General features: G+C 64.2%; 143 protein-coding genes and 1 pseudogene. 66 read left to right on the plus strand and 78 right to left on the minus strand.

The window, feature by feature from the left end:
• The 4 genes from BM167_RS15190 to BM167_RS15205 form a co-directional block, all read left to right on the plus strand.
• Positions 1-475, plus strand: a 475-nt coding sequence (locus BM167_RS15190; RefSeq protein ID WP_218153815.1) for a DsrE/DsrF/DrsH-like family protein, incomplete at its 5' end; no start/stop codon positions are given.
• Between the two features lie 168 nt (positions 476-643).
• Positions 644-1,360 (plus strand): DUF2270 domain-containing protein, encoded by a 717-nt coding sequence (locus tag BM167_RS15195; RefSeq protein ID WP_092893583.1) that lies wholly within the window; start codon positions 644-646, stop codon positions 1,358-1,360.
• Between the two features lie 219 nt (positions 1,361-1,579).
• Positions 1,580-1,966, plus strand: a complete 387-nt coding sequence (locus tag BM167_RS15200) for a DUF302 domain-containing protein (protein WP_092893584.1) — start codon at positions 1,580-1,582, stop codon at positions 1,964-1,966.
• Positions 1,963-3,420, plus strand: a complete 1,458-nt coding sequence (locus BM167_RS15205; RefSeq protein ID WP_177213391.1) for a multicopper oxidase family protein — start codon at positions 1,963-1,965, stop codon at positions 3,418-3,420. Before BM167_RS15200 ends, BM167_RS15205 begins: the two co-directional genes overlap by 4 nt.
• A gap of 116 nt (positions 3,421-3,536) precedes the next feature.
• Here BM167_RS15205 and BM167_RS15210 read toward each other — a convergent pair whose 3' ends face one another.
• A complete protein-coding gene (locus BM167_RS15210; RefSeq protein WP_092893585.1) occupies positions 3,537-5,432 on the minus strand; it encodes a serine hydrolase domain-containing protein in 1,896 nt (631 codons plus the stop codon).
• A 421-nt stretch (positions 5,433-5,853) separates the two neighbouring features.
• A complete protein-coding gene (locus BM167_RS15215; protein WP_092893715.1) occupies positions 5,854-9,756 on the minus strand; it encodes a PAS domain S-box protein in 3,903 nt (1,300 codons plus the stop codon).
• 392 nt (positions 9,757-10,148) lie between these two features.
• Here BM167_RS15215 and BM167_RS15220 point away from each other — a divergent pair, with 392 nt between their 5' ends.
• The gene (locus BM167_RS15220) at positions 10,149-12,203 is read left to right on the plus strand and encodes a histidine kinase N-terminal 7TM domain-containing protein (RefSeq protein WP_092893586.1); all 2,055 of its coding nucleotides are present in this window, start codon (positions 10,149-10,151) and stop codon (positions 12,201-12,203) included.
• Positions 12,204-12,341: 138 nt separating this feature from the next.
• On the opposite strand, the gene BM167_RS15225 is transcribed toward BM167_RS15220, so the two are convergent.
• From BM167_RS15225 to BM167_RS15245, 5 genes are all read right to left on the minus strand, one after another.
• Positions 12,342-13,139, minus strand: coding sequence for a DUF7847 domain-containing protein (locus BM167_RS15225; protein ID WP_092893587.1), 798 nt, complete (start codon positions 13,137-13,139; stop codon positions 12,342-12,344).
• 134 nt (positions 13,140-13,273) lie between these two features.
• Complete coding sequence (locus BM167_RS15230; RefSeq protein ID WP_092893588.1) at positions 13,274-15,229, minus strand: serine hydrolase domain-containing protein; 1,956 nt, start codon at positions 15,227-15,229, stop codon at positions 13,274-13,276.
• A gap of 112 nt (positions 15,230-15,341) precedes the next feature.
• Positions 15,342-15,590, minus strand: coding sequence for an acetyl-CoA carboxylase (locus tag BM167_RS15235; protein WP_092893589.1), 249 nt, complete (start codon positions 15,588-15,590; stop codon positions 15,342-15,344).
• 155 nt (positions 15,591-15,745) lie between these two features.
• Complete coding sequence (locus BM167_RS15240) at positions 15,746-16,720, minus strand: 5-oxoprolinase subunit C family protein (protein WP_092893590.1); 975 nt, start codon at positions 16,718-16,720, stop codon at positions 15,746-15,748.
• Positions 16,720-17,619: a 5-oxoprolinase subunit B family protein gene (locus BM167_RS15245; protein WP_092893591.1), complete on the minus strand. Its 900-nt coding sequence runs from the start codon at positions 17,617-17,619 to the stop codon at positions 16,720-16,722. Before BM167_RS15245 ends, BM167_RS15240 begins: the two co-directional genes overlap by 1 nt.
• A gap of 187 nt (positions 17,620-17,806) precedes the next feature.
• Between BM167_RS15245 and BM167_RS15250 the strand changes: the two genes are divergently transcribed.
• The gene (locus BM167_RS15250) at positions 17,807-19,159 is read left to right on the plus strand and encodes an acetyl-CoA carboxylase biotin carboxylase subunit (RefSeq protein ID WP_092893592.1); all 1,353 of its coding nucleotides are present in this window, start codon (positions 17,807-17,809) and stop codon (positions 19,157-19,159) included.
• 75 nt (positions 19,160-19,234) lie between these two features.
• Here the strand turns inward: BM167_RS15250 and BM167_RS15255 are convergent, their stop codons facing one another.
• On the minus strand, positions 19,235-19,996 hold the full coding sequence (locus BM167_RS15255) for a LamB/YcsF family protein (protein WP_092893593.1): 762 nt from the start codon (positions 19,994-19,996) through the stop codon (positions 19,235-19,237).
• Between the two features lie 263 nt (positions 19,997-20,259).
• Between BM167_RS15255 and BM167_RS15260 the strand changes: the two genes are divergently transcribed.
• The 3 genes from BM167_RS15260 to BM167_RS15270 all read left to right on the plus strand — a co-directional run bounded on the left by BM167_RS15260 (position 20,260) and on the right by BM167_RS15270 (position 22,231).
• Positions 20,260-21,111 carry a CPBP family intramembrane glutamic endopeptidase gene (locus tag BM167_RS15260; protein ID WP_092893594.1) on the plus strand — a complete coding sequence of 284 codons (852 nt, stop codon included), beginning with the start codon at positions 20,260-20,262 and terminating at the stop codon, positions 21,109-21,111.
• A gap of 143 nt (positions 21,112-21,254) precedes the next feature.
• Positions 21,255-21,788 (plus strand): DUF7342 family protein, encoded by a 534-nt coding sequence (locus BM167_RS15265; protein WP_092893595.1) that lies wholly within the window; start codon positions 21,255-21,257, stop codon positions 21,786-21,788.
• 8 nt (positions 21,789-21,796) lie between these two features.
• Positions 21,797-22,231: a toxin-antitoxin system TumE family protein gene (locus tag BM167_RS15270; RefSeq protein WP_092893596.1), complete on the plus strand. Its 435-nt coding sequence runs from the start codon at positions 21,797-21,799 to the stop codon at positions 22,229-22,231.
• Here the strand turns inward: BM167_RS15270 and BM167_RS15275 are convergent.
• The 6 genes from BM167_RS15275 to BM167_RS15300 all read right to left on the minus strand — a co-directional run bounded on the left by BM167_RS15275 (position 22,209) and on the right by BM167_RS15300 (position 28,771).
• Complete coding sequence (locus tag BM167_RS15275; RefSeq protein ID WP_092893597.1) at positions 22,209-22,532, minus strand: hypothetical protein; 324 nt, start codon at positions 22,530-22,532, stop codon at positions 22,209-22,211. The genes BM167_RS15270 and BM167_RS15275 overlap by 23 nt on opposite strands.
• Positions 22,522-25,167, minus strand: coding sequence for a cation-translocating P-type ATPase (locus BM167_RS15280; RefSeq protein ID WP_092893598.1), 2,646 nt, complete (start codon positions 25,165-25,167; stop codon positions 22,522-22,524). The genes BM167_RS15275 and BM167_RS15280 overlap by 11 nt, the downstream gene beginning before the upstream one ends.
• Before the next feature lie 3 nt (positions 25,168-25,170).
• Positions 25,171-25,752 carry a VIT1/CCC1 transporter family protein gene (locus tag BM167_RS15285; protein WP_092893599.1) on the minus strand — a complete coding sequence of 194 codons (582 nt, stop codon included), beginning with the start codon at positions 25,750-25,752 and terminating at the stop codon, positions 25,171-25,173.
• 7 nt (positions 25,753-25,759) lie between these two features.
• Complete coding sequence (locus tag BM167_RS15290) at positions 25,760-26,047, minus strand: DUF211 domain-containing protein (RefSeq protein WP_092893600.1); 288 nt, start codon at positions 26,045-26,047, stop codon at positions 25,760-25,762.
• Positions 26,048-26,498: 451 nt separating this feature from the next.
• The gene (locus BM167_RS15295; protein ID WP_092893601.1) at positions 26,499-27,761 is read right to left on the minus strand and encodes a mandelate racemase/muconate lactonizing enzyme family protein; all 1,263 of its coding nucleotides are present in this window, start codon (positions 27,759-27,761) and stop codon (positions 26,499-26,501) included.
• Positions 27,762-27,964: 203 nt separating this feature from the next.
• On the minus strand, positions 27,965-28,771 hold the full coding sequence (locus BM167_RS15300; protein ID WP_092893602.1) for an aldo/keto reductase: 807 nt from the start codon (positions 28,769-28,771) through the stop codon (positions 27,965-27,967).
• Between the two features lie 561 nt (positions 28,772-29,332).
• On the opposite strand from BM167_RS15300, the gene BM167_RS15305 reads away from it, so the two are divergent.
• Complete coding sequence (locus tag BM167_RS15305) at positions 29,333-29,851, plus strand: DUF7342 family protein (RefSeq protein ID WP_092893603.1); 519 nt, start codon at positions 29,333-29,335, stop codon at positions 29,849-29,851.
• Complete coding sequence (locus tag BM167_RS15310) at positions 29,848-30,288, plus strand: hypothetical protein (protein ID WP_092893604.1); 441 nt, start codon at positions 29,848-29,850, stop codon at positions 30,286-30,288. The genes BM167_RS15305 and BM167_RS15310 overlap by 4 nt, the downstream gene beginning before the upstream one ends.
• 829 nt (positions 30,289-31,117) lie before the next feature.
• Here the strand turns inward: BM167_RS15310 and BM167_RS15315 are convergent.
• Entirely contained in the window at positions 31,118-32,758 is a 1,641-nt protein-coding gene (locus BM167_RS15315) for a thiamine pyrophosphate-binding protein (RefSeq protein WP_092893605.1), read from the minus strand.
• 135 nt (positions 32,759-32,893) lie between these two features.
• Positions 32,894-33,685, minus strand: coding sequence for an IclR family transcriptional regulator (locus BM167_RS15320; protein WP_092893716.1), 792 nt, complete (start codon positions 33,683-33,685; stop codon positions 32,894-32,896).
• 448 nt (positions 33,686-34,133) lie between these two features.
• Here BM167_RS15320 and BM167_RS15325 point away from each other — a divergent pair, with 448 nt between their 5' ends.
• The gene (locus BM167_RS15325) at positions 34,134-35,294 is read left to right on the plus strand and encodes an acyl-CoA dehydrogenase family protein (RefSeq protein ID WP_092893606.1); all 1,161 of its coding nucleotides are present in this window, start codon (positions 34,134-34,136) and stop codon (positions 35,292-35,294) included.
• A 1-nt stretch (position 35,295) separates the two neighbouring features.
• A complete protein-coding gene (locus BM167_RS15330; RefSeq protein ID WP_092893607.1) occupies positions 35,296-36,519 on the plus strand; it encodes a CaiB/BaiF CoA transferase family protein in 1,224 nt (407 codons plus the stop codon).
• Between the two features lie 153 nt (positions 36,520-36,672).
• On the opposite strand, the gene BM167_RS18730 is transcribed toward BM167_RS15330, so the two are convergent.
• On the minus strand, positions 36,673-36,885 hold the full coding sequence (locus BM167_RS18730; RefSeq protein WP_394327249.1) for an SDR family oxidoreductase: 213 nt from the start codon (positions 36,883-36,885) through the stop codon (positions 36,673-36,675).
• Between the two features lie 555 nt (positions 36,886-37,440).
• Here BM167_RS18730 and xacR point away from each other — a divergent pair.
• The 3 genes from xacR to BM167_RS15350 all read left to right on the plus strand — a co-directional run bounded on the left by xacR (position 37,441) and on the right by BM167_RS15350 (position 40,715).
• Positions 37,441-38,196, plus strand: coding sequence for an HTH-type transcriptional regulator XacR (gene xacR, locus BM167_RS15340; protein ID WP_092893608.1), 756 nt, complete (start codon positions 37,441-37,443; stop codon positions 38,194-38,196).
• A gap of 254 nt (positions 38,197-38,450) precedes the next feature.
• Complete coding sequence (locus tag BM167_RS15345) at positions 38,451-39,689, plus strand: mandelate racemase/muconate lactonizing enzyme family protein (protein ID WP_092893609.1); 1,239 nt, start codon at positions 38,451-38,453, stop codon at positions 39,687-39,689.
• A gap of 141 nt (positions 39,690-39,830) precedes the next feature.
• Positions 39,831-40,715 carry a fumarylacetoacetate hydrolase family protein gene (locus BM167_RS15350; RefSeq protein ID WP_092893610.1) on the plus strand — a complete coding sequence of 295 codons (885 nt, stop codon included), beginning with the start codon at positions 39,831-39,833 and terminating at the stop codon, positions 40,713-40,715.
• Positions 40,716-41,257: 542 nt separating this feature from the next.
• Here BM167_RS15350 and BM167_RS15355 read toward each other — a convergent pair.
• The 3 genes from BM167_RS15355 to BM167_RS15365 form a co-directional block, all read right to left on the minus strand.
• Entirely contained in the window at positions 41,258-43,513 is a 2,256-nt protein-coding gene (locus tag BM167_RS15355; protein WP_092893611.1) for an NADP-dependent malic enzyme, read from the minus strand.
• Between the two features lie 788 nt (positions 43,514-44,301).
• Complete coding sequence (locus tag BM167_RS15360; protein WP_092893612.1) at positions 44,302-46,017, minus strand: thiamine pyrophosphate-binding protein; 1,716 nt, start codon at positions 46,015-46,017, stop codon at positions 44,302-44,304.
• Between the two features lie 168 nt (positions 46,018-46,185).
• Positions 46,186-47,973, minus strand: a complete 1,788-nt coding sequence (locus tag BM167_RS15365) for a hypothetical protein (protein WP_143095523.1) — start codon at positions 47,971-47,973, stop codon at positions 46,186-46,188.
• Between the two features lie 694 nt (positions 47,974-48,667).
• Here BM167_RS15365 and ggt point away from each other — a divergent pair.
• Entirely contained in the window at positions 48,668-50,563 is a 1,896-nt protein-coding gene (gene ggt, locus BM167_RS15370) for a gamma-glutamyltransferase (RefSeq protein WP_092893614.1), read from the plus strand.
• A 110-nt stretch (positions 50,564-50,673) separates the two neighbouring features.
• Here the strand turns inward: ggt and aceB are convergent, their stop codons facing one another.
• Positions 50,674-51,978, minus strand: coding sequence for a malate synthase AceB (gene aceB / locus BM167_RS15375; RefSeq protein WP_092893615.1), 1,305 nt, complete (start codon positions 51,976-51,978; stop codon positions 50,674-50,676).
• 526 nt (positions 51,979-52,504) lie between these two features.
• Between aceB and BM167_RS15380 the strand changes: the two genes are divergently transcribed.
• On the plus strand, positions 52,505-53,158 hold the full coding sequence (locus BM167_RS15380; RefSeq protein WP_092893616.1) for a bifunctional 4-hydroxy-2-oxoglutarate aldolase/2-dehydro-3-deoxy-phosphogluconate aldolase: 654 nt from the start codon (positions 52,505-52,507) through the stop codon (positions 53,156-53,158).
• Positions 53,159-53,247: 89 nt separating this feature from the next.
• On the opposite strand, the gene dgoD is transcribed toward BM167_RS15380, so the two are convergent.
• On the minus strand, positions 53,248-54,402 hold the full coding sequence (dgoD, locus tag BM167_RS15385) for a galactonate dehydratase (RefSeq protein WP_092893617.1): 1,155 nt from the start codon (positions 54,400-54,402) through the stop codon (positions 53,248-53,250).
• 720 nt (positions 54,403-55,122) lie between these two features.
• Between dgoD and BM167_RS15390 the strand changes: the two genes are divergently transcribed.
• The 3 genes from BM167_RS15390 (at position 55,123) to BM167_RS18620 (ending at position 59,277) form a co-directional block, all read left to right on the plus strand.
• The gene (locus BM167_RS15390) at positions 55,123-56,484 is read left to right on the plus strand and encodes an NAD-dependent succinate-semialdehyde dehydrogenase (RefSeq protein WP_092893618.1); all 1,362 of its coding nucleotides are present in this window, start codon (positions 55,123-55,125) and stop codon (positions 56,482-56,484) included.
• A gap of 365 nt (positions 56,485-56,849) precedes the next feature.
• Positions 56,850-59,030: a catalase/peroxidase HPI gene (gene katG, locus BM167_RS15395; protein WP_218153816.1), complete on the plus strand. Its 2,181-nt coding sequence runs from the start codon at positions 56,850-56,852 to the stop codon at positions 59,028-59,030.
• Positions 59,031-59,130: 100 nt separating this feature from the next.
• Positions 59,131-59,277 carry a hypothetical protein gene (locus BM167_RS18620; protein WP_177213392.1) on the plus strand — a complete coding sequence of 49 codons (147 nt, stop codon included), beginning with the start codon at positions 59,131-59,133 and terminating at the stop codon, positions 59,275-59,277.
• A 20-nt stretch (positions 59,278-59,297) separates the two neighbouring features.
• On the opposite strand, the gene BM167_RS15400 is transcribed toward BM167_RS18620, so the two are convergent.
• Entirely contained in the window at positions 59,298-60,908 is a 1,611-nt protein-coding gene (locus BM167_RS15400; RefSeq protein ID WP_092893620.1) for a hypothetical protein, read from the minus strand.
• The gene (locus tag BM167_RS15405) at positions 60,905-61,687 is read right to left on the minus strand and encodes an ABC transporter ATP-binding protein (protein ID WP_092893621.1); all 783 of its coding nucleotides are present in this window, start codon (positions 61,685-61,687) and stop codon (positions 60,905-60,907) included. The genes BM167_RS15400 and BM167_RS15405 overlap by 4 nt, the downstream gene beginning before the upstream one ends.
• A gap of 333 nt (positions 61,688-62,020) precedes the next feature.
• Between BM167_RS15405 and BM167_RS15410 the strand changes: the two genes are divergently transcribed.
• On the plus strand, positions 62,021-63,724 hold the full coding sequence (locus BM167_RS15410; RefSeq protein WP_092893622.1) for a nitrite/sulfite reductase: 1,704 nt from the start codon (positions 62,021-62,023) through the stop codon (positions 63,722-63,724).
• Positions 63,717-65,363, plus strand: a complete 1,647-nt coding sequence (locus BM167_RS15415) for a Coenzyme F420 hydrogenase/dehydrogenase, beta subunit C-terminal domain (protein WP_245781385.1) — start codon at positions 63,717-63,719, stop codon at positions 65,361-65,363. The genes BM167_RS15410 and BM167_RS15415 overlap by 8 nt, the downstream gene beginning before the upstream one ends.
• Before the next feature lie 91 nt (positions 65,364-65,454).
• On the opposite strand, the gene BM167_RS15420 is transcribed toward BM167_RS15415, so the two are convergent.
• Together BM167_RS15420 and BM167_RS15425 are read right to left on the minus strand one after the other, a co-directional pair.
• On the minus strand, positions 65,455-66,330 hold the full coding sequence (locus BM167_RS15420; RefSeq protein WP_092893623.1) for a phosphatase PAP2 family protein: 876 nt from the start codon (positions 66,328-66,330) through the stop codon (positions 65,455-65,457).
• Positions 66,331-66,333: 3 nt separating this feature from the next.
• Positions 66,334-68,196: an ABC transporter substrate-binding protein gene (locus BM167_RS15425; protein WP_092893624.1), complete on the minus strand. Its 1,863-nt coding sequence runs from the start codon at positions 68,194-68,196 to the stop codon at positions 66,334-66,336.
• A 232-nt stretch (positions 68,197-68,428) separates the two neighbouring features.
• On the opposite strand from BM167_RS15425, the gene BM167_RS15430 reads away from it, so the two are divergent.
• The gene (locus BM167_RS15430) at positions 68,429-69,820 is read left to right on the plus strand and encodes an arylsulfotransferase family protein (RefSeq protein ID WP_092893625.1); all 1,392 of its coding nucleotides are present in this window, start codon (positions 68,429-68,431) and stop codon (positions 69,818-69,820) included.
• Complete coding sequence (locus BM167_RS15435; protein ID WP_092893718.1) at positions 69,817-71,394, plus strand: glycosyltransferase family 39 protein; 1,578 nt, start codon at positions 69,817-69,819, stop codon at positions 71,392-71,394. The genes BM167_RS15430 and BM167_RS15435 overlap by 4 nt, the downstream gene beginning before the upstream one ends.
• Positions 71,395-71,422: 28 nt before the next feature.
• Here the strand turns inward: BM167_RS15435 and BM167_RS18625 are convergent, their stop codons facing one another.
• A complete protein-coding gene (locus BM167_RS18625; RefSeq protein ID WP_177213394.1) occupies positions 71,423-72,820 on the minus strand; it encodes a hypothetical protein in 1,398 nt (465 codons plus the stop codon).
• A 319-nt stretch (positions 72,821-73,139) separates the two neighbouring features.
• Here BM167_RS18625 and BM167_RS15445 point away from each other — a divergent pair, with 319 nt between their 5' ends.
• Positions 73,140-73,976, plus strand: a complete 837-nt coding sequence (locus BM167_RS15445) for a hypothetical protein (RefSeq protein WP_092893627.1) — start codon at positions 73,140-73,142, stop codon at positions 73,974-73,976.
• A gap of 26 nt (positions 73,977-74,002) precedes the next feature.
• Here BM167_RS15445 and BM167_RS15450 read toward each other — a convergent pair whose 3' ends face one another.
• A complete protein-coding gene (locus BM167_RS15450; protein WP_092893628.1) occupies positions 74,003-75,322 on the minus strand; it encodes a hypothetical protein in 1,320 nt (439 codons plus the stop codon).
• Positions 75,319-76,014 carry a hypothetical protein gene (locus BM167_RS15455; RefSeq protein ID WP_092893629.1) on the minus strand — a complete coding sequence of 232 codons (696 nt, stop codon included), beginning with the start codon at positions 76,012-76,014 and terminating at the stop codon, positions 75,319-75,321. Before BM167_RS15455 ends, BM167_RS15450 begins: the two co-directional genes overlap by 4 nt.
• 129 nt (positions 76,015-76,143) lie before the next feature.
• Between BM167_RS15455 and BM167_RS15460 the strand changes: the two genes are divergently transcribed.
• Positions 76,144-76,905: a hypothetical protein gene (locus BM167_RS15460; protein ID WP_143095524.1), complete on the plus strand. Its 762-nt coding sequence runs from the start codon at positions 76,144-76,146 to the stop codon at positions 76,903-76,905.
• A gap of 21 nt (positions 76,906-76,926) precedes the next feature.
• Here the strand turns inward: BM167_RS15460 and BM167_RS15465 are convergent, their stop codons facing one another.
• The 3 genes from BM167_RS15465 to BM167_RS15475 form a co-directional block, all read right to left on the minus strand.
• Positions 76,927-77,937, minus strand: a complete 1,011-nt coding sequence (locus tag BM167_RS15465) for an NADP-dependent oxidoreductase (RefSeq protein ID WP_092893631.1) — start codon at positions 77,935-77,937, stop codon at positions 76,927-76,929.
• Between the two features lie 114 nt (positions 77,938-78,051).
• Positions 78,052-78,492: a DUF7970 domain-containing protein gene (locus BM167_RS15470; RefSeq protein WP_092893632.1), complete on the minus strand. Its 441-nt coding sequence runs from the start codon at positions 78,490-78,492 to the stop codon at positions 78,052-78,054.
• Positions 78,489-79,370, minus strand: a complete 882-nt coding sequence (locus BM167_RS15475) for a ParA family protein (RefSeq protein ID WP_092893633.1) — start codon at positions 79,368-79,370, stop codon at positions 78,489-78,491. The genes BM167_RS15470 and BM167_RS15475 overlap by 4 nt, the downstream gene beginning before the upstream one ends.
• Before the next feature lie 407 nt (positions 79,371-79,777).
• Between BM167_RS15475 and BM167_RS15480 the strand changes: the two genes are divergently transcribed.
• The 3 genes from BM167_RS15480 to BM167_RS15490 all read left to right on the plus strand — a co-directional run bounded on the left by BM167_RS15480 (position 79,778) and on the right by BM167_RS15490 (position 82,747).
• Positions 79,778-80,605 carry a hypothetical protein gene (locus BM167_RS15480; RefSeq protein WP_092893634.1) on the plus strand — a complete coding sequence of 276 codons (828 nt, stop codon included), beginning with the start codon at positions 79,778-79,780 and terminating at the stop codon, positions 80,603-80,605.
• 169 nt (positions 80,606-80,774) lie between these two features.
• Positions 80,775-81,548, plus strand: a complete 774-nt coding sequence (locus tag BM167_RS15485; protein WP_092893635.1) for an MOSC domain-containing protein — start codon at positions 80,775-80,777, stop codon at positions 81,546-81,548.
• Between the two features lie 230 nt (positions 81,549-81,778).
• Entirely contained in the window at positions 81,779-82,747 is a 969-nt protein-coding gene (locus BM167_RS15490; RefSeq protein WP_092893636.1) for a diacylglycerol/lipid kinase family protein, read from the plus strand.
• Between the two features lie 392 nt (positions 82,748-83,139).
• On the opposite strand, the gene BM167_RS15495 is transcribed toward BM167_RS15490, so the two are convergent.
• The 4 genes from BM167_RS15495 to BM167_RS15510 all read right to left on the minus strand — a co-directional run bounded on the left by BM167_RS15495 (position 83,140) and on the right by BM167_RS15510 (position 87,504).
• On the minus strand, positions 83,140-83,835 hold the full coding sequence (locus BM167_RS15495; protein ID WP_092893637.1) for a YqjF family protein: 696 nt from the start codon (positions 83,833-83,835) through the stop codon (positions 83,140-83,142).
• A 120-nt stretch (positions 83,836-83,955) separates the two neighbouring features.
• Complete coding sequence (locus BM167_RS15500) at positions 83,956-85,293, minus strand: nickel pincer cofactor-dependent isomerase, group 22 (protein ID WP_092893638.1); 1,338 nt, start codon at positions 85,291-85,293, stop codon at positions 83,956-83,958.
• Positions 85,294-85,401: 108 nt separating this feature from the next.
• Complete coding sequence (locus BM167_RS15505; RefSeq protein ID WP_092893639.1) at positions 85,402-86,064, minus strand: AIM24 family protein; 663 nt, start codon at positions 86,062-86,064, stop codon at positions 85,402-85,404.
• Between the two features lie 144 nt (positions 86,065-86,208).
• Positions 86,209-87,504 carry a Cdc6/Cdc18 family protein gene (locus BM167_RS15510; RefSeq protein WP_092893640.1) on the minus strand — a complete coding sequence of 432 codons (1,296 nt, stop codon included), beginning with the start codon at positions 87,502-87,504 and terminating at the stop codon, positions 86,209-86,211.
• A 916-nt stretch (positions 87,505-88,420) separates the two neighbouring features.
• Here BM167_RS15510 and BM167_RS15515 point away from each other — a divergent pair.
• Positions 88,421-89,521: an SDR family oxidoreductase gene (locus BM167_RS15515; RefSeq protein ID WP_092893641.1), complete on the plus strand. Its 1,101-nt coding sequence runs from the start codon at positions 88,421-88,423 to the stop codon at positions 89,519-89,521.
• A 24-nt stretch (positions 89,522-89,545) separates the two neighbouring features.
• On the opposite strand, the gene BM167_RS15520 is transcribed toward BM167_RS15515, so the two are convergent.
• A complete protein-coding gene (locus BM167_RS15520) occupies positions 89,546-90,403 on the minus strand; it encodes a hypothetical protein (protein ID WP_092893642.1) in 858 nt (285 codons plus the stop codon).
• A gap of 111 nt (positions 90,404-90,514) precedes the next feature.
• Between BM167_RS15520 and BM167_RS15525 the strand changes: the two genes are divergently transcribed.
• Positions 90,515-91,318 carry a helix-turn-helix transcriptional regulator gene (locus tag BM167_RS15525; RefSeq protein WP_092893643.1) on the plus strand — a complete coding sequence of 268 codons (804 nt, stop codon included), beginning with the start codon at positions 90,515-90,517 and terminating at the stop codon, positions 91,316-91,318.
• Between the two features lie 74 nt (positions 91,319-91,392).
• Here BM167_RS15525 and BM167_RS15530 read toward each other — a convergent pair whose 3' ends face one another.
• Together BM167_RS15530 and BM167_RS15535 are read right to left on the minus strand one after the other, a co-directional pair.
• Positions 91,393-92,166: an NAD-dependent epimerase/dehydratase family protein gene (locus BM167_RS15530; protein WP_092893644.1), complete on the minus strand. Its 774-nt coding sequence runs from the start codon at positions 92,164-92,166 to the stop codon at positions 91,393-91,395.
• 95 nt (positions 92,167-92,261) lie between these two features.
• Positions 92,262-93,662, minus strand: a complete 1,401-nt coding sequence (locus BM167_RS15535; RefSeq protein WP_092893645.1) for a dihydrolipoyl dehydrogenase family protein — start codon at positions 93,660-93,662, stop codon at positions 92,262-92,264.
• A 182-nt stretch (positions 93,663-93,844) separates the two neighbouring features.
• Here BM167_RS15535 and BM167_RS15540 point away from each other — a divergent pair, with 182 nt between their 5' ends.
• The 4 genes from BM167_RS15540 (at position 93,845) to BM167_RS15555 (ending at position 96,810) form a co-directional block, all read left to right on the plus strand.
• Positions 93,845-94,777: a complex I NDUFA9 subunit family protein gene (locus BM167_RS15540; protein ID WP_092893646.1), complete on the plus strand. Its 933-nt coding sequence runs from the start codon at positions 93,845-93,847 to the stop codon at positions 94,775-94,777.
• On the plus strand, positions 94,778-95,233 hold the full coding sequence (locus BM167_RS15545) for a hypothetical protein (protein ID WP_092893647.1): 456 nt from the start codon (positions 94,778-94,780) through the stop codon (positions 95,231-95,233). It begins immediately after the preceding gene.
• Positions 95,234-95,343: 110 nt separating this feature from the next.
• Positions 95,344-95,817, plus strand: a complete 474-nt coding sequence (locus BM167_RS15550) for an FKBP-type peptidyl-prolyl cis-trans isomerase (RefSeq protein WP_092893648.1) — start codon at positions 95,344-95,346, stop codon at positions 95,815-95,817.
• A gap of 75 nt (positions 95,818-95,892) precedes the next feature.
• Complete coding sequence (locus BM167_RS15555; RefSeq protein WP_092893649.1) at positions 95,893-96,810, plus strand: hypothetical protein; 918 nt, start codon at positions 95,893-95,895, stop codon at positions 96,808-96,810.
• A gap of 116 nt (positions 96,811-96,926) precedes the next feature.
• On the opposite strand, the gene BM167_RS15560 is transcribed toward BM167_RS15555, so the two are convergent.
• From BM167_RS15560 to BM167_RS15580, 6 genes are all read right to left on the minus strand, one after another.
• The gene (locus BM167_RS15560; protein ID WP_092893650.1) at positions 96,927-98,405 is read right to left on the minus strand and encodes an MATE family efflux transporter; all 1,479 of its coding nucleotides are present in this window, start codon (positions 98,403-98,405) and stop codon (positions 96,927-96,929) included.
• Positions 98,406-98,553: 148 nt separating this feature from the next.
• Positions 98,554-99,633, minus strand: coding sequence for a hypothetical protein (locus BM167_RS15565; protein WP_092893651.1), 1,080 nt, complete (start codon positions 99,631-99,633; stop codon positions 98,554-98,556).
• Between the two features lie 54 nt (positions 99,634-99,687).
• Positions 99,688-100,176, minus strand: a complete 489-nt coding sequence (locus BM167_RS15570) for a plastocyanin/azurin family copper-binding protein (protein ID WP_092893652.1) — start codon at positions 100,174-100,176, stop codon at positions 99,688-99,690.
• 76 nt (positions 100,177-100,252) lie between these two features.
• Positions 100,253-101,188 (minus strand): metallophosphoesterase, encoded by a 936-nt coding sequence (locus BM167_RS15575; protein ID WP_092893653.1) that lies wholly within the window; start codon positions 101,186-101,188, stop codon positions 100,253-100,255.
• Entirely contained in the window at positions 101,185-101,331 is a 147-nt protein-coding gene (locus BM167_RS18630) for a hypothetical protein (protein ID WP_177213395.1), read from the minus strand. Before BM167_RS18630 ends, BM167_RS15575 begins: the two co-directional genes overlap by 4 nt.
• Before the next feature lie 43 nt (positions 101,332-101,374).
• The gene (locus tag BM167_RS15580; protein ID WP_092893719.1) at positions 101,375-102,061 is read right to left on the minus strand and encodes a helix-turn-helix domain-containing protein; all 687 of its coding nucleotides are present in this window, start codon (positions 102,059-102,061) and stop codon (positions 101,375-101,377) included.
• Positions 102,062-102,171: 110 nt separating this feature from the next.
• On the opposite strand from BM167_RS15580, the gene BM167_RS15585 reads away from it, so the two are divergent.
• From BM167_RS15585 to BM167_RS15600, 3 genes are all read left to right on the plus strand, one after another.
• Positions 102,172-103,518 (plus strand): cytochrome P450, encoded by a 1,347-nt coding sequence (locus tag BM167_RS15585; RefSeq protein ID WP_092893654.1) that lies wholly within the window; start codon positions 102,172-102,174, stop codon positions 103,516-103,518.
• Between the two features lie 47 nt (positions 103,519-103,565).
• Positions 103,566-104,999, plus strand: a complete 1,434-nt coding sequence (locus BM167_RS15590; protein WP_092893655.1) for a C1 domain-containing protein — start codon at positions 103,566-103,568, stop codon at positions 104,997-104,999.
• A 266-nt stretch (positions 105,000-105,265) separates the two neighbouring features.
• A complete protein-coding gene (locus BM167_RS15600; RefSeq protein WP_092893657.1) occupies positions 105,266-106,528 on the plus strand; it encodes a dicarboxylate/amino acid:cation symporter in 1,263 nt (420 codons plus the stop codon).
• Between the two features lie 78 nt (positions 106,529-106,606).
• Here the strand turns inward: BM167_RS15600 and fer are convergent, their stop codons facing one another.
• From fer to BM167_RS15615, 3 genes are all read right to left on the minus strand, one after another.
• On the minus strand, positions 106,607-107,278 hold the full coding sequence (fer, locus tag BM167_RS18905) for a ferredoxin Fer (RefSeq protein WP_092893658.1): 672 nt from the start codon (positions 107,276-107,278) through the stop codon (positions 106,607-106,609).
• Between the two features lie 362 nt (positions 107,279-107,640).
• Positions 107,641-108,036: a hypothetical protein gene (locus BM167_RS15610; protein ID WP_092893659.1), complete on the minus strand. Its 396-nt coding sequence runs from the start codon at positions 108,034-108,036 to the stop codon at positions 107,641-107,643.
• Positions 108,037-108,084: 48 nt separating this feature from the next.
• Complete coding sequence (locus BM167_RS15615) at positions 108,085-108,804, minus strand: helix-turn-helix domain-containing protein (protein WP_092893660.1); 720 nt, start codon at positions 108,802-108,804, stop codon at positions 108,085-108,087.
• A 330-nt stretch (positions 108,805-109,134) separates the two neighbouring features.
• Between BM167_RS15615 and BM167_RS15620 the strand changes: the two genes are divergently transcribed.
• On the plus strand, positions 109,135-109,512 hold the full coding sequence (locus tag BM167_RS15620) for a RidA family protein (protein WP_092893661.1): 378 nt from the start codon (positions 109,135-109,137) through the stop codon (positions 109,510-109,512).
• Between the two features lie 649 nt (positions 109,513-110,161).
• The gene (locus BM167_RS15630; protein ID WP_092893663.1) at positions 110,162-111,019 is read left to right on the plus strand and encodes an SMP-30/gluconolactonase/LRE family protein; all 858 of its coding nucleotides are present in this window, start codon (positions 110,162-110,164) and stop codon (positions 111,017-111,019) included.
• A gap of 77 nt (positions 111,020-111,096) precedes the next feature.
• Here the strand turns inward: BM167_RS15630 and BM167_RS15635 are convergent, their stop codons facing one another.
• Positions 111,097-111,504, minus strand: coding sequence for a GlcG/HbpS family heme-binding protein (locus BM167_RS15635; RefSeq protein WP_092893664.1), 408 nt, complete (start codon positions 111,502-111,504; stop codon positions 111,097-111,099).
• A 120-nt stretch (positions 111,505-111,624) separates the two neighbouring features.
• Positions 111,625-113,238, minus strand: a complete 1,614-nt coding sequence (locus tag BM167_RS15640) for a glycoside hydrolase family 28 protein (RefSeq protein WP_092893665.1) — start codon at positions 113,236-113,238, stop codon at positions 111,625-111,627.
• A 57-nt stretch (positions 113,239-113,295) separates the two neighbouring features.
• Between BM167_RS15640 and BM167_RS15645 the strand changes: the two genes are divergently transcribed.
• Positions 113,296-114,717: a sulfatase family protein gene (locus tag BM167_RS15645; RefSeq protein ID WP_092893666.1), complete on the plus strand. Its 1,422-nt coding sequence runs from the start codon at positions 113,296-113,298 to the stop codon at positions 114,715-114,717.
• Between the two features lie 72 nt (positions 114,718-114,789).
• Positions 114,790-115,920: an enolase C-terminal domain-like protein gene (locus tag BM167_RS15650; protein ID WP_092893667.1), complete on the plus strand. Its 1,131-nt coding sequence runs from the start codon at positions 114,790-114,792 to the stop codon at positions 115,918-115,920.
• 60 nt (positions 115,921-115,980) lie between these two features.
• Here the strand turns inward: BM167_RS15650 and BM167_RS15655 are convergent, their stop codons facing one another.
• The 7 genes from BM167_RS15655 to BM167_RS15685 all read right to left on the minus strand — a co-directional run bounded on the left by BM167_RS15655 (position 115,981) and on the right by BM167_RS15685 (position 122,653).
• The gene (locus tag BM167_RS15655) at positions 115,981-116,202 is read right to left on the minus strand and encodes a hypothetical protein (protein ID WP_092893668.1); all 222 of its coding nucleotides are present in this window, start codon (positions 116,200-116,202) and stop codon (positions 115,981-115,983) included.
• A 49-nt stretch (positions 116,203-116,251) separates the two neighbouring features.
• Positions 116,252-117,328, minus strand: a complete 1,077-nt coding sequence (locus BM167_RS15660) for an ABC transporter ATP-binding protein (protein ID WP_092893669.1) — start codon at positions 117,326-117,328, stop codon at positions 116,252-116,254.
• A complete protein-coding gene (locus tag BM167_RS15665) occupies positions 117,325-118,368 on the minus strand; it encodes an ABC transporter ATP-binding protein (RefSeq protein ID WP_092893670.1) in 1,044 nt (347 codons plus the stop codon). The genes BM167_RS15660 and BM167_RS15665 overlap by 4 nt, the downstream gene beginning before the upstream one ends.
• 46 nt (positions 118,369-118,414) lie before the next feature.
• Positions 118,415-119,422, minus strand: coding sequence for an ABC transporter permease (locus tag BM167_RS15670; RefSeq protein ID WP_092893671.1), 1,008 nt, complete (start codon positions 119,420-119,422; stop codon positions 118,415-118,417).
• Positions 119,419-120,426, minus strand: coding sequence for an ABC transporter permease (locus tag BM167_RS15675; protein WP_245781387.1), 1,008 nt, complete (start codon positions 120,424-120,426; stop codon positions 119,419-119,421). The genes BM167_RS15670 and BM167_RS15675 overlap by 4 nt, the downstream gene beginning before the upstream one ends.
• A gap of 68 nt (positions 120,427-120,494) precedes the next feature.
• A complete protein-coding gene (locus BM167_RS15680; protein ID WP_092893721.1) occupies positions 120,495-122,279 on the minus strand; it encodes an ABC transporter substrate-binding protein in 1,785 nt (594 codons plus the stop codon).
• Positions 122,280-122,434: 155 nt separating this feature from the next.
• On the minus strand, positions 122,435-122,653 hold the full coding sequence (locus BM167_RS15685) for a hypothetical protein (protein WP_092893672.1): 219 nt from the start codon (positions 122,651-122,653) through the stop codon (positions 122,435-122,437).
• A 99-nt stretch (positions 122,654-122,752) separates the two neighbouring features.
• Here BM167_RS15685 and BM167_RS15690 point away from each other — a divergent pair, with 99 nt between their 5' ends.
• Complete coding sequence (locus tag BM167_RS15690) at positions 122,753-123,211, plus strand: universal stress protein (protein ID WP_092893673.1); 459 nt, start codon at positions 122,753-122,755, stop codon at positions 123,209-123,211.
• Between the two features lie 83 nt (positions 123,212-123,294).
• Entirely contained in the window at positions 123,295-124,365 is a 1,071-nt protein-coding gene (locus tag BM167_RS15695; RefSeq protein ID WP_092893674.1) for a glycoside hydrolase family 88/105 protein, read from the plus strand.
• Between the two features lie 29 nt (positions 124,366-124,394).
• Here the strand turns inward: BM167_RS15695 and BM167_RS15700 are convergent, their stop codons facing one another.
• The 3 genes from BM167_RS15700 to BM167_RS15710 all read right to left on the minus strand — a co-directional run bounded on the left by BM167_RS15700 (position 124,395) and on the right by BM167_RS15710 (position 128,207).
• Positions 124,395-126,050 carry a right-handed parallel beta-helix repeat-containing protein gene (locus BM167_RS15700; protein WP_245781388.1) on the minus strand — a complete coding sequence of 552 codons (1,656 nt, stop codon included), beginning with the start codon at positions 126,048-126,050 and terminating at the stop codon, positions 124,395-124,397.
• A gap of 102 nt (positions 126,051-126,152) precedes the next feature.
• Positions 126,153-126,992, minus strand: coding sequence for an NAD-dependent epimerase/dehydratase family protein (locus tag BM167_RS15705; RefSeq protein WP_092893675.1), 840 nt, complete (start codon positions 126,990-126,992; stop codon positions 126,153-126,155).
• An 81-nt stretch (positions 126,993-127,073) separates the two neighbouring features.
• Positions 127,074-128,207: a mandelate racemase/muconate lactonizing enzyme family protein gene (locus tag BM167_RS15710; protein WP_092893676.1), complete on the minus strand. Its 1,134-nt coding sequence runs from the start codon at positions 128,205-128,207 to the stop codon at positions 127,074-127,076.
• A 132-nt stretch (positions 128,208-128,339) separates the two neighbouring features.
• Between BM167_RS15710 and BM167_RS15715 the strand changes: the two genes are divergently transcribed.
• Together BM167_RS15715 and BM167_RS15720 are read left to right on the plus strand one after the other, a co-directional pair.
• Positions 128,340-129,278 carry a dihydrodipicolinate synthase family protein gene (locus BM167_RS15715; protein WP_092893677.1) on the plus strand — a complete coding sequence of 313 codons (939 nt, stop codon included), beginning with the start codon at positions 128,340-128,342 and terminating at the stop codon, positions 129,276-129,278.
• Between the two features lie 555 nt (positions 129,279-129,833).
• Complete coding sequence (locus tag BM167_RS15720; protein ID WP_092893678.1) at positions 129,834-130,865, plus strand: SGNH/GDSL hydrolase family protein; 1,032 nt, start codon at positions 129,834-129,836, stop codon at positions 130,863-130,865.
• 50 nt (positions 130,866-130,915) lie between these two features.
• Here BM167_RS15720 and BM167_RS15725 read toward each other — a convergent pair whose 3' ends face one another.
• On the minus strand, positions 130,916-132,013 hold the full coding sequence (locus tag BM167_RS15725; protein ID WP_092893679.1) for a Gfo/Idh/MocA family protein: 1,098 nt from the start codon (positions 132,011-132,013) through the stop codon (positions 130,916-130,918).
• Between the two features lie 111 nt (positions 132,014-132,124).
• On the opposite strand from BM167_RS15725, the gene BM167_RS15730 reads away from it, so the two are divergent.
• Positions 132,125-133,033, plus strand: coding sequence for an AEC family transporter (locus BM167_RS15730; RefSeq protein WP_092893680.1), 909 nt, complete (start codon positions 132,125-132,127; stop codon positions 133,031-133,033).
• A gap of 507 nt (positions 133,034-133,540) precedes the next feature.
• Positions 133,541-133,777 (plus strand): annotated as a pseudogene (locus tag BM167_RS15740) (aldehyde dehydrogenase family protein); the annotation flags it as partial.
• Positions 133,778-133,874: 97 nt separating this feature from the next.
• Here BM167_RS15740 and BM167_RS15745 read toward each other — a convergent pair.
• Entirely contained in the window at positions 133,875-134,645 is a 771-nt protein-coding gene (locus BM167_RS15745) for an IclR family transcriptional regulator (protein ID WP_092893682.1), read from the minus strand.
• Positions 134,646-134,777: 132 nt separating this feature from the next.
• Between BM167_RS15745 and BM167_RS15750 the strand changes: the two genes are divergently transcribed.
• On the plus strand, positions 134,778-135,626 hold the full coding sequence (locus BM167_RS15750; protein WP_092893683.1) for a fumarylacetoacetate hydrolase family protein: 849 nt from the start codon (positions 134,778-134,780) through the stop codon (positions 135,624-135,626).
• A 220-nt stretch (positions 135,627-135,846) separates the two neighbouring features.
• On the opposite strand, the gene BM167_RS15755 is transcribed toward BM167_RS15750, so the two are convergent.
• Positions 135,847-138,123, minus strand: a complete 2,277-nt coding sequence (locus tag BM167_RS15755) for a glycoside hydrolase family 3 N-terminal domain-containing protein (RefSeq protein ID WP_092893684.1) — start codon at positions 138,121-138,123, stop codon at positions 135,847-135,849.
• A gap of 136 nt (positions 138,124-138,259) precedes the next feature.
• Between BM167_RS15755 and BM167_RS15760 the strand changes: the two genes are divergently transcribed.
• Both BM167_RS15760 and BM167_RS15765 read left to right on the plus strand, forming a co-directional pair.
• The gene (locus tag BM167_RS15760; protein WP_092893685.1) at positions 138,260-139,459 is read left to right on the plus strand and encodes an AGE family epimerase/isomerase; all 1,200 of its coding nucleotides are present in this window, start codon (positions 138,260-138,262) and stop codon (positions 139,457-139,459) included.
• Positions 139,460-139,698: 239 nt separating this feature from the next.
• Positions 139,699-140,925: an iron-containing alcohol dehydrogenase family protein gene (locus tag BM167_RS15765; protein ID WP_218153817.1), complete on the plus strand. Its 1,227-nt coding sequence runs from the start codon at positions 139,699-139,701 to the stop codon at positions 140,923-140,925.
• Between the two features lie 104 nt (positions 140,926-141,029).
• Here BM167_RS15765 and BM167_RS15770 read toward each other — a convergent pair whose 3' ends face one another.
• Positions 141,030-141,803, minus strand: coding sequence for an IclR family transcriptional regulator (locus BM167_RS15770; RefSeq protein WP_092893687.1), 774 nt, complete (start codon positions 141,801-141,803; stop codon positions 141,030-141,032).
• 107 nt (positions 141,804-141,910) lie between these two features.
• Here BM167_RS15770 and BM167_RS15775 point away from each other — a divergent pair, with 107 nt between their 5' ends.
• From BM167_RS15775 to BM167_RS15790, 4 genes are all read left to right on the plus strand, one after another.
• On the plus strand, positions 141,911-143,248 hold the full coding sequence (locus BM167_RS15775; RefSeq protein WP_177213396.1) for an MmgE/PrpD family protein: 1,338 nt from the start codon (positions 141,911-141,913) through the stop codon (positions 143,246-143,248).
• Between the two features lie 48 nt (positions 143,249-143,296).
• Positions 143,297-144,499 carry an acyl-CoA dehydrogenase family protein gene (locus tag BM167_RS15780; protein WP_092893689.1) on the plus strand — a complete coding sequence of 401 codons (1,203 nt, stop codon included), beginning with the start codon at positions 143,297-143,299 and terminating at the stop codon, positions 144,497-144,499.
• Between the two features lie 99 nt (positions 144,500-144,598).
• Positions 144,599-145,180: a MaoC family dehydratase gene (locus BM167_RS15785; protein WP_092893690.1), complete on the plus strand. Its 582-nt coding sequence runs from the start codon at positions 144,599-144,601 to the stop codon at positions 145,178-145,180.
• Positions 145,180-146,637, plus strand: coding sequence for a succinyl-CoA:acetate CoA-transferase ScpC (locus BM167_RS15790; protein ID WP_394327248.1), 1,458 nt, complete (start codon positions 145,180-145,182; stop codon positions 146,635-146,637). Before BM167_RS15785 ends, BM167_RS15790 begins: the two co-directional genes overlap by 1 nt.
• A 32-nt stretch (positions 146,638-146,669) precedes the next feature.
• Here BM167_RS15790 and BM167_RS15795 read toward each other — a convergent pair whose 3' ends face one another.
• The 6 genes from BM167_RS15795 to BM167_RS15820 form a co-directional block, all read right to left on the minus strand.
• A complete protein-coding gene (locus tag BM167_RS15795; protein ID WP_092893692.1) occupies positions 146,670-147,284 on the minus strand; it encodes a DJ-1/PfpI family protein in 615 nt (204 codons plus the stop codon).
• 48 nt (positions 147,285-147,332) lie between these two features.
• The gene (locus BM167_RS15800; RefSeq protein ID WP_394327250.1) at positions 147,333-149,366 is read right to left on the minus strand and encodes a TRAP transporter permease; all 2,034 of its coding nucleotides are present in this window, start codon (positions 149,364-149,366) and stop codon (positions 147,333-147,335) included.
• Between the two features lie 214 nt (positions 149,367-149,580).
• Positions 149,581-150,672, minus strand: a complete 1,092-nt coding sequence (locus tag BM167_RS15805) for a TAXI family TRAP transporter solute-binding subunit (protein ID WP_092893723.1) — start codon at positions 150,670-150,672, stop codon at positions 149,581-149,583.
• Between the two features lie 147 nt (positions 150,673-150,819).
• Complete coding sequence (locus BM167_RS15810) at positions 150,820-151,254, minus strand: universal stress protein (RefSeq protein ID WP_092893694.1); 435 nt, start codon at positions 151,252-151,254, stop codon at positions 150,820-150,822.
• Positions 151,255-151,315: 61 nt separating this feature from the next.
• Positions 151,316-151,696: a tautomerase family protein gene (locus BM167_RS15815; RefSeq protein ID WP_092893695.1), complete on the minus strand. Its 381-nt coding sequence runs from the start codon at positions 151,694-151,696 to the stop codon at positions 151,316-151,318.
• Positions 151,697-151,727: 31 nt separating this feature from the next.
• Positions 151,728-152,918 carry an MFS transporter gene (locus BM167_RS15820; RefSeq protein WP_092893696.1) on the minus strand — a complete coding sequence of 397 codons (1,191 nt, stop codon included), beginning with the start codon at positions 152,916-152,918 and terminating at the stop codon, positions 151,728-151,730.
• A 697-nt stretch (positions 152,919-153,615) separates the two neighbouring features.
• Between BM167_RS15820 and BM167_RS15825 the strand changes: the two genes are divergently transcribed.
• Entirely contained in the window at positions 153,616-153,849 is a 234-nt protein-coding gene (locus BM167_RS15825) for a DUF2249 domain-containing protein (RefSeq protein WP_092893697.1), read from the plus strand.
• 86 nt (positions 153,850-153,935) lie between these two features.
• Here BM167_RS15825 and BM167_RS15830 read toward each other — a convergent pair whose 3' ends face one another.
• Entirely contained in the window at positions 153,936-155,168 is a 1,233-nt protein-coding gene (locus tag BM167_RS15830; RefSeq protein WP_092893698.1) for a hypothetical protein, read from the minus strand.
• A 243-nt stretch (positions 155,169-155,411) separates the two neighbouring features.
• On the opposite strand from BM167_RS15830, the gene BM167_RS15835 reads away from it, so the two are divergent.
• Positions 155,412-155,801, plus strand: coding sequence for a cupin domain-containing protein (locus BM167_RS15835; RefSeq protein WP_092893699.1), 390 nt, complete (start codon positions 155,412-155,414; stop codon positions 155,799-155,801).
• 19 nt (positions 155,802-155,820) lie between these two features.
• On the opposite strand, the gene BM167_RS15840 is transcribed toward BM167_RS15835, so the two are convergent.
• Positions 155,821-156,243, minus strand: coding sequence for an arsenate-mycothiol transferase ArsC (locus tag BM167_RS15840; RefSeq protein ID WP_092893700.1), 423 nt, complete (start codon positions 156,241-156,243; stop codon positions 155,821-155,823).
• A gap of 256 nt (positions 156,244-156,499) precedes the next feature.
• On the opposite strand from BM167_RS15840, the gene BM167_RS15845 reads away from it, so the two are divergent.
• Positions 156,500-157,000 (plus strand): DUF3592 domain-containing protein, encoded by a 501-nt coding sequence (locus BM167_RS15845; protein ID WP_092893701.1) that lies wholly within the window; start codon positions 156,500-156,502, stop codon positions 156,998-157,000.
• Between the two features lie 883 nt (positions 157,001-157,883).
• Here the strand turns inward: BM167_RS15845 and BM167_RS15850 are convergent.
• The 3 genes from BM167_RS15850 to BM167_RS15860 form a co-directional block, all read right to left on the minus strand.
• Positions 157,884-158,195 (minus strand): DUF7521 family protein, encoded by a 312-nt coding sequence (locus tag BM167_RS15850; protein WP_092893702.1) that lies wholly within the window; start codon positions 158,193-158,195, stop codon positions 157,884-157,886.
• A 1-nt stretch (position 158,196) separates the two neighbouring features.
• Complete coding sequence (locus BM167_RS15855) at positions 158,197-158,568, minus strand: winged helix-turn-helix domain-containing protein (RefSeq protein WP_092893724.1); 372 nt, start codon at positions 158,566-158,568, stop codon at positions 158,197-158,199.
• A 299-nt stretch (positions 158,569-158,867) separates the two neighbouring features.
• Entirely contained in the window at positions 158,868-160,052 is a 1,185-nt protein-coding gene (locus BM167_RS15860) for a LolA family protein (RefSeq protein WP_092893703.1), read from the minus strand.
• Between the two features lie 391 nt (positions 160,053-160,443).
• On the opposite strand from BM167_RS15860, the gene BM167_RS15865 reads away from it, so the two are divergent.
• On the plus strand, positions 160,444-160,812 hold the full coding sequence (locus tag BM167_RS15865; protein ID WP_092893704.1) for a group I truncated hemoglobin: 369 nt from the start codon (positions 160,444-160,446) through the stop codon (positions 160,810-160,812).
• 79 nt (positions 160,813-160,891) lie between these two features.
• On the opposite strand, the gene BM167_RS15870 is transcribed toward BM167_RS15865, so the two are convergent.
• Positions 160,892-161,239, minus strand: coding sequence for a DUF7344 domain-containing protein (locus BM167_RS15870; protein ID WP_092893705.1), 348 nt, complete (start codon positions 161,237-161,239; stop codon positions 160,892-160,894).
• A gap of 357 nt (positions 161,240-161,596) precedes the next feature.
• Positions 161,597-161,998, minus strand: coding sequence for a helix-turn-helix domain-containing protein (locus tag BM167_RS15875; RefSeq protein WP_092893706.1), 402 nt, complete (start codon positions 161,996-161,998; stop codon positions 161,597-161,599).
• A 446-nt stretch (positions 161,999-162,444) separates the two neighbouring features.
• On the opposite strand from BM167_RS15875, the gene BM167_RS15880 reads away from it, so the two are divergent.
• From BM167_RS15880 to BM167_RS15905, 6 genes are all read left to right on the plus strand, one after another.
• Entirely contained in the window at positions 162,445-163,005 is a 561-nt protein-coding gene (locus BM167_RS15880) for a class I SAM-dependent methyltransferase (RefSeq protein WP_092893707.1), read from the plus strand.
• Positions 163,006-163,559: 554 nt separating this feature from the next.
• A complete protein-coding gene (locus BM167_RS15885; RefSeq protein WP_092893708.1) occupies positions 163,560-164,912 on the plus strand; it encodes an FAD-dependent oxidoreductase in 1,353 nt (450 codons plus the stop codon).
• Positions 164,909-166,159, plus strand: a complete 1,251-nt coding sequence (locus BM167_RS15890; RefSeq protein ID WP_092893709.1) for a M20 family metallopeptidase — start codon at positions 164,909-164,911, stop codon at positions 166,157-166,159. Before BM167_RS15885 ends, BM167_RS15890 begins: the two co-directional genes overlap by 4 nt.
• Positions 166,160-166,397: 238 nt before the next feature.
• Positions 166,398-168,224 (plus strand): tail fiber domain-containing protein, encoded by a 1,827-nt coding sequence (locus BM167_RS15895; RefSeq protein ID WP_143095526.1) that lies wholly within the window; start codon positions 166,398-166,400, stop codon positions 168,222-168,224.
• Positions 168,225-168,466: 242 nt separating this feature from the next.
• Positions 168,467-168,805 (plus strand): thioredoxin family protein, encoded by a 339-nt coding sequence (locus BM167_RS15900; protein WP_245781391.1) that lies wholly within the window; start codon positions 168,467-168,469, stop codon positions 168,803-168,805.
• Positions 168,806-168,823: 18 nt separating this feature from the next.
• Positions 168,824-169,942 carry an aminotransferase class V-fold PLP-dependent enzyme gene (locus BM167_RS15905; protein ID WP_092893711.1) on the plus strand — a complete coding sequence of 373 codons (1,119 nt, stop codon included), beginning with the start codon at positions 168,824-168,826 and terminating at the stop codon, positions 169,940-169,942.
• A 280-nt stretch (positions 169,943-170,222) separates the two neighbouring features.
• On the opposite strand, the gene BM167_RS15910 is transcribed toward BM167_RS15905, so the two are convergent.
• The coding region (locus BM167_RS15910) for a DsrE/DsrF/DrsH-like family protein (protein ID WP_092893712.1) at positions 170,223-170,577 on the minus strand (355 nt) is incomplete at its 5' end.

Below are 170,577 nucleotides of genomic sequence, written 5' to 3' on the forward strand. Positions count from 1 at the left end.
CACGGCCGAGGACGAGACGAAGAAGATGAGCATCATCGCGACGAAGGGGACGCTCGACATGGCGTATCCGCCGCTCATCCTCGCCAGCACCGCCGCCGCGTTCGGCTACGAGGTGACCGTCTTCCACACGTTCTGGGGACTCGACATCCTCCACGAGGAACGCTCGAAGAACCTCAAGCTCAGTTCCGTCGGAAACCCGAACATGCCCGTCCCGAACATCGTCGGCGCGCTCCCCGGCATGGACCGCATGACCACGACGATGATGGCGAAGCGAATCGAGGACAACGATACCGCGACCATCGAGGAACTCATCGAAACCAGCCTGGATATGGGCGTGGAGTTTCAGGCGTGCCAGATGACCATCGACCTCATGGACTACGACGAACACGACTTCTACGACGGCGTCACCACCGGCGTCGGCGCGGCCACCGCCATCCAAGACATGGCCGACGCCGACATCCAACTCCTCGTCTGACCGGTCCCTCCGTTTCACCGAGACGACTCCCGAGTCGCGCCGTCAAATGTATATTATTCCCTCTACTCTGAACGAACGCGTGACAATCGAACTCGACGCAGTCGTTACCCCGTCCACAAAGAACTCCGCGTTCGATGTGAGAGGAACCACGTCGGCGGTGCTCCGACGATGAACTCGGACTCGAACTCGGACGACGATACCGGCGACCGCTCGGAAGCGACGGCCCGCGCACACGTGGGTGCGGGTCTTTTAGACGAAGAGATGGGACCCAGTTCCGCGATGGCCCACCTCTACCGGGGCGAGGTTCACCGGATGAAGTTCTGGCGCGAACGCCTCGACCGCACGACTAACTGGGCGGTCATCGTGATCGCTGCGCTCCTCACGTGGACGTTCTCCAGTCCCTCTCACCCACATTACATCATCCTTGTCGGCGTCGCCACGCTCACGGTCTTTCTCGGCATCGAAGCGAGGCGCTATCGGGGCTACGACATCTGGCGAACGCGCGTCCGGACGATCCAAGAGAACGTCTGGGCGTACGGGCTCGACCCCGACGGCGGACTCGCCGACGAGAACTGGCGAACTGACCTCGGAGGCGACTACAGGACGCCGACCCTCAAGGTTTCAGCCGAAGAAGCGGTCGCGCACCGTCTGCGACGCATCTACCTTCCCATCTTTCTCGTCTTGCTCGTAGCGTGGAGTATCCGAATCACCGCGTTCGCGTCCGAACCGTGGACCGAGACCGCCGCGATCGGGGCCGTTCCGGGGCCTGTCGTCGTCGGACTCGTCGCGGTCTTCTATGCCGGTGCGACCGCCGTCGCGTTCCGGCCGCGGACGTGGCACGCGAAAGGAGAACTGCGGACCGAAGACCTCCGAAAACGCCGGTGAATCTCGGTTGGCGACTCCCGGTGTGACGAGTACGGCGGAGTCGGGTCGGACGCCGGTCGCGGTCGGCGCGCCTCTCCGTCGAGACAGTTCGACAACGGACACGGCACGGACGATGCGGACGACTACCTGAACCGGGACTGCAGAGATTTCAACTAACTAAACACGACTGTAGTTCGAGCGACGAAAACAGTAATACACGTTCGGCTCGTCGTGTGCTGTATGGACTATACAATACAATGTCGAGCCGACGGATCGTTCGACGACGTCGTCGAGCGGACGATTTCGGAACTCGAAGCGGAAGGGTTCGGCGTCCTCTGCGATATCGACGTCCAAGCGACGTTCGAGAAGAAACTCGACGAAGACTTCCGGCAGTATCGGATTCTCGGGGCCTGCAACCCGCAGTTGGCCTATCAGGGGCTGGAAGACGAAATCGAGTTAGGCGCGCTTCTCCCGTGCAACGTTATCGTCTACGAGGAAGACGATGGGTCGGTCGTCGTGAGCGCGGTGGAACCGGCGCAACTCGTCGGCATCACCGGAAATTCGGACCTCGAATCGATCTCTGCGGAGGTCTCCAACCGATTCGAGCGCGTAATCGAGTCGCTGTGACCGGTCGGGAACCATCTCGCCGCCGCCGGTTTCTCCGGCTGTTGGGCGGAATCGGGACGAGTGCGCTCGCTGGGTGTTCCGGTCTCGGTGCTTCGACTTCCGAGGGTCCTACACCGGCAGTAACCCCCCGCTCGGCCCCCTCAGCTCCGGCCGACACGACCGCCGCGTTGCGGGCGAGGCCGGGAGCGGCCCACCCGGCTGCGGACGCGTCGGAAGATAGCTGGCTCTACGACGGAGAGTACCCTGGCCCCGAACTCCGGGTAGCCGAAGGCGAGATACTCGAAGTCGAACTGGCCAACGACCTCCCGGCGGAGACGACAATTCACTGGCACGGCGTTCCCGTCTCGAACGGGATGGACGGCGTTCCGAACGTCACGCAACAGCCGGTCGAGGCTGGTGGCTCGTTCACGTACAAATTCCGGGCGGAACCGGCGGGGACGTACTTCTATCACAGCCACGCCGGTCTTCAACTCGACCGTGGGCTTCTCGCACCGCTGATCATCGAGGAACGCGACCCCCACGTGACGTACGACCGCGAGTACACTATCGTCGCCGACGACTACCTCGACGGAGCGCCACGACCGCTCTCGGACGCCGACTCTGCTCGGGGACCGATGGGGGGCGGTGGCCCCGGCAGGACGGGCGACGGTCCCGGTGGGAGGGGTGGGATGGGGGCCGACGAACGGCCGCCGTACGCCGGACTTCTCCTCGACGGACGCTTCCCGAGCGACCCCCGGACGTACACCGTTCGCGAGGGCGAGCGAGTTCGGCTTCGGTTCGTCAACGCCAGCAGCGCGACCGCCTTCCGCGTTCAGGTCGCGGGGCATCCGCTAACCGTCACACACGCGGACGGACGCCCGGTCGAACCGGTGACCGTGGACTCGTTCGTCTTCGGGTCCGGCGAACGCTACGACGCGGTTGTCGAGGCCGAGTCTCCGGGAACGTGGGAGATACGCGCGACTGCTATCGACGGCGACGAACCGCCGGCGAAGGCGACTCTCTCCTACGACGGCCGCAACCCCTCCGGCCCGACGACTGCGCCGTCGTCGGACGGACGACGACTGTCGTACGGTGACCTCCGGGCAGTTTCGCCGCTGGACGGGATCGGCGGGAGCCCGGACCGAACCTTCGATCTGACGCTCTCTGCGGGCGGTCGGTCAAACCGGTGGTTGATCGACGGACAAGCGTACCCCGACGCGGACCCGCTTTCCGTCCGGGAGGGAGAACACGTCCGAGTCAGGATGATGAACCGCAGTCCCGTCCTCCACCCGATGCATCTCCACGGACACTTCTTCCAGGTCGGGGACGCGGTCAAAGACACGGTCGTCGTCCCCGGTCACATGGGCGAGGTGACGTTCGACTTCGTCGCCGACAACCCGGGCGACTGGCTCTTTCACTGTCACAACCTCTATCATCTCGACGCGGGAATGGCCCGAGTCGTACAGTACGAGTAACCGAAGCAAGCCCCGGGTTTCGAGAGCAGGACTTCGAGACGGCCGAGACGAAACCGCGCCGTCGAACCGGGGTCGCTCGTGACGCTCGTTCGTCGCTCCGAAACGAGATACCGGGTTCAGACGGCCAGCAGATTCCAGTAGTGGAGAAGCCAGTAGAGGACGGCGGCCGCCCCAACGACCGCGGAGTAGTGGACACGCGAGGCGAGGGACCACTCGCTCCGATACCATGCGCGTGCCGCGTACCCAACTGCTCCGACAGTCACGACGGCACCCGCAGTCGGAACGAGGAACACGACCCACAGCCACGACGGAGGGCGGTTGAACAGTGTCGGCCCCTCCATGGACGCAGTCGCGACGACGACACCGGCGAGGACGACGACGAACAGCGCGAGTCCTGCGACACCTGCTCCGGCCATCCATCGGGCACGAATCGCAGAGGAGGGTGGTGAATCGCCGCCGCGGAATCGACGCCATCCGCGTGCCATCGGCCAACCGACGAGTCCGGTGAGTGCCGTCACGGTAGCGATAGCCGCGAGCCACCCTTGTACCGACAACCGCTCGTGATAGGCGACCTTCTCGTAAGCACTCAGTCCGTCCAACAGATGTGTCACGGTGCCGCCGTCGTCGCGAAACAGCAGCGTCGAATCCTCCTGGACGTGTTCGAAGACGAGTGGTTCGACCTCTACCCACTCGTCGGTGCTGTCTCCTTGGTGGGTTAGCAGTCGGCCGTCGTCGGTGACTTGCACGTCGATCGGTCGGCTCGTCAAGAGACCGAAGACGAGTTTCTCGGAGGTGGCGTTGTCGGTCGTGTTCACCGACCGATACCGTCCGGCGAGTTCGTCTGCTCGGTCCGGCGTTCCGGACGGAGAGAGAGCGTTCCCGGTCGGTTCGACCGGTGCGAACCGGTCGAGGACTGCATCGACGACTTCCTGTTTCGCCTCCGACGCGTCGTCGCCGTGAGCGACGACGAACAGACCGACTCCCTCTGTCGGTATCAGTGCGAACTCGCTGGCGAACTGCGGGACGGACCCCCCGTGTCGGACGAGGCGAGTCCCGCCGCAGAACTCCTCGAAGAGGCCGAAGGCCATCCCGTCTATCTCCTCGTGGGGGGTGTACCACTGCCGGTGCATCTCCGCGACGGCGCTCGCAGAGAGGATTCGCTCTCCGTCGACGACGCCTCCGTTCAGATGCGCTCGAAGCAGACGCGCCATGTCGGTCCCGGTCGTGTGGAGTCCGGACGCGGGCGCGACGTCGGAGTAAAAGCTCACGACGTCTTCGACGGACGTGTCGTCGGCGGGGACGAGTTCAGGCGGGGCCGGGTCGAACGTGCTCTCGGTCATCCCCAACGGTTCGAAGACGCTCTCGGCGAGGTACGTTCCGAACCGGCGTCCGGTCACGTCCGCTACCAACTGTCCCGCGAGTGCCGCGGCGTAGTTGGTGTACTGGGGAAGTTCGCCCGGTGGCCGAACGCGTGTCGGTACGTCCGTCGAAACCGATTCGGCGAGGGGACGGACGTACTCGGGACTCCGTACCGAATCACCTCTACTTCGGACCTCGAATCCGGGGGTGTGAGTAGCGAGGTGTTCGAGCGTGATGGGCCGGTCGTACGTCCGCGGGATGTCGACAGCGTCGAGGTAGCTATCGACGGACGCGTCCGCTTCGATTCGGTTCCCGTCGAGCAACTGCATCGCCGCCGTCCACGTGGCGACTTTCGAGACGGACCCGACGCGAAAGAGGGTCTCGTCGGCTCGGACCGGGACGCCTTCGCTCCGAAACGCGTGGCCGTAGCCGTTCGTGAGGACGGTGTCGCCGTCGACGACTGCGACCGTTACGCCGCCTGCGTCGTGGTTCGTCAACGCGCGGTCGGCCGCATCGTCGACGAGTGATTCGAGGCTGTTCTGCTGCGCAGTCGCCGACTCGCCGCGCGCGAGACCGCTTTCCGCAACGGCGGTTCCGGCGCCGACGGCGGCGGACCGCGATAGGAACGCTCGTCGCGAGAGGGGGGAGGGCATCGGTTGGAGGTCTGTGAGTGGGACGTTTCACGCCTCGCGGGCGGACACTGGGCCGTCTTCTCCGAGTCGAGTACTCACTCGTGTGTTCTCTGCTGTCTGGCACGCCGAGTCGCCCTGACACCTCTGTCAGAGATTCCGTCCACCCAGTGTCACTGGAATGACGTAAAATCCCCACATCGTGTCGAGATATTCGCATTCAACCCGCCGGGGAACGACACTGTACGGGGCACAGCGCCACCCACGGGCCGTCGTCGCTCCGAGAACGCCTCCCTGGTTGTGGGCGCGTTCGACCGCGGTCAGCGCGAATCCGGCCGCTGTACGTCGCTCCAGTGACGAATCGACGGTTCGCGGCTGGCTCCGAGCAGTAGTTCGGAGAGGGGTTCTCGGTCCGCGGCGGCCCGAGTACCGACGAGACCGCGTCTCACTCGGCTGTCGCGAACTCGAACCGCGCGCCGCCGTCGGAGCCGTCCGTCACGCGAACGGTCCAGCCGTGCGCTTTGGCGATGTCTGCCACGATCGAGAGTCCGAAGCCAGTCCCGCCTGCGTTGGTGGTGACACCGTGTTCGAACACCTTTTGGCGCTTCGCTGGTGGAATCCCGTCACCGTCGTCCTCGACGTAGAACCCGTCACCGTCCGGTAACTGCCCGACGGTGACCGTGACATCTTCACCCCCGTGTTCGATCGCGTTTCTGAAGAGGTTCTCGAACAACTGCGTCAACCGACTTCCATCGCCGGCCACTGTCGGAACTGCGTCAGTTACGGTCAGCGTCGCGTCGGCGGTATCGACGTACCCCCACGCCTCCGTCGTCACCGCCACGAGGTCGGTCTGCTCCGTATCGGTGATCGTGGTCTCGCCGCGCGAGAGCGTGAGGAGGTCGTCGATCAACCGTTCCATGCGGTCGTGCGCCGACTCGATCCGAGACAGATGCTCGAGGTCGCCCGTCTCCTCGACGACGTCCAGAAAGCCGATGGCGACCGACAGCGGATTCCGGAGGTCGTGGGCGACGACGCTGGCGAACTCGTCGAGCCGTTCGTTCTGTCGCTGCAGTTCCGCTTCGCGGTTCGCACGCGCGAACGCCGCCTCGACGGTCGCACCGAGAATCTGGAAGAGGTCCGTGTCCGTGCCCGAAAACGTCCGCTCGGAGGACGTTCCGACCGCGACGAGTCCGAACTCGCCGAGAGGAACGAAGAGGCCGCTCTTGAGAGCGCTGTCGGACCCGCCGAGTCCCACCTCGGCGCGGAGATCGTCGTAGATACGCAACTCGGACGCCTCGAACGCCTTCCGAGCCAGACTCTCTCCGGCTTCCAATCGCGGCAACTCGCCGAGCAGTTCTTCCGTGGCTGCGCTCGAAGCCAGTGGAACGAGCGTGTCGGTTTTGCCGGAATACTCCCAAATTCCGGTGAGTTCGAACCCGAGAATATCGACGGCTGCTTCGAGAGCGATGTTCCCGATTTCGTCGCTCGACTGTGCCCTACTGAGGCACTGGGAAGTCCTCTGAAGCGAGCGGAGTTTCTGCTCTAGCTGTTTCTGTTCGGTGATGTTCTCTAACACCGCAAGGATGCTCGTTATCTCCCCGTCGGGGTTGCTGATCGGGGCGACGGACAAGAGCAGATTCAACTGCTCGCCGCCTTTGGTTTCTCGCTGTATCTCTTTTCCACGAATCCGCTCGCCGCTGAGGGCGCGCTGTCGGTGAGACGTAAACTCCGCGTGCTGGTCGTCCGGGACCATCGGATTGAACTCGCCGAGTACCTCCTCCCGAGACCAACCGAACATGTTCTCGGCCTCGTCGTTCCAGCGGGTGACGGTGCCGTCTGCATCGACTTCCATGACGGTGAGGGGTGTCGCCTCGATCAGCGATTCGAGCCGCCGGTTCGTCGTCTCCAAGTCGTGCTCTCGTTCGACTTGTTCGGTCACGTTCCGAGCGATGCCGACGATACGGACGATTTCGCCGTCGACGATGACGGGCGCGAGGCTCGTATCCCAGAACCGCGCATCGTCGCCGATATCCAGCTCTTCGCGGTAGGAGATCGGTTCGCGTTTTTTCGCGCATCGAGCGTAGTTCGCATCGAGTTGCGCGCCTCGTTCGTCACCGAAGACTTCCTGCGGCGTCTGTCCTCGAACCGCCTCGGTCGTGAGTCCGGTCTGCGTCTCGTATCCGGGACTGAGCCGAGCGAACTCGAACGACATCCCCCCGCCCGTCGCGTCGACGTCGAGCAAGAATATCGCGTCGCCGGAGGTGTCGAGCAGGGCCTCGTACTCTTCGGCGAGTTCTCGGTATGCGCGTTCCTGCGCTTTCCGCTCCGTGATGTCTTGAAACACCCCCCGAAGCAGAGGCTCTTCGTGTCGTGTGCTGTCGACGCGTTCCCCCCACGCTCGAACGTCGCGGGTGTCACCGTCGGGTCGAACCACTCGGAGGTCGAGGTCGTAGGACTCCCCGTCATCGATCGCCCGTTCGACCGCCTCGGTGATTTGCTCCCTGTCGTCGGGGTGGTAAAAGTCGATCGCGTCGTCGAGAGACAGTTCGTAGTCGTCGACGCCGTGAATCCGGCGGACGCCGTCGGACCAGTCGAGGCCGTCCATCGACGGGAAGTACTCCCAGACGCCGATATCTGCGAGCTCTTGGACTCGCTCGAACAGGAACTCCTGACGTTCGAGTTCGGTTCGGTCCTGACCCCGCGATATCTCGGCGCTCACGAGTTCCGCTAGTAGTTCGACGAACGTTCGTTCGACCGCTCCGAACGGAGCGACTCGCGTCGTCGGGCTCGAAAAGTTGACCGTTCCGTAGCGGTCACCGTCGACGGAGAGCGGCACGCCGATATACGACTCTAACTCGAACTCGCAGTAGGCGGGGTGCGTCTCGTTTCCATCGACGGCTGCGTCCGTGAACGAACAGACCGTGTCCTCGCCTACGACCTTCTCGCAGTAGGTCGATCCGAGATCGAACCGATCTCCGGGTTCGATCTCAGCGTCCGGCGCGTGCACTGCCTCGATCGTGTAATCGCCGTCTCGAACCCGTGAGACGATTCCGATTTCGAGATTCAGCGTCCGGCAGCCGACTTTCAAAAGCTCCTCTAGGCGCGCCTCGGCCGAGACACCGCTCTCTGCCATGACGGTCTGAAGTTCTCGGAGCGCGTCACGCTCTCTCTCCAACTGTCGTTTGGCTTTGCTCTGTTCTGTAACGTCGCGAGCGACGACGAGTGCGTGACGACTCGCCCCGTTCCGAAACGGCGTGACGCGGACGTCGAACGTCCGTTCGTCGCTCCCCGCCGTGATATCGAGCTGTAGGTCCGCGTCGTACAACCCCGTGAGGCCACCATCGCCCGTCATCTCGTCGAACGTCGAGTCGACAGCCTTCGAAAACCGCTCCGTATCGGCTTCGCTGATACGGTCGCCCACGACCGTCTCTAACCGTCGGCCCGCGATCTGAGCCGACTGGTTCCCGGATATCAGCCGTCTCGCGGCTCCGTTCGCGAAGTCGATCGTACGCTCCTCGTCGACGACGAACACGATGTCGTGGATGTTTTCGAGGATCGCTTCGCTGCGCTCTAGCTTCTCCTCTCGCTTCCGCTCCGTAGTGATGTCGCGCGAAAAGACGGTGAGGCCGTCGTCGTCCGGGAAGACTCGTATCTCGATCCAGGAGTCGGACGGATCTTCCAGGCGCTGTTCGAAAGACACCGGTTCGCCGGTCCGCATGGCGGTTCGGTATCGGTCTTCGATCTCCGTTCCGACGATCGACGGGAACTCTTCCCAGAGTGTGGAACCGATGACGGCGTCCGGGTCGCGGCCGACACGTTCTGCCATCTTCTCGTTCATGTACTCGACTCGCCACTCGTCGTCGACGGCGTAGATCGCGTCAGTCGCCCGTTCGAGCGTGCGCTGAAACCGATCGGAGATCCGGTCGGCGATCGATTTCTTTCGGGCCGCCTCGACGAGCGTTCGAATGCGGCGCGCGAGCAACCCGAAGCTATCCTGGTCCGCACGGATCGGGATGTAATCGGAGATACCCGCTCGCGTCGCCTCGCCGGCTATCTGTTCGTTCCCCCGTCCCGTGAACAAGATCGTCGGCAGTTCTTCCCGTTCGGATCGGAGTCGCTCTAGGAAGCTGATGCCCGTTCCGTCCGGCAGTGAGTAGGAGGAGACGACACAATCGACAGCAGCGGTCGATAGCCGATCGAGCGCGGTTTCCGCGGTAGCGGCAGTCGTGACCTCGAACTCCGAAGAGGAGGTCAGAAGCTTCGTCCGCGCCAACTCGGCGAAGTCAGCGTCGCCGTTCACGTAGAGGACGTGAATCGCGTCGGAACTACCCCCATCCATCTGACTCATGATCTTTGTTACCTCGGGTGGCTTTATCAATTGTTTGTGCCAATTCTCGTTTCCGAGATCACGAACCGGATTCGGTCGCGTTCGTTTCGGGAGTGAGACCAATCGGTCGGCGTCGAACGCAGACCGATGCATCTCCCGGGGAGGATGTCGCCGGGGTGAAACGTTTCGGGGCCGCGTCACGCGGTTCGCATCTCCTACTGTCAGGATTAGCGGTTCGGAGAGTCTCTTCCTCGACGAACGGATAGCTCGCGTCGGTCAGCCGCGGCGTCCGAACGTGACCGGATTCCGTCACTAACCCGGAATACACCGGCCGTCTCGGTCTCTACCGCTCCGTCGAAGCGCCGATAAACGGTAGCGAAAAAATAATATTCTAGTATATAATATCAGAAGTAGTGGGATTCGCACCAGGACTACCGACGTGGGTTTTACTCGCCGTCTCCGTTATCAACGTCGGAATTGCTGCGATCGCTCTTCGCCGACGGGAGGTGAGAGGCGCGGTCCCGTTCGCCGTGATAATGGTCTTCGTGTCGCTCTACGCGTTCGGGGCCGCCGTTCGGGCAGCAAGCGTGACCCTGTCGGCCTACCGGATCGGTACCACGATCAAGTACGCCGGGATTCTCGCACTCGGACCGACTCAGCTTTGGTTCGGGTTGATATACACCGGGAGAAACTCGCTTCTCGATCGGCGCCACTGGGCGCTGTTGCTCGTTTGGCCGGTCACCGTCTTCGTACTCGTCGTGACTGCGCCAGCGCACGATCTGTTGTGGACCGTAGACGGGTTCATTAGGGGGCCGCCGTTGGCGACGATAGAGCGCGTGGATACTCCGCTCGTTGGGTTGACCATCGCGTACGAGTACGCGCTGATACTCGTGACGTACGCGCTCATCGCGCTCGTCGGAATCAACAGAGGCGGACGATACCGCGTCCAAGTCGCACTGATGCTGACCGGGGGGATAGTTCCGCTCGCGGGTAGTATGGTGCTCTTAGACGGTGGTAACCCAGCGGCGGCGTTGGACCCGGCAGCGTTCGCGTACACGATTACCGGAATCGTCTTCGCGATCGCGCTGTTTCGGTTCGACCTGCTCGATTTGGTCCCCGTCGCGAGGCATACCCTCGTCGACGAGATGGTCGACCCGGTCTTCGTCGTCAACGTCGACGGCCGGGTCGTCGACGTGAACATGGCCGGTATTGAACTCCTCGACGACGAGGAGAGACAGGTCATCGGGCGGTCCGCCGCCGACGTGATTCCCGCCTACGGGTCGTTGAAGGACTGCAATGACGACTCCGATACCGACGTGACCATCGAGATCGACGACACGTTGCAGTTTTTCGATATCAGCCGGACGGTGTTGACCGACCGGACCGGAACGGAGATCGGGTGGCTGTTCATCTACCGTGACGTCACAGAGCGCCACATCGTCAAAGAGCGGTTCAAACGGCTCATAGAGCGGTCTTCGGACATGGTTGCGGTACTCGACGAGAATAGAACGATAACGCACGTCAGCCAGTCGATCGAAGAGATACTCGGCTACGAACCCGACGAACTGATAGGCGAAAACGTCGCCGAACGCATCCACCCCGACGACCAAGCGGATATCGTCGAAGGGCTATCGGAGAACGTCGACGAACCCGGATACATCAGCACGTACAGGGTGAGGTTCCGTAACTGCGACGGCGAGTGGCGAGTGATCGAGGTGCGAGCGAGGAACCTCCTCGACGACCCGTTCGTCGAGGGTATCGTTTTGAACTCCCGCGACGTGACCGAAAAGCAGCGACAGAAACGAAAGCTGATGCGGCAGAACGAACGGCTCGACCAGTTCGCCGGAATCGTCTCTCACGACCTCAGAAACCCGCTGAACGTCGCTATCGGTCACCTCGACATCCTCGAGGCGGACGTCGGAGACAACGGCTCCATCGAGACAATCGACCGTCAACTCGATCGGATGCAGGACATCATCGACGATTCGCTCACGCTCGCTCGGTCCGGTGAGGCGGTGACCGAAACGAAATCGGTCGATCTCGAAACGATCGGCCGTGACGCGTGGGAGACCGTGGACACGGGGGGGGCGACGTTCGCGGTCACGGAGACTCTGCAACTGGAATGTGACCGCAATCGCCTCCTCAACGTATTCGAGAACCTGTTCCGAAACAGCGTCGAGCACAACGATTCGGCCGATCTGACCGTCAGAGTCGGTCGCTTAGACGAAGGGCACGGGTTCTACGTCGAGGATACCGGTACGGGCATCCCCGAAGAGAAACGCGAGGGGGTGTTCGAACAGGGGTACACGACGAGTCGGGACGGAACGGGGTTCGGTCTCGCAATCGTCACGGACATCGTTCAGGCCCACGGGTGGCAGATTTCGCTCACGGACGGCGACGATGGAGGAGCGAGGTTCGAAATCGACTGCGACGAGGTTCTGGTCGAGAAACGAACCCAGATGGCTTAATCTCGGCTCTATCGGCCGACGGCGAGCAGAACGCCGCCGAACTGAAACATCTCTCGTCGGTGCGTTCGCATCTCCTCGTAGCACGCGGGGTGGTCTGGACCGTCCCGCCCGCGCACACGTCGGAGCACCGACGGCGTTTCAGCCCGTGAGTTCCCGATAGAACGCCACGGAGTACACCGAGAAGAAGCCGCCGAACAGCGTCCCGGCGAGGAGAACGAGGACGCCGACGATAGCCACGACCGGGAGTGAAAGGGCCGGGAGGTGGAACGCCGCCGCCGACTGCGGCGACAACAGGAGCGAGAAGACGCCGACGATGCCGCCGAACACCCCTCCGAGAACCCCGACCAGGATCGAGTACCCCAGCGTACTCGCGAGGTGTGCTCGAACGACCGATGCACTGCGTTTGAGTCCACCGACGGCGCCCGTATCTTCGATGACGATCGATTGGCCGTAAAACTGGACGAAAAAGAGGACCAGGAGGTACAGAAGTACCACGACCGCGACGATGATTCCGACGGTTGCGAGGGCGGCGACGTTCGCCGAGGCGAGGCCGCCACTCCCGAGGATGAACGCGATACCGAACGTCCCGGCGAAAAACGCGATCATCCCGAGAACGAAGTTGACCGCCATCAAAGCGAGGTACGCGACGAGAATCGAGACGTAGTGCGCCTTGCCGCCGTCGACGAACGTCCGTAACGCCGTCCGTCCGTCGAGGGCTTCGTCCGCCATCGCGATTATCCCGCCTTGGAAGAACGGCATGACGAGGACGAACACGAGCGACAATCCGAGCGAGACGAGACTACTGAGCAACGGATCGACCGCTTGGAGCGCCAACTGCGGTACCTGAAACAGCGAGAGTACGAGTATCGGAACGAACACGACCGGATTTCGACGGAGGGCACTCGGCGTCCGGCGGAGGGCGTTCAGGAGGGCCATACCACACCCTCCCTCGCGTGCCTCAAAAGTGTTTCTCGATAGATAACTCTCCGAGCTACGACGGAAGTCACCACTCACGGCCGCCGAGACGGGACAGTCGGGTGTGTTCGAGAGGTCGAAAGCTCCCGCAGGCCTCAAACTAACCCCGGGGGAAACAGGAGATTCCAGTACCAGAGGAGCCAGCAGATACCGACCAGTGACGCGGTGACGACCGCGTAGTGGGTGCGAGTGAACAGGTCCCAGTCCTCGCAGATCCAACCGTAACCCGCGACTCCGGCAGTCGCGATGGTGCCGACCGCACCGAGACTCGTTCCGACGAACAACGCTCGGAACGTGGTCGGCGGGTCAGACAGCACTACGAGCGGGGTCGCGAGAAAATGTACGACGATCGTGAACGACGAAACGTACAGAACACCGATCGACCCGATAGCGAGGAGTTTCGCCCTGACGACGTCGTTCGTGACTGCAGTCTGCCAACTCTGCGGTGCGCTCTCGCCGCCCGTCAGAACGCGGTGATACAGCGCAGACGCCGGCCAACCGACGAGAGCCGACAGCGTTCCCAGTACGGTTGCGGCGACGACCATCCCGTGAACGGAGAGGCGGTCTAACCCCTCGACTCGGGCGAACGCCGTCGGGCTCCCGCCGTAGAACAGGTACCGTATCGCGCCTTCCTCTCGGCCGAACGCGATCCGCCGGTTCCCGTCGGTTCGCTCGAACACGAGCGGTTCGATTTCGACCCACCGCTCAGTCTCGGTGTCCCGGTCGGTGACGAGCGTGCCGTCGTCTTCGAAGTGCACGTCGATAGTGGCTGCGTTCAGAGCGGAGGTTACTCGGTCGTGCCACGTGTGCGACCGCTGTGTGGATCGGTACGTGCCTGCGATTTCGTCGGCGCGGTGCGGCGGTCCGTCGGGCGTACGCGACGCCGTCTCCGGGTTTGGGAGTAGTTCGTCGAGGACGCCGTCCACCACGTCGGTCGCTGCGGCACTCCCTGCGGGGGCGTTGAACGAGACGAACAGTCCGAAATCGTACTCGGGGACGAGTACGAGATGGCTGTAAAACGACAGTGTCGCACCGTTGTGCCAGAGCGTTCGGACGTCTCCGCGGAACTTCTCGATCAGCCCGAACGCCATCCCGGAGAGGCGGTCGTGGTGCGTCGCCCACCGTTCGTGCATCGCACCGATCGTTCCTCGACCGAGGACCCGTTCACCGTCCAGGACGCCGTCGTTCAGATGGAGTTCGAGGAACCGTCCCATATCGCTCGCCGTGGCCGACATCGATCCTGCCGGTCGTAGCCCGAGGAGGGGGAACTCGCCCTGTCGGTATCTCTCCGTGGGGCCGTATCCGGTCGCGTGCGCCTCCGCGAGTGAACTCGGAAGCGGTTGTCTGAAACTGCTCGTTGTCATTCCAGCCGGCTGTAAGAGATGGTCGTCGATCGCCCGGTGGAACGGTTCGTCGGCGTGTGCGGCCAGCACCTGTCCGGCAAGCGCGTAGCCGAAGTTGGAGTACGACCCGATCCGTCCCGGCGGTCGGACGCGTCTCTGCGGGTCGTTCCGGAGATACGATTCGAGCGGTCGGAGGTCGTCCTCGTTCGGAATCCACATCCCGCGGTTCGTCGACTCGAATCCACCCCGGTGCGTGACGAGGTCTGATAGCGTGACCGCTTCGTTCTCGCGTTCGTCTATCGGCACGTCGAGATACCGGGCGACGTCGGCGTCGGGGTCGATCACGTCCGATTCGACGAGTTCCATCAGAGCGGTTGCGACGACCGGCTTGGACACGGAGCCGATCCGAAACGGCGTCTCCTCCGGATCGACGGGGGATTCGGTAGTCCGGTCGGCGACCCCGTACCCTTTGGTCACGGTTCTGGAACCGTCCGAGACGACGGCGATACTGGCACCGGGAACGTCGTGTTCGGCCAGACTCGTCTCGACTAACTCGTCGACGAGTCGTTCGATGTCGGAGTCGAGTGGCTGTTTCGTAGGTGCTGGCGGGCGTGCGGCCGAGGCTGACGTGGGAGACCCGGCGAGTGCGGCGGTCGACGCAGCACCGATTCCCGCAAGAAACCGGCGCCGGGAGGGCGAACGTCGCATCACTCCGGGTATCTGGCCGTGAGAGGAAAAAACCACCTACGCGGGGTCTCTCTCGCCGACCGCGGTTTCGTCTCTCGCGCGTCTCGCTGAAACGCGGTCGGACGCCGGGTCGCTACGAAACCTCGATGACGGCGAGTTCGTCGCCCGCATCGACCTCCTGTTCGTGTTCCGTCAGGAACTCGACGATTTCGCCGTCCGCGTCGGCGGTGACGTCGTGGAAGTTCTTCATGACGCCGATGAGGGCGATTACGCTGTCGCTCTCGACGGCGTCTCCGGGCTCTACGAACGTCGGTTCCTCCGGGTCCGGCCGGCGGTAGAATACGCCCGGCATCGGCGCTGTCACCGTTGTTCGCTCTGTCATATCGTTGGCGAATCTGGACTCCCGACACAGATATAGCTACCGGACACGGTCCACTCGAAGGTAGGACCGGGTCTCTCCGTTCAGATTCGAGCCGAAGACGGAGAACGGCCCGATATCGCCCGTCGGGCTTGGACGCGATCTCCTCGGATCGGCGGCTAGTCGAGGAAGTTCGCTCGAATCGCGTCCAGTCTGTCGTCGTGGTCCGAGCGAGCCTCTAACGCCTCCTCCACGTCGATGGCCTCGAACGTGATGTTGCGGTGAGTTCGCGCCTGCGCGAGCAGATTTCGATCGACGCTGACGACCGTCCCGACCGTCGCGTACCCGCCGCCGGTCACGGCATCACGCATCAGAACGATAGGCTGGCCCGCCATCTGGATGGAACCGACCGGATACCCGAGGTCCACGACGTTCGTGGGGTCCGGTCCCGCACCGAACGGCTGTTCGCGCTTCTCGAACATCTCTTGGATATCCGGACCGCCGGTGAGCCGACAGCCCACGCGGTCCGCCTCGTCGCTGATCTTCCACTCCGTTCCGAGCAGTCGTTCGCGCCCCTCGTCGGTCAGCCGATAGTCACAGAGTCCCATTACGACGCGAATCGTATCGTTGTCCGCGTAGTCGGGGACGCGAGCGCTATCGACGGCCGCACCGACCGTCGCGTGACCGTCTGCGTCGCCGACGGGAAGCCGGTCGCCCTCTTCGAGGGCGCGACCCTCGTGACCGCCGATGCCGATGAGCGTGTACGTGGACCGACTCTCCATGACCGTCGGGACGTCGATACCGCCCGCGATAGCGAGATACGAGCGCACGCCTTCCGTCGCGAATTCGAACGAGAGTACGTCGCCGGCCTCGACCCGGACCGCCGTCCACATCGGAATCTCCTCGCCGTCGATCTTCGGTTCCATATCGGCGCCGGTCGCCGCGATGACGGCGTCTTCTTCGAATTCGAGGTCCGGCCCCGCGTACGTCATTTCGAGCGTCGCCGCGGTTTCGTCGTTCCCGACGACGTAGTTCGCGGCCTTGTGTGCGTACTGGTCCATCGCACCGGACGGCGGCATCCCGATGTGGTAGTGGCCGAAGCGGCCGGTGTCTTGGACCGTCGTCGAGAGACCGGGTTCGACTACTCGAATCATCAGTCGAGCACCTCCGTGATGCGCTGGTTGTACCCCTGTGGGTCCGCGAAGAACTCCTCGGGTTGGAAGTCGATGGTCCCCATGTTGTACTCGTACGTCCCGTTTTCGACCTCCTCGCGGATGGCGTCGTACTCCTCGCGGTCGATACGCCGGTAGTTGAGGATGTCACCGGGATTCGGTAGTACCATCGAGTCGTGGAAGTCGTCCAGCGTTTGATCGACGTCTAACACCTCGACGGGCGTCCGCCCGAAGAGTTGGTAGCCGCCCGCGCCCTCGACGGGGTAGATGGCGGTGAACGCGCCGCCGTAACCGACCGCACGGCTGGGCGTTTCGGTCCGCGGTTGGACGTACTTTGGAACCTCGATCTGTCGCTCCCGCGGCACCATCTGGAACGTCCACGGCAGTCCCGGGACGAAGCCGACCATCGTCACCATCTGCGGTGCGCCGGCGTGCGCGTCTATGAAGTCGTCGACGCTGTCGAAGCCGTTGATACGGGCCGAGTACTCCAAATCCGTCGAGTCGGGGTCTTGGTGTCGGTCGCGGAACTTCATCAGCGTCTCGTGAGTCCAGGGGTCGTCGTACAGTACGGGGATGTCGATGACGTTCGCGTTCCACGTGTACTCGGTGAGGTCGATCTCCTCGCGAATCCGTTTGAGTTCGTCGATGAGGTCGTCGGGATGGAGTTCGCCCGGATCGAAGTGGAGCATATACGACGCGTTCGCGGGGGCCACTTCGATCATACCGGGGAGGTCACGGCGACGGATCTCTTGGGTGATCGCCTGCGCTTCGAAGTTCGCGTCGAAGCTCATGTCCTCGGCGAGTTCGACGAAGACGTGGTCGTCTCCACCGTACTCGTATCGCGGCGAGGAGAGTTCTCGTCGCTGGATACCGTTTGTCATCTCTGTGGCAGAATTACCCGCTCAGCGAGTTATAGATACTGGTAAACCCCAGATTCGACGCGCGTTCGAGGAGAATACGAGACGCCTCCGGCGAACACGAGGCGGTGTTCGGAGGGACCAACTCCGAGACGGTGATATGTCATCCAACCCAAAGACTGATATCGAAAATCGACCGTACTCCCGTAACGTGCCAGACCGTGTTCTGATTGCCAACCGGGGCGAGATAGCTATCCGTATCATCCAGGCGTGCCGCGAACTCGGTATCGACGCTATCGCGGTGTACAGCGATACCGACGAGACGGCGAAACACGTACGCCTCGCCGACGACGCCTACCATATCGGGTCGTCAGTCGCACGCGAAAGCTACCTCGACCAAGACGCGATTATCGAGGCCGCACGGGAGGCCGACGCCGACGCCATCCACCCGGGGTACGGCTTCCTCGCCGAGAACACCGAGTTCGCCGCGAACGTAGAGGACAGCGATTTCAACTGGATCGGCCCGCCCAGCGACGTGATGGCGGAGTTCGGAGAGAAGACGAAAGCCCGCCGGATCATGGACCGCGCGGACGTCCCCATCGTCCCGGGGACCACCGACCCCGTCGAGAGCGCCGACGAAGTCCGCGAATTTGCCGACGAACACGGCTACCCGGTCGCTATCAAGGCCGACGGCGGCGGTGGTGGCCGCGGCCTCAAAGTCGTCCGCTCGGAGGCAGACATCGCCGACCAGTTCGCGGACGCAAAGCGCGAGGGCGAGGCGTACTTCGACAACGCGAACGTGTACGTCGAACGATTCTTGGAGAACCCTCGCCACATCGAGGTCCAAATTCTCGGCGACGAACACGGAACCGTTCGCCATCTGGGAGAGCGCGACTGCTCGACGCAGCGTCGCCAACAGAAACTCATCGAAGAGACGCCCAGCCCCGTCCTCGACGACGAGACGCGCGAGGAAATCTGCGAGGCCGCGCGCCGCGGTGCCGACGAGGCGGGATACGTCAACGCCGGAACCTTCGAGTTCCTCTACGAGGACGGCGAGTTCTTCTTCCTCGAAGTGAACGCCCGCATCCAAGTCGAACACGCCATCACGGAGGCCGTGACCGGCATCGATATCGTGAAGTGGCAGATTCGTATCGCGGACGGCGAGGAGTTGTCGTTCCCGCAGTCCGCGGTCGAACCGCGCGGTGCGGCCATCGAGTTCCGAATCAACGCGGAGAAGCCAGCAGACGACTTCTCACCGATGCCCGGTGAACTGACGACGTACCGGCCGCCGACCGGTATCGGAACGCGCGTCGACGACGCCGTCAACCAAGGCGACCGCGTCCCGCCGTTCTACGACTCGATGTTCGCGAAGTTCATCGTCTCCGGGGAGGACCGCCACGAGGCCATCCGGCGCGGCAGACGCGCTCTCGCGGAGACCACTATCGAGGGCGTGCCGACGACGATTCCGTTCCACGAGCAGATGCTCGCAGACGAGCGATTCCTGAACGCCGAACATACCACGAAATTCGTCGACGAGGAACTCGATATCGAACGCAGCGAGTAGGGTCGCCGGTTCAGTTCGCGGCGACCGGTCCGTTCAGTCGACTTCGGCCGGGAGAAAGCCGCCGTCTCGGACCGGTCAGACGATTTCGTGGAGTGGCGCGAGTTCGATGTCGTGTTCGTCGATGCGGTCGTGTATCGCCTCCAAGATATCGACGGCGTTGGGCGTGTCGCCGTGGATACAGATGCTGTCCGCCGGTACGTCCAGCAGTTCACCGTTGACTGCCTCGACCTGCCCTTCGGTCGCGATCGTGACGAAGCGGTCTGCGACTTTCTCTGGGTCGCGGGCCCCTTTTTCTTGTTCGACGATGAGACTTCGATCCGGATTGTATTCGAGGTCGACGTAGCCCTCGAAAACGGCGTCGAGGTCGTCGTACTCCCGAGCGACCTCGTAGATATTCATGTCCGTCGCGAGGTAGACGAGATCGTCGTCGATATCGAGGATTCCCTCTATGACGGCGCGGGCGTGTTCGGGGCTCTCAGAGAGCATCGAGTACATCGCACCGTGCGGCTTGACGTGCTGGAAGGTGACGCCGTGCTGGTCGCAGAACGCCCGCAGTGCGCCCAACTGGTAGGTGACGTAATCCTTGAGTTCTTCGGGGGTGGCGTCCATCTTCCGGCGACCGAACCCCATCTTGTCCGGCAGGCCGGGGTGGACGCCGACTCCGACGCCGTGTTCCGCGGCGAGCGTGACAGTCTCGCGCATCACGTGCGGGTCGCCGCCGTGGTACCCCCCTGCGATGTTCGCCGACGAGATGTAGGGCATCACTTCCTCGTCTCGCCCCATCGTCCAGTTCCCGAAGCTCTCTCCCATGTCGCAGTTTATGTCAATCTGAACCACGTTCGGTCGTTCGCTGCGCGGCGTAATATATCTCGGGCTCTACTCGAACCGTGGTCGTCTGTCCGGTCGCGTTGGTCGTTAGAGCTTCAGTTCGAGTACGGAAATCGGCCATCTCTGTGCGGTGTACGATCGAGATAGCGCTCTCGGATCCGTGACTCTCCCGACGGCGACCGGTACGCAGTCACCCTAGCTACGGTTACGTCGGGCGTCTTCGGAGCGATATATGGAAAATATTTTGCACTAATCCGTCGTACTCCGTCGGGATGTTGCGTGCTGACGAAGGTCCGTCGACGTTCGAGCGCGGACCTCTGGTCCCCGTCGCAACGTACCTCCTCGTAATCGCCGTCCTGACCGTACTGACGGTCGTATCCCCGGGGACATCGCCGCCGCCCCTCTTGGGGATGGCCTGGGGAGCGTTTCTCGTCGTACTCGCCGTCGGGGCGCTGAAAATCGAAGGAATCTCACCGCGTTCGGTCCTCCCATCCGCTCGAACACTGGCTCCCGCGATTGCGGTTCTCGTCGCGTTCTGGGCGGTGTACAATCTGGTCGCGTTCGCCCTCGCGTCGGGTGGGTTCCCCGGATTCGAGGCCAAGTGGTCGAGAGTCGCGGCCCATCCGCTGTTGTATCTCTCGGCTCTCCTCAGTTCGTTGTTGTTCACCGCGCTACCGGAAGAACTCGTTTTTCGTGCCTATCTCCAGCAGAAATTTACCGCGCTCGTCGGCGGCGAAACGCGTCGTGCAGTCGTCTCCGGCATCGTGACCGCGGCCGTCTTGTTCGCTCTCTTTCATCTCCCGAGGTGGTTTCTCGCGTCGGGGCACGGGGTCGGCGCTGCGCTGGCAGGTCGACTCCTCGGTTTGATTCTCATGGCCCTTGCCTATGGGACAGTGTACGCGCTGACGCGCAACCTCGTGCTTGTCGTCCTGTTTCACGCGACGATGAATCATCCGCCTTTCTTCGTCGCGGTGAGCGTCCCGTCCGACCTGCACTTGGTGGTTGCTGTCGTCGAATACGTCGCCATCGTCTCGGTAGTTTACCTGACCGTGCGCGTGACCGGGCCAGACAGGGCCGCTCTCGTCTGGTCCCGGCGAGAGACGACTTCCTCGACGGACGACTGACCACTGATCGAGACAGCCTCGGACGGCGTTTGATCTGTCGAAGGTTGCCGTACCCGATTCTCGGCCTGTTGACCCAGCCAAAGTAGAGTCAGGAAATTGTTCCCCGAAGCAAGAATTATATCCCTCAGCCTGCAATCCCGAGTATGTCCGAGACAGACGCCTCCGATGGGCCGCCCCCGTTCGAGGATGCGTTCAGAAGCGACGACGTCGAGCAACGCATCTACGGGACCGTCCTGCAGACCCGCGAGCCGACGGCGGCGAGCGCGATTGCCGACGCCGCCGACTGTGACCCCAAGACCGCTCGAAAGTACCTCGGCTGGTTCGGCAAGTTGGGAATCGTCACCCGGCACGACGGCCATCCGACCACCTACGAACGGAATGACGCGTATTTCGCGTGGCGACGCATCAATCAGCTCGCGGCCGACCATTCCGTCGAGGACCTGCAGGAGCGCGTTCGTGAGCTGACGTCGCGCATCACCGAGTACGAGGCGACGTACGACGCCGCGTCACCGGCCGCAATCGACGCCGTCGCCGCCGCGGAGGAAAGCGACGAGCGGACCATCGACGACGTGTACAGCGACCTCGCCGACTGGGCGACCGCCCGCGAGGAGCGCGACCGGTACGAACGCGCGCGCCAGCAACGCACGGGCGGCGAGCGCGAACGGGCGTCCGGGTAGCCCGCTCGATGACGCCACCGACAGGCGATGGCGGGAGCCCTGCCCCTATCGATCGTCCAATTCTGGAGTTTCTCCAGACGCGGCTCCGAGCGACGAGACAGGTCTCCCGAGCGACCGTCACGGATGCGAGCGGTCATCTGGAACTCCGCGTCGCCTTTACCCCGTCGTACTACCCCGCAACCGTCGAAGAGGCACGGTTGGCGGTCCGTTGGTACACGAACGACGACTTCAAACTCCACTATCGAGAAAAGCACGCGGACCGCACGTGGGAGTGCCGGTGGGACCGACACCCGAATCCACACAATACGCGAGATCACTTCCATCCCCCACCCACCGCCCCGACGCCCGGCGAGGACGCGTCGTGGCCGGACGACCACCGCGACGTCGTTTCGCTCGTCCTCGACGGTATCGAAAATCGGATCACCACCCTCTGGAGCGAGTGAGACGCCACCGTGCCCGAACGTTGGCCCCGGAGGCCGACATCGAACATCCGGATACGGCAGCCAATCGGGCGCGAGTGCCGAGTATCGACCCGACGGAGATACCGCCTCGCCCCTCGTGAGCGGCGATTCCCGCGACGACAATCTCCGGGACGGACGTACCGACCGAGATGAGCGTCACGCCGATGAAAAACGGCGAGACGCCGTAGAAGAGCGCGAGGTCGCCAGCTGACGTCACGGCGCGGTCCGCACCGAAAACGAGGAGTGCGAGGCCCAGTACGAACAGGCCGAGTTCAACGAACATCTCGGCCCCGTTCTGTCGTTTCCCTCGGCCGTTCGTCGTCCTCTCGGCGGCCTGGTTCGTCGCCTGTTCGGTTCTGCGTGGTCCAGTGTTCGCGGGTCGTCCGCCGGACGTACCACGCGACGCCGATGAATCCGGGAACGGCGACGGCGAGTGCCGCCAGGAGACGTACCCAATCGTCGATGCCCAGCGGAACCGTCCCGAAGTACTGGTTCAGTGGCGTGTACAGCACCGACAGATGTAGCGCGAACGACGCAACGACGGCGCCCGCTAGCCAGCGGTTCGTGAGCGGCGGCGTCCCGCGGGACCAGCGAACTACGTACAGTTTGGCGAACTCGAAGACGACGAACCCGGTGAACACCATCGTCATGACGTACGGCGTCACTTCAGGCGCCCCGTTCAGCGTGAGAAACATCACGCCGAGGAGGACGACTGTGGTCGTCAGACCGACGCCGCCGATGAGCGCCGTCATCGGTCGGTCGATGATACCGCCAGCGGATTCACGGGGTTCCCGACGCATCACGTCGCCGGACGCGGAGTCGGCTCCGAGTGCGAGTGCCGGGAGGCCGTCGGTCAGCAAGTTGATCCAGAGCAGTTGAACGGCGGGGAGGACGAGGTAACCAAAGAGGGACGCGACGAAAACCAGCAGTACCTCCGCGAGATTGGCCGACAAGAGGTAGGCGACGAATTTCCACACGTTGTCGAAGATGGTCCGCCCGCGCCGGATGGCGTTCTTGATGGTCGCGTAGTTGTCGTCGAGGAGAACGATGTCGCTGGCTTGCTTAGCGACGTCCGTGCCCCGGATGCCCATGGCGATGCCGACGTCGGCGTTCTTGAGTGCGGGCGCGTCGTTGACGCCGTCGCCCGTCATCGCGACCGTCCGTCCCCCTTTTTGTAGCGCGCGCAGAATGCGCACCTTGTGGCTTGGCGTCGCCCGCGCGTAGATATCCACGTCTTTGACGCGTTCGCGCAGTTCGGCGTCGTCCATCGCGTCCAGTTCCGGACCGGTCAGGACGTCGGATTCGATGCCGACCTCGCGTCCGATTGCCCGCGCAGTCCGACGATTGTCGCCCGTGATCATCTTCACGTCGATACCCGCGGCGTAGGTTTCGGTAATCGCGTCTGCGACCTCGGGTCGGGCGGGGTCGATGAGTCCCTGGAGGCCGATGAACACGAGGTTCTCCTCGGGACCGCCACCGTCGTCAGTCGACTTGTCGGCAAACGCGAGGACGCGCAGGGCGTCGTCGGCGAACGTTTCGGTCCGCTCTCGAATCCGCGTTCGAGTCGCCTCGTCTAACTCTACGACGCCGTCGGCGGTCAAGACGCGTGTCGACCGCTCCAAGACGACTTCGGGAGCGCCCTTCACGCGGATGCGGTCGGGATGAACGGTCGCCATCCGCTTGCGGTCCGACGAGAAGGGCACTTCGTCCTCCCGGGGGAAATCGTTTCGGAGCGCGTCGACGTCGATACCCGCTTCGATGGCGGCCTGACGCAAGGCCCGCTCGGTCGGTTCGCCGCGCTCGTCGTCGGCGTCGTTGCACAGCGCCCCGACCCGGAGCAGGGTTCCGACGCGGTCGTCTTCCGGGTCGAACGCGCCGTCTATCACCTCGTCGTGGACCCAGAGGCGAGCAACGTGCATCTCCCCCTCGGTGAGCGTCCCGGTCTTGTCCGTGCAGACGACGTCTACCGAACCGAGTGACTCGACGGCCGGGAGGGTCCGGACGAGCGCGTTCTCGTCGGCCATCTGCTGGACGCCCAGCGCCAGCGTCAACGTGACGACCGCCGGCAAGCCCTCGGGGATGGCGGCGACAGCCAGCGAGATGGCCGTCAGCGCCGCAGACAACAGAGCAGTCCCGCGAAACACCAAGAACGGAACCACGAGCGCCGAGAGGACGACAACGCCGATTCCGAGCCGTCGACCGAGACGGTCCAAGTCCCGCTGGAGTGGCGTCTGGCGCGTCTCGGCCGCCGCGAGTTCGGTCGCGATAGCCCCCATCTCGGTGGCCATGCCCGTCTCGACGACGACCGCCTCGCCCCGACCGCGAGTGACCGTCGTGCCCCGGTAGATCATATTCTCACGCTCGGCCAGCGGCGTCTCACTGTCGAGTTCCTCCGAGCGTTTCTCGACGGGAACGCTCTCGCCGGTCAGAGGTGCCTCGTCGACCTGCAGGCTCGCCGACTCGACGGTTCGAGCATCTGCCGGGACCGCGTCGCCCTGTTCGAGCACCAGCACGTCCCCGGGTACGACCTCCCCGATATCGACCTCCTGTCGCGTCCCGTCTCGGTGAACCGTCACGGTCGGGGCGGCCAGTTCCCGAAGCGCTTCGAGACTCCGTTCGGCGCGGTACTCTTGGACGAACCCGAAGACGCCGTTGGCGAACAGGATAACCGTGATGAGGACGGCGTCGACGACGTGCCCGACCGCGACCGACAGCACCGCGGCGCCCACGAGGACGAGTACCAAACCGCTGGAAAACTGCGAGACGAGAACATCGAGGGGTCCTTTGCCTTCCTCGCTCGTTATCTCGTTAGCGCCGAACTCCTCGAACCGCCGTCGGGCCTCCTCGGTCGAGAGACCGTCAGCATCGCTGGCCACGTCCTCGAATACGACGTCGAGAGGTCGGTCGTGCCAGGCCATAGGTCACCCGGGTAAAACCATGTTCAGAAACGCAACGACGATACCGGCCAGACCCATCCGGGCACCGGCCACGATCCAGTTCTGTTCAGATATATCGGCGAGGTACGCACCGAACACGAAGAGGATGGATACGGCGACGCCGACGGAGGCCAGCGTGGCCCCGCGCATGCTCAAGAGCGACTCTTCGAGGAGGAACGGAATCATCGGGAACACGACGCCGATGACTGGACCGATACCGCTCATCAACGCGTTCACCTGACGGGCACCGGCCTTGTCGCGCTGAATCTGTGTCTCGTCGAGGTCGGTCAACATGGCGTCTTCGATGCGCTTGAGTTCGGCTCGCTTTTCCGCGCGCTCGATCTCCCAGACGCTCCAGACGCCGGACGTGCCCAGCCCGATTGCGGCTCCGATACCGATCTTGAAGACGGTCAGACCGTCGGGGATTCCCGAGAGGTACGAACCGACGGCGACGCCGACGCTCGTGAGTGCGCCGTCGAAGCCGTTCGAGATGAAGTATCGCCGCGAGATGGAGCGGACGTCGTCTCGCTCTAGCGCCCGCAGCAGACGTTTCAGACGGGAGGTCATGAAGTTCTCAGTCCTGTGGTGTTTTGCTTTCTTCGACGACGCTCTCCCCGCAGACTACCTCGTCGATAGAATGTACCGTGCCGCCGAGGTCCTCGACGGTATCGTGGACGGCGTCGACCGGAACGGAGTCGCCTTCGATGGTCAGCTTCACGTTTTGGACCTCCTTGTCAGTCTCCACCAAGACGACGTTCACACCGGCGACACCGTCGCAATCGGCTACCGATTCGGCGAACGTGACGACGTCCGGTTCGTGCGGTTTCAACAGATCCAGCACGAGTCGCCTTACATCGACCATTGGTGAGTGATTGCATCACACGGGTGATTAATCTCGGGGTCGCGTTCCCCGATCTGAATCGTGGTACGGTAACCCCACTCGGAATCCGCCCGTGGAATTCGGTGGGCCGTTGGTAACAGTCACCGACTTGAAGGCGTTGCTGTGTGATCGAACGCCGAAAGACGTATCTTCGACGTCAGGACTGGTGCAAGAACTGGCGGCCGTTCTACGTCCGAACGATATCCAACCCATCGGAAGATTCTACAGCGCACTGCATCCAGTTCCTTCGAGCCCATCACTCCCGTTTCGGGCGTTTCCCGACGTAGAAGAGTCGCAGAGCCGGTCAGATACTGCTCAGCAGACAACCGGCGAGCCCGGAAATCTGCCTACCGATTCGGATGTCCGGGAGAGGCCGAACGCCCGGGTGTCCCCTCGTGGCCGACAGGTCCTCACCAGAGACGAGAAGCCACCGTTACGGTTCGGCTTCGAGTGGTTCCTCGCCCGCGGCGAGTCGTTCGTTTATCACGTCGATATTCACGTCGATTCCGAGGCCCGGTTCTTCCGGAAGAGCGATCTGGCCGTCCTCGATGAGCGAATCGCTCGTGTGAAGGTCGTCCCACCAGTCCACGTCGCGGGCGTGATACTCCAAGGCGAAGGCGTTCGGAACGGTAGCACAGGCGTGGACGGACGCCATGGTACCGACGGGACTCGCGACGTTGTGCGGCGTGACGGGAACGTCGTAGGCGTCCGCGAGCGTCGAAATCTTCCGGAACTCGCTCAGCCCCCCGCACTTTTGGATATCGGGTGCAGCGATGTCTATGGCTCCCGCCTCGAAGAATGGAAGGAACCCTTCGACGCGGACGAGGTTTTCGCCCGCCAATATCGGCGTGTGCGTTCCTTCGGTGACTCGCCGGTGAGAGTCCGCGTTCTCGGGGGGCACCGGGTCTTCCAACCACGCGAGGTCGTAGGGTTCCAGTTTCCGTGCGACCCGGAGTGCGGTTTCGACGGTGAAGCTCCAGTGCAGATCGAACGCGAGCGTCGGTTCCGTCCCGATTCTGTTCCGAATCGCATCTACGATATCGACCTTGTGCTGGACGGCGGCGTTCGAGAGTCGGCGAGTGGCCGTGTCGGTGTCACCCGGTGCGACGTCGAGGTCGAACTTCAGCGCGTCGAACCCCTCGTTCACGACCTCTTCGGCGACGTCTGCGTACACTTCGGGGTCGTACTTTTCGTGGGGGTCCTCGTCGGCTTCGCCCAGATGTTCGCCCGCATGGCAGTCGCAGTAGATATCTACTGCGTCGCGAAACTTTCCGCCGAGCAACTGATACACGGGAAGTTCAGTGAGTTTCCCGGCGAGGTCCCAAAGCGCCGTTTCGACGCCAGAAACGGCAGCTTGCGAATACCCTTCGCCTCCGGCGAGTCCCGAGAGCGTCTGAGTCATGTGCTCTGTGAGTCGTTCGACGTCGTACGGATTCTCGCCGACGAGAGAGGTTTCGAGGTAGTCGATATGTTCGCTAATCGGCCCACAGAAGGCCTCCCCGTACCCGCGGACCCCGGCGTCCGTCTCGACAGTTACCAGGTTCCACGGGAAGTTCCCCCCGAGAACTCGATTTTCGACGGCCGTTATCTCGACGTTCCGAGTAGGCTCGCGCCGCATCCCATCGTCGGAGAGGTTTCGCCAGCCGACCCCTGCGTTCATCTCCGTTACCAGGTGCTCGTACCTCGAACGTGGCATGATATCAGATATCGAAACCAATTAACATGAACTTTTCCCGAACGGGATCAGAACGCGCTCGTCGAGTGGGTATCGAGTACGGCGACCGAGTCCATCCCAATGCGGTCCGACGTGCCCCTCCGTCGAACGGGACGACGTCTTCTGGGAGTGAGATTTTCGGTGGCTTGCACGCTCTGAACGTGACTGCGGTCGAGCCGTCCGGATTACTGCCACGGCGCACCGTCACGCTCGACGAACCGTTTGCGCTGTTCGATCGCGTCGATACTGGCGATGTCGTTTTCGTCTAATTCGAGTTCGTTCGAGGCGAGGTTGTCTTCGAGGTGTCGGCGTGAGGTGGCCTTCGGGATGGCGACGACGTTATCGTGACTCGTCACCCAACTGAGACACACTCTGGCGGGGGAGGTTCCGTGCCGGTCCGCGATATCGCGAATCGTCGGGTGATCGAGTGCCTCGCCCCGTGCGAGCGGTGAGTACGCGACTAGGTTGTAGTCGCGTCTCTGCGCATCGTCTATCAGTTCCGGTTGGGGCAAGAACGGGTGCAGTTCCACTTGGTGTGCGAACAGGGGTGTTTCGAGGGTCCGTCTCGCCTCGTCAAGGAGATCGATATCGAAGTTCGAGACACCCACGTTCCGGACGAGGCCGTCGTCAACGAGGTCATCGAACGCCCGCAACGTCGCCGTAGCCTCGTAATCACCGACTGGCCAGTGGACGTACAGAAGGTCGAGATATTCGACACCCAGCCGGTTCATGCTCGCATCGGCTTCCTCTATGACTTCGTCGTACGTCAGCCCCCCCGTGACCGGGTGGATCTTGGTGGCGAGGAACACCTCCTCGCGAGGGACCGCGGCACGTTCGATGCCCTCACCGACAGATTGTTCGTTCCCGTAGTGCTCTGCGGTGTCCACGTGCCGATATCCCAATTCGAGGGCAGTTCGGACCGAATCTGCGCACTGCTCTGGATCCGAGTTCTGCCACGTTCCGATTCCGATGGGGGGCAGTGTTGCTACCATACATCATATCCTCGGACGTGAGTGTAAACCCTTTCGTCGGGAAGGTAGGCCGAGAAACCGAGGTAGCTCGGTTCTACTCGTTCGTCGATTCTCCGATTTTATGATACTCGCGTAGACGATCGACGGAGTCACCGCATCGACGAATTTGCGTTTGTCATCGGTCGTCGCGGAGGGTGCCCCCAGATGGATGAGCGTTTCGCGGGCTGTAACCCCGGGATTTCGTGGCTGCCATCGGCTGGGAGGAGGGTACAGCGCGGACCCCGTTAAATTCACTTTCGTGTAGTCATCTACACGTAAGTATGAAGAACCAAGGCGGATTCCCCCTTCACAGGCTTTCTCCCCCTGAATATCTGGAATCCAGCGTATCACAGCAGATAAATCAATCATATAGTGCTATACAAAATCAGCCGCTTGGAAGTTCGAACGATTCGGCTCTTATCAGACATTCCACCACGCGCCTAACTCTCCTCAAGAATGTCGACAGTCTACCCAGGACACATCGTATTCGATATAATCTGAATCACCTCAAATTATTTCTGTATTGACGGTGTAAGCGTAGTCATGAACGACGAACCGGATCGAAGCTGGACTGACGGCCTGTCGGCGGCCGAGCGCGTCGAAGCAGTCGCACTCACCGTCAGTGAACCTCGAACGGCCAACTGGATCGCCACAGAGGCTGAGGTTGCCCACGAGACGGCGGCGAAGTACCTCAAACGCCTCACCGACGACGGCAAACTGAACGCGGATACACGCGGCCAGCAGACCACATACGAGCCTGATCCCGTGGGTCAGTACCTCATCGAGATGCGCGAACTCTACGAAGACCATTCACCTGACGACCTCGCCGCGAGTCTCGAAGAGATGAACGAGCAGATTCGAACGTGGAAGACCGAGTACGATGTCGAAACCCCCAACGAACTCCGTGCGAGCCTCGGGAGGATAGACGACGTCGAAGATGAGCGCGAACGTCGTCAGGCGGCCCGCGAGTGGGACCACCTCGAGACGCGCCGTCGCCTAGTCGAAGACGCGCTCCGGCTCTACGACCGCTTCCCCGGTGAGCGGCGCTCTGCCTCCGCATGAATCCTGGAGCGGAAAATCCGGCTCTCTATCGGACGCTCAAGGACGTACTGGAGCGGCAAGCCGAGGCCGTCTCTGTCTGGTTCGAACCAGACGCGATCCAGAAACGGTATCTCGCCGCTGAGATCGACCCACAGCGAGTCGTTCCGCCGACCGGACCTGAGTCACCACAACTCGAGGTCCATTGGAAACTGACGCCGCCCCACGACGAATTCAGAATCGACTACGCCGATCCGAATCAGGAGTTCCATTGCGGCTGGCACCAAGATGAGGCTCACAACGATCTCGGCGCGGCGCACTTTCAGTACCAGACTGTTTCGATGGAGACGCCACATTACGAGGAGGCCGTGTTCGAAGCAGAGTCTCCTCCGAAACTCCTCTGGGAGTGCTGTAATGATCTCTTCGAGACCGTGATTCCCGACTATACAGCAGAGCTCTAATTCACGTCTCGGTGTAGGGAGGCGCAGCTCTACTACCCCTCGGGAGGTTCATCTTGAACAGTATCAGACACGCCGTATGCATTGAGAACGCCGGTCTCAACTCCTGTGTACAAGTGATAACACAGAGGTTCCCAGAGTAGGGTTCTCCAAACCACCATTGTTGTCGGCAGACTACCTCTAGAGATGGACGGTAGTGACGAGTTCGAACCGACGACAGAAGACGCTCATATTCGGTCACCCGGCGTTCGCGAACGGCGGTTCTCGTTCTCGCGGGTCCTTCGCAAAACGATTCAGAGACGATCACGGACTAGCGCTTACGCACTAATCGGCGCAGAATATATCCAGTCTTGGCCTCTCTCGGGTATGAGCCTTCGGTACCTTCTGTACGGCATCCGGATTCTCCTCGGCTTGGCTCTCGCCGTAGCCGGATTCGTGGAGGGAGACAGCGTTACGATAGTCGCATGGTTGGTCGTTGCAGTTTCTGGCGCTATTTCGTTCTGGAACGACTCAGGTAGGTGTCTCGCAGTATAACGGATATATCGAGCGGGCGTTTCAGAGTCAATACTGGATAAACCGCCTCTACCACCGACCACCGTCACGAAATCGAGTGATACGTACGTCCTCGATTGCGGCCCCCACGCGAACGAGAGTGTACCGCTCCGCCTTCTGAAGGTAGTTACGAACTATCGAGTCAGTCCTCGGGTTCTCGGCCCGGTCTCGGCGAGTTTCCGGACAGGTCGCTCGGCGTGACTTCCCCTGTCTGCCCTGGCGCTTCACGGCTACCTCGTGGATATCGGTCGAAGCGACGAGGAACCCCGTTCGAGTATCATCAGTCTTGCATCCAAGCGGTCGCCTGCGGTTCTGCGGGGTCGGTCTTCGTCTCGACGAGGACGGGTTCGTCGGTCCCGACGGCTCTCGTGACCTCCTCGCGGATTTCCTCCGGCGCGTCGGCCCGCGCGGTCTGCATGCCCATCCCCGCCGCGACGGACGAGAAGTCGATCGGCGCGTGACTCCACCCGTACTCCTGCGGTTGCAGTTCGTAGTTCCGCTCGGCTTCCTCGCTTATGATCGCGTAGTCGGCGTTGTTCAGAACGATAACCGTGATGGGAAGATCCTCCGAGACGGCCGTGTGGAGTTCGTGTACGCACATCATCAGTCCTCCGTCCCCGGTCAAACTGACCACCGGAGAATCGGGATTCGCCAACTGCGCACCGATCGCAGAGGGCAGTCCGGTTCCCATCGTCGCCCACGACCCAGGGTTGACGTACCGTCGGGGACCGGAGGCGTCGAACGCGTTGAGAGCCCACACCTTCGACCCACCGGCGTCGGCGGTCACGATGGTCTCGTCGGGCAGTACCTCCCGGACCGTTCGGAGCGCTTCGACGGACGTGATCGGCGGTGTAGAGCCGACCAGCCTCTCCAGTCGGGTCTCCGTCTTCGTGTTCACGTCGTTCGCGCGGGAACGGTCCCCGGCGCTTCGAACCGCGCGCTCACGCAACGAAGAGTCCAGTTCGGTGAGCGTCTCGCGTGCGTCCGCGACGATTCCGAGTTCGGGTTCGTATCCGGTTCCGAGGTCACCGGCGTCGAGAGTAACGTGAATCAGTGACTCGGGAACCTCGACGGACCACCCCCGAGTCGCGAGCGCGTCCAGATCGGTCCCGACGGCCAGCGCGACGTCCGACTCGCCGATGCACGCTAAGAGCTCGGTGCTCGCGCTCCCGCCCAGCGCGCCGATACACAGTTCGTGAGCGCCCGGTAGCACACCCTTCCCCTTGTACGTCGTGACGACGGGCGCGTCGAGTCGCTCCGCAACGGCGCGCAACTCCTCGCTCGCCTCGGCGGAGCGGATACCCCCGCCGGCGACGATAATCGGTCGCTCCGACGCGGCGAGTCGTTCCGCGGCGTTCTCTATCGCCTCGTCCGGCGGGGAACGACTCGCCGAACGCGTCCTCGAACCGGGGTCTGCCAGAGCGACGTCCATCGGCAGGTAGTTCTTCGGAATCCCGACGCGAACCGGCCCCATCGGCGGGGTTTTCGCGGCCTCGATCGCTCGTTGCACCTCGACGAGCGTCGACTCGGGATTCTTCACTACGACGTTCCGTTTCACCACGTTGTCGTACGTATCCGGAGGCGTTTCGTGAATCGCGTCGCCTCCGCGAAGCTCCGGTTCGGTCTCTATCGCGACGTGGAGAAGCGGCGTGCAGTCGTTCAGTGCGTTCTTCAGGCCGTTCATCGCGTTCATGTCCCCCGGACCGGGAACGACGACCGTACCCGCCATCTCGCCGCTCGTTTCGGCGTACCCCCACGCTTGGTGAGAGACCGCGGTTTCGTGCCGCGCGGTCACGAACCGGAGCGAGTCGTCGTCGTCGATAGCCTCGTTGAGCGGGAGAGACTGCTTTCCCGGGATACCGAACACGGTGTCGATACCGTTCGCTACGAGACAGTCGACGACGGCTCTGCTGACGCGCATACCGCTGCTGTCTTCGAGGCGGCTATTAAGCGTAGCGTTGGACCGACGACGACCGGTCGTCAGTCGAGCAGTCGAGACGCGCTCCGAACCCACGTCGATGGGTCGGAAACCGCCCGCAGAGAGGTTCGCTCGGCGCTACGAGTGCGCGAGGTTCAGTTCGAGTTCGTTGACGACGCTCCGAAGGAGGTTCGGTATCTCCGTCTCGAATCGCGCGTCCGTGAGTCGGTGCGTCGGCCCGGCGACGGCGAACGCCCCGAGGACGTCCCCATCGGGGCCCGTAACCGGGACGGCGACGGATCGGAGACCCTCGGTGCTCTCCTCGTTGTTGAACGCGACGCCGCGCTCTCTGACCTCCGCGAGTTCCTCGAACAGCGTCGCTTCGTCGCCGATGGTGTGCGGTGTGGTCTTCGGGAGACCGTACCGGTCGAGAATCTCGCGTATCCACTGGTCCGAGCGCCGAGAGAGGATCGCTTTTCCCGCGGCGGTCTGGTGGAGGTAGAACCGACGCCCCACTCGCCCCCGCGAGTAGACGCCGCCTTGACTCACGTCTCGGTAGAGAACGACCGCTCTCCCCCGCTCTTCGACCGCAAACTGGACGCTCTCGCCCGCTTCGCTCGCGAGTTCGCGCAACTTCTGCGTTATCTCCCTCGACGCCGGTATCTGTGCGCGGGCGTGGGCTCCGAAGTCGAGATAGCGGAGTCCGATGCGGTACTCGTTGCCCTCTTTCACCACGAAATCGTGCTTCACGAGCGAGCGGAGGTGCTTGTGAACCGAACTCTTCGACAGGCCCGTCTCCTCGGCCAGTTCGGTCACGCCCGCCCCGTTTCGCTCTCGAAGCGCTGTCACGACGGCGAACGAGGTATCGATGCTCTGAATCGTCGAGCCCTCGGTCTCCGGGTTCGCTCCTCCGGGTTTCCAGTCTTCCATCGGTCGGTCTCTCACGCTCCGAGCACATGATTATTTCCCATCGAGAAACTGCTACAATGTTCGTTTCCGACGGGCGAACGCTCGTTCGGACCGCGTCGGCCGGTTATCGACGCGCAACCGCGTACGAGAGAGGTTTTAAGGCTCTCTCCGACTCGATCGCGGTCCGAGAGGCGACGAAGTCGCCGAGCCGCGTTCAAAATCTCGCGCTCCGGTGTTTCACGGTGAGTAATCGCTTCCGGTTATATGTGCACCGCCGACTACGAGACGGACGATGAGGTCGAACACGCGGTCGGAGACCACCCGGACGGAGACGACGCCGCGTGCTCCTCGAACTGTACGCGTGACGCAGTCTCCGAGGAGTGCTCGTAGAATCTCTGTCCGGTCTTCGAGTCCGCGACGATGCGAAAACGGTATTATCTGACAGTTATAATTACGAACGGTACTCAAAATGCTCGACTACCTCGACCTCGGTGCGGACCTGACCGACGAAGAACGACTCATACGAGACACGGCCCGAGAGTTCGTCGACGAGGAAGTGCGTCCGGACGTCGGCGACCACTACATCGAGGGGACGTTCCCGACCGAACTCATCCCGGAGATGGGCGAGATGGGGTTCTACGCGCCGAACCTCGACGGATACGGCCTCCCGGGCGTCTCTGAGACCGCTTACGGCCTGCTGATGCAGGAGTTGGAAGCGTGCGACTCCGGCCTGCGGTCGATGGCGAGCGTCCAAGGTGCGCTCGTCATGTACCCAATATACGCGTACGGGAGCGAGACGCAAAAGGAGACCTGGCTCCCGAAACTCGGAACGGGCGACGCCGTCGGCTGTTTCGGACTGACCGAACCCGAACACGGGTCGGACCCCGCGGGAATGGAGACGCACGCGGAGCGAGACGAAGACGGCTGGGTGCTCAACGGGTCGAAGACGTGGATAACGAACTCGCCGATAGCCGACGTCGCGGTCGTCTGGGCGAAAGACCGCTCGAACGACGACGCGGTTCGCGGCTTCCTGGTCGAAACCGACCGCGACGGCGTGACCACGAACGAGATAAAAGAGAAACTCTCGCTGCGCGCGTCCATCACGGGCGAGATAGGCCTGAACGACGTGCGGATACCCGAGGAGAACGTGCTCCCCGGAGTCGAGGGGATGAAGGGACCGCTCTCGTGTCTGACGCAGGCTCGCTACGGAATCGCGTGGGGTGCGGTCGGCGCCGCCCGCGACGCGTTCGAGACGGCCCGAGCGTACGCGAAAGACCGCGACCAGTTCGGCGGCCCCATCGCGCGGTTTCAGCTCCAACAGGAGAAGCTAGCCGAGATGGCGACCCAGATAAGCCTCGCCCAACTGCTCGCCCACCGCCTCGGCGACCTGAAGGAGCGCGGCGACCTCACGCCGCAGCACGTGTCGATGGCGAAACGGAACAACGTCCGGATGGCGCGCGATCAGTGCCGCGTCGCACGCGAGATACTCGGCGGCAACGGTATCACGGCCGACTACTCGCCGATGCGTCACATGGCCAACATGGAGACCGTGTACACCTACGAAGGGACCCACGACATCCACACGCTCGTGTTGGGCCAAGACCTCACCGGCATCGCCGCGTTCGAGTGAGATGGTCGGCGAAGCGGAACATCCCGACGGCAACGACGGTCCCCTGTCGGGACTGACCGTTCTCGACGCCTCGCGCGTGCTCGCCGGGCCGTTCTGCTCGATGCAACTCGGCGACCTCGGAGCGGACGTCGTCAAGATCGAACGCCCCGGAACCGGTGACCAGACGAGGGGCTGGCACCCCCCGACGTACGGCGACAGCGAGACAAGCGCGTACTATCTCAGTGTCAACCGGAACAAGCGGTCCGTGACGCTCGATCTCTCCTCGGAACGCGGCCGCGAGGTCTTCCGCGACCTCGCGAGCGAGGCGGACGTCCTCCTCGAAAACTTCCGCGTGGGGAAGATGGAGTCGTGGGACCTCGGGTACGAGACGCTCCGAGAGGTGAACGACGACCTCGTGTACTGCTCTCTCTCCGGGTACGGCGAGTGGGGTCCGTACCGAGACAGACCCGCCTACGACCTCATCATTCAGGCCGAAGGCGGGATGATGAGTATCACGGGCGAAGAGGGGCGGCCTCCGGTCCGCGTCGGCGTCGCCATCGCCGACATCGGAACGGGGATGTACGCGACGCAGTCGATACTGGCGGCACTCCTCCGCCGGGAACTCTCCGGCAACGGCGGTCAGAAGATAGACATCAGCCTCCTCGACGGACAGGTGGCGTGGATGTCGTACATGGCGTCGTACTACTTCGCGACGGGCGATTCGCCGGGGCGGATGGGGAACAAACATCCGACAATCGCGCCCTACCAGGCCTTCCCGACGCGGGACGGCTACGCCGTCGTCGCCGTCCCCTCGCAGAAGCTCTGGCCGAAGTTCTGCGCCGCGCTCGGGCGGACGGACCTCACAGACGACGACCGGTTCGAGACGAACGCGGACCGCGTCGCGAACCGCGAGGCCCTCGACGCGATACTGGAGTCCGAAACGCGCGAGTACACGACAGACGAACTCGTCGCGGTCATGGAGGACGGCGGCGTTCCCGCCACGTCCGTCCGCGATATGGAGGACGTCTTCGAACACCCGCAGGTGCGAGCTAGAGGGATGCACCGGACGGTCGAGCATCCGACCGTCGGTCCGGTCTCGATGCCGGGGAGTCCGATGAACTTCTCCGAAACGCCGACCGACGTCACCCGCCATCCACCCGACTTGGGCGAGCACACGGTCGAAATACTGCGAGAACTCGGCTACTCCGAAGAGACGGTCGCCGAGTTACTGGACGACGTGACCTGACGCGAGGGACGGACGGAGGGCCGACCGGTCGTTCGGAAGCAATTGTCCGTGGGGTCAAACGCCGGAGGTTCTCCTTCGGGGCTCGCGATAGTACAACGGGGCGGTGCCCCGTGATCCACGTCTGCGAACGGCGCGCGGAACGCACCAGCCGGTTCAGACCGACCGCGTGAGTCCGCCGTCAACGCGGAGGTTCTGGCCGGTGACGTAGCTCGCGTCGTCGGATGCGAGGAACGCGACCACGTCCGCGATTTCGTCGGCGACCTCTGTCGCGGCGTTCGATTTAGACATCGAGACCAGTTCGTACCCCTCCTCGGAGAGCGTGCGGGCGCACTCGGCCCCGATTCCGCTTCCGGCGCCGGTGACGATGGCTACTTCTCGTTCGCTCGTACCGGGGACGACGATGCAAGGCGTCAAAAGCCCTTTCCTAGCGGTGGAGCCGCCGCTCGGCGGGCGTTTCGCGCCTGCGCGGTGGGTCGAAGCGAGGAGAGAGACGCGTTCTCGTTACACTACTATCCGTGTAATGCAAGCCGCGGGGTTCCCGGTGCGAACCGGACCGACACGAACCCGGCCGAGAGGGACCGCATCATCGACACACTTCCGAATCACTCCGACGTCGCAGTCCTCGGCGACTCCTCCGGGGTGCGGCTACGAATTCGCGGGCGTGACGGTGAAATCGTCGCGGAACCGGCCAGCGGCGAAGACCGCACCTCAGCCTCGATATCGGGCCGTTCGAAGCCAGCCGATAGTCGGTGAGCGGACTCCCTCTAGGTAGTCTGGTGGCCAACGACAGAAAGGGGGTTCACAGAGGCACGCGAACGTCCGACGGCGGGTTGGATGCAGAGGTCGAAAGCAGTGATGTCGGAGAGTGCGTTTTGAAAAACAGAACACTTAATGAGAGTAGTAGTATACTACCCACCTGTCATGGATGCCAAACACCCGGTGAAAACCACCGAAAAAACGCTCGCCCTCGTCAACGAACTGATGGAGAGGGGCCCGTGCGGCGTGACCGAACTCGCGAACAGCCTCGATATGGGAAAGAGCGCGGTGCACAGCCATCTATCGACGCTTCGGAAACACAGCTACGTGCTGAAAGACGGCGACGACTACCGACTCAGCTTGAAGTTCCTCGAAATCGGCGGCCACACCCGCAAGTCGATGGAGTTCTATCAGGTCGCAGAGCCGGAAGTGAAAGCCATCGCCGCCGAGACGGGTGAACTCGCGAATCTCCTCGTCGAAGAACAGGGGATGGGCATCTACCTGATGCGGTCGAAAGGCGAGCAGGCCGTCGACTTGGACACGTACGCCGGCCTCCGAACGTACCTCCACACGACCGCACTCGGAAAGGCGATTCTCGCGCACCTTCCGGAGTCTCGCGTCGAAGAGATCGTCGAACAGCACGGCCTCGAACAGGAGACGCCGAGGAGTATCGGCTCCCGGGAGGAACTGTTCGAGACGCTTTCGGAGGTTCACGAACGCGGATACGCCATCGACGACGGAGAGCGTCTGGAGGGGTTGCGCTGTGTGGCGGCCCCGGTCAAGACGTCCTCGAACGAGGTGTTGGGGGCGATAAGCGTCTCTGCCCCGGCGAGTCGTGTCAGCGACGAGGACCTCCACGGAGAGTTCTCAGAAGAGGTCCTCAGTGCGGCCAACGTCGTCGAACTCAACATCAACTACTGAGGGGCGTGTCCGGAATTCTCGGTGTGAGCAGGACGGGACATCGCCCCGCCCGCGACGCCGATACGACGACACAGACGACGAGTCGAACCGGTAGCGTTGGACTGCAGACACGTACTCGTCGAGACGCGGGCGAGAGCCGACGTGTACGAAACGGCCGCAGAGGGCACCGACGTGGTCGCAGAGCGGTGCCCGCCCGTAACCGACCGTGCGAGTCACAAGATTTACTATCTCCCTTCGGGAACAGTCGGATCGTAATGGTTGACCACGCGAATCTTCGCGACCCGAACGCGGAGTATACGATGCGGGACCTCTCTGCGGAAACGATGGACATCACGAACACGCGCGGCGGCGTCCGCGACGCCGAAATCACCGACGTGCAGACGACGATGGTCGACGGCAACTACCCGTGGATTCTCGTGCGCGTCTACACCGACGCGGGCGTCGTCGGCACCGGCGAATCCTACTGGGGCGGCGGCGACACCGCTATCATAGAGCGGATGAAACCGTTCCTCGTCGGCGAAAACCCCCTCGATATCGACCGCCTCTACGAACATCTCGTCCAGAAGATGAGCGGAGAGGGCTCCGTCTCCGGAAAGGTCATCTCGGCCATCTCGGGCATCGAAATCGCGCTCCACGACGTGGCGGGGAAACTCCTCGACGTCCCCGCCTACCAACTCGTCGGCGGGAAGTACCGCGACGAGGTGCGCGTGTACTGTGACCTCCACACCGAAGACGAGGCCGACCCCGAAGCGTGCGCCGAGGAGGGTGTGCGCGTCGTCGAGGAACTCGGCTATGACGCCATCAAGTTCGACCTCGACGTCCCCTCGGGCCACGAGAAGGACCGCGCGAACCGTCACCTCCGCGGCCCCGAAATCGACCACAAGGTCGAAATCGTCGAAGCCGTCACCGAGGCCGTCGGCGACCGCGCGGACGTGGCGTTCGACTGCCACTGGTCGTTCACCGGCGGGAGCGCAAAGCGCCTCGCCGAAGCCCTCGAACCCTACGACGTCTGGTGGCTCGAAGACCCCGTCCCGCCGGAGAACCACGACGTGCAAGCGAACGTCACGCACTCGACGTCGACGCCGATCGCCGTCGGAGAAAACGTCTACCGGAAGTTCGGGCAACGGACGCTCCTCGAACCGCAGGCCGTCGACATCGTCGCGCCGGACCTGCCGCGCGTCGGCGGCATGCGCGAGACGCGGAAGATAGCAGACCTCGCAGACATGTACTACATCCCCGTCGCGATGCACAACGTCTCCTCGCCCGTCGGGACGATGGCGTCAGCGCAGGTCGGCGCGGCCATCCCCAACTCGCTGGCCGTCGAATATCACTCGTACGAACTCGACTGGTGGGAGGACCTCGTAGAGGAGGACAACCTCATCGAAGAGGGCCGCATGGAGATTCCCGAAGAGCCCGGTCTCGGTCTGACGCTCGACTTGGACGCGGTCGAATCGCACATGGTCGAAGGCGAGACGCTGTTCGACGAGGCGTAAGGTTCGTCGAGCACGTGACGCCTCGCGTCACGAAGTTCGACGAGGCGTAAGTCGCAGTCGGGCCCCGTTTCGGTTTCGAGGGTCGTCACAGCCCGGTCGGCTACCCAATACTCTTTTAACGATATCCGCGCATCCACCAGTATGCGGTATTACCAGCTCCCCAGCAGAGAGCGTAGTTCATCCGCCGACTCTCTCGTCGCGGTCGACGAGGGAGGTAGCGCGTACGATCTCACGTCCGCGTCGGACGACCTCGGCTCGTTCACCGAACTCGCTCGCGCGGCGAACGCCAGCGACCGCTCAGTCGACGCCATCGCCCGGGACCGACTTCCGGACGCCGAACGTCTCGACGTCGAAGACATCGACGCCGACGCGCTCTTACCGGTCGTCGCAGACGAGGTGTGGGCGGCGGGCGTCACCTATCGCATCAGCGAGGAGGCCCGCGAAGCCGAAAGCGGAAAGCCGGACGTGTACATCGACGTCTACGAGAACGAACGACCGGAACTGTTCCTCAAGGCGACCCCCTCTCGGACCGTCGGTCCCCACGACTCCGTCGGACTCCGCGGCGACTCCGAGTGGAACGTCCCGGAACCCGAACTCGGCGTCGTCCTCCACCGCGGCGACGTCGTCGGCTACACCATCGGTAACGACGTCTCGAGCAGAGATATCGAAGGAGAGAACCCGCTCTACCTCCCGCAGGCGAAAGTGTACGACCGCTGTTGTTCCGTCGGTCCCTGCGTCGCGACGGGCGACGTCGTCGGAGACCCACACGACTTGACGATGTCTCTAACTATCGAACGCGACGGAGAGGTAGAGTACGAAGAATCGACGTCGACGAGCGAGATGGCGACCTCCTGCGAGAAACTCGTCGACTACCTCGGCCGACACAACGACCTACCCGAGACGGTCGTCTTACTCACCGGGACCGCACTCGTCCCGCCCGAGACGTTCACGCTGACGGAGGGCGACCGAGTCGTGATCGACATAGACTCCATCGGCCGACTCGTCAACGACGCTGTCGTCGTCTAATTCGTTCGAGCACCGTCCTCGGAGTCACGGTTCTCGAATAGAGAATCGGGACGCTGACTGAAATCCAATATCGTCCTTCCCCTCGTCTCAGTACATTACAATCGTATATCCGTAACGCTCTGGGTGAAGTGTCGGTTCCGTATATTGTTGCATAGAACCCGTATGAATCGAGCAGACACGACTGTACCGACCGTAACGTCCTCCAGTGAGACGTGCGCCAGTCTCCTCAGAGTGATACCGACGTCTCGACGCACGCCGAAATACCGAGCACCGACGCCGGGCAGGTGTGACGTTCTCTCCGTCCACCGGGCCGGATTTGCTATTCCAGAACTCTCTTCCGGCGAGTGCGAGAGCGCGGGCCTCTCTCGGCGTGGCAGACAACCGCCGTCGAGAACGCCGACGAAGCGAAGGGTAGCGAGTCGAGATACTCGCCGTTCCGGTGGCACGTCGGGCCTTCCACCGCGAAATCCCGACTGAGAGGAGGAGTCCCGAGAGGGGGAGAGACGAGGTCACCCCGTCGCGCGACGACCCATCGGCGTCGCCTACTCTTCTTGGGCGTCGACGACTGCGACGGCCGCGAGGTTGACGATGTCTTTCACGTCGTCGCCGCGTTGGATGACGTGAACGGGCTTGTCCATACCGACGAGCATCGGACCGACCGCTTCGGCGTCTCCGAGTCGTTGGAGCAGTTTGTATCCGACGTTGCCCGCCTCCAGATTCGGAAACACGAGGACGTTCGCGGGGCCGTCCAACTCGGAGAACTCGTAGGAGTCCGCGAGGACGTCTTCGACGACGGCCGTGTCGGCCTGCATCTCGCCGTCAACGGGGAACTCTACCGTCGGGTCGTCGCGCAACGCGTGCGCCGCCTCGCGAGGTTTGCGCGTCCCCTCGTTTTCGACGCTCCCGAAGTCCGAGTACGAGAGGAACGCGACTCGCGGGTCGACGTTGAACCGCCGCGCCAACTCGGCGGTGTGTCGCGCGACTTCCGCGAGTACGTCGGCGTCGGGGTTCCGGTTCACCGTCGCGTCGGCACAGAACACCACGCGGTCGGAGAAAGCGAGCATGTACACCCCGGCGGCGTAGGTAGCGTCCTCCTTCGTGCCGATGACCTGTAGCGGCGGACGTAACGCGGAGGGGTAGTGGTGCGTCAACCCGGTGAGCATCGCGTCCGCGTCACCGGCGTCGACCATGACGCTCGCGAGGTAGTTCGGGTCCGTCCGCACGAGTTCGGTGGCTTCCCGGCGCGTCAGCCCTTTTCGTCGGCGCAGTCGGTGAAGTCTGTCGGCGTACTCGTCTAGTTCGTCTTCGGTCGGGTCAACGACGCGCGGTTCGTAGTCCAACCCGCGGGTGGCGACTATCGACTCGATACGCTCTCTGTCGCCGACGAGAAGCGGTTCAGCGATACCCTCGGTGTCTATCCGCGACGCGGCCCGGATCATCTTCTCGTCTGTCCCCTCCGCGAGGACGACGCGCTTCGGTTCGCTCTGCGCCTTGTTGAGGACGACGCGGAGCATCTCCAAGGATTTTCCGACGCGCGCTTCGAGGCGTTCGCGGTACGTTTCGAGGTCGATGTCCCGGCGGGCGACACCGCTCGTCACCGCGGCGCGCGCGACTGCAGAGGACACCTCGAAGAGAACGCGGGTGTCCAGCGGTTTGGGGATGACGTAGTCGGGGCCGAACTGAAGCGGTTGGTCGCCGTAGGCCTTGACGACGGCGTCGGGCACGTCCTGCTTTGCGAGATCAGCAAGCGCGTGCGCCGCGGCGCGTTTCATCTCCTCGTTTATCTCCGTCGCGCGCGCGTCGAGTGCCCCGCGGAAGATAAAGGGGAATCCGAGCACGTTGTTCACCTGATTCGGGTAGTCCGAGCGACCCGTGGCCATGATGACCGTGTCGTCGCGGGCCTCTTTGGCCTCCTCGTAGCCGATTTCGGGGTCCGGGTTCGCCATCGCGAAGATGACGGGGTCGTCGGCCATCGACTGCACCATCTCCTGAGAGACGATGCCGCCGACCGAGAGGCCGACGAACACGTCCGCGCCCTCCATCGCCTCCGCGACGCCTCCTTCGGGCACGTCGCGTGCGAACTCCCGGTTGAACTCGTTCAGTTCGCCTGCGTTCGCCCGGTCGGTCGTGAGAATCCCGTCGATGTCGCACATGACGATGTTCTCCGGACGGACGCCGAGCGAGACGTAGAATCGTGCAGTCGCCGTCGCGGCGGCCCCCGCGCCGGCGAAGACGACTCGAACCTCGGTTAAATCCTTACCTGCGATATCGACGGCATTGAGGAGTGCGGCCCCGGAGATGATGGCCGTCCCATGTTGGTCGTCGTGGAACACCGGAATCGACATTTCCTCGCGGAGACGTGACTCTATCTCGAAGCACTCGGGAGCCTTGATGTCCTCTAAGTTGATACCGCCGAACGTCGGTTCCATCGCACTCACCGTCCGGACGAACTCGCCGACGTCGTCCGTGTCCAGTTCGATGTCGAACACGTCGATGTCGGCGAACCGCTTGAACAGGACGCCTTTCCCCTCCATGACGGGCTTCGACGCCTGCGCGCCGATGTCGCCGAGGCCGAGAACCGCAGACCCGTTCGAGACGACGCCGACGAGATTCCCCTTCGCGGTGTACTCGTAGGCTCTCTCCGGGTCCTCGTCGATGTCGAGACACGGCGCGGCGACACCCGGCGAGTACGCTAGACTCAGGTCGCGTTGGGTGTTCGTCGGTTTGGTCGTCGAAATCTCTATCTTACCCGGTGGCTCCTCGCGGTGGTACTCCCGCGCGTCGTCGTCGAGTGGCATAGAGTGTTACCACCGTCGCGAGACATAAAGATGGCTGACTACGCGACCGGAGCGACGTTCTCTATGAATATGTGTTCGTCTCGCAGTCGAGTCAGGACAACAGCGAGACTCGTTCTCTGTTTGTGATATATTTAATATGTTTTGTTATTCTGCGTCAATTATATCTACAGTTAGAATTCTGAGAGTATTAACCATCTAGCTGTGTGATTCAAGTATACGCATTAAAATACCTCTATTCGAGCCTGAGTCATCGTTACAGGACATCTCTAGATGGCATACTATAGATAAAGGCATCACAGGAAGCAAACGGATATCTCTCTACGAAACCGCTATTCATCCGCTCAGACTCCGATTCAGAAGGGCTACAGGGATAAGAGGACCACTTCAGTTCAAGCGGTCGAACATCCGCGGCGAACAGCGAAAACGGAGTGCCAGACGTGAGTACATAAGTAGCTGTACTGCTATTCCGATTACGATGGGTTCTCCGAATCGGACGGTAGATGGGGTTCGAGGACTACCCCGACGAAGTCGAGGGTCGGAATCCGTCCGAGGAGGCAACCTTTCACCCCCACAGTTTCGAGTGAAGACCGGACTGTGAACGGCCGTGGTAGTCGGTTGTCTACCTTCGAGACGTTAATTTATACTTGATAATTCGCGGTCGGATCGGTTCGTCACGGGTCGATGGATGCTGGAACGCGCCTCCGCTTTTCGGTAGGCGCTGAAGTAAGATATCGATCCGCACCGAATCGATCCGCCGATGGAGAACGGGTGAACTGCGCCTCGAAGAGTCAGTCGTGAACTAACACGTCGAGTACGTCGATTCCGTCGCGGGCAAGCGCGTCTCCGAGCACCCCTTCGATCTCGTCTGGGTCCTCCACGAGTTCGGCGCGTCCGCCGTGGCTCTCGGCGTTTCGCACGATATCGACCGGCGGATCGAAGTCCATTCCGACGAACTCGTGGTCTCTCTCGTCGCCACCCAGTAGGTCGAGCGTGTTGTCCTTCAGAATGCGGTAGTTGCGGTTGTCGGAGACGACGACGGTGAGGTCGAGGTCGTACCGAACCGCGCTGTAGATCGTCTGCGGGTAGTAGAGATACGCACCGTCGCCGACGAAACCGATCACCTCGCGCGGGTCCTCGCTGTCGCGTTCGGCGAGGGCCGCGCCGACAGCGGCGGGGAGACCGTACCCGAGACCGCCGCCTTTGTTGGTGAGAAACTGCCCCGGGTCGAAGTCCCACCGGGTCATGATCGGAAACTTCGCCGTGACGCTCTCGTCGACGACGTAAGCGTCGCCTGCGACCCGTCTCATCGCGTCGATGAGTTGCGCCTTCGACGCTCGGGGGTCGTCCTCCGCGTCGCCTTCGCCGACATCCGCCAACATCTCGTCTATCCGCTCTTTCGTCTCGCGCGCGGTTTCGAGTCGCGCCGCGACCGTCTCCTCTGCGATGTTCGGTCGGACGCGTCCGGCTAAGTCCCGTAGCACCAGTCCAGGGTCACCGACGACAGCCGCGTCCGCAGGCTGGTTTTTCCCGACCTCCCACGCGTCCTCGCCGACGTGGATACAGGTCGTATCGGGATCGACCAACGGGTCCTCGTGGCGCGTCAGCGTCGTGTTCGTGGACGTGCCGGCGAACAGGATCGTATCGGCGTCCTGCACGGCCGACGCGCGCTCCTCGTCCGTCGAGACGTACGAGACCCACTGGTCGTGGTCGGTCGCGAAGTTTATCTCGCCCGCGTGAATCTCGCCGTGGACCCGGGCCCCCGTCGCCTCCGCGAGTTCGACCGCTGCGTCGACGGCGTCCGTGCCCGAACGAGCGATCTGATCGCCGGCGACAATCGCGACCTCATGGTCGTCTACGTCCGTGAGGAGGTCGGCGGCGCGTTCGAGTTGCGCCGGGTCGCCGCTTCCCGCGTTCGGAACCTCGCCGAGTCGTTCGGGGTCGGCGTCCGTCTCCGCCATCATCACGTCCAACGGGAGACCGAGGAAGACCGGACCGGTCGGTGGCGTCAGCGCGACTCGAAAGGCGCGTCGCAGCATCGTCGGCAGCGTTTCGACGTCGAGTACCTCGTCGGACCACTTGCAGAACTGTTCGGCCAGGTCGACGAGTTCTCCCGCCAGCGCCGGTTCTTCGTGGCGGAAGTCGGTGCTGTGATTGCCCGCGGTGACGACGACCGGTGCACCCGCTCGCTTCGCCGCGTAGAGGTTCCCCAGTCCGTGTGCGAGACCGGGCGTGATGTGGAGATTCACGACGCCGACAGGATTGACCGAGTCGTCGTGGTGCGCCCGGTGCCGCCGGGTCTGTGCGTACCCGGTAGCCATCCCGACTGCGATGTCCTCGTGGAGACCCAGCACGTACTCGAGTTCGCTGCGACCGATCGCGTCTATCACTGGAAGTTCCGTCGTCCCCGGGTTGCCGAAGACGTGGTCGATGCCGTACGATTCGAGCGTATCGACGAAAAGGTCCGCTCCGGTGTACCCGTCGTTTCCGACTTGTTCGTCCGACATACGGCGTCATCGGACGGGCGCCCCGATGAATAGCGTGCTGGCCACCGGAAGGTACCCCGCGGTTCGGGCGTTCCCGGTCGGAGCACCGACCCGTACGAACGGTGTCGTCGAACCCAGAGCGCCGATACCGTACCGGCGGTTCGAAAAAAGTCCGAAATCGGTCGGGATTCAGGCCGGTCGTCCGATGAGCGACTGTATCGCGCGGTAGATTCTCTCGACGAAGCTCCCACCGTCAGTAGACGCCGCAGTGGTGTCGGCCTCTCCGTCCGTCGTCGGTTCGGAGGTTGCGTTCTGCGTCGTCGTGGCGGTGCGTTCCTCCGTGGTCGTCGGCGACCCCGACGAGGAAGGCGTCTGAGTCACGTCGGGCGTCGCCGTCGGGGTCAGTTCGGGAGTCGGCGTCTCCGCGTCGGCGTCGTCTGACGAATCCGACTGGGAGTTCGACGCGCCGCTATCGGCGTCGCCCGTCGAATCGGAGTCCGACGACGTATCCGCGTCGGCGTCGCCCGTCGAATCCGACCGGGAGTCCGACGTATCGCTATCGGCGTCGTCGGCCGACGAATCAGACTCGGATGACGAGGTGTCTGCGTCAGCGCCGTCGTCCGTCGACTCGGATTCGGGAGTCGGCGTATCAGTGTCGGCGTCCGTCGCCGTCGGCGAGTCGGACGGAGAACTCGTCTGAGTCGGAGTGGCCGTGGCCGTCGGGGTGGATTCGGGGTCCGACGCGTCGGCGGAGTCCTGCGACGCCGACGGAGACTCGGAGACCGACGTTTCGGTCTCGGTCGGCGCGTCAGCGGCCGAATCCGTTACCTCCGTCCCGTCTACGGTCAGTTTGTACTCCGTGAAGCCGACGGTGTACTCTCGGTCCACCGACGGCCGCGACACGCGGATGTAGTACGTTCCGGCGTCCGTTATCTCGGCCGATTGCTCCGCCTCGAATATGCCGCCGCCGCCGCTAGCGTACGTTTCGTTCGTCGTAGTTCCGCCTTCGAACGGCTCTATCTCACCGATCTGACGCCCGTCTTCGGTGTATATCTGCAGTTGGATATCCTCCTGGTGGAGGGCGTGGACGGACAACTTCGCGGAGACGTCGAGAGAGCCCTCGCCCGCCTCGACTGCGTACCAGTCAGAGTCGTCTGACTGTGTCAGGATGGCGGTAGTCGTCGTATCGGACGGTATCTCGGCCGCCTCCGACTGACCGTCGTTGGGCTCGGACGACTCCTGACTGCGGGTGTAGCCGCTCAGTTCGGCGTAGGTGTCGGGGTCCGAGGTTATCGCGAGGTAGTACTCGCCCGAATACTCCGCGGTCGTCCCCTGCAGAACCGTGTCGGGGCCTGCCGTAATCGTCCGTATCGGCTGTGCGTTCTCGTCGTAGAGTATCGCCTGTCGCATCCCGCCACCGGCGACCATCCCGACGGCGTCACCCTCCTCTGCTTCGAGGGCGTAGACGCCGTCGATGTCGTCGCCGTACATGGTCTTGTCCGACTGGATCTGCTCTGTGTCGCCGAACTCCGAGGCCACTGTGATGTCGACCGTGTCCGTAACGGAATGGCCGGATTCGTCGGTGGCGGTGACCGTGACCGTGTAGTCACCCGGGACGATCATCGTCCCCAAGGAGAGAGCGGACTCGTCGTCGGTCTCTCGGGGGTACGTCCCGTCGACGTCCTCGTTCCAGTCGTACCTGACGTCTCCGCTCGCACCCGTGACCTGCGGTTCGAGTCGGAGCGAGTCTCCGATTTCGACTGTTCTGTCGTCGCCGAGCGACACATCGAACGTGTCCTCGTCTGCGGACTCGTTTGCGGGGGCCGTCGTCTGAGTACTCGAAGTCACGTCGTCTCCGTCGGCCGTCGTCGTTTGCGTGGCGGACGCACCGGCGACGGGGAGTGCCACGACCGAGAGGGCCAGTAACGCGACGACGATCACTGCGGCGGACCGGTCTGTGAGTAGTGATCTAGTCATGGTAGAGGTTCAGTTGGGGGTTCGGGGGGCTTCCGTAGCGGTTGGTACGAAACGTTCGACCCGGACCGTGGACGGCGTGACCACGACGCTCAGACTGATAATATTTATTACCAGTTCGTCCGGCTTTGGTCATCTTCAGGGAGAGATGACTTGTAGGACTTCCCATACACACTCTACGTATACGTTCCTCGTGAAAATACTAAGCATGTTCACACTTTTGAATATGTTTGCTTACAGACTATTTATCCCGATTGAATCCTCAGAGAGTGATAACGTTAAGTCGAGGTTTGAGAGTAGATCGGCTCCCGTGTCTCACCGTCTTCGAGCCGTCGAGCGAGCGTTTCGTTCGAATCGAGCGGGCGAGTCGGCGGACGGTCACGACCGAGAGAAGGTGACCCACCACGCTCTGCGGGCCGATCGACTGTCACGCGCTGAGAATATCGTTACAGCTAAATTTCATATTATAAGTCAAAGAGACATCACGAAAGGCGACCGATCCGGAGACGGCCCGACAGGGAAGCGAGAACCGAACCACATCCGTCCGAGTCCGGCACCTACGACTGGTTTCGGAGCGCTTCGCGTCCACCGGTCGCGCGCCGCGGTGAGCACCGAACCGGCGGGTACCCCAGCTTCGAAGTCACTGACGATACAGATTCTGCATAATGTTTATGACAACTGGGTGAGAGTATCACCCATGGCGTCACCAGATGAAGGCCAGACCGAAGATTCGGACAGCGAGAAGGCGGATAGACTCACAGCGACGAAGCGGACGTTTCTGCAGGGAACGGGCGTCGCGCTAGGGGCGGGCGCGCTTCCGGCCGGAGCGAGCGCCACGATGAATAACTCGGCGGGGAACTCGAACTCCGTCGCGGAGGCGGCCGGTGGGATGGTATCGAGCGTCCACGAACAGGCGACGGAAGCCGGGGTCGAAATCCTCGAAAACGGAGGCAACGCCGTCGACGCGGCGGCGGCGGTTCAGTTCGCTCTCAACGTCGTCCAACCCCACTCGTCGGGAATCGGGGGCGGCGGGTTCATGCTCGTCTACAGCGCCGAAGAGGACGAGATTATCGCCATCGACAACCGGGAACGAGCGCCCCTCGGGGCCCAGTCCGACATGTTCTTAGACGAGAACGGCGAGGAAGTCCCGTTCTTGGAGCGCCACACGAACGGGAAGGCGGTCGGTGTCCCCGGGACGCTAAAAGCCGCGGACGTGGCCGTCAAGCGATTCGGAACGCGAGAACTGGGCAGACTCGTCCAACCGGCCGTCGAGTTGGCCAGGTCGGGCGGACGAGAGGTGACCGTCGACGAGTTCCTCGCCAGTGCCATCGAAGCCAACGTCGAAGACGGAGGACTCGGACCGACCGCAAAGGAGGTATTCGCTCCGGGCGGTGACCCCCTCGAAGAGGGCGACGAACTCGCTCAACCTGACCTCGCGGACACGCTCCGCACGATTCGCGACGAGGGCATCGGCCCGTTCTACAAGGGCGAAATCGCGGAGGACATCGCCGAAACCGTCCAAGGTGCGGCGCGCTATCGAAAGAAGGGCGGGAACATGACGGTCGACGACCTCGGTCGGTACAACGTCGAAATCACGAGACCTATGTACGTCACCTACGAGGGTGACGCGCACGACATCACCGTCCGGACGATGCGTTCGCCGACGTCCGGCGGGTACGTCATCGGGCAGATTCTCTCCATCCTCGAAGGGTTCGACCTGTCGCAGTACGACCGACGCTCGTTCGACGTCTACCACCGGATGATAGAGGCGTTCCAACTCGGGTTCGCCGACCGAAACGAGTACCTCGGCGACGAGGAGTTCGTCGACATCCCGTGGCAGGGGATACTCGACGAGGACTACATCGAGGAACGCCGGAAGATAATCGACCCGAAGAAGGCGACGGACGCGACCCGAGAACCCGGAGACCCCTTCGCGTACCAACCCGGCGACCAGTACTACACGAGCCCGAGAGACGTCAAAGCGGCACAGAACGTCAGCAACGCCTCGGGGAACAAAGGAAACAAGAGCGACAGCGAGAGGCCGTCCGGACAGACCACTCACTTCACGACGGCCGACTCCGATGGGAACCTCGTCTCGTGGACGAGTACCATCGAACAACTGTTCGGGTCGGGAATCATGGTCCCCGACCGGGGGTTCATGCTCAACAACGAACTCACCGACTTCGACTCCGAGCCCGGCGGACCGAACGAGGTCCAACCGGAGAAGCGTCCGCTCAGCAGCACGAGTCCGACGATCGTCCTGCGCGACGGCGAACCGTTCCTGACGGTCGGTTCGCCCGGCGGATGGTCGATAATTCACACCGTCTCCCAGATACTGCTCAACGTCGCAGAGTTCGGGATGAACATCGACGAAGCCGTCGCCGAACCCCGCGTCTACTCCGCGACGGGGACGTGGGTCCAAGCCGAGGGCGGCGTGCCCGACGACGTCGTAGACGAGTTGAACGCCGCCGGTCACGACGTCTCCACCGTGGAGACCATCGGCAACGCGCAGTCCATCCGCGTCGAAGAGGACGGTGACTACGTCGGCGTCGCCGACAAGCGACGCAACGGCTCCGCCGACTACCCGCGATAGAACCGGGTTCGGAGACGGCGCCCGTCCCAGTGCGGGTCGTCGGCTCCTCCGTTCGCCGCTATTTCGGTCGTAACGAAATCCGAAAAATAGACCGTGCCGTGAGCGAACCGTCAGTTACCGACGTTCGTCGCGCGTTCGACGACGTCTTCGCCGTACATCTCCGCTAACTCCTCGTGTTGGTCCGGACGGTGCTCGTAGACGTCTTGGAACAGCGTGATAGGCGTCTGGGCGGCCTGGTAGGTCGCCTCGTCCCACATCCGGTCGTTGCTGATATCGACTTCGACGCCGTCTATGACCAGCGTCGTGGCCCGCGTCATGGCGATGGCGCCTTTCCCCGACTCCTTCGCGGCTTCGAACTCCTCCATGGAGTCCACGATGTCGTCCATGCTCGGGACGTACGCGGTCATGTTCAGCAACTCCTCGCGGAGTTCGTCCTCGTCGAGTTCCCGTTCGTCGCCGCCGACGCGCAGGACGTAGCCGTCACCGGACTCTTCGAGTCCGACGTCGTCTCCGTCGTACACCTGTCGCCCGTCGTCGGCTTCGAGTTCGACTTCGTCGCCGCCGACTTCCAAGAGCCAACTGCCGGTCTTCGGCGGTAACGGCCCTTTGTTCGCCTCGACGACCTGTCCGGGCGTGAGAGACCAGATTCCCGTCATCCCCTTCGCTCGGTTCTCCGTCATCCGGTCTCGGTAGCCTTCGACGTCGCGGATGTCGTCGTACGGACCGTCGACGGCGATGAGTCCGGCGGCGCTGGCACCGCGAGAGGTGTTGTGGCGCAGTTCGGGCCACGGCGGGAGTTCGCCCGTCGGCGTCATCGCGCGCATGTCCTTGGTGTAGTCCACCTCGCCGTCGACGAGCAAGAAGAGGCGTTCGAGGTTGTTGGAGGGCTTCCCCATCTCCTCGCGGATGTCCCCGAGGGCGAGTTCGGCCTCGCCGCTCTCGACGATGACCGACATAGAGAGACTCCCCTCTTCGAGTCCGTGCTCGTTTTCGATGATCGTGAAGAACTCGTCCGCTTTCTTCCAGTCGTCTATGTCTCCGACTTCGGGGATGACGAAGCCGTCGATGTCGTCGACGGCACCGTTGTCCGGGTCGGTTATCTCCAGCATCTGCTGGAACCCCTGGTAGCGTGTCGAGGGAGATTCGCGGTGCCAGACCACGCGCGGGTGAATCTCGCCGGGGAAGTCCGCCCCGTACTCGGAGACCACCCTGACGATGTTCTCGACGCCCTCGTCGCGCATCGAGGGTGCCGTCGCGTCTTCGTTGTCCGGAACCCAGACGTCCGGTGCCTGCATTCCGCGAAGTTGAGCCGCGCTCTCGACCATCTTCGCCGAATCGTCTTCTCCTTCGACGGCCGTCGGCGACGTGAAAAATGTCCGGACGAACTCGCGGTCGTAGTGTCGTTTGACGCTCATGTGTGACGTATTCGAGACGTTTGCGGAACTTAATAAACATTAGGTATAGAACAATAGTTCTCGCAGGGCGTCGCCGAATCGAACCGGGAGAACCGGGGACTCGGAGTGGAGTCGGGCGGTACCAGTGCCCCGACTGCAACGTTCATCGGACAGCTAGCTGGTTGCCGTTATTGTGTATTTTATTCTGTGTGGAGAGGCCTATCTTCGACGCCGTACTGGAATTACAGAGAGCATCCGAATCGTCTTCTTTATTTCGATGAACTCTTACATATATAAGAGTATATTCGACAGATACGATTAGATATATCCGATTCCGGTTATTAACACGGAGATATTGTCGAAACAGACAACTAGTCGTACAAATCAGCATTATATGGTTAAATTTTGATAATTGGAAGGAGTCGAAGAGTCGAGGAGGAAGTTCGATGCCGGACCGAGGTTTTCGATACGATATCGCACCGTCTTCGGCGTCGGTATGTCGCCGGGACCGGGTATCTTTTTGGTGACTTCACCCGGAGACCGAACCATGAACAGAACGCAGGTGGTCCGAAACCGACTCGTCGAGAGCGGTGTCGTCGCGGTTCTTCGCGATATCTCTCGGGACCGAATCGTCGATGTGGCGGCGGCGATACACGACGGCGGTGTCACCGCCGTCGAGATTACGGCCGACGCGGGTCGCTATCCGGAGATGATTGCGGCGGTGAGCGAAGACCTGTCGGAGACGGACGCCGTCGTCGGTGCCGGTACCGTCACGGATGCCGCCACCGCACGCACCGCCATCGACGCCGGTGCTGAGTTCGTCCTCGCACCGGACCTCAACGAGGAGGTCATCGAGGTGTGTAACCGCGAGGGCGTCGTCTCCGTTCCGGGCGTCATGACTCCGACAGAGGCCGTCACCGCGATGGAAGCGGGGGCGGACATCCTCAAGTTGTTCCCGGCCTCGACCGTCGGCCCGAGTCACGTCAGCGCGTTACGGGGGCCCCTCGGCGACGTCCCCATCATGCCGACGGGCGGCGTCTCGGCCGACGACGTCGCGGAGTACTTCGAGGCCGGTGCCGTCGCCGTCGGCGCGGGGTCTGCGCTCGTCGACTACGACGCCGTCGAGAACGGGGACATGGAGGGCGTCACCCGGCAGGCCGCAGAGTTCGTCGATGCCGTCGAAACCGCTCGGTCGGAGTAACTCACCGCGTGGGGACCCCGTCGAACGCGCTCACACCGTCCGATCGAGTCGACAAAGAGCCCGAACGAGAGAAACTCTAGCGACGGCCGCTACCACTCGGCAACGCTACCGTCCTCGTGGCGCCAGACGGGGTTGTGCCAGTCGACGGTCTTCTGCGACTGCTCTCGGACGTACTCCTCGTCGATATCGATGCCCAGACCGGGAGCGTCCGGAATCGACACGTGGCCGTCCTCGTACTCGAAGACGGACGGGTCTTCGAGGTAGTCGAGCACGTCGGACGTCTCGTTGTAGTGGATGTTCAAACTCTGCTCTTGGATGAGAGCGTTCGGGGTGCAAGCGTCGATTTGGATGCACGACGCGAGTGCGATGGGGCCGAGGGGACAGTGCGGCGCGAGGGCGACGTCGTACGCCTCGGCCATGCTCGCTATCTTCTTGACCTCCGTGATGCCACCGGCGTGCGAGAGGTCCGGTTGGATCACGTCCACGGCACCGTTCTCGAATATCTGCTTGAAGTCCCACCGGGAGTACATGCGCTCGCCCGTCGCGATCGGAATCGTGGTGTGGGCCGCGATGTCCGGAAGCGCGTCGTTGTGTTCGGGGAGGACGGGTTCCTCGATGAACATGGGGTCGTAGGGCTCTAACGCCTTCGCGAGACGTTTGGCCATCGGCTTCGTCGCTCGACCGTGGAAGTCGACCCCGATGTCGATGTCGTCGCCGACGGCCTCTCGAACGTTCCGCAGTCGGTCCACCGCGTCGTCGACGGTTGCGGGGGTGTCGACGCGTTCTAGCTCCTCGGTCGCGTTCATCTTCAGCGCCGAGAAACCGGCGTCTACCTTCTGCGTGGCCTCCTCCGCCACCTCCGAGGGGCGGTCGCCGCCGATCCACTGGTAGACGCGGATACTGTCGCGCGCGGCACCGCCGAGAAGTTCGTAGACGGGCGCGCCGAGGGACTTCCCCTTGATATCCCAAAGCGCTTGGTCGATACCGGCGATAGCGGACATCAAGACGGGACCGCCGCGATAGAACCCGCCGCGGTACATCGTCTGCCAGTGGTCCTCGATGGAGTTCGCCGGTTCGCCGAGAAGGTAGTCGTCCATCAGTTCCTCGACTGCAGCCCGGACGGTGTGGGACCGGCCCTCCACGACCGGTTCTCCCCATCCGACCGTCCCGTCCGCCGTCTCGACTCGCAGGAACAACCATCGGGGGGGAACCTCGAAGAGTTCGTAGTCGACAATCTGGTTCATCTCTGTGTTACCGTGTCAGGGGTTGTGAATCTGCGTTCATATTTCTTCCGTGGCCGTGAGGTCGAACGTCCCGCCGTCCGGGGGCCGCAGATTCCTGACGAACGCGCGGGCAGTCGCCACGAGACGGGCAACTGTGACCCCCGTTCGGATACCACTCAGAGATTACGAGACTACGCCCGTAATGGATGGGATAGGGTGTTAGCCCGCCCAGAAGGGTTCGCGGTCCATTCGACGGTCCGGGGGACAGTGTATTTTAGTTTATATACAATACTGTATTCGCCCTGTCTGTCGTCGAATTATGTTCTCAGCAGATATCGCCACCAATATCATCGGTAGAGGGCAATAATCAAATATACACTACGCAAAGAGTATACAGAAATACAACCAACATTACCTCGGTTAAAAGAGGTATATATAGGCTGTATCGGAGTACTAACGCTATCTAACGCCAGTTCAGCAGTAGATATTCAAAATTATATGCTAAAAAGAGACAGTTTCGTTTACAATTGTAGTATTTGGTAATAATGTGAGTACCGCACAAGAATAATAGGCGGCTATCGCGAAGACGAGTCGAGAGCGATTCGTCATCTGCCACAGGTTCTGCGAACGCCAGTCAGAACTCCAGTGGGCATATAAAGTAGAACGCGGATGTACCCATCTCTGATATATCATGTCGAGGTGGAATGGATATTAAGGGCGTAGGAACTGGACGAATCGGTGATGGATGTCGTCAACCCCGCGACGGGAGAGCGAGTAGACACCTACGAGACTCAGACCGAGGAAGACGTGGACGCCGCCCTCGACCGGGCGACGGACGCGTTCGGCGAGTGGCGAGAGCGTCCGATGAGAGAGCGCGAACGACTGCTCGAATCGGCGGGCGACGTACTTCGCGAGAACAAGCGCGAGTACGCCGAGACGATAACTCGCGAGATGGGCAAACCCATCACTCAAGCGGTGGCCGAAATCGAAAAGTGCGCGTGGGCCTGCGACCACTACGCCGAACACGCCAGTTCGTATCTCGGAGCCGACCACCACCCGAGTCCGCCGGGGTCGACGGTCAAGACCGTCTACGAACCGCTCGGACCGGTGCTCGCGGTCATGCCGTGGAACTTCCCCTTCTGGCAGGTGTTTCGGTTCGCCGCGCCGTACGTCACGGCGGGCAACGTCGGGCTGTTGAAGCACGCCTCGAACGTACCGGGCTGTGCGAAGGCCATAGAGGAAGTGTTCCGAGAGGCCGGGTATCCCGAAGACGTCTTTCAGTCGCTTCTGATCCCGTCGGACCTCGTCGACGAGATGCTCGAAGACGACCGGGTGCGGGCCGCGACGCTGACGGGAAGCGGACCGGCGGGGCGGTCAGTCGCGTCGACGGCCGGAGAGAGCCTGAAGAAGACGGTCCTCGAACTGGGCGGAAGCGACCCCTGCGTCGTCTTGGACGACGCCGACCTCGACGCCGCGGCCGAAACCGGCGCGTGGGCGCGGAACCAAAACGGCGGCCAGTCCTGCATCGCCGCGAAGCGTTTCGTCGTCGTCGAGTCCGTCTACGACGAGTTCCTCGACCGATTCGTGGACGAAATCGACTCCTACGTCGTCGGCGACCCGATGGACGAGGAGACGGACGTCGGCCCGCAGGCCCGCGAGGGGTTGATGGAGGAGGTCCACGAACAGGTCGAAGAGAGCGTCGAGGCGGGCGCGAACGTGGTCATCGGCGGCGAACCGATGGACCGCGACGGGCAGTTCTACCCGCCGACGGTGTTGACCGACGTGCCCGAGGGATGTCCCGCCGACAGCGAGGAGGTGTTCGGTCCGGTCGCCGCCGTCTACGAAGTCGAAGACGAAGCGGCGGCCATCGAGAAAGCGAACGACACCCAGTTCGGACTCGGCGCGACCGTCTGGACCGAGGACCGCGAACGCGGCGAGAACCTCGCTCGTCAGATAGACGCAGGATGCGTCTACGTCAACCAGTTAGTGAAGTCCGACCCCAGAGTCCCGTTCGGCGGCGTCAAGGAGTCGGGCTACGGTCGCGAACTGGCGGAGGTCGGAATCAAGGAGTTCCTCAACGAGAAGACGGTCTGGGTCGAGTGAGGCCGTGGGACCCGTTCGTCGCGCGCCTCGAACGGAACCCACACCCCCCGAAAAGCGGGCCCGGCGAACCGCGACGCCGCGAGGCAGAAGGAACTTTTCGGGTGCTCTTTTCACTGTCAGCCGTCGTCTCTACTTCCCCCTCCGCACTCTCGGCTCACGACACTGGTTTTGGCATTTGCTAAACATAGGTTCATATATCCATAAGATACCTTCCGGAAAGGGGCTAAATAACCTGTCGAGCGGGAGATTTATCGATGAATTCATAAGGTTATATCGCCCGTGTTGAAACAGGTGAGACGATCAATGTCTGAATACGAATCCGACTACGAGACGGTGACCGACGAGGTATCGGAGGTGACCCGATAATGCGGGGTAACGAGGACTGGTGGCCGAATCGGCTGAACTTAGAGGTCCTCGACCAGAACGTGAGCGACGTCAGTCCGATGGACGCGGACTTCGACTACTCCGAGGAGTTCCAGAAGCTGGACTTCGAGGCGGTAAAGCAGGATATCGAAGACGTCATGACGACGTCGCAGGACTGGTGGCCGGCCGACTACGGCCACTACGGGCCGCTCTTCATCCGGATGGCGTGGCACAGCGCCGGTACGTACCGCACCACCGACGGTCGCGGCGGCGCGTCCGGCGGGACGCAGCGCTTTGCACCCCTGAACAGTTGGCCCGACAACGCGAACCTCGACAAGGCCCGCCGACTGCTCTTGCCGGTCAAGCAGAAGTACGGCCAGAAGCTGTCGTGGGCCGACCTGATCGTCCTGGCCGGGAACGTCGCCCTCGAATCGATGGGATTCGAGACGTTCGGCTTCGCCGGCGGGCGCGAGGACTCCTTCGAGCCCGACGAGGCCGTCGACTGGGGCCCCGAGACCGAGTGGGAGGCCTCCGACCGATTCGACGACGACGAGCAACTCGAAGAACCGCTCGCCGCGACCGTGATGGGACTCATCTACGTGAACCCCGAGGGCCCGGACGGCGAGCCCGACCCGATGGGCTCCGCGGAGAACATCCGGCAGGCGTTCAGTCGGATGGCGATGAGCGACGAGGAGACGGCCGCGCTCATCGCGGGCGGACACACCTTCGGGAAGGTCCACGGTGCCGACGACCCCGACGAGCACGTGGGTCCCGTGCCCGAGGAAGCGCCCATCGACAAGCAGGGTCTCGGCTGGGAGAGCAGCCACGGGTCCGGGAAAGGAAGCGACGCGATCACCAGCGGAATCGAGGGTCCGTGGAACGCCACGCCGACGCAGTGGGACATGGGCTACCTCGACAACCTGCTCGACCACGAGTGGGAGCCGGAGAAGGGCCCCGGCGGTGCGTGGCAGTGGACCACGGTCGACGATTCCCTCGACGGCGTCGCGCCCGGCACCGAGAGCCCCTCGGAGAAAGAAGACGTGATGATGCTGACGACGGACGTCGCCCTGAAGCGTGACCCCGAGTTCCGAGAGATCATAGAGAGCTTCCAAGAGAACCCCCGCCAGTTCCAAGAGGCCTTCGCGAAGGCGTGGTACAAGCTCATCCACCGCGACATGGGGCCGCCGACTCGGTTCCTCGGCCCGGAGGTTCCCGACGAGGAGATGCTGTGGCAAGACCCCGTCCCCGACGCCGACTACGAACTGATCGGAGACGAAGAGGTCGCCGAACTCAAAGCGGAGGTCCTCGATTCGGACCTCTCGGTCTCCGAGCTAGTCAAGACCGCATGGGCGGCGGCGTCGACGTACCGCGACAGCGACAAGCGCGGCGGGGCGAACGGTGCCCGCATCCGCCTCGAACCGCAGAAGAGCTGGGAAGTCAACGAGCCCGAGCAGTTAGAGACGGTGCTCGACACCCTCGAAGAGATTCGCGAAGAGTTCAACAGTTCGCGCTCCGACGACAAGCGCGTCTCGCTCGCGGATCTGATCGTTCTGGGCGGCTCCGCGGCCGTCGAGAAGGCAGCGTCGGACGCCGGATACGACGTGGACGTCCCGTTCGAACCCGGCCGCACCGACGCCTCGCAGGAACAGACCGACGTGGACTCGTTCGAGGCGCTCGAACCGAAAGCCGACGGGTTCCGCAACTACCTCGGCGACGGACACGAGCAGTCGGCCGAAGAACTGCTGGTGGACAAAGCCGACCTCCTCGACCTCTCGCCCGCCGAGATGACGGTTCTCGTCGGCGGAATGCGCGCGCTGAACGCGAACTTCAAGGGGTCCGAACTCGGCGTCTTCACCGACGAACCGGAGACGCTGAACAACGACTTCTTCGTGAACCTGCTCGACATGGGATACGAGTGGGAGGCGGCTTCGGATTCCGAGGACAAAGACGTCATGGGATGGGAGCAGCCCTCCGACGCCCACGACATCTACGAGTTGCGCGACCGAGAGACGGGAGACGTCGAGTGGGCAGCCACTCGCGTCGACCTCATCTTCGGGTCGAACTCCCGACTTCGGGCCCTCGCTGACGTCTACAGCTCGGCCGACGCCGAAGAGAAGTTCGTTCGCGACTTCGTGGACGCGTGGACGAAAGTGATGCGGCTCGACCGCTTCGACCTCGAGTAACCTCGCAGTTCTCGTCGGTCCCGCGGTTCTCTCTCCGGCGCGCGAACCGTCTGCGCGCCGCGTTTCTCTCTTCTGCCGGAGCGGTCTCGAACTGTTCACCGTGCTTCTACTGTTCGTCGTCTCCCTCCTCGTTCCCGTCTCGGGCGTCGTCGCGATATACGACTTCCTCGGCGTCAGACGCGGCCACGAAGAACGGATTGCCGGCCCCGAACGGCGGGTCGAACGACTCGAAGACGACCGGGCGTAGTCCGACCGGCGCGCGGTCGCTCAGTCGAACGTGTATCGCCGGTATCGACGGAGCGCGTACCGGTAGGAGACGTACGGCACGCCGCAGAGTAACGCGGCGTACGTACCGACGCCCGCGACGGAGAGAGGCGTCGCCGAGAGTTGTCCGGCGAGTGCGAACCAGACCACGACCAAGCCGACGACGCTGCCGCCTCCGACGACGAACGTGTACGGCATCATCACGAGCATCGAGGGGACGACGGTTTCGACGCCCCAGAACTCGCGTTCCTCGTAGAGTGGGTACGCCGCACCGAGACCCACCGCGAACGCCGCGGCGGCGAGGCACATCCCGACTCCGGCCGCCGCGAACGCGAGGCCGTACACCGGAGGCGTGCCGAGGGCGACGGACGCGACGGGGACGACCGCCGCGACCGGAACGCCCACCGCGAGACCGGCCAGCGTCCGGCCCCGAAGGAGCGTTCGCGGCGGCGTCCCGGTGAGCAAGAGGAGGGGAAACTGCGGGCGGTCGTCGCCGAGCGGGTTCAGCCCGAACGTCGCGCCGGCGAGGTACGCTCCGACGCCGACGCCGACACCGGCGACCAGTAGTCCGAGACCGTCGCCGGACGCCTGAACGACCGTAGTGCCGAGTGGACCGACGAAGAAGACGGCGATGAGGAGGTGGTTGAGTTCCCGCGGGTTCCGCGCGGCGCGGACGAGAACGCCCCACGCGATGCGACCGGCTTTCGTCCGCGCGAACGGTCGCGGCGCGTCGAGTCCGCCCGCGGAGGTTCTCGGCCGTCGCGGTTCGTCGCGGCGGGGAGCGTCGGTGAACCAAAGCGCAGACGCCTGCCGCGTCGCGACGGCGAGTCCGACGGGGACGAGCGCAACGACTCCCGCGAGGAGAACGGCCGCGCTCGGCGAAATCGGCCGCGCGAGGGGCGTCCCGACGAACGCGAGAGAGACGTAGTCGGTCAGCGGCGGGAAGGCGAACACCGACAGGAGTTCCTGCAGAGAGACGCTCTCTTCTGCGACGTACCGTCCGGCGAACTGCGACCCCGCGACGAGAGCGACCAAGAGGAGAACGCCCGCGGCCTTGACGACGCGACGGAGCAGGGAAAGTCGCCGCAGAGCCCGGAGAACCGCGATACCGCAGGCGTACCCCCACACCGCGGCCCAACAGAGGAGCGGAACGGCGACGAGACCCGCCGTGACGACGAACGACGGAGAGCCGAGTCCCAACGCGAACGTGACGACGAGAGCGAGAATCGGGACGCCGAACCAGACGGCCAGTCTGGCGAGTTCCGCACCGACGAGACCGAGGACGACCGCTCGCGGGTGGACGGCCATCAACACGAACTCCTCGGCGTCGACGCCGCCGATGCGTTCGAGCGTCCGGAACGTCGAGAGGACGAAGATACCCGCGAAAAGCAGCGTCGCACCGGGCGCGAGATACGGAATCGCGTCCGCGGAGCGTGCGGTGCGCCCGACGACGTACGCCGCCGGGAGCGAAAACAGCAGTTGCCCCCCGAAAAACAGCAGCGAGACGGCGAGTCCGGCGAGGCGACGCGTGCTCCCCGAGTATCCGCGGAGGCTTCGGACGAACTCGGCACGTCCGATTCGCAGTCCGTGTCGAGCGTCTCGTCGGAGGCTCATTCGTCGGGTCCGGCCGTTCGGCGGGCGTCGCCGTCGCCGGTGATTTCGAGGAAGGCGTCTTCGAGCGACGCGCGTTCGCCGGTCTCGGCGCGCGCTTTCACGTCCTCCGGGGCACCCTCCGCGACCAGTCGGCCCTCGAAGAGGACGCCGACGCGGTCGGCGACGGCCTCTACGACCGGGAGGATATGCGTCGAGAGGAAGACGGTCCGCCCGGCATCGGCGAACTCGACGATGAACTCGCGGATGCGGCGGACGGCTTTCGGGTCCAATCCGGAGGTGGGTTCGTCCAGAAACAGCACGTCGGGGTCGTGCAGGACCGTCTGAGCGAACGCCGTCTTCTGTCGCATCCCCTTCGAGTAGGTACCGGTGCGTCTGTCCGCGTCTTCGGTCAGGTCGAACCGGTCGAGGTAGTCGTCGATGCGCCGACGCGCGGTGTCTTTCGGGATATCTCGAAGGTCGGCGACGTAGTCGAGTTGTTCGCGGGCGCTGAACTCGTCGTACAGGGGCGGGGTTTCGGGGAGATAGCCGACGCGCGGGGCGAGGTTCCGCCGGTCGTTCACGTCGATTCCGGAGACGCGAACGGTTCCGGACGTGGGTCGGGTGAGTCCCGTCAGGATGCGCATCGTCGTCGTCTTCCCGGCGCCGTTCGGCCCGAGAAACCCGTACACGCGTCCCGGCGGGACGGACAGGGAGACGCCGTCGAGGGCCACCTCCGACCCGTACGTCTTCCGGAGGTCGGTCGCCTCGATGGCGGCGTCGCCTGCGTCAGTGGAGGGCATGAATCGACAGTCCGTTCCGAAGGATAGTGCCTAATTGTTACGGATTTGAGACGAGTAACGCGGGGATTTCCGACACGACTGTTCGGATATCGAGTTCGTTCCGACGCAGTTCCCGGAATATGTTGCTGGTTCTTGCGACACCGCTGTCCGTCGATTTGCGGCGCGTGAGGCGTCGTAGGGCGCCGTAGAACCGGATTTTTCGTGTGGTATATGGTCACAGGTAACAGAACGACGGCCCGCTACACGAGAGTGGGGGCAGAACTCGCAGGAACGTGCCGAGGTAATGGTCGTTCGTGAGAGATGCGGTAACAAGCCTCTTAGAGGAGGTAGATTATGAATACTGTCGAACGCTGGAAACAGGAGAAACACCCCCTCGACGTGGTGGAAGACGTCCACGAGTACGCCGCGGAGGGACTCACGTTCGAGGAGATAGAGGAACGGGCCGGAGAGGGCGAGTGGGAGCGTCTGAAGTGGGCCGGGATGTACAGTCACGGGCGGCAGGACGGGTACTTCATGGTCCGAACGAAGGTGCCCGGCGGCCACCTCACGCCCGACCAAGCCGAGGTGATAGGCGAAGTCGCGTCGGAGTACGCCACCGCGCCGCCGGAACACGGCGGGCGAGAGCAAAACGACATCTGGGGCGACGCCTTCCTCGACATCACCACGCGCCAGGATATCCAGATGCACTGGATAGAGCTAGCGGACATGCCCGAGGTGTGGGAGAAGTACGACGAGGTGGGCCTGACGACGATTCAGGGATGCGGCGACGGGGCGCGAAACGTTCTCGGATGCCCCGCCGCCGGGTTGACAGACCACGAGTGTTTCGACGCCCAACCCGTCGTGGACGCCGTCTCGGACTACTTCACGGGCAACCGAGAGTACGCGAACCTCCCGCGGAAGTTCAAGATGACCGTGACGGGGTGCCGCGAGGACTGCGCGCAGTCGCAGATAAACGACGTGGGCCTCACGCCGGCGCGTAAGGAGGAACCCGGAGCGAACGTCTACGGCTTTCACGTCCGGGTCGGCGGCGGCCTCTCGGACGGGCCGCGGATGGCCTCGAACCTCGACGTGTTCGTCCCGCCGGAGGACGCAGTCGAGTTCTGCCGCGCCGTCGCACAGACGTTCAAAGAACTCGGCGACAGGAACAACCGCGGCGTCTGTCGGATGCGGTATCTCGTCGAACAGATGGGAGCCGATGCGTTCGAGGCGGCCGTCCGCGAGCGGTGCGACGTGGAACTCCCGACGCGGGGAACCGACCTCACGCGGAGTTACACCGGCGACCACGTCGGCGTCCGAGAACAGAAACAGGACGGCCTCCGCTACGTCGGATTCAACGTCATCGGCGGCCGGATGGGCGGCGACGAGTTCGTCGAGGCCGCCCGCGCGGCCAGAGAGTACGGAACCGAAGACGCGTCGGTGCGTCTGGCGACGGACCAGAACTTCCTCGTCACGCACGTCCCGAGGGAGAACGTTTCCGACCTCCTGAACGAACCGTTCGCTCGGAAGTACGAACACGACCCGGGGCCGTTCGCCCGCGGCGCGGTCGGATGCACCGGATCCGAGTTCTGCAACTACGGCATCATCGAGACGAAGAACCGCGTCTACCGGTGGGCGAAAGCGTTAGACCGGCGGATAGAGACGCCCGACGACCTAGACGTCGTCCGGATGCACATGTCTGGATGTTCGGCGTCGTGCGCCCAACCGCAAATCGCGGACATCGGCTTCCGCGGGGAGACGGTGACGATGGACGACCCAGAGGGGACGACGAACGAGGAGGGAGACAATATCGTCGAGGGGATGGACTTCGGACTCGGCGGGTCTCTGGGGTCCGACAACGAGTTCCTCGATTGGGTCGAGAACGCCGTCCCCGCGAGGGCGGTGATTCCGGCCCTCGAAGAACTGTTCGCGGCGTACGCCGACGAACGCGAGGACGGCGAACGTTTCTACGAGTGGACGCGCCGCGTCGAGAACGACCGCCTGCGAACCGTCATGCAGGGCGCGGACGCCGACGTCGCCGGAGGTGTCGCCAGTGACTGACGAGAGCGAACGCGGAGGGTCCGGGCGGGAGGAACGGACCCTCCCGCGCGTTCCCGACGCGAGAGACGACGGGGAGGCGGCCGTCCCGTCGGTGGACGGGAGCGCACCCGGCCGAACGCCGGACGCGGACCCCGAGGCGAAACTCATCAAGTACCGAAAGCGACCCGCGAAGTCGCGTTCGTCGGACAGCGATTCCCCGAGTAGTTGCGGATGCGGCGGCGGATGCGCGTGCGGCCTCGCGTCCGGCGGTGGCGGAGAGAGCGAGGACAGCGAAGCGGTCGCAGACGGCGGCGCGCGCCCGACGAACGTGGACGAAGAGGGGAACCTCCGAGACTTGACCTTCACCGAACCGGCCGCGGGGAAGAGCCAAGACGTCTACGACGACGCGCCGGACAAGCGCGTGCAGGTGCCCGAGAGCGTCGAGTTGGAGACGCCGGGCTACTCCATCCGCAGCGAGATGAACGACATCGAGGAGTCCGACGACAAGACGTGGTTCATGGAACTCGACGCGGCGGTCATAGACGAGGGGCGGTGCATCCAGTGCGGCACCTGCGTCGCTTCCTGTCCCTCCGACTCCATCGGCATCGGCGACGACGGACTCCCCGAACTGGTGAAGATGTGTACGGGCTGTTCGCTCTGTTGGGATTTCTGCCCGCGCGGCGGCCTGCGGTACGAGCGCCAGTGGAAGATTACCGGCGGCGACGACAACGTGAAAGGCGCGGGCGACCCGATAACTGAGTTCTCCGCGAAAGTCGAAGAGGAGTGGCGCGAGAACTCCCAAGACGGCGGCGTCGTCACGTCCGTGCTGATACACCTGCTCGAAGCGGGCGAGATAGACGGCGCACTCGTCGCCACGGAGTCCGAAGACGAGGCGTGGAAGGCGGAGTCGTTCCTCGCGACGACGCCCGAGGAACTGATAGCGAACGCCGGGAGTTTCTACAACCAGACGATGGCGCTCGGCAACCTCGATATGGACCAGTGGGAGGAGAAACTCCCCGACAAGCCCCCAGAAGATCTGTCTCTCGCACTCGTGGGGACGCCCTGCGAAATCGAGGGCATCCGCGCGCTACAGGACTTCGAGTGGGAGTACGCCTCCCAAGAGGACGGCGTCCGCGCGATAGACTACACTATCGCGTTGATGTGCACGAAGAACTTCAACTACCACCGCCTCGTCGGCGAGCAACTGGCCGAGAAGCGCGATTTGCCGCCGGACGACATCGGGAAACTCGACGTCCTCGACGGGAAGATGATGGCGTACGGCCACGACGGCGAGATGATTCTGGAAGAAGACGTGGAGGCGTTCCACGACGCCGCACTCAAAGGGTGCGACGAGTGCGCGGATTTCACGGGCTACTGTGCGGACATCACCGTCGGCTCCGTCGGGTCCGCAGACGAGTATTCGAGCGTCATCGTCCGCACCGAGACGGGACTCGACGCGTGGGAACTGACAGAACCCGACCTCGACCACCACGACTTAGAGGACCGGTCGGCCGTCGGCGGCCTCCAATCGTGGGACAAAAAGAAGGCGTTCGAGTCGCTCGAACGCCCGTTCGACCCGGATGCCCCGCGGTTCATCGAGTACGCGGAACACGCCGCGAACTACGGGACGACGCTCCGCGCTCACGAATCGGACCACTGAGTCGGCGGACACGCCGACAGAGCGGGCCGGAGGATTTCCCGTCTACTCCGCTCGGACGCGCTTCGCGCACGCGAGTCCCGCCGAACCGAACTCACCTCTCGCGCCACCAGCGACGGACGCCGTCGGCCCACCCGTCCCCGAACAGGTAGGTTCTCGGGTGACGCCGCCCGTCGGGGTTCGGCGCTTCGGTCGTCCACCGCGCGACGGAGACGCTCAGGACAGCTAACCCGACGCCCGCCACGACGTCCGTCGCCCAGTGGATGCCGAGATACATCGTCGAGACGGAGATGGAGAGAGCGAGTGCGCCGGAGATGGGGAACCACCGTGGGTAGACGCGTCGGAACCGGTAGGCGAGGATGGCGACGGTGACGGACAACGAGGTGTGGAGCGACGGGAAGACGTTGGTGTTCGTGTTCACCTCCGTCGTCAGGAGTTGCGCCTCCGGCCACGTGGTGTACAGGAGCGACTCCACGAGTTCGGGCATGAAGTTCCGCGGTCCGTACGCGATGAACACGACGTAACAGACCAGTCCGACGCCGTAGTTGACGATGTACGCGACGACGAGTTCGTACAGCGAACTCGGGTCGTCGTGGAGGAGATACGCCGCGAGCGGAAACGTCAGTACGAACACGTACCCGAAGACGTAGACGAATCCGAAGTACGCGGTCAGCGCCGGCGTCGAGAGCGACTGGAGGAACGCGACGAACTCCCCCTCGACGGCGTGGATGTAGCCCGTGATGTTGATGCCGATGAGCCACGAGAGTTCGAGTCCGACGTCTCGGACGACGCCGTTGGCCGCGAGGACGACGAGGAGAACGCCGAGGACGGGTGCGACGGTTCGGAGATTCGACCGCACCGCGTCGGCCGGGGTTCGCATGCGAGACGGGCCGACGACGACGGCGAAGCCGACGACGAAGAGGACGAGAACGCCCCCGCCGACTTGCGCGGCCACTTCGAGCAGTCCCATCTGTTACCCTCCGACGAGTTTTCCGTCCTCGTACTGGAAGCCCGCGTCGCGAAACGCTTCTCTGACGCGTTCGACGTCCAGTTCGCCGTTCGTCCCGAGAAACGGCGTGACGGGGTCTTCGCCGTCCCACCGCAGGTCCGAGGGGAGCCACCGAGTCCCGTCGAGCGGGCTGGCGGCAGGTTGGGCGTACCCCTTGAACACCTCGGAGGTGAGGTGGCGTTTGTCCACGAGGTGCGCGAGGGTGTTTCGGAACCGGGGGTTCGTAAGCGGCGGGCGACGCGCGTTGTAGCCGACGAGATAGAACCACTGAGAGCGGCGGACGACCAAATCGAGGGCGCTGGCGCGGCCGATTCGCGGCACCGTGGCGGCCCCGAGGGGGGTGCCGGTCACGTCCGCGTCGTCGCTCGCGACGGTCTCTGCGGCGGTCATGTCCGACCCGACGACGCTGAAGGTGAGGCGGTCGAACGCGGGGGCGTCAGCGAGTTGCGGCGGGACGCCGTCGACGTCGTCGCGACTGAGGAAGTGGTCGTCGAACCGGTCGAGCACCAGCGTCTCTCGCGGCGTGTTCCGGACGAATTCGAGCGGACCGCTCCCCACCGGCGGGATGTTGTTCGTCACGAGGGCCTCGGTGGCACCGCCGAGTTCGATGCCGCCGACGGACGCGGCCCCCGTCCGGTCCGCCCAGACGTGACTCGGGAGCACCGGCACGGTCAACGCGCGGGTCGCCACCCGCGGTTCGCAGTCGACGAACTGGATTTCGACCGTCCGAGAATCGACCGCTCGGACGTCGGTGACGAGACTACTCCGCCCTTGGAACCGGGGCGCCGGAACGGGGCCGCTGTCGTCCTCGCCGTCTTCGGTCTCTATCGTCGATCCGAGCGACGTGTCCGCGAGGAACGAGTAGGTGAACTCGACGTCCGAGGCGGTGAGCGGTTCGCCGTCGTGCCAGACGGTATCGTCGCGGAGTTCGATCCGAGCGACCGGTCCGTCGTCGCCCTCAGAGAACGCCCACGAGGCCGCGAGCCAGGGTTCGACCGTCACCCCGTTTCGCGAGTAGCCGAGCGAGTCGTACAGAAGCCCCATGATGGCGCTGCTGCGGCGGAACTCGACCGCGAGCGGATTCAGATTCTGCGTCGGGCGTTCGTCGGTCGTCACGACCTCTAGGTGGGGTTCGTCGGCGTCCGACTCGTCGAGTGGGGTGTTCGACCCGTCGAGTGAGGCGTCCTCGACGTCGCCGCGTCGGTTCAGATCGAGATAGCCCATGGGCGACTGCAGGTCGGTGTTCTGCCAGTTGGTAAAGCGGTCCGTCCGTGCGGCGCGGATGTCGTCGGGGAAGCCGACGACGGTAAACGGCTGCGTCGCGGCGACGGATTTGAGCAGCCGTTCGACCGCGTCGCGGCGGTCGGAACCCGTCGAGCGCCGCTGTTCTTCGAGCAGGCCGTCCACGTCCAGATTGGTGTATCCGAACGGGTTCTGCCACCCTTGCCTGCCCGCGAATCGGGAGTGGAGAAGCGAGAAGAGAGCGTCGGGCGTCCCGAACTGCGCCGGCGTCGGCGCGACGAAGAGGTCGAAATCGTGGTTCAAAAGCACCTGTCTGAGTAGCTCCTCTTCGGCCATCGGCGTGACCTGCACGTCGATTCCGGCGGTTCGGAACCACTCGGCGACCTGACGGGCGATTCTGAGAGCGTACGGGTCCGCGTCGGCCGGGGCGGTCTTGATCTGGAGGCTCACCTGGTCGGGCGACTGCCACCCCGTGGCCGCCCTCAGGCGACTGGCACAACCGCTTCCGAGGACGGTCACGCCGCTGGCGAGCGAAGCGAGAACGGCTCGCCGACGGACGGGAGTCGAGGTGGACGGCTGTGTCATTCGGTTCGTACACCGTTGTGAATCTGGTCTAATATCTCTTCGGACTTCGCCTCGGGTGAGAGGACGTATCATATTCATGTGATATGTATATTCCCTCCCGAATGAATTACCTGAATACGCCCTGAAAAACGCCATACACCGGCTGTATCGGTCGTTTACGGAGAGTGACGCGCCCAGTCAGAGAGCGACGATAAACAGGGAGCTTATTGGCGAGCGACAAGATTGATTCGCCATGGCACCCCGGAGGCGAACGGTTCGTACTGTGCTCGCTGCGCTCGTCTTTCTCTCCGCCGCGGTACTCGTGGTCGGATACGTCGACGCCGAGCGAACGAGTGACAAAGTGACCGGCGACCCGTCCGTCGAGCAGGCGTTCCAGACGGGCGACCGCTCACCGGTCGTCGGTAGTCGACCGAACGTGACCGTCGTCGCCACCGACTCGAACGCGTTCGTCGGCGACGAGGGCGACGGCCCGCGCGCCCGCGCAGAACTCGCCGCGTTCGCTCCGGACGGGAGCATCTACTACTACCAAGACAACCACACGCGCTACTGGGACGTCGACCCCGTCTCCGGAACCGAATCGACGGTCGAGTTCGTCTACGCCGACCACCTCGGCGAGGACGTCTGCGACGAGACGGTCTGTACCCGCAACGGCGTCGAACGGGTGAACCTCACCACGGGCGAACGGACGCAGGTGTACAGTCGCGTCACGCCCGGTAAACACTCGACACGGTGGCACGACGTCGACCGAATCGACGACCACCGCCTGCTGGTCGCCGACATCGACAGAGACCGCGTGTACGTCGTCAACACGACCACCGAACTGATCGAGTGGGAGTGGGACGCCCAATCCGAGTTCGACGTCACGGAAAGCGGCGGCCCGTTCCCGAGCGACTGGACCCACCTCAACGACGTGGAACACGTCGAAATCGACGGCCGAGACGCCGCCATGGTCAGCCTCCGGAACCACGACCAAGTCGCGTTCATCGACTTCGAGCGCGGACTGATGGAAGAGTGGACGCTCGGCGAGGACGGCGACCACGAGACGATATACGAACAGCACAACCCCGACTTCGTCCCGGCCGAACGCGGCGGACCGGCGGTGGTCGTCGCGGACTCCGAGAACGGACGCGTCGTCGAGTACCAACGCGAAGACGGCGAGTGGAACCGGACGTGGACGTGGGAAGACCAGCGCGTCCAGTGGCCGCGGGACGCCGACCGCCTCCCGAACGGCCACACCCTCGTCACCGACTCGAACGGTGACCGCGTCTTCGAGGTGAACCAGTCCGGCGACATCGTCTGGTCCGCGACGGTCGGCTTCCCCTACGAGTCCGAGCGGCTCGGAACCGGCGACGAGAGCGCGGGCGGCGAGAGCGCCGCCAGCCTCGGCCTCTCCTCGCGGGCACCGTCCGAGGAGAACCGCTCTGCCCTGACGCGGGCGCAGGCGGCACTGCCGCCGAAGGTGACGAACGCCATCTCGTACGCCTTCCCGCGGTGGGTCGGGGCCTTCGAGGCGTTCGCGGTCGTCCTGTTGGTCGCGTCGCTCCTCTGTTGGGCCGTCTTCGAGTACCGGTGGACGAACGTCACGGTCGGCGTCCGCTCGCCGTTACGTTTCGGACGCAGATGACGGTTCGAGAGCCCTCGGTCGGTCGGGTGCGCGCGAGCGCCGACCGGATTCGCCGCGTCGTTCCGCTCGAGGCGCGCGACCGCAGGTGGCTGACGCTCGCGGTCGTTCCGAGCGTCGTCGCCGTCTTCGTCTACCTCCTGACGAACCCGTATCCGGCCTACGGCGCCGGGCTGTACGTCCAAATCGCCGAGGAGATAATTGCCGGGGGGTACGCTCCGCCGACCCGGATTCCGGGGTACACCGCCGACGGCGTCCCCTTCGCGTACCCGCCGCTACAGTTCTACGTGCTCGCCGCGCTCCTCGATTTCGGAGCCGACCCCGTCGCAGTCGCTCGGTTTCTCCCCAGCGTAGCGGTCGTCGCCGCCCAGGTTCCGGTCTACCTCCTCGCGCGCGACTACACCGGCTCTCGCCCGACGGGGGCCGTCGCGGCGGCGATGGTGGCGCTCAACCCGCAGATACTGGAGTGGCACATCTCCGCGGGCGGCGTCGTCCGCGGGTTCGCCTTCCTCTACGCCCTGACCGCCATATACGCCGGCTACCACGTCTTCACCTCGGGCAGTCGAAGCGCCGTCCTCGCCGGACTGCTGACGTTCGGCTTGACGCTTTTGACCCATCCGACGTACTCGCTTTTCGTCGTCGTGACGTATCTGCTCTTTTGGGCGGTTCTCGACCGCTCGCTCGGCGGGTTGGCCCGCGGTGCGGTCGTCGGACTCGGGGGAACCGCCGTGGCCGCGCCGTGGTTCGGATGGATTGCCACAGTCCACGGTATCGGGACGTTCACCGCAGCGTCGAGCACTCACGGCGGTATCGGCGGTGGGTTGGACGCCCTGTACGGTGCCGTCTCGGTGTACACCGCCGTCCCGTTCGCGGCGGCGGCGTACCTCCTTTTCGTCCGGCGAGAGTGGTTTCTTCCCGCCTGGTTCGTCGCCGCGGAACTGCTGTTCCAACAGCCCCGGTTCTCGTACACGGCGGGCGCGTTCGCCCTCGCCGCCACCGGACTCGACGTCGTACGACGGACGGGTGTTCTCGACCGGACCGGCGGCCGAAACGTCGACTGGCGCGCGGTGGGAGCGGCGACGCTGATACTCGTCGGCACCGTCGGCGGCGGGACGTACCTCGCCTACGAGATGTCGCTCACCACGGACCCTTCGACGCCCGAGTTCCTCGACGACGAGGCGGTGGCCGCGATGGAGTGGGCGGCCGCGGAGACGCCCGAAGACGCGACGTTCGTCGTCCTCGGCGACGCCGCCGAGTGGTTCCCCGCGTCCGCGGAGCGCACGATACTGGTCGGTCCGTGGGGCGTCGAGTGGGAGGGCGCAGAGAGCTACGAGCCGCAACTCGACGCCTACACGGACGTCTCCCGCTGTCAGAACGTCGCCTGCGTCGAGGAAACCACCGCAACCGTCGGCGCGAATCCGGACTACGTCTACGTCCCGAAGGGCAGGTACACAGTCCGCGGCGCGGGAGTGGTGCAGTTCGGAACGCTCGACCGGTCGTTCGAGCAGTCGCCGCGGTGGGAACGGGCGTTCGAGAACGAGGGCGTCGTCATCTACCGCGCGGTGGACGCGGCGTGAGAACGGGGGCGGCGCGGCCCGGGCCGTCTCAGACGTAGCCGAACAGCGACGCCGCGAGAGTGACGAACCACGCGCCGACGCCCAAGGCGGCGACTCGCCGGTTCTGCTGTGCGACGCCGTACGCCAGTAGCCCGAGTGCGCTCATCAGGGTGAACCGGTGCAACACCAGACTGACCGGGACCGTGGAGATTCCGACGCCGCCCAAATCGAGCACCAACCCGGCACCCAGTCCCCCGGCGGCGACGACTGCCGTCCGGTTCGGCGGGCGTCCGCGTGCGAAAAAGACCACGAGAGCCGGAAGCCCGAACACCAACATCGGGTAGAGTACCGCGGCGAACAGTTTGGGAGTCACCCCCGGAACGAGGTTCTCCGCGGTGATTCCGGCGGCGCGAACGCCCAAGACGAGTGCGACCAGAGACGCCGGAAGCGCGGCGTCGGAGACGTCGAACCGCCGTCGAGCGGAACCCGGGAGCGTGATACCGACCACGAGGGCGACGGACGCGAAGTCGATTATCGTCAGCCATCCGTCGCTGCCGCCGCCGCCGAGCCCGTGGTACTGACGGCTGACGCCCTCGACGAACGGTTCCTCGCGGAGGTCCTGTTCGACGAACCGCGCGCCGGGAGCGACGCCCGTGACGGTGTGGCGCAGTCGGAACCAGTCCCAGTACTCAGTGTGGGCCTGAAACGCCGTCCAGTTGCCGAAGGGACCGGGATACGCCCGGATGTGGGTCCGCTGCCCGAGATAGGCTCCGGTCGCCAGTTGGTATCGGGACTCTATCCACCGGCCCGAGGCGTTCGGGTCGGCGGTGACGTACGTGTAACGAGACGAACCGCGCGCCGGTTGCCACGGCGATTTGCCGACGTCGATATCGACTTGCGTATCGGTCGTAGTCGTTGTCTCCACTCCGGTCGTAGTCGTTGTCTCCACTCCGGTCGTAGTCGTTGTCTCCACTCCGGTCGTAGTCGTCGTCTCCACCCCGGTCGTAGTCGTCGTCTCCACCCCGGTCGTAGTCGTCGTCTCCACCCCGGTCGTAGTCGTCGTCTCCACCCCGGTCGTGGCCGTGGTTTCTCCCCCAGTCGTGGCCGTAGTTTCGGTCTGATTACCGGTCGCGGTCTCGGGTCCGGTCTCGGGCACGACCTCCGGTTCGTCTTCGACGACCGTCCAGTTGGCCTCCGAGCGACGTTCGAGTGCTCGGCGGATTTTGCCCCGGTCGCCGCGGATGATGACGTTGATGGCGAGCGTTCGGTCCCGGACCGAGCGGCTACGGCTGGTGTACGGCCAGATGTAACTGTTCGTCTCGTCCGGTTGATAGAGTCGCGCCTCCGGTGGCCTCTCCTGTTGGGGCGCGACGCTGCCGCCGAGGAACCCACCGGCCAAGAGACCGACGACGAGTACGGCGACGAACAGTATTCGACGGTGACGCACGTTCACCAGTCTCTTGCGTATGTACTATAGGTCTTGTCCCATTCCGAGACACTAGTCAGATAGAATATTACTTTGGAGAGTGTACCGGGAGGACGAACGAAGGGCTCGGAGAGCAGTCCGTCCCCCATCAATCTCAGAGTCATACGAATCCAGACAGTTGCTGCGGGCGCGGCGTTCCGCGACTCGGACGGCCGAATCGACGGGTGCGCGGGAAGGTACATTCAAGAACTGCGGGGGCCTACGTGACTGACGAATGACCGGCGCGTCGGCAGTCGGTCGCGGAAATCGACCCCCTCTGTCGGCACCCCCGCGTTCACTCATGTCCGACGCACATCTCGAACCGCAAACCGCCGCCGTCTCGTGGCGGTACGACGTGACCGATTCGCGCCTCTTACTGGCCTGTACCTACGTCCTCCCGGGGATACTCGGTGGGGGCGTTCTGCTCGCCTCTCTCTTTGTCGGAACGCTCGTCCTCGACGCTCTCAGAGCGGGCGACATCGGCCGCGCGGTCGGAGTGCTCGCCGTGCCGGTCCTGGCGCTTCTCGTTCGCCGGTACGTTCCGGCGTTGCTCGACGCCACCGACGCGTTCGACCCGACGGACCGCTACTCGCTCGGCGGACTCGCGGCCAGTAGCGTCGTCGGCGCGGCGGCCATCTTCGCGAGTCTACGGATCGACCCCGCGGCCCCGTTCGTCCTCTTTGCCGTAAGTTGGATTCCGATGGTTCTCACGGCCGGACTGCCGACCGAGGGGCACACGACACCCGAGGCGGATACGCTCGTCGTCGACGGCTCTCGGATTCCCCTCGACGCCGTGGACGGGTATCGAACCGTCGCCGTCGGCGGGGCGGGGGTCTGTTGGCTGTCGTACGCGCGCGGCGTGCCGCGGGCACCCCGAGTCGTGGTCGTTCCGAGGGCGACGCTCGATTCGGTTCGGGCGGTGCTCGAAGATGCGGAGAACCGGACCGAGGAGGGGAAATCGACTCTCGGCGGGGCCGAACGGGCCGTCGTCGTCGCGTTCGGACTCGGGTTGGTCGCCGTCGGACCCGTCCTGTGGCTGCTCCTTCCACCCGGCGACGGTGCGCTGGTCGCCCTCTACGCCGGGAGTCTGTTCGGTCTGTTCGGACTGGTGCTTCTGTGGCACGCGGCGACGGGGTGACGGAGAGACCGGGAAGGGGCGCGTCGCTACCCTCCCGAGAGGGCGTCGCCAACCGTCCGACTGGCCCTCGGAATCGCTTCGGCGACGTGCCGTTGGGTGACGTACGTCGAAATCTCGCGGCGAATCCACCCGGCTCGGACCGTGCCTTCGCGCGAGGCGATGTCGTCGTCCGCTCGGGAGAGTCGCCCGACCACCGTCGGCAGTTCCGCCCGCGTCAGTCGCGGGTAGTCGTCGTCCGTTCGCGCCGCGTTCACGGCATCGACGGCGGCCTCGCGGCGAGTTTCGACGTCCTCGACGGAGGAGACGGTGAACGAGTCGCCCTCCGTGACTCTGTCTCGGAGCGTCCGAAACGCCTCGACGGCCGCGAGGAGCGAATGCATATCGAGGAGTTCGGTCGCCGGGTCGTCCCCGCCGCTCTCTCTCCCCCGGGCGTTCGCGGCCCGCCACCGAAGCCCGTCCAGCGCGGATTCCGCGGGCGTCCCCTCGATCGAGCGTCCGACTATCGCCTTCGTCTCCTCGCTCTCCGCCGGGAGGTCGGCGGACGCCTCGCGCAGTCGCCCGGCGAGCGTCTCTCCGGCCCCTGCGAAGCGACGTCGGAGATTCGTCGGGTCCGCGAGCGAATCGACGAAGCGGTCGTATATGTGGTCGGCCGCGGCGACGTTCGTCCGCGCGGCTTCTATCGTCGCGGCCGCCTCGCCGACGGCGAGGGGGTTCTCCGGGTCGTAGCGTCTGCGTCCTCGTTCCAGTTCCGAGGAGAGGAAGCGGTCGGCCCGCCGGACGCGGGATTCGAGTTCCCCGTGAACCAACGCGGAGCGGACGGGGTCCGCGCCGAGATACGTCCAGCGGTCGGCGAACGCGGAGAGGTCGTCTCGGACGGAGGCCGCCTCCCGCACGACTGCGTTCCGGGTGAGTCCGTTCTCGATGGCCTCCCACGCGCCGAGGAGATTAGCCGCGTGTTCGCGGGCGTCGCCGAGGGCGTCGAGACGTTGGAGTTCGGATTCGGCGGCGTCCGCCCTGTCGAGTGCGTCCCGCGCCGACGCCCGTTCTCGCGACATCCGCTCTCGGATGGCTCCGTTCGGAACGTCCTCGGAATCTAGCGGTGCGGGAACGCCGTCGAGGGCGATTCGGGGCCACGATTCTCGGTCACCGAGGAAGGCAGGCGATATCTCCACCGGGAGCGTCCGGGGGAGAGAGGGGAGAGACCCCTCCGTCACCTCCCGTAGCGCCGACGCGCCCAGTTCCGGCCCGTCGTTGCCCGACTGGATGCCGAGACCGGAACACCCCGCGAGGAGGGAACTTCCGAGTAACGCGAGCGCTCCTCGCCGGGTCGTCGGGGGGCCCGTCACCGCTCCGCCTCCGCGGGTGCGACGGGCCGCACGGCGGAGGCGGCCGTACCGGCGGTGTCCGCCGAATCACCGTCTTCGCGACCGTCGACCCGTCGCTCGCCCGGGGGACGACAGCCGTCGCTTCCGTACCGAGAGCCGTACCCGTCTATCGCGTCGGGGTCTATAGTGTCGGGGACGCGTATGAACCACGCCACCGTGTCTCTCGCATCCGTTTCGCAGGACGCGTCTACGTCGCGGAAGCGCCGCGCGTACCGCGTGCGTATCTCCGTGTCGGTCCATCGAACCGAACAGAGCTCTCTGCGGAAACACTCTCCGACCGCGGTCTGTTCGACGTACACCGTCTCCGCGTCGTAATCTGTCGAATCGAGGAACGACCGCGCCTCCGCGACGTTCTCTGCGTCGGCCGCAAACGAGAGAGAGTCGGCCGCCCGGGCGTCGGTGAGGAACTCGTTGCCGAGTCGGGTACGTCGGGGGTTCTCGTCGGTTCCCTCCGCCTCCCGCCAGACGGCGGACTCCTCGCCGGACAGTCGAACGACGGCGGCGTCGGGGTCGGTCACCGTCTCGGCGTTCGGACGAGACGTGGTGGGCCAGGCGGACGCTCCGCCGTTGCTGTCTTCACCGGAACACCCCGCGAGAAAAGCGAGGGACCCGACGACTCCGCGGAGGGCACGCCGTCGTGTGAGGGGACACATATCACTCGTAGTGTACGTCCTGGTAGGGAATGTGTTTCGGAATCGACGCGTCGCGGAATCGCCGTCGTCCGCCGAGAGACCACCGCACCGATTGAAGTGTCCGCGTTCGAATTGGTCGGCCGGACACCGATGCAGACGAGATTCCCCGCGGCCGTCGTCGCCCTCCTCCTCGTCCTCTCGGGGTGCGTCGCGCTTCCCGGCGGCCAACCGCCGAGCGACGAACGCGCGGTGGACGAACGAGAGCGGGTGACGTCGGCGCTCGACTCGGTTTCGACGTACCGATTCACAGTGGACGGCACCGTCTCGGCGTCGGACGGCGACCGAACGCGCATCGTGGACGTGAGCGGTGAGGGTGTCGTAGACAGGAGACGGCAGCGAATGCTGTCGAACGCGACGGCCGACGGAACGACCCGGTCGAGGTATCTCGACGGATACACGAGTTACGCGGAGTGTCCCGAGTGGGGCGGGTGGGGCGTCGACAACGCGAGCGAATCGACGGCGTGGTTCTACCTGACCCCCCTCGGTCGGCAGGTGACGCTCGTCCGAGAGAGCAACGTCTACTGGGGCGGAAACGAGACGCTCGACGGGACCCGAACGTCCGTCCTCGTCGCCCACCCCTCGAAGGAGACGCTCACGTCGCTTCCCGATATCGGGCGGACGACGCAGACCGACCTCTCGCGGGCGAGTATCGAGAACGCCACGGTCAGACTCTGGGTCGATTCGGAGACGGCACGACCTGTCAAGTCCGACCTTCGCATCGACCTCTCGACGGGAGAGGCGTCAGGAACGGTGGAAGTGACCGTCCGCTACCACTCGTACGACGAACCGGCGACGGTCTCTCTTCCGGCATCTACGCGGACGGACCGGTACGAACTGGGCTGTCCCGGCTAGTCGGAGAGCGCGGCCGCGTCTCTACTCGGAGACCCGGACGACCTGTTTTCCGATGTTGTCCCCGGAGAACAGTCCGAGGAACGCGTCGGGCGCGTTCTCCAACCCCTCGACGACAGTCTCGCGGTGTTCGAGGGTACCGGTCGCCACCCACTCGCCGAGTTGTTCGCTCGCCTCTCCGAAGCGCGTCGCGTAGTCGCCGACGAGAAGCCCCTGGACTTTCGCTCGCGGCGCGATGAGCATCGGGAGTTTCCGCGGGCCCGTCGGGACGCCCTCGTCGTTGTAGTGCGCTATCTGCCCGCAGACCGCCACGCGCGCGTCCACGTTGAGTTTCGTGAACACCGCGTCCGTGATCGGTCCGCCGACGTTATCGAAGTAGACGTCCACGCCGTCCGGCGCGGCGTCGTCCAAAGCCGCGGAGTAGTCGTCGGTCGTCTTGTAGTTGACCGCCGCGTCGAACCCGAGGTCGTCGGTGAGCCAGTCCGTCTTCTCGTCGGACCCGGCGAACCCGACGACGCGACAGCCGTTCAGCTTCGCTATCTGTCCGACGACCGACCCGACCGCCCCCGCCGCGCCCGAGACTACGACCGTATCGCCGGGCTTCGGTTCGCCGGCGTCGAGCAGTCCGAAGTACGCCGTCCGTCCCGGCATCCCGAGTACGCCGAGATACGCCGGCAGTCCGGCTATCTCGGGGTCGACGGGCGCGACGTCGTCGGCGTCTAAGACGGTGTAGTCGGCCCACGTGCCCTCGCCGGTGACGAAGTCGCCGCTCTCGTAGCGGTCGCTCTCGCTCGCTACGACTTCCCCGACGATACCGCCTTTCAGCGCGTCGCCGACGTCCCACGGTTCCGCGTACGACTCGGTGTCCCGCATTCGGCCGCGCATGTAGGGGTCGACCGAAAGGTAGCGGACGCGAACGAGAATCTCGCCGTGTCTCGGTTCGGGTTTCTCCCCCTCTCGCAACTCGAAACAGTCCAGATTCGGTTCGCCTTCGGGTCGCTCTGCGAAATACCACTCGCGATTTGAGTCTCGCACACCGACGTTTCGGTCTCGGCCCGAAGATGTCTTGCGGTCGCGGAACCCGCCCGAACCGGTCGGAACCCGACTCCGGAACGGTCGGCCCGAACCGGCGGTTCGGCGACGCGTCCCTCAGAGGTCGTACCCCCACTCGCGGAGGACGTCTTCTGCGTCTCCGAGGTGGCGCATCCCGGCCAGATAGATGGCCTCCCGCGCGTCAGTTCGCGACAGTCCCTCGCCGAGTCGCTTCTCTAACGCTCGTTCGGCGTCCACCGCCGCCTCGTGGGTCTCTCGCTGCACGAACAGTTGGTGAACCTCCGGGCGTTCGTCTTTGACCTTGTCGCGGCGGAGAATCAACGGGAGTTCGTCGCGGGACAGTCTGTCGCCGTCGCCGGGTCCGTCGCCGTCGTCGTCCGTCTCGGAACCCGACTCGTCGGACCCCGGCGCAGACGGGTTCGTCTCGTCCGCCCGCACCTCGGACGTGCGAGTCTCCGTCTCCCGCGTCTCGTCGGACTCGGTCTCGTCTGTCTCATCGCCGTCGTCCGCGAACGGGTCCGAAGCACCGGATTTCATGCGACCACCTCGCGTTCGTCGGCCGAGAGGTCCGCTTCCGTGAGTTCGACCCCGTACTGCGCGGAGACGAACCGGGCGAGTTCGTCGAACGCTCGGAGCGTGTCGTGCTCTCGGTCCGCGCGTTTGTTGTTCGAGACGAAGTCGAACGCCGTCGTTCGGGCGTCCCACGCGCCGTTCAGCATCGCCTCGCGGACGGGTATCATCACCGGCGAGACGGGGTAGTCGAGTTCGTTCAACGCCGCCTCGTACTTGTCGCGAACCCGCGTTCGGCGAACCTTGTTCGGCACGACGGCGACGACGCCGACTTCGGTTTCGACTTCGGCTTCGAGGTTCGAGACGGTGTCTTCGAGGCCGTACAGCGACTGTTCGCCTTTCGGCGAGAGTTCGAGCGGGATGACGACGTTTCCGGTGGCCGCGACGGCGTTGTAGACGTGTTGCCCGCCGGTCGCAGGCGGGTCCACGACGACGACGTCGTACTCCTCCGGGACGCCCGCGTCGCCGAGGACGCGTCGGAGTTGCAGTTCCTTCACGAAGCGACCCCCCATATCCTGTTCCATCTCTTGGGCCCGTTGGAGGTTCGTCTCCAGACTGTCGAGCATGTTGTGGCTCGGGACCACGTGCAGACCGTGCGTCGTCTCGCGGACGAGGTCCGAAAAGTCGCCTTTCGGCCGGTCGATGAGGTGGCGTACGAGATTGTCCACCTCGGGGTCGGCCCGTTCGTCGTCGACGCCGAGGTGGTGACTCGCACCGCCGTTCTGCGGGTCGAGGTCCACGAGGAGCGTCTTCTGTCCGTGCCGTCGGTGCGCCGCGGCGAGGTTCACCGCCAACGCGGTTTTCCCCACCCCGCCCGCCTCACTCCAGAGCGCGTACGATATCATTCGACCGTCTGCAGACACCGGCTGTTCATAAATCTTGACCGAACTGAGCAGTAATACTGCTCAATAATACTGACTAGTACTACTGAAAAGGCAGACTAATTAGGCGGCCGGATGACTCGCGATACGCGTTTCCTGACGCAGAGTCGCTCGAGCGGTCGAAAGATGAAAACGAGCGGCTAAGCGAGGTTACCAACCGACGGAATCTAAGTACACTGATAGCTGTTACTGTTTAGTAGTACTGTCCAGTAATAGTATGTAATAATACTGAATAGGAAGTTAGAGTCGGACACCCATCCGTCGTTCGGGGAGATACTGCGGCGCAAAACGAGGGCGTCCGGTTCGGTCGGACGCATCCCGCGGCCGCGAGAGCAGTCACGGTGAAGGGCTCGGGGAACCGCATTGGAGATATGGCGAACAACACGCTCGACGAACGCGATAGAGTCGTTCTCGAATCGCTCCACGAGGGGGGCGAAGACACGGAGTCGCTAGCCGACAGCGTAACCGAGTCGGCGGAGTCGCTTCGAGAGAGACTCGCCGAACTCGCGGACGACGGCTTGGTCGAATCGACCGATAGCGGTGGATACGCACTCACGGCGAACGGACAGCGAGTCATCGCCGCCTCTGGAGACGGGGCCACGGACAACCGCATCGACACGCCGCCGGAAGTCGAACGAGAGATAGAGTCGTTCGACCTCTCCCCGGACGAGACGGAGGCGGTTCGCGACGCCTTCGCGTTCCTCCACTACTGGGGAACGGCGTCGGCGGGCGAGATTATCGACGGGGTGTTCAGCGAGACCCCCGCCGCCTTCGAGTCGGGGACAGAGTGGTGGACAGAGTTGGTCCGAGACCGTCTCGGGAGCCTCCCGTCGGTCGAACCGCCGAAGAGGACCGACCGCGAGTGGCGGTACTCCGGGACGCCGACCGTCGAAGAGCCCAACGAAGACGGTCGAATCGTCGTTTCCGACGACGAGGGAGCACAGAGCAGCGTCAAGTACGCCCTCGAACGACTGTCGCTGGACGACGACGAACGGGACGCCGTTCGCGCGGCCTTCGACCTTCTCGTGCGAGAGGGAGAACTGCGCGCGACGGAGATTCGCGACCGCGTCTATCCCGACCACGCCGCGGGATACGAGTCGCCGTCGGAGTGGTGGAACGACTGCGTCCGAGGCGCGTTCGAGTCGTTACCCGGCGTCGAGTGCCGGGACGCGACCGACGACGTCTGGGAGTATCGATAGACCGAAGCGGTGACTGACGGGACTGAGAGGGACGCACGGCGAACTCGACGATACGGTATCGTCGGCATCGACGCAGTCGTCCGGGGTGGTCTCTCGGGTGCACACGCCGGTGACCGAGGTGGTCCAGTCAGAAGAGACAGTACCTCCGCCACAGAAGGGGAAGACGACGATGGGAACGCTCGAACAGATTGCGGTGTATCCGGTGAAAGGACTCGGGAGAGTACTCGTCGACGAGGCTCGGGTGTTGGAGGGTGGAACGCTCGAATACGACAGGGAGTTCGCGCTTTTCGACGAAGACGGCGACGTGGTGAACGGAAAGCGGACGGCCCGCGTCCACGACGTCGAGACGGCGTTCGACGCGGAGACGGGGGTGTTGACAGTGCGCCCCGACGACGGAGAGGCGCGCGAGTTCGACCTCGACGCCGAACGGGACCGGGCCTCGGAGTGGTTCAGCGCGTTCTTCGACGCGGAGTTGACGCTGGAACGGGACCGAACGCTCGGGTTCGTCGACCGGCGCGAGATGGGGCCGTCCGTGATAAGCACAGCGACCCTTCGAGAAGTCGCCTCGTGGTTCGACGGAGCGACGGTGGAGGGAATGCGGCGTCGCCTCCGGGCGAACGTCGAAGTCAGCGGCGTGCCGGCGTTCTGGGAGGACCGGTTCGTCGGCCCGGACGCGCCGTCGTTCGTCGCCGGAGACGTTCGGTTCGACGGCGTCACGCCCTGCGGTCGGTGCGTCGTCCCGGGACGAAATCCCGACACCGGAGACCCGACGCCCGGATTCCGCGAACGGTTCGTCGAACGGCGACGGGAGACGTTTCCCGAGTGGGCCGACGAGACGGCGTTCGATCACTTCTACACGCTGATGGTGATCACGACGGTTCCCGAACGGTACCGCGGAGCGACGGTCCGCGTCGGCGACTCGGTCCGATCCGTCGAAGAGTGAAGTCGAGGCAAGCACCGCCGTGGTCGCGAGCGTCCGAGGTCGAACGGTGCGGAGTCCGACGGAGAGAATCGGCGGCGGATACGCCCGGTATTTATTTGCGAAGTCGCCGCGTAGGTTCACCAGTTATCGATGCCCGGCCTCCACGGGAGAGACGACCGCGAGACGACGAATCGATATCGAGACGAGGCAGTCGGAGCGTCCCCGCGGACGGGTCGAAGACCCGAAAAGAGATGACAGACCAGAACACGACTCGCGGCGACTCGGACAGGTCGAAGACAGACGACGAGAACCACGACCGGTGGCACGTCATTCTCAACCCGGTGAGCGGAACCGGCGACCACGGAGCGGAGGTCCACTCGCTGGCGTCAGAGCGGGGGTACATCGTCAAAGAGACCGAATCGGAAGGTGACGCGGCCGCTCTCGCGAAAGAGGCCGCAGAGGACGGCGTGCAGCGAATCGCCGCCTGCGGCGGCGACGGGACGATACATCAGGTCCTCGTCGGAATCGACAGAGCGGACGCGCTCGACGAGGTTACGTTCGGCGTCATCCCCGGCGGGACGGGGAACAACTTCGCGGGTAACGTTGGCGTGCGGAGCATCGAACATGCTTTCGAACTCCTCGACGGCGGCGAACGACGGCGAATCGATTTGGGCGAAGCCGACGGCGAACCGTTCGTCAACTCCTGTATCGCCGGACTGACGTCGAAGACGAGTTCTGATACGAGTTCGGAGTTGAAAGAGCGAGTCGGCACCCTCGCGTACGTGATAAACGGGATACAGAAAGCGGCCACCTTCGAGCCGCTTCACGTCGCAATCGACATCGAGGAGGGTCAAGGCGGGAACTCGACGACGTGGGAAGGCGACGCGCTCTGTCTCCTCGTCGGGAACGCGCGTCGCTTCACCACGGGAAGCCAAGCGCACGTGGAGGACGGTTTGTTCGAGGTGACCATCGTAGAGGAGATGCCGACGACGGAGATGCTCACCGAGGCGGCGGCACAGCGACTGTTCGGACAGGAGACGGAACACGTCACCCAACTGGCCGCCGAACGACTCGACATCACCCACAAACAGGGCGACGGGGTCGAGTTCAGTTTAGACGGGGAGATGCGGACCCACGAACAGTTGACGCTCGACGTCCGACCGGGCGATTTGGAGGTAGTCGTGGGTCCGGAGTACGACCCGGTACCGATAGAAGGCTGAAATCCGGGCTCTCTCGTCCGCCGAGTTTCTCGCCGAAGAGCCGTCGTACCCCGCGGTCGGGGAAGTTTTCGGAGTGTCATCTGTAGGGACTTCGAAGACGTGAATCGAGTGTTCGGTAGCCACGTCTGATAGTACTGGGCAGTAATACTGATTTGTAATATTACACAGTATTACTAAACAATATTACTAATAGAAACGGGTGACGGCGATTCCGGGAAGTAGTACTGAACACCGATACGCGGAGAGGTCGAATTACGCGGCAATCGAGAGGTAGCAGACGCCTCCTGGGGGAGAAAGAACAGAGTAGTCACCGAATCGGTCGGGCCGGAGGACGGTGCGGCGCAGTCGGATTCGACTCCTGGAGTGTCGAGACGGTGCCCGCTTTCGAAGGCTCACTCGGCGCGCCACCGCTTGCTTCGAGAGGTGACAACGTCGGTTCTCGGACTGTAGTAGAGCACTGGTTCCCCTTCGGGGTGGTCGAACCCGTTGGCCTCGAACAGCGTGTTCTCGTCGACGGACCACTCCGCCGAGTAGAGCGTCCACGGGTCGTGGGAGACGTCGGTGTACCGAATCGACCCCGTCGAGTCCTGCGTGTACAGTCGCGTCCGGTCGGTCAGAAACGCCGCCATCGACCCGGGTTCGGCCTCGAACAACTCGCCCGTCGGTCCGTAGGACGCCGAAAAACGGACCGGTCGGTCGCCGGGGTGGCGCCGCCTGCTCTCGAACCGAACGCGGCCGTCGTCGCCCGTCATCCGCATTCGAGCGTAGTAGTACGGGAGTCGATGCGTCACGCGGGCACCGAGCACCGCGAAGAGACTGTTCGCGTCCAGATTGAAGAAGTAGACGCCCGGTTCGCCGTCGCAGGTGACGTACGTCCGGAGGTTCAACTCCGGAAGCGGGATTCCCACCGACGCCGGGAGTCCACGCGGGCGGACCTTCACGTTCCGGAACGGAACGACGGAGAGCCATCCGTCCCCGTCGTATTCCTGCACGGAGAGGGCCTCGGGAAGGTGGGCGTCTACGACGTCCGCCTCGACGCGCCAGTTCGCGAACAGAACGTGCTCCCAACCGAACGCCATCGGAACCATACCGGACAGAGGCGGCGGGGGAGCATCAACCCCCCGTCGTCTCGGACGACGGCGATTCCTTGTGGCGATATCCACTAGTCGGGACGCGCGCCCCGCGGATAAGCCGAGTTCGTCGAGCAGTCACTCCGTCGCGTGCGGCGTCGGCGCGGCGAACTGCCCGTCTTCGAACCGTATCGGTTCCGGTTCCGCGAGGACGCGCAGGTCGTCTCTGTCGCGTGCCTCCTCTACGAGCGCTTTCGAGGCGTACGTCCGGTCTAATCGCATCGTGTCGGTCGCTCTGAGGACCCGAGCGTCGTCCGGTCCGACGACGCCCAGCGTCGAAAGCGCGGCCACGAGGCCCGCGCGGTCGGTTTCGACCACCGGCGGGAGTCGGACGCCCCGAGTCGTACTCGCCGTGATGGCGTTTATCAGGGTCGTCGAACTATCGAGTTCGGCGGCGACGTCGCGGTGAACGAAGTCCGCAGAACCCATCCCCATGGCGTTTCCGTGCGTCGTCTCGGTGAGACGTCGCGTGTAGATGCGCTTTATCTCCGGTTTGTCCGGACCGGGTTCGTTGATGGCGAACGGCCGTCGGCCGATGACGTTCGTGTCCATCCCCTGTCCGCTGACGTCCTTTCCCTGCCTATCGACGACGAGGACGTCCAGTTTCTCGTACGGAATCTTCGGCATGATGTCGTACGCCGTCTCCAACAGTTCGGCTTCCCTGTCGAGGAACCCCCCGGGGGGGACGCCCTCGATGTGGTCCGTATCGTCGTGTTGGTCCTCGACGATGGCGACGCCGCCGACGACGGGCAGTTCGTCGAGCAACTGCTCCGTTATCTCCGGAATCATGTTGCGGAAACTCCAATCGACGGCCCACTCGTGGGCGATTTTTGCGCCGCGCTGTTTGCCCATCCCGATGACGAGCATCTTCGAGAGGCCGCTTTCGACCGTTCCGTCGAAGTCTGTGTGCGGCTTGACTCGGTTGACGGGGAGAATCGCGTCGGCGGCGGCGGCGTTCGCGTCGGCCACGACGGGCACCTCTCGTTCCGGCGTCGTACCTATCTGGACGACGTCCATGCTCGACCGGATTTCGCACCCGATGGTGCGTTCGTCCACGCCCAGTTCCGCGAGCATCTCCGCTTGCCCCTCGGCCGTCGCGCCGCCGTGACTGCCCATCGCCGGGAACACGAACGGTTCGTACCCCCGCGATTGGAGTTCCTCGACCACGCCGCCGACGATGGTCGAGAGGTTCGCGATACCGCGACTGCCCGCGCCGACGGCCACCTCTCCGCCGTCGGGGATGCGGTCGAGTGGGAGGTCAGAGACGGCGTCGGCCGCCCGCCGCGCGATTTCGCCCTCCGGAATCGGGTCCGTCTCCCAGACCTGCTCTACGAGTCCCATCTCGGGTAACGTTACCTCGCCGCAGGCTTCGAGAACAGTCTCCTCGCCGACGACGAGGTCCGACAGTGAGTTCATAGTGGACCTAGACGGTCGTTCGACATAAACGTGGATGCCGCCGAGAATCGGCGAGAAATCGGATTCCGGAAGCGAGAGCGGATAGCGAGCAGTCGCCGTCCGACCGAATCACTGTCCGGGTTGTCGTTCCTCGTACGGTTGGATGACGACGAATCCGCCCTCCTCCGCGAAGTGAAGTTGGTACGTCTCGCCGGAGGACCGGCCGAGGACGCTCTTGAGGTTGATGTCGCGCTTCGAGGAGGGTGAGACGTTGCTGCTCCACGCGACTGTCGCGTTCGGGTCGGTGCTGACGGGTGTCGGGACGACGAGCGGTTTTCCGTGGGTGGTGACGGCGACGCGTCCCGGTCCGCGGAGGAAAACGTTGAACAGTCCGCCGGTGGAGGCACCGGCGATACTGCTCAGCATCTTGATGTCCCAGTCGATGCCGTTTTCGAAAGCCAACACGTCGTTGCCGTTGACGCTTATCTCGTCGTCCGCGTCGAGTTCCAGTATCTGGACTTCCTTTCCTTGGTCCGCGAGGTAGAGGTGGCCCGTCCCCGTCGCTTCCATCATCACGGCGCCCTCGCCGGTGGCTTTCTTCTTCAACATCCCCGTCAATCCGCCGGAGGATTTGCGCTCGAACGAGATGTCGCCGGTGTATCCCGTCATGGACCCCGCTTTGGCCATGACGCTGCCGTCGAGGGAGATATCCAGCAGTTTGGAGTTCTCCAGTTCGAAGGCCTGTCCGTTCTCTGTCGGTGCGTGCGAATCGACGAAGTCGTCTAAGTTCATGATGGGGCTTCGAGTCGCGCGGGGCGACGTCGGATAGAAGAATGTAATCGAAGCGAGATAAACATATCCGAACGACTGTTCTGCGGTCGCAGAGTCGGAGACACCCCTCATTCAGAGTGAAAACGTCGGGCGGAGGCCGCCGCGTTATCGATTCGTTCCGAGCGTCGACTGCGACCCGTTTCGGGTCCCCTCCATAGAGGAGAGTTCCTCTACGGTCGGCAAGTCGTCAAGACTGGCGTCGCGGCGGACTGCCTTGACGATGTGGCGGGGGTCGGTGACGAGTCGGTGGAGGAGGTAACTCCCCTGTGACCGTCCGCCGCCGGTCTTGTTCGACTCGATGACGCCGAGGAACGCCTGTTCTTTCAACTGCTTGTACAGGCCGTTCTCGGTGACCGGTTCGAAGCCCGCGACACCGCACATCTGTTCGTACCGTTCGTATATCTGCCTCGTCGAGTGCGTACCGTCCTCGCCGACGATGACGAGACTCGACAGGGCGTACAGCGCGAGTTTCGCGTGGATGGTGCCGCCACTCGTCAGTTCCTCGACGCGGTTGATTTCGGCGATATCTTGGGCCTGCCGGATGTGTTCTTTCGTGACGGTGCCGTCGTCGTTCCGCCGGGCGAGTTCCCCCGCCTCTTTCAGGATGTCGATGGCCTTTCGGGCGTCGCCGTGTTTCTTCGCCGCGAGGGCCGCACAGAGTTGGATGGTTCCGCTGGCGAGGACGCCCCGTTGGAAGGCGTCTTCACGGTTGCGCATGATTTCGCGGAGTTGGTCGGCGTCGTAGGGGTGAAAGAACAGTTCTCGGTGACCGAAACTCGAGTCGATACGTTCGTCGAGAGACTCCCTGTACTGTATCTTGTTGCTGATGCCGACGACGCCGATGTAACTTCCCGTTTTGTTGGCTTCGCGGGCGCGAGAGAGTTGCATCAGGATGTTCGAGTTCGTGAGTTTGTCTATCTCGTCGAGGATGACGACGAGTGCGTCGTAGTGGTCGTCGAGGATGCGCCAGACGTGTCGGTAGTACTCCATGGTCCCGACGCCTCGGGTGGGTATCTCTCGTTCGTACTCCGTCGCTCGCTTCAGTTCCATGGCGAGTTTCCGAGTCGCTCTCGTCTCCGTGTCCGCCTCCGAACAGTCGACGTAGACGACGCCGCAGGCGATGCCGTTGGCCTCCGCGGCGTTCTGTGCGCGACTCGCGACGTGGCGGGAGACGAGACTCTTTCCCGTTCCCGTCTTCCCGTAGATCATCACGTTGTTCGGCGGGTCCCCGCGGACGATGGCACCGATCTCGTCGGCGACGCTCTGTATCTCCTCGTCGCGGCCGACGATTCGGTTCTCTTCCGGAACGTGGCCGACGTGGAGGAGTTCCTTCCTCGCGAAGATGGGATCCTGGTCGGCGAACAGCGGATCACCCACCTCTTCTCCCTCCTCCTCTGACATACAACACCAACCACACTAGATGATAATAAACCTATGGAACCTCACTCAGAGTGATAGTGTAGTACTAGAAGACGCATACAATAGAGTAAGGGAACAACGAGTCCGGTCGGTGCACTATCTGTGGTCAGAGTGAATCTCGTCTCAGTTCGGTGGGGGGACTCCCCCACCCCTCGTTCAGACTGTAACGGCTATACGAGAGACTAGGGGGAATTTCGGACACACCCCCGATTCAGAGTGATAATACGCCGATAAAACGTCTGTACGCTACGATAACGGATGATAACCCGTCTAACGGCAACGACATTCGTTCGGCTCGGGCCGTTCGTTTCACTATCATCTGATCCATCCAAAACCATATCCCTCCCCTCTCACGGTTTTCACTCTGAACGAGGGGTGGGGGTGTTACCCCCGATTTCGTGCCACCGAGTACCACAGGAGGAGCGACGACATTCAGCAACGACCCCTCCCGACAGTCGGGAATACACTCTGAACGAGGGGTGGGGGTGTCCGTGGTCGCCGCCGGTCGTCGTTCCCGTCGAGTTACACTCTGAACGAGGGGTCTCGGCCGCACCGACGACCCGGAGTCGGGCCGAGTCTGATTGTCGTCCGCGAGAACGGTTCTGTACCCTCCGTCGAGACGGAGACGGTCGCCGTCGACAGGCGTGAGGTCATCAAGTGTCCGCACTGCCGGTTGTCCCTTCGAATCGAACGTCTCAGAGATATTTCCAGGAGCAACGTCTCTCGTGGCTATTGCAGGGACAACGTACAAACGCGGCGCACTGGTTGTCCGTACCGTGAACGTCTCTCCGACAACCGACAACTACCGTCTGGAATCCGGCCGTGACCCCAACGTCGGGTCGGCCGAACACCCGGCCGAGGAACCGTTCGCCGACAGCCGAAACGCGAGTGAGAACGGATGAGCGTGGACCTGAAACACGTCGAGGACCAGGTCGTCGTGATAACCGGCGCGTCCTCCGGCATCGGTCTGACGACGGCGCGGATGGCCGCAGAACGGGGAGCGAAACTCGTGCTCGCCGCCCGGAGCGAAGACGCGTTGCGGGAGTTGACGGCGGAGATAACCGAAAACGGCGGGGAAGCCGAGTACGTCGTCGCCGACGTGAGCGACCGAGACGACGTCCGCAAAATCGCAGAGACGGCGCGGGAGTCGTTCGGCGGGTTCGACACGTGGGTCAACAACGCGGGTGCGTTCATCTACGGAAGGCTCCAAGACGTCCCCGTCGAAGACATGCGCGACCTGTTCGAGACGAACTACTGGGGTGTCGTCTACGGGTCGTTGGAAGCCGCCGAGCATCTCAAACAGGACGGCGGCGCGATAATCAACGTCGGGAGCGTCGTCTCGGACCGCTCTCTCGTCTTGCAAGGCAGTTACTCTGCGTCGAAGCACGCGGTCAAGGGATTCACCGACGCCCTCCGCATGGAACTCCACGAAGAGGGTGCACCCGTCTCCGTCACGCTCGTCAAACCGAGCCCGATAGACACGCCGTATCCGAGGCACGCGAAGAACCACATGGACGAGGCGGCGCGACTCCCGCCGCCCATCTACGCGCCCGACACGGTGGCGCGGGCGATTCTCTACTGCGCCGAACACCCGAAACGCGACGTGTTCGTCGGGTCCGGCGGCAAGAGCCTGTCCGTACTCGGCTACTACGCGTCGGGTCTCGTGGACCGGATCATGGAGACGGTGTTCTTTCGCGCCCAACGCAAGGACAGTCCGTCGCTCCCCGACGCGGAGAACGTCATCGACGGACCGGTCGGAGAGTTAGAGGAACGAGGCGACCACGAGGGATACGTCGCAGAGCGGAGCCTCTACACGGAGGCTTCGCTCCGGTCGGCGGTGCCCGGTGCGGCCCTCGCCGGACTCGGACTGACCGCCGCCGCGTTGTACGTCCGCGACAGACTGACGCGCCGTTCGGAGGAGTCGGGGCGCGGCCGACGCGAGGCGCGCGAGGGCGGCGACGACTCCGACGAGACTAGCTTCGGACTGCCGCGTCTCTGAGGCTCTCACTCCGTCTCTCTCGTCTCACGAGAGCCAACCGGGGATATCGACCCGTCGAAGCCCGTACTCGGTTCCCGCGACCACGAGAATCACCGCGAGGAAGACGAACCACGCGCCGAAGTAGAAGGCGTGCGGGTCCTCGACGCCGGCGGTGAACTCGCTCCGTACGTCCGAGAGGACGAAGAAGACGAGCGTGAGAGCCGGACCCACGATTCGACGGCGAACGAGCAGGTACACCGGTACTGCAGCGAGGAGCCACATCCCGGCAGTGCCGAACAGATACAGCGCCGACGCACCGCCGCCGGAAACTGACACACCGAGTCGGGAGGCGAACCACGCCATGACTCCGGCGTGTAGCAGTCCGCAGCCCGTCGCAACGGCGGCGGCGCGCCTCCGCGACGCCGGTATCGGGAGCCATCGAGGCGGGTCGCGGACTGGCGGAAGCGCCTCCCACGCGGTCCGAACGGCGTACTCCACGACGCCGAGAAGGAGGAATCCGACCGTCCACACCGACGCGTTGATCATGTACCGGACGACGTAGAGTCCGTTTTCGACCACGGTTATCCCGGTCGGCCCTTCGACGGAGGGTTCGAGTTCGGCGACGTCGCGGAAGGTGGGTCCCGGCGGCGTCAGTTCCATCCCGAGCACGTATCCGGTCGTCAAAAGCAGGGCGGCGAGTGGGGCGACGATTCGATGCCGCACCGCGAGTGCGACCGGAACCGCGGCCACGACGACGAGGCCGGTGTACCGCCACGCGGCGCCGACGGCCGTGTATCGACCCGGACCGACCGAGTAGCCGAAATGCGTCGCGACGGCGAGAAGGGTCGCCGCGTGGACGATACCGACGAGAACGGAGAGGAGGACGGTACGGAGGGAGAGCACGACTGCAAGCGAGTTCGCGGCGGACGCCCTTAGTTCCGACTTCGGTACCGGGTCCGAGCCTTCGGCATCGGGGTCCGAGCTATTTTCTCCGAGCGAATCGTAGGGGAGCGTATGCCTTCGGACGACGCAGCGCAGTTTCTCGCGGGGACGCCCGACAGACGGCGTCTGTTGGCGCGTCTCGCCCGAGAGTCGGCCGCGCCGGCGGCACTCGCCGACGAACTCGACCTCCCGAGACGGAGCGTGCAACGCCACCTCGGGAAGTTCGTCGACCGAGGCTGGGCCGAGTCGTCGGGCGGCACCTACCGTCTCACCGTGACGGGCGAACTCGTCGTCGAGGAGCACGCGACGTATCTCGACGCCTTAGACCGCATCGGCGCGTTCGACCCCTTGTTCCGTCACCTTCCCGACCGAACGCACGCGCCGGACCCGCGGTGGCTCGAAGACGCGACGCTCACGGCGGCGAGTCCGGAGAACCCGCAGGCGCCCGTCAGACAGTACATCGACAGCGTTCGGACGTTCGATACGGAGCGCATCCGTATGCTCTCGCCCGTCCTCAGCCGACTGTTCCACGACGCGCACGCCGAACTCGCAGTCGCGGGCGTCCACACGGAACTTGTCCTCTCCGCGGCCACGATACGGCGGGCGCGGGAGTTGAACCCCGCCGAATTCGCGGTCGTCGTGAGCGTCGGCGTCCTCGACCTCTACCGGCATCCCGAGGACCTCGGCTTCGGGCTGACGGTCGGCGACGACCGGGTACTGATGGGCGCGTACGACGACGAGGGGCAACTCAAAGCGTGCGTCGAGTCCGAACACCCCGAGTTCGTCCGGTGGGCCGGGGAGTTGTTCGAACGGTACCGGGACCGGTCGGACGCGGTGACTCCGTCTCTATCGCTTCCGTTCGACCTGCGGGACTGAGTTCGCGCGGCCGCTTTTCGGACCTCGTCCTGTCGTCGGGGCGGTCTGGGCCGTCCGCGAGACGGTCCCCGCGACTACCCGTCGAGCGTCTCGGCCGAGTTATCGCGGGGTTCGTAGCCGAGAGCCTGCATCGTCTCGGTAATCGAGTGAAACCGGTCGTCGTTCCGCGACACCGCGTTGACCGTCACCGGACTCTCCAGAAGGTCGGCGAGCGCTGCCTTTCGGTGAACGTCCCGGCAGTCGTGCGGGCTGAGCCACGTCGCACGCGCGAACCGCGCGTTCCCCGGTTTCACGTCCTCGCCGGTGTTCTCTTCGAGGCGGTCTTCGCTCATGTACCACCCGATACGGAGGTTGACGACTTCGATGCCGTGCCGGGAGGCGTAAAAATCAGTCAGCCCTTCGCAGGCGACCTTACTCACGCCGTAGAACGAGTCCGGGCGCGTCGGCGCGTCGCCTCGGACGGGTCGCGTGTCGCTCAGCGTCATGCTCTCTGGGTCGTTCTCGTCGGCGGCGTTGTAGGTCCCGACCGCGTGATTCGAACTCGCAAACACCAGTCGGCCGATTCCGTTTTCGACCATCGCGTCGAGGACGTTTTTCGTCCCCTCGATGTTCGTCTCGGAGACGGTCTCCCACTCCGAATCCGGCGACGACGCCCCCGCGAGGTGAATCACGACGTCGGCGTCGTCGATTTTGGCTGCGACGTCGTCCGGGTCGGTCACGTCTACGAGTTCGCTGTCTACTCCGTCGGTCTCCGAGTGAGTGAACGGAACGACGTCGTGGTCGTCGAAGGCCCCGAGGACTTCTCGGCCCACGCTGCCACCCGCGCCCGTGAGTGCGATGCGTGCCATCTCTCGTCTACGACGAGAGAGCAGACTCGAAAAACCGTTGTGGCCTCCGCAGCGGTTCTCTCGTGAACGACCCGGAGAACGGGGCGTTCGGAGCCTCAGATTCCGGACGCGGACGGACCGGCGACTCGGCGGAACGCGGCCTGAACCACCTCCGACAGCGCCGGGTGGACGTGGATGGTCTCGGCGAGAGTCGTCGCGTCCGCCCCTGCGGCGACGGCGGTGCTGACTTCGTGAATCAGCACAGACGCCTCCGGGCCGACGACGTGGACACCCAGTATCTCTCCGTCCTCGGCAACGATTGCCTTCGCGAACCCGCCCTTGTCGTCGAGTGCGCCTCCGAGTGCGTGGTCGTCGTAGGCGAACGTTCCGACTTCGTACTCGGTATCGTCGGCTATCTCGTCTTCCGTCTTTCCCAGGCTTCCCACCTCCGGCGACCCGAATATCGCGTGGGCCATCCCCGGATACGACACCGCTCTTTCGTTGCCTCGGACCGCGTTCTCGACGGCGTACTCGGCCTCCTTGTCGCCGGAGTGTTTGAACATGTAGTTGCCGGCGATGTCGCCGATAGCCCAGACCCCCTCCGCCGTGGTCCGCAGGTACTCGTCCGTCTTCACGAACCCCTTCTCGTCGGTTTCGATGCCGGCGGTCGAGACGTTCCATCGGTCCGCGTTCGGCTTTCGTCCGGTCGCGACGAGGAGTTGGTCGCCCCTGACGGCTATCTCGTCGCCTTCCTCCGATTCGGCCGTGACGCGCTTTTCCCCGTCGTCGTCGGCTATCTCGGTCACGCTGTACCCCAGACGGAGGTCGTGTTCCTCCCGGTACGCGTCGGTGACCTGTCGGGAGATATCCGCGTCTTCGCGGTCGACGAGCGTTTCGCCGCGGCCGACGACGGTCACGTCCGAGCCCATCTGCGAGAAGAAGTGGCTCATCTCGACGGCGATGTATCCGCCGCCGACCACCACCAGTCGGTCGGGGAGTCCGTCGATATCTCCCGTCAGCACCTCGGCGCTGGTGAGGAAATCGACCCGGTCGGTTCCGTCGATGGAGTCGGGGACCGTCGGTCGGGACCCGCCCGCGAGGACGATACGGTCCGCGGAAATCCGCTCGTCGGTGCCGTCGTCACCCCTCACATCGACTGTGCGTTCGTCGACGAAGCGCCCCTCGGAGCGATACCACGTGAGGCGGTCGTTCTCGCGGGCGCGTTCGGCCTTCGACTCCGCTTTCTCGGCCATCGTCTCCGCGACGCCGGATACGACGTCCGAGAACGCCACGTCGTCTATCGAGGCGTCGACGCCGAACCGGTCGGCGTGTCTGACGGTCTCTGCGACGTTCGCGCTGTGAATCAGTCGCTTCGACGGGTTACACCCGCGGTTGAGACAGGTCCCGCCGAGTCTTCCCCGTTCGACCAACGCGACGCGCAGTCCCTCTCGCGTCGCTTCCGACGCGACGATGTTTCCGGTTCCCCCGCCCAGAACGATCAGATCGTACTCCTCCATAGTATTCGGTGTGGATACCCTCCACCGCCACTTCTGCATTTGGGCGGTCCGTCCGAGGGAGAAACGCGCGTCTCGGCGACCGCGAGTCGGTCCGCGCCGCGGACGCGACGCGGCGACTGTGTCACTCGCCGTCAGATGTGACCGGCGGTGACGTAATACCCGTTCGCGCCCTATCGACGCCTATGAACGTCCTCGTCGTCGGCGGATCCGGATTCGTCGGAACCGAACTCTGCGCCGAACTGGTCGAACGCGGACACGCCGTCACCGTCCTCTCTCGGTCCCCGGAACTCGACGTCGAAGGCGACGTCCGGACCGTGAGCGGTGACGTGACCGACTACGACTCCGTGGAACCCGCGTTCGAGGGTCAGGACGCCGTCGTGAACCTCGTCGCCCTCTCGCCGTTGTTCAAACCCGACGGCGGCGACGAGATGCACGACAGGGTCCACCGCGGCGGCACCGAGAACGTCGTCGCCGCGGCGGAGGCACATGGCGTCGAGAGAGTCGTCCAGATGAGCGCACTCGGTGCCGACGCCGACGGTCCGACCGCCTACATCCGCGCGAAAGGCGACGCCGAACGGGCGGTCAGAGAGTCGTCGCTGGAGTGGGTCATCGTCCGCCCGTCGGTCGTGTTCGGCGAGGGCGGCGAGTTCGTCTCCTTCACGAAGATGCTCACGACGCCGTACGTGACCGGACTCCCCGGCGGCGGGGAGACGCGGTTCCAACCGATATGGGTCGGTGACCTCGCTCCGATGCTCGCGGACTGCGTCGAACGCGACGAACACGCCGGGCAGACGTACGAACTCGGGGGGCCGGAGGTTCTCACCCTCGCCGACGTCGCGAAACTCGTCTACCGCGCCGAGGGGAAGTCGCTTCGCGTCCTCCCGATTCCGATGTCGATGGCCCGTCTCGGTCTGACCGTCGGCGGGGCGGTTCCGAAGTTCCCGATGGGAGCCGACCAGTACCGGTCGCTCCAGTTCGACAACACGGTCACCGAGAACGACGTTCGCGCGTTCGGCGTCGACCCGACCGACCTCCGAACGCTCTCTGAGTATCTCGGCATCGGAGACGAGGTATCCGAGTCAGGACCCTCTCGGTCCGTCGAGAGCGCAGCGTAGATGGTCGCGACGCCGTCGCTTCGGGCCGTCGCCCGCGGGGCCGCCGGACTCGCCGGTGCGACCGGCGCGGCCGGGTTCCTCCACCTGATGGGCGCGTTCGGTCCGGTCACCTGTTGGACCGGGCGGTCCCAGACCGGCGACGGCGAGGTGACCGTCACGCGCGGTTGCTCGGCGGGTATCGACTATCTGTTCGGAAGCGGCGGAAACGCCCCGGTGTTGTTCTTCTGGGCGGTCGTTCTGCTCGTCGTCGTCGCTCTCGGCACCGCCGCGGTGTGGACGGGTCGTCGCCGGGCCGCGTGGGTGACCGTCGTCGTCGGCGTCGTCGTCTCCATCATCGGGGTGATGAGCATCGGGTGGTACTTCGTGCTCCCGACGCTCTGTCTCTCGGCCGCCGCGACGGCCCTCTCGGTCGACGCCCGCCGAAGCGGCGACGGCGGCGGCGAGGCGACGACCTGAGCGGCCGGAACCGGTCGCAGAGACGGACGACCGCCGCCGGTTCGTCGTCGCCGACCGTCTGCGAACCGAAGATGACGGAGTTTATGTCGGTGCTGACCCGACGCCCGACCATGGCTATCGAACCGGGCGACCGCGTCACAATCGAGTACGTGGGTCGCTTCGAGGACGGCAGCGTCTTCGACACGTCGGACTACGAAGTCGCAGAGGAGTCGGGTCTGTTGGGTGCGCGAGGCGAGGACCGTACCGACTACGCGCCGCTTTCGTTCACCGTCGGGGACGGGACGGTCATCGAGGGCTTGGCGGAGGGTCTCGTCGGATTGGACGCCGGAGCGGAGACCACCGTCTCCGTCCCGCCCGAGAAGGCCTACGGCGAGTTCGACGCCGACCGAGTTCGGACGTACGACGCGGAGTCGTTCGAGGGGATGGTCGGCCAGTCGCCCGAGGTCGGACTGCACGTCCACGCCGAGAACGGACTCCACGGCGACGTGACCGCCGTCCGCGACGACGCCGTCGAAGTCGATTTCAACCACGAACTCGCGGGGAAGACGCTCGTCTTCGACGTGGAAATCGTCGAGGTTCGGTGACCGAAAGGGCAACCGAATTATATAATTATATACTATCGGGAAAACTGATAAATACTCCGGCCGTCTGCTCGGACCATGGCTCTCCGAAGCGGTCGTTCCTCCCTCCTCCACCCGATTGCGGCGGAGTTCGCCCTCGTCACCGCCGCGTTGGTCGGATTCGTGCTGTGGCGACGCGTCGTGACGGCGTCTCTGTCGGCGGCGTTCGGCACACCCCCTGCACCGGGCGGACTCTTACTGTACGGGTTGGGATACGGCGGCCTCCTCGTCGCGGGACTCGCGGCGTTCGCCGGGGCGTACGCCGCCGTCCGCGACATCCCCCTCGGACTATCGTTCCCATCGCGTGCCGACCGGAGAGTGGTCGGAGCGACTGTCGCGGTCCCCCTCGTCCTCGTCGGAGTCACCAAACTCGTCGGGGTTCTCACGGACGTTCCCTACGGCTCTTTGACCAAGAGTTCCTACGCCGTCGACGCGCCGTTAGCCCCGGTCTTGCTCGTCGCCGGTCTGGGTCTCCTCGTCGGCGTCCCCGTCCTCGTGGTGGTCGGTCAGGTAGTCGTGCAAGGAAGCTTCGAACGGGCCGTCGGACGCAGTCAAGCCGTCGTCTGGACGACGCTCGTGACCGGGTTCGCGATGACGAGTTCCGACGGACTGACGACGGCTCCCGGAACCGGGAAACTCGTCGGGATCGCACTGTTCTCGTTGGCACTCGCCGTCGCCCTGTACGCGGCCGGACACGTCGCGCGTGCCGGACTTCGATATCTGGCGTACGCGCCCGTTCTGCTGTTCGTGGCACTCGTCGTCGCCTCGGGCGTCGCAGAAATCGACTCCGTTGCCGAGACTCTGTTCGCGGCGACGCATCTCGCGGTACTCGGTATCGCCGCCCACGCGTACGAACGAACCGACTCGCTCCTGCCGCCGGCACTCGCGTACGCCTCCCTGTCTCTGGCAAACGGGTTCGTCGTCTTCGCCTTCGAGGCCGGTCTGCGGTCGTGGTGACGGTCGGACGAATCTAGACGTCGAGAAGACAGACGAGATAGGGTAGTGCGAGGACGCCCCCCGACCGGAGCAGTATCGGCGTCCGTCGCGGGTCTCCGCTTTCCGTTCGGCGCGCTTCAGTCGCCGGAGACCGGTTCGGGGCGGTACGAGCGACTGATCGCTTTCCAGTGTCCGGCGGCGAACCGGTAGTAGGTGATGACCGCGGGAACGAACGTCTCCAGTATCAATCCCGCGTACAGCGCGCCGATTCCCAACGGGGCCACGGCGCCCAGATACGGGATGGAGACGGAGGCGGCGCCGAGGTAGGTGACGGGAAGCGCGAACACGTAGAGGCCGAGCACCTGCCCGTAGAACGGCCAACTGGTGTCACCGCTGGCTCTGAGGGGTCCGGTCGCCCCGCCGCTTACCCCGCGGAACACGACACTGACGCAGGCGACGACGACGAACGTCGTCACGAGGGGGAGAATCGTCGGGTCGCTCACGAAGACGCTCCCGACCTGTTCGGCGAAGACGAGCACCGACGCCGCGACCAGGACGTAGACGGCGGTTCCGAACCGGATGACGTCGTGACCGTACGCGTCGGCACCCTGTTCGTCACCGGTGCCGAGTTCCTGTCCGACGAGGCTGCTCGACGCCATCGAGAACCCCCATCCGGGGGTGTCCATCAGGTCGCGGACGCGGCGGGAGACGACGTACGCGGCGACGACGTTCGGACCGAACATCGCGACGATGGCGAGCATCGGGAACTGTGCCGCCCGGCGGGCGACGTTCGTGAACACGAGGGGAGCCCCGATGGTCAGGATGTCGCGGACTTCGCCGAGCGTCGTGTACGGCCGCCCGACGTCTACGGTCAGTGGGAACTCGCCCAACACCGGAAGCGTCCGACCGAACAACCCGGCGGCGAACACGGAGAGAGCGAGGACGTTCGCGACGACGGTTCCGATAGCCGCGCCGACGACGCCCATCTCGAAGCCGAATATCAGCACGACGTTGATGCCGATGTTGACGACGGCGCCGCCCGCGCGGACCATCATCGGCGTCCACGCGTCGTCGGCACCGACGAGTGCGCGACTCGCGACGAGGTTGAGAGCGGCGAACGGGACGCCGAACGCGACGACGCGGAGGTAGTCCGCGCCGTAGGCCAGTGACGCGCCGTCGCCACCGACGAGTCCGATCAGCGTCTCCGGAACCGCCCAATAGACGGCGACCAGCGGAAGCGTGAGAGCGACGACGACGATACCGCTCGTCGCCACCGCCATGGAGAGTGCGTCTTTGGCACCGGCCCCGTAGCGCTGCGAGACGAGGCTGATCGTCGCACCGGCGATACCGCTCCCGGCGGCGAACACGAGGCCCCAAAACGGCGTCGCGAACCCGACGCCGGCGATGGCGGCGGGTCCGAGTGCGATGCCGACCATCGCCACGTCCGCCGCGGACTTCGACATCCGGGTGATTCCCGTGACGATTCGCGGCCACGCTAGATCTGTCGTCTGTTCGACTCGCCGACGGTCCAAGAGCCCGAACTTCGCGAGTAGATAGCCGATGGAGAGCAGAATCCAACGGAACGGATTCGGTAATCGTCTTCCTGAAACTGCCACGCTTGCGACTCGGAACTGCGGCGGTAAAGGGCTTCATATCTCGCCGGTATTTCAGGAACTATACGGATGTTTTAGGCGCCATCGACGCCTCTGAGGCCGAGATAGGGTTTGACACACAGTGGAAAAATCGGGCGGACTCAGACGGGTCTCACTGGGGGGACGGACCGACTGCGTCGGCGGCCGTTCGAAGTCCGAACGCGGCTAGCGCGGCCACCCACGGAAGCGAGTACAGCCAATACGTGTCGTACGGCCTGACGAACAGAAACGCGCCGAACAGACACGCGGAACCGAGGACGAGTCGCTGAAGCGCGCGCCGTTCGCCGTCTCGTTTCGAGGGTGGTACGCATCGAGCGAGAACCGCCGCCGCTCCGCCGGCCGAGAGAAGCAAGAGCGGTGACAGACGGGTCACGAGTTCGAGAGTGTACACCCTCCACGCGCGGACCCCCACCCAAACGGAGGGGCCGTAGGCGGTGAAGTAGTTCTGCGCGAGGCCGGTACTCCAGTAGACGCTCCCGACGAACGACGGCACCCCCCACAGCACCAAGACGGCACCGTAGGTAACGAGGACGAGACTCCCGCCCGCGACAGCGAACCTGACGAACCACGTTCGGACCGAACGTCTCTGCTGTCTCCGGTGCAATCCGTACCAGACGACGACGGGGACGCCGAAGACGAGGTACTGCGAGAAGAGTATCGACGCGGCGGCCGCGGCCCCGCGGAGTCCGGGACGTCGGAGCGTCAACGCGACGAAGAACGCGCAGACGGCGAACGACCTGACGTTGATGGCGTGTCCCTTCACCAACGGGAGGGCCAGAAGGAACGCGCCGGCGGCGACTGCGCCGGTCGTCCGCATCGAACTGCGGGCGAACAGGCGATAGAGGAGCACCGCGCTGAGTCCGTTCGCGAGTGCGACGCACGAGAGGAACGCGAACTGGTAGGCGTCCGTGGTCGCCAAGAGGACGTTGAGAAACTCGAACAACGGGGGTTTGTTGTCCGTCGCCGGTTCGACGTACAACGGCGCGCCGTCGAGGACGGCCTTCGCAACGGGTCGCCAGACGAGGGCGGCGTCCGGGTGAGGGTCCACACTCCCGACGAGGAGGCGGAAGTACCGCACGCTCGCTTGCGTCAGCGTCGCCGCGAGGAAGGAGACGCCGAGCACTACGTCCCGGAGGGGGACGTCGTGGGCGTGTCCCGGAAGCGTCGGCGCGGAAGTCGAGTCCGAGGGCACCGCTCGAATATCTAACGGCTGACACTAAACTGTTCGCGATCGAGCGACGACTCCTCACCCGGCCTCGGTGGACGGTGCGACGACTTCGATGGTGCCCGTCGCCCCGACGGTCTCGTGAGGTGCGCAGTGGAACCGGTACGTCCCCGGGACGGTGAACGTGTGTTCGTGCCGGTACCCCTCGTCGTAGGCCTCTTCCCGGCCGTCCGGCGTCCCCCGCCAGTCGGCGCCGTCGGGCTGTTTCTCGACGACGATGTTGTGCGAGTTCGTCTTCCAGACGAAGACGACGGTGGTGTCCGCGTCGATTCGGAGGGGTGAATCCGTCCCGGGGACGAACCCGAACGTCCCCTCGGGTCCGACTGCGACCGTCACTCGTTCGGACCGACCGGCGGTCGCCGTCGGCGACTCCGTCTCGTCGCGTCGGTCGGCGGCTTTCTCTATCCTCCGTCGGAGACATCCCGAGACGGCAATCGTCCCGACGGCGGCGCGGAGAAATCGGCGGCGCGGCCGCGTCCCGTCCCCCCGTCCGCGCCTGCGGTCGTCCATGAGTCGGACGAGGGTACGCCCCCGCCGGGAATATCTGTTTGGTCGCGTCGGCGGCGAACCGCCACGCCTCCACCCGTCACTCGTCGTCCGAGTCGTCGGCGACTCCCGTCCTCGACAGCGACACCCTCTCCACCGACCCGTCTACCCCCCGGACCAGAGCGTCGATGGACGATTCGGTCGCCACCGTTATCGATTCCCCGCCGGACCCGTCGAGGTTCACGCGGATGGTGTTCACGTTGACGACGTTCCCTCGCCGCACGGGGCGTTCGGTTCGGGTGTGCCCGATCACCTGCGCCGGGGCGTCGTCGTCCATGTACTGAAAGTCCATCCACAGGAGACCGGCACCCGGCCCCCTGACGGCGTCGGACCCCGACGACCCCATGCCGACGATTTCCTCTGCGACGTCGTACGCCTCTTCTTGGGCGTCGAACCACCCGTTCGGACCCCCTTCGAGTCCGCGCTTCAGTATCTCGCCCGCCTCGCGGAGCGTCGCGTTCACCTCCGAAATCGAGAACGGACGGTTCGACCCCGCGTGGACGTACGTCCGACCGTACGCCTCGAACGCGGCGCTGAGTCGCCCGGCGGCGACGTCGTCGACGAGTCGTCGCAGGATATCGTCCGGCGGGTCGGCGGAGTACCAGTGCGACCAGTGGTAGACGTACGGAAAGAGGGCGTTCGCCTCGTGGTTGCCCAGTAGGTGGACGACGTGGCCGTCGGGGGCCTCGTCGCGGAGTCGCCAGACCGTCTCCAACGTCTCCGTGTTCGAGGGGCCGCGGTCGATGGTGTCGCCGAGGAACACGAGGACGTACTCGTCGCCGCCCGCCCAGTGGAGTCGCCCCTCGTCGTCCGCCTCGACGAGTGGCCGGTCGAACGCCTCGCCGACGAGTTCGAGTGCGGACCGCGCGTCCGAGAGATAGCCGTGGATGTCGGAGAGAGACACCACCGTCGGCGCGTCCGCGTCGATGTCGGAAAGCGACTCGGGGGCGCGCCCCTCCGGTTCGTCGGGCGTCATCGCGTCCCCACCCCCGAGGTGGCCGCCCGACGCCGGCGGGGCGGGCGCAAAACGCCTCTCGCCTCGCCCGTCGCGGAGTCGTCGATTCGGCCCTGTTCGCTCCCGAAGCGACCGACGCCAACGCTGTCTGGTCCGAGTTCCATACACCGACCGACCGCGAGAGGCAACATAATCGCTCGGGTAGCGTCACGCTCGGCGACGCCCGCCGCCGGACTCTCGCTCGGCGTACGCCGTTATCAACCGCCGTTCGATGCGCTGGAGTCGGTCGCTCACCGTCCCGGCCGCGAGGCCGAGTTCGTCGGCGAGTTCCCGGTGCGTCGTCTCTCGCGGTACCTCGTAGTATCCCGCTCGAACCGCGAGTTCGAGGAGACGCATCTGCCCGTCGGTCAACTCGGCGAGTCGTCCCGTGTCCGGGTCGTACGTTCCGATCTGTTCGAGTTCGAACTCGACGGCTCCCGGGAGGTCGGAAACCGCCCGCTGGATGCCGTCGTTCGTCCCGATGACGGTCAGGCGGTAGCTCTGTCTTCCGTCCACGAGTCGGTGCTCTATCGGCCATTCGAGGACGATGTCGTGCGCGTAGAGAATCGGGAGCAGTTCGCCGATGAGTCCGATGCTCCGACAGTGGAGGTACGCGACGCCGCTTTCGTCCGTCCCCGTCACGTCGAACCTGACGACTTCCTCCGAGGCGGCCAACAGGTCCGCCGCAGCGGAGAGGTCGCCCTCCACGTCGACGAGTCCGATGTACTGACCGTCCTCTATGGGTCCCATGTGCCGGGTCGATTCGATAGCCACGCGGTCGGAGCGAGCGAAGCGGTCGAGAACCGGCGCTATCTGTACGTCCCCTTCGGTCAGCGTGAGTGTGGCGTATCTCATCGGTCGGCGAGTTCCCTCGCTCGTCCGGTCGTTCGCCTCGGCCCGATGTAAAACTGTTTCTAGCATCCTAGGAAGTAGGCCCAAACGGACCCCACTCCTAGGACTACTCGATGAGAAACGAGACTACGTCGGGCGAGACACCGCCCGGTCCCCGGGGACTCCCGGTTCTCGGGGCCGACCCCGCGATGATTCGCGGCGGTTTGGATTTCACGTCGCGAATGGCCCACGAGTACGGCGACGTCGTCCACTGGGACGGCATCCGCGGGGACGTCTACCAACTCAACCACCCCGACGACATCGAACGCGTTCTCGTTCAGAACAACCAAAACTACGTGAAGGGCGAGAGCTTCCAGAAGATTCTCGGCCCGTTGACCGGAAACGGCATCCTCAACAGCGAAGGCGAGGAGTGGCGGCGGAACCGTCACCTCGTCCAACCGGCGTTCCACCCGGACCGTATCCGGGCGTACGCCGAGATGATGACCGACTTCACCGAGGAGATGTGTCGGTCGTGGTCCGACGGCGAGACGCTGTCGATTCACGACGACATGATGGAGTTGACCCTCCGCATCGTCGCGAAGGCGCTGTTCGGCGTCGACGTCGAGGACCGATTCGACGAGATAAGTGCGGCGATAGATACGTTCCTCCCCGCCACGTCGAGTCTCCCGAACGTGCTTCTCCCCGAGGAGGTTCCGCTCCCCTCGCGCAGAAAAATGCGCGACGCGCGACAGACGCTCGACGACGTGGTTTCGGAGATAATCCGCGAACGTCGCGCCGACCCCGGCGAGGACGTCGTCTCGATGCTGCTCTCGGCGGCCGACGACGAGGGGAACACGCTCGGAGACGATCAGATTCACGACGAGATAATCACGCTCCTCACCGCGGGCCACGAGACGACGGCCGTTTCGATGACGTACACGGCGTATCTCCTCTCGCAGCATCCGAAGGTCGAACAGCGACTCGTCGAGGAACTCGACGAGGTTCTCGGCGGACGGACGCCGGAGATGACCGACCTCTCGGACCTGACGTACACGGAACAGGTGATCAAAGAGTCGATGCGCCTCTACCCCCCGGTCCCCCGCATCGTCCGCGAAGCGGTCGAACCCGACACACTCGGCGGGTACGACGTCCCCGCCGGAGCGACCATCCAGATGAGTCAGTGGGTCGTCCACCGCGACTCGCGGTGGTACGACGACGCTCTCTCTTTCGAGCCCGAACGCTGGACGGACGAGTTGGAGTCGTCGCTCCCTCGAATGGGCTACTTCCCCTTCGGGGCCGGTCCGCGCCGGTGCATCGGCGACCGGTTCGCCATGCTCGAAGCGAGACTCTTGCTCGCGACCATCTACCAGAACTACCACCTCGAACTGGTTTCCGACCGGAATCTCGAAGTGATACCGACGGTGACCTCGCGACCCAAAGAGGACGTCGTGATGGTCGCCCACGAGCGTTCGGCCGACTGAGTTCGGCCTGCAAGAACGTATATCCGTCTCTGTACCCCCGTATCGGTATGGCCGCGTACCAGTGCTCCGCGTGCGGAGAGACGGTTCCGAGGGCGAGGCGATGCGTCGAGTGCGGCGACGACACCGGTTTCGACTGCGCTCCGTCGGCGGACGCGTACTTGGACGGGTTGACGAGACGACTCAGCGAGCAAGCGGCCGCGGCGAGTCACGATAGCCTCTCGTTCGACGCCCTCCGCTCGGATTACGACGCGTACGACAGACCGCTCGGCGGGTATCTGTACCCCGGCGAACAGCCGGTGGCGGTGTTCCGACTGGGCAAGACCGAAATCGCGGGTCACGCGTCGGATTCGTGGACGGTGACGGCGGGACTCTTGAAGTCTGGCCACCTCCTCGTGACCGAAGACCGCCTCCTCTCCGTGACGCCGGACACCCCCGCGACGCAACTCGTCCCCGTCGATTTCGCCGACGTGGTGGCCGTCGAGCGAGAGTCCACGTGGCTCGACTCCGTGCTCTCCGTCGAACTCGCCGACGGCTACGCCTACGAGTACCACCTCGAACGGACCCCCGACGAAGAGATGGACTCGGCGCTGACGTTGCTTCGAGAACTGAGCGACGAGCGGAGTTCCGCGGACTCGCGGGCCGCCCGGTTCCTTCGAGACGCGGACGACGTCGTCGCGGAGGGCGACTCCGCCGAGGCCGTCCTTCGCGACGTCGCCGCCCTGTTCGCCGAACGTGACGAGGAGACCGTATTCGACCGTCACGTCGCCGAATCGGACTCCGTCGACGAACTGTTCGCCGCCATCTCGAACTCGCCGGGCGTGGCCTCGCCGAAGGACGGGGAGGCGAGCGACGCCGAAGGCGGACTTCCCGTTCGCCGCCCGCGGTTCTCGGCCCTGCGACACAGAGTCGCGTACACCGCACAGAACGCGGACCCCGCCGAGGTGGGCAAGTACACGCTCGCCGCCGGACTCGGGTTCGGCGCGGCCGCCGTCTCGGCCCCTATCTCCACGACGGTCGGTCTCGCGGCCATCGCGGCGGGCGGGGCCGCGACGGGAGCGTACGCGAGCGCTCACCCGGAGTCGTTGGCCGCCCGAATCGACCCTATCGCGCTCGCACTCAGCGCGAAAACCACCGGTCGGCGCTGGGACGCGAGTTCGCTTCCCGCCGGTGCGGGTACCGGTGCCGCCGTCGGCGCACTCGAACACCTCGGAGACGAGTCGGTCCCGCCCGAGTACGCTCGCTGGTTCGCGGATGCGGACTTCGATGCCATCGTCGAGGGCGCCGAGTTGGCGGCGCGGGAAGCCTCTCGCTCTGAGGCGCACGGCAGTCCGAACCGCGCGGCGATGCTCGGCGGTGGCATCGGACTCGCGTCCGGATACGTCGACGACGCCACCCTGGAAGAACTCCGAGAACTCCTCGACGACGACCTGTACGAAGCGTTACTGCCCGCAGACGAGAGCGGAGAGACGGAGACCGAGTGAGGGGTCGACCGACGCGGGCCGAGGCGCGATTCGCGTTCGCGTCGGTGGTGGCAGAATTCACCGTTATCTGCGACCCACGACTCGCGCGAGACGGGCCTCCGGTGAGTTCGAGTGCGAGGATTCTCCCGGCGCGGACGATCAACCGTCCGTTCGCCGCCCTCGCCCCGGCGCCCGCCCTCTGTTTCCGAAACCACGCCGCGTCGTAGTTGCCCACAAATATGGGTCGGACGCGAGGGAGTTTGGGTGTCGGATTCGTTCCGTCTCGTATGAGTTCTGCAGTCGGATCACTGTGGCGGCGGTATCGGTCGGTACCGCTGATCTATCGTATCGCTCTCGCCTTTGTCCTCGGTTCCGCGGCCGGAATCGCGTTCGGCGACCGAATGACCGTCGTCCGACCGTTCGGCGACCTCTTCTTGCGACTGCTCAACATGTTGGTGATTCCGATCATCGTCTTCACGCTTCTCACCGGGATTCGCCAACTCTCTCCGGCGCGACTCGGACGGATCGGAGGCGCTACGGTCGGTCTTTACGCCGCGACGACCACCATCGCGGGTATCGTCGGCCTCGCCGTCGCGAACGTCCTCCAACCGGGACGCGGCGTCGAGTTCGCCGGCGGCGCGGCCGAATCGCAGGCACCGCCCTCGCTCACGGAGGTGGTCTTGGGAATCGTCCCGAGCAACCCGGTGGCGGCGATGGCCGAAGGGAACCTGCTCGCGACCGTTTTCTTCGTCATCGTCTTCGGAATCGCTCTCACCTACGTGCGCGCTCGACAGGACGCGTATTCCGACTCCGTCGACGCCGTCTTCGAGGCGTTCGAAGTCGGCGCGGAGGCGATGTTCGTCGTCGTCCGCGGCGTACTCGAGTACGGCGTCGTCGGCGTGTTCGCCCTCATGGCCGCTGGAATCGGCAGCGAGGGAATCGGCGTGTTCTCGTCGCTCGGCGAACTCGTACTGGCGGTCGCCGTCGCAGTCGTCGTCCACATCTCCTTTACGTACCTGTTCGTCCTCGTGGGACTGGTGGTAGACGCGTCACCGCTCGCGTTCCTCGCGGGCGCGAAAGACGCGATGCTGACGGCCTTCGCCACGCGTTCGTCGAGCGGAACGCTCCCGGTGACGATGACCAACGCGGAGGAGGACCTCCGAATCGCAGAGCGAGTGTACTCGTTCGCGCTCCCGGTCGGCGCCACCGCGAACATGGACGGTGCGGCGATCAGACAGGCGATAACCGTCGTGTTCGCCGCGAACGTCGTGGGACAACCGCTCGTACTCTCCGAGCAGGTTCTGGTCTTGATCGTCGCCGTCCTGATAAGCATCGGCACCGCCGGTGTCCCCGGTGCCGGAATCGTCATGCTCACTGTCGTCCTCAACCAGGTCGGCCTTCCCCTCGCAGTCGTCGGCTTCGTCGCCGGGGTCGACCCGATTCTCGGCCGCATCGCGACGATGAACAACGTCACCGGCGATTTGGCGGTCGCGACCGTCGTGGGAAAGTGGAACGACGCGATAGACTTCGACGGCGGTGCGTGGACGTGACTCTCCGCTGACCGGCGATTCGGCGTCACGAGGGGAGTCGGCGTCACGAGGCGATACGTCGCACGGTACCGGCCCTCGTCAGTCGTTGAGGTGCGCTCTCTCGAAGCGGTCGGCGGGGAGTTTGAGTTCGTCGAGGTTCGGGAGGTGTTTGACGTTGTAGACGACTTTCATCTCGTCGGTGATCGGCGCGTTGAGACACGAGAGCCGGATTCCGTCCTCTATCATCTCGGCGGGGAGGATGTGGTTCGACGACATCTCCATCTCGCCTTCTACCACCGCGACTGCGCAGTTCGCGCACGCTCCGCCCCGGCAGGCGTACGGCCACGCGAACCCGCGGGCCTCGGCCGCCTCGAGAAGCGACTGCCCCGGTTCGACCAGAATCTTCCCGTAGTCCACCGGGTCGAGTCCGGACTCGGACGCCTTCTCGAACAGGTCGTCGTCTTCGAGTTCCCACCCGTGGTCGTCGAGAACCTCGTAGTTGAGATACTCCACCCGCGACTCGTCGGATTCGTCCTCGGCCGCTCCGTTCTCTCGCTTCGCGACGGTCCGTCCGCTTCCGTCCTCCTCGCCGCTTTCGCTGCCCTCGTATCCGTCGAGAATCTGCCTGTACGCTTCGTACACCGCCTGAAACTCTCTCGCGGATCCTCCGTGGTCCGGATGGGATTCTTTCACCCGTCGCCGGTAGGCGCGTTCGATTTCCGCGTCGTCCGCATCCGAATCGATTCCTAAAACATCGAACGGGGAGTCCACATTCACAGATGGGGTCATGAGAATCATAAATCCTCCCCTCCCCGACCGATTCCGACGAGTCCCGCCCGGTACTCTCCCCTTCTGCACCCCTCGTTCAGAGTGAAAACCCGACGGAAGCCGCGCACGTGACGGGCGGCGACTTGCTCGCGGTGAAACGGAGCGAGAGACGGGTAGAGAGTCGCTTCCGCCCGGCAAACTCGCAGCGACGACCGGGCTCTACTCTTCTCGGACCGAGTTTACACCCTGAACGGGGGGTGTCCGGGGGGTTCCGTTGCGGCCCGGTTTCGCGCCGCGGTTCGAAGACGCAGGACGCCTCCGGGAGTTCGGCCGAACGACCGCGAGAACGGTCGGACGGGTGAGCGTTACGCCCGCGCTTCTCGCAGGAGGACGAGCGCAGCGCCGAAAAGAGAGAGGTTCTTCATGAACGCTATCTTCTGGGAACTGCGCTCTTCCTCGTCGGCGTTCCAGTAGTCGTGCATCACCGGCGTGACGCCCGCGAGGAACGTCGCCACCGCGCCCGCAGAGAGCGTCGGGAGTCGCCAGAGGGCGATGCCCAAACTCCCGAGTCCGAGCATCCCCCCGGTGAACGGAACCATCGTCTCGGCGTTCGGCACGCCCTTGGACTCGGCGTACGCGATTTGCCCCTCCAGATTGCGGAACGTGTCGGCGGCGAGAGCGCCCACTCCGACCGCGAACAACAGACGGCCGACTGCGGACGGCGCACCGGTTCCCTCTCCCTTCGTCGTATCGCTTGCCATGCTATCGCGTATCGTGCGGGGTTCGCTTGAATCCTGCGGGTCCGCCGGTTACAGCGACGATTCGACGAACCGCCGGACGATGAGGTCCTCTGCGGTTCTCAGACGGTACTGAACGGTCGAACGGGGGGCGTCCAGCAGTTCGGCGATGTCGGCGACGGTCACCTCTCTCGGACGGGCGTAGTAGCCGCGTTCAACGGCCGTCTCCAACGTCTCCCAGTGGGCGGGCGACAGTTCGGCGGCGACCTGCGATTCGGCGTCCCAGTTGCCCGCACGGCCGAGGTGCGACACCGTGAGGTGGAGTCCCGCACGCAACCGGTCTTCGATGGCCGAGTACATCTCGCCGATCGGTTGGTCGCCGGGGTAGAGAACTCGCCACCGGTACTCCCGTCCGGCGCGCCGCGACTCGAAGACGACGCCGTCGCCGACGTGGTCGACGACGTGGTGCGGAATCGAGTGACAGCGATGGACCTCCTCGCGGTACGTGTACACCGTCCGCGAGTTGGCCTTCCGGTCGAGGACGTGGTACTCGCGGTGCGTGTGACAGTTCGGCGCGTCGAGACACTCGTTGCACCGCGACTCGTCGAGGAATATCTCGTCGAACCGGTCGAGTGCCTCGCCGGGCCCTCGCACGTGGTCGATGCGCCACATCGTGCGTTCGGTCGAGGTACAGACCGACGACCGCATCGTCAGCGTCGGATACTCGGAGAAGAGGTCCATCAGGTCGTCGCTCCCCTCCTCGAAGTGGACGACGAACTCGAACTCTCGCATCCGACTCTGGGGTTGGTTTTCGGGCGGCATCTGGCTTCTGCTAACTCCGGGAACGAACCGTACCGGGGTAAAAAGAGCGCTTCTGACGTTTCGTACCGCCTCCGAAACTAAACTTGTCTATAGACAAAGTCACTGACAAGCCCCCGACTCCCGTACGGAGAGACGGACGGACCGCGACTCTCTCGGCCGCCGGTCGACGGGTCTGCGGTCTCCGGCCGTCCGCCGGCGGGCGATGCGTCGTCCGCGTCGTCTCTGGCGTCGGTAGCGGGGGCACTGGCTCTCGCGAACGACGAACGACCGACGACCGACGGACACTCGAACACTCATCCCATGCACGACAACGTAACCCGACACGAAAGCGATAGGCTGAACGCCCTCGGCGGATACGGCGTCCAAAAACGCGGACTCCAACTCGTCTTCTTCGACGGACAGACGCCGGACGAACGAACGGCGCTGAAACGCGGCGTGAAAGAACAGACGGCGGCGGCCCTCGAACGCGTCACGACGGTCGCCGCCGAGTCCGACGTCGGCACCGACGACATCATGCGAACCACCGTCTACCTCACGGAGATGGACCGACTGCCGGAGGTCCGGTCGGCGTACGACGACTTCTTCGACGGGCGGCGGCCGTCGATGACCGTCGTCGGCGTCGACGCACTCCCGAACGACGCCGCCGTCCAAATCGAAGCGACGGGAGTGGACAGGTGAGCGAAAGCGACGACTCGAACACCGACGCGCCGTAATTACAACTACTTCTAATAACTCATCCGAGCGCCAGTCGGCGGGTCGATGCGTCGAACGTCCGCAAGCGCGTCTCGGTACCACACCTCCCGGTACCGAGAGAACCGACGACCCGTCCACGGCGACTACCATCCGGCGACGACGCGTCTCGAATCCGAGCGTTTCGCGGACGGAAGTCGAACGTTCGGTATCGACCCCACGTCCGACGCGAGTTCCGCACACCGCGTCTCCTGTACTCGCTCTGCGGCGCGTCTATCGCGGACGAATCCCGCCCCGCGCCCCTCGCGTGTAGATACCGACGACCGGTCGGGTCGGCCGATCGGCGGTCCTCCGACGGCGACGTCATCGAGTCGTCGCCGAATGTGGGCTTCCACGGTCAGTTCGGGGTTCAACTCGAGGGAGACGCGACTCTTCGACCGGTGGCGAACTGCGGCCTCCTCGGGGAGAGGACGACGGATTTCCGTGCGTTCTCACTCGGCCCGCGATCTGTCTCGATGCGGATATAAAAAATTGCACACAGCGGCCGGTCGAATATCGCGGCGTCGGGGGGACTCGACGAGTCGGCGGGTGACGATAGCGCGCGGATTTATGTGCGGCGACCGAAGACGTTCGAACCATGTCATGGCAGTTCGAGCGGGTTTCCGGTCCGCGGGAGGCCACGGAGGGTCCAATCTGGACGGACTCGGTGGTCAGGTTCACCGAGATACGCGAGAATCAGGTCCTCGAATACGACCCCGAGACCGGTGCAACGCGCGTCTACGTCGAAGAGACGGCGGGAGCGGTCGGCCTCCACGGGGGACGCGACGGAAGGCTCTACGCCTGCGAGGCCGAGAAGCACCGAATCGCGGCGCTCTCGCCGGACGAACCGACGACTGTGGTCGTCGACGAGTTCGAGGGGACGCCGCTCAACGGACCGAACGACCTGGAGATAGATTCCGAGGGGAACGTCTGGTTCACGGACCCGGACGACATGGACCGCGGCGAACTCGGTCACACGTCGGTCTACCGGGCCGAACGGACGGGTTCGGGGTGGGACCTCGTCCACCTGACCGACGGGATGGACCGACCGAACGGCATCCTTCTCTCGCCCGACGAATCGAGACTCTACGTCGCAGAGTGCACGTACGAACCGGACCGAGACTGCGACCTGCGGGCGTACGAGGTTCTCGCGGACGGATCACTCGGCGAGTACGAGGTACTGCACGACTTCGGCGACCACCGCGGTATCGACGGGATGACGCTCACGGACGAGGGGGACATCGTCGCCTGTGCCGGATGGGAGGAGAGCGGACCCGGTCCGTCGGTCTACGTTTTCTCGCCTTCCGGGGCGGTTCTCGCGCGTCACCCGTTTCCCGAGAACCGACCGACGAACTGCGCGTTCGGCGGGCCCGACCGCTCTACTCTCTACGCGGCCGACCTGACTGGGAGTCTCCACCGCGCGGAGACCGATCTGACGGGGTTCGACCGGTTCTGAGACGGCGCGAAAAGACAGACCGGATTCTGAGCGATGCGACTGGCCCGGACGGCGTTCGGCCCGTTCCGTTCGCTCGATTACTGGAACGCGTCGAGTCCGGCTTTCGATATCTCCATGTCTTCCGAGACGTCCGCACCGCTTGCGCCGATCGCACCGACCACGTCGCCGTCGCGTTCGACGGGGAACCCGCCGCCGAAGACGACGACGCGTCCGTTGTCGGTGGTGTTGAGACCGTACACGTCGCCGCCGGGTTCGGCTCCCTCTTTCAGGTCGTGCGTCGGTTTCTTCACCGCCGCGGCGGTGTACGCCTTGTTCTGTGCGATGTTGGCGGCGACGAGTTTCGCGCCGTCCATCCGGCGGAACGCGAGGAGGTTGCCCTCGCTGTTGGTCACCGCGAGGTTCATCTTCAGATCCATCTCTTCTGCTTTCGACTCCGCCGCGTCGAGCATCGACTTGGCCTCTGCTAACGTGACTTCGTTCACCATCGATCGTATCTCACCGTAGCGCGGCAAAAAACCACCGCTCCGCCGGACGTCGCCTCCGGTGCGGACGACTGTCCGTCGTTGGCCGTCGGCGGTCCATCGGAGTGGGTCGGTGTTCGGCCCTCAAAGCGAGGGCGCGTTGCCCGACTTCTCGAAGGAGTCCACGTCGCCGGGGTCCTCGGCGTCGAGCAGGTCGTTGTTCGTCAGGAGGCGTTCGTCGTCGGTGTCTTCGAGGGCGAGAAAGGTCGCCGTTCCCTCTGCGGCGCGCGAGTCGCGGACGGTGATGTCGCGGGTGTCCGAGAGTCGGATGGCCGCGTCGTCGCCGCCTCGGTGGGCCTGCCTGCCGACGAATCCGTCCACGAGCAACCCATCGACGTTCGAACAGGCCAGTCCGTTCCGGTAGTAGTCGGGCAACTCCTCGTCGGCCCACGCGAGTTCCACGTCGCGAACCGCGACGTTGCGGGCGTTCTCGACGTGGACGCCCGCGATGTCGCTCTCGAAGATGGGCGGTATCACGGACGTGGGCTGTAGGTCGAAGTTCCCGCCCACCAACTCGGCGTTCTCGCTTCCCGTGAGTTCGATACGCACGTCGTCGAACGTCACGTTCTCTATCTCGGAGCCTTCGGCCCCGTAGACGAGTGCGCCGTTCTCGCTTCTGGCGACGACGTTCTCGAATCGGACGTTCCGAACCGCGCCGAGGTCGGTGTCCTCGTCGCGGGGGACCGAGGAGACGTGAATCGGTTCGCCTTTCCCCCACCACGGGCCGGGGAGCATGTTCGAGTCGATGACGATGTCGGTGAAAAGCACGTTCTCCAGGTCGCCCTCGTCGCGGTGTTGAATGCCGAGTCCGCGGTTCGACTCCTGAATCACAATGTTCTGGAACGTGCAGTCGCGGATGGTGTCGTCGGTTCCGGAGCCGAACTTGATGGCGCAGGCGCTAGAGGAGAGCGTGCAGTTCGTGACGGTGACGCCCTCACAGGTCGTCTCCACGTCGGGCCGCGCGCCGAACGTGATGCTGTCGTCGCACGAACGGATGGTGCAGTCGGAGATGTGGACGTTCCGACTGTCGCCGATGTGGATGCCGTCGCAGTTCGGGATGAGCATGTGGTTGAGGATGTCCACGCCGAGTACGTCCACCTCCTCTGACCCGTGCAGACTCAGCGTCCACGCGGGCATGTCTCGAAGCGTCACGTCGCGGACGGTGACGTCCGTACAGTGGTTGAACCGGAACATCGGCCCCGGCCTGAAGTCGGGTTTCGCGACGGGCCACCCGTCGGTGCCGTCGCTTCGGGCGAGATATCGCTGTCCCTGTCGCGCCTCGTGCGGGCCGTTCGAGACGAGGGGGTGACTCGTGCTCTCGTTCGAGTGACCTTGAATCGGCGTGTCCATCCGCATGAACTCCGTGCCGCGCCCGTCGAACTCGCCGTCGCCGGAGATGGTGACGTTCTCTGCGCCCTCCGCGAGGAGGAACACTCGCTCGTTGTCGGGACCGATGTACTTCGAGGTGAACGCGGACTCGTCCATCGCCGGATACACCACCGCACCGGCCTCCAAGTGAAGCGTCACGTCGCTTCTGAGGTGAATCGTCCCCGTCGTGTACTCACCGCTCGGGACGACGACGGTTCCGCCTCCGGCGTCCGCGCAGGCGTCTATCGCGCCTCGGAACGCATCCGTGTGAAGGCCGTCGTCGGGTTCGCCGTACTCTGTAACGTCGTACGCACTCGCTGCGGGCGCCATGTACTCGTTGACACACTCGGACGTGTCTTTATAATATCGGTGATCGAACTGATTCGGATGCCCGCCACCAAGCCGAACGTCCTCTTCGTGATGACGGACCAGCAGCGATGCGACACCGTCCGCGCGTTGGGGAACGCGCGAATCCACACGCCGAACATCGACCGTCTGGTCGAACGCGGCGTCTCCTTCACCAACGCCTACTCGCCGGACCCCATCTGCATCCCCGCAAGACACACCGTCCGGACGGGGTGTGAGGCGACGACGACGGGGTTCCTCGGAAACGAAAAGCGAGACGCGAGCCACCTCGAAGACCGGTGCGGTCCGTTTCTCGCCCGGGCGATGCGCGAACGGGGCTACCGGACGTTCCTCGTCGGGAAGTACCACGCCCATCCCCGCGATATCGACTTGGGGTACGACACTCGCCTCAGCGCCGAAGCGTACCGCGAAGACACGGGTCACGAAGTCAAGACCACCGCCCGCGAGGGCGCGATGGTCCATCTCCCCCAACAGAACCACCTCCCGCCGGAGTCGAACTACGAGGCGTGGATAACCGACAACGCCGTCGAACTCATAGGCGACGACGGGCCGTTCTTCGGCCTCGTCTCGTACGAACCGCCGCACTCGCCGTTCGCGCCGTCGCCGCCGTTCGACCGCATGTACGACCCCGACCGACTGCCCGGTCCGATCCGCGGCGACCGCGCGGTGGACCACGCCGACGAGAAGATTCCCGCGCAAAACTACCACTTCTGGAAGGCGCGCGAGGGCGGCGTCGACGAGACGACCGTCCGGACCGTCAAGGCGCACTACTATGGACTGATTTCCGAGGTGGACCGCCGCATCGGACGACTGTTAGACGCGGTCGAGTCCCGAGAGGACGCCGAAAACACGGTGATCTGTTTCTTCTCGGACCACGGCGAACTCCTCGGCGACCACCACGGGTGGGAGAAGTCGTCGTTCTTCGAGTCGTCCTGTCGGGTTCCGTTCCTCCTCAGTTGGCCTGCCGAGGTGCCGCAGGGGACGCGAAACGAGGAACTCGTCTCTCTGACGGACCTGTTCGGCGTCGCCACGACGGCGGCCGGAGACCCGGACCTGCGGGAAGGAACCGACCTCGTCGGGATGGTGAACGGCGACGCGGCCCCCCGAGAACGGCTGTACGGCTACCACGAGACGCCCGGACTCGCACCGAACTTCACGGCGATGGTCCGAGAGGGCGACTGGAAGTACGTGTTCATGCAGAACGGCGGACGCGAGCAACTGTTCGACCTCTCGGACGACCCCCACGAACTGACGGACCTCTCGGACGACCGCCCGGAGACGACGGCTCACCTCCGCGAGGCGGCGGCGCGGAAACTCGACGCCGAGGGTCGAACCGACTTCGCGGAGAACGGCAGTCTTCGGCGGTACCCCTACCGACGAATCGACATGGGCCGTCTCGTCCGCGAACCGTACCCCGAATCGCCCGGCGACGTTCTCGATTGACCGCGCGGTCGATCCCCTCGCCGCCCTTCCTGCGTAATTTTATTACCGCCGGTGCAGATGCTCACGCCACCGATGGAAATCACGGACATCCGCACCATTCGGTTTAGCTGTACCTCTCACGTCGAGGCCGACGAGAAGGGCCACGGCCACCCGGGCCCTCCGACGGAGACGACGAAGACGATAACGCACGTCGTCGTAGAGGGCGGCCCCGACGGCTACTGCCGCGGCGGTCACCCCGAGGCAAACGAGTTCGCAAAGCGCCACCTCGTCGGAGAGAACCCGCTCTACCGCGAGGAACTGTGGCAGCGACTCTGCCGCGCCGAACGACTGAACAAGGGGCTTCTCACCGACAAGCGCGTGGCGGCCATCGACTGCGCTCTGTGGGACGTGGCGGGCAAACACGCCGACCTACCGGTCTACCAACTCGTCGGCGCGGCGCGCGACGAAGTTCCGGCCTACGGGAGTACGATGGTCGGCGACGGCGACCCGGAGGGACTCGGAACCCCGGAGGCGTACGCCGACTTCGCGGAGGAACTCGTCTCGGAGGGGTATCGGGCGGTCAAACTCCACACGTGGATGCCGCCGTTCGGCGAGAGTCCGCAACGGGACATCGAAGCCTGCCGCGCCGTCCGCGAACGCGTCGGCGACGACGTCGACCTGATGCTCGACGCGCACCACTTCTACAGTCGGTCGGAGGCCAAGAAGATAGGCAGAGCCCTCGAAGAACTCGACTTCCGGTGGATAGAGGAACCGATGGACGAGCACTCCATGTCCTCGTACGAGTGGTTGTCGAACGAACTCGACATCGCCGTCGTCGGCCCCGAGACGGCCGAGGGGCGCATGCACACCCGCGCCGAGTGGATAAAGCGAGATATCGCCGACGTCGTCCGCGTCGGCGTCTTCGACACCGGCGGTATCACCCCCGCGCTGAAAGCTATCGGCCTCTGTGAGTCGTTCAACGTCGAGTGCGAGATACACGGCCGCGACGCGCCGAACCTCCAACTGTTGGGGACGATGGCGTTTCCCGGCCGGTACTACGAACGGGGACTGCTCCACCCGAAACACGACTACGCGACGTACTTCCCCGAACTGAAGCGACTCCCCGACGAGATAGACGACGACGGCGTCGTCGAGATACCGCAGTCTCCCGGCCTCGGCTACGAGTTCGACTGGGAGTTCGTCGAAGAGAACCGACTGGACTGACGGGGCGACGGTTCCGCGGACGCGATTCCTTTCGAGCGCTCGAATCTTCTCCGACTCCCGTCAGCGGTTGTACGCGCCCCACGCCCGCAGAAAGAGGTGAGAGCCGACGCTTATCAGGACGAGCGAAATCCCCCACACGCCGAACATCCCCGCGATGACGCCCTCCAACACGAAGCGAGCGAGTAGAATCATCAGGACGCCGGCGGCGATTGCTCCGACGAGTAGTTTGTGATCCGACAGTGCGGCCACCGGTCGCGACGTGCGGGATGTCTCGACAGCCATGTTGGTACGTTTGTTAGACAGCCACTCACAAATAGATGTTGTTCCGATCCTACCCGAGTTCGCCCTCGTCGTCGACGATGCTCGGACTGTCCCAGTACTCGTGGGACTCGTCCGCGCGGTAACACCGCGCGCCGTGACCGCCGTCCGTGGTGATGAGGTTCGGGTCCTGCGTGCGACAGACCTCTCGCGCCTCCGGGCACCGCGGATGGAAGTGACATCCGGACGGTCGGTTGACGGGGTCGGGGATGTCTATCTCGCGGACCGGTAGCGTCTCGTCGCCGTCGTCGCCGTACAGGTTCGGCGTCGCCCACTTCAGCGCCTTGGTGTAGGGGTGCTGGGGGTTCTCTATCACCTGCTCTATCGGCCCGACTTCGACTATCTTCCCGAGGTACATCACGGCGATTCGCCCGCCCGATTTCTCGGCGATGTACCGCGCGTTCGAGAGGTCGTGACTGATGAACAGATACGAGGTGCCGAAAAGATCCTGCAGTTCGAGCATCAGGTCCATCATCTCCACGCGCAGGGAGACGTCGAGGGCGCTTATCGCCTCGTCCGCGAGAATCAGGTCCGGGTTCAAAAGCAGCGACCGGACGAGAACGACTCGCTGTTGTTCGCCGCCGCTCAGTTGGTGCGGGAAGCGGTTGACGAAGTCCTCCGCGGGCGAGAGACCGACTTTCTCCAAGAGCGCGAAGATGCGTTCCTTGCGGCGTTCGCGGCCCAAATCGGGGTTCCACTTCTTCATCGGGAGCATCAGGGTGGTCAACAGCCGCTGATTCGGGTTCAACGCGCTTCCGGGGTCTTGGTGGATCATCTGGAGCGACCGCCTGATATCGGAGAACGGTATCTCCGGGTTGCGCTCGCTTTTGGCCTCCCAGATGTCCTGTCCGCGGTATTTGATCGACCCGGAGGTGGGTTTCTGTGCGCCGATTATCGTCTTCCCGAGCGTCGACTTCCCGCATCCGCTCTCGCCGATGAGGGTGACGACGTCGTTCTCGCCGATGTCGAGCGAGATACCGTCGACAGCGCGGACCGTCTCGTCCTCCGAGAAGAGGTCGAAGAGTCCGCCGCTATCGGAGAAGTGGACGGAGACGTCGTCGACGGAGATGACGGGCGAGTCAGAACTCATTGCCCGCCCTCCCCGTCGCTGCGAAGCGGCATCTCCTCGTCGACGTCGTCGTGATAGAAGCACGCGGTTTCGTGAGTCGGCGACCGAGTCGCCATCGGCGGCTCCTCTCGCTTGCAGGATTCGTCGGCCATGGGACAGCGCGGATGGTACGAACAGCCCGGAATTCTGATGACCGGGTCCGGCTTGTTCCCCTCGACGGACCGCATCTCGTCTACGGGGACGTTCAGGTCCGGCGTCGCCTGCAGGAGCATCCGCGTGTACGGATGCGCCGCGTCGTACAGTATCTCCTCCGTCTCGCCGATTTCCACGACGTCGAAGGCGTACATCACCACGAGTCGGTTCGCGAGTTTGGTCAAGAGCGGCAGGTCGTGCGTGATGAAGATGATCGTGAGGTCGTACTCCTCTTTGAGGTCGCGGAGCAGAGAGACGATAGACCGCTGCATCAGTAAGTCGAGCGCCGCCGTCGGTTCGTCCATCACCAACACCTCCGGTTCGAGAACGAGCGACAGAGCGATGAGCGCTCTCTGTTTCATTCCGCCGGAGAGTTCGTACGGGTACGAACCGAGGACGCGGTCCGGGTCGAGATAGAGGTCTTCGAGAATCCCCCGCGCTCGCTCCATTCCGGCGTCGATGTCGCGGTTGTGGTCTTCGAGCGTCTCCTCGAAGTGGCCCCGAACCCGCTTGACCGGGTTGAACGAACTCATCGCGCCCTGAAATACCATCGCGACCTCCTCCCAGCGGAACTTCTTGAGCTCTTTCTCGGAGAGGTCCAGAACCGATATCGGCTCTCGGTCGTCGGGCGGGTAGTACGTCACCTCACCGCTCGTCTGGCCGGGTTCGACGACGGCGTTGAGCAGCGTCGAGGACAGCATCGACTTGCCGCTTCCGCTCTCGCCGACGATTCCGAGCGTCTCGTTGCGGTAGATGTCCAAATCGACGTCGCGGACTACCTTCGACTCGCCTCGGTTGGTCCCGAAGGTGACTTCGAGATTCCGCATCTCGAACACCACGTCCGATTCGTCCCGCGTGTCGTCGTCCATCCGTGCTTCCGTATCGAGTGTCGAGTTCATAGTGTTTCCTTCTCCGTCAGTCGCTTTGGCTGGCGCGCGATGCGTCCTTTTTCGTCGTGTTCGCGTGCCGGGCGCGGAGGCGGACGTTGAACAGGCTGTCGAGTCCCTGCGAGAGGAGGACGAGGCTGAACGAAAGCAGGAAGATGCAGAGCATCGGGAACACCATCCAGTGTATCATATCGGGCCTCGTCAGCGCGTTGCCCTCGTACGCCAGGTTCATCATCACGCCCCAGTTGAACGTCGTGAAGGGCAGGATGCCGAGGAAGTACAGACCGACCGACTCGAAGATGATGCGCCGCGACGTGAGCGCGCCGTTTATCATCACGTACGGCATGAGTTGCGAGAGGATGTCGCGGCGGAGAATCGACGAGAGCGGAATCCCCATGATCTCCGACGCCTCGACGTAGGACTCCTCGCGGATACTGAGAACCTGCGACCGGACCGTCCGAGCGAGTCCGGGCCAGTTGTCGATGCCGAGGAAGATACCGACGAGGTAGGGGTTCTCAGGTTGGAAAATCGCCGTGATGACGATGATGAGCGGCAGTCCGGGAATCGTGATGACGACGTCGGTGAGCGTCATCAGTACCGTGTCGATGCGGTCGCCGTGCTTGAATCCGGAGACGACGCCGACGATCGCCGCGAACCCGACGCTGACGACGGCACCGGCGAATATCATCTTGAAGATGCCGGGCGTCGCGTGGATGAGTTGGGAGTGAATCGGCTGGCCGAACACGTCCGTCCCGAGGGGGTACGCCAGTTCCTCGAACGGTCCCGCGAGGACGGGCGCGTCGCCGCTCGTCGGTTTGTCCACGAGGACGACGCCGACGGTTCCCATGAGGACGAACAGACCGAGGATGGCACCGCCGAGGAGGGCGCGCCAGTCGTCGGCGGCCACGCGGGCGGGCGCCAACACGTTCAGGTCTATCGCTCGTCTGAGGCGGACGCGCCGGGACTCGGGTTCGGGTTCGATGCTCTCGTCGTAGATGCTCTGTAGGTCGAAGGTGTCAGTCTCGGGGTTACTCATGACTCGTCCACCGAAATCCGCGGGTCTATGAGGCTGTACGTGAGGTCGGCGACGAAGATGGCCGTGAGCGAGATGGCCGTGAAGACGATGAGCGTCCCCATCAGGAGCGGGTAGTCTTGCGTCTTCACCGCCTCGAACATCAAGAGTCCCATGCCGGGGTACGCGAACACCTCTTCGACGATGACGGCGCTACTGAACACGCCCGCGATACCGATCATGAACTGCGTGTACATCGGCAGTATCGCGTTGTGTCCGAGGTACTGCGTCGCGATTCGCGTGTCGCGAAGCCCGCGGAGTTGTGCGACGCGGACGTAGTCTTCGCCGAGGATGCGTATCGCGTTCCCGCGCATCGAGAGGGCGGCGGACGTCGCGAGGACGCCCATAGAGAGCGCCGGAAGCGCGGCGTGCTTGACGATACTTATCATGAACTCCGGATTGTACCCGACGGGGATGCCCGACCCGAGTCGGCCTCCGACGGGGAAGTACGACTGCTTGATGGCGAGAAAGTAGATGAGAACGACGCCCACGATGTAGTACGGGACGGAGTTGAGGGCGATGACCACGGAGGAGACGCCGGAGTCGAACCGCGACTTCTCCTTGTACGCCGTCAGGACGCCGAGGATGATACTGAGCGAGTACCCGAGGGCGAACGCGTACAGACTGATGAACATAGACCACGGCAGACGCTGGAGGATGAGCGTCGTGACCGCTTCGTTCTTGAAGAAGGACCGCCCGAGGTCCTGGTACAGTACCACGTCTCTGAGGTAGTTCAGGTACTGCACGTAGACCGGTTGGTCCGGGTTCACGTTGGTGTACAACTGGATCAGCGTGTTCAGGCGGTCGATGTCGATGCTCGTCGATCCGCTCTGTGAGAGGATGACGCTCCGCATCGCCTCTACGGGGCCGCCCGGCATCGCCTGATACAGTACGAACGATACCGTGATGGTGACGAAGAACGTCAACAGCGCTTGCCCGAATCGTTTCAACAGGTATCGTGGAGTCATGAGTTAACTTGTCCCGTACAGTGTCATAAACGTTTAGTTGTGATCTGTGGTCGGTCGTTCTCGACGGCTCACTTCGAGCTGATCCACCCCTTCTTGAAGGAGAACTGACCGGGCCGGTTCGTGTTGAGTTCCTGGTCGCCCTCGGCCGGCATCGAGAAGTCACCGACGTCGCCCCAGTATCCGGAGTCCTCCTCGACGAACACGAGGTCCGGAAGCGCGTAGTTGAACCACCGCACGAGCGTTCGCGTCCGCTCTTTGACCTGCTCTTCGGACTCCGAAGAGGGCAGTTCGTTCATCAGCGTCGCAGGCTGAATCTCCTGTCCGCTGCCTTGGACCTCTTTTGCGCCGACTTCGCTCGGGATGGTCGTCGTGAACGGCTTGCCGGTCGGACCGGTGTCTCCGCTGGACGGGTCGCCGACTTCGACGCCGTAGAAGTTGTTCGAGTAGTACGCCGTCGGGTGCCACAGAGCCTTCGCGACGTGCCAGATCCAGAAGATGTCCGCCTCGTAGGTCTGGAGACGCTGGTAGTAGTCCGATGAACTGACGGTGCTTATCTCCGTCTGGATGCCGAAGGCGTTCAACTGGTCGTTGAACACCTTCGTCGCCTGCACCTGCGTGTTGTTGTTCTGCGTGAGGACGGTGAGCGTGAACTTCTCGCCGTCGGGGTCCACCCACGTCCCGTTCTCCTTCGTGTACCCGGCCTGTTCCATCAGTCCGGCCGCACCCTCCTCGTCTTTCGATGTGGGGTAGTCGATGAGACTGTCGACGAAATCCGAGCCGAGGTATTTCTCGTGGATGGTCGACCGAAGCGCGGTCTGTTTCTCGGGCGGACTGCCGACGGTTCCGGCCTGTCGCATCGCGGCGACCATCGATTCGAGGTCCACCGCGTGGGCGATGGCCCGACGGACGGGGAGTCTCGCGAGATGCTCGTTCTTGAAGTTGAACGTGAATTTCTGTGTTCGGAACCAGTTGAGGCGGTAGACGTTCTGGAGGTTATCGGGGTAGGAACTCCGCTGGGACTCGGACATGAGGACGTCGGGGTTCATGTCGAGTTTGTTGTTCACCGCGAGCGAATCCACGTCGGCGGTCGTCTCGGGGACGATTCTCGCCTTCGGGACGTCGGTTCGGTCCGCGTACGGGTGGTCCTCGAACTTCTCCAGCGTCGTCTCCGAGGAGTTGAACCCGGTGACTTCGTAGAGGCCGTTCCCGAGGCCGTCGTCTATCAACTGCTGGGTCGTTATCTTCATGTTCAGCAGTTCCTCGGTCACAGACTCCCGGTCGCTCTGGCTCGACGCGTCTTGGAGTTTCGTGAGGTACTCCCGGTAGACGGACCGAGGGGTGTTGACGAACGTCTCCGCGACGTCGGCCTTCATCAGGTTCGGCGCGACGGCGGTCTTGAACGTTCGCTCGATGGTGTAGTCGTCGACCAGCGTGTTGCTCTCGATGTTGGACTCTTCGGGTTGCTGGAGTCGGTCGATTTCGAGGCCGACGTAGTAGTCTTCGGCCGTCACGTCGTCGCCGTTCCACCACTTGAAGTTCTCCGGGAACGTCAGCGTCAGCGTCTTCCCGTCGACGGTGAGTTCCTCGAGGAGGTCCGGCCGCACCGTCCCGTCGGCGTACCCTCTCGCGACTTGCTCGAACAGTTGATCCTGTAGCGTGTGAGCGTAGTTCCCGAGACTGTACCGGTTGAACTGGACCTCCGTCGCAGGCCGCCCTGCGGGGTAGTCGAGCGTATCGTCGGCTAGCCCGCTTCCGCCCCCGTCGGTACCGGTGCTGCCCGCCCCGTTTTCGTTGCCCGTCGCCGTGGTTTCGGAATCACTGAAACAACCCGCCAACCCGGCGCTGCCCGCCACGGCGCCGTACTTGACAAAGTCTCGCCTGCTCCAACGGTTTGAACTCTCTTTCGCCATGCGTCATCATTTATCATACCATTCACTCTATAAATATGTGTCGATACCTGTCTATTTCGAGTCACGAATCCGGTCGGCGGACGCGGAACGGCGGCGACTCACCCGCGGCGCGTCGTCCACAGCAGAACGACCATGCCGACGAACAGAACGGCGAACGTCGCGAGTTGGACCAACGCGAGGACGTGCGTGCTCGTTCCGGGTTCGATGGCCGTCAGCGACACCAAGAGAAGCAGGATGGACACCGCCGAGATGACGAGCACGAGTTTCATCTTCGTCGTGTAGTCCCGGAGGACGTCGGCGAGGCGCGTCTCGGACATAGCGGGTAGTCACGCCGGGCGTATTTGATTGTGTTGTCCCGCGAGGGGCGCGCCGTCTCCGTCGATAGAGTTAGATAACGAGAGTCACATGCCTACCGTATGGACCGAGGATTAGTCCTCTTAGACGACACGGAGACGCACAGAGAACTCCTGCAGGAAGCCAAAGAACACGCCATCGGGGCCGACGCCGACCTCGTCCTGTTGGTGACGCTCACCGAGGACGAGTACGAGGAGACCCAAGAGATGTTAGACGCCATCGGGAGCGTCGAGAACACGTCGTACACCGACGACCAAGTCCTCACCGCGGCGACGAACATCGCAGAGGAGTTGGCGCGCGACGTTCTCGCGGACGACGCCGTCTCGTACGAAGTCGCTCCGCGCATCGCCGACGAGGACGAACGGGCCGAGGCGGTCATCGACACCGCAGCAGAGACCGAGAGCGACCACGTGTTCGTCCTCGGACGGAAGCGGTCGCCGACCGGGAAAGCGCTGTTCGGTGACCTCGCACAGTACGTCGTCCTCAACTTCGACGGGTTCGTCACGCTTCACGCCGAGTGAGGCGGTCACGCCGCGATTTCTGCGGCGCTCCCGGGCAGTCCGGGGCTTTATTATCTCTCTCGGTGAGTGTCGGGTGATACGCGATGCACGAGACAGACCTATCCGACGCGGCCACTCGGGCGGCGGAGTACCTGCAGTCCTCGGACCTCGACGGGAAGTCGTGGATAACCGGCGTAGCCATCAACGGACTCGTCTCGACGGGCGAGTCGGAGTTCGTCGATACCGCCCGCGGACTCGTGGACACGGCCGTCGCCACGCAGGCGGACGCCGGCCAACTCGGCTACGGGCCGAGCTACCCCATCGAGATATTCAGCCACGGGCGCGAGTACGACACCAGTTGGGAACTGACAGTCAACAAATGTCTCAACACGAACAACACGACGGCCATCGGTCACGGCGTCCTCGACTTCTACGGCCGCACCGGCGAGGACCGCTATCTGGAGGCCGCCCGGCGGGCAAAAGAGAGTCTCCTCTCTTTCGAACGAACCGACGACGGCGGCATCCCGCACCACGACCCCGAACAGGCCGGGATGAAGTCGCTCTGGATAGACTCGGTCTACATGATGTGCCCGTTTCTCGCGCGACTCGGCGTCCTCGACGGCGACGAGGAGGCGTTCGACGAGGCGGCGACGCAACTGCTCGTCCACGCGAAGCACCTTCAGGACCCTCACACGGACCTGTTCCGGCACATCTGGGTCGAGTCGCCGAACCACTACCCGCAGGGGACGTTCTGGGCGCGCGGTAACGGGTGGGCCGCCACCTCCCTCGTCGAAGTGCTCGAACGACTTCCCGAGGACCATCCCGACCGAGACGCTCTCCTCGACGTTCTCGAAACGTTGAGCGAGGCGCTTCTCGACCGGCAGGACGGGAGCGGTTTCTGGCACAACCTCGTCGACGACCCGAACACGCCGCTGGAAACGTCGGGCACGACCATGTTCGCCTACGCGTTCACCAAAGCCGTAGACCTCGGCCTCTTGGAGGGCCACGAGTACCGCGAGGCCGCGGAACGGGCGATGGAGGCGTCGGTTCGCGTCGTCTCCGACGACGGGGCGGTGCGACGCGTCGCGGGGCCGCCGGGCGGCCCGGAAGCGCCCCTCACGGACACGCCGTACGGACAGGGGTGGTTCCTGATGGCCGCCCACGAGTTCCTGTAGAGCCGATCGTCCGAGGTCGTTTTCCCGACTCAGCGCGTCTTATCGACCACGTAGTCGAGTTCGAGGTCCGTTCCGGGGTCGGTCCGCCACTCGAACACGAGGTCCCACGCGCCGTCGTCGCCGTCCCACTCGAAGTAACTCTCCCACGAGTAGGTCGCCGACGAACCGCCCGCGGCGGGTTTCGCGCGCAGGTCGAGCGCCGACAGTTCGAAGTCCTGTGGTTCTTCGACGCTTCCGGGGACCGAGGCGTAGTCGGAACTGCTGACGCCCTCGACGCGCGCGGCGGGCGAGTCGCCCGACGAGAGGGTGACGGTCCCGGAGGCGAACCCGCCGCCGACGTTGTCGCGGACGACGGTGGTGTTCGAGAACGTCCGGATATCTGTCTCCGTTCCCGCGCCGCGGACGTCGTTGCCGACGATGCGGTTGGTGTTCGTGGCCGGCCCCGTCTCCAGAATCCCCCACGGTTGCTTCGGGTCGTCTCTGTCGTCGTAGATTCGGAGGTTGGTTATCGAGACACCCTCGGCGGGAATCTGCTCGCCGTCGTCGCGCGAGTCGATGCGGACGCCGTCGCCGTCGCAGTTCTTGACGACGCCGCCTTGCACGGCGAAGTCCTGACAGTTCTGAACGAGGATGCCTTGGTCCGACGCTCCCTCGATGTTCACCTCGCCGACGGTCACGTCGTAACACTCCGAGACGCCGAAGACGCCGCGTGCCCCGCCGCGACTCACCACTTCGCCGACGGTGATGTCGTGTGCCCCGTTGGCGACGCGGAACGTCGCGTACCCGTCGGGGACGCCGGGTTCCTTCCCGACGATGCTGTTGACCGTCGCGTCCGCGGTGTCGTTGAGGAGGACGACGCAACTGGCGGGGTCGACGCCGATTATCTGGTCCACCTGCAGGCGGTCGACGCCGTACGTCTCGAAGGCGTGGTGGTCGTTCTTCTCGACGTACACCCGTTCGACCTGGATATCCGTGGACCGCGGGGCGTCGCCCCGTCCGTCGATGCGGACGCCGTCGCTTCGTACGCCGGCGATCCGCAGGTCGCCGAGGCGAACCTCCGAGCAACTCGTCAGTCGGACGCCCATCGCCGCCGGTCCCTCGACGGTCAGCGACTCGACTTCGATTCGCTCCGCGCCCTCGGCCCGCACGACTGGCGGCACCTCTTCGCCGTCGGGCACAGAGAGCGTCACCGGCACGTCGAGTGCGGTGTAACTCGGCAGTTCGATGGACCCGTCGCCCTCGCGTATCTCGCCCGGCGAGGCGACGACCACCTTCTCCACCGACGTTCGGCCGTCCGTGAGGCCCTCGATTGCCGCGCGGGTGACCGAGACGACGGCCTCGCCGTTCGCGATTTCGCCGTCCGGTCCGTCGGCGTGGAAGACGCCGTCGCCGTCCTTCCAGACGACGACGTCCGCCTCCCGTGCGGAGGTGTAGACGTGTCGTACGCCGAGTTCCCCGAGATTCGAGAGGGAGTGGCCGTTCGCGTTCACGTCTCGGTTCCACGGCTTTCCTTCTTTGCCGCCGCCCGTCTCACCCTCTGTCGTCTCCTCCGCGGCGGCCGCGTTGCCTGCGAGTGCGGAGACGCTTCCGACGCCGAGAAGCGCCATCGCCGTCCGGCGGGTGTACGTCAGAGCGGTTTCCGTGCGCTGTTCGTCACCGTCGCTGTGTGAACTGGACTCGCTCACGCACCGACTATCACAATCGTTCGTTAAATAAATTGCCTCCGCTCTGAACTTCGAGAGTCGGACGCATCGCCTGCCGCGGAGACGAGAGAGGGCGGTTCTCGGTTACTCCGGCGGACTGTCCCACTCCTCGCCGTCGTCCTGCGGGTTGTATCCGATTCGGGCGCGGGCGTGTTCCAGGTCGTACCACCGGCGTCGGTTGTCGCTCACACCGCTGAAGATGCCGAACTCCACGTCGTCGTCCTGCAGACAGCAGTCTATCTGGTGCGCGAAGTCGCGGCGGGACTGCCACATCGCCTTCATCCGGGCGACAGTCTCCTCGTACTCGTCGCTCCCGCGTTCCATCTCGCCCTCGTCGACTGCGCGTTCGGCGTCGCCGTACGGGTGGTCGTACTCGGGCATTCGAACGCTGCAGACGCGAATCGCGTAGAACTGCTTCGGATACTCGTTTTTCTCGGCGTAGTACCGTCCCATGTCCTCGCCGTAAGCCTTCGTCATCCCGTAGAACGAGTCCGGCCGGACCGGGTCGGTGTGGTCTACGACCAAGTCGTCGTCGGGGTAGTAGATGTCCGGCGCGAACTCGTCTTCGTACCCGCCCATGACGTGGTTCGTAGAGAGGAAGACGAACGACTCCATCTCCGCCTCCCGGGCCGCCTCCAGCGCGTTGTACATCCCGACGATGTTCGGTTCGAAGACGTCGTCCCAACTGCCGTCGGTGTAGGGGTACGCCGCCATGTGGACCATCGCGTCGTGTCCCTCTGCCGCCTCTCGAAGGGCGTCGCCGTCCGCGACGTCGCCGACCACGGTGTCGTACCCGCCGTAGGGATGGTCCTCCGGGCGGTCGGACCGGTTGAAGTACGTGAAGTCGTACTCGTCGCTGTCGTGGAGGTGGTCTATCACTGCGGTACCGCACCGACCGTACACGCCGGTCATCAGCACGTCCATACCTCCTCTCTCCGACGTAGCGATAATAAATTGAGGGGGTCGCCCGGGTCGAACCCTCTCAGTCAGGCGGTTTCCGGCGGACTACTCGACTCTGTACCGCTCTACCGCCTCCTCGTCCACCTCGATTCCGAGGCCCGGCCCCTGCGGCACGTCGAGGACGCCGCCCGTCGGGTCGAACGGGTCTTCGAGCAACTCCTCGCGCAGGGGGTTCTCGCTCCGGTCGAACTCGACCACCATCGGGTCGGGGACGTTCCGCGTGTGGGGGTAGTCGGAGACGCTGGCGGCGAACTGGACCGCCGCGGCGAGTCCGACCGCGCTGTTCCAGATGTGGGGTCTGACGCCGACGTTCTCCGTCGTCGCCAGTTTCGCGATGGTGCGCGCCTCCGAGAGACCCCCGCACCGCGCGAGATTCGGTTGGACGATGTCGACGAGTCTGTCGTCGATGAGTCGCTTGAACTCGAATCGACCGTAGTGGGCCTCTCCGGCCGCGATTGGGATATCGACGCTCCGCTTCAGTTCGCGGTAGCCCGAGAGGTTCTCCGGCGGAACCGGTTCTTCCATCCAGCCGATATCGTACTCCGCTATCGCCGTCGCGGTTCGGACGGCCTGCTCCGGGCGGTAGTTCCCGTTAACGTCCACCATCAGCGTCGCGTCGTCGCCGAGTATCTCCCGGGCGGTTCGCACGCGCCGCACGTCGTCTTCGACGCCGTTCCCGATTTTTATCTTCGCGGCGGTGAACCCCTCCTCGACGGCCCGTTCTATCGGCTCTGCGATGTCTCGGTCCGCCTCCGTGAAGTACATCGTCGAGGCGTACGGCGTGAGCGTCTCCCGTTTGCGCCCGCCCAACAGGCGGTGAATCGGCCGACCGACCTCCTGTCCGATGATGTCCCAGCAGGCCACGTCGAGTGCGCTGACCGCGCTTTGGACGAAGACGCTCTCGCCGAAGTGGTACGGGTCGGTGTAGGACCGATCGGCCAGAGACTCCACGTCGAAGGGGTCCATCCCGACGACGTCGTCGCGGAACAGTTCCTCGATGGTCGCTTTGGCGATGCGGCCGGGGACGAACGTTTCGCCCCACCCGACCCGACCGGTGTCGGTCTCAGCGCGGAGCAGCGTCGTCGCGCGCTCTCTGCCGAATCCGCGGGCGTCGCCGACTCCCTCGCCCTCGGGGAGGGTGTGGGAGAGCGGAATCACGTCGAGGTGGACGATTTCCATATCTACGACGGAGCCCGGGGCCGCAAATAGGTTTCCCCGGACCCTCTCGTTTCCGGGTTCTGCAGGGGGGAACGGCGGTGTACGGTCAGACCGACGATGGGTTTATATTCGATGACTTTGAGTTACTGACTCATGCCACTGTCAGACGAGCATCTGCGGCGACGCCTCCGCGGCGTTGCCGTCGGGTTACTGACGCCGTTCGACGAGGAGTTGGAGATAGAGCATCACAAACTGGCCGAGAACGCCCAGACGTTGGCCGGAGAAGGTATCCAGACGTTTCTCGCCGCGGCGAACATCAGCGAATACCACTCCCTGTCACAGCGCGAACGCATCGCAGTGACCGAGACGAGCGTCGACGCGCTTTCGTCCGACGCCTGTGTGCTCGCCGGCGTCGGCGGTTCGACGGCGAACGCGTTGGAACTCGTCGAAGCGTACGACAGAATCGGCGTGGACGCGATGATGATTATGCCGCCCGACCACACGTACCTCCACGAGCGCGGACTGTTGCGGTACTACGAGAAACTCGACGACGCCACCGACACACCCCTCGTACCCTACGTGCGCGGCTTCGACCCGTCGGTGTCCTATCTCCGGGACCTGACGCACGTAGACGGCGTCGTCGGTATCAAATACGCGCTGAAAGATCAGGTAAAACTCGGCGCGGGCGTCGACGCCGGCGCGGACGACGTGGTGTGGGTGGACGGCCTCGCGGAACCGTACGCGGTGGGCTTTTGGAACGAAGGCATCGAGGGCTTCTCCGCGGGAGTGAGCAACTTCCGTCCGGAGGTCGGACTCGCTCTGTTCGACGCCCTCTCGGACTCCGACTGGGAACGCGCCCGGGAGATTCGCGACATCACGCTCCCGTATCAGAACTTCCGCGAGTGCACCGGCGAAGACAACGAAATCGCGGGCGCGATAAGCGTCTCCGCGGTGAAGAAGGGCCTCGAACTCGCCGGACTCCACGGCGGCAGGGTCAGAGAACCGATTCGCTCGCTCTCGCCCGCGGACGAACGGACGGCCGAGGAGATATACGCCAAACTCGACGACGACATCGAACGGGTCATCGGATAACGCCCCGGACGTGCGAACGCCGCCACCGAACCTCGACAAGCCACCGTCTCGACGACCGAATCGCTATCCGTTTCTCCGACGCTCTCGACACCGACGACTCCGTCCGGAAGCTCTTTCGCGCGAATCCTCTCTATCGGGCTTACAGAGGCTCAGGCGACAGTTTAATCCTTTTGACGGGACGGTACCCCGAGCGCCGTTCGTCCCCGGTTCGCAACAGGGGAACGAAATCGGACGGCGAACGCGGCCAAACGCGGCGAACACCGCCGATTCGTTCCCGAGAGGGGAATCGACCGGATTCAGCGCTCTCAGTGGCCGATTCGGTCGAATAGGACGTCCGTCCGCGCGCCTCTCTCCTCTACGACGGTCTGACGAGCGCGGAAATCTGCCTCGAACCGGCGTAACGGCGCCTGATCCGTTACAGTCCTAAAACCGTAATGGTTCGCAGGCGGGGAACCGAAAGCCGGTGGCACGGGCCGATCCCGGCGGACGAGGGTTCGGGCGATTCGGGTGCGACGGAGATACCGATAAGTGGGTGCGTGATGGAGGAGAGAGTAGATGGACCGACACGGCATCCAGTTTCACAACGTGCAGGAACTCCGAGACGCGGAGGGAGACGGCGACAGGATTCAACGCGTTCCCGAGGACGTCCGGACTCGACTGAACGACGGCGCGCGGACTCGGATGTGTCACCCCGCGGGCGTCGAACTTCGGTTCGTCTCCGAGGGGCCCGTCCGAGTGACGCTCTCCTCGCGCGTGCGAGACAGTACGGTGCGACCGTTCTGGGGCGATTTCCAAGCTAGCGGCGAGGAAGTCGTCGTGGGAGAGGACCCGACGACCGTCGAACTCGAACTCCCCGAACAACTGACCGACCTGCGCCCCTCCGCCCGAGACGGCCTCCGGTACGACCCGCGCGTGTGCCGTCTCGTCCTCCCGGGAGAGCACCGCGGGGGACACGTTCGGTTCCACGGCGTCGAGGGGGACGTCCGCCCGCCGACGGAGTCGGAACTCCCGTCGGTGCGGTATCTCGCGTACGGCACGTCGATAACCGAGGGGGAAGCGCCCGTCAGCGAGACGCTCACGTACGTCAATCAGGCGGCGCGACGCCTCGGGGCCGACCCGATAAACCTCGGGTCGTGCGGGTCCGCCTACTGCGACGAAGCGATGGCCGAACACATCGCCGGCCGCGACGACTGGGACGTGGCAACGCTCTCGATTTCGGTGAACATGCTCGGAACGTTCTCGGTGGACGCGTTCCGAAACCGGGCGGCCGCGATGGTCGACGCCGTCGCGGGAGCGAACCCCAACCGGCCCGTCGCTTGCATCACTATCTTCCCGAACGCGCGCGACTACCGAGTTAGCTACGAGGACGACGACGAGTGCGAACGCTTCCGCGACGCACTGAGAACCGTCGTCGCCGAGTCCGACCGAGAGAACGTCCACCTCCTCGAAGGACCGGACCTACTTCCGACGGCCGCCGGACTGACGACGGACCTCGGTCACCCCGGCGACGACGCCATGATACGGATCGGAGAGAACCTCGCGCGCGAGTTGAAACCGTTGCTGGCGGATGCGGATTCGACGCTCTGACGTCCCGTCGCGTCCGGAAACAGGTGTCTCCTGTCGTCGCCCCCGACTGCTCACCACGAGGTTATCGTCACGTCTCGAAGCGGCCTCTCTAGCGGTACCGAGACGGTGCCGCCGGTGTAGTGAGAGAGGTAGAACGCGACGATGATTTCGAGCGACCGGGTCGCCTCCTCTCCGGGCGACCGGTTCTCCGCGTCGCCGTCGAGAAGCGCTTGGACGTGGTTCGCCGCGTTCGCGAACGACCGCTGGTAGTCGTCGTCCCACGTCCACGACCCGTCGATTCCCGGTAACGGCGTCTCGACGTGGTCGCCGTCCTCCAAGGACCAGTAGCGCCACTCGCCGTCGTCGTTGTTCATGTAGAGTTTCCCTTCGCTCCCGACGAAGTTGAGCGTCATCGAGGAGTCCTCTCGGGGGACGGTGCAGTCGACGGTGACGAACGTGCCGTCGTCCATGACGACGTGGCCGCCGCCGCCGGAGTCGTCGACGTCTCGGTCCACGTCCAGCGAATCGACCGCCTCGTTCTCGCCGGTGACGTACCCGGACACCCGGTCCGCCCGCGCGTCGAGGAGGTAGACGAGGGTATCGAGCACGTGCGTCGAGTTGCGCATCAGTTCCATCCGGTACTGGGTGCTGACGGAGTGAACGTCGCCGAGGACGTCCTCTTCGACGACGAGTTCGCGGAGGCGGCGGAGTTTGTCGGTGAACCGAAACGAGTGATTGACGACGAGTTCGGTGTCCGTCTCCGCGCAGACCGACACCATCTCTTCTGCATCGCTGACCTGCGACGCGATGGGTTTCTCGCACCAGACCACGTCGGGGTCCGCCGCCGACCGCGCCGCGTCCACGACGTGGTCGCGGTGGAGGAACGACGGCGTACAGACCGAGACGACGTCTAACTCCTCGGCTTCGAGCATCGCCTCGTGACCCACGTACCGCCGGTCGTCGGATATCTCCCACGCCGTCCCGAACCGGTCGAGTTTCTCTTCGTCAACGTCGGCGACGGCGACGAGTTCGACGTCCTCGGTGGCGGCGTACCCGCCCGCGTGACTCGCCTCTATCTTCTCCGTCCCGATGGCCTCCTCGTCGTGCATTCCGAGGATGCCCATGCCGGCGATTCCGCCGGTGCCGATGATGCCCGCGGTGTATGTCATACGATGTACTCGTCTCCTGGCGAGGACTACGGAGACCGGGTACAATACGGTTGGGGTACCGTCAGCGACGGGAACGCAAGAGCCAAGCATCCAACGACGCTCCGACCGACTATGAGCGTCGCACTGAAGTTGGGATATATGCTCGTTCTCCTCGGCACCGGCCTCGTCGCGAAGTCGACGGGCGTCGTCGACGAGACTCGCCGCGACAGACTCACGTTCTTCGCGTTCTACCTCGCGCTTCCCGCCCTCGTGTTCACCTCGACGTACGCACAGCCAATCGGTGAGGTCATCACGCCCTCGTTGATGTTCGGACTGTGGGCCGTCCTGTTTCTGATGGTCGGCATCAGCTTTCTCGTCCACCGGTCCATCGTCGGGCGAGACACCCGAAGCGTCGCCATCGTCCAGTCGTACCACAGCAACTTCGGCTTTCTCGGCCTTCCCCTCGTCGCGTCCACGTTCGGCCCCACCGCGACGGCGAAAGCGAGCATCATCCTCGGCGTCGGGTCACTCACGCAGGTTCCGTTGACCATCGCGTTGCTCATCTCCATCAACGACGCGGACGTCTCGTTCCGCGAGGAAGCCGTCGAGGTGGTCAAGACGCCGGTCATCCCCTCTCTCGTGGCCGGTCTGACGTTCTCGTACTTCGGACTCGGCGTCCCCTCCGTCCTCGCGTCCGGACTGGAGGCGGTCGCCGGACTCGCGCTTCCCGTCGCCCTCGTCTGCGTCGGTGCCTCCCTCTCGGCGCGGACGGACTCGTTCGACCTCCGGACGGTCGGGTCCGTCGTCGGATTGAAGGTGTTTCTCATGCCGTTCGTCGCACTCCTCGTGTTCTCCGCGATGGGGTCGGAGTGGTCGACCGTTCAGGCGGGCGTGACGATGCTCGCCGCGCCGACGGCCGTCTCGACGTTCATCTACACGAACGAACTCGGTGGCGACCCGGGATTGGCGTCGATGAACGTCTTCGTGACGACAGTCGTCTCCGTCGGGACGCTTCTGGCCGTGCTCGGGTTCCTCGTCTGAGACGCTCGGCGAAATCCTCCACCCCCGATAGTTTTAATACGTTCTGAGAGGGAGATACGTATCGTCCCGACTGTCACCAGCGGGACTGTGATGCCGCCGCACCCACACATCACGCCGCGACCGAACCGTGCCACGGTCCGCGGAGGCGTTCAACTCACACCGTCTGTCCATGCCGCCTTCGGGGAAGGCCGCTTCGCCGACGAATCGGCGAAGCGGTCCCGTCGGTCGTTTCGGCACGTCGACGAATATTCCACGGACGACTCGAACGCGCTGAAGTCCGTTAGAGATGTCTTCGACGACGGAGAGCGCTCGGAACCCGTACGGCGACACCTCCTTCGTATCCGACCGTTATTTATCGGAGGATAGAGAACGGTCGGTCAGATGCCCCCAGAGGCCCGTAACTACGTAAACGGCGAGTGGGTCGAGTCCCGTTCCGGCGAGACGTTCGCGGTCAGAAATCCCGCGTCGCCTGGCGAAGTCGTCAGCAGACAGCAGGCGTCGCCGGGCGACGACGTCGACTACGGCCTCTCGGCCAGCATCGTCACGCAGGACCTGACGGAGGCAAAGCGGTTCGTCCACGACGTCGAGGCGGGCGTCGCCAAGGTCAACGAGAAGACGACCGGCCTCGAACTCCACGTCCCGTTCGGCGGGTACAAAGACTCCTCGACGAACACGTACCGCGAACAGGGCGACGCCGGACTCAACTTTTACACCTCGGTGAAGACCGCCTACGAGAACTACTGAATCGACTCTCGGTCGTCGGCCGCCGTTCTCGGACGCCGGACGCGACCCGAGAAGAGAGACGAGGGAGATGGCACAGAGACGGGAGAGAGCGAGCGACCTACGAGAACTTGGTGTTGAGTTCGATGACGTTTGCCGCACGCTGTACGTGGTCCGAGAGTTCGCCGTGGAGTTTGTCCTCGGTGAACCGACTCGACGGGCCGGTGATGCTGACCGCGCCGAGGATGTCCTCGCCGTTCCTGACCGGCGCGGAGACGCAGCGGAGTCCCTCGATGTTCTCCTCGTCGTCGATGCCGAACCCGCGTTCCCGGATGGCTTCGAGGTTCTCGTACAGTTCCGATTCGCTCGTCACGGTGTTCGCGGTCACCGGTTCGAACGACATCGACTGGACGATCTCCTCGGTGCGTTCCGCCGGGAGGTACGCGAGGATGGTCTTTCCCAACGACGTAGAGTACATGGGCGCCTGGGTTCCGACCCGAGAGCGGGTTTCGACGGCGTACTCTCCCGCGGCCTTGTAGAGATACGACACCTGTCCGTGCTCTTCGATGCCGAACTGGACGATTTCGCCCGTCTCCTCGGCCAATGCATCGACCTGTTCGCGGATGACGTCGTAGTTCCCGACCTGTTCGCGGACGTGCGTCGCCATGTCGAGAAAGCGGAGGCTGAGACGGTAGCCGTCCCTCTCGCGGACGAGTATCTTGCGCTCTTCGAGGGTTCTGAGGTGACTGTGGACGGTGCTCTTCGAGTGCCCCAACTCGTCGGCGATTTCGGTCACGCCGATTCGACCCCGTTCCTGCAAGAGGTCGATGACGTTGAACGCTATCTTCACCGACCGGATGGTGCGTCCCTTGCGTCTGTCAGTCTCTGGCATATCCGAGCGAACGGTACGACTCCACATAAGTCTGTTCCCGCGTCGGGAACGCCGCCGGTCTGTCGGTTCCGCGCGTCGGCCGATTGTCCGGATACCGAAGAGTTATGCGGTAGCGCTTCGCACGACCGAGTGATGCGGTTCGTACGATTCACAGCAGACGGAAGCGTCGCTTGGGGCGTCCAAGTCGACGACCAGGTGCACGACCTTCGGGCGCACGCCACCGGCGTGCCCTCGTACAGCGATGTCGCGTATCCGGGGTACCGAAACCGGGTTCGAGACGCGGTCGACCGGGGGTCGCTCCCGGTCCACGAGGTAGGCGAGGTGAAACTGTTAGCTCCGGTACCGAAACCCGGCAAGATGATCTGCGTCGGTCTGAACTACCACGACCACGCCGAAGAACAGGACGAAGACGTGCCCGAGAAACCGATGCTCTTCGCGAAGGCGTCCTCGTCGGTGACCAACCCCGAGGACCCCATCGTCCACCCGAACGACGTCGAACAGGTCGACTACGAAGTCGAACTGGGGGTCGTCGTCGGACGCACCGCCCGAAACGTGGACGAAGCGGACGCCGCCGACTACGTCGCGGGATACACCGTCGTCAACGACGTGAGCGCACGCGACGCGCAGTTCGAAGACGAACAGTTCTTCCGCGGGAAGAGTTACGACACGTTCGCTCCGATGGGTCCGGCCCTCGTCACGGGCGACGAACTGGACCCGAACGACTTAGCGGTGGAGTGTACCGTCAACGGTGACGTAAAGCAGTCCTCGACGACGGCGGAGTTCATCTTCGACGTCGGCGAACTCGTCGAATATCTCTCTCACCGGATGACGCTCCACCCCGGCGACGTCATCTCGACGGGGACGCCCGGCGGCGTCGGCATCTTCCGCGACCCGCCGGAACTGCTCGACGCCGGCGACTCCGTCACCGTCTCCGTCGAGGGCGTCGGCGACCTGACGAACCCCGTCGTCGCCGACGACTGAGTCCCGCCTCCTCCGTTCGCGTTTTTCTCTCCGCTCTTTGCGTCCGTCTCTGGTCGACCGTCCGAGACTGACGGTAGTGGTGACGCGACAGATACTATTATATTATTTAAATACTAACAGTAATTAGCAGCATCGCTTTCGTCTCACCCATCTCTGTCCGGACCGGTCCTCCGACGAACGAGGGGCCGGTGGCGCGAGTCGAACGCAGTGTGCGGGCGCCTCAGTTCCGTCCGGGTTCGACGGTTAGCGTAGTCGTCTCTTCCTCGCAGGAGAAGACGAACTCGCCGGGTTCGACCCGTTCGTAGTCGCGCCCGCGGACGGCGAGGGCGTCTGCGGGCACCGTCATCTCCAACTCGGCGGATTCGCCGGGTTCGAGCGACGCCTTGGCGAATCCGACGTGTTCTCGGACGGGCGTGACGCGGGAACTTACTACGTCCTCGACGAAGAGGTCGACCGACCGGTCACCCGCCCGGTCTCCGACGTTCTCGACGGTGACGGAGGCCGTAATCTCCCCCGCGGGGCCGATGCTCTCCGAGGAGAGCGTCAGGCCCGACACCTCGAAGTCGGTGTAACTCAGGCCGTGGCCGAAGGGGTAGAGGGGGTCGTACGAATCGGGGTGTTCGTCCGCGCCGATGGGCGTCGGATGCGGCAGATAGTCGAACACCGTCGGCAGGTGTCCCGCAGACCGCGGGACGGAGACGGGGAGACGACCGCTCGGGTTGTGGCGACCGAACACCGTCTCCGCTATCGCCGTGCCGCCGTCCATCCCGGGGTAGTAGGCCGTGAGGATGCCCGGAACGTTCTCGTCCGCCCACGGAATCGAGAGGGGGCGGCCGGAGACGAGGACGAGAACCGTCGGCGTCTCCGTGGCCTGCACCGCCTCCAGCAGGTTCTGTTGCGCCTCGGGGAGTTCTAACTGCGTCCGCGTCGGGAAATCGCCGGTCGGCCGGTTCATCTGTTGGGGTCCGAACTCGTGGATGTACCAGTCCTCTCCGAGGACGACGACTGCGGCGTCGGCGTCTTCGGCGGCGTCCGCCGCGGCGTCGACGTCCGCCTCTTCCGTGATGGTTGCCCCCGGTTCGTACGTCACCGACTCCTCGCCGACCACGTCTTCGATACCCTCTCGCACCGTCACGCCCTGTAGGTCCGAGTCGTCCATCACGCTCCACCCGCCGAACTGGTGGTGCAGGTCGTCCGCGTTCGGTCCGGTGACGAGTACGTCGTCGAGCGATTCCGAGAGGGGGAGGACGCCGTCGTTCTTCAGAAGCGTCATCGAGTCGCGCGCGGCGTCGAGCGATGCCTCGCGGTGGTCGTCGTTCGCGAGGGTGTCAGTCGCGCCGTCGGGGTCGACGTAGGGGTCCTCGAACAGGCCGAGTCGCGCCTTCAGTTCGAGGATGCGGCGGACGCTCTCGTCGAGGCGGCGTTCCGACAACTCCTCTTTGCGGACGAGTTCGACCACCTCTTCGGCGTAGTCCGGCCCGCCGACCGAGACGAGGTCCAGACCGGCGGTGAACGCCTGCCACGCTGACGTGCGCCGCGAGTCGGACGTCCCGTGGTCCTCGTGGAGGTGGTCGACGCCGCCCCAATCCGAGGTGACGAAGCCGTCGAAGCCGAGTTCGCCGCGCAGGAGGTCCGTCAGGAACCGCTCTGACCCGTGGGCGGGTTCGCCGTCGATGGAGTTGTAACATGGCATCACCGCGTCCACGCCCTCGTCGAGCACTCGTTCGAACGCCGGGAGGAACGTCCGGCGGAAGGTCGACTCCGATATCTCGACGACCGAGGCGTCCTCTCCGCGTTCTGGCTGCCCGTAGGCGGGGAAGTGTTTCGCCGTCGCGGCGATGGTCGGGTCATCACCAGAACGCTCCGCGTTCTGGTTAGCAGACGAGACGCGAAGCGTCTCGTCAACGTCGCCGTCCCCGCGCAGGCCGCGCGCCTCGGCGGCGGCGAGTTCGCCGCAGAGGTAGGAACTCTCACCGTACGTCTCGAACACCCGCCCCCAGCGCTGGTCACGGGCCACGTCGAGCGTCGGACCGTAGTTGAGCGTCGCACCCGTCGCCCGCGCCTCTCGCCCCGTTATCTCGCCGCCGCGTTCGACGAGGGTCGGGTCTCGGGTCGCCGCCATTCCGACGTTGTGCGGGAAGACGGTCGCGCCGTTGATGTACGCGTGCCCGTGAACGGCGTCGACGGGAACCGAGAGAGGAATTCCCAGACGCGTCTCCTCGACTGCGTGTCGCTGGAGGCGGTTCGCCACCTCCGCGGCCCGTGCGGGGTCGTCGAGCGTCGTGATACCGATACCGAACGGCGACACCGCGCCGATGTGGTCCTCCGTGATCTCCCGTTCGGCGTCTTCGAGCGTTTTCTCGGTTCCCAACTTCCCGACGTACGTCCCAGCGAGTTGCCCGGCCTTCTCTTCGAGCGTCATCTCGGCGAGCAACTCGTCGATGTCGTCGGCCGAAACCTCCGGGCGCGGTCGGCCGTTCTCCGTTTCGGAGTCCATGACCCACGCATCTCGGACCGACGACATAACTCCTTGGGACCCGTTCGAGTCGTCGGACTCATCTATCGGTGACGACGGACCCCGACGTCGTGCGACGGTGCGGTGGCTTTTTTGACCGCGGCGACGAGGGTCCGCCATGACAGATACGCCGTTCCGAACGCCCGCGTGGTTGCGCCGAGACGCCCTCGGCGTCCTCGACTTTCACAGAGAGCGTTCGCTCGACACTCACTTCGGTGGCTACACCGCGCAGGTCAGCGACAGAGACGGTGCCGTCTACGACCAACGGACGAAACATCTCGTCCCGACGGCGCGGTTCGTCTTCGGATTCAGCGTCGGCAAACTCTTAGACGGCCCCGTCTGGTGCGAACCCGCCGCCGAACACGGCCTCGCCTATCTCCGGAACGTCGCCTACGACGAGGAACGCGGCGGTTACGGCTGGCAGTTCGAGGGGCGCGACGTCGTAGACGCCACCCGCGCGACTTACGGTCACGCGTTCGTCCTTCTCGCGTACGCGACGGCCGCCCGCGCGGACGTCGGCGACGTCGAACATCTCGTCGCGGAGACGGCCGATCTGTTGGACGAGCGATTCTTCGAACCCGACCACGGCGCGTACGCGAGTAACCGGACGGCGGCGTGGGACCCCGTCGAACCCTCGTACCGCGGCCAGAACGCCAACATGCACGCCTGCGAGGCCTTGCTCGCGGCGTACGAGGCGGTCGGCGGCGAACGCTATCTCGAACGCGCGACGACCGTCGCAGAGACGATTGCCCGCGACAGGGCCGACGCCGCCGACGGCTTGCTCTGGGAGCATTTCACCGAAGACTGGGCGGTCGATTGGGAGTACAACCGCGACCAGAAGGCCGACCTGTTCCGTCCGTGGGGATACCAGCCAGGCCACCTCCTCGAGTGGTCGAAACTGCTCGTCCAACTCGACGAACACGACGACGCCGACTGGTACGTGGACCGCGCAGAGCGGTTCTTCGAGGCGGCCGTCGAAGACGGCTGGGACGACGAACGCGGCGGGTTCTACTACACGTTCGACCGCGAGGGGTCGCCCATCGTCGAGGACAAGTACACGTGGGCGCTGGAGGAGGGACTCGGCGCGGCCGCCCGACTCGGCGCGGCCACCGGCGACGACGACTACTGGGAGTGGTTCGACACCATCCACGCCTACCTCGACGAGTACGCCACCAACCACTCGCTGGGCATCCGGTACGAACGGCTCACCCCCGAGGGCGAACCACACCCGACCATCGACGAGACGCCGAAGGTCAAGAGCGGCTACCACCACGTGAACTCCTGTTACGAGGCGCTGAAGGCTCTCGACGCCGTCTGATCGCCCCGCCTTTCTGCTCTGAAGCGAGGCCGCGAAACGGCCGACTCTCACCCGCGGATGTCGGATAGTTCCGTCGCCGTATCCACCCGCCGTTCGAACGCCTCACGAGACACCTCTGTTCCCGGAGACGACGAGCGACCGACTTCCATTACATTACTATGTCTGTAAACTAAGCGCCGTTCTCGGTCGTCGCGTCCCCTCTCGGCGGTTTTATGTCTGAGACGGGTGTATCTCGGCCCGTGACGACCGACGCACCGCAGTTCGAGTTCGAGTACAGTCCCGGAAAGATACGCTGTGGCGAGGGGTGCGTAGCGGAGATCGGAGCGGAACTCGCTCGGCGGGACCTCTCGCGCGCGATGATCGTCTCCGGTTCGACGGTCGGTTCGACGCCCGCGGTGATGGACCCGGTGCGAGACGGACTCGGCGACGCCTTCGTCGAACTGTTCTCCGAGACGACACCGGAGAAGTATCTGAAGACTGCGGTCGACGGGGCGCGAGTCGCCCGCGAGAACGACGTGGATACGCTCGTCGCCGTCGGCGGCGGCAGCAGTCTCGACACGGCCAAGACGATGAGCGCGCTTCTCTCGCACGACGCGCCGCTCGAAGAGACGGCGGAGACGGCCGTAAAGAGCGGAACCGTCCCCGTCGCCTCCGACGGGCAACCGACGCCCGTGGTGGCCGTTCCGACGACGCTGGCCGGGGCGGATCTCTCGGTCATCGCGGGCGTGAAACTCACGCTCGACCCGGGCGACGCGCCGGACCGAGACATCCCGAACGGATCGGTCAGCGACTCGCGACTCATGCCGTCTGCGCTCTTCTACGACCCCAACCGCTACCGGACGACGCCCGCGTCCGTCCTCAGGGCGTCGGCGATGAACGGCTTCAACAAAGGCGTCGAGATGCTGTACTCGCCGTACGCGACACCCGTCACCGACGGGACGGCCGTTCGCGGCCTCCGCCTTCTCCAGTCCGGACTCGGAACGCTCGGAGACGACCCGATGGACGACGAACGCCTCTACGAGACGCTCGCCGGTATCGTGAGCGTCCAGTACGGTATATCGACGCCCGGACGGTACAGAGCGTCCATCGTTCACGCCTTCGGACACGGCTTCTCGCACGACTACGACGCCCACCAAGGGACGGTCCACGGCATCGTGACGCCGCACGTTCTCCGATACGTCTTCGACAACGCTGACGGTCGAAGGCACCTGTTGGCGGAGGCGTTCGACATCCGAACCGGGGGTAAAACCGACGCCGAGGTGGCCGACGCCGTTATCGACGCCGTCGTCGGCGTGCGCGACTCCCTCGAACTCCCCACCCGCCTTCGGGAGATAGACGGCCTCGAACGGGGCCACCTCCCGGGCGTTGCACGGGAGATTCGCGACGACGGACTCGTGGACGTCGCGCCGTCGGGTGTCGACCCGACGGCAGAAGAGATAGTGGAGGTTCTCGAACGGGCTTGGTGAACGACCCTCCGTCATCTACTCGGCGGGGTCGCGAGATAGCGGGAAGGAGACCCCCCGGGACCCGACGAACTATCGTTACAGACTAATTCGACATTATCGAACAACTACGAGTACGCGATGTTCAGTTCGAGTTCGTTGGCGGCACCCAAGAGGAGGTTCGGCAACTCCTCTTCGAACCACTCGCCTTTCAGACGGTGCGAGGGTCCCGAGACGCTGAGTGCGCCGATCGTCTCGCCGTCCACGCGGACGGGGACGCCGACGGCGTTGAGTCCCTCGATGTTCTCCTGTCGGTTGAAACTGTAGCCTCTGTCGCGGATTTCCTCCAGTTCGCCGTGCAGGACCTCTACGTCGGTTATCGTCGCGTCCGTCATCGGTTCGAAGTCCGTCTGTTCGATTACTTCGAACAACCGATCTTCGGGGAGTCCCGCGAGGATGGCTTTCCCCGCCGCCGTGGAGTGCAGGGGGATTCGGCTTCCGATACCCGGGTCGGTCATGACCGCGCGTTCGCCGACTGACCGGCAGAGATACACCGCCTCGCCGTGTTCTTCGACGAGAAACTGCGCTCGTTCGGCCGTCTCGTCGGCTATCTCGTCGACTTTGTCCCGAGCGAGCGTGTAGCCGCGTTGGCGGTCACGCGCCCGTTGGCCCAAGTCGAAAAAGCGGAGTCCGACGTGGTATCCGTCGGACTGTCGGACGACGTACCCCAGCGTTTCGAGCGTTCGGAGGTGCCGGTGGACGGTGCTCTTTGCGTACTCTAACTCCGCCGTCACTTCGGTGACTGTCATCCCGTCGTTCGTTTTCAGACACTCGACGACGTCGAACATGGTCTGGGCCGACCGGACCGTGTCCATCTTCCCCGCCTCGTCTGCGTTGTTCATACCGCGGAGGATGTGCCGGACCTACTAAAGTTTGTTCGACGATGCCGAACGAATATCGGCGCGCCGGGAGACGAACGCTTAACTGTCGGGACGCGGCAGTCTATCGCATGACATCGCAGTCGCCGGAGCGACGACTGAGTGAGTTCACCGCAACGCTCGACTACGCCGACGTGCCCGAGGGGGTTCGAGAGACTATCGTCCGGGCGTTCGTCGATACGATAGGAGTGACGCTCGCCGGAACCGTCGAGGGTGCGGGAGAGACGACCACGCGTTCGCTCGGTGTCGACCCGGACGCCGCCGACGCGGCGACCCTGTTGGGCGTCGAGTCCGAAGAACGACCGGAAGAGACCGCGCTTCGCGTCGGAACGGCCAGTCACGCCCTCGACTACGACGACCTGTCGTGGGCGCTCGACGGCCACCCGAGCGTGACGCTAGTTCCCGCGTTGTTGGCACTCGCTGCCGAGGCCGACGCCGACGGACGGGACCTGATAACCGCCTACGCCGCCGGGTTCGAAGTCGAGTGCGCCGTCGCCGACCCGATAAGCCCCGCCCACTACGAGGCGGGGTGGCACGCAACCTCGACGTTCGGGACGTTCGGCGCCGCCGCGGCGGCCGCGAACCTGCTCGATCTGGACGCCGAAACCACCGAACGCGCTCTGAACGTCGCCGCCTCGATGTCCTCGGGCACCAAGCGGAACTTCGGGTCGATGACGAAGCCGTTGCACGCGGGTCTGTGCTCTCGGTCCGGCGTCACCGCCGCCCTCCTCGCGCGGGACGGATTGACCGCCTCCCGGACGGCCATAAGCGGCGAGCGCGGTTTCTGGGACCTGTACGGCCCCGGAGAGCAGGGGACCTTCGAACTCGGAGACGACTGGGCGCTCGAAACCGAGGGCGTCCACGTCAAAGCCTACCCCTGCTGTTACTTCACGCACACGAGCATCGCGGCCACGCAGGCACTCCTCGAAGAGGGCATCGCTCCCGACGACATCGAGCGTATCGAGGTTCGGGCGGCCGGCGGCGCGGGCGACGCACTCACCTACCCGAACCCCGACTCGGGACTCGAAGCCAAGTTCTCGATGGAGCACGCCGTCGCCTGCGCGGCCGTCCGCGACAGGGTGGACCTCGCGGCGTTCGAGACACCGGCTATCGAGGACTCCGCGGTGGCCCGCCTCCGCGAACGCGTCGAGTTCGAAGTGGACGAGGAACTCGACTACGACTCCCACGAGGCGACGGTCCGAATAGTCACGGCCGAGGGCGCGTCCGAGCGTCGGCAGGTGAATCCGCCCGGTACCCACGACGACCCGCTCTCTGCGGACGAACTCAGAGCGAAGTTCGGCGAGTGCGCGGAACGCGCGCTTTCCCTGTCGGAGGCGGACCGACTGTACGACGCCGTGTCTCACCTCGACACCGTCGAGGACGCCACCACCGCGCTGGCTGGCGACTGAGAACCCGTGGGTTTAAGCGGGAGGTCACCCCATACCAATCTGAGCCGAATGGTACGCAGAGATACGGTTCAGTTGACCGAAACGCAGCGACAGGTGCGCGACTCCATCCGCGACGTCTGCGACGAGTTCGACGCGGCGTACTGGCGCGAGTGCGACGCCGACGCCGAGTATCCGAGCGAGTTCGCCGGCAGATTGGCCGAAGAGGGCTGGTTCGGCGCGCTCATCCCCGAGGAGTACGGCGGACTGGGACTGAACACCGAGGACGTCGTCGCGATGTTGGGCGAGGTGGCCGCAAGCGGCGCCGGATTCAGCGGCGCGCAGTCCGTCCACGGCGCGATATACAACTCCGTTCCCCTGGTGAAGTACGGCGACGAGGCGATGAAGGAGGACCTCCTCCCGAAAGTCGCCCGCGGCGAGGCGTCGATTCAGGCGTTCGGGCTCACGGAACCTGACGCGGGGTCTGACTCCACGTCCATCTCCACGTACGCGGAGAGAGACGGCGACGAGTACGTCGTAAACGGAGAGAAGATTTGGATCTCTCGGGTGGACGTGAGCGACTACCTCGTGTTGATGGCCCGAACGACGCCCCGCGAGGACGTCGAAAAGCGGACGCGGGGAATATCGATGTTCCTCGTCGACCTCGAAGAGGCGTTCGACGCGGACAGCCTCCACCTCTCGCAGATAGACAAGACGGCGAGCGAAATCGTCCACTCCTACGAGATGTCGTTCGACGACTTGCGGTTGGACGAGTCCGCACTCATCGGCGAGGAGGGCGAGGGCTTCTACCAGATGCTCGACGGACTGAACGAGGAACGCCTCGTCATCGCCGCGGAGTGCGTCGGACTGGGCGAACTCGCGATCGAGGCGGGCGCGGAGTACGCCAAAGATAGAGAGGTGTTCGGCCGACCCATCGGTCAGAACCAGTCGATTCAACACCCGCTGGCGGAGGCGTACGCGCGAGTCCAAGCGGCCAAACAGATGGTGTACGACGCGGCGAGCGCCGTCGAACGCGACGGCGACGCGAAAGCCATCGGCGCGCGGGCGAACATGTCGAAGTTCCTCGCGGCCGACGCCGCGTTCGACGCCGCCGACGCGGCGGTCCAGACCCACGGCGGGTTCGGCATCGCCCGCGAGTACGACGTAGAGCGGTACTTCCGCGAGGCCCGACTCGCGCGATTGGTGCCGATAACGCAGCAACTCGTCCTCAACTTCGTCGCCGAGAACGAGTTGGACCTCCCGCGTTCGTACTGATTCCGGCCGCGGACGGACCGAACCGAGGCGCGATAGCGGCGCACGGCAGTACCGCGCGAACGACCACACCACAGAGACGAACACCGTTACACAGGACTCATGACCGACGAACACGACGCGAACGGCACCGAAGACGAACACGAGAGACGACTGGTCGAAGGCTGGCAGGGCCGCTACTACGAGGACTTCGCAGTCGGCGATATCTACAAACATCCGTACGGGCGGACGGTGACCGAGACGGACAACGTCTGGTTCACGAACCTGACGATGAACCTCAACCCGATGCATTTCAACGAGGCGTACGCCGCCGAGACGGAGTTCGGCGAACGCCTCGTCGACGGCACCTTCGTCATCGCACTCGCGGTGGGGATGAGCGTCATCGACGTCTCCGCGAACGCCACCGCCAACCTCGGCTACGACGATATCCGGCACCACGCGCCGGTGTACCACGGCGACACCATCTTCGCGGAGAGCGAGGTGCTTCACAAACGCGAGAGCGAGTCCCGCGACCACGTCGGTATGGTCACCACCGAACTCCGCGCGTACAACCAAGACGACGAACTCGTCCTCTCGCTGGAACGGACGCCGATGGTGCTGAAACGCGAGTTCGCACAGCCCTCGGCGGCCGAACCGACGGGTTGGCCGGAGGGAATCGGCACGCAACCGGAGGAACTAGAGTAGTGGCCGAAGAGAGCCGCACGGAGGGCGACGTTCCGTTGACGGACGCCGAGACGGCCGCAGAGGCGGTCGCCGACGACGCGACGCTTCTCGTCAGCGGGTTCGGAAGCGTCGGCTACCCGAAGGCAGTTCCGGAGGCGTTGGCCGAATCGGGGCGGGACCTCTCGCTGACGGTCGTAAGCGGCGGGAGCGTCGGCGAGGAGATAGACGTCGCCCTCATCGAGTCCGACTCGATGGCTCGCCGATATCCCTTCCAAGCGCGCCCGGCGATTCGCGAGGCGATAAACGACGGCCGCGTCGCGTTCGGGGACCGGCACATCTCGTCGCTCGGCGACGAAGTCCAGTACGGCGGGCTGGTCGATACGGACTCCGCAGTCGCCGTCGTCGAAGCCGTCGCAGTCGGTGAGGACTGGCTGGTCCCCTCGACGTCCATCGGGACGACGCCCGCGTACGTCGAGAGCGCGGACCGACTCGTCGTGGAGGTGAACGCGGCCCAACCGCGGTCGCTCGAAGCGTTCCACGACGTCTACCGGTTGGGAACGCCGCCGAACCGCGAGCCGATACCGATAACCGACCCCGGCGAGCGAATCGGGAGTTCGCGCGTCGAGTTCGACCCCGAGAAACTCGTCGCCGTCGTCGAAACCGAGCGTCGAGACGCCCCGTACGAGTTCCGCGACCCGACCGACGACGACCTGGCCATCGCCGCAAACCTCCGGTCGTTTCTGGAGGCCGAAGTCGAACGCTCGCCCCTCTTCGAGGAGTCGGTCCGCCTGCAGTTCGGCGTCGGCAGTCTCGGAAACGCCCTGATGGGCGCTCTCGGCGACGCCGACTTCGGGGGGCGCGACCTCGTCTACTTCGGCGAGGTGATTCAGGACGGGCTGTTGGACCTGCTCGACGAGGGAAGACTGCGCTCTGCGAGTGCCACGTCGCTCGCACTCTCGACTGCGGGACAGGACCGCCTCTTCGAGGACGCAGACCGGTACGCCGAGGACATCGTCCTCCGCCCCGGGGACCTCTCGAACAGTCCGACGCTGATAGACCGCTTCGGTGTCGTTGCGGTCAACAGCGCCGTCGAGGTGGACGTCTACGGGCACGTCAACTCGACGAACGTGGGCGGGTCGCGCATCATAAGCGGCGTCGGCGGGAGCGGAGACTTCACGCGCAACGCACCGCTCTCTGTCGTCGCACTCCCCTCGACTGCCGCCGGCGGCGACATCTCCCGAATCGTCCCGATGGCCCCGCACGTCGACCACACGGAACACGACTTAGACGTCGTCGTCACGGAACAGGGCGTCGCTGACCTCCGCGGCACGTCGCCGCGCGAACGGGCGTCGCTCCTCGTCGAGAACTGCGCGCACCCCGACTTCCGCGAGGACCTCCAGGCGTATCTCGACCGCGCGGCCGAACGGGGCGGTAACGTCCCCCACGATTTGGAGACGGCGTTTTCGTGGGAGCGGTGAGTCGATACCCCGTCGTTGCCGCTCTTTCCCGTTCAGTTCGTTCGCGACTCACCGCGGTGAACCGTCCCCTGACGCTCGTACTCCATGCGTTCGGCGACGGCGCCCGCGACGTCCGCGCCGAACTCGCGTTCGACGACGTGGAGTGCGAGGTCCAGACCCGAGGTGACACCGCCCGCCGTTATCACGTCGCCGTCGTCTACGACTCGCGCGTCGACGACGTTCGCACCCGAGTCCCGTAAGTCGTCAACCGCGCCGCGGTGCGTCGTCGCCGGTCGGCCGTCCGTGAGTCCCGCGCGGGCCAGAAGCATCCCGCCGGTACAGACGCCGGCGACGGTGACGCCCGCCTCGTGCAGTCGGCGGATAGCCGCCGGTACGTCGCCCTTCTCGGCTTCCGCCCACGCGCCCGTCTCGCCGCGGGCGTTCCACCTGCCGCCGGGGACGACGAGGAGGTCGGGCGAGAGGTCGGCGAGACGCGACTCGGACCCGAGTTCGAGTCCGTGACTCGCGGTCACCGTCGGCGCGCCGTCGAGCGTACAGAGGGTAGTCGTCAGGTCCGCGCCTTCGGCCGCCGCGTTCTCGAACACCTCGAACGGAGCGACCGCGTCGAGTTCGTCGACGCCGTCGAAGAGGACGATTGCGATATCCATGAGACAGACTCGCGGGCGGCGGAAAAAACAGTTACGCGTCGCGCGGGGTTACTTCCCTCCGGCTTCGCCGGTCTGCGGAACCGAATCGCCGGAGGTGCCGAACGCTCCTTTCAGCACCGCAATCGGCTTCGGCCGACCGGTGACCGTCTGGAGCACGTACATCGCGATGACCACGGCGAGCGCCCCGACTTGGACGATGCGCGAGGGGTGGACCATCGCGACGATGCCGGTGGCGAAAAAGAGGAGTCGGGCGCCGGCCGTCACGGCCCGCCCGAACACGAACCGGTAGTTGATGCCGTGGATGATGGCGATAGCGCCGATCAACGCGAACGTCCCGGAGGTCAGAGACTGCGCGTTGAACTCCGCAGAGACGACCTCGGGGTGGTAGATGAAGACGAAGGGGAGGATAAACAGCGGCGCGGATATCTTGATGGCCTCGATACAGCTCTTCCAGAAGTTCGCGCCCGCGATACCGCAGGCGACCGCCACGCACGTCGCTATCGGCGGCGTCAGCCCCGCGAGAATCGCGGCGTAGAACACGAAAAAGTGGCTCGCGAATTCGGGCAGGAAGAACTGGCTGATGAGCGTCGGCGCGACGAGAAGCGCCACGATGGTGTACGACGCCGTCGTCGGCATCCCCAGCCCGAGGATGATACAGATTATCATAGAGAGGATGGCCGCAACGAGCAACACGCCGCCCGAGAGGTCCAGTAGCGTGAGCGAGATGGCCGTCGGGACGCCCGTCGCCGTGAGGATGTCTACGACGCCGTTGATGGCCGCGAGAATGATAGTCACGGGAGCGAGGACGACGACGCCCTCGCGCGCGCCGTCGAGCGTCTCCCAGAGCGTTCGCTTGAGCGATTCGGTGGCCGTCTCGTCGCTGCTCCCGATGAGCGACTCGACGACGGGGAACATGATGCCCGTCACGAGCATCGCCGTCGTCGTCCACAAGGCGGCGGTTCCGACCGTCACCTGTTCGACGCCCAGCTTGTAGATGAGTATCGCGAGCGGAATGCCGTACTTCAGGCTCTCCGAGAGGAACTCGCTGCGGGGCATCGCGTTCTGGATGAGGTTATCCGGGTTCGTGTTGTCGAGTTGCGGCGCGGCGACGTAGTGCACCGCGACGAAGATAGTGACACACAGAATCGCGGCCGGAATCAGCCCCGCGATGATGACGTCGACGTAGGTGACGCCGGTGATCAGAGACGCCATGATGAACGCGCCCGCGCCCATGACGGGCGGGAGTACCTGCCCGGCGGTGGACGCGACTGCCTCGATAGCGCCCGCCGTCTCCGGTTTGACGCCGTTTCGCTTCATGAGCGGGATGGTGAAGGAGCCGGTCATCCCGGCGTTTGCGGTCTGACTGCCGTTGACGGAGCCGATGACGGCGCTCGAAAGCACCGCCGTCTGGGCGATACCGGAGTCGATGTACTTCGCAGAGCGGAACGCGAGCCGCATGATGAGGTCGAACGCGCCGTATCCCTTCAAAAAGCCCGCGTAGAGCAAGAATAGCGCGATCCACGCGGCGACGAGTTGGGTCAGGAAGCCGAAGAAGCCGTCGACGCTGATGACGACTGTTCGGAGGATGCGCTCGACGCCGAGGCCGCCGTGTTGGAGCGGTCCGGGAGCGTACATGCCGAAGTACCCGTAGCCGAACCCGGCGACGACGACGGCCAAGAACGTCGTTCCGAACGACCGCCACGTCAGGTAGATCATGACGAGCGAGAAGACGGCCGCCATCACGTACTCGTGAGGGAGCGCGCGTCCCGCCCGGTCGACGTACAGCGCTTGGAAGTTCCACGCGATGTAAGAGGTTGTGATGGCGACGTCTATCGCCGACAGCGAGAGGAGTGCTGCGTGGAGCCGATTCCCCGGACCGTACGCCCGCTTGAGGTCCGCAAACAGGTTCTCTCGCCCGCCACCGCTCATCGACATCAGTTCCGTCAAGATGTACAGTTCGAGAATCGCCCCGAGGAAGATGACGCCGTACTGCGCGCGCGGTATCGGGATGGCGTAAGAGTAGTAGATGACGATGGCCCAGAAGACCACAGAGAGGCCGATGAGGACGTTCCGCATCGACATGATCTCGGCGTCCCATGGTTCCTCACGGTCGAATCCGACTCCGGACTCGGGTTCTGGGTCCGCGGCGACGTCCGGATTCGCGTCACTCATCGTTCATTACACCCGGTGGTTTCCGGTCGTGTCGTCGATCAAATACGTGCATTGGGTCGTGTTAGTTCGAAACGCGGTCAGTGAAAACTGTTTTCGTCACGGTACTCAGTTCGTGTCGGCGGCGTTATTCGTTCGTCTCGCCGCGCGTCCACTCGTCGTTCCAGACGTCGTTGGCCTCGAAGAAGTCCGCGACGCCGGGGTGAATCTCCAGTTCCGGGATGACGGCGGTGGTCATCGACTCGGGGTCGGAGTGGTCGAGCGCCGTCGGGTCGGACTCCTGTATCGCTTCCCAGTGCTCGCTGGAGAGGCGAGCGACTTCCTCTGTCGCCCCTGCGGGCACGTCGGGGCCGAACGCCCACTGGCCCGAGAGGACCCACGAGAGAGTGGAGTCGGTGATGCCTGTCACGTCCTGCTCCCAGCCGTACGGTTCCAGGTCCTTCTTTATCGCACCGGGGACGCTGTCGATTGCCTGCTCGAAGTTGTCGTCGACTTCGATAATCTGCAGTTGACCGTTACTGCGCACGTCGACTTCCTGCACCCAACTGGAGAGGTTGACGCCGTTCGCACCGTAGATACAGAGCGCGTCGACGCGCCCCTCCTCTACGGCACCTGCGATGTCGCTCGTGTCGACGTTGAGGATGTCGTTCGGCTCCCACAGTCCCGCCTCGCGGATGACCTCCTCGGTGAGCAGTCGCGTCCCGAACCCGGGCTGAATCGGATAGATGGTGTATCCGCCCTCGGCCAAGTCCGCGGTGGACTCGATGCCCGAGTCCTGCATCGCGACCCAGTAGATTTCGAGGTTCGTGAACACGAACCCCTGCATCGGGAGACTGTCGACCGGTTCGTCGGCGAACGGCCCCTCCTCGTTCATCGCCTTCGACAGGGAGTTGTTGTCCACGCCGATAGAGGAGATGTTGCCGCTGTCGAACTCGTACAGGTTAGCCGTCCAGCCGTCGGTGACCTGCACGGAGATGTCGAGGATGTCGCTGTGCTGTTGGGCGGCCCGGGCGAGCGCCTGTCCCGCCTGCTGGGTGGAACTCCCCGAGGACGTGCCGCCGATGACGATTTGGTAGTTCTCGTCGCCGCCACCGTCACCACCGCCACCGCCACCGCCGTCACCACCGCCACCATCTCCGCCGTCACCGCCGTCTCCGCCGTCTCCGCCGCCCATACAACCTGCCATACTGATGACGCCCATCGTCGCCGCACCCTTCAGTAGCCGCCGCCTATCCATGCCATTATCAGACATACGATGGAACAATTGTGTAGGTTATATATAAGCATGACGTTTGAGTAAAAAAATGACCGCCGAGTGATTGCTCCGTGCTGCGGCACCCGCGCCTCGAAGAACGCGACGCCGCCGTCAGTTTCCGACGATGACCGGCACGTCGCTGTCGAGAATGACGCCCTGCGTCACACTTCCGAACATCGCTTTCCCGACGGGACTGCGTTCTCGGGCCGCGACGAGTATCGCGTCCGCGCCGACGTCTTCGGCGGCGTCGAGAATCGTCGGCACCGGGTCGCCCCGCATCGTCGCCACGTCCGTCTGAATCCCGAGGGTTTCCAGTTCCTCGGCGGCGCGGTAGACGGCGTCGGGGACTCCCTGGAGGGAGTCGATGTCCTCGTTTATCGACTCTATGACGGACCGTCCGGCCTCGTCGGCGGGCACGTCTATCTCCTCGTGGACGTGGAGAACGGTGACTTCCAACTCGTCGCGTCCGGGAAGCCCCCGGAGCGTATCGAGTTGTTTCGACACTCTGTCCTCGTTCCCATCGACCGCCGCGAGAACGTGATACATACTTCGGGATTCTCGGTCTCCCTGTATTAATGTTCCCTCGGGGCGGCCCGCAATCGAGCGGTCACCGTTCGTCGGGGGACCACTCGCCGCCGACTCGGTCGGCACCCATCAGTTGGTCGCCGTCGTGTTCGGTGAACACGATTTTCGCGTTCGGTCTGGGCACGTCCAAACCGTCTTCAAGCCAGTCGACGACTGCGACTGCGAACGACCGCCGTCGTTCGAACGGCCGGCCGCGCCGGACGTCGGCGTCCAACACCGCAATCGGTCCGTCGACGGCCCGGCCGAGAGACATCGCCGCGGTCGGATGTTCGCGGACGGTCACCGCGACGTGACCTTCCGTCGTCGCCATCTCGGCGGTGTACAGGTCGGTGACTGCGGCGGTCGTCTCCCGGCGTTTCTCGTCGGTGAGGGTGGCCGTCGTATCGAGTTCGAGTACGGGCACGTCCGGACCCACGCGCTACCCCGTGTTAGTCTTACTCCGCGGCGGCGGTGACGCCTTCGGGGGGGTCGGTCAGGATGACGCGGACGACGAACACGGACCCGACGAGTGCGAGTGCGGCGAGCATCAGCCAACTCCACCGGTAGCCGACGGCGTCCGAGAGATAGCCGAACGCCGGCGGAGCGAACAGCGCACCCGAGGTGAGCGCTAGCTGCCCGCCGCCGGTAGCCCCGCCCATCTCCTCTGCGGAGACGAGCGTCGCCATACACGAGTAGTAGACGCCGGTGAACCCGAGAACGAAGAAGCCGAGGACGACGAACGCCGCCGCGGCGAGCGTCCGCCCCTCGACGAAGGCGACGCCGACGAACAGGGCCGCACTCGCGAGTGACTGGACGAGCAAAATCGCGCCGATTCGGCGGCGAGGGTCGCCCGGAAGCGCGTCGCTCAACCACCCAGTAACGACTCGTCCGGCGCTTCCGGACGTCTGTAGCGCGGCGAGAACGATACCGCCGAAGGCGACGGAAGCGCCGACGGACTCGTCGACGTAGAGTATCGTGTATCCAGTCGTCGTGAACAGTCCCGCGCCGAGACAGACGCCGGCGGCGGCCAGATACCGATACGGGCGGTTCCGGAGCAGTCGGCGGAAGTCGGGGTAACTCGCCTCCTCCCTGCTTCCGGACCCGCGGTAGACGAGCCAAAACGCCGCGGCGACGGCGAGTCCGCCCGCGGCGGCGACGTAGAACCCCGCTTCCCAGTACAGGACGCCCGCGATACCGGTGACGAGCAAGGCGCTCGCACCGCTTCCGGCCGTGACGCCGACCTGTTTCACTCCGACGGCGAGGTTCTGTCGTCCCGGCGGCGTGCTGTCGAATATCGCTTTGTTCGTCCCCGGCATCGCGGTTCCGTAGAGCGACCCGAGCAGGAACGCGCTGACGAGCAACATCGAATACGACCACGCCCGCGCGACGAGAATCGACCCCACCGAGAGCCCTAACAGTCCGACGGTGAGCGTTCGGTGTTCGCCGAACCGGTCCGTGAGCGCTCCGAGGGGAAGCAGAAAAACGGCGTATCCGAGTGTGAGCGACGTGACGACCAACCCGACGGCCGTTCCGGAGAGCGCAAACTGGTCGCGGAAGAACGGCGTCGCCGCGAACACCGCGTAGTAACAGATACTCGCGGCCAACTGCCAGACGAAGATGAGTGATACGACTCGATAGATACCCATTAGCGACGGTACTGTCTTCGGGGAGGCCCTAAAACCGTCGGGTCCCGGAACTCCGGAGAAACGGACGGTCGGATATCGGTCCTCGCACGCGAGTGAATAATACACTGACTATCGACCCGTCGAATCGCCAGCCACCGGCTCACAATATTGTGTATGAATTGCAATTCATAAACTACTACCGTCACGACTGTGAGTAGCTCGTGGAAGTACGCGAGGAGAAGGAGAACGGACCTATAAATTCAAAACCACAACCAAAAAGGTTCCTATGGGCAAAATACAAAATAAAAATCGGTAAAACGAGGGTGAACAAGATTCGACGGTACACATGGTGGGGAGTTCGGAGCCGACGAGATAGGTGCCATTTCTGATAGGAGAAATATGCGGCCTACCGGCTCTTCTCGGAGGGTAGATGCACGAGAAGCTACAAAGACGAGACCGGAGATTCTCGTGAAGCGCATCCTACCGTAGCTGCCGTGGCCCTCATTCGAGGTTGAATATCTCGGACTATTGAATATATAACACAACATTACGGTCCAAAACCATCACTGTCTCTCCCGTAACTCACTTCGGAGATGCTCTCAGCGTACTCACCGAGGCCGATTTGTCGTCCGTACCCTCGCCTCTCGGACCCGACGAACGGTGGACGGAACATGTTCGGAGCAACGCCTTCGGTCGAACCGGAAGAGAGACAGAACGCATGGCAGACACGACGATAGACGTCCGAGAGATTCCGCCGGTGAACCGGCATCCGAAGATTCACGAGGCGTTCGCCGACCTCGACAGCGGAGAGAGCCTGACGCTCGTAAACGACCACGAACCGAAGCCGCTGTTCTACGAGATGCAAGCCGAAGTCGAGTCGTTCGACGCCGACGGCTACACGGTCGAACGACGCGACGACGAGAAGTACGTCGCGACGTTCCCCAAGAAGTAGCCGGACCGAGGGTCGCGGCGTCGCCGCCCTCTTCTCGACCGTTGGCCCTCCATCCGTAGTGAACCGTTCCGACCGACGCTCTTCGGTCACCCCGTCCGCCGCGCCCCGATTTCGACCAACAGGCGAGAGAGCAGATACCAGTACCCGACGGCGCCGACGACTGCCACCCCGTCGCCCGTCGTGACGACAGCGGGATTGCCGACGAACCGGCCGACCACGGAGAGTCCGAGTCCGCCGGCAAGCGCGCCGGCGGAGAGTCGGACGGTTCGCTCGTTCGCGCCTCGAAACCGGCCCGCGGTCGGCGGGAAAAACTGGACGACGAACCCGACGACGGTGAGTCCGAAGAACCCGAGTAGATTGAGTTCCCGGTGCGCGGCGATACCCACAGCCGAGAGCGACGGGAGACCGAACAGCGGTCCCAGCGCGAACGAGAGGCCGACCGAAACGCCGAGGACGCCGCAGAGAACGCCCAGAAGGACGATACCCGACCCCACCCGTCGTTTGTCCGAACGAAGATAGACGACGAGATAGACGGCCGCGAAGCCGACGAACGCCGTCGCCGAGGCGACGGCACCGGCGACGAACGCCGGGCCGTCGCTCAGTCCGACGGCGACGAGTCCCGGACCTATCGACCCGGCCGGGAGGACGACGGCGGTGAGCGACTTCGGGGCGGGAACGCCCAGAAACCGCGGTGCGAGTCGGACGCCGAGTGCGAAGACGAGGAGTGCGACGAACCCCGCCGCGAGCAGATGCGTGATTCGGGGGGCGTAGCCGTCCGTGAGTCCCGGGAGCGCAGACGCGCGTGCGAGAAGTTCGTACGAACCGACGCCGAGGTACGCAAACGAGACGGTAACGAACCGGTTCGCGTATCTATCGACCCACTCGTGTTCCGCCCTCTCTGCGGTCGTCCCCGTCTGCCGTCCGAGGAGGTTGTCGCGGATAGACCACAGAAGCGCGGCGAGAAAAACGATGACGCCGGCGCACCACAGACCCGCACCGACGAGTTCGACGTACGGCGGGATGCCGCCCACCGCCGCGACGCCCCCGGACGCCGCGACTGCGAGCAGTACCGTCCCCGATACGGAGAACGCGAGATGTGCGGCCGGTGCTCGGTCAGTCGCCAGTACGGTCCCGAAGTACGAGGGAACGAGGAGGTACGCCATGCCGAACACGACGTGAAAGACGAATCCGAAGAGCGCCAGTGTCACCTCGGCGCGGCGCGGCACTCCGACGAACGCTCCGAGTTGCCAGACCACCAGAAACGCCGCGCTGAGGGCGACGAACCGCCGCGACCACCGACTCCGTCCGCCGCCCGTCATCGTCGGACGCCGCGGGCCGTTCCGGATGCTGTCGAGCGTATCGTAGCCATGAGTTCTGTGCGACGGTTGGGCGACGCCACGGGAAGATGTCCGCCCGAACAGGTTCGGGACAACGCTGATTCGAATCCGACGGGTCGGTTCGGATATGTACCCAACAGCCCCGGACGCGCGAGTGGTACCCCCAGTACGTGATAGCCGACGCCGACTGATCCGAACGGCGACCGACTCTCGGGGTGACCGGTGATGCCGCGTATCGACTTCGACGCCGAACGGGAGTACGACGACGACGGGTTCTCCGCGCAGGGCGCGTTCCGAAGCGAACGGGCGAAAGTCGTCTGCGGGTTCTTCGAACCCGGGCAGTTCATCCCGGTTCACGCGCCGTCGAGCGCCCTCGTCGTGGATGTCAGGTCGGGGACCGGAATCGTCCGCGACGGCGACATCGACCACCGCGTCGGCCCCGGTGACGTGGTTACCGTCTCGGCGGACACGAAACGCGGCATCAGAGCCGACGAGGATTCGAGACTCGAAGCGTTGCTGGTGACTGCACCGCCGCCGACCGACGAGGAACACGACCCGGTCCGGCGCGGACTCGCGGTCGGCGAGTTCGAACCGGAGCTAGCCACGGAGGAGTGACCCACAGGACGAACACGCCCTACTCGTCGGCGAAATATTCGTCGAAGAGACCGGCAACGCGTCGTTCGATGTCGTCGCGAATCTCGCGGACGCGTTCTACGTCTCGGCCGTGAGGGTCGTCTAAATCCCAATCGCGCACTTCGACGTCGGCATCGAGTTCGAGCGTCGAACACCCCATCGTCGCGACGACGTCGCAGCTGTCGAGTTCGTCCTCCGAAACCTCCCGTGGTACCCGGTCGGAGAGGTCGATATCCTCCTCGCGCATCACTTCGACCACCTCGGGATGGACCGCGTCGGCGGGCACCGTGCCCCCGGTCCGAACTTCGACGCGGCCTTCGAGACCGCGGCGGCGGCGTTCCCGTTCTGCGAAGGCAGCGGACATCTGACTGCGTCCCGCGTTCTGTACGCAAACGAATCCGAACGTCGCCTCGCTATCGGTCATGCCGTTGCTCGGATATCTACCGAAATAACGGTTGCTAAGAGTCCTATCGAGAGGTCGGGTCAGTATATAGCGTAAGCGGTCGTTCGCCGGACGTGTCGATTCGTCCCTCGATCGACGATATGTCGCCGAGCAGAACAGATCAGAAAGTACATGAGGGCGTAGTCTCGCTCCGTTCGTGTGTTCCCTCCACTCGCGACCCGACGGGTACGATTCGCGTCCGAACCGAGGTCTACCTCTCCCGAGAGGGGATGGTTCGATGTCCGACGATAGCGGCCTCTCCGTCGACGGCCCGAGTACGTTCCGGGGCGCGGTGATACTGCTTCTCGTCGGTCTCGCGGCGACCGGAGTCGGAGCGTACGACTACGACCGACAGTCCGAGGCGGTCGCGAACTCGGTCGAAGTCGACGCCGAAATCGTCGAGACGGGAGTCGAAACCGATTCCGCAGGCAGTAGTAGCAGTGTCGACCACAGACCTACTGTCAGATTCACCTATACGTACGACGGAACGTCGTACGCGAGCAGCAACCTCTTTCCGGCGGAGGTCTCTCAGAGCTACGACACCGAGTCGGAGGCTCGGTCCGTCTTGGCGGGCTACGAACGCGGCGACACGGTCACCGCATACGTCGTACCCGACGAACCGGGCAACGCGTTTCTGAAGAACCAAACCTCGAACGCACCGCTCGTGTTCCTCGGCGTCGGGCTGTTCTTCGTCGTCGTCGGTGCGGCGTCCGCGACGAAGCACTATCGAAGGGGCTGATAGACCGGCTTCGATGGATCCGAAACGACCTCTCTTCGAAGGCGTTGTGGCGGCCGCACGTCTCGGAACAGGCGATTCAGACCGGACGCTACGACCCGTTCGAAGGTCGAATCCGATGTCGTCAGATACCCGTTTGCGAGTTACCTTCGAAGCTCACACGAATGCTGTTGTCATCGAAGTAGCTTGCACCCACTGTGGACGGGTGAACTGCTCAGTGTTAGGGGGTCTGTTCCGTACCTTCCGCGTGCAGTCTGTCTAGTGGGCGATGTACACGCGACTACCCTCTCTGTCGAGGACGCATCCGCAGTGTCTCTTTTCGGAGACTGGACACTGTCTGACGTCGGGTCCGCGCTAGTGTCTTGAGTGAGCGATATTGACTTGATCTTGATAGTTCCCTCTTCGGCCATCCTGAACCCACGAAATTCAACGTCCGGCTGATACCGGTTCAGAGTGAAGTTGACCGTGACCTTCTCCCAACCGTCGGTCGGTGCGACTCCCTTTTGTGCTATCGTACCGTCTTCTCCTTTCGCGTTAATATCCAACAGTGCAACAGGTTCTTCTCCGGCCCCTGTCACGTTCATGAAGAACGTAACTCGGTACGCCCCGGGCGAGAGCGAGTCGTACGGTCCGAACCACACTGTGTCCCCATCCTCGCCACGTTCGCTAGTGATGGTTTGGTTGTAGAGTAGAGCATCGGTATCTCTGATCTTCTCTGGATGGAGAACCTAATCAGAGTGGCATCTCGACCACTTCGGGTGGTACGAGAAGCCGACAGGAGTAACCCACGAGGACGGAACCCCCGGTGACGACCTCTCCGAGCGTCCGAGCGACTGACCACGCGGAACACGCGGGAGAACGTCTGTCCACGCTGCACACGAGCGGATCACTTCCGCGAATGTAACGAGAAGGCTATCAGAACCACACCGAGGAACTGAAACAGGCGCGTGACGAGCGTAAGCAGTTGTTGATACTGCAGACCGATGTAGCCCTCACGGAGGAGCAACGAGCCGACGAAGGCGATACCGAACGCGACGGCCGTGAGGAAGAACAGCCCCGCGGAGAGCGCTCGCATCGCTCGGCTGTCGTGGCGGCGGTACCCGCGATAGGCCTGGTATCCCACGTAGCTGCCGACGAGGGTCGAACCGAGGGCGAGCGCGACGATAATCCAGTCGACGAGAGCGGCCACAGACACCATCTCAGAGGTCCTCCCACATCTTCGTAAAGCGGTCGGCGGTGTCGTTCTCCCTTTCTCCGGGAAACGATTCGTCGTCGGTGCGCGTCACGGCCGCCTCGAACGACCCGGACTCCAACGTGAGTGAGACTTCTGATAACGTGGCCGCGTAGACGCTGTAGTGGTTGTTACTGGTCCGAACCTTGGTCTGTTCCTCGAGGAGTCCGTGCGTCTGTAGTCGGTCTACTCGCCGGTAGACCGTCGGTTTGGACATCTCACATTCGTCGACAAGCTGTTGTGCGGACATTGGTTTGATACTCGTCGCTGCGAGGATGTCTCGGGCGTACTCGTCGCTGAGGACGTCGAGAAGCTCACCCAACGCAGGATCCTCACTCACGTTTCGGTCGAACAACCGCCTGATAGATTAATAAGGCCCGTGGGTTTCGACCACCACCGGCCGCGGCAACCGGTTCCGGAAACGCGACGGAACTGTCGGAGCAGTACCGTGAGACTGTGGAGGGGCTGGTGCGTCAGCGGCGACTGCGATGGGGACCGTGGTGCTGTCAGAGGGCACGTCACCATACTACTGGTGTGAGAGCGCGTTTCCGGCTCGTTGGGACCCATCGCACTTCGACCGACGAGCCGCCGCATAATATAAAAGGGGGGCGAGTTTCTGACCCGGAAACTCGCTCGGTTTCAGGCCGGACAGCCCACCGACCGGCCGACTTCGATCAAGCGGTCCGTTTCGACGCCGGTTCCGCGGACGGTGTAGCCGTAGCCGTCGCAGTCCCACGAGAGCGAGTCGGTCGGCCCGTAGTCGAGGCTCGCCGGACGGCCGTCGAGCGTCAGGTCTCGTTCCTCGGGGCCGATGTCGAGCGTGTAGTTGAACTTCGCGACCGTGAGTTCGCGCCCGGAGGCGGCGTAGCGAAGCCCCACCCCGTCGATTCGGCCGGTCGTTCGTGTCGCGTACGCCAGTTCGAACGCGGGCGGAACGGTCGGATTCGGGACCGAAATCGAACTCCGTGCCTCCAGGGCGGCACCGCTTCGGTACCACTCCGTATCGGGGACGGTTGGTCGCCGTACGTCCGTGTCGGCGTCTCGTTCGGGTCGGAACGCGTCCGCAGATACCTCCGGGTCGAACGTCACGTTCGTGTACGTCGTCGTCACCGACCGTTGAGCATCGTCGGCGGTCCACGCCGTCTGCTTGCGCAGGGGGTAGAACCGTTCGGTGTCGACCCACAACCGCTGTCTGTAGTGCGCCTCGCCCCGGGTGTTCGCGGGGACGACGTCGAGTACGTACGACTCTCGTCCGCCGACGGTATCGGTCTCGACGAATTCGACGGTGTAACTGCGGTTCGTGTCCACTTCGGGAGCGACGCCGGTCTGTCTCGGCACGACGGGTAACGGCGACACGCCGATGGCTTTCGGGCGGCCGGTGTCGTCGGTCAGTCCCGCGGCCGCGACGATCTGTTGGAGCCGAACAGCCGTTTGCGGATCGGTCGGCGGTCCCGTCAACTCGATGGCGGTCACGGCGTTTCGGTCGGTACGGTGGAGCCACAGCGTCGAGCCGTTCGAGACCTTCAGTTCGTACCGCCGGTCCGACGCGTTCTGGAACCGGACCCGTTTCCGGTCGGTTCCCGGGACGAGCGTGACGGTTGCGACGTTTCGGGACGTAACCGTACCGTTAGTCCGTATGGCGACCGTCTGCGTCGCGGTGAGAGCATCGACGGAGCGGTAGCGCTCGGTCACGTTGGCGTCGACCGAGGGGTTCTCGTCTCCGATCGCACCTCCCGACGCCCAGAGGACCGCGGGAAGCACGACACAGAGGAGTAAGAGCACCACGAGCGTGCGCCGACTGAATCCGAGTGGAGGACGGGTCATTCCGAGTGAGCCTTGAACTCATATCGGATAACTGGTGGGTAAATACTTTCGGACGTTCGGCCCAGAAATCGGCAGGAAATTCGACGCGTACGGGAGTGGAAATACACTTCGAAGGCAAACTGCCGGTTTCGTGAGCCGAGTCGCCTACTCTCGGGACGAATCCCCGATTGCCGTCGTGCTATCGACGAGGCCCGAGAACTGACCGACCGTTCCGGTGGTCGTCCCGAACTGCCCGTGCTCGTTCGCTCCCACAAGAGAGCGTCCTGCGGCCGCTGAATCGGGTCCATTCGCCTGACCCCCCCGCTGAGCGTCGTCATCGCGGGGACGGTTGCGGTGTCTGTGTCTCCCCCGCCCAAAGCTACTTGCCCCACCTCACCGAAGCGCCGGGAGCATGAGTGACGACCAAACTGTGTTCGACCGGCTAGGCGGCCACGACGCCGTCGAGAGCGTCGTCGACGACTTCTACGACCGGGTTCTGAGCGACGACCGACTCGTCCACCACTTCGAAGACAGCGACACGACGAAGCTACGAGCGCACCAGGTACAGTTTATCTCGGCGGTCACCGGCGGTCCAGTCGACTATTCCGGGCGAGACATGCGTTCGGCCCACCGAGGGATGGGCATCACCCACGAGGAGTTCGACATCATCGCAGGCTATCTGGACACCGCACTGGATGGAAACGGCGTCTCCGACGAGGACCGCACGCAGGTACTCGAACAGGTGGAGGAACTCCGTCCCGAGATAGTCGAGGCACGGTAACACACGGTCTTCTCCCACCGTCTCTCGCTTTTCGCCTCGCATCTCTCGTACCCTCGAATGGGAGGGTAAGCCGCTCTGACTACGAGAAGGGGAGTCGAAGTAAGTCGTCCGGCGGCCACCCGTCTAACTCTGCCGCCGCTTCGAGTAGTTGGTCTCTGGATCTGTTATCGGTGAGCGTCACCTGGTCTCCGTCTCGTTCGACGACGTCGAGCCTCCGCAACAGGGGAAGGTGGACGTGGACTAATCGGATGTGCGCCCGTTCGACCTGTTCGCTACCGACCGATTCGGGAGGAGAGCGATGTCTGTAGGCTGCCACCCGTCGGGCGAGTCGCTCTTCGCTCACCCCTCGGTCTGAATGTATCAACTCGTAGAGCAGAAGTTGCCGGTCCGCACTCCCGAGCACTCTGAACGCCTCTGTCTCCTCCATCACCACGTGCAGACACGGAGTTCGCACACAAAGCACCCATACCTAACCATTTGGGTCGTCTCCTCGTCTCGGTTTCTGGCCGTTCTATCGTTCCTCTCTTTTCCTCTCGTTTTCGACGCCTTCGGTGAGAGGAGACAGTATTCCGAGCGCGCTCCCACCGAGAGACGTCCTCCAAGTTCCTCCCCGAAGGCTCTGTTGAAACGGTTGACATGTCACACAGTTACTCCGAACAGACGTGCGTGCTACCAACACAATATTCGAGACGATCAGAACCGATAGTCGAGAGGTTCGCGCCGTAGCGCTCCGTTTCTATCGCCGTCGAGTGAGAGACGGTGGGCGAGACGCGCAAACCCGCTACTACCCTTCTGCGGGTGCTGTCGGCTGGTTCTGCTCGTACTTGTCTTCGAACTCGTGGATGAGTTGGCCCATCTTCGCGTACCAGTCGTTGAGCATCCGTTGCATGTCGTCCGTAATCTTCGAGGGGTCGGTCGGCGAGTAGACGTGGTAGTAGCCGCCCTGTTCGTAGTTGACCTGGTCCTTTTGGATGAAGCCCGCCTGAAGCAACCGCTGGACGGCGCGATATGCGGTCGAGCGCTCACGACCGACGGTGTCCGCCACTTCGTCCACCGTGAGCGGTTCTGAGGCGTCTATCAGGACTTGAAAGCAGTCTCTGTCGAGCTGTTTCAGACCGTGGAAACACTCGAGAAGCCCCTCACACTCCATGTCCTGCTGGAGTTGTTCGGCCATAGAATCGGGCATGATAATCGTTGGGATGTAGTGGTTCCGGCATTAAAAGATTTGTGTAAGGGACGTACAATTCTCCGCCAACTGCGGTATTTCCCCCCTTTCAGTCCCTACCGGCACCTACCGGACCGGTGAGCTCCGAGATGTCACACCGTAGAGCGGGTTTCTCACCCCTGCTATCGATAGATTCCATACGAGTCCGCCGTTCGGCAGACTTGGGACCCCCTACTCGTCGCATAACTCCCGTCTGACCGCGTATAGTGTTGTATGTTACGTCCACAAACGGGAAGTTCCGTATCTGGAATTCGCCGAGGACGGCTGAAATTTTCGATTATAGACGTCGGTGTTGTGGCTCGAGGGGTCGTTTCTATCGCGGGCCGGTCTCTCTTGTGGGCTGAGCTCTGAGACACGATGTCCGAACACCAGCACCTATTTTGCAGGTGTTCGACAATAAAGAACGCATGGGTCATCACACGTTCGACGCGACGAAGGCCGAGAAACTCGAGGACGCGTCCGGTCGATATCGGTACGTCTCCCGTGAGGAACTTCTGTGGGCGCTCGCCCTTGACGGCGGCGAGACTGTCGCAGACCTCGGAAGCGGTACCGGATTCTACACCGACGACGTGGCCCCCCACGCGGACCGCGTGTACGCCGTCGACCTCCAAGCGGAGATGCACGACTACTACCGACAGAAGGGCGTCCCGGAGAACGTCGACCTCGTCACGACCGACGTCTCCGACCTTCCGTTCGAGAACTCCCGCGTCGACGCGGCGTTCTCCACGATGACGTACCACGAGTTCGCGAGCGACGACGCCCTCGAGGAACTCGCTCGCGTCGTCGCATCCGGCGGCCGGGTCGTCGTGGTAGACTGGGCGGCCTCCGGGACCGGCGAGAGCGGACCGCCCGTCGGTGAGCGGTACTCCGCCGACGAGGCCGCCGATGCGTTCCGAACCCACGGGTTTACGGAGGTCTTCCGGGCGGTTCGCCCGGAGACGTATCTTCTCGTGGTCGAGAGTCCCTGACAGCGAAAGCGAACGCGAGAGCGCGAGACCCGTCTGAGTCTCGCAGCCGAGCGCCCGAGACTGGCCATCGAATCGGTGCGGGACCGGTCTGTATGCTGCACTCCCGTGTCGCGGCCCGGCTATCGGTACGACGTCGATAAGCGGGTCGGTCTCCGGTCGAATCGTAGAGTTCGACGAACGAGAGTCGTCTTCTATCCCGCTACGTTCCGTCGTTTTCGTTCTCTCGGCGCTACACGCTGGCTCTGTCGCTGCGGTGCCCCACAACGACGAGCAGGCGTCCGACCGCGGGCCAGTGGGGGTACGGGACGGTTCGTCTGCCCCTCGTTCGACTACTTGGACCCACACAGCCCGGACGGACATCGTCCCCTCGGCCAGCGTTTCGGTCTCGTCCGTACAGGTCACACCGGCCGCGGTGAGTGCACCAGTCCGTTCGGCGAGGCGGTCCGCGGCCGAACTGTACGTGCTCTTTACCCGTGTGGCCTCCTCTCCTCTCGTGTTCTCAATATTGTGAAAACTACGAAATACTTTTGATTCTGTCGCACTAACCCCGAGGTATGAGCGACACGTTCGTGGTCGTCGGCGGTGACGCCGCGGGGATGAGCGCCGCGAGCAAGGCTAAACGCGAAGACCCGGAGCTGGAGGTGATCGTCTTCGAGAGAGGCGAGTGGGTGTCCTACGCGGCCTGCGGGATGCCGTACTACGTCAAGGGCGAAATCGAGCACTTGGACGACCTGGTCGCCGTGACGCCCGAGGAGTTCCGCGACGAACGCGACATCGACCTCCGGACCGGCCACGAAGTCGTCGACATCGACCCCGAGGCCGGGAACGTCACCGTCGAGGGCGACGGTGAGACGTTCGAACAGCCCTACGACCACCTACTCGTCGCGACGGGCGCGAGCGCAATCGAGCCACCGTTCGACGGCCTCGACCTCGACGGCGTGTTCACGATCCACGACATGGACGAGGCCGACGCCATCGACGACTACGTCGCCGACCACTCGACAGGGTCTGCGGCGATCGTCGGCGGCGGATACGTCGGCATCGAGATGGCCGAGGCGCTGTCGGCTCGGGGTTTCGACGTCGACCTCTACGAGATGCTTCCGCACGTCCTCCAGCCGTTCGGTGACTCGGTGGCCGAGGTCGTCGAGGACCATCTTCGAGAGCAGGGCGTCCACCTGCACCTCGACACCGCCGTCTCGGGCTTCGACGGTGGGGGGCGCATCGAACGCGTCGTTCTCGAAGACGGGTCCCGACCCGCCGATATCGCGATTGCCGGTGTCGGCGTCGCGCCCGCTACCGGCCTCGCAGCGGACGCCGGCGTCGAGTTGGGCGAGACCGGGGCCATCTCGACCAACGAGTACGGCCGGACGAACTACGAGAACGTCTACGCTGCTGGGGACTGCGCCGAGGCACGCCACGTCGTGACCGGCGAATCGGTCCACGTACCGCTGGCTCTGACGGCCAACCGGGCCGGCCGTGCGATCGGTCAGACTGTCGCGGGCGACCCGGAGCCGGTCGGCGAAACCGCCGGAACGGCCATCGTCAAGGCCTTCGACCTCGGTGCCGCCCGCACCGGAATCGTAGACGAGGTGCGAGCGCGGGAGGCCGGGTTCGATCCGGTTTCGGTCTCGATTTCGGCGTCGTCTCGGGCCCACTACTACCCCGGTGGCGGCGAACTCACCGTCACGCTGGTGGCCGACCGGGCTACCGAGCGCCTACTGGGTGGAACGGTCGTCGGCCGGGAGGGTGCAAAGCGCATCGACACGGTCGCGACGGCGCTCACGGCGGGCATGACGGTATCCGAACTGCGGAACGCTGATCTGGCCTACGCGCCGCCGTTTAGCCCCGTCTGGGATCCCGTCCTCACGGCGGCGAAAGTCCTCGGCGGCAAACTCGACCGCGCATGAGCGACGTCACGCCATCCGACTACGTGCGCTCTCACCGCGAGGAACTGGTCGCACTGACTCTCGATCTCCTCGCGATCGATACGTCGAACCCGCCCGGTGACACGCGCGAGATAGCCGACGAGATCGAACAGTTCCTCGAACCGCTCTCGGTCGACGTCGCTCGGTTTGCCGTCGATCCGGCGAAGCCGAACGTCGTCGTTCGAGTCTCCGGCGAGTCCGACAGCACGCTGCTGTACAACGGGCACCTCGATACGGTACCGTTCGACGCCGACGCGTGGACCCACGACCCGCTCGGCGAGCGCGTCGACGATCGCGTCTACGGTCGCGGCGCGACCGACATGAAAGGTGCCGTGGCGTCGATGCTGTTCGCGATTCGGGCGTTCGAAGCCGTCGACGCCGACCCGCCCGTCGATCTCCTGTTCGCTTTCGTGAGCGACGAGGAAGTGGGTGGCGACGCCGGTCTGTCGGCGCTGTTGGAGGCCGGAGAAATCGGCGCGGACGCGTGCGTGATCGGCGAACCGACCTGCGAGGCGGGCCGCCACTCGGTCACGGTCGCCGACCGAGGAAGCACCTGGCTGGCGATCGAATCCGTCGGTGAGGGAGCCCACGGCTCCCGACCGGCACTCGGCGTCAATGCGATCGATCGGCTCTACGACGCGGTCGAGACCTTGCGCGAACGGTTCGGCACCGAACGGCTCGAAATCGACTCTGACGTGGCACTGATCGTCGAGGAGTCTGTCGAATACTACGCCCCGTCGATGGGCGACGACGTTGCTCGCGACCTGTTTTGGTATCCTTCGATCAATCTCGGCGTCTTCGCGGGTGGCGACGCGATAAACAGCGTCCCGAAGTCCGCCCGCGCCGAAGTCGACGTGCGGTTGACGGCGGGAGTCCACACACCCGACGTGCTCGCGGAGATTCGCGATTGCGTCGCCGACTGCGAGGGTGTTACCATCGCCGACGCCTCTTGGAGCGTCGGCACCGCCGAGGCACCTGACAGTCCGCTCGTCGAAGCCGTCGCGTCGTCTGCCGAGGAGGGCACACCGGACCGCATCTTCCGACGGAGTGCCACCGGTGGCGGCGACGCGAAGAAACTCCGGAACGCGGGTATTCCAACTGTCGAGTTCGCGTTCGGAACCGATACCGCCCACACTCCCGACGAGTACGTCCCGGTCGACGTGCTCGTCGATAACGCGGTCGTCTACACTCGTATTCCGGCGAGGTGGCGGTCCCAGAGAGACCGATAGCAGTCCGCCGACGCGGCGGTCGTATCAGTGACTGCTCCCGTTTCAGACTGTCAAACGAGAAGAATTATCTAATAATATTATTAATTTTTCTATTTTTGTTCCAGTAATCTTTTCATGCGGGTGTGAGTGTGTCTCTGTACCAATTGACAATAATTTGACTACGGAGGCCGGTCCGGGATAAAGAGGAAGCAAATCACGACAGAACGCCCGTCTTGGCGGGAAAAATCGAACACAACAAATGACAGAACCATCAGATGTGCCGGGAGAGGCGGACGAGGAACTGGCCGACGACGGACGAGACGAGTCGCAGACGATTCCTGCGCTGTTCTCCACTCGACGGAGCGTACTGGCGGCGCTCGGCGCCGCCGGCCTCGTCGGCTTCAGCGGTACGGGGTCCGCGTCGTCTCGGACCGGTCTCGACGAGGACGGCATCCTCTCGGGGAAGAAAAACAAGGTTTCGGGTAGATATCCGGTAGTCGCTGGCGGGTACAGGAACAAGGCACTGGACAATTTCTCGACTATTAGCGGAGGGAAGAACAACCGCGCCGGCAGTTCGGGTAGCGATACCGACAGCGCGTCGTACTCGACGGTCGGCGGCGGACGGGCGAACCTCGCTTACAAGTGGGCGACGGTCGCAGGCGGCCACGAGAACGAAGCCAGCGAGGACCGCGCCGCCGTCGGCGGCGGCGGAAAAAACACCGCGAGCGGCGAGAACGCGACCGTCGGCGGAGGGTACGGCAACACTGCGAGGATGAAAAGCACAACTGTCGCGGGCGGCGAGTCGAACACCGCCAGCGGAGGATTCTACTCGACAGTCGCTGGCGGTTTCGAGAACACCGCTAGTGGGGAGGCGGCGTTCGCCTGTGGCCGTGGGAACACGGCCGACGGTGATGGGGCGACCACCAGCGGCGGCTACAACCAACTCGCCAGAGGTTTTGCCACGACCATTAGCGGTGGACTCAGTAACAGCGCTACGGATGCACAGGCGACCGTCAGCGGCGGCGGCGAGAACACGGCCGAGGGACAGGGGGCGACTGTCGGGGGTGGCCTACTGAACGAGACGAGCGGTGGGCACGCGACCATCGCCGGTGGGCGACAAAACAACTCCCTCGACGGCGGCGCGTTCATCGGCGGCGGTCGAAGGAACACCGCGAGTGGAGCCATTTCGGCCGTCGTCGGCGGTCCGGAGAACACCGCGAGCGAATTCTGTGACTTCGTAGGCGGCGGGCAGGGTAACACTGCCAGCGGTCGGTGGTCGACTATCGCGGGCGGCTATCGGAACGAAGCCACAGACTCTATTACCTTCGTCGGCGGCGGCCGGAACAACGAAGCAACTGGTCTGATGTCGATCGTCGTAGGCGGCTATCAGAGCGAAGCCACAGGTGGGAATACTTTCGTCGGCGGCGGCCGGAACAACGAAGCATCTGGTCTGTTGTCAACCGTTGGCGGAGGCGGCTTCAACGTCGCCAGCGGCGAGTCCTCGACCATCCCCGGTGGATTCGGGAACGTGTCGAGCGGACGGCTCTCGTTCGCCGCCGGTCAAAAGGCGATGACCGAATCTCCGAGCGGAACCCCGCACGAGGGAGCGGTGGTGTTCGGCGACGCGACGCAGAACGAGATTCACTCGCGGGGCCCAAACGAGTTCCGCTCGCAGATGCCGATGTACGCCCCGTCGTTCAATACGACGAGCGCTCGGGCGAAAAAGCAGTCCGTCGGTCCGGTCGACGCGGGCGACGTTCTCGACACCGTCACCGACCTCGAGGTGAGTACCTGGGAGTTCACGGATACGGACGACGGTCGACACATGGGCCCGATGGCCGGCGAGTTCCACGACGCGTTCGAGTTAGGTGGCGACGACGAGACCATCGCGAGCGTCGACGCCGACGGCGTCTCTCTGGCGGCGATTCAGGGGCTGGCGGAGAAACTCGAAGAAAAAGACGAGCGCATCGGCGAGTTGGAAGCGGAGAACGAAGCGCTCCGCGAGCGATACTCGGAACTGGATGACCGCCTCGCCACCCTCGAACAGACGGTCGGAGAGGACACCGCGTCCGGCGGTAGTACGTAGGCTCGAAGGGTCTCTTTAGCGACGATTTTTCTACCGAGCGAAAATTAGTCTCTCGGTCTGAACCCGTCGAACAGGTATTCGAGGCGACCTAACCCGAAGTGTCGAGACGCTACTGAAACCCCGACTCCGTGCGGGTACCTGTGGATGCATTCGACTCCAAGCGTCTCACCGAAAACCGCGAACCGGATTGTATTGTACGATAATCCCAATATTATTAAACGCACGGTGCGTAGAGGCTCCTAATGACGACACAGATGGCGGAGGCGAACGGGGTAGTTTCCCTCGGCGACGGCGACATCGAAGCGGTCGTCGAGGACAGCGGCGTCGCTCTCGTGGAATTTTACACGGAGTGGTGTGGCTCCTGTCAGCGTATGGAGCCGGTCCTCGAAACGCTCGGCGAAACCACCGATGCGACGGTTCTAACGGTCGATATCGAATCGCATCTCGAAACTGCAATCGAGTTCGGTGCCCAGAGCGCGCCCACGTTCGTCCTGTTCGTGGACGGGCGGCCGGTGAAACAGCTCCGTGGCAGCCAGAGCGAACAGGCCCTCTGCGACCTGATCGCTCGGTACAGTGACTGATACTCTGGTGAGCGACCGATGAACCCCATAGAACTTCGCGCTGACACGCCCGCTCTGCACGAGGACGTTTACCTGAACTTCGGCGCTCACGGGCCGAGCCCGCAGTACGTCGTCGAGGCTGCCGACGAGTTCGTCCAATCACACGAGTACGAGGCGAACGCTCGAAACGACCCTTACGACGTGGCGTTCGACGCGTACGACCGGGCGCGAAAGCGCGTCGCAGACTTCGTCGGTGCGGACGCCGCCGATATCGCTCTCACGGAGAGTACGACCGCGGGAATCAACGCCGTCGCGAACGCCATCGACTGGCAATCCGGCGATACTGTCGTTCGGACCGACCTCGAACACCCGGCGGGAACGCTCCCGTGGCAACGCTTGGAACGGGAGGGAGTCGAAGTCCGCGTCGTCGAAACTGAGGGCGGTCGCGTCGATCTCGACGATTTCGCTGCGGCCGTCGACGACGCACGTCTGGCGTGTTTCAGCGCGGTGACGTGGACTCACGGCACCCGGTTGCCCGTCGCCGACCTCGTCGATATCGCTCACGAGGCCGGTGCGTTTGCGCTCGTCGACGCTGTGCAGGTGCCGGGACAGCTTCCGATGGACGTCGGTGAGTGGGGAGCCGACGCCGTCGCGGCGGCCGGCCACAAATGGCTGCTGGGACTGTGGGGCGGTGGCTTCCTCTACGTCGACCGTGACGCCGCCGAATCCCTCCTGCCTACCACAGTTGGTTACCGAAGTGTCGAGACGCCGACCGCAGACCCCTACAAGTTCGCGCCCGGGGCACGGCGATTCGAGGTCGGATCGTCGAACCCGGCTCCACACGTCGCCTTGGCCGAGGCGGTCACTGTGATCGACGAGGTGGGGATCGACCGTATCGCGGAACGAATTCAGGAACTGGCCGGGCGGCTGACCGACGGTATCCCAGCCGAGCGACTCTACAGCCCGATGGATCCCGAGTCGGGACTCGTGACGATCGATGTCGATGATCCCGAAGCGACGGTCGATCGGCTCGCTTCGAGGGGAATCGTCGTTCGCGCTCTGCCCGCACCGAACGCCATCCGCGCATCTGTCCACGCAGTCAATACTCGCGCCGAGGTCGATGAACTGCTCGACGCGCTCGAACCGGAGTGGACCTGACGCGGCCCCCGAACTCCGCATCGGTTCGCTACGACGGGTTCTCGCGGTCTGTGGCACACGAGCGGTGCCGCCGGGGTGTTCACCGACGAGATACTGCAAACGGCAAGAGAAGCAACAGGGGGGATCGCTCACCCGTACGCGACCGTTCTCGTCGTCGACGGCGTGACCGCAGTACGTGGAGTGAACTTCGAGGCCAGACGCTACCGGCTCTCCGATCAACGTCTCGGACGCGTCCGCCTCCGCGATTCGGAATCTGATTTCGGGGCTCGCTCGTCGAAGATCAGACGAGGAGTTGGATGTCGGCGTCGGCCATGTCCTGGATGGCGGTGGCCGCGCCGACGCCGGTGGTGACGCCGTCGTAGAAGTCGTGTTCGTCGTAGTCCATGAGGTCGATGGTCATCTGGCACGCCTGAAACTCCACGCCCATATCCAGGCTGGTTTCGATGAGTTCCTCGATGGTCGCGGTATCGTTGTCCTCGATTCGCTTCGCCATCATCGTCGTGGTCATGCGGTCCATGCCGGGGAGCGCGCCGACGATGTTCGGGACGGGCATGTTCGGGTTTCCGACGGAACTGAGCTTGAGGTTCTTCGAGCGCTCCTCGTGGAGGATGTCGAGTCCCCAGAACGTGTGGAAG

The organism is Halopelagius inordinatus (assembly GCF_900113245.1).
In the GTDB taxonomy this organism is placed as follows: Archaea; Halobacteriota; Halobacteria; order Halobacteriales; family Haloferacaceae; genus Halopelagius; species Halopelagius inordinatus.

Excerpts from the sequence above, each read along its gene's own strand:
- BM167_RS15195 (WP_092893583.1), top strand. The coding sequence starts at position 644 with ATGAACTCGGACTCGAACTCGGACGACGATACCGGCGACCGCTCGGAA.
- BM167_RS15200 (WP_092893584.1), top strand. The coding sequence starts at position 1,580 with ATGGACTATACAATACAATGTCGAGCCGACGGATCGTTCGACGACGTC.
- BM167_RS15210 (WP_092893585.1), bottom strand. The coding sequence starts at position 5,432 with ATGCCCTCCCCCCTCTCGCGACGAGCGTTCCTATCGCGGTCCGCCGCC.
- BM167_RS15215 (WP_092893715.1), bottom strand. The coding sequence starts at position 9,756 with ATGAGTCAGATGGATGGGGGTAGTTCCGACGCGATTCACGTCCTCTAC.
- BM167_RS15225 (WP_092893587.1), bottom strand. The coding sequence starts at position 13,139 with ATGGCCCTCCTGAACGCCCTCCGCCGGACGCCGAGTGCCCTCCGTCGA.
- BM167_RS15230 (WP_092893588.1), bottom strand. The coding sequence starts at position 15,229 with ATGCGACGTTCGCCCTCCCGGCGCCGGTTTCTTGCGGGAATCGGTGCT.
- BM167_RS15235 (WP_092893589.1), bottom strand. The coding sequence starts at position 15,590 with ATGACAGAGCGAACAACGGTGACAGCGCCGATGCCGGGCGTATTCTAC.
- BM167_RS15240 (WP_092893590.1), bottom strand. The coding sequence starts at position 16,720 with ATGATTCGAGTAGTCGAACCCGGTCTCTCGACGACGGTCCAAGACACC.
- BM167_RS15245 (WP_092893591.1), bottom strand. The coding sequence starts at position 17,619 with ATGACAAACGGTATCCAGCGACGAGAACTCTCCTCGCCGCGATACGAG.
- BM167_RS15260 (WP_092893594.1), top strand. The coding sequence starts at position 20,260 with ATGTTGCGTGCTGACGAAGGTCCGTCGACGTTCGAGCGCGGACCTCTG.
- BM167_RS15265 (WP_092893595.1), top strand. The coding sequence starts at position 21,255 with ATGTCCGAGACAGACGCCTCCGATGGGCCGCCCCCGTTCGAGGATGCG.
- BM167_RS15270 (WP_092893596.1), top strand. The coding sequence starts at position 21,797 with ATGACGCCACCGACAGGCGATGGCGGGAGCCCTGCCCCTATCGATCGT.
- BM167_RS15275 (WP_092893597.1), bottom strand. The coding sequence starts at position 22,532 with ATGTTCGTTGAACTCGGCCTGTTCGTACTGGGCCTCGCACTCCTCGTT.
- BM167_RS15280 (WP_092893598.1), bottom strand. The coding sequence starts at position 25,167 with ATGGCCTGGCACGACCGACCTCTCGACGTCGTATTCGAGGACGTGGCC.
- BM167_RS15285 (WP_092893599.1), bottom strand. The coding sequence starts at position 25,752 with ATGACCTCCCGTCTGAAACGTCTGCTGCGGGCGCTAGAGCGAGACGAC.
- BM167_RS15290 (WP_092893600.1), bottom strand. The coding sequence starts at position 26,047 with ATGGTCGATGTAAGGCGACTCGTGCTGGATCTGTTGAAACCGCACGAA.
- BM167_RS15295 (WP_092893601.1), bottom strand. The coding sequence starts at position 27,761 with ATGCCACGTTCGAGGTACGAGCACCTGGTAACGGAGATGAACGCAGGG.
- BM167_RS15300 (WP_092893602.1), bottom strand. The coding sequence starts at position 28,771 with ATGGTAGCAACACTGCCCCCCATCGGAATCGGAACGTGGCAGAACTCG.
- BM167_RS15305 (WP_092893603.1), top strand. The coding sequence starts at position 29,333 with ATGAACGACGAACCGGATCGAAGCTGGACTGACGGCCTGTCGGCGGCC.
- BM167_RS15310 (WP_092893604.1), top strand. The coding sequence starts at position 29,848 with ATGAATCCTGGAGCGGAAAATCCGGCTCTCTATCGGACGCTCAAGGAC.
- BM167_RS15315 (WP_092893605.1), bottom strand. The coding sequence starts at position 32,758 with ATGCGCGTCAGCAGAGCCGTCGTCGACTGTCTCGTAGCGAACGGTATC.
- BM167_RS15320 (WP_092893716.1), bottom strand. The coding sequence starts at position 33,685 with ATGGAAGACTGGAAACCCGGAGGAGCGAACCCGGAGACCGAGGGCTCG.
- BM167_RS15325 (WP_092893606.1), top strand. The coding sequence starts at position 34,134 with ATGCTCGACTACCTCGACCTCGGTGCGGACCTGACCGACGAAGAACGA.
- BM167_RS15330 (WP_092893607.1), top strand. The coding sequence starts at position 35,296 with ATGGTCGGCGAAGCGGAACATCCCGACGGCAACGACGGTCCCCTGTCG.
- xacR (WP_092893608.1), top strand. The coding sequence starts at position 37,441 with ATGGATGCCAAACACCCGGTGAAAACCACCGAAAAAACGCTCGCCCTC.
- BM167_RS15345 (WP_092893609.1), top strand. The coding sequence starts at position 38,451 with ATGGTTGACCACGCGAATCTTCGCGACCCGAACGCGGAGTATACGATG.
- BM167_RS15350 (WP_092893610.1), top strand. The coding sequence starts at position 39,831 with ATGCGGTATTACCAGCTCCCCAGCAGAGAGCGTAGTTCATCCGCCGAC.
- BM167_RS15355 (WP_092893611.1), bottom strand. The coding sequence starts at position 43,513 with ATGCCACTCGACGACGACGCGCGGGAGTACCACCGCGAGGAGCCACCG.
- BM167_RS15360 (WP_092893612.1), bottom strand. The coding sequence starts at position 46,017 with ATGTCGGACGAACAAGTCGGAAACGACGGGTACACCGGAGCGGACCTT.
- BM167_RS15365 (WP_143095523.1), bottom strand. The coding sequence starts at position 47,973 with ATGACTAGATCACTACTCACAGACCGGTCCGCCGCAGTGATCGTCGTC.
- ggt (WP_092893614.1), top strand. The coding sequence starts at position 48,668 with ATGGCGTCACCAGATGAAGGCCAGACCGAAGATTCGGACAGCGAGAAG.
- aceB (WP_092893615.1), bottom strand. The coding sequence starts at position 51,978 with ATGAGCGTCAAACGACACTACGACCGCGAGTTCGTCCGGACATTTTTC.
- BM167_RS15380 (WP_092893616.1), top strand. The coding sequence starts at position 52,505 with ATGAACAGAACGCAGGTGGTCCGAAACCGACTCGTCGAGAGCGGTGTC.
- dgoD (WP_092893617.1), bottom strand. The coding sequence starts at position 54,402 with ATGAACCAGATTGTCGACTACGAACTCTTCGAGGTTCCCCCCCGATGG.
- BM167_RS15390 (WP_092893618.1), top strand. The coding sequence starts at position 55,123 with ATGGATGTCGTCAACCCCGCGACGGGAGAGCGAGTAGACACCTACGAG.
- katG (WP_218153816.1), top strand. The coding sequence starts at position 56,850 with ATGCGGGGTAACGAGGACTGGTGGCCGAATCGGCTGAACTTAGAGGTC.
- BM167_RS15400 (WP_092893620.1), bottom strand. The coding sequence starts at position 60,908 with ATGAGCCTCCGACGAGACGCTCGACACGGACTGCGAATCGGACGTGCC.
- BM167_RS15405 (WP_092893621.1), bottom strand. The coding sequence starts at position 61,687 with ATGCCCTCCACTGACGCAGGCGACGCCGCCATCGAGGCGACCGACCTC.
- BM167_RS15410 (WP_092893622.1), top strand. The coding sequence starts at position 62,021 with ATGAATACTGTCGAACGCTGGAAACAGGAGAAACACCCCCTCGACGTG.
- BM167_RS15420 (WP_092893623.1), bottom strand. The coding sequence starts at position 66,330 with ATGGGACTGCTCGAAGTGGCCGCGCAAGTCGGCGGGGGCGTTCTCGTC.
- BM167_RS15425 (WP_092893624.1), bottom strand. The coding sequence starts at position 68,196 with ATGACACAGCCGTCCACCTCGACTCCCGTCCGTCGGCGAGCCGTTCTC.
- BM167_RS15430 (WP_092893625.1), top strand. The coding sequence starts at position 68,429 with ATGGCACCCCGGAGGCGAACGGTTCGTACTGTGCTCGCTGCGCTCGTC.
- BM167_RS15435 (WP_092893718.1), top strand. The coding sequence starts at position 69,817 with ATGACGGTTCGAGAGCCCTCGGTCGGTCGGGTGCGCGCGAGCGCCGAC.
- BM167_RS15445 (WP_092893627.1), top strand. The coding sequence starts at position 73,140 with ATGTCCGACGCACATCTCGAACCGCAAACCGCCGCCGTCTCGTGGCGG.
- BM167_RS15455 (WP_092893629.1), bottom strand. The coding sequence starts at position 76,014 with ATGTGTCCCCTCACACGACGGCGTGCCCTCCGCGGAGTCGTCGGGTCC.
- BM167_RS15460 (WP_143095524.1), top strand. The coding sequence starts at position 76,144 with ATGCAGACGAGATTCCCCGCGGCCGTCGTCGCCCTCCTCCTCGTCCTC.
- BM167_RS15470 (WP_092893632.1), bottom strand. The coding sequence starts at position 78,492 with ATGAAATCCGGTGCTTCGGACCCGTTCGCGGACGACGGCGATGAGACA.
- BM167_RS15475 (WP_092893633.1), bottom strand. The coding sequence starts at position 79,370 with ATGATATCGTACGCGCTCTGGAGTGAGGCGGGCGGGGTGGGGAAAACC.
- BM167_RS15480 (WP_092893634.1), top strand. The coding sequence starts at position 79,778 with ATGGCGAACAACACGCTCGACGAACGCGATAGAGTCGTTCTCGAATCG.
- BM167_RS15485 (WP_092893635.1), top strand. The coding sequence starts at position 80,775 with ATGGGAACGCTCGAACAGATTGCGGTGTATCCGGTGAAAGGACTCGGG.
- BM167_RS15490 (WP_092893636.1), top strand. The coding sequence starts at position 81,779 with ATGACAGACCAGAACACGACTCGCGGCGACTCGGACAGGTCGAAGACA.
- BM167_RS15495 (WP_092893637.1), bottom strand. The coding sequence starts at position 83,835 with ATGGTTCCGATGGCGTTCGGTTGGGAGCACGTTCTGTTCGCGAACTGG.
- BM167_RS15500 (WP_092893638.1), bottom strand. The coding sequence starts at position 85,293 with ATGAACTCACTGTCGGACCTCGTCGTCGGCGAGGAGACTGTTCTCGAA.
- BM167_RS15505 (WP_092893639.1), bottom strand. The coding sequence starts at position 86,064 with ATGAACTTAGACGACTTCGTCGATTCGCACGCACCGACAGAGAACGGA.
- BM167_RS15510 (WP_092893640.1), bottom strand. The coding sequence starts at position 87,504 with ATGTCAGAGGAGGAGGGAGAAGAGGTGGGTGATCCGCTGTTCGCCGAC.
- BM167_RS15515 (WP_092893641.1), top strand. The coding sequence starts at position 88,421 with ATGAGCGTGGACCTGAAACACGTCGAGGACCAGGTCGTCGTGATAACC.
- BM167_RS15525 (WP_092893643.1), top strand. The coding sequence starts at position 90,515 with ATGCCTTCGGACGACGCAGCGCAGTTTCTCGCGGGGACGCCCGACAGA.
- BM167_RS15530 (WP_092893644.1), bottom strand. The coding sequence starts at position 92,166 with ATGGCACGCATCGCACTCACGGGCGCGGGTGGCAGCGTGGGCCGAGAA.
- BM167_RS15535 (WP_092893645.1), bottom strand. The coding sequence starts at position 93,662 with ATGGAGGAGTACGATCTGATCGTTCTGGGCGGGGGAACCGGAAACATC.
- BM167_RS15540 (WP_092893646.1), top strand. The coding sequence starts at position 93,845 with ATGAACGTCCTCGTCGTCGGCGGATCCGGATTCGTCGGAACCGAACTC.
- BM167_RS15545 (WP_092893647.1), top strand. The coding sequence starts at position 94,778 with ATGGTCGCGACGCCGTCGCTTCGGGCCGTCGCCCGCGGGGCCGCCGGA.
- BM167_RS15550 (WP_092893648.1), top strand. The coding sequence starts at position 95,344 with ATGGCTATCGAACCGGGCGACCGCGTCACAATCGAGTACGTGGGTCGC.
- BM167_RS15555 (WP_092893649.1), top strand. The coding sequence starts at position 95,893 with ATGGCTCTCCGAAGCGGTCGTTCCTCCCTCCTCCACCCGATTGCGGCG.
- BM167_RS15570 (WP_092893652.1), bottom strand. The coding sequence starts at position 100,176 with ATGGACGACCGCAGGCGCGGACGGGGGGACGGGACGCGGCCGCGCCGC.
- BM167_RS15575 (WP_092893653.1), bottom strand. The coding sequence starts at position 101,188 with ATGACGCCCGACGAACCGGAGGGGCGCGCCCCCGAGTCGCTTTCCGAC.
- BM167_RS18630 (WP_177213395.1), bottom strand. The coding sequence starts at position 101,331 with ATGGAACTCGGACCAGACAGCGTTGGCGTCGGTCGCTTCGGGAGCGAA.
- BM167_RS15580 (WP_092893719.1), bottom strand. The coding sequence starts at position 102,061 with ATGAGATACGCCACACTCACGCTGACCGAAGGGGACGTACAGATAGCG.
- BM167_RS15585 (WP_092893654.1), top strand. The coding sequence starts at position 102,172 with ATGAGAAACGAGACTACGTCGGGCGAGACACCGCCCGGTCCCCGGGGA.
- BM167_RS15590 (WP_092893655.1), top strand. The coding sequence starts at position 103,566 with ATGGCCGCGTACCAGTGCTCCGCGTGCGGAGAGACGGTTCCGAGGGCG.
- BM167_RS15600 (WP_092893657.1), top strand. The coding sequence starts at position 105,266 with ATGAGTTCTGCAGTCGGATCACTGTGGCGGCGGTATCGGTCGGTACCG.
- BM167_RS15610 (WP_092893659.1), bottom strand. The coding sequence starts at position 108,036 with ATGGCAAGCGATACGACGAAGGGAGAGGGAACCGGTGCGCCGTCCGCA.
- BM167_RS15615 (WP_092893660.1), bottom strand. The coding sequence starts at position 108,804 with ATGCGAGAGTTCGAGTTCGTCGTCCACTTCGAGGAGGGGAGCGACGAC.
- BM167_RS15620 (WP_092893661.1), top strand. The coding sequence starts at position 109,135 with ATGCACGACAACGTAACCCGACACGAAAGCGATAGGCTGAACGCCCTC.
- BM167_RS15630 (WP_092893663.1), top strand. The coding sequence starts at position 110,162 with ATGTCATGGCAGTTCGAGCGGGTTTCCGGTCCGCGGGAGGCCACGGAG.
- BM167_RS15635 (WP_092893664.1), bottom strand. The coding sequence starts at position 111,504 with ATGGTGAACGAAGTCACGTTAGCAGAGGCCAAGTCGATGCTCGACGCG.
- BM167_RS15640 (WP_092893665.1), bottom strand. The coding sequence starts at position 113,238 with ATGGCGCCCGCAGCGAGTGCGTACGACGTTACAGAGTACGGCGAACCC.
- BM167_RS15645 (WP_092893666.1), top strand. The coding sequence starts at position 113,296 with ATGCCCGCCACCAAGCCGAACGTCCTCTTCGTGATGACGGACCAGCAG.
- BM167_RS15650 (WP_092893667.1), top strand. The coding sequence starts at position 114,790 with ATGGAAATCACGGACATCCGCACCATTCGGTTTAGCTGTACCTCTCAC.
- BM167_RS15655 (WP_092893668.1), bottom strand. The coding sequence starts at position 116,202 with ATGGCTGTCGAGACATCCCGCACGTCGCGACCGGTGGCCGCACTGTCG.
- BM167_RS15660 (WP_092893669.1), bottom strand. The coding sequence starts at position 117,328 with ATGAGTTCTGACTCGCCCGTCATCTCCGTCGACGACGTCTCCGTCCAC.
- BM167_RS15665 (WP_092893670.1), bottom strand. The coding sequence starts at position 118,368 with ATGGACGACGACACGCGGGACGAATCGGACGTGGTGTTCGAGATGCGG.
- BM167_RS15670 (WP_092893671.1), bottom strand. The coding sequence starts at position 119,422 with ATGAGTAACCCCGAGACTGACACCTTCGACCTACAGAGCATCTACGAC.
- BM167_RS15675 (WP_245781387.1), bottom strand. The coding sequence starts at position 120,426 with ATGACTCCACGATACCTGTTGAAACGATTCGGGCAAGCGCTGTTGACG.
- BM167_RS15685 (WP_092893672.1), bottom strand. The coding sequence starts at position 122,653 with ATGTCCGAGACGCGCCTCGCCGACGTCCTCCGGGACTACACGACGAAG.
- BM167_RS15690 (WP_092893673.1), top strand. The coding sequence starts at position 122,753 with ATGGACCGAGGATTAGTCCTCTTAGACGACACGGAGACGCACAGAGAA.
- BM167_RS15695 (WP_092893674.1), top strand. The coding sequence starts at position 123,295 with ATGCACGAGACAGACCTATCCGACGCGGCCACTCGGGCGGCGGAGTAC.
- BM167_RS15705 (WP_092893675.1), bottom strand. The coding sequence starts at position 126,992 with ATGGACGTGCTGATGACCGGCGTGTACGGTCGGTGCGGTACCGCAGTG.
- BM167_RS15710 (WP_092893676.1), bottom strand. The coding sequence starts at position 128,207 with ATGGAAATCGTCCACCTCGACGTGATTCCGCTCTCCCACACCCTCCCC.
- BM167_RS15715 (WP_092893677.1), top strand. The coding sequence starts at position 128,340 with ATGCCACTGTCAGACGAGCATCTGCGGCGACGCCTCCGCGGCGTTGCC.
- BM167_RS15720 (WP_092893678.1), top strand. The coding sequence starts at position 129,834 with ATGGACCGACACGGCATCCAGTTTCACAACGTGCAGGAACTCCGAGAC.
- BM167_RS15725 (WP_092893679.1), bottom strand. The coding sequence starts at position 132,013 with ATGACATACACCGCGGGCATCATCGGCACCGGCGGAATCGCCGGCATG.
- BM167_RS15730 (WP_092893680.1), top strand. The coding sequence starts at position 132,125 with ATGAGCGTCGCACTGAAGTTGGGATATATGCTCGTTCTCCTCGGCACC.
- BM167_RS15745 (WP_092893682.1), bottom strand. The coding sequence starts at position 134,645 with ATGCCAGAGACTGACAGACGCAAGGGACGCACCATCCGGTCGGTGAAG.
- BM167_RS15750 (WP_092893683.1), top strand. The coding sequence starts at position 134,778 with ATGCGGTTCGTACGATTCACAGCAGACGGAAGCGTCGCTTGGGGCGTC.
- BM167_RS15755 (WP_092893684.1), bottom strand. The coding sequence starts at position 138,123 with ATGGACTCCGAAACGGAGAACGGCCGACCGCGCCCGGAGGTTTCGGCC.
- BM167_RS15760 (WP_092893685.1), top strand. The coding sequence starts at position 138,260 with ATGACAGATACGCCGTTCCGAACGCCCGCGTGGTTGCGCCGAGACGCC.
- BM167_RS15770 (WP_092893687.1), bottom strand. The coding sequence starts at position 141,803 with ATGAACAACGCAGACGAGGCGGGGAAGATGGACACGGTCCGGTCGGCC.
- BM167_RS15775 (WP_177213396.1), top strand. The coding sequence starts at position 141,911 with ATGACATCGCAGTCGCCGGAGCGACGACTGAGTGAGTTCACCGCAACG.
- BM167_RS15780 (WP_092893689.1), top strand. The coding sequence starts at position 143,297 with ATGGTACGCAGAGATACGGTTCAGTTGACCGAAACGCAGCGACAGGTG.
- BM167_RS15785 (WP_092893690.1), top strand. The coding sequence starts at position 144,599 with ATGACCGACGAACACGACGCGAACGGCACCGAAGACGAACACGAGAGA.
- BM167_RS15795 (WP_092893692.1), bottom strand. The coding sequence starts at position 147,284 with ATGGATATCGCAATCGTCCTCTTCGACGGCGTCGACGAACTCGACGCG.
- BM167_RS15800 (WP_394327250.1), bottom strand. The coding sequence starts at position 149,366 with ATGTCGATGCGGAACGTCCTCATCGGCCTCTCTGTGGTCTTCTGGGCC.
- BM167_RS15810 (WP_092893694.1), bottom strand. The coding sequence starts at position 151,254 with ATGTATCACGTTCTCGCGGCGGTCGATGGGAACGAGGACAGAGTGTCG.
- BM167_RS15820 (WP_092893696.1), bottom strand. The coding sequence starts at position 152,918 with ATGGGTATCTATCGAGTCGTATCACTCATCTTCGTCTGGCAGTTGGCC.
- BM167_RS15825 (WP_092893697.1), top strand. The coding sequence starts at position 153,616 with ATGGCAGACACGACGATAGACGTCCGAGAGATTCCGCCGGTGAACCGG.
- BM167_RS15830 (WP_092893698.1), bottom strand. The coding sequence starts at position 155,168 with ATGACGGGCGGCGGACGGAGTCGGTGGTCGCGGCGGTTCGTCGCCCTC.
- BM167_RS15835 (WP_092893699.1), top strand. The coding sequence starts at position 155,412 with ATGCCGCGTATCGACTTCGACGCCGAACGGGAGTACGACGACGACGGG.
- BM167_RS15840 (WP_092893700.1), bottom strand. The coding sequence starts at position 156,243 with ATGACCGATAGCGAGGCGACGTTCGGATTCGTTTGCGTACAGAACGCG.
- BM167_RS15845 (WP_092893701.1), top strand. The coding sequence starts at position 156,500 with ATGTCCGACGATAGCGGCCTCTCCGTCGACGGCCCGAGTACGTTCCGG.
- BM167_RS15850 (WP_092893702.1), bottom strand. The coding sequence starts at position 158,195 with ATGGTGTCTGTGGCCGCTCTCGTCGACTGGATTATCGTCGCGCTCGCC.
- BM167_RS15860 (WP_092893703.1), bottom strand. The coding sequence starts at position 160,052 with ATGACCCGTCCTCCACTCGGATTCAGTCGGCGCACGCTCGTGGTGCTC.
- BM167_RS15865 (WP_092893704.1), top strand. The coding sequence starts at position 160,444 with ATGAGTGACGACCAAACTGTGTTCGACCGGCTAGGCGGCCACGACGCC.
- BM167_RS15870 (WP_092893705.1), bottom strand. The coding sequence starts at position 161,239 with ATGGAGGAGACAGAGGCGTTCAGAGTGCTCGGGAGTGCGGACCGGCAA.
- BM167_RS15875 (WP_092893706.1), bottom strand. The coding sequence starts at position 161,998 with ATGCCCGATTCTATGGCCGAACAACTCCAGCAGGACATGGAGTGTGAG.
- BM167_RS15880 (WP_092893707.1), top strand. The coding sequence starts at position 162,445 with ATGGGTCATCACACGTTCGACGCGACGAAGGCCGAGAAACTCGAGGAC.
- BM167_RS15885 (WP_092893708.1), top strand. The coding sequence starts at position 163,560 with ATGAGCGACACGTTCGTGGTCGTCGGCGGTGACGCCGCGGGGATGAGC.
- BM167_RS15890 (WP_092893709.1), top strand. The coding sequence starts at position 164,909 with ATGAGCGACGTCACGCCATCCGACTACGTGCGCTCTCACCGCGAGGAA.
- BM167_RS15895 (WP_143095526.1), top strand. The coding sequence starts at position 166,398 with ATGACAGAACCATCAGATGTGCCGGGAGAGGCGGACGAGGAACTGGCC.
- BM167_RS15900 (WP_245781391.1), top strand. The coding sequence starts at position 168,467 with ATGACGACACAGATGGCGGAGGCGAACGGGGTAGTTTCCCTCGGCGAC.
- BM167_RS15905 (WP_092893711.1), top strand. The coding sequence starts at position 168,824 with ATGAACCCCATAGAACTTCGCGCTGACACGCCCGCTCTGCACGAGGAC.